Here is a 227,310-nt window from a genome sequence, read left to right on the forward strand (position 1 = left end):
GGCTGGCGGGCGCACTCGACCGGGCGTGCGATCCGGCGTGGGTGAAGGCGCTCGCGGCGAAGCTGCCCGGCGCGCATGTCGGCGGCTTTTTCGCGGACGGGCGCATGATCGACACGGTCGCCGAGAAGCTGGCGCTGGGCGAGCGGCATCGCGCGCTGGCGGTGGATATGGAGAGCCATGTCGCGGGGATGGTGGCGGCCGAGCGGGGACTGCCCTTCGCGATCGTGCGCTGCGTTTCGGATGGGGCGCGGCATCTGCTGCCGCATGCGATCACGGTGTCGATGCGGCCCGATGGCGGCGTCGACGGCAAGGCGATGATGCGCTCGCTGGCGGCGCGGCCCGCTCAGGTGGCGGATGTGGCGCGCACGGCGGCGGGCTTCGCCAAGGCGATGCGGGAGCTGAAGCGCGGCGCGATCCGGATCGGCCCGCGCATGGCCTTTGCGGGGTGAGTGGTTCCCGGCTTTTTCTCCGTTTGCACTGAGCTTGTCGAAGTGCCGTTCATCTTTCTGCGTTAAGAGAAGAAGGACGGTGCTTCGACAGGCTCAGCACGAACGGGTTTGATGGAAGCGGAGGAGGTCGGCCTCAGCCGACCGCCTGGACCTTCTTGCCCGCATTGGGCGACTCGGTCTTGATCTTGGCCAGCTCCTTGTCGAGCTGGCTCGCATAGACGTCCTCGGCCTTGCGGGCCTTGGTCATGTCCAGCTCCGGCGCCATCGGACCTTCGGTCTTCACGCCCTTGCGGCCGATCGCAAACATCTTGAGCGGATGGCGGATCGCGTCGGTGGCGGCGGTGCCCTCGAAGCCGCAATGCGTCATGCAGTTGGCGCACTTCTCATATTTGCCGACGCCATACTGATCCCAGTCGGTGCCCTCCATCAGCTCGGCGAAGGTCTGCACATAGCCCTCGCCTATCAGGTAGCAGGGCTTCTGCCAGCCGAAGACGGTGCGCAGCGGCATCGACCAGGGGGTGCACTGATAGGTCTGGTTGCCCGCGAGGAAATCCAGGAAGAGCGGCGAATTGGTGAAGGTCCACGCCTTGCCGCCATTGCCGCGCGCGAACACGTTGCGGAAGAAATTCTTGGTCCGCTCGCGCGTCAGGAAATTCTCCTGATCGGCGGCGCGCTCATAGGCATAACCGGGCGAAAGCGTGATCTCGACGCCCAGCTTCTCCATCTCGTCGAAGAAGGATGCGAGGCGGGCGGGATCGGCGCCGTCGAACACGGTGCAGTTCACCTGGACGCGGAAGCCCTTGGCCTTGGCCAGCTCGATCGCCTCGACCGCAACGTCATAGGTGCCCTTCTGGTCCACCGCATGATCGTGCATCTCCTTGTCGCCATCGAGATGGATCGACCAGGTGAAGAAGGGCGACGGCTTGTAATCGTCGATCTTCTTTTTCATCAGAAGCGCGTTGGTGCAGAGGATCACCATCTTCTTCCTGGCGATATAACCCTCGACGATGCGGGGCATGTCGCGATGAAGCAGAGGCTCGCCACCCGCGATCGAGACGGCGGGGGCGCCGCACTCGTCGATCGCCTCCATGCACTGCTCGAACGACAGGCGGCGGTTCAGGATCGCGTCCGGATAATCGATCTTGCCGCAGCCCGGACACGCCAGATTGCAGCGCAGCAGCGGCTCCAGCATGAGCACGAGCGGATATTTGCCGCCCTTGATGTGCTGACGGAGCGTGTAGGCGCCGATCCGCGCGATCTGGGAGAGAGGCAGGCTCATCGATACTTCCTTACTTCGCCATGCTCATCGCGGGGCGGCGCAGCTCGGCCGGGAGGCTGAAGCTGACATTTTCCACCACGCCATCCAGCTGGCTCACTTCGATCGTGCGGAGCTTGCCGAGCGCCGCGATCACATGATCGACCAGCTCGTCCGGTGCCGAAGCACCGGCCGTAAGCCCCACCGAGCCGACATGTTCGACCCACGCCGGATCGATATCGTCGCCGTCATCGACCAGATAGCTCGGTACGTCCAGTTCTTCCCCGATTTCGCGCAGGCGGCTGGAGTTCGAGCTGTTCTTCGCGCCGACGACGATCAGCACGTCGCAGAAGCGCGCCAGTTCGCGTACCGCCGTCTGGCGATTCTGCGTGGCATAGCAGATTTCGTTCACATCCGGCCCGACGAGATCGGTGAAACGCTCCTCGAGCGCGGCGATGACGACGCGGGTGTCGTCCACGCTGAGCGTGGTCTGCGTGATGTAGGCGATCGGCGTATCGACCGCGAGCGGCAGCTCAGCCACCTCGTCGGCATTCTGGACGAGATGGATGGGCGCATCCACCTGCCCCATCGTGCCTTCCACCTCGGCATGGCCGCGATGGCCGATCAGCACGAGCGTGCGCCCGGCCTGGGCATAGCGACGGCCCTGACGATGGACCTTGGTGACGAGCGGGCAGGTGGCATCCAGCACCGGCAGGCTGCGCTCGCGCGCCTGCGCCTCCACCGATTGCGCGACGCCATGCGCGCTGAAGACCGTGCGGGCGCCCTCGGGCACCTCGTCCAGTTCCTCGACGAAGACGGCACCCTTGCTGCGAAGCTTCTCCACCACATGCCGGTTATGCACGATCTCGTGCCGGACATAGATGGGCGCGCCGTAGCGTTCGAGCGCGCCTTCGACGATGTCGATCGCGCGGACGACACCCGCGCAGAAACCGCGGGGCGATGCCATGATGATACGGAGCGGGGCCTGATTGTGTGGTTCGGCCAATGAAAAGGTCCTTGGTTCACCGATCGGTCGCCGAAACGACCTCAGTCTCGCAGATAACAATGGGAAACAGTCGGGGAAAGTGTGATTTGGTGCATGACGGTTAGCTGAACGGCATACATCAGCATGATGGCTGGACGGCTTGCACCTTGATGGGTATTCGGCGGCCCGCCCTCAAGGAGCTATCGCAGACCCGTGCGAAACCCTGTTTCATGTGGCGTGATTGCCACGCTTTTCCTCGCTCCCGCGCCCATTTTCGCGCAGGTATCCGACCCGGCCCAGGCGACCATAGCGGCACTGGATGACGGTCTTCTCTCCATCATGAAGGCCGGGAAGGCGGCGGGTGCGGCCAGGCGCGGCGCGATGATCGGACCGGTGGTGGATCGCGCCTACGATCTGCCGCTGATGACCCGCCTGTCCGTCGGCCCCGCCTGGAACGGGATGGCGGCTGCGGACCAGACGGCCTTGGTCGCGGCGTTCCGCCGGCTGACCGTCGCGCAATATGCGGCCAATTTCGACGGCTTTTCGGGCGAGACTTTCACGATCGCGCCGAAGGTGGAGGAGCGCGCGGGCGACAAATTGGTCCGCACGACGCTGACGCCGAAGACGGGCGATCCGGTCGCGATCAGCTACCGGATGCGCCAGAGCGGCGGCCAGTGGAAGATCATCGACGTCTTCTACAAGAATTCGATCAGCCAGCTGGCGACTCGCCGATCCGATTTCGCCGCGGCGCTCGCCGCGGGCGGGGCCAAGGGGCTGATCGCGCATCTCGATCGCCTCGCCGCCAAGCCCGCCTCTTGATCGCGCTGCTGCTCGCGGCGGCGCAGGCGCCGGCCGCGCCCTCGATCGACGTGGTGGGCGCCCGCTCGCCCGCGCATGTCCGCCACGCGCCCGGCGATCCGCTGGAGGGCTTCAACCGGCGGATGTACAAGGTCTATGACGGGCTGGATCACGGTGTCGTCCGCCCGGCGGCGATGGGCTACAAGAAGATCGTCCCCCGCTTCCTGCGGACCGCGCTGCGCAACGTCTTCAGCAATCTGAACGAGCCCGTGGTGTTCGTGAACTACGTGCTGCAGCTGAAGATCGGCAAGGCGGCCGAGACGACGGCGCGCTTCGTGGTCAATTCCACGATCGGTCTGGCCGGCACGGTGGACGTGGCGCGCGACCGGAAGATCAACCTGCCACATCGGCCCAACGGCTTCGGCGACACGCTGGGCTTCTATGGCGTGAAGCCTGGACCCTATATTTTCCTGCCGATCCTGGGCCCCACCACGCTGCGCGATCTGCTGGGCGCGGGGGCCGACGGCCTTGTGCTGCCCACCGCCGTGGGGAAGCCGTTCAACCGGATCTATTACCAGATTCCGAGAGCGGTGATCGGCGGGCTCGACATGCGCGCCGAATATGATTCGGATCTGAAGGCGCTGCTGAACAGCGCGCTGGATCCCTATGCGACGATGCGCTCGGTCTATCTGCAGGACCGCGCGGGCGAGATTGCCGGGCTGAAGGGCAAGTCGATCGACGGGGACGGGATGGGCCTGGCCTCGGGCGGAGCGGGATCGGGCGATCCCCTCGCCGATCCGCTGGCGGACCCCATGGCCGATCCGGCCGCCGCGCCAGGGGCCACACCCGCGATGCCGGGCACCACGCCGATGCTGGAGGCGCCGATGCCGTTGCTGCCGGCGCCGCCCGCACCCAAGGCGGATTGACGTCGTTCTCCCGCTTATCCTGAGAGGCTGGCCGGAAAATCCGGTCGGTCTGTAAAATCCCCGTTCGTTCCGAGCGAAGTCGAAGAACGGGCTGCAGGCGCAGCGCCCGGAGCCCGTGCTTCGACAGGCTCAGCACGAACGGATCCGGGGTCGCCCGGCTGAGCGCCTGCTCGGGATGAGCGGGCGAGGGACGATGTTCCGCCGGTTGACCCGGTCCAGGACGGATCGACATTCGGATAGGTTGAAAGAACGAACCGGGCATCATTCCAGACTGTCATGCTGAACGTGTTTCAGCATCCATGCCCTGACGGGTCGGCCCGGCTCAACGGTCGGGTCATGGACCCTGAAACGAGTTCAGGGTGACGATCTCTCGAAGCCGCCGACATCCCGACCCTGATGGTCGATCGCCTAAGCCCGGCGTTGCCGGGGCGGACCCAGCAGCGCCGGTTCGAAGATCAGCGCGCAGATCAGGGTCCAGATCAGCGAGATCATCAGAATCTTGCCCATGCTCGCGGTGCCGGGATGGCGCGACAGCCACAGGCTGCCGAACGCGACGCCGGTGGTGAGCGCCGAGAAGAGGACCGCGCGGGCCAGGCTGGAGCCGAGCAGTCGCGTCTCGCCGCCGCGCCACGCCATCACGAAATAGATGTGGAAGGCGACGCCTACCCCGAACAGGAGAGGGAAGGCGATGATGTTGGCGAAGTTCACCGGCTGGCCGATCAGCACGCAGGTGCCGAGCGTGAGGAAGATCGAGAGGATTACCGGCGCGAGCGTGAACGCCACTTCGCGTACGTCGCGCAGCACCGCGAAGAGTAGCAGGCTGACGAGCAGGAAGGCGATCACGCCGGCCTGAACGAACGCGCCCGCGACGGTTTCGGCTGCCGCCTGCGTGGCGACCGGAAGCCCGGAGATGGCGGGCGTGACCGTCTCCACCGCATCGCGGAAGCGGTGGATCACGCGATTGTCCGAGGCATTGCCGGCGGGGAAGAGCTGGATCCGTTCGCGTCCGTCCGGGGCGATCCAGTCGCGCACCAGATCGGCGGGCAGGGTGGCGCGGGTGACGGCGTCGGGGTGGAGCGCCTGGCGGGTCTGCTCCAGCATGATGCCAAGCGGGCGGGTGATGACCGCCTGCAGGTCGGCGCGGGAGGCGGGGGTCGCTGCGGCGAGTCGATCGAAGGCATTGGCGAGGCGGACGGCGTCGGCCGGGCCGGAGCGGAGTTTGGCGGCGGCGTCACGCAGGGCGGTGACGATCTCGTCATCGCCGGGCGCCGGGGCGACCGAGAAGGGATCGAGCGAGAGATCGAGCAGCATCGCAGCGTCGTTGATCGTGGCGAGCTTGGCGGGCTGATCCTCGGGCACGAAGCTGTCGAGGGTGACGACCTGACGCACTTCGGGGAGGGCGTCGAGCTTTTTGGCGAGAGCCTGTGCGGTCTGGTGGTTCGGCGCCAGCGCGTCGATCACGTTGGGGGTGCGATCGGGATCGCGGGCGAGATCGGCCAGCGTCGCCATGGACGGCGCCTTGGGATCGCGCAGGTGGAGCGGGTTGAAATCGAAGCTCACCCAGCGGAGCAGGACGATGCTGAGCGCCAGCGAGACGCCGAAGGCGATCAGGATCGCGCGGCGGTGGCGGGCGAGCCAGTCGTCCGCGCCCTCCATCCGGTGGAGCGTCGTCGCGGCGCTGGGCGCGGGGCCGCCGAAGAGGAGGATCAGAGCGGGCAGCAGGGTGACGCTGAGCAGCAGCGCCACGATCATGCCGAGGCCGGCGATCACGCCCAGTTCGGCCACGCCGACATAAGCGGTGGGCAGGAAGGCGCCGAAGCCGAGGAAGGTGGCGGCGGCGGCCAGCGAGAGCGAGGGGCCGAGCGCCCTGGCGGCGGCGGCGATCGCGGCGGGGGCGTCGAGGCCGTCCGCCCGCTCGGCGCGGAAGCGAACGGAGAGCTGGATGCCGAAATCGACGCCAAGGCCCACGAAGAGCGGGATGAAGGCGATCGAGATCAGGTTGAAGCGGCCGACCGCGAGCAGGCCGATCGCGGCGGTGATCAGCAGGCCGAGCGTGGTGGTCAGCAGGATCGCGGCGACGAGACGGGGCGAGCGGGTCGCGGCCCAGAGCGCGGCGAGGGTCGCCAGCGCCATGACGAGGCCGACGAAGCCGATATTCTCCTGCAGCGTGGCGAATTCCTCGTCCGCCAGCGGGACTTCGCCCGTCAGGCGCAGCGTGACGCCGTGCGCGGGATCGAGACCGAGCGAACCGGCGGTGCTGCGGACGGCGTCGGCGGCAGCGGAGCCCGCTTCGAGATCGCCATGGTTGAGGACGGGCTGGAGCAGGAGCAGGCGGCGCGTGGGCGGACGGAGCGCATCGTTGCCGCCCGCGAACAGGGCCTGCCACGAGAAATAAGCGGGCTTGCCGGCGAGGCGCGCCTCGATCGTGTCGCTCAGCGAACGCAGCGCCGGGCCGGCCTGCGTGTAGGCGCGCGGATCGCGCGACGCGCCCTCCGCCACCGTGCCGATCGCACTCGCCACGCCGCGCAGCGACGGATCGGCAGCAAGGGGCCCGAGCAAGGGCTGGGCGTCGACGAGCGCGGCGGTGGTGCGGGACACGTCTTCCCGGCTGCCGAACAGCAGCCCTTCCTTCTGGAAGAAGGCGCCGCCGTCGGGCCGGGCGACGCGGCGGAAATGGGCGCGGTCGGCCGTGAGGCGATCGGCGAGGCGGGCGGCCGCCTCCTCGGCCAGTTCGGGCGTCTTGCCGTCGATCACGACCAGCATCGTATCGCTGAGCTGGGGGAAGGCGGCCTCGGTCGCGCGCTCCTGCTGGCGCCAGGCGACGGTGGGGGAGATCAGATCGGCCGTATCCGTGCTCATCGCGAAACGGGACAGGGCGACGGTCAGCGCCAGCGCGCTCAGCACGAGCGCGAGGATCAGGGTGCGCCACGGACGGGCGATGCTCCAGCCGACGATGCGGCTGACGAATGCGCCCATCATCGCGCGGGCGGGCCCTTGCGGCCGGTGAAGTAGCGCATCTTCAGCGCCGTCTGGGTGGCCTTGCCGTCGAAATCGAACACCGCATCATCCCATTTGGGCGGGCTCAGCACGATGCGCGCGTCACGCGAGAAGCCGACGCCCTCGGTGGGAATGCCGAACAGGCCGCGATCGACATGGCGATTGTCATTCTCGTCATGGAAGGCCTGGATCGCATAATGGCCCGGCGGAAGATTCTCGATGGTGAGCGTGACCTGGCCTTCATGCGCCGGGGTTTCGGTCGAATAGGGGCAGCCGTCCTTCAGGAACAGGCTTTGCGGGCAGACGTCGAGATGCACCTTGCCCTTGTTGCTGCGGACATTGCCGACATCGATGGTGAGCGTTCCCGTGCCCGCGGCGGCGGCGAGCATCAGCGCGACGGCGATCGCCATCAGGCGGCGCCATGCGTGAAATGCCGCGCGTGAGGCGTCGCGATCGGTTCGGGCGAAGGCATGAGGCGATTCAAGAGGCGTTCCGTTCGTGCGTTGCGGGCGGGATGAGCGCTAAACGAACGGCGATCAATCCGCTTTGATCCGGGGGCGGTGGCTGGCGTAAGGGAACCGCATGGCTGCCCCGGACGCGCCCCCACCCGCCCCCGCGCCAACGGACGATCCGCCGCGCAAGATCATCCATGTCGATATGGATGCTTTCTACGCCTCGGTCGAGCAGCGCGACAATCCGGAGCTGCGCGGCAAGCCTGTGGCGGTGGGCGGCATCCGCGAGCGCGGCGTGGTGGCGGCGGCCAGCTATGAGGCGCGCGTGTTCGGCGTGCGATCGGCGATGGCCTCCGCCACGGCGCGGCGGAAATGCCCGGAGCTGATCTTCGTGAAGCCGCGCTTCGAAGTGTATGGCGAGATATCGCGGCAGATCCGCGCGATCTTCGCGGAGTATACCGAGGCGATCGAGCCGCTCTCGCTGGACGAGGCCTATCTCGACGTGAGCGGGGTGGACTCGGCGCGCGACGTGGCGGAGGCGATCCGCCAGCGGATCAAGGCCGAGACGGGGCTGACCGCCTCGGCGGGGGTGTCGTACAACAAGTTCATCGCCAAGCTGGCGTCCGACCAGAACAAGCCGGACGGCATCTGCGTGATCCCGCCGCATCGGGGGGCGGCGTTCGTGCAGACCCTGCCGGTGAAGCGCTTCCACGGCGTGGGGCCGCGCACGGCCGAGAAGATGGCGCGGCTGGGGATCGAGACGGGCGCCGATCTCGCCGCGCAGAGCCTGCCCTTCATGGAGGCGCATTTCGGCAGCTTCGCCGCCTATCTCTACTGGGCGGCGCGGGGGCGGGACGACCGGCCGGTGCGCGCGAACCGGATCCGCAAGTCGATCGGGGCGGAGCGCACCTTCTTCGAGGACAAACATGGCGAGGCCGAGCTGATCGAGGCGCTGGAGACGGTGCTGGAGGCGCTGATGGAGCGGATCGACCGATCGGGTGCGGCGGGGCGCACGGTGACGCTGAAGGTGAAATTCGCCGACTTCCGCCAGATCACGCGGGCGAAGAGCTTCACGATGCCGGTGGCGGCGCGCGAGGCGATCGGCGAGGCGGGGCGCGGACTGTTGCGCGCGCTGCTGCCGATGCCGCTGGGCGTGCGGCTGCTGGGGCTGACCCTGTCCGCGCTGGAGGGGGACGAAGAGGCGGAGCAATTGGGGCTGGGGATTTAAGGCAATGCCCCGGTCACCTCATATCTCTCGTCATCCTGAACTTGTTTCAGGATCCATGGCGCGGGAGCTGTCCGTGAGCGATCGTCCAGCGGAGAGCGCAGGCGATGGATCCTGAAACAAGTTCAGGATGACGGCGGGAGTTGGGATCCCGGCCGGGAAGGATCAGAGGCGTCGCCCGAACGGCCAGTCCGTGACCTTGCCCGCATAGAGCGCCCACCAGATGATCAGCGGCTGCGCGAGCAGGCGGGGGGCGTGATACAAGAGGGGCAGGCCGGTGCCGGAGCCGAGATCGTTGATCGCGTGCTGCATGTTCGCGGGCCACACGCAGAGCGCGTAGAGCGCGAGCATCAGGCCGGCCCACCAGCGCGTGCGCGGGATGAGCAGGCCGATCGCGCCGAACAGCTCGCACAGGCCGGTCGCGATCACCGTTTCGCGCGGGAAGGGCACCCACGGCGGCATGATCCGCAGGAACGGCGCGGAATGCGCGATATGGAGATAGCCGGCCGCGAGATAGGCCGCCGCCAGCACCCAGCGGGCGACGATGCGCCCCCACCGCTCGCCGGGCTGGAAAGGCGGGGCCGGGGGGGAATGGCCCTCCGCCGCACCGGTCGCGTGCCGATCAGCACCCACCCTCAATCCTCTCCTTGCCAGGGAGGGGAGGCGATCAGCCGATCGGCGGCGGCGACGCCGGTTTCATAGGCGCCGTGGGCGGTAGTGAAATCCCTGGCCGAGCAGGCCTCGCCCGCGAGCAGGATGCGATCGTCGACCGGCGCGGCCAGCGCGGCGCGGGCATCGGCGAAGCCCGGCAGAGCGTGGCTGTACGAACCCCGGATCGACTCGCACTTGGCCCAGGCGGAACCCGCGACATAATCCAGCCGGCGCACGAAATCGGCGCCGAGCAGGCCGCTCAGCTCCTCGCGCACGAAGGCTTCGGCCGCGCCGTCGCCCTCGGTTTCCAGCGCGCGGGCGGCGGCGCCTCCGAGAAAGGCCTCGATCACGGGATAGCCGAATGGGCGGAGATAATAGCTGCCGGTGGCACCGCGCCGGGGCGATCCGATGAGATGGCCGTTTTCGGGCAGATCATGCGTTTCCGGCAGGCGGAAGAAGAGCTTGTCGGCCAGGCCGAGCGGCAGCTTGCTCGCCGCGTGGCAGGGCGTTTCGAACGCGGCGGGCAGGCCGATCGTGCCGGCGGCGAGCATCTCGGTGGAGACGGTGACGATCGCGGCGGCGGCGTCGATATCGCCCTTGTCGGTGGCGAGGCGGACGCCCCGATCGTGATGGGAGACGCTGGCGACCCTGGTGCCGAGCACACGCGGGACGCCGGCGGCCGCAATCTCGACCAGCGCGCCATAGCCGGCGGGAAGGCGCCAGTTCCGGTCGCTCGCGGCATCGTCATAGGCGAGATAGTCGGCGACCGAGAGTTCGGCCAGCTGCGCGCCGTTGATGTAGCTGGACAGCGCCTCGACATAGCCGATCCAGGGATTGGCCGGATCGATCGCGTCGCTGGCGCGGTCGCTCGGTACGCCCGCGCGGATCGCCTCGTTCCAGGCATCGAAGGCTTCCCAGGCCGCATGCTGATCGGCCGCGTCGAAACCGAGATTGCGCCATTGATCGCCCCAGGCCGACCGGGAGCGATCGATCGTGCGCCCCTCAACCTCGGCGATCGAGACCCACGGATTGCGCTCGGCCGAATGGAGCCAGCCGCAGCCCATATCCAGCGCCATGCTGCCGGCATGGATCGTATGCGCGCGGCCGCCGATGCGGGGGAGCGCATCGATCAGCAGCACGCTGCGGCCGTGGCTGGCGAGACGGCGCGCGGCGCCGACTCCGGCCGCCCCGGCTCCCACGATCGCGACATCGATCCCCCTCATCGCACCGACATGCACCAAAGATGCGTCGTGATCCATTCTGCAGATCGCGATCCATTCCGCAGATAGGGATTTCGCAATTCCGCAAATTCGCATTTGAATGCGGAGCCTACAGGGGACAAACCGCAGACAGAGCATTTCGAGAGGGTTGAGGATGCTGGCGACGTTACGGAAGCTGGAAGAGAAGCGCGCGCAGGCGGCGCTCGGCGGCGGACAGGCGCGGATCGACAGCCAGCACAGGAAAGGGCGGCTTTCCGCGCGGGAGCGGATCGCGGTGCTGCTGGATCCCGGCAGCTTCGAGGAGCTCGACATGTATGTCGAGCATAATTGCGTCGACTTCGGGATGCAGGATCAGGTGGTGCCGGGCGACGGCGTGGTCACCGGATCGGGCACGATCAACGGCCGGCTGGTGTTCGTGTTCAGCCAGGATTTCACCGTCTTCGGCGGATCTCTTTCGGAGCGGCACGCGCAGAAGATCTGCAAGATCATGGACATGGCGCTGAAGGTGGGCGCCCCCGTGATCGGCATGAACGATTCGGGCGGCGCGCGCATCCAGGAGGGCGTGGCGAGCCTCGGCGGCTATGCCGAGGTGTTTCAGCGCAACGTGCTGGCATCGGGCGTGGTGCCGCAGATCAGCCTGATCATGGGGCCATGCGCGGGCGGCGCGGTCTATTCGCCGGCGATGACCGACTTCATCTTCATGGTGAAGGATTCGAGCTTCATGTTCGTGACCGGGCCGGAGGTGGTGAAGACCGTCACCAACGAGGTGGTGACGCAGGAGGAACTGGGCGGCGCGATCACGCACGCGACCAAATCCTCGGTCGCGGACCTCGCCTTTGAAAATGACATCGAGGCGCTGCTGGCGACGCGCGACTTCGTGGATTTCCTGCCGCTCTCGAACCGGGAAACGGTGCCCGCGCGGCCCACGACGGATCCCGGCGACCGGATCGACATGAGCCTCGATACGCTGATCCCGGACAGCGCCAACAAGCCCTACGACATGAAGGAACTGATCCGGAAGATCGTGGACGAGGGCGATTTCTTCGAGGTGCAGCCAACCCACGCCGGCAATATCGTGATCGGGTTCGGCCGGATCGAGGGGCGCACGATCGGCATCGTCGCCAACCAGCCGATGGTGCTGGCGGGCGTGCTGGACATCAACAGCGCCAAGAAGGCGGCGCGCTTCGTGCGCTTCTGCGATGCGTTCGAGATCCCGATCGTCACCTTCGTCGACGTGCCGGGCTTCCTGCCGGGCGTGGCGCAGGAACATAACGGCATCATCAAGCATGGCGCCAAGCTGCTGTTCGCTTATGGCGAGGCGACCGTGCCCAAGATCACGGTGATCACGCGCAAGGCCTATGGCGGGGCCTATGACGTGATGGCCTCCAAGCATCTGCGCGGCGACCTGAATTATGCGTGGCCCACCGCCGAGATCGCGGTGATGGGCGCGAAGGGGGCCGTCGAGATCATCTTCCGCAAGGACGTGGGGGATCCCGAAAAGATCGCCGCGCGCACGCGGGAATATGAGGAGCGCTTCGCCAACCCCTTCGTGGCGGCGAGCAAGGGCTTCATCGACGAGGTGATCATGCCGCATTCGACCCGGCGACGGATCGCGCTGGGCCTCCGCAAGCTGCGGGGAAAACAGCTTGAGAACCCTTGGAAGAAGCATGACAATATTCCCCTCTAATCGGGGGAAGCGAGATGAGCAGATTGCATGGAGATGACGCAGAACTGACCGAACGCGACGCGGCACTTATAAAAGCAATGATCGACAGAGGCGATAAAAACGAGACGATCGCTGCGTATTTTGGGGTTAATCAACGCGCGATATCTCATGTGCGAACTGGGAAAAAATTTGAGGGTATCAATGCGGCGTCGATAGCGATCCTGCCTCCGCCGGGACCATATGGTGTCGATCCAATATATGTTCGGTTCTATCAAACCATGACGAAAGTTAATTCCCTTTGGGAGAAGCGGAAGCTGTCTGCCGCAAAGGAGTTGCTTGAACGAGCCTTGAAGAACCCGGTCTTCACAGAAGATATTTCAGAAATAGATACTGAATTTAGCGATATTTGCCGCGATGAGTACGGGATCAATGTTGCGATATGAAACTTGGCCGCTTGAACCATGTCGGTATCGCGACGCCCTCGATCGCGGCGAGCCTCGCTTATTATCGCGACGTGATGGGGGCGACTCTGGCGCATGCGCCGTTCGATCTGCCGGCGCAGGGCGTGACGGTGTGCTTCGTCGATACGCCGGGAGAAGAGGGCACGGCAGGGACGCAGATCGAGCTGATCGAGCCGCTGGGAGAGGCCAGCCCGATCCATGCGTTTCTGGCCAAGAACCCGGCCGGAGGGCAGCATCATATGTGTTACGAGGTGGCGGACATCCACGCGGCCAAGGCGTGGTTCGAGGGGCTGGGCAAGACGGTGCTCGGCGAGCCGCGCATCGGGGCGCACGGGACGCCGATCTTCTTCGTCCACCCGAAGGATATGAACGGGGTGCTGACCGAGATCATGGAGACGCCGAAGGACGGCGCGCACTGATGTCGGGCGTCTTCTTTCCTGCCGTTCGTGCTGAGCCTGTCGAAGCACGGGCTTCACATAGCGTCGCTTGCAGCCCGTCCTTCGACTTCGCTCAGGACGAACGGGGATGGGGCGTGTGTGATGAACGGAGTTCGGTGGCATGACCGACAAGCCCACTCTCGATCAATGGTCCGCCGCCGCCGCCAAGGAGGTGAAGGGCAAGGACCTGACGTGGCAGACGCCCGAGGGCATTGCCGTGAAGCCGCTCTACACCGAGGCGGACACGGAGGGCTGGGATCCGGGCCTGCCGGGGTTCGCGCCGTTCGCGCGCGGGGTGCGCGCGTCCATGTATGCGGGGCGGCCGTGGACGATCCGGCAATATGCGGGCTTTTCCACCGCCGAGGCCTCCAACGCTTTCTACCATCGCAACCTGAAGGCGGGGCAGAAGGGGCTATCGGTCGCGTTCGATCTGGCCACGCATCGCGGCTATGACAGCGATCACCCGCGCGTGACGGGCGATGTGGGCAAGGCGGGCGTCGCGATCGACACGATCGACGACATGAAGATCCTGTTCGACGGCATTCCGCTCGACAAGATGTCCGTCTCGATGACGATGAACGGGGCGGTGATCCCGATCCTGGCCTTCTTCATCGTCGCGGGCGAGGAGCAGGGCGTGCCGATGGCGCAGCTGGATGGGACCATCCAGAACGACATCCTCAAGGAGTTCATGGTCCGCAACACCTATATCTACCCGCCCGAGCCGAGCATGCGGATCATCTCGGACATCTTCGCCTTCACATCGGCCAACATGCCGAAATTCAACAGCATTTCGATCTCCGGCTATCATATGCAGGAGGCCGGAGCGACGCAGGTGCAGGAGCTGGCCTTCACGATCGCGGACGGCGCCGAATATGTGAAATACGGCGTGGCCTCGGGCCTCGACATCGACGCGTTCGCGGGGCGCCTGAGCTTCTTCTTCGCGATCGGCATGAACTTCTTCATGGAGATCGCCAAGCTGCGCGCGGCGCGCGTGCTGTGGCACCGGGTGATGACCAAGCTCGGCGCGCAGGACGAGCGATCGAAGATGCTGCGGACGCACTGCCAGACGAGCGGCGTGTCGCTGACCGAGCAGGATCCGTACAACAATGTGATGCGCACCACGATCGAGGCGATGGCCGCGATGCTGGGCGGCACGCAGTCGCTCCACACCAATGCGCTGGACGAGGCGATCGCGCTGCCGACCGATTTCTCCGCGCGCATCGCCCGCAACACGCAGCTCGTGATCCAGGAGGAGACGGGCATGTGCCATGTCGTCGATCCGCTGGGGGGCAGCTATTATATCGAGAGCCTGACGAAGGATCTGGTCGATCGCGCGTGGGAGATTATCGAGCGCGTGGAGGCGGACGGCGGGATGGCCAAGGCGGTCGCCGCAGGCTGGCCCAAGGCGATGATCGAGGAGGCCGCCGCCGCCACCGCCGCGCGGATCGACCGGGGCGAGCAGGTGATCGTCGGCGTCAACAAATATCGCAAGGATCAGGAGGATCCGATCGAGATCCTCGATGTCGACAATCATGCCGTGCGCGAGGCGCAGATCCGGCGGATCGAGACGGTGAAGGCCGGCCGCGACGAGGCGGCGTGCCGGGCGGCGCTGGATGCGCTGCGCGAGGGGGCGAAGGGCAAGGCGAACCTGTTGGGGCTCGCCGTGGAATGCGCGCGGGCCCGTGCGACACTGGGCGAGATCAGCCTGGCGATGGAGGATGTGTTCGGCCGCTACGGGACGACGCCGACGCCGGTGAAGGGCATTTACGGCGGCGCTTACGGCGAGGATGCGCGCTGGGCCGGCCTGAAGAACGGTGTCGTTTCGATCGGGCGCACCAAGGGCCGCGCGCCGAGGATGTTCGTCGCCAAGATGGGGCAGGACGGCCATGACCGGGGCGCGAACCTCGTCTCCTCCGCGTTCGGCGATCTGGGCTTCGACGTGCTGGCGGGGCCGCTGTTCCAGACACCGGCCGAGGCCGCGAAGATGGCGATCGCGGCGGACGTGGACGTGGTCGGCGCCTCCAGCCTCGCGGCGGGGCACAAGACGCTGATCCCCGAGCTGATCGGCCATCTGCGTGAGGCGGGCCGGGGCGATATCAGGGTGGTCGCAGGCGGCGTGATCCCCGCGCAGGACTATCAGGCGCTGCGGGATGCGGGCGTTCAGGCGATCTTCGGACCTGGCACCAATCTGGTGCTGGCGGCCGAAGAGGTGTTGAAGCTGCTCGGTCACAACATGCCGCCCGAGGGCATCAACGAGGCTGCCGAATGAATTCTCCCCTGTTTTTCCCCGCCAAGGTCACGCGCGACGCGATTGCGGCTCTGTTCGATCTTCCCTTCACCGAACTGCTGTTCCGCGCGGCGGAGGTGCACCGTGCGCATCATGATCCGGCGCGCGTGCAGCGCTCCACCCTGCTCTCGATCAAGACCGGCGGCTGCGCCGAGGATTGCGGCTATTGCAGCCAGTCGGTCGCGGCCGAATCCGGGCTGAAGGCGGGCAAGCTGATGGAGGTGGAGGCCGTGCTGGCCGCCGCCGCCGAGGCGAAGGCGGCGGGATCCGAGCGCTTCTGCATGGGGGCCGCCTGGCGCGAGCCCAAGGACCGCGACATGGACGCGATCGAGGCGATGATCGAAGGCGTGAGGGCGCTGGGCCTCGAAACCTGCATGACGCTGGGCATGCTGAGCGACGATCAGGCGGATCGGCTGGGGGCGGCGGGCCTCGATTATTACAACCACAATCTGGATACTTCGCCTGAATATTATGGCGAGGTGATCACCACCCGGACCTATCAGGACCGGCTGGACACGCTGGATCGCGTGCGGCGCGCGGGGATCAACACCTGCTGCGGCGGCATCGTCGGCATGGGCGAGACGCGCGCGGATCGCGTCGGCTTCCTCCATGCGCTGGCGACCTTGCCCGAGCATCCCGAGAGCGTGCCGATCAACGCGCTGGTGCCGGTGGCGGGCACGGTGCTGGGCGACATGCTGGCGGATACGCCGCTGGCGAAGATCGACGAGATCGAGTTCGTCCGCACGGTGGCGGTGGCGCGCATCCTGATGCCGAAGGCGGTCGTCCGGCTGTCGGCGGGGCGCGAGAGCATGTCGGATTCGACGCAGGCGCTGTGCTTCCTGGCGGGCGCCAATTCGATCTTCACGGGCGACCGCCTGCTGACGACGGGCAATGCCGGGAGCGACGCCGACGCGGCCTTGTTCGCGCGGCTGGGGCTTAACAGCGACGAGATGGCAACGGCCCTCGAGACGGCCGGATAAGGAGAGGCATGTTCAAGAAGATCCTGATCGCCAATCGCGGCGAGATTGCCTGCCGCGTCATCCGCACCGCCCAGCGGATGGGGATCGCGACGGTGGCGGTCTATTCGGATGCGGATGCGCGCGCGCCGCATGTGGAGATGGCGGACGAGGCGGTGCGGCTCGGCCCGCCGCCCGCCGCCGAAAGCTATCTGCTGGCGGACAGGATCATCGCGGCGTGCAAGGAAACCGGTGCGGAGGCGGTGCATCCGGGCTATGGCTTCCTTTCCGAGCGGGCGAGCTTCGTCGAGGCGCTGACAGCGGCGGGCATCGCCTTCATCGGCCCGCCGGCCAATGCCATCGCCGCGATGGGCGACAAGATCGAATCCAAGAAATTGGCGAAGGCGGCGGGCGTGAACGTCGTGCCCGGCTTCCTGGGCGAGATCGCGGATACCGACGAGGCCGTGCGGATCGCGTCCGACATCGGCTATCCCGTGATGATGAAGGCCTCGGCCGGCGGCGGCGGCAAGGGGATGCGGCTCGCCTGGTCCGAACAGGACGTGCGGGAAGGGTTCGAGGCGACCAAGCGCGAAGGGCTCGCCTCGTTCGGCGACGATCGCGTGTTCATCGAGAAGTTCATCGAGAGCCCGCGCCACATCGAGATCCAGCTGCTGGGCGACCGGCACGGCAATATCGTCTATCTGAACGAGCGTGAATGCTCGATCCAGCGGCGCCACCAGAAGGTGGTGGAGGAGGCGCCCTCGCCCTTCGTGAGCCCGGAGATGCGCAAGGCGATGGGCGAGCAGGCGGTCGCGCTGGCACGGGCCGTCGGGTATCATTCGGCGGGGACGGTGGAACTGATCGTGTCGGGCGCCGATACCACGGGGCAGGGCTTCTACTTCCTCGAGATGAACACCCGCCTGCAGGTGGAGCATCCCGTCACCGAATATATCACCGGGCTGGATCTGGTGGAGCAGATGATCCGCGTGGCGGCGGGCGAACCGCTGGGCTTCACGCAGGATCAGGTGCGGCTGGACGGCTGGGCGATCGAGAATCGCGTCTATGCCGAGGATCCCTATCGCGGCTTCCTGCCCTCGACCGGGCGGCTGGTGCGCTATCGGCCGCCGGCCGCCATGAAGGGCCCGCTTGTCCTGAGCGAAGTCGAAGGACGGGCTGCGGGCGATACGCTCTCAGCAGGTGCTTCGACTTCGCTCAGCACCAACGGATTGGGCAATGTTCGCGTCGACGACGGCGTGACCGAAGGCTCCGAAATCTCGATGTTCTACGATCCGATGATCGCCAAGCTGGTGACATGGGGCGCGACGCGCGAGAAGGCGATCGATGCGCAGATCGACGCGCTCGACCGGTTCGAGATCGAGGGGATCGGCCACAACGTGGATTTCCTCTCGGCGCTGATGCAGCATCCGCGCTTCCGATCGGGCGCGATCACGACGGGCTTCATCGCGGAGGAATATCCCGAAGGCTTCCAGGGCGCGCCGACGCCCGAGAAGCTGACCGAGCGGCTAGCGGCGATCGCGGCCATGGCGGGATCGGCCGAGGCCGCGCGCGCGGCCGAGATCGACCAGCGGCTGAACGGCCCGATCGTCCCCAACGGCGAATGGGTGGTGACGATGGACGGGGCCGAGCATCATGTGCTGATCGAGGGCGATACCGTGACCGTCGACGGGCATCCGATGACGATCGCGGCGCCCTATGTGCCCGGCCAGAAGCTGGTGGAGGCGCGGATCGGCGACGAGGCCCTGTCCGTGAAGATCGATCGGCTGCGCAGCGGCTTCGTCTTCACGACGCGGGGGCGGAGCCACAAGCTGCGCGTGCTGCCGCCGCATGTGGCGGAGTTGGCCCGGCACATGATCGAGAAGATTCCGCCGGACATGTCGCGCTTCCTGCTCTGCCCGATGCCGGGGCTCGTCACCCGGATCGACGTTCAGGCGGGCGACAAGGTGGAGGCGGGCCAGCCGCTCGCCGTCGTCGAGGCGATGAAGATGGAGAATATCCTGCGCGCCGAGAAAGCCGGAACGGTGAAGACGGTGGAGGCGAAGGCGGGCGAGAGCCTGGCGGTCGACGCGGTTATTCTCGAGTTCGAGTGAGGGGGCGAGGCTTGCTGCGCACCTGAGGCCCGATCGCCTTTGAAGGAAACGGCCTCTCACTTACTCACGATCGGGCAACGCTAAATCGCTAGGACGGATCGATTTCCTCGGCCATGCTTTGGTTCACCGAGGATGACAGAGGCGTGCCTGTGAAGTGGATGATGGCCGGTATGGCCGCGATCGTGGCGGCGGGACCGGCAATGGCGGCGACGCCGCGTGAATTGCTGGTGCAGTCCGCTTTCCAGACGACGGACAAGGATCAGGCGCTTGCTCTGGTGAACCAGGCGATCGGGCAGGCGGAGGCGATGCTCGCCACCAATCCGCGCGATCGGGAGGCTTTCCTGCAGCGCGCCATGGGCATCGGCTATCGCGCCAAGCTCACTCGCAAGCCGGGCGACGCCAAGACGTCGCGCCGGATGATGGAGCAGTTCGCGGCGCAATATCCGCGCGATCCGGAGGCGCAGCTGGCGCTCGGCGGCTGGCATCTGGACGCGATCGCGGATGGCTTCCTCGTGGCGACGGTGCTGGGTGCCAAGAAGGAAGTCGGGCTTTCCGGGATCGAGAAGGCCGCGCAGCTGGGCGGCGACCGCGCTTTCTTCAAGAGCTTCGCGGCGATGATGCTGATCCGGCAGGATGTGAAGGATGTGGCGGCCGCCCGCGCGCTGGCCGAGCAGGCGGCGCGGGGGGCGACCCCGACGGCATTGGATCGGATCGGCAAGCGCGATGCGGAGTCGATGCTGATCCCGCTGCGGGCGGGCGATGGCAAGGCGGCGGCGCAGCTCGCGCGGAAACTGCTGCCCTACGGCCGACTGGACGGGTGATCGGCCCATCCGGTCAGGACGGATCGATATTCGGATAGCTTGAAAGCACGAGCTGGGCATCATTCCAGACTGTCATGCTGAACTCGTTTCAGCATCCATGACCTGACGGGTCGGCCAGGCTCAACGGTCGGGTCATGGACCCTGAAACGAGTTCAGGGTGACGATCTCTCGAAGCTGCCGACATCCCGAGGCTGATCGTCGATCGGACCTAGCCCTTCTTCGGGGCGGGTGCCGCCGGCAGCGGGCGGCAGGCGGGCCACTTCACCTTCGTGATTTCCGCGCATTGGCCGGCCTGCACGGTGCCGTCCGGGCCGATGAAGATACCGTAGGTTTCGCTGCTCTTGGGCATCGTGCCGGCGAGAGTCTTCTGCGGCGGGGTGATCGCGCCGCAGCGGGCGACCCACATGGCGAGATTCTTGATCGGCTGCTGGAAGGCGGCGGCCGTGACGCGCGGGCACCACAGGCCGTTATCCTGAATCGCGCGGCGGATCGCGGCGAAGCGCTGGATCTCCGTGAGCGATGCCATCTGGCGGCTGTAGCCCATCGCGGCGTCGGGGGTCTGGGCGGCGAGCGGAGCCGAGACGAGGGCTGCGGCCAGGAGGGAAGTGGCAAGGCGCTTCATGGGGCGGTTCCTGTGGCGTCGCATCTCGGCTTCGCTCGATGCTGGGGAGTTCTCGACAAGCTCGAACCAAACGGATGGAGGGGCCAGATGATTGGAAGGGGAACTTCCAAACGAATGGGGTTGGGCGTTGGTTCAGCCGCGGCCGCGATAGGGGGGGACGCCCTGATCGGGCAGCCACAGGCCTTCGGGAACCGGGCCGGACTGCCAGAAGACATCGATCGGGATGCCGCCGCGTGGATACCAATAGCCGCCGATGCGCAGCCAGATCGGCGCCATCTCGGCGAACAGGCGCTCGCCGATGCCGACCGTGCAATCCTCGTGGAAGGCGGCGTGATTGCGGAAGGCGCCGAGGAACAGCTTCAGCGACTTCGATTCGACGATCGTGGCGGCGGGCGCATAGTCGATCACGAGATGCGCGAAATCGGGCTGGCCGGTGACCGGGCAGAGCGACGTGAATTCGGGCGCGGTGAAGCGGACCAGATAGGGCCGGCCGGTGCGCGGATTGGGAACATAATCGAGGACCGCCGCTTCGGGCGAGGAGGGCAGCGTGGAGGGCTGGCCGAGATGGGTGATGCTCATGGCGCCCATGTAGGCAATCCCGACGCGCGCGTCATCCGGTCGCAGGCGTTTGATCCCCTGACGGGGATGGCGGCACCGGCCCTCACCCCCACCCGGCCTCCCACAGAATATCCTGGATGGGAGGCCGGGTGGGGGAGCGGGCCGGTGCCGTTCCGGGTTCAGCTTTGCCGAACCATGCTCTAGCAGGGGCGCATGGAAATGCTCGTCACCCCCGCATGGCTGGCCGCGCAGAGCGAGGCCAAGATCGTCGACGCCACCTATTATGCGCTGGAGCCGGAGCGCGACGCGCGCGCCGATTTCGAGGCGGGGCATGTGCCGGGGGCGCTGTTCCTCGATCTGGAGCATCTGGCCGATGCGTCGAGCCCGTGGCCGAGCATGGCGCCACCGGCCGACCAGTTCGAGGAGCGGTTGCGCGCGCTGGGGATCGACGAGGGCGACGTCGTGATCCTCTACGATCAGGCGCCGCACAAGACGGCGGCGCGGGCGTGGTGGCTGTTCCGCCTGTTCGGCTTCGAGCGGGTGGCCTTGCTGGACGGTGGCTTCGCGCGGTGGAAGGCCGAGGGGCTGCCGGTCGAGGCGGGGGCTGTGGCGGAGCCGGGCGGCGGGACCGCGACGGTGACATTCCATCCCGAGCTGGCGCGCAACGTGGCGCAGGTGACGGCGATGCTGGATGCAGGCGCGGCGGGGCAGATCGTCGACGCGCGATCGGAATCGCGCTTCACCGGCGCCGAGAAGGATCCGCGCCCGGGCGTGGCATCGGGGCATATGCCGGGGGCTGCGAACCTGCGCTACGGCCGCCTGTTCGAGGCGGACGGGACATGGAAGTCGCCGGGGGCGATCGCGGAGGCGTTTCGTGCCGAGGGCGTGGATCTGGAGAAGCCGATCGTCACTACCTGCGGATCGGGCATCACTGCGTCCATCCTGCTGTTTGGACTGGCGCTGACCGGCAAGGCCGACTGGGCGCTGTATGACGGATCGTGGAGCGAATGGGGCGCGCTGCCCGAGACGCCTAAGGAGAGCGTCGCGTGAGCGGAGAAGGCGACCGGCCGGCGACGAAGCTGGCCAATGCCGGGCGGCGCAAGGAATGGACGCGGGGCATCGTCAATCCGCCGGTGTGGCGCGCCTCGACCATCCTGTTCGACGATGTCGCGCATCTGCGGGCGTCCGCGCGCAATCCCGATGCCGGGCTCTATTATGGGCGGCGGGGCACGCCGACCCAGTGGGCGCTGGCCGAGGCGCTGACCGAACTGGAGCCGGGGGCGGCGGGCACGGTGCTGCACTCGTCCGGCGCGCAGGCGGTGGCGACCTGCCTGCTGGCCTTGCTGGGGCCGGGCGACGACCTGCTGATGGTCGATTCGGCCTATGAGCCGACCCGCGCCGTCTGTGGCGGCATCCTGAAGAAGATCGGCGTGACGACGCGCTTCTACGATCCGCAACTGGGCGCGGACGAGGTGGCGGCCTTGTTCACCGACAGGACCAAGGCGGTGTTCCTCGAAAGCCCCGGCAGCCTGACCTTCGAGGTGCAGGACGTGCCCGGCATCGCGGCGAAGGCGCGGGAGGCGGGGATCGCCTCGCTGATCGACAATACCTGGGCGACCTCGCTCTTCCTGCCCGCGATCGCGCGCGGCGTGGATATCGCGATCACCGCCTGCACCAAATATGTCGGCGGCCATTCGGACCTGATGCTGGGCGCCACCACGGCGCGCGCGGGCTTTTTCGAGAAGATCCGCAAGATGAGCCAGAGCCTGGGCCAGATCGTGGGGCCGGACGACGCCTCGCTCGCGCTGCGCGGGCTGCGCACGATGGAGCTTCGCCTGCGGGCGCATGAGGCGGGCGCGCTGAAGGTGGCGCGCTGGCTGGAGGCGCAGCCGCAGGTGGGCGTCGTGCTGCACCCCGCGCTGGACTCCTGCCCCGGCCATGATCTGTGGCGGCGGGATTTTCTCGGCTCGTCCGGGCTGTTCAGCTTCTCGCTGCTGGATACGGACGAGACGGGACGGGCGCGCTTCATCGACGGGCTGCGCCACTTCGGCATCGGCTATTCGTGGGGCGGCTATGAGAGCCTCGCGCTCCCGATCGATCCCGCGCCGATCCGCACCGCCCGGCCCTGGGCGGGCAAAGGCGCGTTCGTGCGCCTGCACATCGGGCTCGAAGATGCGGACGACCTGATCGAGGATCTGGCGGCGGGGTTCGCGCGGCTGGAAAATTGACGGTTTCCGGCGCCGATCCCACATTTCCAGACTGTTGCTGAATCGCAACGGATTGCTAAACTAATGAGGCGCAGGATCCCTGCTCTTATTGTGCTTAGCAACATATTACGCCAAGCCTTTCCCCGCCGGACATAGGTCCCCCGCTCCTTCAGGGAGGCAGAGGCGAGAGCATGGCGGCGCGCAGCGGAACATCACGCTTTCAGCGAAGGGGATATCCATGCGCTCGATTCTCGTCGGTTCCACCATTTTGGCCGCTGCGCTCCTTGCTGCGCCGGTCCTTGCCCAAGACGCACCGGCCAGCGCTTTCACCGTGACTGGCGGCGCCACGCTGACCAGCGACTATCGCTTCCGTGGCCTTTCCCAGACCAACACGCATTTCGCGGTGCAGGGCACGATCGGCGTGAGCCACGAGAGCGGCTTCTATGTGGGCACCTGGGGCTCTTCGGTCGATGATTATGTCGCGGCTGGCAGCGACCAGGAAATCGACCTCTACGCCGGATACAAGAAGACGTTCGACGGGACGACCGTGGACGGCGGCCTGCTCTATTATTTCTATCCCGGCAACGCGAAGGGCACGAACACCGACTTCTTCGAGCCCTATCTGAACGTGTCGCACACGTTCGGCCCGATCAGCGCCAAGGCCGGCATGAATTACGCCTGGAAGCAGAAGGGCCTGTCCTATGGCCCGAACGCCAAGGAGGACAATCTCTACACCTATGGCGAGCTTTCGGGCGCGATCCCCGGCGTGCCGCTGACCTTCACCGGCCATCTGGGCGAGACGTGGGGCCGCAGCTACCTTTCGGGCGGCCTGAAGAATTACACCGACTGGAGCCTGACGGCGGCTTATGTGTGGAAGAACCTCACGCTGTCCGTCGCCTATGTCGATACGGACGTGAAGAAGGGCGAGATCACGTCGGGCTCGCCGGTGTTCCGCAATATCGGCCGGGCGGGCGTGGTCGGCGCGATCGGCATCGCTTTCTGATCCCGAGACAGGGTGCAGAGGTCCGTCCCGGGAAGGGGCGGGCCGAAGCGCTGATGAGAACAAAAAGAGGTTAAAAGACGAACAAATACTTGACAGCGCCCCGCTCTTTCGCTAGCAGGCAGGAACGCTGGAGAAATGCGCCGACGGCAGGGTCGGGTGCGGCGCTACTGGTGGGCGGATTGGCCTTCGGCGCATTCGATGGACGGTGCGGATCGTTGCTTCCGATATTCCTGCGGACGCGGGAATCCGGAGTTTCTAGCGCGGCGCTGATCGCCCTGGGCTTCGGCTTTCGCGGGGGCACGGACGGTGTACGCGACGGCGGACCGGTCGTGATCGGCGCCTCGGAGGCATCGCTTCGATTCAGGGCTCCGATTCAGGGCTCCGATTCTGGAGATCGTCATGGAAGATGGGAAGCGGAGCGCGACGGCGCGGCCGGTCGCCGCGGCGCGCATGGTGCGGGCGGGAAAAAGCGAGGCGGCGGGCGTGACCCCCAAGGGGCGGATCAGGGTGCTGGGGCCCGCTCTGCCGGTGCGCTGGACCGCCCGGCGCGAGGCGATCTTTCTGGAGACGCTGAGCGAGACGGTCAATGTGCGCGAGGCGGCGCGCGTTTCCGGCCTGTCTCCGGCCAATGTCTATAAGAGGCGGGCGGCCTCCGATGCGTTTCGCGCGGCGTGGGCGGCCGCCTTGCGCGAAGGCTATGTGCGGCTGGAGACGATGCTGCTGGAGCGCGCGCTGAACGGCGTGCGATCCGACGTGTGGCATGGCGGCAAATGCGTAGGCAGCCGCCACGAATTTTCGGATGCGCTGGCGCTGGCGTTGCTGCGGCAGCACCGGGCGGGCGTGATGGGGGCGGGCGCGACGGGCGTGCCGATCCTTCCGCCGACCGAAGCGGAGACGGGGGAGGCGCTGGCGGCGCGGCTGGCGGACATGAACCGACGGCTGGGCGGCGCCGGATGAGCGGGGGCGCCGGGGGCGCCTGGGCGGCGGCGCAGGCGCAGGTGGATCGTCTGGGCGGCGCGATCGATCCAGCGGTGACGCTGCCGGCGGGCGCTTCGGCGTTCGAGCGGATCGCGGCGATCGGCGCCGCGGATCGGGCAAGGCTGATCGGATCGCTGGGGCTCCGGATCGGGCGGTGGGACTATGTGGCGCGCGCCGCGCAATGGCCGCCCGAGGGCGACTGGCGGACGTGGCTGATCCTGGCCGGGCGCGGCTTCGGCAAGACGCGCGCGGGCGCCGAATGGGTGAAGATGCAGGCCGAGACGCATCCGGGCGCGCGCATCGCTCTGGTGGGGGCCTCGCTGCACGAGGCGCGCGCCGTGATGGTGGAGGGCGAGAGCGGGCTGATCGCGATCATGCGCGGCGCCGTGAAATATGAGGCGTCGCTGCGGCGGCTGAGCTGGGGCAACGGCACGCAGGCCTATCTCTATTCGGCGGGCGAGCCGGACAGTCTGCGCGGGCCGCAGCATCATTTCGCCTGGTGCGACGAGATCGGCAAATGGCCGCGCGGGGAGGAGGCGTGGGACACTCTGGCGATGGGGCTGCGGCTGGGCGGCGATCCGCGCACCGTGGTGACGACGACGCCGCGCGCCGTGCCTCTGGTGCGGAGGCTGGGCGGGCTGGCGGGCGTGACGATCACGCGCGGGCGCACGCGGGACAATCGCGCGCATCTGGCACCGTCCTTTCTGGAGATGATGAACGACCAGCATGGCGGCACGCGTTTCGGCCGGCAGGAGCTGGATGGCGAACTGATCGAGGAGATCGAGGGCGCGCTGTGGAGCCGGGCCGCGATCGACGCCTGCCGGGTGCGCGCGGCGCCCGATCTGGTCCGGATCGTGATCGGGGTGGATCCGCCGGCCGGGACGGGCGCGTCGAGCGATGCGTGCGGGATCGTGGTGGCGGGGCTGTGCGCGGAGGGGCGCGCTTATGTGCTGGCGGATGCGAGCGTGCAGGGCGCCTCGCCCGAAGGCTGGGCGGCGGCGGTGGCGCGCGCGGCCGAACAGTGGCGTGCGGATCGCGTGATCGCGGAGGCCAATAATGGCGGGGCGATGGTGGAAAGTGTGCTGCGCGCGGCGGACGAGACTTTGCCGGTGCTGCGCGTGCATGCCGCGCACGGCAAGGTGGCGCGGGCCGAGCCGGTGCAGGCTTTATACGCGCGGGGGCGGGTGTTTCACGCGGGCGCCTTCGCTGCGCTGGAGGATGAGATGTGCGGGCTGCTGCTGGGCGGCGGCTATGAGGGGCCGGGCCGCTCGCCGGACCGCGCGGATGCTCTGGTGTGGGCGATCACGGAGCTGATGCTGGGGAAGAAGGCGCGGCCGGGGGTGCGGGGGTTTTAGTGGGGGTGTGACGCCGAGCGAAACGGCTGCTTTCGTCGTTCAATGGACGACATCGGGCTCGGAGGGCGGCGGAGCTTTCTTCGTAATGGAGATAAACCGATCCACTATCACTTCGTGAGCGCTGTCATTGTCGCGACGATGATGGGTTTCTGCGGAAGCGTGAAATGGGGTCGCGCCATTTCTCATCTGGCGGGATGATCGCTTCACTCATGCCCATCCTGCCGGCGAACGCGAACGTCAGTTTTGATCACGCGGAGGCGCGGAGAGAAGGAAGGGCGCGGAAGAGCGCGGGTTCCTCGGGCCGCTCCAGCCCTTTTGTCGTAGGCCGTTCGACAGCTGACCATAGGTCGCGGTTGTCGGCCTCCCCTCCCTGGAAGGGAGGGGATTGAGGGGTGGGTGACTATCGGCGGATGACGTAGCCGCGAGCGGGGCGACCCACCCCCAGCCCCTCCCTTCCAGAGAGGGGAGCGACAGAGCCACATCCTCGCCCGAGATATGAATCAACCGCGCCCGGCGCGGAATCAGGAGATTATCATGCGACTTTTCGGGAAGCGCGCGGAGGCGTCCGCGCGGCCGGCTTTGGTGCGGGCGCCGCAGGGGATTTTGGGCGGGGGCCTCGTGGCGGGGGCCTGGCCGCGATCCTATGAGGCGCAGGTGGCCGAGGCCTATCTGGGCAATGCGATCGCGCAGCGCGCGGTGCGGATCGTGGCGGAGGGCGCGGCGGGCGTGCCGGTCTATGCCGCGACCGGCCCGGAGCGGGGCGCGGGATTGATCGCGCCCGTGCTGGTGGAGACGATCGCGGCGCAGTTGCTGTTGCACGGCGGCGGCTGATGCCGATCGACCTGCCGGGCGCGGCGCTCGGCGGTCCGATCGCGGTGAGCGCGCTGGGGCCGGGCGAGACGGCCTCGCCGGCCACGCGGGAGGGGATCGTGATCGGTCGCGGTCTGCGGCCGCCGGGCCCGGTGGCGCTCGATGCGCGCCGGATGGGGGACGGCACGATCCGGATCGGCTGGATCCGCCGCAGCCGGAGCGGGTGGGCCTGGCTTGATGGCGCGGAGGTCCCGCTGGACGAGGATCGGGAGTTTTATCGCCTGACGCTGGCGGTCGGCGAAACCGATTGGATCATCGAGCGGAGCGCGGCGGGCTTCGACTATCCGCCCGGCGAACAGCCGCCCGGCCTGCTGGCGGGCACGCAGCCCCTGACCGTCTCGGTCGTGCAACTCGGACGGTTCGGGGCTTCCCAGCCGACCAGCCAGACTTTTTCCCTGTGAGGACCGAAGCATGAGCGAGACCACGCCGCGCCTGTCCCTGCCACTGCTTCAGGCGGGACAGGCGCAGAAAGAAGCTCTCCACAACGAAGCGCTGATAGTGATCGACGGAATTCTTGCCGGAATGGTCGAATCCGTGGGCGAGGATCATCCGCCCGCGATGCCGGCGCCGGGGCAGGCCTGGATCGTGGGACCGGCGCCCACTGGCGACTGGGCCGGGCAGGCGGACGCCGTCGCGATCTGGACGGCCGGCGGCTGGCGGTTTGCACCCGCGAAGGAAGGCATGGCCTTCCGCCTCAAGGGCAGCGGGGTCCGGATCGAGCGCGGTTCCGCGATCTGGGGAGACGGTGCGGCCGTGGCCACCGTGCTGAAAATCGGCGGAGTGCAGGTGGTGGGGCCGCGGCTTTCCGGCATCAGTGCGCCGGCGGGCGGAAGCGTCGTTGATACCGAAGCGCGCGCGGCTTTGGGGGTGATCCTTGTTGCATTAAGGTCACACGGTCTGATCAGTTCCTAAAAAATCTGGCCAGTGATGAAACCGACTGTCATGATCCGGGTTTAGCCGCTTGTTCGCCTGTCAGAACGATTGTGCACGTGCGCAATGGGAGACATTTCGGCAACAGTCCACGTTCTTGCGCCTTGCGTGAAAACATGGTGATGAGTAGGAACCGCGATGCTCCCCACGAGCACCGTGCAGAAAAGGGGTTTGAGATGCGCAGAATTGCCATGATGGCTGTTTTGGCCTCTACGGCGCTCGCAGCGCCGGCGATGGCCAAAGACAAGGCGTGGTACGTTGGTATCGAAGCCGGCGGTATGATCGTCGAAGATACCAAGATCAACATTGGCGCGGTTGCGCCTGCGGCGACCGCCAATCACAAGACCGGTTTCGACGTCGATGGCGTCGTCGGCTATGATCTGGGCATGGTCCGCCTCGAAGGCGAAGTCGGCTACAAGCGTGCCGAGACCGCCGGTCATGACACGACGACCCGTATCGGCGGCCTGCCTGCCGGCCGCTATTTCGGCTATGCCAGCGGTTCGACGAATGTCCTGAGCTTCATGGGCAACGCCCTGCTGAACTTCGGCGACGACAATTCGGTCAACGGTTATGTCGGCGCCGGTGCCGGTATCGCCCGCGTGAAGTATGACTCGTATCGCCTGTACGGCGGCATCCCGTATGCCGACGGCAGCGACAGCCGCTTCGCGTGGCAGGTGCTGGCCGGCGTGCTGTATCCGATCACCGACAAGATCGACATCGGCGCCAAGTATCGCTTCTTCAACGTCTATGGCGTGAGCGTCGCGAGCAACACCTTCAATGCCCTCGCCGCTGGCGAGACGAAGGCAAAGTTCCGTTCGCACAGCCTGCTGGCGAGCCTGATCTACAACTTCGGCGAACCGGCTGCTCCGCCGCCGCCGCCGCCTCCCCCGCCGCCGCCGCCGCCTCCGCCGCCGCCGCCTCCCCCGCCGCCGCCTCCGCCGGCGACCCCGGGTCCGTTCATCGTGTTCTTCGACTGGGATAAGTCGGCGATCACGCCGGAGGCTTCGTCGATCCTCGACAACGCCGCTCAGGCTTATGCGACCACGGGCCAGGCTTCGGTCATGCTCGCCGGTCACACCGACAAGTCGGGTTCGGACAGCTACAACGTTGGCCTGTCGCAGCGTCGCGCTGACTCGGTGAAGGCTTACCTGACGTCGAAGGGCGTGCCGGAGACGGCGCTCTCGACCGAAGCGTTCGGTGAGAGCCGTCCGCTGGTCGACACGGCCGATGGTGTACGCGAGCCGCAGAACCGGCGCGTGGAGATCACCTTCGGTCCGGGTTCGGGAATGTAATTTCCCGATCCGCTGCCAAAGCGATCAAGGAAGAGGGGTCGGCGGAAACGCCGGCCCCTTTTTCTTTGCGTGTGTGCCGTCTGGTTCGTGCGCGGCGGCTGGTGGATATCCGGGTGCGTCCAGACGCGTGGATGGGAGCGTTCAAGCGAAGTGATCGCGGCCTGGCGGCGACTCTTCGGGGATAGCGGCTGTTCTGCTCGCAAGGACGAATCGGGCCGCGCGATCCGTGCTAAGCCAGCGGGTAGCGTTCGACGATCACGTAGGTTGAGCCCTCGCGGCCGAGAATGCTCTCGTAGAGATAGAGGTGCGTGAAGGGCGCGGGCTCGTGCGCGAGCCCGGCATGGACCGCGAGCCAGCCGTCCGGCGGCATCGCGTCGCGACCGAGGCGGGCCAGCGTGACGTGCGGGCGGAATGCGCGCGTTTCCGGCGCGAGGCCGACATCGACCATCGCCCGATCGACGGATTTCGCGATCCGGGTGAGATCGTTCGCCGCCGGGATCGCGGCCCAGAGGCTGTTGGGCCGGCCCTTGCTGTCGAACGCGCCGACCCCCTCGACCCCCAACATCAGGGCTGGTGCGTGGATCCGGCCGAGGGCGGCGGCGATGTCCGCCTGCCGGTGGCGATCCACGTCGCCAATGAATCGCACGGTGAGATGAAGTTGCTCGTCGCTTTGCCAGCGGGCGCCGGGCAGGCCGTGCATCGTCGCGCGCAGGCGCTCTCGCATCGCGGGTGGCGGCCGCAGCGCGGCGAACAGACGGGCCATCACGTGTTTCTCAAGTATTTCCCGTGACGGATCCTAGGCTTCGACTTCGTTCATCGCCACGCAATTCGGGCACGGCGCGCCTTCTGGTCGATCATGTTAACGCAATGCCTCTCTTGAATCACACGGCGTTCGGGCCGATATTCACGCATAGCGCGATGTGGCGCGAGAGGAGTTTCTTCGAGATGGCAAATCGGTCCGACCCCTGGGGCACGACCGCGCAGTCGACCAACGTCGGCATCGGCGCAGGCGCGCGCGACGCGGGTCTCAGGTCGTACATGCTTTCGGTCTACAATTACATGTCGTCGGCGGTGCTGCTGACCGGCATCGTCGCCCTGCTGTTCGCCTACAATACGGCTACCGACGGCGGCAATAACAGCTATGCCGCGCAGATGGTGATCAACGGCGGTCCGCTGAAGTGGGTCGTCATGCTCGCGCCGCTGGGCGTGGTGATGTGGCTGAGCTTCGGCATCAACCGGATCACGGAAGGCACCGCCAAGGCGCTCTTCTGGGGCTATGCGGTGCTGATGGGCCTCTCGCTCTCGACGATCCTGCTGGTCTATACCGGCACCTCGATCGCGCAGGCCTTCTTCGCGACCGCCGCCGCGTTCGCGGGCCTCAGCCTGTTCGGCTACACCACGAAGAAGGATCTGTCGGGCTTCGGCACGTTCCTGATCATGGGCGTGGTCGGCCTCGTCGTGGCGAGCCTGATCAACATGTTCCTGAAGTCGTCGGCGCTGGACCTGGTCGTCAGCTTCGTCGGCGTGCTGCTGTTCGCGGGCCTCACCGCCTATGACACGCAGCGCATCAAGAGCATGTACTTCCAGGTGCAGGGCTCGGCGATGATCGGCAAGTCGGTGATCATGGGCGCGCTGCAGCTCTATCTCGACTTCATCAACCTGTTCCTGTTCCTGCTCCGCTTCATGGGCGACCGCCGCTAAACGCGGGAGCGAACGGAACGAGAGAGGGCCCGCCGGAGCGATCCGGCGGGCCTTTTCGTTTGTGTGCCGGAGGGCGGACGCGGCAGGGGTTCCCGCCGCACGAGATTCCGGCCTTCGCTGGGATGACGGGTCAGTCGAACAGGCCGTCCTGTGCGGTCTTGGGTGCGGGCAGGCCCAAGTGGGTCCAGGCGCGGCCGGTGAGGCAGCGGCCGCGGGCGGTGCGGGCGACGAGGCCGAGCTGGATCAGATAGGGCTCGATCACTTCCTCGATCGTGTCGCGCGGTTCGCCGAGGCCGGCCGCGAGCGTTTCCACGCCGACCGGGCCGCCGCGATAGATGTCGGCGATCATCAGCAGATAGCGCCGGTCCATCGCGTCGAGGCCCAAGCCGTCCACCTCCATGCGCGTGAGGGCGGCGTCGGCCGCCGGCGCATCGACCGTCGCATTGCCGGCGGCGTGCGCGAAATCGCGGACGCGGCGCAGGAGACGCCCGGCGATGCGGGGCGTGCCCCGCGAGCGGCGGGCGACTTCGTGCGCGCCATCCGGCGTCAGGGGTAGGCCAAGCAGGCGCGCGGCGCGGGAGACGACCTGCTGCAATTCGTCCACGTCGTAGAATTGCAGGCGGACGGGGATGCCGAAGCGGTCGCGCAGCGGCGTGGTCAGCAGGCCCTGCCGGGTGGTGGCGCCGACGAGCGTGAAGCGCGGCAGATCGATGCGGACCGAGCGGGCGGAGGGCCCTTCGCCGATCATGATGTCCAGCGCGCGATCCTCCATCGCCGGATACAGCACTTCCTCGACGGCGGGGGCGAGGCGGTGGATCTCGTCGATGAAGAGGACGTCGCCTTCCTCCAGATTCGTGAGGAGGGCGGCAAGGTCACCCGACTTGACGATGACCGGGCCGGAGGTGGCACGGAAGCCGACACCCAACTCGCGCGCGATGATCTGGGCGAGCGTGGTCTTGCCGAGACCGGGCGGGCCGAAGAAGAGGACATGATCCAGTGCCTCGCCGCGCGCCTTGGCGGCATCGAGGAAGACGCGGAGATTGTCGCGCGCCCCTTTCTGCCCGACGAACTCGGCCAGCGTCTTGGGGCGCAGCGCGACATCGGCATCGTCGGCCAGGCGCGTGGGGGTGAGCAGGCGATCTTCGTCCGACATCCGGTGCATCTAGCCCGCGCCGCCGCCGCAACCCAGCCGCTTTTTTGAGCGCAAGGCGCGGGAGGCGCCATCGTTTCGCCACGCTAGGACGGTGGAGAGAGGCACGACGAAAAGAGGGCGCGATGAGCATCGAGGCAGGACTGGACGCGATGGGCCGGGCGGCGGAGGCGGCCATCGCCTATCGTCGCGCGATCGCCACGGCGGAAACGACGCCGACGGCGAGCTATGCCGAGATGCTGGCGGCGTTCGCGGCGCCGGTGCCGGAGCGGGGCGCCGAGCCTGCGGTGATCCTCGACGAACTGGTGACGAGGGCCACGCCCGGCATCCGGGCCTCCACCGCGCCGCGCTTCTACGGCTGGGTGATCGGCAATTCGCATCCGACCGGCGTGGCGGCGGACTGGCTGACCTCGGCGTGGGGGCAGAATGGCGGAAACATTCTCGCGGCCCCTGCGGCCTCCGCGATCGAGGCGGTGGCGGCGGGATGGTTGCTGGATCTGCTGGGGCTGCCGGCGGAGGCGTCGGTCGGTTTCGTCACGGGGGCGACGATCGCGAATTTCGTGTGCTTGGCCGCCGCGCGGAGCGAGATGCTGCGCCGCGTCGGTTGGGATGTGGAGGCGGACGGATTGTTCGGGGCGCCGCCGCTGCGCGTGTTGATCGGGGCCGATGCCCATGCGACCGTCTTTTCCGGACTGAAGTTTCTCGGGCTGGGTGCGCAGCGCGTGTCCACCATTGCGACCGACGAGGCGGGGCGCATGCTGCCCGCCGCGCTGGAGCAGGCGCTGGCGGAGGAAGGCGGCCCGGCGATCGTCATCGCCCAATCGGGGCAGATCAATACGGGCGCGAGCGATCCCTTTGCCGAGATCGTGCCGCTGTGTCGCGCGGCGGGCGCATGGCTGCATGTGGACGGCGCCTTCGGCCTGTGGGCGCATGCGAGCCCGGCGCTGCGCCCTCTGACGGCGGGCGTGGAGGGGGCGGATAGCTGGGCGACCGACGGCCATAAGTGGCTGCAGACGCCCTATGATTGCGGCTTCGCGATCGTGCGCGATCCCGTCGCGCATCAGCGGGCGATGGCCTTCTCCGCCAGCTATCTGCCACCTGCCGCCGACAGCGAGCGGGAGCCCTCCGCGTTCGTTCCCGAGCTTTCGCGGCGCGCGCGCGGCTTTTCCACCTGGGCGATGATCCGGCAGATGGGGCGCAGCGGCATTGCCGAGATGGTGGAGCGTTGCTGCGCGATCGCCGCGCGGATCGGGGAGCGGCTGGCGAGCGAGCCGGGCATAACAGTGGTGGTGCCGGTCGAGTTGAATCAGCTGATCCTGCGCTTTGGCGACGACGATGCCGCCACGCTCGCGACGATCGCGCAGGTTCAGAAGGATGCGGTGCTGTTCGCCGGCGCCTCCAGCTGGCGCGGGCAATGGGTGATGCGGATCTCGGTGAGTTCGGCCGCGACGACGCTGGAGGATGCCGAGATCACGGCGACGGCCATCGCCGCCGCGTGGCGCACGGTCAGCGCGACGCTTTCCTGAGCGCGAGGCGCACGAGCGCGTCGAGGCTGGCGCCGTCGCCCAGTTCCTCGACCGCGGCGGCTACGGCGCGGGACGCTTCGGCCGGGCGGAAGCCGAGATTGGACAGGGCGGAGACCGCGTCGGCCTCGGTGTTGCCGGCCGGCGTGGGCGCGGAAGACGTGGCCGAACCGAGGGGTATCGCCGCGCCCGCTTTGTCCTTCAGCTCCATCACGATCCGCTGGGCGAGTTTGGGGCCGACTCCGTTCGCGCGTGCGACCATCGCCTTGTCGCCGGCAGCGATCGCACGCGACAATTCGGCGGGATCGAGCACGGACAGGATGGCCAGCGCCACGCGGCCGCCCACGCCCTGCACCGAGGTCAGCAGGCGGAACCAGTCGCGCTCGCCGGCCGAACCGAAGCCGAACAGCGTGATCGCATCCTCGCGCACCTGCATTTCGGTGAAGAGGATCACGTGGCCGCCCGCCTCGGGCAGCGCGGACAATGTCCTGCTCGACGCCTGCACCAGATAGCCGACCCCGCCGACATCGATGACGGCGGCATCCGCGGTGGTTTCGGCGAGGGCTCCGGCGAGACGTGCGATCATCGGGCGAGCTTTAGAGTCTTTTTCGAAATGCGCGAGAGAGTGCGCTTTGGGCCGGTGCCGATGTGCGCACAGGCGCACTCCCGATCAAATCAGGAAAGCGGCGCGCGCGTGGGAATGAGGCGCCGCGCGGTGGCGACATGATGGGCGTGGGTGATGGCGACGGCGAGCGCGTCCGCCGCATCCGCGCCGGCGACCTTCGCGCCGGGCAGGAGGCGCGCGACCATCGCCTGCACCTGCTTCTTCTCCGCGCCGCCGGTGCCGACGACGGCCTTCTTCACCACGCTCGGATGATATTCGCCGATGACGAGATCGGCCTGCGCGGCGGCCAATAGCGCCATGCCGCGCGCCTGACCCAGCTTGAGCGTCGATTGCGCGTTGGAATTGCCGAGGACTTCCTCGACCGCGGCGCCATCGAGATCGTAGGATCGCACCACCTCGACGATCGCGCCGTGGAGCAACGCCAGCCGGCGCGGGAGCGCCATCGACGCATCCGTCCGGATCTGGCCGTTGGCGACGTGCGAAAGGCGGTTGCCATCCGCGCGGATCACGCCCCAGCCCGTCGTGCCGAGCCCCGGATCGAGGCCGAGGATCAGCATGAGCGGGCCGATGCGCCGGGGCGGATCAGCCCAGCTTCTCCATCACGTCGTCGGGCACGTCATAATTGCCCCACACGGTCTGGACGTCGTCATCGTCTTCCAGCGCGTCGATCAGCTTCAGCAGCGTGCCGGCATCGTCCTCGTTGACGGTCACCTGCGTCTGCGGGCGCCACGCGAGCTTGATACCCTCCGGTTCACCCAGCACGGGCTCCAGCGCCTTGGCGACTTCGTGGAGCGAATCCTGCGCGGTCCAGATCGAATGGCCGTCCTCGCCGCTCTCGACATCGTCGGCGCCGGCTTCCAGCGCGGCCTCGAACACCTTTTCGGCATCGCCGGCCTTGGGCGGATAGTTGATCAGGCCGAGCCGATCGAAGCCGTGGCTCACGGCATTCGGCGCACCCAGGTTGCCGCCATTCTTGGAGAATGCCAGGCGCACGTTGGTGGCGGTGCGGTTGCGATTGTCCGTCAGCGTCTCGACGATCAGCGCGACGCCGCCGGGGCCGAAGCCCTCGTAGCGGATCTCGTCATAATTGGCGCCTTCCGCACCCGCCGCCTTGTCGATCGACCGCTTGATATTGTCGTTCGGCATCGATTGCGCGCGCGCGGCGAGGATTGCCGAACGCAGGCGCGCATTCATCGCCGGATCGGGCAGGCCGCTCTTGGCGGCCACGGTGATCTCGCGGGCGAGCTTGGAGAACAGAACGGCGCGCTTTTTGTCCTGCGCGCCCTTGCGATGCATGATGTTCTTGAATTTGCTGTGGCCGGCCATGTCGGCGTCTTCTCATTCTTTCGGACTGAAGAGGAACGCGCCCTCTAGCGCGGTTCCGGCCGGCTCGCCAGCCGCAGAGCGACGGCGCCGATCGCGCAGGTGAGCGCGAGCTGGAGGGCGGAGAACAGGCCGTCCAGCACCGCGATCGTGACATGCGATTGCGGCGACATCGTCATGCGGACGGCGACGAGCGTGAGGGCGAGGTGAAAGGCGGCGGGCGGGAGCGCGAGCCCGATGAACGCACCGGCGATCGCGCCGTCATGGCCGCTCTGGCCACGCCAGATCGCGCCCAGCGCTCCGAACGGGGCATCGGCGGCGAGCCCGGCATTCCAGGCCAGCAGCCGGATCGACAGCAGGCCCCAGATCGCCAGACCGACCAGATTGCTGGTCCATTCGCCCACCAGAGTGGGCGCGGGCGGCGCGATCCGCAGGATGATCAGGCGCACCAGCATCATGCCGAGGAGGGCTGCGATCTGGAGCGCCGCGAAGCGCCAGAAAGCGGTGCCGATGAGGAAGGCGGCGCGCGATCCCACCAGCTTGGCCTGGACCACATAGCCGATCCAGATGACGCTGCCGATGCGGACGATGGCGGCCAGCGCGAAGGCTGCGTCCGGCGTGGCGCCGGGCGCGGGCGCCGTCAGGAAATCCAGCAGGTTCGTGCCGATCACGACCAGCAGCAGGGCCGCGAGTCCGTCGAAACCGATCCGGCCCAGAGACAGGACCGCCGCGCGCATGACGGCCGAGGCGGTCACCATGCGGCGCGGCTCCCGTTATCAGCCGAGGCCGAGGGCGGCCTTGTAGGTTTCCAGCAGGGCTTCGGCCTCGTCACGCGCATGCTTCTCCATCTTCCGGAGGCGCACGATGGCGCGCATCGTCTTGGCGTCATAGCCCGACGATTTCGCCTCGTTGTAAACGTCGCGAATATCGTCGGCCATGCCCTTCTTCTCTTCCTCAAGCCGCTCGATGCGCTCGATGAACAGGCGCAGCTGCTCGGCTGCGATAATGTCGGACATGGTTTTGCGAATCCCTTGGATCTGATGGGCGAGCGGCGCGGACTAAGCATCCCGGCCGCGCCTGTCCAGCACCGGCCGATCCCGCTGCTGTCGTGGCCATGGCAAGGCGGCGTGTTGGAAACCGCAACGATTGTTCGCTGCAATGCAAAAACCCGTCAATTTCGAACGGCTGCTTAGCGGTTTCGATATCTTCCGGTTGACGTAGGCGTGCCGCCGCGCTCTGGTGGGCCGATCGACGGCCTACGCCGTCCACGCCCCTTATATTCGGAAACTCTGCTCCAGTGCCCAGTGCCTCGCCCCTGCCCGAAGAGGATCGCGCGCCCCGCGTGATCGAAAGGATCGACGTGGGGCAGGCGATCAGCCTCACCGAGCTTTTCACGATCGGCATCGGGCCTTCCAGTTCGCACACGGTCGGCCCGATGCGCGCCGCGCGCGATTTCGCAGAGCGGGCGCTGGCGGGCGGCGAGGTGGAGCGCGTGCGCTGCGATCTCTACGGGTCGCTCGCGCTGACCGGCCATGGCCATGCGACCGATCTCGCCGTGCTGCTGGGGCTGGCGGGAGAGGCGCCGGAGACGGTGGATCCCGATGGCATATCGGATGCGATCGCGGCGATCCGCGCCGACAAAAGCCTCGCTTTCGGGGGGCGCCTCGCGATTCCCTTCGACGAAGCGACCGACCTGCTCTTCCACAAGGGTCGCTTCCTTGACGGCCATGCCAATGCGGTGCGCTTCACCGCGCGCTATGTCGACGGTCAGGAGACGGAGGCGGTCTATTTCTCGATCGGTGGCGGCGCGATCCTGCGCGAGGGCGAGCCGCCGCTGCGCGTGAATTTCACGCTCGCGCATCCGTTCAGCTCCGGCGAGGAATTGCTGCGGATCGGCGACAAGACCGGCCTCACCATCGGCCAGATCGTGGATGCGAACGAGCTGTCGTGGCGACCGGCGGCCGAAACGGACGCGTTCCTCGATGCGGTGCGCGGGGCGATGGTGGATTGCATTGATCGCGGGCTGCGCGGCGAGGGCATGCTGCCGGGTGGGCTCAACGTGCGCCGCCGCGCGCGCGATCTCCATGGTCGCCTGCTGGCGCGGGGCCCCCGCAGCGATCCCTCGGCGGTGTTCGAATGGGTCAGCCTGTGGGCGTTGGCCGTGAACGAGGAGAATGCGGCGGGCGGGCGCGTCGTCACCGCGCCCACCAACGGCGCGGCCGGGGTGCTGCCCGCCGTGCTGAAATATTATGAGGTGTTCACCGCCGCGCCGACGCGCGCGGGCAGCCGCCTGCTGCTGACGACGGCGGCGGCGATCGGCTTTCTCTACAAGAAGCGCGCGTCGATCTCGGCGGCGGAGATGGGCTGTCAGGGCGAGGTCGGCGTCGCCTGCTCGATGGCGGCGGCGGGGCTGGCGGCGGCGCTGGGCGCCACCAACGCGCAGATCGAGAATGCCGCCGAGATCGGCATGGAGCATAATTTGGGCCTCACCTGCGATCCGATTGGCGGGCTCGTCCAGATCCCCTGCATCGAGCGCAACACGATGGGCGCGATCAAGGCGATCAACGCGGCCTATCTGGCGCTGCATGGCGACGGGCGGCATATCGTGAGCCTCGACGCGGTGATCGAGACGATGCGCCAGACCGGCGAGGACATGCGCTCCCAATATAAGGAAACGAGCCTCGGCGGCCTGGCGGTGAACGTGGTGGAGTGCTGAAGTGAGCCTCCCCTCCCTGGCAGGGAGGGGAGAAGAAGCCTCAGTTCAGCGGCAGGTCCAGCGCCTCGGCCACGGCCGCGTGGCGGATCTTGCCGCCCGAGACGTTGAGGCCGTTGGCCAGATGCGGGTCGGCCGCCATCGCCGCATCCGCGCCGAGGTTCGCGAGCTTCAGCGCGAACGGCAGGGTCGCATTGTTGAGCGCGAAGGCCGAGGTGCGCGCGACCGCGCCCGGCATGTTCGCCACGCAATAATGGGTGATGCCGTCCACTTCGAACACGGGATCGTCATGCGTTGTGGCGTGGCTCGTCTCGAAGCAGCCGCCCTGATCGATCGCGATATCGACCAGCACGGAGCCGCGCTTCATCGTCTTCAGCATCTCGCGCGTGACGAGCTTGGGGGCGGCCGCGCCCGGAATCAGGACCGCGCCGATCACGAGATGCGCCTTGGCCACGGCCGAGGCGATCGCCGCCTTGGAGGCATAGGCCGTCTTGATCTGGCTGGAGAAGAACATGTCCAGTTCGGCCAGGCGATCATTGTTGATGTCGTAGATCGTTACGTCGGCGCGCATGCCGACCGCCATCTGCGCGGCATTCACGCCGGCGATGCCGCCGCCGAGGATCGCGACTCGCGCCGGGGCCACGCCGGGCACGCCGCCCAGCAGCACGCCGCGTCCGCCCTGCTCCTTCTCCAGATAATGCGCGCCGACCTGCACGGACATGCGCCCGGCCACTTCGGACATCGGCTTCAAGAGCGGCAGACCGCCGCGCGGGCTCGTCACCGTCTCATAGGCGATGCAGGTCGCACCCGACTTCATCAGGCCTTCGGCCTGCGGCTTGTCGGCGGCCAGATGGAGATAGGTGAAGAGCAGGTGGTGCGGGCGAAGGCGGGCGATCTCCACCGGCTGCGGCTCCTTCACCTTCACGATCATCTCGGCCTGCGCGAACACCTCGTCGGCGGTGGCCAGGATGCGCGCGCCGGCCTCGACATAGTCGCGATCCTCGAAATCGATGCCGGCGCCGGCATTCGTCTCGACCACCACCTCATGGCCCGCCGCGACCAGCTCCGCCACGGACGGCGGCGTCAGGCCGACGCGATATTCGTGATTCTTGATTTCCTTGGGTACGCCGATTCTCATGGCACTCTCCTATTCCCTGGAGGAACGCTTATCCGGCGGAAGCAGGCGCGATATTCGAAAGTTCGGCGGGGCGGCGCCATCCCGTGCAATCGGATTGCGTCATGCCCCCGCTTCGCGCAATCGCAGGCACATGGATGCGATCGATCAGAAGATATTGCGACAGCTCGCCAGCGATTCGACCCTCACCAATGATGCGCTGGGCAATCGTGTAGGCCTGTCCGCCTCCGCCGCCCACCGCCGGGTGAAGGCGCTGGAGCAGGCCGGCGCGATCATCGGCTACCGCGCGCGCCTGTCTCGCGCGGCGGAGGATCACCCCTCCACCGTGTTCGTGCAGGTGACGCTCACCGATCAGAAGCGCGCGACGATGGAGGCGTTCGAACAGGCGATCGAGCGCGCCGCCGTGATCCGCGAGGCGCATCTGATGAGCGGCGAATCGGATTATCTGCTGAAGGTGCTCGTGCCGCGCAGCGACAGTTACGAGCGGATCCACCGGCAGGTGCTGGCATCGCTGCCCGGCGTGCACCGACTCGTCACGCAATTCACCATCCGTTCAATTCAGACCGACGATTAGGGACACGTCAGGCTGGGGTGGTTGCGCCCCGGTGCTGTTGCGGCCGCTGTTTGCGCGTGATACCGCGCCGCGCGCTGCCGATGGGCCTTTTCCAGCCGGCGCCTGCGGATAGGCAGCGGCCAGTCAGGATCCCGTCCCGGATGTCCAGCGACATCACCATAGCAACCACTGCCGATCCTCTGGAGCCGACTCCCGGCGCGATCACGCATGGCCATCCGGAAGGAATGGCCCGGCTCGCGCTCGGCGCGGTGGGGATCGTGTTCGGCGATATCGGCACCAGCCCGCTTTACGCGTTCCGCGAGACGTTCGCCGGGCATCACACGCTGCCGCCCACGCCCGACAACATCCTTGGCGTCCTGAGCCTGATCTTCTGGTCGATGATGATCGTGGTGACGGTCAAATATGTGATCATCATCATGCGGGCGGATAACAAGGGCGAGGGCGGAAGCCTGGCCCTGCTCGCCCTGATCTCGCGATCGGGATCCACCAAGGCGCGCTGGACGCGCGGGCTGGTCCTGCTCGGCGTGTTCGCCACCGCGCTCTTCTACGGCGATTCGATGATCACGCCGGCCATGTCGGTGCTGACGGCGGTGGAAGGCCTCGCGGTCGTGAATCCGGGCTTCTCGCCCTTCATCCTGCCGATCGCTCTAACGATCCTCTTCGCGCTCTTCACGATCCAGTCGCGCGGGGTGGGCAAGGTCGGTTTGCTGTTCGGCCCCGTGATGGTGCTCTATTTCCTCGTGCTCGCGGTGCTGGGCATCGTGAACATCGTGGCAGAGCCGGGCGTGTTCTACGCACTCAACCCCTGGCACGCCGTCCGCTTCTTCCTCGACGACGGCATCCACGCCTTCCTCGCCATGGGCTCCGTCGTGCTGGCGGTGACGGGGGCGGAGGCGCTCTATGCCGACATGGGCCATTTCGGGCGCAAGCCGATCGGCCTGTCGTGGCTCGTCTTCGTGCTGCCCGCTCTGATGCTCAATTATCTGGGGCAGGGCGCGATGATCCTCGCGGCGACGCCCGATCAGGCGCTGCAGCTCGTCCACAATCCCTTCTTCCTGATGGCGTCGGAAGATGTGCGCTTCCCGCTCGTGATCCTCGCCACCGTCGCCACGATCATCGCCAGCCAGGCGGTGATTTCGGGCGCCTTCTCCGTCACGCAGCAGGCGATCCAGCTGGGCTTCATCCCGCGCCTGCGGATCATCCACACCAGCTCCAGCGCCGCCGGCCAGATCTACATCCCCAGCATCAACTGGGCGCTGATGGTGATGGTGATGGTGCTGGTGATGATGTTCCGCAGCTCGTCGAACCTCGCCGCCGCGTATGGCATCGCCGTTTCGGGCGCGATGATGATCGACAGCTGCCTGATCGGCGTCGTGCTGTTCAGCCTGTGGCGGTGGAAGCCGTGGTTCGGCGGCCCGTTGCTGGTGGCGCTGCTGCTCGTCGATTTCGCCTATCTCGCCGCCAATCTCACCAAGGTGCCCGATGGCGGCTGGTTTCCGCTGCTGATCGGCTTCGTGATCTTCACATTGCTCACCACCTGGGCGCGCGGCCGCGCGCTGATGATCGCGCGGATGCGCGAGGCGACGATGCCGGTCGACGTGTTCGTCCGGTCCGCCGCCGGCTCCGCCACGCGCGTCTCGGGCACGGCTGTGTTCATGACGTCCAGCGCGCACGGCGTGCCCCACGCGCTGCTGCACAACCTCAAGCACAACAAGGTGCTGCACGAGCGCGTGATCCTGCTGACCGTGAAGATCGAGGACGTGCCCTATCTCGATCAGTCCAAGCGCCTGTTCCTGGAGGATCTGGGGCAGGGTTTCTGGCGGCTCGTCGTCCGCTACGGCTTCATGGACGATCCCGACGTGCCGGCGGCGCTCGCCCGCACCACCGAATGCGGGCCGAGCTTCAAGATGATGGAGACCAGCTTCTTCCTCGCCCGGCAGACGCTGATCGCCTCGTCGCGGCCCGGAATGGCGCTGTGGCGCGAGAAACTGTTCGCCTGGATGCTGCGCAATGCGGAAAGCGCGATGGAGTTTTTCCGCCTGCCCACCAATCGCGTGGTGGAACTGGGCAGTCAGGTCGAGATCTGACCGGAGCGCCGCTGCCCGCACCGATCCCAGCACCGATCATCGTGGCGGCTCTGTTCGCGCCCGAAGACCAAAGCTGGTTGGATGGGCTGCGCCGGGCGCACTTCCCGCCCGAGCGGAACCAGCTTTCCGCGCACCTGACCCTGTTTCACCATCTGCCGCCGTCCTCGGCCAAGGAAGTGCGCCAGCGCCTGACGGAGGAGGCGCGGGATGCCCCGCCGCCCGCGCGGGCCACGGGGCTGATCTCGCTCGGTCGCGGCGTGGCGATCCGAATCGCGTCACCCGGACTCGAAGAGATACGCGCGGCGCTGGCCGATGCGTTTGCGGGGCTGCTGACGCCGCAGGATGCGGCCGGCTGGCGCCCGCACGTCACGATCCAGAACAAGGTGGCGCCGGAGGCCGCCCGCGCCCTGATGGCGGAACTGGGGCCGTCCTTCCGCGAACGGCCGGTGCGAATCGCCGGGATCGGCGCCTATTGGTATCGGGGCGGCCCGTGGGAGCCGCTCTCGCGCCACATGTTCCGGGGGCGCTAAGGCCTGCCGTCATTGCGACCCCGGCTCAAGGCCGGGGTCGCAATGACGAACGAAATCGGGCCTTCTATCCCGACCCGATCAGTCGATCTGGCCGATTCCCTCGCAGGTCATGTCGAAGGCGGCGAGCCCGGCATCCAGCAGGCCGGCGAGCATCGGCATGTCCAGCAATTGCTCGATAGAGCCTTCGCCGCCCGTATCGGCCGCCTCCTCCAGCGCCTCGCTCCATTCGCTGGCGTCATAGGTGCCGCGGCCGACCCAGGCGAGCGCGAGGATTTCCTGCACCTGATCCTCGCCCAGATCGTCGAGCAGGGCGCGAATCTCTTCCTCGACCGACTCGTTCGCGTCGTCGTCCATCACGGAGAATTCGTCGTCCGCGTCGAGGGGGTCTTCGTCGTCGTCCGCCTCGTTGGTCGTCACCTGCGCTTCCATCTCGCGGGCACGGATGATCAGGCGGCAGATCGTTTCCAGCGGCGTCACCAAATCCATCGCAGCGTCCTCTTGGCCAATGTTACCATCGTCGGCGCGAACGAGATGATGGTGCATCGGGTTCCTTATTGCATCGGATATGTTGACCGATGCGCGACCCCTTTCTATAGGCGCGCCTCCGTCGAGGATGTGGCGGGGTAGCTCAGCTGGTTAGAGCACGGGAATCATAATCCTGGGGTCGGGGGTTCAAGTCCCTCTCCCGCTACCATATCCTCCGGTTCTTCCGTTAGGCACGCTCCGATAGCGCGGTGCCGCGAGGCGACCTCCCGCCTTCCCATATTTCGTCCTTGCGACCCCGGCCTTGAGCCGGGGGAAGCAATCCAGCTCTCCCGTGCGGGACTGGATTGCTTCGCTGCGCTCGCAATGACGACTCGCGGCGATCGGCCGCCGTCGACCGTCAGGCGGCGACGGCCTCCAGTTCCTCGGTGAGCGCGAGCCAGCCAGCTTCGGCTTCCTCCAGCGCGGTGGCGACGTCCGCACGGCGCTTCATCAGCTCGCCCATCGAAAGCTTGGCATAAGCGGGTTCGGCCGTCTTCGGATCGAACATGGCGCGATCCAGCGCCGATTTCTCGGCCGTCAGCTTCGCCATCTTCGTTTCGGCCTCGGTCACGCGCTTTTTCAGCGCCTGCGCCTTCTCGCGCGCCTCGGCGGCGGCTTTCTTGTCCTTGGCCTTGCCGCCCTTGGCATTGCCCTTGCCGCTGCCCTCCTTGGTCAGGATGAAGGCGGTATAATCCTCCAGGCTGCCGTCGAACTCATCGGCGCGCCCGCTGTCGACCAGCACGAGGCGATCGGCCGTCATCTCCACCATGTGGCGATCGTGGCTGACGAGGATGACGGCGCCCTTATACCCGTTCAGCGCCTGCACCAGCGCCTCGCGCGCATCCACGTCGAGATGGTTGGTCGGTTCGTCGAGGATCAGCAGGTGCGGCGCGTCGCGCGTGATCAGCGCCAGCGCGAGTCGCGCCTTCTCGCCGCCGGACATCTTGCCGACGGCGCCCGTCGCGCGATCGCCCGAAAAGCCGAATCGGCCGAGCTGCGCGCGCACGGCGGCGGGCGTCTTGCCCTTCATCACGCGCGTCATGTGGGCGAGGGGCGTATCGTGGCTGTCCAGCTCCTCCACCTGATATTGGGTGAAATAACCGACCTTCATCTTGCCGGACGCATTCATCTGCCCGTCCATCGGCGCCAGCTGGGCGGCGAGCAGGCGGGCGAGCGTGGTCTTGCCGTTGCCGTTGCGGCCGAGCAGCGCGACGCGATCGTCCGGATCGATCCGCAGGTTCAGCCGCTCCAGGATCGGTGTGTCGCCATAGCCCACGCTGGCGAGATCCAGCGTGATGAGCGGCGGGCGCAGCTCCTCGGGGTCCGGGAAGTCGAAGCTGAGCGTGGGATCGTCCACCAGCTCGGCGATCGGCTGCATCTTGGCCAGCATCTTCTGGCGGGACTGGGCCTGCTTGGCGGTGGAGGCGCGGGCGGAGTTGCGGGCGATATAATCCTGCAGCTTGGCGCGCTGCGTCTCCTGATTGGCCTTGGCGGCGGCGGCCTGGGCGGCGCGCTCGGCCCGCTGGCGCTCGAACGCGTCATAGCCGCCCGCATAGAGCGTCACCTTGCCGCCCTGCAGATGAAGGATGTTGTCCACCACATTGTTGAGCAGATCGCGCTCGTGGCTGATGACCACCATCATCGCCGGATAGGATTTGAGGAAATTCTCCAGCCAGAGCGTGGCTTCGAGGTCGAGGTGGTTCGAAGGCTCGTCCAGCAGCAGCAGATCGGGGTTGGAGAAGAGCAACGCCGCCAGCGCTACGCGCATCTTCCAGCCGCCCGAATAGCTGTCGAGCGGGCGGTTCTGCATCTCCTCGTCGAAGCCGAGACCGACGAGGATCGTCGCGGCGCGCGCCTCCGCCGTATAGGCGTCGATCGCGATCAGCCGCTCATAGACGTCGCCCAGCCGGTCGGGATCCTCGCTGGTCTCGCTCTCCAGCAGCAGGGCCGCGCGCTCGGTGTCGGCGGCCAGCACCGTCTGGATCGGCGTGGAGGTGCCGTGGGGAGCCTCCTGCGCGATATAGCCGATGCGCGTGCCCTTGGGCATGTCGATCGATCCGTTGTCCGGATCGAGCATCCCCATCATCACCTTCATCAGGGTGGATTTGCCCGCGCCGTTGCGGCCGATCAGGCCCACGCGCGCTTTGGGGGGCAGCGCGGCGGAGGCGCTGTCGAGGATCGTGCGGCCGCCAAGGCGCACGGTGATGCCATTCAGGTTGAGCATGGCGCGCCGACTAGCATGCTGCGGCGCGGGAGGGGAGGGGCCTGAGAAAGGCGGGTGAGGCATCAATCCGACATATGCCGTTAAGCCGGATGGGTGCAGTGTGACACATTCAAGACATGCCGACGTGCGCGCACTCGCCCGGCCAAGGAAGAGCCCGCCGCACATGCCCCCCAGCGAAGCCGCCCTTTTTTCGGACCGACTCTCCTTTTACCCGGCCCCTGCCGACGCCAGGGAGCCTGTGGCGGCCTTGCCCGGCATCTGGCTGGCGGGCGCGCTGGGGGCGAGCCTCGTCGCGTTCGTGCTGCTGATGCTGTGGACACGGGAGACGATCAGCCTGTTCGCCGGCGGCACGTCCGCCATCTGCATCGCGGGCGGCGTGATCGTGGCGGTGCGGACGCTGTTGCGCGATGCCCAGGCGGGCTGGCAGCGCGTGGCGCGCGATTTCGCCGAATATGCGGGGCTGTTTTCCGCCGTCTGCCTGCTCGGCGCGATGGCGAGCTATCCGATCGCGACCGTCAATCACGGCTTCGCCGATGCGCGCCTGGCCGCGATCGATCAGGCGCTGCGCTTCAACTGGCTGGCCTGGTACGGGCTGGTGGCGGCGCACCCGACGCTGCAGATGCTGGGGCGCGGCGTCTATGACAGCATCTTCCTGACCCCGGCCATCCTGCTCGGATATTTCGCCATCACCGGCCGGCAGGCGGAGGCGCGGCGCTTCATCCTGTCCTTCTGGCTGGCGGCGGTGCTGACGCTCGCGCTGTTCAGCCTCATGCCCGCGCAGGGGCCGCTCGCCTTCCTGTGGCGCGGGCCCGTGCCCTATATGCCGATCAGCGCGCTCTATCAGGCGGAGCTGATCCCGGCGCTGCGGCTGCACGAACTGCACAGCATCGATCCCGGCCAGTTGCGCGGGCTGGTCTGCGCGCCGAGCTTCCATGCGGCGAGCGCGGCCTTGTACATCGCCGCCGCCTGGATCGCGCGGCCGCTGCGCTGGCCGCTGATCGCGCTCAACGGGGCGATGCTGCTCGCGACCCCGGTGGAGGGCACGCATTATCTCACCGATCTGATCGCGGGCGTGCTCGTCGCCATGGTCGCTCTGGCGGGGAGCGGCTGGCTGAGCGTGGTGGTGGCGCGGCGGACTGTGCCGGTGCCGCCCCTGGTTGAGGCGCACTGATCGCCAAGGCGTCATCATTTCCGGTCAGGGTCCGGCGCGGTCCCTCCTGAGCCGGAACCCGCATTTGATCGTCTATGTCCATGATCTGCGCTCCAGCGGCGTCGTCCGCAACGCGATCGATCATGCCGCCTTGTTCGCGCGCACCCGGCCGACGACGCTCGTGGTGGGCTATGATGTCGGCATGTTCCGCGAGGAGGCGAAGGCCCGGGGCTTCGCGCTGCATGTGCTGGGCGATCGCCCCGGCCGCTTCGCGCGGGCGACGGCGGCACGGCGCCTGCGCCGCTGGCTGCGCGACCGGCCGGCGGACATCCTCCTGTCCGAGGGCAATCTCGGCCATCCGAGCTGCTATTGGGCCACGCGCGGGCTGGGCCATATCGCGCGCGTCTATTGCATCAGCCAGGAGGTGAAGCGCGCCGACGGCTGGAAGAGCGCGCTGCGCCGCCGCTGGGTGACGATGCTGGCGCGCGATGCGGCGCGGCTGGTGCTGGTCGGCACCGCCAATCGCGGCGTGCCGATGCTCGATCGGATGCTGGCGAGCGGCCGCGCGGTGGAGGCGGTCAATGCCGTCGACGTGGATCATGCGCGCGCCATGGCCAGGGCGCCCGCGCCGCATCCGTGGCTCGGGGATCCCGACGTTCCCGTCATCGTCACGGTCGGTCGGCTGCGCCCGCAGAAGAATCACGATCTGCTGATCGCCGGCGTGGCGCAGGCGCGCGCGACGAAGCGGATGCGCCTCGTCATCATCGGCGGCGGCGCGGAGGCCGAGCGGGCACGGCTGACGGCGCTGGCCGAGGCCGCGGGGCTAAGCGAGGATTTCCTGCTGGCGGGCGAGACGACCAACGTGTTCGCCTGGCTGGCGCGTGCCCATGTGTTCGCGCTCACCTCGCGCTGGGAGGGATCCTCGATCACGTTGCTGGAGGCGCTGGCGGTGGGCGCGCCGCTGGTCGTCTCCGCGCGCGCGGGCGATGCGGTGCGCGTGCTGGAGGAGGGGCGCCACGGCCGCCTGTTCGACGGTTACGATCCGGCCGCGTTGGCGCAGGCCCTGCTGGATCAAGTGTCGCCCCGGCGCACCCTGCCGGATGCGTGGCGGCCCGATGCCGGCGACGCGGTGATCTACGAGCGGATCATCGACGATCTGGCGGCGGAACGCTCGGCCTGACCGAAGTCCGGGAAGCCCCTCCCGCTTGCGGGAGGGGAGAGCGGTGCCGCGAATGCGCAAACTCGCCGACTCGACACGTCTCGCTCCCCCCAAAGCCGGAGCCGGGCGGCGCATGACCATTCCGGCACCCCATCCCCGCGCGTCATCCGCGATCTGGCCTCCCGCCTTGTGTGCCCCTATCACCGGCCCTCGAAGCGGGCTTCTCCCGCCGTACAGGAGAGCCATGGTCGATCATCCCTCGCGCCGTCTGGTCCTTGCCGGTCTCGCTGCCACCGCCGCCGGGCCGGCCGTGGCGCGCCCGTCGTCCACGCGGGGCATCGTCAATCCGCTCGTGCGCAACCGCGCCGACGCGCAGGTCGCGCTGCAGGAAGATGGCTATTATACCCTGACGGGCTCGGTGCCCGAATATGACCGGCTGGTGCTGCGCCGCGCGCGCACCCTGGCGGGGCTCGCCGATGCGCCGGAGCGGGTGCTGTGGCGGCATGAGGCGAGCGGGCCGATGTCCGGCTATATCTGGGCGCCCGAAATTCACCGGATCGAAGGGCGCTGGCTCATGTACTTCGCGGCGGGGCCGAGCGGGGGCGGCGCCGACCCGTTCCGCATCCGCACCTTCGTGCTGGCCTGTGACGGGAATGATCCGATGACGGGCAATTGGAGCGTGCTGGGCCAGCTGCAGACCGCATGGGACAGCTTCACGCTCGATTCCACCAGCTTCGTCCATCGCGGCACGCGCTATCTGGCGTGGGCGCAGAAGGAGCCGGGCATCGCCACCAACTCCAATCTCTATCTCGCCCCGCTGGCCACGCCGCTGACGCTGGCGGCGAAGCCCGCGCGCCTCTCCGTGCCGACGCTGGACTGGGAGGTGCGCGGCTACAAGGTGAACGAGGCGCCGGCCTTGCTGGCGCGCAACGGCCGGCTGTTCCTCACCTATTCGGCGAGCGCCACCGATGCGCGCTATTGCATGGGCATGCTGACGGCGCGCGACGATGCGGACATCATGGATCCCGCCGTCTGGTCCAAGAGCCCGGTGCCGGTGATGACCACCTCGCCCGAGCACAGGATCTACGGGCCGGGGCACAACAGCTTCACCGTGGACGAGAAGAAGCGCGATATGCTGGTGTTCCACGCGCGCGATTATGAGACGATCAAGGGCGATCCTTTGCTCGATCCGAACCGGCACACGCGCGTGCAGCCGATCCGCTACGACAAGGAAGGCGTGCCGATCTTCAATCCGCCGGTGGCGAACGGGGCGCTGGCGTGAGGGACTGAGGAGGGAGGGGCCTGCCCCCTTGATGCGGGGCCCCTTTAACCCGTTCGTGCTGAGCGAAGTCGAAGCACGGGCTTCAAGTGACCCGCCCGGAGCCCGTCCTTCGACTTCGCTCAGGACGAACGGAGAGGGAAGGGTGGCTCAATTGCCCTTGTAACGCGCCCGGAACGCATTCGCCCAGTCGGTGAGCGTCCCGTCCGCGATCGCGCCGCGCAGCCCCGTCATCAATTGCTGGTAGAACCACAGATTATGCTCGGTCAGCAGCATCGCGCCGAGCATCTCGCCCGCCTTCACCAGATGGTGGAGATAGGCGCGGCTCCAGCCGGCGATGGGGCTGGCGGGATCGATCGGGGACAGGTCCTCGGCCCATTTGGCGTTGCGGATGTTGACCGGGCCGTCCCACGTGAAGGCCTGTCCGTTGCGGCCGCTGCGCGTGGGCAGCACGCAATCGAACATGTCGATGCCGCGCTCCACCGCACCGACGATATCGTCCGGCTTGCCCACGCCCATCAGGTAGCGCGGCTTCATCTCGTCCAGCGCGCCGGGGGCATGATCGAGGCAGGCGAACATCGCCTCCTGCCCTTCGCCCACGGCGAGGCCGCCGACCGCATAGCCATCGAATCCGATCGCCTTCAGCGCCGTACCGGAGGACGCGCGCAGCTCGGGATCGAGCGCGCCTTGCTGGATGCCGAAGATGGCGGCGCGCGCGGCATGCTCGGTGCCGCCGTCGAAGGCTTTGCGCGAACGCTCGGCCCAGCGCATCGATCGCGCCATCGCGGCCGCCTGCACCTCGCGCGTGGCGGTGGTGGGCACCAGTTCGTCGAACGCCATCACGATGTCCGATCCCAACAGGCGCTGGATCTCGATCGAGCGCTCGGGGCTCAGCATGTGGGCGGAGCCGTCAAGGTGGCTCTTGAAGGAAACCCCTTCCTCGTTGCGCTTGGTGAGCGCGGAGAGGCTCATCACCTGATAGCCGCCGCTGTCCGTGAGGATCGGCCGGTCCCAGCCGGACATCGCGTGCAGCCCGCCCAGCCGCGCGACGCGCTCGGCGCCGGGGCGGAGCATCAGATGATAGGTGTTGCCGAGGATGATGTCCGCGCCGGTCGCGCGCACGTCGGCGGGCTTCATCGCCTTGACGGTGCCGGCGGTGCCGACGGGCATGAAGGCGGGCGTGCGGATCGTGCCGCGCTGCATCGCGATCTCGCCGAGGCGGGCCTTGCCGTCGGTCTGGTGGATGGTGAAGGCGAAACGGGGACGGGCGTTCATCCCGGCCCTTTAGCGGGATGGGGACGGGGCGTCACGTATTCCCCCCTTCGTCATTCCCGCGACCCGTTTGCTTCGAGCGAAGATCGAGCTTGTCGAGATCGTCGTCGAGAAGAGTTCTCGACGGCCGCATCTCGGCAAGCTCGATGCTGCTCGAACCAAACGGCGGCCTAAAGCTCCAGCCGCCAATATTCGCCCTGTATGGGGTCGCCGAATTCCGCGTGCATTTCGGTCCGCATCAGGCGGAAGCCCTTGCCGGCATAGATGCGGCGCGCGCTGGTCAGGATGGTGTGGGTCCACAATTCGATCGCCTCGTAGCCCGCCTCGCGCGCGAAGGTGAGGCAGGCCTCCACCAGCGCCTCGCCCAGGCCCAGCCCGCGCGCGAACGGCTCGACATAGAGCAGGCGCAGTTTGGCGAGGCCGGGCTCGCCGCTGTCGGTGCAGAAGACGGAGCCGGCCATGCGGCCCGCCACCTCTCCCACCCAGCATTGTTCGCGGCCGGGCCGGAAATCGCGGAGGAAAGAGGTGGTCACTTCGCCCAGCAGCACTTCCATCGGCGGGCCCCAGTTCCAGCCCTCGGCGTAGAGGATCGCCTGACGCGAGGCGATCGCGCCCATGTCGCCGGGGCGGAAGGTGCGGAGCGTGAAGCCGGGCGCGCCGCCGCCGAGCAAAGCCTGCGCGTCCGCCAGTGCCTGCACCGCCAGAGTGCCGGCGGCGGGGGAGAGGCCGCCGATGATGTCGGTCACGGCATCGCGCTGGCGCCGGTCGAGATCGGCGAAGAGGGCGCCGCCCGCCTCCGTCAGCACGATCGGGCGGCGGCGGCTGTCCTCGGCCGAGCGTGTGCGCCGGATCCAGCCGCGCGCCTCGAATCGGGAGAGCGTGCGACTCAGATAGCCCGCATCCACACCGAGCGAGGCGCCCAGTTCAGCCGCCAGCGGCTCCTGCCCGCGCGCGATCTCGAACAGCAGGCGCGCCTCCGGCAGGCCCATCTCGCTGCCCAGGAAGCGGGGCGCCAGCGCGCCGATCAGCCGCGTGTGGAAGCGATTGAAGGCGCGAAACGTCTCGATCTGGTCCATCTGCACGGCATGTTGCCATTTGATTGACGGAGTCAACTAATTTGCGATTCGTCCGATCGGTCCGTCGGGGTCGTTCCGGATCGGCCGGATTTATTCCGGCGCGTCTTGCGAAGCGGTCGCACCTTGATTAACCAACAGGTTCCGGAGGCTGTGGTTCGTTTCAGGCGCATCCGGCACAAAGAGCATGCATATCCGGGGGGATGCATGATGGGGATGGGGCCGTCAGGTTCGTCGAAGCGAAGGGATGCGGCGTCGTCGCTGCAATCGCTGGATGGTGCGCGCCTCCATACGATCCGGGGCCTGGCGGTCGTGCTGGTCGTCCTTTTCCATGTGATCGGCCCCACGCCGGATCGGGGAATGCATCTTCCGGCCGGGTCGCCATTACACGATATGGGCACCAGCCTCGCTTTCCTGCGCCTGCCCGTGCTCGCGGTCGTCTCCGGATTTCTCTACGGGGGGCGCCGGGTCGCGCGGGGTGCGCTCGGCGCGTTCCTGCGGGGCAAAAGCGCGCGGCTGCTCGTCCCCTCGCTGTTCGCGCTCCTCGTCTTTTGGGGGATTCATCGCGCGCAGGGCGATCTGGTGCCGCTGCACCGGGCGCTGTTCTTCGCCTATGAGCATTTCTGGTATGTGCAGGCGATCCTGCTGATCTTCCTGGCGATCGGGCTGTGGGATGCGCTGCGTCGGCCGGGCTGGATCGAGTTGCTGATCGCGGCCTTCGCGCTCAACACTGCGGCCAATCTCGTGCCTTATCAGCCGTTCCTCAGCATCGGCGGTTTCCTGCAACTCGGCCCGCTGTTCCTGATCGGAATGGTGTTCCGCGATCGGATCGCACTGCTCGGCCATCCCGATGTCGATCGCCTCGGCGGCGGGCTCGTGCTCGTCTATCTGCTCGGATATCTCGCCAACCGGCTCTATTTCGACCAGCCATTCCCCAATACCGCCCTCAGCTATGTGATGGGCGGGGCGGCGACGTCGTTTCTGCTGTTCCGTTATGCCGTGCGCGTGCCGGGGATCGAGATGATCGGGCGGCGCAGCCTGAGCGTCTATCTCTGGCATCCGGCGGCGGCGGGCGCGGCGCGGGCCGTGATCCTGCATGTCGCGCCCGGGCACGGCCTCCTCCTGTTCGCGGGCATGATGGCGAGTGGGCTCGTGGTTCCGCTCCTTCTCTCGCTGCTGGCCACGAACATCCATATTCCCGGACGGCTGTCCTCCGGGCGCAGCTGGAATCCCGTGCGGGCCTGGCCGGGCCGCAAGATACCCGAGACGGGCATGGCGGACGGGCGGCCGGCGCCGCTCAAGATCGTGCCGCCTTCCTCCCTGGCGGCCTGATCCGCGCAGCCTCACGGCAGCAGCAGCGAGGAATCTCCGTAGGAATAGAAGCGATAGCCCTCGGCGATCGCATGGGCATAGGCCGCCTGCATCCGCTCCCGGCCCATCAGCGCGCTCACCAGCATGAAGAGCGTGGACTTGGGCAGATGGAAGTTCGTCATCAGCCCGTCGATGCCCCGGAAACGATAGCCGGGGGTGATGAAGATCGCGGTGTCGCCCTCGAAGGGCTGGATGCGGCCCTCGGCGTCGGTCGCGCTTTCGATCAGGCGCAGGCTGGTGGTCCCCACCGCGATCAGACGGCCGCCTTTGGCGCGCACGGCATTGAGCCGGTCGGCGGTGGCGGCATCGATGCGCCCCCATTCGGCGTGCATCGCATGATCGTCCGTATCGTCCGCCTTCACCGGCAGGAAGGTGCCCGCGCCGACATGGAGCGTCAGCGTGGCATGATCGATGCCGCGCTCGGCCAGCGCCGCCATCAGGCCGGGGGTGAAGTGGAGCGCGGCGGTGGGGGCCGCGACGGCGCCGGGCTCGGCAGCGAACATCGTCTGATAATCGTCCGCATCGCGCGCATCGGTCGGGCGCTTGGCGGCGATATAGGGCGGGAGCGGCATCTGCCCCGCGCGACCCAGCAGCAGCTCGACCGGCTCGTCCCCCTCGAACCGGAGCAGGATCGATCCGTCGGCGAAGCGATCGGCGGCGATGGCGGTGACGTCCCCCCCGAATTCGATCCGGTCGCCCACGCGCACGCGCTTCGCATTGCGGACGAAGGCGATCCACGCGCGCGGCCCCTCGCGCTTGTGCAAAGTGGCGCCGATCTTCGCCTCGCCCCTCCGGCCCTCCAGCTGGGCCGGGATCACGCGCGTGTCGTTGAAGATCAGGCAGTCGCCGGGGCGCAGCAGGTTCGGCAGATCGCGCACGATCGCGCCTGCGGTCGTGTCGCCCGCCAGCACGAGCATGCGCGCCGCGTCCCGCGGGGAGGCGGGGCGCAGCGCGATGCGATCGTTGGGCAGATCGAAATCGAAGAGGTCGACGCGCATCCCGCGCCCCGTCCGGTCCCTCGGGCCTTACTTCTTGCGCGCGGGCGCCTTGGCGGCGGGCGCGGGCGAAGCGGCGGGGGTGGTGGCGAGCGTGGCCGGCGCGCCGAGCTTGGCGGCGAGATCGGCCGCCGGCGCGGCGGTCTCGACCGGCGGCGTGGCCGGATCCGCGGGCGGCGCGCCGATCCAGACGCGGACCATCCTCGTGGGATTGGCCGGCGGCTCGCCCTTGGTGATGCCGTCGACATAGCTCATGCCCTGAAACACGCGGCCCACGATCGTATATTTCAGGTCGAGCGTCAGGTTCGGCGAGAGCATCAGATAGAATTGGCTGTTCGCGCTGTCCGGATTGGTGGCGCGCGCCATCGCCATCACGCCGCGCACATGCGGCAGATCGTTGAACTCGGCCTTCAGGTCGGGAAGGTCGGAGCCGCCTTCGCCGGTGCCCTTGGGATCGCCGCCCTGCGCCATGAAGCCTTCGATCACGCGGTGGAAGGTCAGGCCGTCATAGAAATGGCGCCCGGCCAGCACCTTCAGCCGCTCGGCCGCCAGAGGCGCCTTGTCGGGCCGCAGCAGGATCGAGACGACGCCGCCGGTGGAAAGCTGGATGTTCAGGATGTTGCTGGGATCCGCCGTCGGCGTGGCCGTGTTCACGGCGGCGACGGGCGGCGCCTTGGGCTCGGCGAGGCCGGAGGGCCCCGTCGCCTGCGCCAGCAGCGGCCCGGTGGCGAGCAGCGCCAGGATCCCGGCAGACCATTTCAGGAGGAAGCGCATTCCCGTAAACCTCTTCAAGAACCTCAGGCGCCCAGCCGAGACTGCAATTCGGCCGCGACAGCGGGCGTGACGAAGGCGGCGACGCTGCCCCCGCCGCGGGCGATATCTCTCACCAGGGTCGAGGAGATCGGCTGCAGCCGGGGCTCCGCCACCAGGAAGATCGTGTCGATGTCCGGCGCGAGCTGGCCGTTGATGCCGGCCATCTGCGCCTCATAGTCGAAATCGGAGGCGTTGCGCAGGCCGCGCACGATCGTCACTGCGCCCACCGAGGCCGCGAAATCCACCAGCAGCCCCTTGGCGGAGCGCACCTCGATCCGGCCGTTCAGCCCGCTCGTCTCGCGCTCCATGATCGCCAGACGCTCCTCGATCGAGAAGAGCGGGGACTTGGCGGAATTGGTGAACACGCCGACGACCAGCCGATCGAACATCGATGCCGCCCGCCCGATGATGTCCATATGGCCGAGCGTCGGCGGATCGAAGGTTCCGGGATAGACGGCCGTGCGGCTCACCGGTCGCGCTCGACGATGTAGCGTGCGATCTCGCGCAGCAGATCGGCGTCGGGGCCGAAGCTGGCGAGATGGCCGATCGCCTGATCGACGAGCATCTTGGCCTGCGCCTTGGCGCGTTCGACCCCGAGCAGCGACACGAAGGTCGCCTTGCCGGCGCCCGCATCCTTGCCCACGGCCTTGCCGGTCACTTCGGCTTCGCCCTCGACGTCCAGCAGATCGTCCGCGATCTGGAAGGCGAGGCCGATGTCGCGCGCATAATTGCGCAGCGCCTTGCGGCCCTCGGGCGGCACATGGCCCAGGATCGCGCCGGCCTCCAGGCTGAAGGCGATCAGCGCGCCGGTCTTCAACTGCTGGAGCTTGGTGACGGTCGGCAGATCGAACGTCTCGGTTTCGGCCACCAGATCCATCATCTGGCCGCCGGCCATGCCGGCCGGGCCACCGGCCTTGGCCAGTTCGCTCACCAGTTCGGAGCGGACGAAGGGATCGGGATGCGTCTCCGGATCGGCCAGCACCTCGAACGCCAGCGCATGGAGCGAATCGCCCGCCAGCACCGCTGTCGCCTCGTCATAGGCGCGATGGACGGTGGGGCGGCCGCGTCGCATGTCGTCATCGTCCATGCAGGGCATGTCGTCGTGGATCAGACTGTAGACGTGCATGCACTCGATCGCGAGGCCCACGCGCAGCGAGCAGGTGGCATCCACCTTGAACAGATCGGCCGACGCGCGGACGAGCAGCGGGCGCATCCGCTTGCCGCCGCCGATCGCGGCATGGCGCATCGCCTCATAGAGGCTGCGGCGGGGATCGTCGGGGATCGCCAGAACGCGATCGAAGGCGCGATCGATATCTTCGGCAATCGAGGCCATGGCCGCGTTCAGGTCAACAGGCATGTTCGCGCCCTCCGGATTCAAACAGTATCGAAGGGCGCGGTGCCGCGCGGCGCGCCGTCCGGATCGAGCGTGATCTTCTCGATCCGGGCCTGCGCGGACTGCAGCCGCTCCTCACACTTCGCGCGGAGCGAAGCGCCTTCGGTGTAAAGGGCGATCGATTCCTCGAGGCTGGCCTCCCCGCTCTCCAGGCGATGCACGATCGCCTCGAGGCGCTTCAGCGCATCCTCGAAGGAAAGGTCGGCGATGGCGGCTGTGTCGGTCATCGGGCGGGCCGGGTTTTGGCGAGAGGCCGCATGAGGGTCAAGCGATCCGGGCGACCGCTCAACTCCGCTTGCCGAAAAGCGCGTCCACCTCGGACATCACGCCACCGTCGCTGCTGGTGGAGCTGGTGCCCGTCTGGATATTGTCGCGCTGGTTGCGGAGCTGCTCGATCAGGGCTTCGCGATCGCCTTCCAGGCGCGTGTCGGTCGGCGCCTCAAGGCCGGCGGCCTTGGCGGCCTTGGCGACCACGGCGTCCAGCTCGCGCTGGCTGGTGAGGCCCAGCGTGACCGGGTCCTTCGGCGTGATGTTCGCGATGTTCCAGTGGCTGCGGTCGCGGATCGCGGCGATCGTGGTGCGGGTGGTGCCGATCAGCAGCGAGATCTGGCCGTCCGACACTTCCGGATGGTTGCGGATGATCCAGGCGATGCCGTCCGGCTTGTCCTGGCGCTTGGAAACCGGCGTGTAGCGCGGGCCCTTGGTGCGGCGCTGCTGTTCCGGGCCCTTCAGGATCTGAAGCTTGTAGTTCGGATCCTTCTGGCCCTTCTCGATCTCGTCCATCGTCAGCTCGTGCGCGCGCAGCGGATCGCGGCCCGTGAGCTTGGTGGCGGCCATGTCGTCGGCGATGGCCTGCACTTCCAGGATGTGGAGCCCGCAGAATTCGGCGATCTGCTGGAAGCTGAGCGAAGTATTGTCGACCAGCCACGAGGCGGTCGCATGGGGCATAAGCGGCTGAGCCACGAGCGGCGTCCTCCAGATAAAGAAAGGGCCGCCCCAACGGAGCGGCCTCGGCATGGCGTCAGGTTTAGATGGAGCGGGGCGTGCAGGCAAGTGTTCGAGGCGCAACCTGCTCGTACGCCGGCTATCTTCTCGGTTGCGGACGGGCCGCATAGCCCTCTCCCGCTTCCGCGGGAGAGGGCTAGAACGGATCGACATTCGCCGATTGGAAACGGCAGCTTTCGAGAGATCGTCACCCTGAACTCGTTTCAGGGTCCATGACCCGACCGTTGAACCAAGCCGACCCGTCAGGTCATGGATGCTGAAACGGGTTCAGCATGACAGTCTGGAATGAAGCTCGGCACATTCTTTCAAACCATCCGGATGTCGATCCGCCCTAAAGGCGCAGGGCCCGTTATTCTCCGATCCCGATATAGCCCGGCTGTTGCGTCACCCGCCCCAGCCATGCGCCGATGGCGGGATAAGCCGACAGATCGAACCGACCCTCCTCCGCCACATGCGTGTAGGCATAGAGGGCGATGTCCGCGAGCGTGAGCGCGTCGCCCACGAAATAGGGGCGATCGGCCAGATGTTCCTCCATCAAGGCGAGCGCGGCCTCGCCCGCCGCCCGCTTGGCGGGAAGCTGGGCGCGCTGGGCCTCGCTCAGCGCCGCCTCGCCGATCATCGAAAGCCAGAAGCGCACGGTCGCGACGTTCGGCTCGTGGTTATATTGCTCGAAGAACATCCAGCGGAACATGTCCGCATGATCGAAGCGGTCGGTGGGGATCAGGCGGCTGCCGCTCGCCAGCCACACGCAGGAGGCGTTGCTTTCGGGCAGGAAACGCTCTCCGATCTGGAGGACGGGAATGCGGCCGTTGGCGTTGACGCTGCCGAGGAAGGCGGGCGTCCGCGTCTCGCCCTTCAATATGTCATAGCCCCGGCGCTCCAGCGGTATGCCGAGCAGGGCCGCCGTCAGCCGGATCTTGTAGCAATTGCCCGACGGGCCATATTCGTGAAGCGTCAGCCGTTCCATCAGGCCACTCCGTCCGCTGTTGCCTCGGCCTGTACGGTGCGGGCGATCATCCCCTGTTTCCGCCAGTTTCCGAACCGGTAATAGAGCAGGGCGAGCGCCAGCGTCACGCACGAGCCGACCGGGAAGCTCCACCACAATATGTCCTGCCCATAATGCAGGAAGGTCCAGGCGAAGCTCAGCCGCGCGCCGAAGATGCCCAGCGTCAGGATCACCAGCGGCATCAGCACCGCGCCGTTCGCGCGCACCGTGGCGAACAAGACGAGCGTGATGCCGAACAGGATGAAGCTCCAGCTGGCGATGAACTGGATGTGCCGCGCGATCGGGATGGCGGGGCTGTCCGCGCCGAGGAACAGCGCCAGCGCGGGGCGATCGAACAGCAGCAGGAGGGCGACGATCCCGCCGGTCAGCAGCAGGTTCACGCCCACGCCCGATCGCGTGATCCGCTCCACCCGGTCCCACGCGCCCGCGCCGATATTCTGCGCGGCCATGGCGGAGACGGCGGCGCCGATCGCCATCGCCGGCATCTGCACATAGGTCCACAATGTCTGCGCCACGCCATAAGCGGCGGAGACGTCCACGCCCTCGCGATTGATCAGCCCGATCATGACGAGGCCGGATGTGGTCATCACCAGCATCTGGAAGCCCATCGGCACGCCCTTGACCACGATCACCTTCAAGAGCGCCGGATCGGGGATCAGGAAGCGCAGCTCCGGCCCCTTCAGCCGGATCGGGATATCCTTGGCGTAGATGTAGGCGATCAGCCCGAACAGGACGACATAATTGGCGATCAGCGTCGCGGTGGCGGCGCCCGCCACGCCCATGCGCGGGGCCGGGCCCAGGCCGAGGATCAGCACGGGATTGAGGCCCGCGTCGAGGATCACGTTCAGCAGCATGAAGCGCAGCGGCGTCATCGCGTCGCCGATGCCGCGCAGGCCCATCGACAGCAGCAGGCCGAGAAACATCGGCGGCAGGCCGAGGAAGATCACGCGCAAATAGATGAACGCCAGCTTCTCGGCGGCGGGCGGCGTCGCGAGCGCGTGGAGCAGGGCGCCCGCGCTGAACCAGCCGAGGATCGCGATCAGGATCGAGATGATCGCGAACAGGCCCAGCCCCGTGCCCAGCGCCCGGCGCGCGCCGACGATGTCGCGCGCGCCCATGCTCTGCCCGATCAGGATCGTGGCGGCCATGCCGAAGCCGAAGCCCAGCGAGAACATCAGGAACATGATGATGTTGGCGTTGGTGCTGGCGGCGATCGCCGCTTCGCCCAGAAAGCGTCCGATCCAGACCGTGTTGATCGATCCGTTCATCGACTGGAGGATGTTCGCGCCCAGCGTCGGCAGCGAGAACATCAGCAACGTGCGCGTGATCGGGCCCTGAGTCAGATCCCTGGGCGCCGCGGCCCCGCGCTTCGCTCCCGTCGGCTGCCCGGCGTCCTGATGGCCGGCGTCACGTTTCTCGGTCATGTCTGCCCCCTGCGGCAGGCGCATGGCGGATCGCGGGGCGAACGTCCACACAGCTTGCATGAAAGTGCGGCAGGATTAGCCTCATCCTCTCTGCGGGAGAAATGACGATGCGTGCCACCCTGATCGCCTGCCTTGGCCTCGCGCTGCCTGCCGCCGCTGCGGCGCAGGCGGCCGAAGATCCCCAGCCCCGCATCATCGTGTCCGGTGCGGGCACGGCCTCGACCGCGCCCGATCGGGTGGGGATCGGATACGGCGTGCATGGCGAGGGCGCGACGAGCGACGAGGCGGTCAGCGCGATGGTGGCGAAGCGCAAGGCGATCGACGGCGGCCTCGCGGGCTTCGCCGCCCGGCCGCAGGCGCGCGCCTCGCAGGTCACGATCGTCGAGGTGCGCGGGCGGGACTGCAATCGCAACACTTACAGCAATCCGCGCCTCTCCACGGGCGAATGCGCGATCATTGGCTATACGGCCGACCTGACGATGGACCTGCAGACCGATGCGGTGAAGGAGGCCGGCACGATCGTGGGCCTGATCGGTCGGCTGGGCGGCACCAATCCGCGCATCGAGCGCTTCTTCCTCGCCAGCGATGCCGACGCGCGCAAGCGGGCGACGGCCGAGGCACTGGCCGATGCGAAACGCCAGGCGGAGGCGATCGCGGCGGGCACGGATGTGCGGCTTGGAAGGCTGCTAAGTGCTTCGAATACGGGCTATAATGGGATGCCCGCCTATGACGAGATCAGATTAAGCGCACATGCCGTTTCGGCGCCACCTCCGCCACCCCCGCCTCCGCCCATCCCGGTCGATCTCACCCCGCGACCGATCGAGACGCAGGTGCGCGTGCAGGTCGTCTACGCGATCGCGCCGTAAGCTTTCGTGTTCGGGAGGATCAGTCCTCGTCCTCATCCTTGGCGGCGAGGTCCATGAAGTCGCGCGCGGCGTCGCGGTCGGCGGGGTCGGGGAAGGCCACGTCGAGATCGGGCGCGGCGCCGAGCAGGTAGAGCAGGGCCCACAAAGCGAAGCGGCGGCCCTTGTCCCGCTCCAGCCCGAGATCGACGCGCATCCGCTCGATCCCCTCGGTCAGCGCGCCGGCGGGGATGGCGGCGAGGTCGGCCGTGCCGAAATAGCGGAGAAGCTGGTCGTCGAGTTGCATGGCGGCAGCCCTATAGCGCGGGCGCGGATTTGTCGCGCGGCTGGACCTTACACGCCGTTAGCGGCATGTCGGGCGGATGAGTGCTGTTCAAAAGGTGCGCGCTGCCACCGCCGCCGATCACGATGCCGTCGATGCCGCGTTCGGGGAGGTCGATCTGGGCGATCGGGCTTCCTATGGGCGTTTCCTCACCGCGCATGCTCTGGCGCTGCCGGCGGTGGAGCAGGCGCTGGCGGGTGTTGCCGCGCTGCCCGCATTGCGGCCGCGCGCGCCGCTGATCGCCGGCGACCTGCGCGGGCTGGGGCTCGATGTCCCGTCGCCGCTGGCCTTCCCCGCGCCGGCAAGCGATGCCGCCGCGTTCGGGATGGCCTATGTGATCGAGGGATCGCGGCTTGGCGGCGGCATGCTCGCCAAAAGGGTGGGGCGCGATCTGCCCACCGCCTATCTCTCCGCGACGCATCTGGCGGGCGAGTGGCGCGGCTTTCTGTCGGCGCTGGATCAGGCGGCCGAGGGCGAAGACTGGATTGCGGGCATGATCGCGGCGGCGCGCGCCACGTTCGATCTTTACCGCCAGGCGGCCGTCATCGCCCTCTGACCCGGCCTATTCCTCGATCGGCGCGCTGACGATGACGCGCAGGCCCGGCATGTTGCCGGACTGCTCGATCGTGCCGCCGAGGCGAGCGACCATCGCGTTCATCATGCGCGTGCCGAAGCCCTGCCGGCCGCTGCCGCCGGACACGGCCTTGCCCTTGCCCTGATCGGCCACGATCAGGCGGAACATGTTGCGATACTGCTCCAGCGATACCGCGATGGGGCCGGGCTGGCCGCCATAGGCATATTTGTTCGCATTGATGACCAGCTCGGTCAGGATCAGGCCGACATGGATGGCGCGGTCCGCCGAGATCAGCATCGGCGACAGCGTCAGCGTGAGGCGGTCGCCCCACTCATCGCCCATGGCGTCGCTCATCTCGCCGATCAGCTCGTCCAGATAGCGGGAGAGATCGACCGATTCGAGCTGATCGGCCTGATAGAGCCGGCGATGGACGAGCGCGACGGCCGAGATGCGGCGCTGCGCCTCGTTCAGCGTCTCCTCGAGACTGGTCTCGATCCCGCCGCGCGCCTGCAAAGCGAGGAAGGACTGGACCAGCTGCAGGCTGTTCTGCACGCGATGATTCACCTCGCGCAGCAGATGATCCTTCTGCTGGATGAGCCCGTCCTTCTCGGCGACCGTCTGCGTCAGCTCGCGATTGAGTTCGCGCAGGCGGCGGGTCTGGCGCAGTTCGAGGAATTGCGTCCGCAGGCGGGAGGCGGCCTCGATCTCGCCACGCGTCCAGCGACGCGCGCAGCCGCGCACCTCTTCCGTCCACGCATCGAACGAGGTGCGCGGCGTCAGGATCGCATTCGGATCGCCGGCCGTGTCCTTGTGCGGATTGCCGGCCCATTCGACGATCGTGGGCTCCTCCGCGCGGATCCAGACGAGCAGCATCGGCGTCTCGCCCGACAGCGCGACCGCGAGGACGCCGCTGGCGACATCGCGATACAGCGCCGCGTGCGGGAATTGGCCGGACAGGCGCTGGGTGGCGAAGGGCTCCGCCACCGTGCGGGTCGAAAGCCAGTTGCCCAGCGTCAGCAGCTCTTCGTCCGCCGGGCAGGTGCCCGTGGTATAGAGGGTCCGGCCGTGGATCACCGCAAAGCCGTCCGCGCCCAGCAGTTCGCGCAGATCGTCGCCATATTCGGCGAAGAAGGCATCGATCGAGAGGTGCGGCTCGACACCCGAGTGGATCGCATCCTCACCGCTTCTCAGCCGGATGCGCTCGCGGAAAATCTCCGCTTCCTCCTTGGCCCGGATGAAGCGGGCCAGCTCGCTCGCCATCGTATGGCAGAGCGCGCGCGTCTCGTGGCTCAGGTTGCGCGGCGTGGCATGGTGGCAGGCGATCAGGCCCCACAACAGCCCGTCCTTCACGATCGAAATCGAGGCGGATGCGGCGACGCCCATGTTCCGCATATATTGCAGATGGATCGGGGAGACGCTGCGGAGATTGACGTCGCTGAGATCCAGGCCCGCAAATTGCGCCGGGCGGATCGGCGCCGGCGTGTAGGTGATATCCGGGATCACCCGCACCCGCGTCCGCACATAAAGGGCGCGTGCCTGCTTCGGAATGTCGGCGGCGGGGAAATGATGGTTGAGGAAGGAGCGGGTTTCCGGAGTCCGATCCTCGGCCAGGACCTTTCCGGCGCCGTCGTCGAGAAAGCGGTAGATCATCACATGATCGAAGCCGGTGATCTGGCGAAAGATCATGGCCGCACGCTCGGACAGCGACTGGAGATCGGGTGCCCGCTCGAACAACGCCCCGGTGCGATCGAGTTCGGCCAGGGCCGCTGCCGCCGAGCGGGGATCGGCGGGAGCGGGCTCCAGCTCGACCATGACGATGCCGCCGGCCGTGTGGAGCGAGACATCGAACGTCTCTGTGCGCCCGGGCACCACGGCGAGCGGCGTGGAGAAATCGTTCGCCTCGAGTGCGGCGAGATCGATCGGCTGAGCCAGCAGCGCCTCCACCGGACGATCCATCCAGACCGGGGTCAGCCGCCCTTCGATGTCGCCGGCACCACCGATCACGCGCAGCGTGACGCGATCCGCCAGCAGCAGCAGGCCATGCGGCTGGATCGCGCCGGGGATGTGGATGGCTTCGCGATCACATGCCGTCAGGTCGAGTTTGTCCGCTGCATCCGTGTTGGACGCGGGCGGATCGATGCTCGGCTTCGACGACAGTGTACTTCTCCCGACGATACGAACGCGTCACCAGCGTTTCGGTCGCCTGGGTGAGGCTAAGCAGGAAATCGCGTCCTGCGAAAGCTTTATCGGGCGCGTTGCGCGATCAGGTAAGCGCCGATCAGGCCGGATGGTTCCGTGCAGGCCGGCGCCAAAATGCGGCGATTCATCGCGTCGACATCGCTGTCGGCCAGATAGCCCGCGAGCAGCCGGGCCGTCCTCGCCCGGATGGCGGGAAGCAGGACGCCGCCCGTCATCACGCCGCCGCCAAGGACGATCCGCTTCGGCGCGACGGCCAGAAACAGGGTGTGGCAGAGCTGCGCGATATAATCGGCGATGGCGTCCCGGGCGGGATGGTCCGGGCCCAACTCGTCGAGCGATGCTCCCCACGCCGCCTTGATGGCCGGCCCGGAGGCCAGACCTTCCAGGCAGTCGCCATGGAACGGGCAGATGCCGTCGAACCCCTGCTGGGCCGGATGGCGACGGGGCAGGACATGCCCCATTTCGGGATGGCCCGCGCCGTGGACCGGGTGGCCGTTGACGACGAGGCCGATGCCCACGCCCGTGCCCACCGTGACATAAGCGAGATCCGAAAGCCCTCCGGCGGCGGCCGCCTCGGCCAGAGCGGCCGCGTTCACGTCGGTCTCGATGCCGACCGGAACGCCGGCGCCCTCCGCGATCCGCCCGCGCAGGTCGACATGCGGCCAGCCGGCCTTGGGCGTCGCGAGGATATGGCCGTAGCTGGGCGAAGCGGGATCCAGATCCAGCGGACCGAAGCCGGCGATGCCGATCGCGGAAACGGGCAGCGTCGCGGCATGCTGACGGAAGAAGGCCAGAGCGGCGGCGATCGTCTCGTCGGGGCTTGTGGTGGGGAATTTCGCGGTGACCCGCGAACCTTCCTCCGCCGTGCCGATGCCGACGACGAACTTGGTGCCGCCCGCCTCGATTCCTCCGACCAGCGTCATCGCGCGTCCCGTCCTTTCGCAACCGGCCCGAAAATGAAAAAGGCCGCCAGGTCTTCTGACCTGACGACCTTTAATCTGGTGGGCGTGGCAAGGATTGAACTTGCGACCCCTGCGATGTCAACACAGTGCTCTACCACTGAGCTACACGCCCGTTGCCGCAGCCCCTAGCGGAGCGTTTCCCGGTACGCAAGCCGAGCCGCGATGCAAATTCGTCACAAAGATAAAGATATCGAGATGGGCAGCCGGCCAGGGGCATGGGCCGATACTGCGACGCGCCGAACAGGCGTATCCTTGAATCGGATCAGATGTCCGCCGCGCTGCCGATCTCGAACATGCGGTCCACCTCGCCCACGAGGTCGCGCAGGTGGAACGGTTTGGACAGGACCTTGGCCTGCTCCAGCATCTGGCCGCCTTCCAGCGCCACCGCTGCAAAGCCGGTGATGAACATCACGCGCATCGCCGGATCGATCGTGGCCGCGCGCTGGGCCAGCTCGATCCCGTCGAGCTCGGGCATGACGATGTCGGTCAGCAGAAGATCGAAGCTTTCATGCTCGAGCACCTTCAACGCCGCCGTGCCGCGATCGACGGCCACGACGGAATAGCCGACGCGCTCCAGCGCGCGCGCCAGATAGACGCGCATCGAATCATCGTCCTCTGCGAGCAGAATTCGTATCATGATCGCTCTTTTCAGCTGTCGCTCGAACGCAGGCGAATATGCCCTGAATGGTTAAGAAATTCTAGACTTTGTGCCCGCGGGCGCACGAACCCTGCGAAAGGGCGAGGAGCAGTGCCGATCACGCGACAAATGCCGGTATCCCCACAAAAAATCGCGGGGGGTTCCTGAACCGGAACGAGGGGCATGTCCATCAGCGGTATCGCGGGGCGGCCGGAGGCTTTAACGTTTTCGAATCATGACGGCCACTTCGCATCCGGCGCCGCCGCCTTTCGTCCGCCTGGGGCCGCCCGTGCCGCAGACCCCGCTTGTGATCGCGGTGCCGCACGCCGGGCGCCATTATCCCGCGCAGATCGAGGCGGATCGGGCCGTGGCCCACCGGATCCTTGAGGATCTGGAGGATCGCTACGCGGATCGGCTGGTGATCCCGGCGGTGGAAGCGGGGGCGGTCGCGATCGTGGCGACGCATGCGCGCGGCTGGATCGATCTCAATCGCGGCGAGGAAGATGCCTATGGCCCGGATGCGGCCGCCGCCTCGCCCCGCGCACGGGCAGGGCTGGGGCTGGTGCCGAGCCGGATCGCGGGGCGACCCCTGTGGCGGCGCTTTCCCGACGAGGCGGAGATGCGCGCCCGGATCGAGGCGCTCCATACCGTCTATCACCAGGCCGTGGCCGAAGCGCTGGCGGCCGCCAAAGCGGAGCATGGCATGGCCCTGCTCGTCGATTGCCATTCGATGCCCCCGCTCGGGCGGCCGGGGCGGGCCGCGCCCCGTATCGTGATCGGGGATCGCCACGGCATCACAGCGGGAGCGGCGGTGGCGGAGGCTGCGGAGGCCGTCTGCCGTCGCCATGGCCTGCCGGTGGCGCGCAATGCGCCCTATGCCGGCGCCTTCACGATCCAGCATCATGGGCGCCCCGCCGAGGACATCCACGCCGTTCAGGTGGAAATGGATCGCACCCTGTATCTGCGGGATGGCCTGCGCGAACCGTCCGGGGCGATGGAGGGCATGGCCGCCTTTTTCGCGGAGCTGTGCTGGGAGGCGGTCGATTCGCTGGCCGGTCTGCCGCAAGCGAGGGCCGCTGAATAAAGAACCACCCCGTGCTTTCGCACAGGGTGGCCAAGGTTCAGGGAGGGGTGTGCCGAAGCACACCGATGCCCGGCCGTGAAAGGGGGAACACGGCGGGGCAAGGCTATAACTAAGGACCCCTTTGGAAAGTTTCAACCCTCCGGTCCATTTTCGTTGGGTTTTCGACCGTGTTTTTTGTGCATCGGATTCGCGGGGTCGGAAACGACACCGGCCCGCCCCTCCGCCCGGCCCGTCCGCAGGATGTGCGGGATAGGCGCCGGGCGGCGGAGCGGGCCGATATGGAGAGCGGGCTCGGCAGCGCCGCGCCCGTCTCGTCAGGTCGTGACGGCGGCCTTAGCCGTTCATCTGCACCTTGCCCGCCTCGAACTGGCGCTGGAACAGGGTCGGCATGTGCTGCAGCGAGAACAGATGCGCATGCACCAGCGGCAGCATGCCCGACTGCATCATCTTGCGCAGCTGATCGCCGCGCAGTTCGCGCAGCTTGGCCTCGTCGACCATCTTGAAGCCGCGATAGACGAAGGGCTGGCTGATGCCCTGCTGCTCGATCGTGATCTCGCCATCCATCAGCAGATCGAGGTCCTTGAGCTCGGTCATGAAGGAGATGGTCTTCTGGACGCCGATCTCGAACTGCTCGCAGAAAGCGAGGGTCGACTGCGTCTCCGGCGAGGGCTGGCCATCGACGAACAGCGACACGCCTTCCTCGAAATCGCCGATCAGGCCCGAGGTGGGATCGAAGCAGAGCGACAGCTCTTCCCGATCGGGCTGCAGGCGGATCAGCATGAACGGATAACGGCGCACATAGGCCGGCAGATAGGCATCCGGCTTCAGATTGTTATTCTCGTCCATCGACATGTTCACGCCCTCGTTCAGGCCGAACAGGGCGAGGGGCAGCGGCTCGTCGCTGGCGCTGAACACGATCGGCATCACGCGCTGCGCGACGATGAATTCGTCCACCGTGAGCGGCATGGCATGGGCATCCGCCATGACCGCGAGATTTTCCATCGCCCGGCCCTTCCAGGTGGCATGATCCATGCTCGAGAGCGGGATCAGGTCGTTGTAGAAGAGCGGCAGGTTCTGGGCTTGCGGCGCGCTCGCCATGATCGTGGAACTCCTGGACTTCGGCGGTGTTGTGGCGGTCGACCCGCCACGGGATGGTCGGGCGTCCTATTGATTGGCTCGAACACTGGCAAGCCGCAGCGGTGGCGTCAGGGCAGCAACTTCCCCGGATTCATGATGCCCGCCGGATCGAGCGCGGCCTTGATCGCCTTCAGCGCGCCGAGCCGGGCGGGGCTGGCGGTGCGGACGAATTCGGCGAGCTTGGTCTGGCCGATCCCATGCTCGGCGGAGAGCGATCCGCCCTCCGCGCCGACCAGATCGTGGACGAAAGCGCTGATCGCGCCGCCGTCCGATTCCAGCCAGGCGCGGTCGTTCGCACCGATCGGCGGGCGGACATTGAAATGGACATTGCCGTCACCGAGATGGCCGAAGGCCAGCACGCGGACGCCCGGAAAGCGGCGTTCCACCTCGGCCGCACCCTCGATCAGGAAGCGCGGCATGGCGGAGACGGGCAGCGCCACGTCATGCTTGGCGGCCATGCCGTCGGCCCGTTCGGCCTCGGAGATCGATTCGCGCAGCTTCCAGAGTGCCTCCGCCTGCGCCTCGCTGGCCGCGATCGTCGCATCCTGCGCCAATCCCGCTTCGATCGCATCGCCGAGGGCTGCGGTGAGCGCGTCCTGCGGATCGGGCGCTCCCTCGGGCGCGGTGACCTCGATCAGCAGGTTCCAGGCGTGGCGGGTCTCCAGCGGCGCGCGCGCGCCGGGAACGTGCGCCAGCACCAGCCGGAGGGCTTCGGCGGGCACGATCTCGAAGCTTTCGATCGTGTCGCCCAGCCGGGCTTCGAGCCGGCGCAACAAAGCGAGCGCGGCTTCGGTCTCCGCAAGGCCCACCCAGGCCACGGCGCGCGCGGCGGCGGCGGGCACGAGGCGCAGGCTGGCGGCGGTGATGATGCCCAGCGTTCCCTCCGCACCCGCCAGCAGCTGGCGCAGATCATAGCCGCGATTGTCCTTGCGGAGCGCGGTGAGCCCGTCGAACAGATCGCCCGAAGGCAGCACCGCCTCGATCCCCAGCACCAGGGCGCGCATCGTGCCGAAGCGCAGCACCTGCGTGCCGCCGGCATTGGTGGAGACGAGTCCGCCGATCGTGGCGGAGCCCTTGGCCGCGAGCGAGAGGGGGAAGCGCCGGCCCTGCGCTTCGGCGGCATCGTGGAGATCGGAGAGGATCACGCCGGCTTCGGCCACCGCCACATTATCGCCCGCCGAAAGCGAACGGATCGCGCGCATCCGCCGGGTAGAGAGGATCAGGGCTTGCCCGCTTTTGTCGGGCGTGGCGCCGGCGACCATCGATGTGTTGCCGCCCTGCGGCACGATCGGCACCCTGGCCTGACCCGCCAGCCGCACGATCGCCTGCACCTCGCCCGGATGGGCGGGCGAGAGCAACGCCGCTGCCGCGCCCGTGACTCGACCGCGCCAGTCCGTCAGCCACGGCGCCATGTCGGCGGGGTCCGTGGTGAAGCCGCGCGGGCCGAGCAGCGTGGCGAGGGTTTCGAGCAAAGAGGGGGCAAGCGTTGCGTTCATAACACAGCGCTTTACCCATCCTCGATGCGCCTGCGCCAGTTCATCCACGATTAAACAAGCGGAGGGGAACGCTCGGCCGCAGATGGGACAAAGCGAATCGTGACCGGGCTTTTGATGGCCGGGCTGCTGGCGGGGGCCGCGGCAGCGCAGGCCGATCATCTTTTGCTGGCGCAGCTCACGATCCGCCGACGGGTGGTCGTGCGGGTGCAGACCAATGCGCCGCCGCCGCCGCCTGAGGAACTGACCGAAAAGAAGGGGCCGGGCTGCCTGCCGATGGGCGACGTGCTGGGCGCCGCCGTGATCGCCAGCAACAGCGTGGATTTCATCCTGCGTGGAGGCAAGAGGATGCGCGCGCGCTTCTCCTCCAGCTGCCCCGCGCTCGATTATTATTCGGGCTTCTACATCGTCCCCACGACGGACGGGATGATCTGCGCGGACCGCGACGCCGTGCGCTCGCGGGCCGGCGGCGAATGTTCGATCGAGCGATTTCGGGCGCTCGTGCCGAAGAAGACACGCTAGGAACAGCGCCTTCTCCTTGACTTGTGGGTAACTTTCTGACCTAGCGCGCAGAACCCGTAGCCGCCTCACGACGAGGCTTCCCGGACCCTAGCCCAGAGCGCCCATGACCTTCGCCGATCTCGGCCTTTCTGACGAATTGCTCCGCGCGGTCGGTGAGGCCGGCTATAGTGAGCCCACGCCGATCCAGGCGGCGGCGATCCCACCCGTGCTGATGAATCGCGATCTGATCGGTATCGCCCAGACCGGCACCGGCAAGACGGCGAGCTTCGTGCTGCCGATGATCGACGTGCTGGCCCATGGCCGGGCCCGCGCCATGATGCCGCGCTCGCTGATCCTGGAGCCGACGCGCGAACTCGCCGCGCAGGTGGCGGAGAATTTCGAGAAATACGGCAAATATCACAAGCTTTCGATGGCGCTGCTGATCGGCGGCGTCTCGATGGGCGATCAGATGAAGGCGCTGGAAAAGGGCGTCGACGTCCTGATCGCCACGCCCGGCCGCCTGATGGACCTGTTCGGTCGCGGCAAGATCCTGCTCTCCGGCTGCTCGATCCTCGTGATCGACGAGGCGGACCGGATGCTCGACATGGGCTTCATCCCGGACATCGAGGAAATCTGCGCGAAGCTGCCGCCGACGCGGCAGACCCTGCTCTTCTCGGCGACGATGCCCGCGCCGATCAAGAAGCTGGCCGATCGCTTCCTTTCGAACCCCAAGCAGGTCGAGGTTTCGCGTCCGGCCTCGGCCAACACCTCGATCGAGCAGAAGCTGGTCGAAACGTCGTCGCGTGGAAAGCGTGAGGCGCTGCGCGGCCTGCTGAAGGCCGACGACATGAAGACGGCCATCGTCTTCTCCAACCGCAAGAGCACGGTGCGCGAGCTGACGGATTCGCTCCGCCGGCATGGCTTCGCGGCCGGGCAGATCCATGGCGACATGGAACAGTCCGAGCGGATCCGCGAGTTGGACCGCTTCAAGGCGGGCGACATCAACATCCTCGTCGCGTCCGACGTCGCGGCACGCGGCCTGGACGTGAAGGGCGTCTCCCACGTCTTCAATTATGACGTGCCGTGGCATCCGGACGATTACGTCCACCGCATCGGCCGCACCGGGCGCGGTGGCGCTACCGGCAAGGCGTTCACGCTGGTGACGCCCGAGGATGCCGAGGCGATCGAGAATATCGAGAAGCTGACCTCCACCAAGATCGAGCGGGTCGTGGGCGGCAAGAGCGCGGCACCGGCCGCGGCTTCGGCCCCCGCGGAGGACGAGAAGCCGCGCGGCGATCGCAAGCGGGGTGGCCGTGGCCGCCGCGAGCGCGAGGAAGCACCCCGCGAGGAGCGGGCCGACGCGCCCCGTCAGGAACGCACCGAGTCCCCCCGCGAGGCGAAGCCGGCCCGCGAGGCCAAGCCCGTCCGCGAGGAGCGCCGCCCCGAACGGGCCGAGCGCCATGATCGTCATCGCCACGACGAGCCCCGCCGCGACCATCGTCGCGATCGCCGGGGCGAGCGCGACGATGGTCCGGACGAGGGCTGGAACGGGCCGATCCCCTCCTTCCTGGAGGTCAGCTTCGGGCTCCCGCCCGAAGCGTGATTGGTCTGCTCCGGGCGGGCATCGCCGCCGCGCTCCTGATCCTGGCTTCCGCGCCCGCCGCCACGGCGGCGCCGAAGCGGGCGGGCGTCTATCCCGGCCTGCCCCGCGTGGAGATCAAGACCGAATTCGGCCCGATCGTGATCGCGCTGGAGACGAAGCGCGCGCCGATCACGGCCAATAATTTCCTGCGCTATGTCGACACACACAAGTTCGACGGGACCGTCTTCTACCGGGCGGCGCGGGGCAAGGCGCACCCCGACAAGGGCCTGATCCAGGGCGGGATCGATACCAACATCCGCAAGAGCTTCTTCCCGATCCAGCACGAGCCGACGACGGTGACCGGGATCAAGCATCTGGACGGCACGGTCTCGATGGCGCGCAACAAGCCCGGATCGGCGATGGGCGATTTCTTCATCACGCTCGGCCCCGCGCCGGGGCTGGATGCGGACGGTGATTATGCGGGCTATGCCGCGTTCGGCCATGTCGTGTCGGGCATGGATGTCGCCCGCCGCATCCTGGCGATGCCCACCTATCCCGGCGGCCTGAGCCTCGCAACGATGGGCCAGACGATCAAGCAGCCGGTGAAGATCGTCAGCGTGAAGCGCCTGCCCTGAGAGGCTGAAGGACGGCTGCGCGAAGTGGCCGGTTGCGTATCCGACCAAGTAAGCCGGGGCCGCTGGTGCGTGCCTCCCGGCCGTCATTCCCGCGAAGGCGGGAATCCATGGGTCCCCGCTTTCGCGAGGATGACGAGAAGGAGGGAGTGGTGACCTCTCCCAGCCCGTCATCCCGGTTTTCGCCGGAATGACGGGGGAATGGCGATCTCAGCTCAATGTGTGCGTCAGCGTGATTTCGGCGTTGAGCAGCTTGGAGATCGGGCAATTGGCTTTGGCGCCCGCGGCGATCTCGGCGAACTGATCGGCCGAGATTCCGGGGATGCTGGCCGTCAGCTCCAGATCGGAGCGGCTGACCTTGAAGCCGTCCCCATCCTTGTCGAGCTTCACCTTCGCGGTCGTTTCCAGCGTGCCTTCGGTAAAGCCCGCGCCCGCCAGCGCGAACGACAAGGCCATCGTGAAACAGGCCGAATGCGAGGCGGCGATCAGCTCTTCCGGATTCGTGCCCTTCTCGTCACCGAAGCGGGTGTTGAAGCCGTAGGGCGTATTCTCCAGAACGCCGGACTGGCTGCTGATATGGCCCTTGCCGTCCTTGCCGAGGCCTTCGTAGCGGGCGGTGGCGGTGCGCGTGATCATGAAGTCAGTCTCCCATCTTACTTGAGCTGGCCGCGCATCGATCCCTTGGGGAAGGCGGCGGTATGGACGTTCACATAATAATCGGCGGGCGTCGCGATGATCGCGGACAGCACATCGGCGGCGATCGGCGCGCAGCCCTTCGACATACCGTTGGCGGGTGCCGTCAGCGTCACGACCGGCGGCCCGGCGACGCCTGTCGCGCCCTTGTGGATATGGGCGGCGGTAGGCGTGTCGGTGCCGCTGCTGTGTAGCATGTAGCAGACCTCGTTCTTGGCCGGATCCAGCGTGAGCATCGCCTTGCCCATGCCCTTTTCCGCGCCGGGGCCCGGCACTTCGGCGGCACCCGTCATCGCCACCTCGATCTTCGTGGGCGCGGCGAGCGCCGGGGCGGCGACCGCACCGGCCGCAAGCAGGATCATCATCGTCTTCCGCATGGCATCTCTCCTCGGTTCAGCTTCGCGACGTGGACCCGCCCCGGAAACCGGCGCGGGGCAGGACAATGAGGAACGCAACGCTACAGCGATGGTATCGGGGGCATGACGGGTACCGGGATCGCGCAGGGTCTGCCGCACGACGATATCGCTCTTGAAGGTGCTGCGGCGCTTGGAGCGGAAGCGGCGAGCGAACCGGTGGCGGCGGGCGCACCGGCGAGCATGGGCAGCAGGTGGGCAAGCGATATCATGGGCACGCGAATCCGGGGGAAGGATATCCGGCCGCTGAACGCCTCATGGCGCCGCCCGATCCCTCCGCGAAACGATCTGCCCGAAAAGCGCGACAGATGTGCGAAAGGGGTATGGCTTGCGTGATAGGGTGCGGGCCCGCTTTCTCTTCCCTCTTCCGAACAGACATACTGCGGGAGTCGGGTAGAAGGAGGCGGGCCTGCGTCGTGATGCGCCCGGAGGCGCACCCTTCGATGATTATTCGGCGGCCTCGCGCGCGGCGGCGAGGGTGGCGCGCATCACGTCGGCGCGTTCGCCATGTTCGGCCATCGCGATCCACGCGGCCTCCGCGCGCAGGCAACGCTCACGGACATTGGCCAGCGTGGCCGCATCGGCCTCGGCGCGGGCCTGTGCCGCACGGGCGCGGCAGAGTTCACTTTCGGTGCTCATTCGAAACGGATCTCCGGGGAAGGAGGGCGCCCGGGGGAGGCGCGGAAGGGAGTCGCAAACCCCCTACGACGGACAGGCGATTTGTGGAAGCACGCGAAGGCTGTACCGGTGCCGATGACGTCAGCCCAGCCTCATTTCGCCGTGCGACGCTCTCCTGCGCGTCCTCGCAGATGCGCCGATCCATTCGGCAGCGGTCGGTGTCACGGATAAAGCTGTCGCGCGTGCAGAACGGCCAGAACCTCGATTGCCTCGGTCACGCGATAGACGAGGATGTAGTTGGGGTGGGCGATCGCCTCGCGTGTGCCGACGACGCGGCCAGACGGTGGAGGAAGGGATCAGCCGGCAGACGCTTTGCCATATGCTCGATCGCTGCGACCAGACGATCGGCAGCGGCCGGATTCCGATCCGCGATATAGGTGATGTTCGCGAGCAGATCGGCGCGGGCTTCAGCCCGCCAGACGAGCGGTAGCACCGCGTCGCACGTCTATCACTTTCTTCGCCTCGGCCATCACTTCGTGGTGCGCTTTCGATGGTGCGGTTGAGGCCAGCGCAGCCTCAACCTTGGCGCGAAACCAGCGGTCATGCGCTTCCGCATCTTCGCTGGTTGCGAATTCGGACTCGATCGGCGCGAGGCGCGTCATGAAGGCATATTAGCGGATTGCGGACCGGGCGTCATCCGCTGGACGCAACGAGCACATTGCTGACCTCCGCCCCGACCCTCTTATCGGCGAGGGCGATTCACTCCGCCGCGAGCGCTTTGCTTTTGCGGGTGGGCTTCGCCTTCGGCATCGGGGCGGCAGCGGCGGGCGCCGCCTTCCCCTCCAGCAACGGCGCCAGATACCGGCCCGTATAGCTGCGCGGTTCCTTCACCACATCCTCGGGCACGCCGGTCGCCACGATCTCGCCGCCCTTGTCGCCGCCTTCGGGGCCGAGATCGATGATCCAGTCGGCGGTCTTGATGACCTCGAGGTTATGCTCGATCACGACGACCGTATTGCCCTGCTCGACGAGCGCGTGGAGCACCTCCAGCAGCTTGCGGACGTCCTCGAAATGGAGGCCGGTGGTGGGTTCGTCGAGGATGTAGAGCGTGTTGCCGGTGGCGCGGCGCGACAGCTCCTTGGCGAGCTTCACGCGCTGGGCCTCGCCGCCCGAGAGCGTCGTCGCCTGCTGGCCGACCTTCACATAGCCGAGGCCCACTTCGGCGAGCATCGCCATCTTGTCGCGAATGCCGGGCACGGCCTTGAAGAATTCCACCGCATCCTCGACCGTCATGTCCAGCACGTCGGCGATGCTCTTGTCGCGGAACTTCACCTCCAGCGTCTCGCGATTGTAGCGCGCGCCGTGGCAGACGTCGCACGTCACATAGACGTCCGGCAGGAAGTGCATCTCGATCTTGAGGACGCCGTCACCCTGGCACGCCTCGCACCGCCCGCCCTTCACGTTGAACGAGAAGCGGCCGGGCTTGTAGCCGCGCGCCTGGCTTTCGGGGAGGCCCGCGAACCAGTCGCGGATCTGGGTGAAGGCGCCGGTATAGGTGGCCGGGTTCGAGCGCGGGGTGCGGCCGATCGGCGACTGATCGATGTCGATCACCTTGTCGAGATGCTGGAGTCCCTCGATCTTCTCGTGATGACCGGCGAGCATGCGCGCGCCGTTCAGCTGGCGCGCGGCCGAGGCATAGAGCGTGTCGAGCGTGAAGGTCGACTTGCCCGAGCCCGAGACGCCGGTGATGCAGGTGAAGGTGCCGAGCGGGATGCTGGCCGTCACGTCCTTCAGATTGTTGGCGCGCGCCCCCTTCACGGTGAGCTTCTTGCCGGAGCCCTTGCGGCGTTTCGCGGGCACATCGACCATGCGGCGGCCGGAGAGATATTGGCCAGTGAGGCTGTCCGGATGATCGAGGATATCCTGCAGCGTGCCCTCGGCGATGATCGTGCCGCCGTGGACGCCCGCGCCGGGGCCCATATCGATGACGTGGTCCGCCGTGCGGATCGCATCCTCGTCATGTTCGACGACGATCACGGTATTGCCGAGATCGCGCAGGCGCTTGAGCGTGACGATCAGGCGGTCGTTGTCGCGCTGGTGCAGGCCGATCGAAGGCTCGTCCAGCACATAGAGGACGCCGGACAGGCCCGAGCCGATCTGGCTGGCGAGGCGGATGCGCTGGCTCTCGCCGCCGGAGAGAGTGCCCGATGTGCGATCGAGATTCAGATAATCGAGGCCGACATTGTCGAGGAAGCCGAGGCGCTCGACGATCTCCTTCAGGATCGGCGTCGCGATCTGGGTCTGCTGCTCGTTCAGATGCTCGGGCATCGTGCGGAAGAAAGCCAGCGCGGGGCCGACGGCGCGGCGAGTGGACATCGAGATGTCCTCGCCCGCGATCTTCACCGCGCGCGCCTCGGGCTTGAGACGGGCGCCGTCGCACACCTCGCAGGGCTTGGACGACTGATATTTGGCCAGCTCCTCGCGCATCCACGCGCTCTCGGTGGCGGTCATGCGGCGCTCGAGATTGCCGATCACGCCCTCGAACGCCTTGTTGACGGTGTAGCTCTTGCGGCCGTCGACGAAGGTGAGCGGGATTGCCTTGCCCTTGGTGCCGTTCAGGATCGCCTCGCGGTCTTCCTCCGGCAGTTCGTTCCAGGGCGTCTCCAGCTTGAAACCGTAGGCCTTGGCGAGGCTGCCCAGCACCTGCATGTAATAGGGGCTGGGCGGGTTGGACTTGGCCCAGGGCACGACCGCGCCCTGCTTGATCGAGAGCGTCTCGTTGGGGACGACGAGTTGCGGATCGAAATAGAGCTTCTCGCCGAGGCCGTCGCAGGCCGGGCAGGCGCCCTGCGGCGCGTTGAACGAGAAGAGGCGAGGCTCGATCTCGGAAATGGTGAAGCCCGAGACAGGACAGGCGAACTTTTCGGAGAAGGTGATGCGTTCGGAGACACCCTGCGGCAGAGCGAGCGCCTTGATGCCCTTCTTGATGCCTTCGCTGGCGGCGGTGGCGTTGGCGTCCGTGTCGCCCACCAGATCGGCATAAGCGAGGCCCTCTGCCAGCTTCAGCGCGGTCTCGAAGCTCTGGGCGAGGCGCGTCTCGATGCCGGCGCGCACGACGAGGCGATCGACGATGATGTCGACATCATGCTTGTACTTCTTGTCGAGCGCGGGGGCTTCGTCGATCTCGCTCGTCTCGCCGTCGATGCGGACGCGGGTGAAACCCTCCTTCTGCCACTGGAGCAGTTCCTTCTTGAACTCGCCCTTGCGGCCGCGCACGACGGGAGCGACGAGCAGGAAGCGCGTGCCCTCGGGCAGCTGCATCACGCGATCGACCATCTGCGACACGGTCTGCGCGGAGATGGGCAGGCCGGTGACGGGCGAATAGGGGATGCCGACGCGCGCCCACAGCAGGCGCATATAATCGTAAATCTCGGTGACGGTGGCGACGGTCGAGCGCGGGTTGCGCGACGTCGTCTTCTGCTCGATCGAGATGGCGGGGCTGAGGCCCTCGATATGCTCGACATCGGGCTTCTGCATCAGCTCCAGAAACTGGCGCGCATAGGCCGAGAGCGACTCCACGTAGCGGCGCTGGCCCTCGGCATAGATGGTGTCGAAGGCGAGGCTGGATTTGCCCGAGCCGGACAGGCCGGTGATCACCGTCAGCGTCTCGCGCGGGATATCGACATCCACGCCCTTGAGATTGTGCTCGCGCGCGCCGCGCACCTTGATGTGGGTGAGACTCATAGCGAGTGTTCTATATCCGTTCCGGATGGGAGGCTAGATGGGATGTAGGAAGCGTGGCGGCGGACCGCCACCTCGCGCCTGCCGGGACATCCTGATCCGAAACGGGTAAGGTTCCCGGCGCGCGCCCGGAAACCGCCCCTAGGCTTGGCATCACCTTCGGGGGAGGGGTGATGTCGAAGCTGTTTTACGGGGACAATCTGGAGGTGCTGCGCGCGCATATCGCGGACGCCTCGGTCGATCTGGTCTATCTCGATCCGCCGTTCAACTCGAACGCGAGCTACAATATTCTGTTCAAGGCGCCGAACGGGGCGGGCGCGGATGCGAGCATCGAGGCGTTCGACGATACCTGGGCGTGGGGGCCGGCGGCGAGCGCGGCGCTGATGGACATCACCGAAAGCGGCAACCACCGCCTCCATGTGCTGATGCAGGCGATGCGGACGGCGATCGGCGAGAATGCGATGATGGCCTATCTGGCGATGATGGCGGTGCGTCTGGTGGAACTGCACCGCGTGCTGAAGCCGACGGGAAGCCTGTATCTCCACTGCGATCCCACCGCGAGCCATTATCTGAAGCTGGTGCTGGATGCGGTGTTCGGGGCGGAGAATTACCGGAACGAGATCACGTGGAAACGAACGACGACGCACAGCGACAGCAAGACCTGGAGCAAGGTCAGCGACGTCATCTTATTCTACACCAAGTCACGCCAATTCATCTGGAATACGCCGCGCGAGGCGCATGGAGACGACTATGTCTCCACCAAATACCGGCTGGACGACGAGGATGGCCGCGGTCGTTACCGGCTGGACAATATGACGAGTCCCAGTCCGCGGCCGAACATGATGTACGAATGGATCGGTTTTCCCTTTCCGCCGATGGGATGGCGCTACAAGCGCGAGACGATGCAGCGACTCCACGATGAAGGACGTATACGCTATCCTCTGAAATCGGACGGAACGCCGGACCTGTCGCGCCGTCCCCAACTGAAACGGTATCTGGAGGAAATGGAGGGCGGCGTCGTGGGCTCCGTATGGACCGACATCCCGCCGATCAATTCGCAGGCGCAGGAGCGCCTCGGCTATCCTACGCAGAAACCGATCGTGCTGCTCGAGCGCATCATCGCCGCCTCCTCCAATCCCGGCGATGTCGTGCTGGATCCTTTTTGCGGGTGCGGGACGGCGGTCGATGCGGCGCAGAAGCTTGGGCGGCGCTGGATCGGGATCGATGTCACGCATCTCGCGATCGGACTGATCGAGAAGCGCCTTCGTGCGGGCTATGGCGACCATCTCCGCTTCGAGACGATCGGCTCCCCGCGCGATCTCGCCTCGGCGCAGCGGCTGGCGGAGGATGACCCGCACCAGTTTCAGGCGTGGATCACGCTGCGGCTGGGCGGCTATCCGTGGATGGGCGGGCGCAAGGGCGGCGACAAGGGTGTCGATGGCTATTTCTATTATGTCGGCATGAACGGAGCGACCGAGACGGGCGTGATCTCGGTGAAGGCCGGTCACAACGTCAATCCGGCAATGGTGCGCGATCTGGGGCGCGTGATGCAGCGCGACGGCCACCGGCTCGGCCTGTTCGTCTGCGCGGCGCTGCCGACCAGGGGCATGATCGAGGAGGCCAACAGCCACGGCCTGATCGAGACCGAATTCGGCCGCTATCCCGCGCTGCAGATCTTCACGCTGGCCGAGCTGTTTCAGGACCGGCACCCACGCCTGCCGCCCCTCGTCAGCCCCCACCGCCGGGCGCCGCGCGTGGAGACGCGCGTCAGCCATCAGGCGGGCGCACAGGCAAGCCTGATCTGAGGTTTGCGGTTTAAACTGCCATCGGTGCGTTGACACGAATCAGCAGCCTGCCTATGTCGCCCGCCGCTGACACTGCCCTGTCGTCTAAAGGTAAGACCACGGACTCTGACTCCGTTAATTGAGGTTCGAATCCTCACGGGGCATCCAGCATTCTCCTCTGTTCATCGCCGGTGCCGCATGGTGCGAGGATTGCGCGGCGAGCCGAAGGGCGCGTGCCATCGGCGCGCCTAACGGATGGGATCAGCGCCGCGTCAACCGGTGAGCGATCCCGTCGGCCCGATCCTCTAATCTGCCGCCGTCCTTAGGCCTCCGCCCCCTCATCCGTTCGCGCGCGCCGCCTCATCCCGCCTTCGGCGCCGATCTCTTCGTCACGGCTTTGGCGAAGGTGATTTCGCCCGTCGCGGATACCGTGAAGCGATAGGCTTCGTTCATGAAGCGTTTGCCCGAGTGCGTGAAGGTCAGCACGCGTTCGCCATCGGTGCGGACGTGGGCGATGCCGAAATTGGTGCGCTCGAACGCGAAGATGCGGCGGGCCGGAGTCTTCGGATCCTGGACATAGCCCAGAGTCTTGAAGAAGGCGGCCAACTCCGTGCAGAAGATCACGGCGGGCGTGGTTCTCGCGGCCTTGCCAAGGGCTGCCATCAGCGTCGCGCGAGGGTGGATATATTCCTTGGCCTCGCTCTCGTCGCCCGACGAGATGAGCGAGACGACCGCGCCGATCTCCTTCAGGAATTCCATGTCGAAATCGGCCGAGCCATGGTGCGGCGCCTTCAGGATCTCCGAGCTCAGAGCGGCCGCCGGCATCGCCTCGCGCAGGCGCTGGCTCGCCTCCTGATTCATGTCGCCGGTGAAGAAGAAGCGAACATTGCCGTAGCGCAGCCGGAAATTGATCGAATGGCCGTTGATCGTGTGCGAGGCGGACAGCGAGCCGCGGCTGCCCGGCGCGATCGTGCCCAGCATCAGTTCGGCATCGTCGGGCGGGCTGCGCAGAAAGCGCAACGCGGGCCCGCCCGCCACGTCGTCCACGATCGGGCCGAGCAGTTCGACCGCGATATTCTCGTCCGCCAGAAAATCGAACGCGCCGGTCGAAAGATGATCGAGCCGGCGCCGTTCGATCGGCGCTCCCGTCGCGCGCTGCGTGCGCGGTTCCCAGGCGGCAAGCGTCTGAACCCATGTTTCGAACTTGCTGTTGCGCTCGGTGGCGGGAAGGCTGGCGGGATCGTCCACGAGCGCGGTGATGAAGGTTTCCGTGCCCACCTTGGTGGTGGCGCCGAACATGTCCTTGTCGGCGCGATCATGGCCGTCGGGCGCCTTGCCGGGGCGCTTCACGAGCCCGTTATGATAGACGCGGCGCGGCGCGACGAAGATGCGCTTGGCCGGCCGGCTGTCCGTTTCGGATTTGCGGAGTTCGGTCAGTCCCTCGAAATGATCCGCGTCGCCATGTGTGATCAGCATCAGATCCACGATCAGGGGGTCGGCATCGCTGGTGCCGGGAAAGCGGGCATTGGCGTGGCGCGCGAACAGCTGGTTGTCGCCGCCATCGATGAACATCACCTTCCCGTCCGGCGTCTCGAGGATCAGCCCGTCGCCCTGCTGGACATCGACCATCGAGAGGCGGAGCAGGCCGGTGTCGCGGAATTGGGTTTCCGCCTTCACCGTGCCGCGTGCGATCACACCGCGCGCGCCGTGGACGGCGATCTTCAATGTCGTGCCGCGATCCTCCAGGATCTCGACCTTGTCTCCCCAGTAGAATTGGTCCTCGCCGCCGTTCTCCAGCCGCATGTTGACGATGTCGTCGTCGATATATTTGAACATGACGCCCCCTCTCCCCCCTGAAAGATCGAATCACGTTCCACGAACGTTACATCCTGCCGTTCCATTATTGTGAAAAATGCGGCCGGACCTGTTCGGTCGTGACAAAACGGGCGGGGATGTCGATCCGCAGGCGCTCCGGACCGCGCCGATCGCGCCTCTTGTGCGATGCAGCGTGGGCCGTCATCGTGCGGACATGTCGAAACTCTCCGCTTTTGCCGCTGCCCTTCTTTCCGTCACGGCCGTGACGGCACTCGCGGCTACCCCGCCCACCGACCCGGCAATGGCGCGCGCGCTGAAGATCATGGCGACGACGCCGATGATCGACGGGCACAATGACTGGGCGGAGAGCCTGCGTGGGCGCGACGGCGAGAAGCGTTGGACGATGCCCCTCGACAGCCTGCCCGCCTACATGACGGACATCACGCGGCTGCGGCAGGGGCGCGTGGGCGGGCAATTCTGGTCGGTCTATGTGCCGGCCAATCTGCCCGAGCAGGAGCAGGTGATCGAGACGCTGGAGCAGATCGATCTCGTGCGCGATATCGTCGCGCGCTATCCGGGCACGTTCGAGCTGGCGACCACCGCCGCCGACGTGCGCCGCATCCACAAGGCCGGGCGGATCGCCTCGATGATGGGCGTGGAGGGCGGCGGCCAGATCGACCAGCGCTTCGCCGTGCTGCGCGCCTATCGGGCGCTGGGCGCGTCCTATCTGACGCTGACGCATGCGGTGACGATCGACTGGGCGGACAGCGCCACGGATGATCCCAAGCATGGCGGGCTCACCCCCTTCGGCAAGGCGGTGGTGCATGAGCTGAACCGGCTGGGCATGCTGGTGGACCTGAGCCATGTCGCCGAAAGCGTGATGAAGGATGCGCTGGCCGTCTCGAAGGCGCCGGTGATCTTCTCGCATTCGAGCGCGAAGGGCGTGGACGATCATCCGCGCGACGTGTCCGACGAGGTGCTGAAGCTGGTCGCGAAGAATGGGGGCGTCGTGATGGTGACGTTCGCGCCGGCTTATGTGTCGCACGATTATCGCGTGTGGGGATCGGAGCGCGCGGCCGAGAAGACGCGGCTCAACGCGCCGCCCTTCGGGGGCATGTTCATCGGCGAGCCGGACAAGGCGGCGGCGGCGCTGGCGGAATGGGACAAGGCGCATCCGCGACCGGAGGTGACGCTGGCGATGGTGGCCGATCATATCGATCATGTGGCGAAGGTGGCGGGGGTCGACCATGTCGGCGTGGGCTCCGACTTCGATGGCGTGAGCGATCTGCCGACGGGGCTGAAGGATGTCGCCGCCTATCCGGCGCTGCTGGCCGAACTGATCCGGCGCGGCTGGAGCGACGCCGATGTGGCGAAGGTGGCGGGTGGCAACGTGCTGCGCGTGATGGAAGGCGCCGAGAAGGTGGCGGCGGGGATGAAAAGCGAGCTGCCCGCGACGGGCACGCTGGCGGCGCTGGACGGTGCGAAGTAGACGGGCTCGCGTCGATCAGATGATCCCGGAACGGACGGCGATGACCGCCGCATGCACCTTGTTCTTCGCCTCCAGCTTGCGGACGGCATTGGACAGGTGAAATTCGACCGTGCGCTGGCTGATCGCCACGATTCTTGATGTTTCCCAGGCGGTCTTGCCGATACTGACCCACCGCAGGCACTCGATCTCACGCGTGCTGAGGTTGGGGTCGGCGTCGGGCGGAGCCTCCTGAAGCTCCGGAAGGTTCTCTTCTTCCGCCAGTGGCGTGGTGCCGAACTGGCGCAACTCGGTCGTATCCGTGACGCATCCCAGAGCGCGGCGATGCTGACGGGAGTCGATGATCAGCGAAGCGATCGAGCGCCACCAGCGCACCTGCCCGTCCGCCCGGACCACGCGGAAATCGATATGATATCGCTCGTCGGCCTCGACCATCGCGTTGATGCCGGCGAGATCCAGCGCGGTTGCCTGATGGCGATCGGCGGGGAGAACATAGACGCTGAACTCGGCGATCGATCGAATCGATCCGGGCGGAACCCCCAGCAAATGGCACCATGTGGCATCGCACTCCAGCACGTCCGCATCGATGTCATAATCCCACAACCCGATGCCAAGATCCTCGAAGTGGGACGTCAACCTCGCCAAATCGATGTCCATCGAATTCCTTTCCAATAGACGATAGTTATCATCCTAAATAATTTTTATTGTTTTCTATGTTGAATGATCAATGAATAAACTGAAAGACAAGATACGAAAATTGTTGCAATGCAGTAACGAAAAAAACGCGAACGAGCGCGAATTGGTTCCCTCGTAAATTTACGAGTTTAACAATGATTTGCAGTTGTCGCATAGGAGTGCGGTGTCGTTCACGCCATGTGAGAAGAATACATGATCTTCCGGCAAATGGGGCAGCTATAGTGACGTATCGGGACGTCCTTACGATGTCTGGGAGTGATCTGATCGCGCTTTACGGCGTAAAGGCCGAACAGATGATTATAGATCTTCTGATAATGGCACTCAAAAGCGGCGAGGATGAAGCGAACGGGATCGAGCAGAAGCTTCTGCAGGTCCAGCGTGAGGTGTGGAGAAGGGGCAGGAGGATGTCATGAGCAGACCTCTGGTTCGATCGGCGAAGCATTGCGAAGATATGCGCGACGATCCGGTCGCATTCCTCCTGTCGCGGCAGGCGCGGGGAGATGTGATCAACCAGAGGCTGCTCGCCGAACGCAGGGACGAGACGCTGGAGCGCGAGCTGACGGCGGTTTCAAACGCCGGGCGGATCGCGCATCTGGCGAAAGCCCTGCAATCGCGGTGGGATCCGGGCCGCGACGACGGTGGAGTCGATGCGATCACGCGACGGGAGGCCGGGGCCGCCGACCGGAAGGGGTGGCGGCCCGCGACCTCCGCCGGCGGGGTTGGATAAGGAAGACTGTCCTTATTCGCCCTTCCGAAACCGAAGGGGCGGGAAAGGGCCTATAATTTATACCCCACCTGCATCGTGAAGGTGCGCTGCGGGAAGGGGTGGAACAGGTAATATTTCTTGTTGTTGAGATTATCGACGCCGACGCTGAGCGACCATTTGGGTGTGACGTCGAGCAGTGCGCGCGCGTCCATCACGAAATAGCCTTCGAAGCCCATATAGGTGTGGCCGATCAGGTCGCTGTTATCGATCGTGCCCCACAGGCGGCTGGAATAGCGGCCCGCCAGCGTGAGCGAGACGGGCTGGACCGGATGCCAGGTGGCGGCGGCCGTGAGCTTCCATCTGGGCACCTGCGGCAGGCGCCTGCCGACCGAGGCGGGCAGGACGGCGTTGGCGACCGTCCTGGCATCCGTGTAAGTGACGCTGGCGAGCAGATCGAAGCCCTTCAGCACGTCGCGCCGATCGAACGAGGCCTCCACGCCGCGCGCGCGGGTGCGATCGATATTCTGGACGAAGGTGGCGTAGGTGGTGGTGCCGTTGAGCGGGCCCGTCTGCGAGACGAGCGCGTCCTTGATCACCTCGTTGAACACAGCGAGGCGGATCGTGCCGTGTTCGTCATGCTTTTCCAGCGCCAGTTCCTCGGAGCGGGCGCGTTCGGGCTTCAGGTTCGGATTGGGCGTGGCAGGCACGGGGGTCGTCACGATCTGGTAGAGTTCGCCGACGGTGGGGAAGCGTGAGGCCTGACCGAACGAGGCGCGCGCCGTCCAGCCGGGAATGGGCGTCCAGGCGAGCGTGGCCTTGGGCGAGAAACGCTGCGCACGGCGCTCGGGCTGGAGAGTGCTGATCGCGGGCGAGCGGGAATAGTTCACGCCGTCATAGGCCCGCCACCATTCGGTGCGGCCGCCGACCGTGAGTGTGAGGTTCGGGCGGATATCCCACGCATCCTGCAACCACAGGCCGACGGTGCGCGTCTTGCCGAGCGATTGCAGGTCGAGCGCGCCTTCGCTGCCGGTGCGCCAGTCATTGGTCAGATAACGGCTGCTCTTGATCTCGAAGCGATCATAATGGGCCCCGAAGCCGAGGCGGTGGCCACCGCCGAGGAAGACGCTGCCATTCGCATCCAGCGTCTGCCAGCCGGTGCCGTCGAGCCGCTGGATCGTGCCTGCGCCGCCCGCCTGCGCGCCGGGCGGCGCCGTGGTGGGGGAGCGCTGGACGTCCTTGTCGTAATCGAACAGCGTGCCGATCACCTGCCAGTCGAACGCGCCCTCCGATCCCGAGGCGGTGAGGCTGTGCGAGACATGGCGCTGCTCGCGCGTGTAGATGCCGCTGGTGAATGCGGTGGGCGCGATCGTGTAGGCGCGGCCATCGATATTGAAGCTGCCGGAATAAGCGGGCGCGCCGTTGGCGGTGAGATAGGTTTCGGCGGAGGAGGTCGTCTCGTCCAGCAGGAGGCCGCCGACATAGGTGAGGCGCAGGCCGGGCGCGACATCCAGCGCGGCCTTCAATTTGTAGCGATCCTGATGCTGGTTCTCGATGCCGCTCGCACCGAGGATGCGGACGGCGCCGCCCGTGCGGTTCACGTCCGCGAAGGATCCGGTCGCGGGCGTGCCGGTGGCGGAGGTGGCGGCGGGAACGGCGGCGGTGACGTAGAGCAGGGGCTGGCTGTCGCTCGACACATGATCGACGCTGGCGAAGAGGCTGAGCGGGCCGAAGCGATCGCCGATCGTGCCGCCGATCTGGCGCGCGGGTAGCGTATCGCGCGTGCCATATTGGTTATAATTCTGGATGCTCATGCCGGCGGTGACGGTGCCTTCCAGATGATCGGGCAGGCGCGTGGTGATGTTCACGACCGCGCCGATGCTGTTACCGGGATAAGCGGCGGAGAAGGGGCCGTAGATCACGTCGATCTTCGCGATCTCCTGTGGGGAGACAAGCGACCAGCGCGGCGAGGCATTGGTGTTGTTGTTGCCGATCAGCGCCGAGAGCAACGCCCCGTCCGCATAGACGAGGCTCCGCGCGCTGGAGCCGACGCCCGAGGTACGCGTGGCGAGCGGGGATTGGGTGTCGCCGATGTGGCGCTTCCGCACGAACAGGCTGGGCAGATATTTGAGCGTGTCCTCGACGTTCACCGCATTGACGGTGGTGCGGATCTGCGCGGCGTCGATCGAGACGGGTGCGGTGGGCGTATTCTGGATCGTGGCGGCCGTCTGCGCACCGACGACGAGGATATCCTGCGTGGGATCGCTGGCGGTGGCGTCGGCGGCGGTTTCGGCCGGAGTGGCGGCGAAAGCGGGTGCGGCAAGGCAGAGAGGGGCGACAGAGACGAGCAGAGCGGCGGCGCACAGACGCGTGCGGGCGCCCGGATGGGCGCTGGGGACAACAGACATGGATAACCTTCCGAATCGAAATGAGGCGGACGCAGGAGCGCCGCCGGACGAGTCGATCAGAAGGTGACGGGTGGTCCGCGCGACGGAGGCGGGGGTGCTGCGAGGCCACGGCCCGGCAGGAGCGTCTGTGCGGCCAGAACCGGCAGCGCGACGGTGAGGAGGGGCAGCGCGGCGGGGGCGACGAACGGATCGGCCAGATCGAGCGGGCCGCCGAGGCCGGCGAAGGCGCATTCGCGGCTATTATTGTCGCCGCTCTGATGATCGCGCTGGTGATGGTCGTTTCCGGCCATCGCCATGTGGTGCATCGACGAGGCGGCGTGCCCGGAGGGCGCCGCAGGCACCGGCGCCATGCCGGAGCAGGGGACCAGCTGGGGGGAGCCGTCGGCACCGGCATCCCACATGAAGCCGGTCGGCACGAGCAGGCGCATCGCGAGCGCCAGCAGCAGCGCTGCCAGACCCAGCCGCCAGGGCGCCGATCGTGTCACGAGGGACCGCATCGCGGCACTGTGTCGAATCCGGTGCCACGGGGCAATGAGGAATTGGGAAAGCGGCTCAAAAAGCAGAAAGGGCGGCGCCAAGTGAATGGTGTCGCCCTTTCTGTTGCGGAATCCGGTCTCGAAGCGGTTTGAATGCTTCGATTATGGAATGCCGCGACGTCAGACGTGACGGGCTGCGCCCGTCCCGCTGGCCGCCGCGGCGAGTCTCCGGATTGCCGAGGCAATCCGGAGACGCCCGAACCTTAGCGCTTCGAGAACTGGAAGCTGCGGCGGGCCTTGGCCTTGCCGTACTTCTTACGCTCGACCGCGCGGCTGTCGCGGGTGAGGAAGCCGGCGGCCTTGATCGGCGCGCGCAGGATCGGCTCGTAGCGGGTGATCGCCTGGCTGATGCCATGCTTCACGGCGCCGGCCTGGCCCGACAGACCGCCGCCCGTGACGGTGGCGATCACGTCATACTGGCCCTCGCGCTCGGAGATACCGAACGGCTGGTTGATGACGAGGCGCAGCGTGGGGCGCGCGAAATAGACTTCCTGATCGCGACCGTTGATCGTGATCTTGCCGGTGCCGGGCTTCAGCCAGACGCGGGCGACCGCATCCTTACGGCGACCGGTGGCGTAAGCGCGGCCCTGCTTGTCGATCTGCTGCAGGCGCAGCGGCATCGTCGGCGCGGCCGGCTCTGCGATCTGGCCGGACATGTACGCCTCGGCGTTCACGTCCGCATCGGCGGCAACCGGGGTCGAGACCTGGGCGGGAGCGGCAGCCGGAGCTTCCTGACCCGTCAGCGCCGCGAGATCGGCGAGGGACTGGCGATTATCGGACATTATGCGCCCACCTTGTTCTTGCGATTGAGGCTCGCGATGTCGAGCGTCTCGGGGTTCTGCGCGGTGTGATCATGCTCCGCGCCCTTGAAGACGCGCAGGTTGCGCATCTGCTGGCGGCCGAGCGGGCCGCGCGGGATCATGCGCTCGACGGCCTTTTCCAGCACGCGCTCCGGGAACTTGCTGTCCAGCACCTTGGCGGCAGTGATGCCCTTGATGCCGCCGGCATAACCGGTGTGCTTGTAATAGACCTTCTGGCCCAGCTTCTTGCCGGTGAAGCGCACCTTGTCCGCATTGATGACGATGACGTTGTCGCCGCAATCGATGAAGGGGGTGAAGCTCGGCTTGTGCTTGCCGCGCAGAATGTTCGCGATGATGGACGCGACGCGGCCGACGACCAGGCCGTCGGCATCGATCAGGTGCCATTTCTTTTCCACCGTGGCGGGCGTCGCCACCTTGGTGGTCTTGGTCAGAGCCTTCATGGGCCTCAAGTCCTCGATTTCCAGGGAAGGATCGCAGGATCAGGCCCGGCGCCCCTCAAAACAAGCAGGCGCCACCCCGCAAAGGGCAGCGCCAACGACGGGCCAAATGCTGGGAGGGGGGCAAAAAGTCAAGCGAAACAGGGGGATTGATGAGAGGTATTGGGATACCGTGGCGATTGGATGCGGTACTTTAATACCATGTGATACGCGAAGTGGCTGAATCGGGCCATTTATTGGGCGAGAATTGTCTCGCTGAATGCCTCCATGAGAGGGCGTGTGAGGGCTGTGCAACGGTCGCCTGGACGGATGGGTCCCGTCACCCTGCCGCAGATGCGAGTGTTTCGAATCGGGCGGTGGTGTGAAGGAGGGGGCTAAGCGCGGACTGAACGCCAGCTACCCCCATCCGTTCGTTCTGAGCCTGTCGAAGACCGTGCTGCGAGCGCAGCGCCTGGAGCCCGTGCTTCGACTTCGCTCAGCACGAACGGACGGAGGTTGGACGCGATTTTACGGGCTGCATCAGGCCGGGGATGTCATCGCCGCTGGGGATGTCCGAGCGCGTGGGCGGACCAGAGGAGCGTGCCGAGCAGCAGGGCGGCGCAGGCCTGGTGCGCGACGGCCAGCGTGATGTCGACGCCGCTCAGCAGCGTGGTGATCCCCAGCACGATCTGGAGCAGCAGGATCGCGGCAAGGGCGCGGGCGCGGGCGGGCAGACCGCGCGCGGAAACGGCGCGGGCGACGAGCAGGATCAGCGCCGCCGCCGCGAGCGCCCACCAGCGATGGACGAACTGCACGACGACGGGATTGGAGACGAGATTGGCGATCACGCTCATGCTCGCCTGCCAGCCGCCCTCCGGGAACAGGCTGTCGCCCATCAGCGGCCAGGAGGCGAAGGCGTAGCCGGCGCGCAGGCCGGCGGTGAAGGCGCCGAGCGCAAGCTGGAGGACGAGGGCGAGGATGGCGAAGGCGGGCAGCGCGCGCATCCGGGCGGGACGGGCCGAGCGGTTGCGCGCGAGCGCGAACAGATCGAGCGCCGTCCAGATCAGCACGCCGTAGATCAGCATCGCCGCGAGCAGATGGATGGCGAGGCGGATATGGCTGACTTCGGTGCGCTCGGTGAGGCCGCTGGCCACCATCCACCAGCCGATCGCGCCCTGCAGGCCGCCCAGCGCGAAGATCAGCACCGTGCGCCAGCCATAGCCGCGCGGGATCCAGCGCCGCCACCAGAAGACCAGCAGCACGAGGCCCAGCACCGTGCCGATCGTGCGCGCGAGCAGCCGATGGGCATATTCCCAGAAATAGATGTGCTTGAAGCCTTCCAGCGTCATGTGGCTGTTGAAGGTGCGATATTGGGGGATCGCCTTGTAGCCGTCGAACTCGGCCTGCCACTGCGCCTCGGTCAAAGGCGGGATGGTGCCGCGGATCGGCTTCCATTCGGTGATCGAAAGGCCGCTCTCGGTGAGCCGGGTGATGCCGCCGACCGCGACGATCGCGAACACGAGCGCGGCGATGACGAGCAGCCAATATGCCAGCGCACGCGGGCGGGGAGAGGCGACGGCGGGGCGCATGGACATGGTCGCGCGCTAGGAGCGTGGGACGGGGGCGTCAATTCGGTCGATTTGTCTCAGGGGGAGGGGTGTCCCCCTCTTTCCCTTTCCGTCATGCTGAACTCGTTCCAGCATCCATGATCTGCCGTATGTGCTTGATGCGGCGGTCGGGTCATGGACCCTGAAACGAGTTCAGGGTGACGGCTGGGGTTATGAGGCGGCGGCGCCCGATCTGCCTCGCTTGCAACGGCCATCGACGCCCACCGCGCTTGTGATGCGGCGTGTGGCGGCCTAATTAACCGTCATGGCCCATGTCCACACCGTCCATTCGGGCAGCGCGCTCGGTGAAGCGGCGCAGCGTGCGCTGGAGGCGTCCGGCGAGCAATGGACCGCGATGCGATCCGACGTGTACGAGGCGCTCGCCGGCTTCGAGAAACCCGCGTCCGCTTATGATATAGCCGAGGCGGTGAGCCGCGCGCAGGATCGCCGCGTCGCCGCCAACAGCGTCTATCGCATCCTCGATCTGTTCGTGGCGAAGAATCTCGCCCAGCGGATCGAGAGCGCCAACGCCTATGTCGTCAACGCGCATCCAGCGTGCCGCCATGATTGCATCTTCCTGATCTGCGATGGCTGCGGCCGTATCGCCCATGTCGACGATGATCGCCTTACCGATGGCGTGCGGGCGGCGGCGGTGCGTGCAGGTTTTGCACCTGCGCGTCCGGTGATCGAGGTGCATGGGCGTTGCGCAGAATGCACGGCCCGACCCTAAACGGTTGCCGGGGTAGCATTGCCGAATTGTGGCGCCTAAGCAGCCCTTAAGAAATTAGAGTCCTTAGCCCCATGACAGAACGCCCCACGACCCCCCTGCTGGACCAGATCGATACCCCCGTGGCGCTGCGCGCCCTGCCGCCCGAAAAGCTGGCGCAGGTGGCGGACGAGCTGCGCTCCGAAACGATTTCCGCCGTCTCGGTGACGGGCGGACATCTGGGGGCGGGACTGGGCGTGGTGGAGCTGACGGTGGCGCTCCATTATGTGTTCGACACGCCCGACGACCGGCTGATCTGGGACGTGGGCCACCAGGCCTATCCCCACAAAATCCTGACCGGGCGCCGCGACCGGATCCGCACGCTGCGCCAGGGCGGCGGCCTTTCGGGTTTCACGAAGCGCTCCGAGAGCGAATATGATCCGTTCGGGGCGGCGCACAGCTCCACCTCCATCTCGGCGGCGGTCGGCTTCGCCGTCGCCAACAAGATGATGGACAAGCCGGGCAAGGCGATCGCCGTGATCGGCGACGGCGCGATGTCCGCCGGCATGGCCTATGAGGCGATGAACAATGCCGGCGAGGCGGGCAACCGCCTGATCGTGATCCTGAACGACAACGACATGTCGATCGCGCCGCCGGTGGGCGGGCTTTCGGCGTCGCTGGCGCGGATCGTCTCCGGCCGCAGCTTCCTCACGCTGCGCGATCTGGCGAAGAAGGTGGCCAAGCGCCTGCCGCGCCCGCTCGCCGAGGGCCTGAAGAAGACCGACGAATTCGCCCGCGCGATCACGATGGGCGGCACGCTCTTCGAGGAACTGGGCTTCTATTATGTCGGCCCGGTCGACGGCCACAATCTGGATCACCTGATCCCGATTCTGGAGAATGTGCGCGATGCGGCCGAGGGGCCGTGCCTGATCCACGTCGTGACGCAGAAGGGCAAGGGCTATGCCCCCGCCGAGGCCGCGGCCGACAAATATCACGGCGTCCAGAAGTTCGACGTCGTCTCCGGCCAGCAGGTGAAGGCGCCGGCGGGGCCGCCTTCCTATCAGAATGTGTTCGGCGACGCGCTCGTCGAGGAAGCCAAGCGCGACAATACGATCTGCGCGATCACGGCCGCCATGCCCTCGGGCACGGGCGTGGACCGTTTCGCCAAGGCGTTTCCGGATCGCGCGTTCGACGTGGGCATCGCCGAGCAGCATGCGGTGACGTTCGCCGCCGGACTCGCCGCGCAGGGCATGCGGCCTTTCTGCGCGATCTATTCCACCTTCCTGCAGCGTGCCTACGATCAGGTGGTGCATGACGTGGCGATCCAGAATCTGCCGGTGCGCTTCGCGATCGATCGCGCGGGCCTGGTGGGTGCGGACGGCGCGACCCATGCGGGCAGCTTCGACGTCACCTATCTGGCGTCGCTTCCCAATTTCGTGGTGATGGCCCCCGCCGACGAGGCGGAACTGGTCCACATGACGCACACCGCCGCGCTGCACGACAGCGGCCCGATCGCCTTCCGCTATCCGCGCGGCAACGGCACGGGCGTGGATCTGCCGACCGTTCCGGAGCGGCTGGAGATCGGCAAGGGCCGGGTCGTGCGCGAGGGCAAGACCGTGGCGATCCTGTCGCTCGGCACGCGGCTGGGCGAGGCGATGGCCGCCGCCGAGAAGCTGGAGGCGCAGGGCCTTTCCACCACCGTGGCCGATCTGCGCTTCGCCAAGCCGCTGGATCAGGCCCTGATCCGCAAGCTGCTGGCGACGCACGAAGTGGCGGTCACGCTGGAAGAGAATGCGATCGGCGGGCTCGGCGCGCATGTGCTGACGCTGGCCTCCGACGAGGGGCTGATCGATGCGGGGCTGAAGCTCCGCACGCTGCGCCTGCCCGATACGTTCCAGGATCATGACAAGCCCGAACGGCAATATGCCGAGGCGCGGCTGGATGCGGACGCGATCGTGGAAACGGTGTTGACGGCGCTGCGCAGCAATTCGGCGACGGTGGCGCGGGGAGCGCGCGCCTGATGCGCCTTGGCCGGGGCGTGAAGGACGGTCTGATCCTGCTGTTCCTGTGGATCATGGCGATCCTGCTGATCGCGGCCGTGTTCGTGGCGACGTGGTTCTCGATCTACGTGCTGGCCGAACCGCTTTACTGGGCGCTCCAGAAACAGGTGAGCGCGGGCGCCTTCTATTTCCTCGGCCTGCTGATGATGGTGCTGTGGCCGCTCGCTTTGTTCGGGCTGGCCTTCCTGCTGCTGCGCTTCTTCGCCTTCATCGCGAAACGGGTCCGCCGCTCCTTCTGACGGGCGCCGGATCGATCGGCGCCGTTTCTCCGCGAGGTGGCCGGATCCGGCTTCGGGCGCAGCGGCCGGTCTGCGCCGTCTGCTCGGTGGCGAACCGGCAGTCGCTCAACCATTTCTCGCTATAGTCAAATGGGACTGCCTGGCCGTAATGCTATGTCGAGGCACGTTGGGTTTACAATATAGAAATAGAGTCCAGGAATCACCATTCACGATATTAACATGGTGTTATAAGGTTATTATGGCGAAATCCGCCAAATCCCGCCCCGGAAAGTCAAACGATTCCAGGATGGTTTGATTTTGTTCGCGCAAAATCCCTGAATACTGGACGAAAATCGGGAACAACCGTAAATAACAGCGCATTCTGCCGTGGAAATGGAACGGATGGACTCGGCGAAGTCTTCCGGAGGATATGGCATGGCTTTCTGTGTTCTGATGCGGGAAAATGCTGCGGAGGCCGCCCCGGCCCTCCGTCAGCAGCCCCGCGTCGGCGCGAGGGCGGGCCACCGCGAGGGCGTCGTGCATCAGGTGATGGTGCATGCTCTGTCTCCGGACGGCGTGATCGTCGAAGCGCGCGATTCGCTGCCCGAGGGCACGCGCGTGGTCTTCGAGATCGCCGAGATCGGGCATTGCCCGGCCACGATCCTGTGGCGTGACGGCAGCCTCTATGACTGCCAGTTCGATCGGCGGCTGGATCCGCTCAAGGTCCACCGCAAGCTGCTGCGCACGAAGGTGGTGTGGGGGCCGTTCGGCACCGGATCGGACGAACTCTGGTCGGGCGGGACCGCGCCCTGCGGCCTGATCGGCACCGACTTTCCCGAACCCGGAATCGATCCCTGGTCGGGCCGGATCCGGATGCTGCTCCTGATCGTGGGCGGCGTGCTGTGCTGGCTGCCGCCGATCGCGTTGCTGCTGGGATGGCGGCCGTGACGGGCCGGGGCCCATTGCGGCCCCGTGTGCGGGGAGGTGCGCCATGCCCGGACAGATAGGCCTGACCATGGTGGCGATGGGATCGCTGGTGACGGCGATGGTGCCCACTGCCTACACGATCGGCACGACGCACCATCCCGAGGCCCGCCGTACCGCGGCCCATGCCGCCCCGCATGCCGTGAACAGGCCCGATCTCGCCCCGTCGCTGCCCAAGGCGGGCGACGCGCGGTTGGCCCGCAGCGACGACGGTTTCTTCTATGCCGATGCGCGCATCAACGGCCATCCGGTGCGCCTGCTGGTGGATACCGGCGCGAGCGCGCTGATGCTGCCCGCGCAACAGGCGCGACGGCTGGGCGTGAACATGCACGCGCTGGCCTATGACGGGCATATCCGGACGAGCTCTGGGACGGCGCGGATCGCGCGCGTGACGATCGATCGCATGACGGTGGCGGGCCAAACGTTCGAGGATGTGCCGGCGATGATCCTGCCGCGCGGCGACAGCGTGGGCCTGATGGGGCAGGCGGTGCTGGCGCGGTTCCGTTCGGTTTCGATCGAGGGGGATATGCTGGCTTTGCGGTGAGGGCGGGGCGAAGACGGCTTATTCGGAGGTCCCGACCGAAAAACAGCACCGTCCCCGATCCGTTCGTGCCGAGCTTGTCGAAGCACGGGCTTCGCGCGGTGTCCCCTGAAGCACGTCCTTCGACTTCGCTCAGGACGAACGGAGGGTGGGGCTCAGGACGAACGGAAGGTGGGGGCTCAGGGCAAACGGAGGGTGGGGCTCAGGACAAACGGAGCATGGGGGAGTTCGAAGGTTTCAGGGCGAGTGGGACGGCTATCATCCCCGTCCGACGCCCGGCGATCAGTCCCGCTCGTCTTCAGGGCGCGCGACGGGGCCCTTGAAGCCCTGCGCGATCACATACCATTCGGACGAATCCTTGCGGCTGGCAGGCGGCTTGGCGTGCTTCACGGTGGTGAACATGCGCTTGAGCAGGGCGACGAGGCCGTGGTCGGCGCCGCCGGCCAGCACCTTGGCGACATAGGCGCCGCCGGGATTGAGGATCTCGCCGGCGAAATCGGCGCCCGCCTCGACCAGACCCATCGTGCGGAGATGATCGGTCTGCTGATGGCCGACCGTATTCGCGGCCATGTCCGACAGCACCAGATCGGCCTTGCCGCCGAGCGACTCGGTGAGGAGCGCGGGCGCGGCGTCGTCCATGAAATCCATCTGCAGGATCGTGACGCCGTCGATCGGATCGACCGGCAGAAGATCGATACCGACGATCGCGGCGCCCGGATTCTGGCGGCGCACGACCTGGCTCCAGCCACCGGGGGCGATGCCGAGATCGATCACGCGGCGCGTGCCCTTGATCAGGTTGAAGCGCTCGTCCAGCTCGATCAATTTGTAGGCGGCGCGGCTGCGATAGCCCTCGGCCTGCGCCTTCTTCACATACGGATCGTTCAGCTGACGCTCGAGCCAGCGCGTGGAGGACGCGGTGCGCCCCCGCGCGGTCTTCACCCTCTGCTTGCCGCCTGATCCGCCTCTGCTCATGCGGGCACGCCGGTATCGGCCGCCATCAGGCCGCGCAAGATGCCCTCGCGAATGCCGCGATCGGCGACGGACAGCCGCGTGGCGGGCCAGAGATCGAGGATCGAATCGAGGATCGCGCAGCCTGCCACCACCAGATCGGCGCGCTCGGTGCCGATGCAGCGCAGGGTGGCGCGTTCGGTGACGGACAGGCCGGACAGGCGCCGGCTGACGGCGCGGAGATCCTGGGCCGAGACGATCAGCCCGTCGATCTTCTTGCGATCATAGCTCGGCAGATCGAGGTGGATGCTGGCAAGCGTGGTGACCGTGCCCGACGTGCCGAGCAGGCGGACGGGGCCGTGGGCATGCTCCGCGATGCGCGCGGCGAAGGGCGCGAAGGCGTCGGTCGCGCGCTGCTTCATGCGCGCATAGGCGATGCGGAGTTCCTCCTCGTTCGCGCCGACATGCGGTTCGCTTTCGGAGAGGGAGACGACGCCCCAGGGCGCGCTGAACCAGTCGCGCACCTCCGGCACGGGCGCGTCGCCCTCGCCCAGCAGCACCAGTTCGGTCGAGCCGCCGCCGATATCGAAGACGAGCGCGGGGCCCTCCCCCGGCTCCAGCAAGGCGTGGCAGCCGATCACGGCGAGGCGCGCTTCCTGCTCGGCCGAGATGATCTCCAGCCTTATGCCGGTTTCCTTGGCGACACGGGCGATGAAATCGGTGCCGTTGGTGGCGCGCCGGCACGCCTCGGTCGCGACCGAGCGGACGAGCGTGACGTGGCGGCGCTTGAGCTTTTCCGCGCAGATGGAAAGGGCCGCGACCGCGCGGTCCATCGCGATATCGCTGAGCTTGCCGGTGGCGGCGAGCCCCTCGCCCAGCCGGACGATGCGTGAAAAGGCATCGACGACGACGAAGCCTTCGCCTTCGGGCCGCGCGATCAGCAGGCGGCAATTGTTGGTGCCGAGATCCAGCGCGGCATAGGTTTGGCGCGGGGCCCACGCCCGGTTCCGCCGGGACGGATTGCCGACGGCCCGGCCGCCGGCTGCGGGCCGAGGCGCCGCTTTCTGCGACCGCTCTGCCATCGACATGCTCTTCATATTCGCCAGTGGCCGAGGGGCCGCCGGTACTTGGGGACCAGCCTAGAGACGGGGGGCAGGCGCGGCAAGGGGCATGCCCGCGTGCCATTTTCGCATGTCTGCGGAAAGGCGGGCAAAAGAGGCAACGGCTGGGCGTGGGATTGCGTGCGGCGGCCAGTGTCTTATCTTGTCGACACACCTGAGGATCACGCGATGAGCGAGAAGAAAACGAAGAAGGCCGGCAAGCCCAAGGGCGAGAAGGCCAAGGGCGCCAACAAGGCGGGCGCGAAGGCCAAGGCGCATTCGCCCGAGGCGGCGATTGCCGGGATCGTCGAGGATCTGCGCGACGCCGGCGCGAAGCTGGCGGCGGCGGCGAACAGCCCGGCCGGGCGCGAAGTGATCGCGATGGGGCTCTCGATCGCGGCGACGGCGGCGCAGGCGGCGCTGGCCTCCAAGGGCAAGGCGAAGGGGGCCAAGCCGGCGGCGGCGAAGGCCGAGCCTGAGGCCGTGAAGGCGGGGCCGGCCAAGGGCTCGGTGGGCGAGGATGCGCTGGCGGCGGCCTTGGGCAGCGTGGCCGAGATGGCGCTGGCGCGGATCTTTCCGAAGAAGGGTTAGGCGGGGCGCATTCGCCTTGGGCGGATCAAGGAAGAAGATTCACGCGGAGGCGCGGAGGAGGAAAAGAGGAAGCCGCTTCGCGGGGGCATTGGGCGGCCGCCGATTCCTTATCCTCCCATCGCATATGGGGAGGTAGATCATCCGCAAGATGGTGCGGGCGGCTACCGTCTGCTTTCCTCCCTCCCGTCATTCCCGCGAAAGCGGGAATCCATGGAGACGGTAACCTCGGTAGTGCGCCCCTCACCTTCACCCTGTCCGTGGATTCCCGCTTTCGCGGGAATGACGGGGAAAGAGACTAGCCGCGGTGCCGGGTCAGATCGTGTCGCGGAGGTCGTGGCGCGGTTCGGGCTTGGGTGCGGCGGCGGGAGTCGGCTTCGCCGGGGCGGGTTTCGACGTCAGCGCCGTCGGCACCAGCGGGGCGACGTTGCGGCAGTCGCCTGACTGGCTGGTTTCCACCTTCGGCGCTTCGTTGGGCGCGAACGAGGTCATGCGATAGCTCTGCGTGCAGCCGCCGTTCGCGCTGGTCGAGGAGACGTAGGAATAGCTGACGCCGCCCTGGGGCGCGGCGACGGCATGCGTGTCCGCAGTGCGCGTGACGCCCGGTGCGGCGGCGGCCTGCGTGGCGGCCGCGGCGTGGGCCTGCGCGAACATCGCATCGGCCTGCGCGTCCATCATCGCCGAGATGCGGTCGAGCGCGAGGAAGGGATCGTCCTGTTCCTGCGCGATGAGGGCGACGGGCGCCGCGACCGGCTGCATCACGATCCGCGGCGCGACATCGCCCGCATAGTGGATCCGCGCGATGCTGCCATCGGGCATGGTGACGTTCATCGTGTGGAGCTTTTCGGCACCGGCGGCGAGGGCAGTGCCCGCGAGGGCGAGGGTGGCGATGCCGGCCAATGCCAGCTTGCGGGACGGACGCATGATTCCTCCGTGGTTGCGCAATGAGACGACGGAGAGACTGGCGGCGTGATCCTGAACCCCGGACTAACCGGGGGCGGGGATGCGATGGATGGGGAGGCATATCGTGCTCCGGCGAAAGCCGGAGCCCAGAGCTGCAAGCGTCGTGTCTGGAGCGCTGGGCTCCCGCGTTCGCGGGAGCACGGCTGGAGGTCAGCGCTGGTAGAGGGCCAGCGCGGTCTTGCGGAACGCGGCGCCGCTGTCCGCGCGGCTGTAGAACATGTGGCCGCCGGGATAGAGGGCGAGCTGGACGCGATCGGGGCGGCCGAAGCCGGGCATCTGATCGATCACGAGGCGGCTGACGAAATAGGGGCAGGACAGATCGTCCATGCCGTGCGCGATCAGCACCGCCATCTTCGGATCGACCGCGACCGCCTTGCGGAGATCGGTGATCGCCTCGTCCTGATTCTTGCGATCCCAGAGATTGCCGACCTCGTAGGACAGCAGATTGTAGCGGCCCTCGACCTTCCAGCCGGCGGTGCGCGTCATCAGATCGACCGCAGCCCCGGTGACGGGGGCCATGATCGCATCCAGCAGCGGATCGTTCGCCCTGTTGTCGGGGGATTCGGGGAAGGGATCGAAGGCGGTGACGTTCGAATCGTAGATCGAGCCGATCGAGGCGGTGTCGCGATGCGTCTCGCGCAGGAAGGTGCGGATATCGATCCGCCCTTCATATTGGCGGACCAGCTTGGGATCGAGGCCGGTGAAGGCGGAAACACGCGCCGTCATCCGCTCGATCGCCTGCGGATCGGAGCGGCCGCGCAGCAGATCGACCGCATATTCGCCGCGCGCATAGGCCTCGACCTCGGCCAGCGCGGCCGGGCTGGCCAGCTTGCCCTCGCGTTCCAGACGGCCCGCCGCCATCGAGGGCAGGCTGGTGATGTAGGTCATCGGCGAGAAGGTGGCGACGTCGCTTTCCAGCGTCGTCATGCTGAGCGCGGGCGAGACCATGACGATGCCGTTGAGGCCGACGCCGAGCCGGCTCTGCAGATAATAAGCGAGGCGCGGCACGCGATAGCCGCCGTAGCTTTCGCCGACGAGATATTTGGGACTCGTCATGCGACCATTCTTCGTCAGCCAGTCCGAGACGGTGCGCGAGAGATAGGCGATGTCGCTGTCGGGCGTGAAGAAGGCCTTCTTCGCCTCGGCCTCCTCGATCAGGCTGCGACTGTAGCCGGTGCCGATCGGATCGATGAACACCAGATCGGTGAAATCCAGCCAGCTGTTCGGATTGTCGCGTGCGACGGCGCTGTCCGACGGGGCGTCGCCCTGCGCGCCGAACTGGACGCGCTTGGGCCCGATCGCGCCATAGTTCAGGAAACCCGAGGCCGCGCCGGGACCGCCGTTGAAGGCGAAGGTGACGGGGCGGGCAGCGGCGCCACCCTTGGCCACATACGCGGTATAGACGACCTCGCCGGTCTTCTTGCCCTTGGCGTCGAACAGCGGGAGCGTGCCGACCGTCACGTCATAGGACAGGCTCTTTCCGGCGATGACGACGCTTTGCGCGACGGTGCGATCGGCAGGCAGCGGCGGCAGCGTGGTGTCGGTCTTGGCGGCGTCGCCCTTCGCGGATTCGGGTGGCTTGGAATCGGCCGCCATCGCCGGCGTGGCGAGGGCGAGAAGGCAGGCGAGGAATGTGAGGCGCATGACGGACCTTCGTGGGTGCGTGAATCACATGCTTCTGGGGCAGCGCCCGGCAGGCCGCAAGGCCGCCGCGCCCGGGGCCGGAACGGGGGCATCGGGCGGGCGTTGTGTCTGGTGGGTGACGGCTCTGTAAGGCGAGCCGACCGCCCGGGAGACTGATCATGAGCGAGACTGCCAACCAGACCCCGGATACGACCGAGATCCGGCCCGCCAAGGATGCGAGCGACGACAAGCGGCTGCAGCGCGATCCGTCCCACGCGGATGCCAAGCTGGATGTCGCGCTGGACGAGAGCTTCCCCACGTCCGACGCGCCGGCGAATACCAAGCCCGGCCAGAGCAGCGAGCCGGCCGTTTCCTCGGGCTATGACGAGGAAGAAGAGGAACGGATCGCCGCGGAGCGCGCCTGATCTCGCGGATGCGGGAATGGGCGGGTGCAGGAAAACGGCACGATAACCTCCTCCCGCATTCATAATGCGATCGCGCACTTATCCACAGATGCGCGATCGCAACACATTTGCCGACAAACGGTCATTTCCCTGACATCATGTTGCGTCGCAGCAGCGGATGTGATCCACTCTGTCTCAAGGATCCCGCGGTTAACGGCCCGGAAACCAAATCCGGTGCATGTTTGCTTCGCGGCAGTAGAGCGGAGGCAGGCGATGGCTCAGCAGATGAAACCGGCGGACGGCGCGATGGCGCTTGCCGAGATCAAGGAATTCGCGACGTTCCCGTCTTCCACGCAGCGCTACATCCGCCGGTCGCTGGATGTGGGCCTCGGCCGGAACGACGCGATGGGGCGCTGGTCCCGCGACGTCGTCGAATCCGCGAGCATCAAGGCGCAGGCGCGCATCTATTGCCGGCTGGATCATATCCGCCAGCATATTCCCGACGATAGCGGGCTGGAGCAGATGGAGGCGTTCTTCGCCCCGCTCGTGACCATCTCGGCCTTCGATCTGGGGCAGGGGCGGATCGGCAGCTTCGCGGCCTATCGCTTCCTGTACGAACGGCTGCTGGGCGGTGCGGTGCGGCCCTGGCTGCCGGGCGCCTTCTGCGCGGCGGCGGCGCTGCCGCATCTGCATCCCGAAAAGCGGCGCGCGCTGCTGCAATCGATCAGCGAGGCGGCGGCGACGGCGGCGGGCTGGTCCAGCCGGGCGCCGTGCTTCTATCCCGAGTGGGTCGACAAGATCGAGGTCGCGCTGCCCAATTGAGGGCGGCTCAGCCCTTGGGGCCCTGCGGATCGATATCGTCGTAGCCGATCCAGGCACGATAGACGGCCGACACGACGATCAAGGCCAGAACGGCCAGCAGCATCACGCCCCAAAGGCGAAGATCGAAGAAGATGGCCATCGCATTGGCTCCGATTGGGAGGGGCTTGGCTGGGGTGTCCCGTTCTAGGATCAACGCGTTGCGGCCGTGGCTGCTCCCCTCGCGCGACATTTTCCGCCCAAGGTGAAGAGGCGAAAGCTCCGTCTACGGTTCCGAAAAGGTTGCGACGAGCGACATCGCATTGCCGGAACGTCATCGCCTTGCGCGACGTTCGGCGGCATAGAGCGTTCTTGTCATTCCCGTTTCTGCCGTCGGAGTTCTCGATGCCCGCCACGAAGCTGACCACCAAGCGCGTCGAGAAACCCTGGGGGCGGCGCGACCTGTGGCCGGCATTCGACGGCGTGCCGGACGGAGGCAATCCGGTGGGCGAGATCTGGTTCGAAGTGCCGGGCGCACAGGACGGATCGGCGGCGGGGCCCGAACTGCTCATCAAATATCTGTTCACCAGCGATCGGCTCTCGATCCAGGTGCATCCGGACGACAAGGCGGCGCAGGCGCACGGCTATCCGCGCGGCAAGGACGAGGCGTGGGTGATCCTCGATGCGGAACCGCATGCCTCGATCGCGTTGGGCACGCTGGAGACGGAGAGCCGCGATGCGCTGCGTGCGGCCGCACTCGACGGATCGATCGTCGGCATGCTCGACTGGAAAGCGGTGAAGCGGGACGACAGCTATTATACGCCCGCCGGCACGATCCACGCGATCGGGCCGGGGCTGACCTTGGTGGAGGTGCAGCAGAATGTGGACCTCACCTATCGCCTCTACGATTATGGCAGCGATCGCGAACTGCATCTGAAGGACGGCATCGCGGTGAGCGATCCCGTACCTTACGTCGCCCCGTACAAGGCGCACGAGCTGAGCGCCGGGCGTACGATCCTGGCGGACGGGCCGGCCTTCGTGCTGGAGCGCTGGACGGGGCCGGTGGAAACCGGGCTGGAAGGCGACGGCCGTTCGCTGTGGCTGGTGCCGTTGGCTGGCGACGGCACGATCGACGGCGCGGATTTCCCGGCGGGATCGGCGTGGATGATCGAGGGCGGCGCGGCGCTCACGCTTCCCGAGGCGGCCGATCTGCTGGTGGCCTATCCCGGCGGCGGCGTGATCGCGTCGCTGCGCCCGGCCTGAGCTGTAACGTGATGCGAAATTGTTGCTCGCAGGTCACACAAGGCGCGTATCGCCCTAATTCCGCCCGAATGCGATCGTTATCGCGAGCGGGCATCGGGGGGTGCTTGTGCCGGGCGATGCGGCGGTGCAAGGAATAAAGGATGGTGGCCTTGGATCGTGTTTCCCGGCGGAGGGGACGCCGAGAATTTCTGTTTCTCCAGGGGCTTGCCGGTCCTTTCTTCGCGATGCTGGGCCAGCGGCTTGCCGATCATGGGCATGGCGTGCGCCGCATCAACTTCAACGGCGGCGACAAGCTTTACTGGAGCGCGCCGAACGCGACCGATTATCGTGGCACGCTCAAGCGCTGGCCGGCGTTTCTGGATGCCTATCTGGATCGGTCGCCCGCGACCGACCTCGTCCTGTTTGGCGATTGCCGCCCGCTGCATGCGGCCGCGATCAAGGTGGCGCGCGACCGGGGCATGCAGGTGCATGTGTTCGAGGAAGGCTATATCCGGCCCGATTACGTGACGGTGGAAGCCGAGGGCGTGAACGGCCATTCGACGCTGCCGCGCAATCCGGAGGAATATCTCCGCGCCGCGCGCTCGCTGCCGCCGCTGGAGGAGCATCCACCGATCGCGTCCTTCTTCAACCGGCGCGCGCGCGAGGATCTGACCTACAATCTTGGCAGCTTCCTGCTGACGCCGCTCTTCCCCGGCTATCGCACGCATCGGCCGTGGCACATCCTGGTCGAATATATGGGCTGGGCCGCGCGCCTGCTCCGCAAGCCGAGTGGCATGCGCCGTTCGAGCGCGACGATCGATCAGCTGAACGGTGACGGGCGTCCCTTCTTCGTCTTCCCGCTGCAGCTGGACTGCGATTACCAGATCCGCGTCCACTCCGGCTTCAAGCGCATCCAGCCCGCGATCGAGCATGTGCTGGCGTCGTTCGCGGCGCATGCTCCGGCCGATACCCTGCTGGTGGTGAAGGGCCATCCGCTGGATAACGGCCTGACCGATTGGGAGAAGAAGACCCGCGCCGTGGCCGAGAAATTGGGCATATCGGATCGCATGCTCTTCATCGCCTGGGCGGATATCGATCCGCTGGTGCGGGCCGCGCGCGGCGTGGTGACCGTGAACAGCACGACCGGCACGCTGGCGCTGCGCTACGGCGTGCCGACGATCGTGCTGGGCGATGCCGTCTACAACGTGCCGCGCATCACGCATCAGACGGGGCTCGGCGCCTTCTGGACCAAGCCGCAGGCGCCCGAGGCCGAGGTGTTCGACGCGTTCCGGCGGGTGCTGGTCGATCGCTGTCTCGTCCATGGCGGCTATTTCAGCGATGACGGGCTGGAGATGCTGATCGGAGGTGCGGCCGCCCGGATCGAGAATTCGGTGCCGGGGGCGCCCGCCGTGCGCGTGGCGGCGCCCGCCGCCTCGGCCGTGGACGGGTTCAGGGCCGCCTCGCTGCGCGGATGACCGCGCTTCGCAGCATTTTGATCACCGGAGCGTCGAGCGGGCTGGGCGCCGGTCTCGCGCGCCATCTCGCCGCGCCCGGCGTGCGGCTGGCGTTGACCGGGCGCGATGCGGCGCGACTGGAGGTGACCGCAGAGGCGTGTCGCGCGAAGAGCGCCGAGGTCGTGACCGGCCTGTTCGATGTGGCGGACGCCGAGCCGATCGCGGCGTGGATCCTGGCGCGGGATGCCGAGGCGCCGTTCGATCTGGCGATTTCGGCGGCCGGCGTCTCAGCGGGGACGAGCGAGGCGGGGGCTCCGGAGGGGCACAAGCTGGCGACCTTGCAGGTGCGGACCAATCTGCTCGGCACGATGAACGTGATCGAGCCGCTGATCGCGCCGATGATGGCGCGCAAGGCGGGGCAATTGGTGGTCGTCGCCTCGACGGCGGCGCTGCGCGGCCTGCCCTACAGCCCCGGCTACAGCGCCAGCAAGGCGGGCGTGCGGGCTTATGGCGAGGCGCTGCGCGCGCTGCTGGCGCCGGCGGGTGTCGCGGTGACGGTGGTTGTGCCGGGCTTCTTCGACACGCCGATGACGGATCGCTGGAAGGGGCCGACGCCGTTCATGGTGAGCCTGGACAAGATGGTCCGCGTGATCGCGAAGGGGATCGAGCGGCGCAGTTCGCGTGTCGTCTATCCCCGGCTTTTGGCGCTGGGGCAGGTGGCGGCAGACCTGATGCCGGCGATGTTCGGCGACCGTATCGTGCGCAATTTCCGCTTCCACATCGAACCCGGCTCCTGAGCGATCCCATGATGCTGCACTGTGCGATCGGGCTCGCGCTCGCGCTGGCGACATGGGTGGGGCTGCGCCTGATGGTCGGCGCCCGTTTCCTTGGCGCGCGGAGTGGGATGCTGGCACTGGATCTGGCGCCCCCCATCATCGGCTTCCTGCTGTTCACGCTGGCGACGGCCCGGCCGATCGTGGCGGGCATCGGCGTGGTCGCGCTCGGCATCGGGCTCGGCGTGGCGGACAAGGTGAAGCGCATCGTGCTGGACGAGCCGGTGATGTTCGCGGATCGCGCCGAACTGCTGGAGGTGGTGCGCCACCCGCGTTTCTACATCGCCTTTGTCGGTACGGCGCAAATGATCGCGGGGACGATCGCGATCGTGGCGGTGGTGGCGGGCCTGCTGTGGGCGGAGCCGCCGCTATGGCATGTGCCGCTGCTCGCCCAGATCGGGCTGGCGCTGGTCGCGATCGTGCTGGGGCGGCTTGCCTTCGTGGTGCCGGGAAGCGTGGCGCTGCGGCCGCGTCTGGCGCGCTGCTACCGCACCTATGCGCCGACCGGTGATCCCGACACGGACATGACGGCGTTCGGCCTGCTCGCTACCTGTATCGTCCATGCGACGCTGGCGAGCGACGGGCGCTCGGCGCGGCGGGAGGCGGTGCGCGCGCGCGGGCTTCCGGCCTGGCCGAAGAGTGTCGGGCCGGTCGTGCTGATCCAGGGCGAATCCTTTGCCGATGCGCGGCGGCTGCATCCGGGTCTCGCCCACCACATGCCCCATTTCGGCGCGTTGAGCGCGGCGGCGGCGCTGTCGGGGCGGCTGACCGTGCCGTGCTGGGGCGCGAACACGATCCGCAGCGAGCTGGCGGCGGTGGCGGGGATCGGGCCGGACGATCTGGGGCTCGATCGCTTCAATCCCTATGAGCATTTCGCGCAGTCGCCGCTGCCCTCGCTGGCGCATGCGGCGCGCGCGGCGGGGTGCAAAACGATCTGCGTGCATCCGTATTCGCGCACCTTCTATGCGCGCCACAAGGTGATGCCCTTCCTCGGCTTCGATCGCTTCATCGGCGAGGAGGCCTTTGCCGATGCCGCGCGCGACGGCGGCTATGTGACCGATGCGGCGCTCGCGCGCTTCGCCGCCGATCTGGTGGCCAGCGAAGGCCCGGACCTGTTCCTGTTCCTGATCACGATCGAGAATCATGGGCCGTGGGACGGATCGCACGACGATGTGCCGCCCGTGCCGCTGCCGCTGGACTGGCAGGTGCCCGATCGCGCTGCGGTCGGCCGCTGGCTGCGCCATGCCGATGCGACCGATGCGATGATCCCGGTGCTACGCGAGGCGATCGCGCGGCACGGCAGGGGCTGGCTGGGCTTTTACGGCGATCACCAGCCGAGCCTCGACGGCGTGTTCAAGGGGCCGGGCGCCGAGGACCGGCGGACCGATTATGCGCTGTGGCCGGTGGGCGGCGCGCCCGTGACCCGGCGCGAGGATTTGGCGGCGGAGGATATCGCCGCGCGCTGGCTGGGGCTGATGCGCGGCTGAGCGAGGCCGGAGCCCGCTCATAATAACGATCCTTCGTTGATGGTGATCGGGCGCTAGCCGCGAAAGAGGCCGGCCAGCGGCGAGCGGGTTTCAGGATAGCCATGGCCTGCGTCGATCTGGACGAAGCGTTCGCCGCCAATGTCCACCGAGCGGGTGACGATAGTGGCGGCCGGAAAGGCGGCGGCATCCGCTTCCGCCTCCGCGAAGCTGCGGTGGGGCAGGAGGCGGCGCAGGTTGCAGGCGGTGGGAAACATGATGCGCGCATCGGCGCGGTCGAGCATCGCCCGTGGTGTTGTCCAGAGCAGGGCCACCGTTTCGCGACCGTCGGGCTCGGCCTTCGCGTCGCCGTGAAGACGGGCGAGATAGAAGCGCGTGTCGAAGCGCCTGGAAATCTCCGCGGGCGGGCACCAGCGGCTGAAGTGCAGAAGCGCGTCCGGCACCAGCGAAAGGCCGAACCGATCGAGCAAGCCCGCGAATGGCTCCCCCGCATGAAGGCCGGCGCGCACGGCGGCCAGCGTCGCGGGATCGGGCGGCGGATCGAGGCCGAGGGCGAGGCCCACTTCCTCGATCGTCTCGCGGATCGCACAGATGCGGGCGGCATGGTCGTCGAGAGCGTCGTTCGCGGGGAGGAAGCGGGCGGCCAGCGTCACGTCGCCCGGATCGACGCGGCCGCCGGGGAAGACCCAGGCGCCCGCGCCGAAGCCCATCGTGGCGGCGCGCTGGATCATCAGCAGTTCCGGCGGGCCCTCGTTCGGCTCGCGCAGCAGGATCAGGGTCGCGGCCGGATGAGGCGGCGTCAGGCTCAATCCCCGGCGGCCTCATGCGCGGCGCGATCGGCGTCGGTCGGCTCGGTCTGGAGCAGCCAATGCCCGGTGCCCTCCAGGCCGAGCGCGGTCAGCACCCCGCTGTCATAGGCGCCCGTATCGATGCCCATGCGGTTGGGGCGCAGAGTCGGCTCCGTGGTGATGCTGTGGCCGTGGACGATCATCCTGCCGTGATAACCGGGGTGATCGAGGAAGCTGTCACGGATCCAGCGCATCTCGACCGGCGTCTGCTCGTCGATCGGCACGCCGGGACGGACGCCGGCATGGACGAACAGATAGTCGCCCAGCTCCACCTTGTCGGCCATCGCGGCGAGATAATCGGCATGTTCGCGCGGGATCGCCGCCTGCATGCGCGCGATCAACGTCTCGACCTCTTCGCCTGCGGGCAGATCGTCGAGGCCGACGCCGTAGCTTTCCAGCGTCTGGATGCCGCCGATGCGGAGGAACAGGCGCATCGCCGCCTCGTCACCCGCCAGCGCGCCGAGCATGACCTCCTCGTGATTGCCCTTGATCGCATGGAAACGATCGCCGGCCGCCTGCAGCCGGATCGCGCGCTCGACGACGCTGGCGGAGTGGGGGCCGCGATCGACGAGGTCGCCGAGCAGGATCAGGGTCGTGCGGCTGGATCCGCGCGCCTCATCGTCCCGATCGATCATCGTCAGCAGATCGTTCAGCAGATCGAGCCGGCCGTGAATGTCGCCGATCGCGTAGACGCGCTCGCCTTCCGGAATGGCGGGGGCGAAATCGGCCGGAACGGGCTCCGGCTCCTTCCGGCCGAAGCCGAACAGCTTCAGCGCCCCGAGCATGGGAACCTCCGGAAACGGAGCGGGGAACGGAGCGGGATCATGACGCTCATCTAGGAGTGGTTATGCCCCTGCAACAAGCCCTTCAGAGGCTGTTTGAGATGCGCCTGTCGGTGCATGCGGGTGCCGTCCCCGAAATACGCTCTTCCGCGCATTTCGCGAACACCTCTCAGCCGTGCAGCGCGGCAGGGCGCGTGGCGATGTCTCCATCGCCGTTCAGCATGAGGATATGCTGCGCGGCATCGCGGACCGCACCGTGGCCGCCCGCGCGGGGCGTAACGAGGTGCGCGGCGGCGATCAGCTCGGGCTCGGCATCGGCGGGCGCGATGCGGAGCGCGGCGCCGGCGAACAGCGCGAGATCGGGCAGATCGTCGCCCATCGCCGCGGTTTCGGCGGGCGCGATGCCGAGGCGGGACTGGAGCGAGGCCAGCACCGTCGCCTTGTCGCCGACGCCGCCGTGGAGTTCGGTAATGCCGAGCTCGGCGGCGCGCCGGGCGAGGGCGGGGGAAGCGCGGCCGCTGACTATCGCGACCGTCACCCCCGCCTGCTGCAGCAATTTGATGCCGAGCCCGTCGCGGACGTTGAAGCGCTTCAATTGCTCGCCCTCGGCGCCGTAGAACAGGCCGCCATCGGTGAGCACACCATCCACATCGAGCACGAGCAGGCGGATCATGGGACCTGCATAGTCGAAGCGGATGTTCGGGGCCAAGTGGCGCGACGTGGGATTAACACAGTGTCAATCGACCCCGTATTGATCGGTCGCCATCGATCGCACATCCAATTGAAAGACACTCGCAACACAGAAAAAGACGGTCTAAGGCACACGCACGATACGAAAAAGGAGGAGCGCTTGGTCGCTCAGGACAGCGCCACGCACCGTACGACGACGCCCCCGCCCGCCGATCTCGTCGCCTATGGCCGCCAGGTCATCGGCGCGGAGGCCAATGGTTTGCTCGCGCTCTCGGCCGCGCTGGACGACCAGTTCGCGGAAGCTGTGACGGCCCTGCTGACGCTGCGCGGTCGCGTGGTGACGACCGGCATGGGCAAATCGGGCTATGTCGCGCGCAAGGTGATGGCGACGCTTTCGTCCACCGGCCTGCCCTCCGTCTTCGTCCATCCGGGCGAGGCGGCGCATGGTGACCTGGGCATGCTGGCGCCGGGCGACGGGCTGATCGCCTTTTCCAATTCGGGCGAGACCGAGGAATTGCAGCCCGTGCTGATGCACGCGCGTAAGCTGGGCCTGCCGATCATCGCGGTGGCCGGTCGCGCCGAGTCCACGCTGATGCGCCAGGCCGATATTGGCCTGCTGCTGCCGTCGGTGGGCGAGGCCTGCCCCGCCAATCTGGCGCCGACCACCTCCACCGCGATGATGATGGCGCTGGGCGATGCGCTGGCGCTGGCGGCGATGCAGGTGCGCGGTATCTCCCGTGCGGGCTTCGAGGAGCTGCATCCGGGCGGCGCGATCGGCAAGCGGCTGATGCGCGTCGCCGCGATCATGCACCAGGGCGATGCGATGCCGATCGTGCCGCTCGATTGCCGGATGCGCGACGTGATCATGATGATGACCTCGCGCAGCTTCGGCATGACGGGCGTGGTGGACGAGACGGGCCGGCTTGTCGGCGTGATCACCGACGGCGATCTGCGGCGCCACTTCGACTCGCTGTCCGAAGGCACGGCGGCCGAGATGATGACGCCCGATCCGAAATGGGTGTCGCCCGGCTGCCTGATCGAGGACGCGCTGGCGCTGCTGAACAAGCACAAGATCACGGCGATGTTCGCGGTGCCCGAGGACGGCACGGACCGGCCGGTCGGCATCGTCCATGTCCATGATTTCCTGCGGCTGGGGCTCGCTTGACCGCCGCGATCGTCATTCCGGCCCGCTACGCCTCCAGTCGTTACCCCGGAAAACCGCTCGCCCCGCTGACGGGCGCCAAGGGCGAGGCCAAGCCGCTGATCAGGCGGACGTGGGAAGCGGGCCTGCAGGTGCGCGACGTGACGACCCTGCTGGTAGCGACCGACGATGCGCGGATCGCGGATGCGGCGCGCGGTTTCGGTGCGGCGGTGGCGATGACGCCCGAGGGCTGCGCGAACGGGACGGAGCGCTGCGCCGCGGCATTGCCGGGCCTGCCCGACGATATCGACATCATCGTCAATCTGCAGGGCGATGCGCCGCTGACCCCGCCGCATTTCCTCTCGGCCCTGCTGGAGGAGATGGCGGCGGATCCGACGATCCGCGTGGCGACGCCCGCGATCCGCGCGACGCCCGAGGTGCAGCGGCGGCTGTTCGCGGATCAGGCGGCCGGGCGTGTCGGCGGCACGACGCTGGCGACCGACGCGCGCGGCGATGCGCTGTATTTCTCCAAATCGGTGATCCCGCATATTCCGCCGTCGCGGATCGGCGATCCGACCCTGCCTTTGTTCCTACATGTGGGCGTCTATGCCTACCGGCGCGAGGCGCTGGAGGCCTATGCGGCGGCACCCGTCGCGCCGCTGGAAGTGCTGGAGGGGCTGGAGCAGATCCGCTTCCTCGACATGCGCGTGCCCGTGCGCGTGGTGGAGGTCGATCCGCAGGGCTGCGACATCTGGGAATTGAACAATCCCGAGGATGCGCCCGTGATCGAATCGGCGCTCGCCTGCCGGGGAATCGAGTGAGGTGGCACGCGCCTATCCCGGCGATGCGCCGGGCCTCCTCGACGAAGCCTGCGCGACGCTGCGCCGCACGCGCCGCCGCCTGCGCGAGAGGCGGTGCCGCGCGCTGAGCCGGGCCCGGCCGATCGACGCGGGGCGGACCCTCGTGACGATGCTGGAGACGCTGCCGATCCTGATCGATCCCGCCGATGCCGGGCTGTCGCGCACGCTGGCGGCGGACGGCTATTGGGAAATGTGGCTGACCGAGGCGCTGGAAAGCGTGCTGCGGCCGGGCATGACCGCGATCGATATCGGCGCCAATCTCGGCTATTTCTCGCTACTGATGGCGGATCGGGTGGGCCTCGCCGGCCATGTTCATGCATTCGAGCCGAACCCGGCGATGGCCGCCCTGATCGCGCAGAGCGCGGCGCGGGCGGGCATGGACAAGCGGATCACGCTCCATGGCGATCCCTTGTGGGACGTGGAAGGCGAGGCCTCGTTGCTCAAGGTGCCGGACGGCGAGCCCAAGAACGCGCATCTCGTCACGCATGTGGGCGACGATGTGCCGGGCGTGCGCCTGACGACGCGGCGGCTGGACGGCTATGCCGAGCTGCTCGACGCCGATGTGATCAAGATCGACGTGGAAGGCGCCGAGGAGAGGATCTGGCGCGGCATGGCGGGGCTGTTCGCGCGGAAGCGGGCGCTGACGGTCTTTCTCGAATTCTCGCCCGTCCGCTATGAAGCGCCGATGGCCTTTCTGGACGAGATCATGGCGCAGGGCTTCGCGCTGGGCGAACTGAGCGTGAGCCACGGCATTCGCCGCGTCACGCCCGAACAGATTTTGGCCGGCGCGCCCGACGAGGATCGGATGCTGGCGCTGACACGAGGATTGCAGGCATGAGCCAGACGACGTTGCTGGGGCGGCCGGTGGGCCTCGACCAGCCCTTGTTCCTGATAGCGGGGCCTTGTGCGATCGAGACGGAGGCGCTGGCGCTGTCCGTGGCCGAGACGCTGCGCGGGATCGCCGAGCGGCTGGGGATCTTCCTCATCTACAAATCCAGCTTCGACAAGGCGAACCGCTCGTCCGGTTCGTCCTTTCGCGGGGTGGGGATGGATGAGGGGCTGCGCATCCTGGAGAAGGTGCGCGCCGAGACGGGATTGCCCGTGCTGACCGACGTGCATGAAGCCGGGCAGGTGAAGCCCGTGGCCGAGGTGGTGGACGTGCTGCAGACGCCGGCTTTCCTGGCGCGCCAGACCGATTTGATCGAAGCGGTGGCGGCGAGCGGCAAGCCCGCCAACATCAAGAAGGCGCAGTTCATGGCGCCGGGCGACATGGTCAACGTGATCGACAAGGCGCGCGCAGCGGCAGCGGCGGCGGGCGTGGCGAATCCCGAACTGCTGGTGGCGGAGCGGGGTACGAGCTTCGGCTACGGCAATCTGGTGGTCGACATGCGCGGGCTGGTGATCATGCGCGATACCGGCTGCCCGGTGGTGTTCGACGCGACCCATTCGGTGCAGCTGCCAGGTTCCAAGGGCACCAGCTCGGGCGGCCAACGCGAATTCGTGCCGGTGCTGGCGCGGGCTGCGGTGGCGGTGGGCGTGTCGGGGCTGTTCATGGAGACGCATCCCGATCCGGAGAAGGCGCTGTCGGATGGGCCCAATGCGATGCCGCTGGGGGAGATTGAGGGGGTGTTGCGGCAACTAATCGCCATCCGTGACGCGAAGCGGGACTGAGCCGAGCCAATGAATCCCTTGCCGATTGTTATTGGAGACCAGAAGCAGCGCGGACCGGGAACAGGTGTCGCTGTATATTCGGCTGCTTTGACGGCGGCGCTGGATGATGCAGGCCGGCGCTGGATGGCTATCAATGCAGATGCTGTGCAGGTGTCCCGCTCACGACGCTGGCTGAGGGCTGCTCGGCCGGGCAGCCGAAAGGCTGATTGGGGAGATAACGCAATTGAGGTGCCAGATTTGTTCCGCGAGGCTCAGGTGCATTTCGACATGTGGCGACGGCCTCTGGAGATTGCTTTGTCCGGCCCGACAGGTATCGCTCATTGGACCTATCCGGTGCCGATTCGGATCGCGGGCTGGCGAAATGTATATACCATCCACGATACGATCCCATTGGATCATCCGAGTCTTTCACCAGTCGCGAGCCGGCGGGCTCGACGGCTGCTGGAAACGCTGATCTCAAGCGCGAGCCGGATCGTGACCGTGTCTCGCGCTTCGCAGGACGATATAGAACGGCTATTCGCACCGCCATCAGGTTTCGTCGTCAATCTTGGCGAGGCAGTGGATGTGTCGCATACACCCATGCCGCTCCCCGCCGGTCTGCTGCCTCGAGATTACTTGCTTTGTTGCGGTACCGTAGAGCCTCGCAAGAATATCTCCCGGCTGATCGAGGCGTGGCGATCAAGCGGCGCGGACCTTCCTCTGGTGCTGGCTGGGCCTGCCGGATGGCGGTCGGGGCCGATCCTGGCAGCGGCAAAAGGAGACGTAATTCACCTCGATTATTTGGCGCGCGAAACCCTTTTGTCGCTGGTAGCTTCGGCACGGGCGCTCGTCATGCCAAGCTTGACAGAGGGGTTCGGCTTGCCGGTGGCGGAGGCGATGATGCTGGGCACGCCGGTAGTAACCAGCGCGGAAGGAGCGCTCGCGGAGACCGCCGGGGGGGCTGCGCTTACGGTCAGCCCGCAGAATACCACCGCGCTTGCCGCCGCGCTCCGCAGGGTCGCGAAGGATGATCTTTTGTGTAAAAGGCTGGCGGCGGCTGGTGGTGTGCGTTCGACCGCCTTTTCCATTGGGGCATTCGGGCAGCGACTGGCCGCTTTCTATGACAACTTGACGATAGAGGGCTGACGTGACGCCGTTGCGCATCGGGATAGATGGATTCAACCTGGCCATGCCGCAGGGTACCGGCGTCGCCACTTATGGCCGCACCCTGGCAGAGGCGATTACGGGGCTCGGCCACAAGTTGGACCTTGTTTATGGCGTGCCAGTTGCACTCGACAGTCCGGAGGATATTCGAGAGACTTTGTTTTACGGTAGGCTGAGTGAAGAGCGCGGGTTGAACGACAAGCCGGTGTTAACGCTTAAGGCGAAGATCACGCGTGCGTTAATGACACCCGAAAAGCGGCAGCTGCTGCAGATACCGCATAGTGGCCGGGTGATTACTTCTGGTCTTGAGGGGCGTGTACCGCCGTTCGACAGGCTGTTCACACGTGGTAACGTGTTCGATGTCTCGGCGCGTTATTTTCGTCGTTTCAAGCGTTTCTTAACGCTGACCATGCCCGATCCGCCCGAAATCATGCACTGGACTTATCCATTGCCGATCCGGCTGGAGGGCGCCCGCAACATCTACACCTTCCATGATATCGTACCGCTGAAGCTTCCTCACACAAGCCTGGAGGACAAGCGTTATTACCATCGTTTACTAAAACACTGTGTTGATGCGGCTGACCATATTGTTACTGTCTCAGAGAGTTCTAAAAGTGACATATTGGAGTTTTTCCCCGCAGCGCAGGGTAAGATCACGAACACCTATCAGTCTTTCGAAAGCGTAGAGCCACCGTCTAACTACGAGCTTGCTCGTCGGCTCGACCGTCTCTTTGATCTTGAACGGGGCGGATACCTACTTTTTTTTGGTGCGATCGAGCCCAAGAAGAATCTCGGACGATTAATTGAGGCCTATCTCCGCTCGGAGATCACCACGCCGTTTATCATCGTCGGCTCGACTGGCTGGAAATCGGATCAGGAATTGCGACTACTGCATGGTGGCTCTGGAACGCGGCTAAAGGCCGCGAAGCAGATCCGACAGATTGACTATATGCCGCGTCGCCTCCTGTTGGATCTGGTTCAGGGAGCACGGGCCGTGCTTTTTCCGTCGCTTTACGAAGGCTTTGGGTTGCCGGCCCTCGAAGCGATCGCTTACGGTGTGCCGGTCATGGCCAGCGCTGCTAGTTCACTCCCGGAAGTGACCGGGGAAGCGGCATTGTACGTGGCTCCCTATGACATCGACGCTATGGTGGCCGCCCTTAAGAGGCTTGACGCCGACGCGGGCCTCAGAGACAGGCTGGCGGCCGAAGGGCCGCTCCAGGCGGCACGGTTTTCCCAGGGAGCCTATCGCTCACGTCTGCAGTCGCTGTATCAATCCGTCTTGGCAGCGTAACGTCGGCGATAAAGCGGAAAAGCGATGGCCCATCTCCTCATGAAGTTACGGAGCCCTAAATTGCAGAGTGAACGATGTGCCCGCGCGGGTAAGCTTGCGGTCCTGATCATGCCCGCGCTTCTCTCTGCCTGCTCCACGTTGCCGTCGAGCGGTCCTACTCGGGGCGAAGTGGTGCACGATCGTGAGGGCCAGAAGATTATGGGCTTTCAGATCGTAGAAATCAGCACGCCGGCGAGCGTCGCTGTTGCAGCGGCTGCCGCTGCCCCGCAAGGCGCGACGCTGCGCCAGCTTGCGGCCGAGGGCAATGTCGACTTGATCGGGCCAGGAGATATTCTTTCCGTCAACATCTTCGAGGTGGGCGCTGGCCTGTTTTCGGGCGGCGGTGCCACTTCGCTCGGCAACGACATGGGAACGGCGGAATCCGCAGGCGTGAACGGCGTGGTCGTGGATCGTGATGGCGCGATCACGCTACCTTACGTGGGCCGCCTGATCGTGGCCGGCCACACCGCCACCGAGGTGCAGGCAATGATTCAGCGGGCTATGCGAGGCATGTCGCAGAGCCCGCAGGCTCTGGTTGCGGTGCGCCAGAACGTCACGAACACCGTTCTGGTGCTAGGCGTGGTTTCCCGGCCTGGCAGACAGAGTCTGACACTCAATCGTAGCCGTTTGCTGGATGCTATCGCCGATGCCGGCGGTACGGGTTTGCAGCGGCAGGAGGACATGATCGTCCGCTTTACGCGTGGCGGGCGCAGTATTGAGCAACTCCTTTCTCTGATCAATACTGGCAGCCCGGACGATCTCGTTCTGTTGCCCGGCGACAGAATTCAAGTGATCCGTCGGCCGCAAACCTATACAGTATTTGGAGCGACAAAGGTTAGCCAGGTGAATTTCGACAATCCGGCGCTGACCCTGGCAGAAGCGATGGCGCGTGCCGGAGGGCCTGCAGATGATCGTGCGGATCCCTCGGCCGTTTTCGTGTTCCGGTATGCCCGGGCCGAGGACGGGACACCGGTTGTGCCGAAGCCGGGCGATGCCGGCACGCCGCCGACCATCTACCGCATCGATATGATGCGCCCTGCGAGCTACTTCTTGGCGCAAAACTTTATGATGCGCGACAAGGATGTGCTGTACATGGCCAACGCAGCGGCCAACCGGCCGAGCAAGCTCGTTAACATCGTCAATCAACTCTTCTCGCCGCTTGTTACAGCGAAAATCCTGCTGGATAACAACCCCTAGAGTGAGAGCGGAATTCTCTCTGGCGTCCGCGCATCCGCCATTGTCGTTTTGGTTTAGTTGTCGTTTGTTGGGTAATGAAGCCGATCGATGGCGGGGCCGGATTCGATAGTCTGTTTCAGTGGGCGTGGTCTGCGGCCCGCCTTGTTGTAGTAACTATCGCCGACACTACCGACCGACGGCTCGATCCGGGCTTCGGCGAGGCGCTCGGAGTACTTGATAGACACGTATTGCGATCCAAGGTCGCTATGATGGATAAGGCTGCCCCGATGGGCCGGCCGGCGATCGTGAAGCGTCTGTTCCAAAGCATCAAGGACGAAACTGGATGCGCCGTCCTGCTGGCTCGCCAGCCGACGATGCGCCTGGCTTAGGTATCGATGACGAAGGCAACGTAGACGAAGCCCGCGCAGGTCGCGACGTAGGTTAAGTCCGACACCACAGCATGTTCGGCGCTGGCGTGTAGAACCTGCGAATGATGTGATCGATCGGGCACGACGCCGCCTTGTAACTGACCGTCGTGCGAACCGGCTTGCTCTTGATCACTCCCGCCAGACCCATCTCGCGCATCGACCGCGCACCCTGCGGCGGGCAACGTACACGCCCTTCCGCATCATCTGTCGCCAGACCTTGCGTACGCCGTAGGCCACGAAGTTCTCGACGAACACGTGCATAACCTCGGGCGTGGGGGCTGCATCCTGTCGTGCCCGCGCCGACAGGCGTGTTTGATCCTGCGCTGTGCTACGCTCGCGGTGGGTGGATAGGGTGATCGGCAGAACGTGGCGGATCGGCTCGACCCCGTAGGTTTCGCGATGATCGTCGATGAAGGCGATCATCGCCGGAACGGGCGGTCGAACTCCGCCTGGGCAAAATACGCGGAAGCCTTGCGCGGGATTTCGTTGGCCTGCCGCATCTCGCGCCCTTCGCGCTCCAGCGCCTTCATCTTGTCAGCGACCTCGGTGGAACGCCAAAGCGCCTGCCGCTGTTCGCCTCGACCTCTCCATCCACTCATGCAGCGTCTGCGGAACGCAGCCGATCTTCTTCGCGATGGAAACCACCGCTGCCCATCGCTGCGGGGGATCGTGCTCGTGGTCCATCATCGTCCGTACCGCTCGCTCGCGGACCTCCGGCGCAAACTTGTCTTCGTCTTGCTTTTTCAGGGTCCACCTTCTCAGGAGTTGGAGCCTCCGACAAACCCGGCGCGGCTCACTTCCGTGGCTTACAAGATCTGGATCGGCTACGATGATAGGGAGCAGCCCTGAGAGGCGAAACGGACACCGGGGATACCGAATGCTGGCAAACATACGAGCGCACGTTGAGCGGAAAATCGCGGGTGCGACACTCGAAAGCTCTCCCTTCCCGCATCTGGTGATCAGCGATTTTTTTCCAGATGACGTGTATCAACGCATTATCCAATTCAATCCGTTCCAGCGGAACGTCGGGGTCCAGTGGTTGAGCCGTGAGTACTCGGCAGAGGTCAGTTCTGCCACGCCATATTATGCACGTAAGCAGATAAATTTTCATGCTGATCAAGAGTTTGATGCGCCTGAGGACCAGCGGGAATTTTGGTCCACGATTCGCAATATTTTCTTAGATGACGAGTGGTTTCCATATTTGATCATCAAAAAAACGCCGGATATATTTTCTCTGCGCTTCGGTGATTTGGTAAATGATCCGGATTTTGTTAGCTTGTTCAGGCGTGAGTTGTTCCTGCAACGTCATGAGCAGGGATATTACATCGGGCCGCACACCGACATTCCGACCCGTGTCTTCACCTGTATCTTCTCCTTCGCCAGCGAAGAAGGCTGGGACGAGTACGGCACGGAGCTTTTGGCTCCAAAAGACCGGTTGGTTCGCTGCTGGGGTAATGACCACTATGGTCCTGAAGGCTTCGAGGTTCGGAAAGTAGCCCCTTACCGGCCCAATAGCTTCTTGCTCTTTTTTAAGACGCGGCAATCGTTTCACTCGGTAAGAACGATCACGCCTGAGGTGCCGAACCAACGCTACGGAATGCAGTTTCAATTCTATGAGCCTTGGGGTGGCCTGTTCAAGGACCTGTCGAGCCCAGCGCTGATGGATGTGATCCGTCCGCCACGGCCTGTGATAGTGTGATCTGACCGACCTTGGCGACCCGCAGGCGAAGGACTCATCCCTTGAGCCCGGATTTGGGGTGTGGCAGTAGTCAGTGATGGATAGGCCGGTGATCAGTCTGGGGTCGTTTTGCATCGCTAAGACGATGATAGAGCGCGCTGGCTTCTCGCAACCCACCTACCCGTTCGACGATCTGTTCGCGTCGGTCGGTTGCGTCACTCACGCCATAGATGACGGCCTGAAAACCTTCCTCGACTATGACAATCTGCTGCCTGGTCCGAACGATCAGTCCTGGGTGCAGCGCCTTTATCGCCAGATGCTGGGCGAGCAGATGACGTTTGCGCACCATGACATGCGGCTTCCTCAGAATCGGGCGAAGTTCGAAAGGCGACGCGATCGGCTATTAGCACTGACAAAGGATAATAATCCGCTTTTCGTGCTCATTAGCTACGCCGATCGAATGGGCGGAGTTCGGCAGTTGGAACAGTTGCGCGACGCAATTAGCAGAAGATATGGAGCAAGCCACTTGCTTATCTGCACGTTCGGAAAATCAGGGGTCGATGATGTCATAGACTTCACCGCTCCCAACACGACCTTGCGTTGTTTAATAGATGACTGCCCCATAAGCGGCAAGGACTTCGTCCAGCATGAACATGCCGATTTTATGGTCGCGGCAATTCGCGATGCTTATGAGCGCAGTGGCGGCTTGCGAGATGGTCGGCTTTCGCCTGGCGCTGGCAAACGAGGCGTTTCCGTCAGTCGCTGGATCTTGGATAAATTCAAACGGACAGTAAGCGGCGAACTCAGATCAGAGACCAACAAGGGGGTGCGTCTCCTCTAAACACTGAGTGATGCCGAGATCGGCCAGTTGAAGCGCGACTTGGTCTGGGTGACAGAGGGGCGAGACATCTTAAAAAAGGCACCGCGTATTTCGCTTGAGATGCAAAGTAAGATACGCGTTCATTACCGAGCATTGCGATCGTTTCGGTATGCGGGCCATGTGCCGGTACCTGGCTGGGCAATCCAGTGGCTATATGCCCGGCAAAAGAGCCCAGTGAGCTGGCGAACTCAGGAAAATGCGAGGCAAACCGCGCTGATCCGGTAGGCCTAGAACGACAGCGGGAAGGCCTACGGTTACCGCAAGCTGCACGACGATCTGCTGTAACACGGTGAAACCTGCTGCCCCAACCGAGTTGCCTGGTTGATTAGGCTGGCGGGTATCAAGGCTCAGGTCGGCTGTAAGGCCGATCGGGGACCTATGGCGGCAAGCCGTCTCTGGTGATCGACAACACTCTGGATCGCCAGTTCGACGTGCCGTCGGGCGACCGTGCGTGTATGACTGAGATCAAGCGCGTCTTCCGGCTTTACCGGGAGGGTGGATTGAGCCTTCGGATCTGGCGTCCCTGCCGCAACGTCGGTGCTGCGAACCGCGAGCGCCAGCCGGCGGCGTCGGCGCCCAACGAGAGGTGGTCGACGGATTTCGTTATCAATCGGCGTCCAAAATGGACCCCTTTGTGGCGGTTGTCCCGGTAGTCCATAGGAAGAGCCCGCGGCCGGCGCTGCGCGCCGCCACGAGCGCAAGGGTGACGGCCGTAAGAGGTCCCTTTGGACCCACCGGGCCAACTCCCGGAAGGGGAGGTCCAGGGGAGGGTTTCAGCTCCGGTTTTTGACGCGCCAGCTGTCGTTGCCGGTTTCGACGATGTCGCAATGGTGGGTAATGCGGTCGAGTAGAGTAGTCGCCATCGGGGTCGCCGAAGACGGCTCTCATCCTCAAAGCGGTTCACCAGGTCGACAGTGTTGAAATAGCGGTCCCTGGCGCCGGCACGCACGACGTTGGTGGTGATAGCGATGGCGAGATGCGTCTTGCCCGTTCCGGTGCCGCCGACCAGCACGACGTTGCGCCGGCCGGAGAGGAACGACCCGCCATGCAGCGAGCGCACCACCCTTCGTTGATGGGCGTGCCATCGAAGACGAAGGCATCGAGTTCCTACACCGCTGGTGCTTTGCCGCCGTCATGCGGTAGCGGATGGACGCGGCATGCCGGTGGGGGCGCTCCGGCGCGCAGCAGGTCGGTCAGGATCTCCATGGTCGTGCGTTTGCGCTGCAGGCCCGTGGTGACGGCCTCGTCGAAGGCACTGGCCATGCCCTTGAGCCCGAGACCGCCCATCGCCTCCATTATCTCATGCCGCTGCATGGAGCCCCCCTGAGCTGGTCGTAGGGACCGCAGTCGGCGAGCGGCGGGTATTTCAATTCCAGATCCTCCGAAGTGACGATGGTTAGCGGTCGGGGCGGCTCGCGCCGGCGCGCCAGCATGTTGAGGGTGACGTCGCCGCTGACTGTGCCTGCAGCGAGCGCCTCGCGCACAGCGGCCTCGGCCCGTTGTCTGTACCTGGCCTGGTTTTCGACCTGATTCTTCTCCCAGCCTGCCGCCGGCGAGCAGGCGGTCGGCTCGACCATGTAGTGCGCCGTCATGACGAGGAAGCGGCGGTTGAAGACCCGCTCCTTGCCGGTGAACACCGTTGTCACCGCCGATTCATGTTGTCGTAGATGCCGCGTGTCGGCACGCCGCCGAAGAAAGCGAAGGCCCGCGCATGAGCGCCGAACACCCTCTCCTGCGTCTCGAGCGGATAGACCCGCACAATAGATGGCCCGCGACGCACAGAGTCGGACATGCGCCACCTTTCACCCGCATCGGCGAGCCGGCGATCTCAACGTCCTCGTGGCTCCAGTCGAACTGGTAGGCTTCGCCCGGACGGAACGTCAGCGGGATGAAGGCCGGCGCATCGACCGTATTCCGGCGACGCTCCTGCCGCCACCGCGCCGCATTGCGCCGGCCCGCGTCATATGCCCCCTCGTATCCCCTCGCGCAGCAGCAGGTCATGGATGCTGCTCATGCGCAGCTTTTCGCGCCGGGGTCGTGCCTCGTCTTCCTCCAGGAGCATGTCCAGTCGCTCCTGGAACGGCCCGATGCGCGGTAGCGGCTGCACGGTACGTCGATAGGAAAAGTCTGTCTCCGGTGCGCGGATCGCCTTGCGCACCACCTTGCGAGACAAAGTTCGGTCTCGCGCTATCTCAATGGCTTCCCCGGCCGCATGCTCGCGCCGGACCTTCATCGTCTCCAACACCAACATCCCGATCTCGCCGCCCGACTTCCGCCAAGCGCGCGTACCTAGGCCACCGGGATGACGGGTCCCTTTTCCACGCTGATCCACAGCATCCGCCGGGGGTAACCCCGGCGGATGCAAGCCGGAAGCTCGCATCACGTCCGAATGGAAAACCGGGGGAACGTCGTACATCCAAAGCCGCGGGCCGCCTCACACCGGCACGGGTTAGCGGACTTCACTCCGTCGGGACCACGGAATGCGTTCGGCCGGCAGTCACGGGGGGCGCCATTGGCTTACGGCGTGCGCTTGTGCGCTCAATAAACGCTATTCCGCAGTCGGCTGATCGTAATCCCGCTCAGACCATATCCAAGATTGCGGGAGTCGCGATCGCTGGCGCGACGTACTGGGCTGCGTAACTCGATCAGCATGTGACGAAAGAGTTCAGCTTCGAATTCAACGCAATGGTTCACGAGCCTAAAGCGCCTTGGGCGGCCGTTCACGAGCACTTCCGTGACACGGCATCGATCTTCGATGGCAAATGGAATCTCAAGCCGGACCGCATATCGTCCTGGAGCGGGCAAATCAGCGTAAACTGCAGCAGATGGTCCCAAGGACCATCGCCAGAGGTGTTTAGCCGACTCTTCGAGCCCGCCAATGGCGCGCAATCCTCGCAGGTCTTTAGCCGAGATCGTCCAAGATTCGGGCCAATCAGGAAGAGGTTCGTTGAACGGAGTGAACAGGTGTCCACAGACGGGCCGGAGATCGTCTGTGGAATATAGCGCCTGTGACGGTTTGATCTGTCGGGCGAGGCAGCCAATTTGATCGGGGTCCGGAACGGCGACCATCATTTCTTCGGTCCAACGTCCTGCATTGATCTTCAAGCCAAGATCCGTTGGTCTGAGAACATGATAAGTCAACGCCTCACGCAGGACTGTCAGGAGATCTCTCGCGGACGAGCTTCCCTCTGATAACCGGAATACAATAGCGGGACGTTGGCTCGCGATGGTTCTGAGCGAGGCTCGCACCACGCTTGCGCGTGCGCCGACGCCGCCGAAGATCATGATGCCAATCTTTCCCAGCGCTGGAGCCAAAGTGTCGAACTTGCGTCCGCGCAGGACCTGTTCGCCCGGTAGCGCGGCACGGGCAAGCGGATCGCGCTGTCGGACTTCATCAAAATCTTCCGCAGCAACGTAGCCAAGGTTGGCGATACCGTCTGTGCCGCGCTCGATCGAAAGATTCGCCAGTTCGAACTGGCGCGCATAAGCGAGTGGCGGCGCTGTGAGAATGCGCAAGTCACAGCCTGCCCAATCACGCGGTATGGCGCTCGCAAGTCGATCAATTTCAACGATCGCAGCGCCAGCTTTCAGGAAAAACGGAAGTTTTCCGAGGACCTCGTGCCAGTCTCCGCTGAAGAACAAGCTATTCATATCATTCGTTGATCCGTATGGCGGATCCATCCCACGTTACAAGGCTTCGCAGCGTAGCGACAAAGGCAAACTCCGTACCAGCATCGCTAATTGCTCCGTTGATTGAGATTTCTTGGAATGCACTAATTTGCCGCTGAATGATCAAGCCGACCTCCTCGCATAAAGTAGAAATGCGGCTTCGCTTCACGGCGAGATTCAGTGGTGGTGCCTCGTCATCGCCGTCAAATAATTCGGAAATGTGTGCGAAGTATTTTCCGTGTCTATCAATAATATTGAAAATAAGAATGCCGCCTAACTGCAAGCGTGAGACGGTGCGGTAGAGGAATTCCCCCGGCTGATCGACAAAGTCTTCCGCTTCGCAGGTCGCCAGGATCGTCCCGGCGGTGCGTCCAGCGCCCGAATCTGCGGCGCTGATCACATCGCTCCAGCCAAACGCATCCTTGGCCAGCTGCGCAGCGAAACCGTCCGAGGTCATCAAAACATCAGACTTTCTTCCAACCGGTAGCAGGAGTTCGCGCCACCACATGGAAGCAGGACGTAGCGGACATTGACGTGACAATGCTGTCGCCTTCGCCTCGACGTCCTTTCGCACGCTCGGCGCCAGAAATCTCCGTACTTGTCGATACGAGGGGACCTGCACCGTCACGATGTCGAAAAGGCAATCTTCAATCGCGTCGATATATCGAGTGACGAACTGCTCAGTCCGGAGATTGCTTTCGGCGTAATGACGCGCGTTGCTTTCCAAAGTTTCTCTGTAGCAATCGTTGCTTACGAGCGGCAGCAAGCGGTACGCCAGTCCATCTGGCGTCATTTCTTGTACGCCAACTTTAACCACGCACTCATCCGGCAGCTCCGAAAAGGTTCCGATATCCGTCACGACAGTGCAGCAACCCACCCCGAGCCCATTTGCGAGAGATCCGGAGGACTCGCCAAGCGTCGGGTAACGAAGATTGACGAGAATATCGCACGCGGCGAGATAGTCTATCATCTGTCCGTCTGGCACGTAGCCTTGGATCAGGACCCGGCCGTGGAGGCCCAGTCGCTGGATTTCTGCTGCCAGGTCGATTTCCTCGGCATTCTGCTCGCCCGCCACCACCAAAATAACAGGCTTCTCTCGCTCCGGAATGAGTTTGAGAGCCTTGAGCGTAAGGTCGACGCGTTTTGCCCGGGTGACGAACCCCAGCGAAAGAAGGATGATCGCATCCTGGCGTAACCCGAGCGAGTGCCTGGCCGCCCGCCTGCGATCTTGCCGGGACCCTCTGAGCGCATCTATGCGCTCCTGATAATGATGCGGGATGACGTGGATAGGGCGCTCGTAGCCTGCAGCCGTTGCGCGCAGGAAGCCAGTGAACGAGTGAGTCACTATGCCTTTGGCGCGCCGCACCAGAAGGGGGAGAAGCCCGAGCTCAGAATGAACGACGTGTGATTGTCGTTGCCAACGCGAGACATCTCGGGAAATCTCCAGGCCTTGCCGCCCGTAAGCCTCAAACATCAGTTCGGCATATGCCTCTCCGCCCGCCCCGCCCGGAAACGATGCGCCGACCATGTGCTGAATAGACAGGTCGTGAATAGTCACGAGGCCCGGTACGTTGCTGAGCGGCTTCAGGGCGTAGACGTGATCCAGATTGTTGCCGATCTGATAGGCGTGAGCGGCAGTTGCAAAGGATGATGTATGCTGATCGTATTCGAGTGCGGTGAGTGATGTGTAGCCGGGAGTGTGTAGTGGAGCCGTGTTCTCTGGCGTAACGACATAAAGATCATATTGGCAGGCCAGGCTATCGACGAAACTGGCTGTATAATCGGCAATGCCGTTCTTCAACGGAGGCATCGGCGAAAACATGACGAGCGGACGTTTGGTCATGCTGCCGTCTTCTCCCTAGTTTTATGCGATCTTGCCATTGAGAGAAGTCTATCGAATTCCGCTATCTGATTTGAAGTATAGGCGTCGAATATAACTGCTGATTCATGTCTCATTTTCGCGAGAGAATTAGGTTCATTGATATATCGGTCAAGGTAATCCACTAATGCATAAGCATCAGCAGTATCGTGGGCAGAAGATTCTGACGGAATGCCGCACATGCCTGCACGGGTGGTAACAAAGGGCATGCCATGCGACAGTGCCTCTACAGTCTTGATCTTCAGGCCTGTGCCACTGACATTCGGATTTATAAGAAGGTCGACTTGGCGGTAAAGGTTCTGCCTGCTGAGAACGAACCCGATGGCTGTAAATCCCGCCTTGCCGTGCGGGATCCGGTGAGCGATTCGTCCAGCGATCAGAAAGCGAAGCTTTTCTAGGATAGTAGGGCGAGCTTCCACCGCTTCAATGAGATTCTCTAGTGATCGGCGGTTGCTAGGATTGTCGCTGGCCATGTAGCCGGCGATGAACGGCGCGGCTGCACCATTGCGGGCCGGCAGGAAGTTTTGCGGCAGGATGTGTCCGATCGTTATAACAGGTCGGGCGGTTCGTTCTGCGAGAATTTTGGCCTCTTCATCCTGGATGGCGATCACGCAGTCGGCGCGGTCCAAGCCGCGACCTTCTTCTGCGGGAGAGCAATAGAACCAGGTCGGCGCTACGCCCTCGGCCTGCAAGACTTGATGGCGACCACCGAAAAGGTCGTGTGTGTCGATTGCGCAGAAGGTCTGCCGGCGTATCACCGTGGCGGCCAGCGACGCCCATATATAATTGACGATACAAATATCGAAGGTCCATAATTCCTGGAGATTTACAAGATAGGCCGCGAGCTCTTCCCCGCAGTAATCATCCAGGCCGAAACCATCTGCTCGCGTTTGTCGCTTGTCCGTGCGTGGTTGCACGTAATGAAAACTGTCCCAGCGACGCATCATTGCGGTTCGCTGATGCTCTGTGAGTCCTTCCATGCCGTAATAAACGAAATGTACTTGATAGCCTCGGTATTGAAGCATTTCACAAAAGCGGCCGATCCGGGCGGCATTGCCCTGATCGATCGGGTCAGACGGTATCGGCGATACAATCAGAGCGTGCATCATGCTGCTGTCCGAATTCCAGCGCTACTGGTTAACCGAGAACTTCGATATGGGAGACGGCAAGGCTGAGAAGCCGCGCGTCGCCATTTCGCGGATGATGCGCTTCTGTGGAAAAGGCCAGTACAGCAACGCCATCTCGCACGTTGCCAAGGCTAAGCTCCACGTGCCATCCGCTTTCATTGGCAATAACCGGGCCAGTCTGGGCGTCTGCACCGATTACCGTGATTTCCAGCAACTTTGCGGCACTGGGTTTCAGCATCATCGGGCCGCCGACGCGGATCCGAGCTCTCTGTCGGGTCCCGACGAACACCGATGCCAGTCCGAAGCCTGACATCCACCGGAAACGCTCGCCAGCTGCCGTTTCCTCCGGATCGTAAAAGCCCGAAAGGCACTGCGCATCGCTCAACGCCTCGTCCGCGTGTCGTAATGCTGCTGCGGAAATAATGTCGATACGGCTGATTGACAGCGATATGGCGTTTCGTCGCGCCGTTGTATCGACGTCAGTGGACTCTGAGCGGATCCTGAGGTCCAGCGCACCACCCGGCCGCATAGAAGCCCTGTTCACAGTGCCGATCAATTTCCAGGTGTCTGTCGAGGAGTCGTCAATTCGTGTGAGCGAAACAAGGTTCCCATTTACTTCGACTGAAGCCGACTCTAGTGCCTCTGGGGTGCTGCTTCCTGCGCCGTGTACAATCAGGACCGCATCATCTCTGTCCGAAAGTTGGAGCGCCAAATGGGCGCTTCGTCCCAGCCAGCGTCCACCGGTGGAGTTGGGGAAGTTATCGCTCCAGCCGAAGCCTATGAACGGTTCGCCGGGCAGAAACGTTGCGGTCAAAGGCAGCGGAGGGCCGATCCGCTCAAACCCGTTATCGGGAAGCATGCGCCACATCGCAGCGAGCTGTCTCTCTAGGCTGGCCCTTTGCAGTCCGACGATCGCGTCGATGCGGGGTATGATGACGCTCTGCAATTGATCGGCAAGCTGATCGACGATCTTTGTTTGCATCGTATCGACATCGTCAGTTAGCTTCGCCGCAAGGCGCTCAAGGCTGCCCAGCCTGTGTGCAAGATCATGGCCCGACAAAACGGAAATGACGAACGGGCTTCCCTCGAGATGGGGGCCATCCTCGACTCGAATTGAAATGGAGTGGGGCGTTCCGTCGAGAACGTCTGCAGGAATCTGTAGCTTTAGAGGGATGGATGTGATCAGACCGTCAGACTGCGGAATATCTTTGTGGAAAATCTGAGAACCGATGAGCCGATCACCACAATACGCGACGACTTTTAGGGGCAAAGCGTCGGGATTCACGTGGTTCAGCGTTCCGACTATTTCGCCAGCGCGCATAGCGACGGCTCCGTCGGCAAGAGTGAACGCGCGGACCACCTGCTCTTCCGTGGTATAAAGAAGCTCAGCTTCCGCTGGCTCAGAAATGCCCTTAACGCGGACACGTAGCGAGACTGGTGCCTCCAGCAATAGGGTTGCTGGAACCCGCATCGCAAAGTTAAGCCTATCAAGCTCCCGCGCCGGGGCTGGAGATGTGGATCCTAAGATCAGGCCATTGGCGGATACCTCGACGTCGAAGCCCGCCAGTTCGCTGCAAATACTTCCGTAAACGACGCCTCGCAAGGCGTGGTCTAGCGAAATTCTGCCCTGAGTTGGTCCACCCCCGGACTCCGTCAACCCAACCATCTTGTCCCCCAAATTTTTTCAGTTTTGCTGCAATCGCTTCAGCGCAACGCACGCCATGCCGCCATGCCAATGCTGCGAGCGATAGACCTTCATCGCATCGAAGCGATGTTCCTCGAAGAATGCCATGTTGAACCGATGAACGTGTCCTTCCGTCAGATCGACCTCGGCGAACGGGCATGCGATCACAACATAGCGGGTCGCTACAGTCTCGAGACTTGCCAAGAATGAGGACGGATCGTCGACATGCTCGATCGTGTGGCTGGAAAGGACGATGTCCCACGACCTGACATTGGCCAGGGCGTTGACGTCAACCGCAAGGCATTCGATGTCCTGATACTCATTCGAGGCTTGCGCGATCGCAGTCGCGTCCAAATCAAGTGCCGTCACTTGATGTAGTTTTAGGCGGGCGAATGAGCGAGGATGATGGATCGCGCGCAAGAGTGCGGTTCCTGCTGCCGTGCGCGCGCCAACATCCAGAAGGGAATGTGATAAATATCCCGGTATATTGTCACCCAGAAAGTTGCTGATGTCGCTGTAAAAAGATAGAGACTGGCTATCGCACTTGATTCTCATGTCCAGCTCTGGAGGAAGGTCGTCTTTGTGTTTTTGGAAGATATAAGTCATTGAATCTCTCTCAAGAGGGGAGTTGAACTATAGAAGTGGTAGAAAGACTCCACAACTTCTCGCAGTCCTTCAAAGACTTTTGTTGTAACTTGATTGAGGGGGGTTTGTAGGGATAATCTGCTCAAACCTACAAAGGAGCCTTCGGCAAGGCTTCCGAGCCCATAGCCCACCCTGACCGAGGTATAGATTGGTATGTTTACGCGCGACAGTGAGTAAGGGTGAAGGCTGCGCTGTTCCATTGCGCCGCCCATCGCTTCAGCCATCCGCTTGGCCATCTCGAACAGCAAATAGTTCGAAGGATGATTGACTGTGTAGAATAGCTTTCGCAGAGAGAGGTTGTTGTCAATAAAATCCGATATTTTTAGATCTGTGTCGCCTTCTCGCGCTCTTAGTTCTGCTAGGGATTGCTCGATCGGGTCAGGGTAGGCGTCCGAGAAATGCTCGAGAGAGTAGCGGGCGAGGCATTCTTCTACGCCCAGGCCTTGAATATAGGACCGATAAATCATCATCGGGTGATAATCGTCCAACGGCCCGACCAGCTTTCCGATGTCGTCAAGGTAGATATACTCTATGTCGGGAAAATATCCCGAAAAATATATATTTGGCCAAGATATAACGTTTGGAAACGCACTCTTCAGTTCACCGGTCCGCACGAATTCTAGGGGGTAGTCATCGCGAATCCGCTGGGCAAATATGACGTCGGATGATGAGCACGCGTCCATAATCGCGGCGCGATCGCCATCGGTCAGTTCGAAAACGGGCGGGAGCCGTCTTATTTCCCAATCACTGTGGATCGCGAAAATGGCTTCCAACGCCTGCGCCTGACAATTTCCGATGATCGACGCAACTGGCATGTCCTTAGGCCTGCTTTACCCCTATATCGCATCACGGCGTTGGACCAAGGCCGTCCTACGCTGCGTCGTCGCGTGGCAGATACGCGAGCGTTGTCGGTTGGGCAACCGGCGTCTCGACGGGGATGGGGTAGCTACGTCGGCGGCTTTGCGCGATATGTCACCGCATGAAAGATGAGCGCATAGCCTACTGGACAGAGGAATGGCCGAGCCGCAACTTCGGAGACTATATCAGCGAATATTTTCAGCGAACGATGTTCCTCGCGCCGCTGGTGCAGGCGGATCGCTATCGGCTGATCGGCAGCGTTATCGACGAACATGTGCTGCAAGGCGATTTGGATGCGTGCGATGCACCGGACGCGCGTATCGCGCTTTGGTGCTGTGGAAAGCGCGACGACCGTGCGCTTTCTTCTGGCGTGCGCGATCGGTGCATCTTTCTTGGCGCTCGTGGCCCGCTGACCGTCGCTGCTCTCGGGCTGTCGTCCGATACGCCGATCGGCGATCCGGCGCTGCTCTTACCGCTTCTCTATACGCCCAAGGGGGCTCAGGCCGGCGGGACGATCTGCGTCCCTCATTACCATGAGCCGCGGGGCGCGCAGGAATTGGCGGCGGAAAGTGGTGCGGATTTGCTGCTGTCGCCGGCTGTCGATTCGATCGAAGCGCTGGAGGCTTTGATAGAAAAGATTGCCACAGCTGATTTCGTTCTTGCGGGTGCGCTTCACGCCGCGATTGTCGCGGCGGCTTATGGGCGGCCTTTTGCTTATTGGAACACTGGTCATGTCGATGTGCCGATCAAGTGGGATGATTTTGCTTTGTCGTTGGGCATCGACATGCCGCGGGTGCAGACCGTGGAAGAAGGCAGGGAGGTCTACCGCATCCGGAGCGCGCGCATCAGGCTACCTTCCGCAAGCGGCATCCTCGGCTGCTGTCCGTTCGCTGTGCGGCCGCAGATCCTGATCCGTGCACTCGGTCAGGAGGCGGGCCTTCCGGCCTGCGATGTCGAGAAGCTTGCGGTCCTTGCTGAGAAAGGCCTGCTGCAGCAGGCTGGGGATGGGCTTTTCGATCGCCCTGCATCCGACCTCCGCAGGGCCGAAAAAGATGCGGCATGGCGATTGCAACGAATGGACTCCATCGTCGATGGCCTTGGCCATACCCTCGAATGGATCGCGTCAGAAGCGCATGCCGCTCGATTCCGCTTCGCTTCAGAGAGAGAGATGAAGATGAGTGCCGGCTCCGCGGGCGCCGCTTTTCTAGGGGATGGGTGGTCCAGCCCGAACGAGATCGGCCCATGGAGCGAGGGGGAGCACTCCATCGTTGAACTGCCTCCGACTACCGGATGGGCCGAGGCGGCCGTGCTGATGGCCACTGGTTACGTATTCGTTCCAGACACCGGTGATCGGGCTCCGCAGACGATCGCGGTGAGGTTGAACGACATTCCCGTGGCGATGGAAACGGTTGAGGTCGTTGAGGGGAGTCATACGCGGCCAATAAACTTCATGATCCCGGTGCCGACCAAGCTTCGCAAGCGAGGCGGGGTGTTGACCATGACATTTTCGTACGGAAGGCCGATTTCGCTGCGGGCGGCGGGGGTGGGTAGCGACGAGCGATTTATCGCCATGGCATTGGTTTCGTTGTCCCTCGCTGAGGGGAAAGAAGGCTGGACGCCGTAATGCTTACTCGCCATTAGGCAGTCCATGCCTCTGATGTTCAAGACGAAGAAATCTGCCGGCGTTTCGGTGACTCCGGCCGTTCACCGCCTCATCCAGCAAGCCAATGCCGCCCGTGCGTCGGGCGGCTGGAGCGTCGCTGCAGAGTATTTTGCAGCGGCTGTCGCGCGCGATCCCTCACTCTATCATGTTTGGATGCAGCTCGGACATGCGCACAAGGAAAGCAAATCCTATCAAAAGGCGGAACAGGCCTATCTGAAGGCCACAGAGCTGCGGCCCACCGCTGGTGAGCCTTACCTTCACCTGGGGCATCTTTACAAGGTGACAGGCGATTACGTTAAAGCCGGCCGGGCTTATATGCATGCAGTCAAAGTCGATCCCGCCAACGCCGACGCGGTAGCGGAGTTGCATCGCCAACTCGGGGCTTCGAGCGGTATGACGCGTGATCGCATGTTACAGTTTCTTGAACAGGAGTTTGGTGAGGACGTGGTCGACACCGACGAAGGTTTGGGCCGTTCCGTGAGGCAGGCCAAGGAATCTCTTTCCAAAATACTCGCGCATCTGCCTGGCAAGGCGGAGGAAGCGCGGCTGTTACGGTCTGCGTCCATGATGCTGGAAAACATTGATCGAATGGCGCCGGCCGATGAAAATGAGGGCGAAGTCGCGCTCATCTTCGATGCATCGGATCTGATTGGTTATTATAGCCATGCTCGCCTCCCCACGGGAATACAGCGCGTTCAGATCGAAGCGATTACCAATGCGTTGAATGCGCCCAATCGGCAAGTAAAGATTTGTTGCTTCATTGATGGTAGAGAAGATTGGCTGGAAGTTCCAATCTCCCAGTTCCGTGCTATTACCGAGTTGAGCGTGCGTAGTGGAGCCCGGGACGACCCCGAATGGGTATCAGCATTGAATCGCCTGCATCTCACGTTGGTGCTGGCTGATCCGCTTGAGTTCCCGGACGGCGCCTACTTGATTAATCTCGGGACTTCTTGGTGGTTGCACAATTATTTCCTTTTTGTGCGTGCTGCTCAAGAAAAACACCGAATCAAGTACATTCCCTTCATCCATGATTTCATTCCTATTGTGACGCCGCAGCATTGCGTGAAGGGACTTACGCAGGACTTCATTTCGTGGGCCATTGGTGTCTTTGAGCACGCCGCCTGCTACCTCGTCAATTCGCAGGCAACCAAACGTGACCTGCTGAAGGTCGCGGCAATTTTGGGCCATGACGTCGATCCGGACGATATTGCCGTGATCCGGCTGGACGCAGACTTCCGCAAGCCAGAAACGCGGCAGTTGGCCCGCGGCGAGCTTGCTAAATGGGGGCTCGACAACGAGCCTTACGTGCTTTTCGTATCCACGATCGAGTCTCGTAAGGGGCACGTCGTCGCCATGGATGCATGGCTGGAATTGATACAACGTCATGGTGGCCGAAAGACGCCGCGGTTGGTCTGCGTGGGTAAGAACGGCTGGCTAAACGACGCCGTGTTTCAACGACTTGAGCAGAGCGACGAGCTTGCCAGCCGCGTAACGATCCTCTCCTATTTGTCGGATGAAGAGCTGTCGTTGCTCTATCGTAATTGCCAGTTCACGATTTATCCCAGCCTGTACGAAGGTTGGGGGCTGCCGATCACAGAATCTCTTTGCTACGGAAAGCCGGTGATCGCTGCGCGAAGTTCATCTCTTCCCGAGGCGGGCGGCGAATTCGCAGTTTATGCGGAGGCGGGCTCGCCCGTGCAACTGGCCAATGCTGTAGAAAACATGGTTTTCGATCCGGTCTATCGCGCCGAGCGTCAGCTTAAGATCGCGACAGATTTCCAACCGCGTACCTGGTCGGATGTAGCTCAACAAATCGACGACGAGATCATGAGCTTGGTGCACAGTCGTCCGGCGCTAGCAGATCATGCAATTCCAAAAGCCAAGATTGGCGCGTATCATCCGGTTACCCGCAACGTTGCCACACGGATCTGGCCCGGCATTGGTTCGGGTGAAATTTTTCGCACGGGCCTGGGCTGGCTCTGGCCTGACACGTGGGGCTGTTGGACGCGGCCGGAGGGAGGCGAACTGACGATCGGCCTGCCAAGTGATAGAAAGCCACTGCGCGTATATCTGCTTTTGCAGAACTTCCCCAATCATACATGTCCGTGGCGGTTGCGGATCAAAGGACTTCCATCGATAGATGGAGAATTGCAGATGGGCGAACACCGGTGGGTTTCGTTCGATTATCCGGTTTTGGACGATGGCGGCACTCTAAGGATGAAGCTACGAGGGGGGTGGTCGGAAATTATCAAAATGAGCACCGGTGGCACCATAAAGGAATATTCTGCTTCGGTGGGCCTGAAGGGCTTTTTCCTCTGTGAAGCTGATGACCATGTCGCCCGGACAAAGTTTCTTGAGGCGGCATCGCTTGGAACGATTTCGGACCTCGATGCTTTCCGTGAGCATCTGGAGCCAACGCAGGACGAGGATGACTGGAATAATTGACTAGGCAGAAAAGATCGCTTCGATCGTTTCAATTCGGCACGAACAACGTTCTCCCGGCTGCGCTCAGTTCTCCAGCAAAGGTTGTTCTGAGCGCGAAGGCCCGGCCGGCTCCTGCAATATCTTCGGCCGCCTGTGGGTGCCGCGCGCACCAATCCATCTTTTCGATGAGGTCGGACATGTCGGAGCGTATTGGGACATAATGCTCCCACGCTGACAGGCGCGGCTCGAACCATTGATGCCACGCGCTTTCTACGCGCAGCATGCAGGCGCCAAGCCGCAGACGTTGAATGAAGTTCCAGCTATTGGAATTTCCATCAATGTCGATTGCGTATCGGGCTCGCTGCATATCGGGAGTAGGGATATAGTTACGTATTAGGTCTTCCTGGCGAAGTCTCGCGTCGACTGCTGCATCGTGCTCTGGCGTCAGACCTTGAACGACATTCGTGAATCCGCAATCTGCGCGCTTGCCGAGCGATGCGGCAATCCTGCAAAGCCTATAGCGTGGCAGGTCCTGCAATCGGTCAAGTGACAGGCCGAGGATGCCTGTAGTTGATCCGCGCCACAACAGTTGATCGTCCCGCTGTCTCCAAGGCACCGTCTCGACCAGAAAATCCTCGTAGCCACGAGCCTGATAGTAATAAATATCGGGGACGAGCGTTATACTTGCCCAATCTTTGCGAGCTTCCCAGGAAGCGCTGACTGCGTCGCCAGGATTGTCTTCCGCCTGAAAAAGAAAGGACGGCGCATCGAAAGCAGCCGAATGTTCCTCGGCTGCAGTGACGGCATGTAGGTGGCGCAGATAAGTGATCGTATCGGCTACGCGTGGATGCGGCAGTCCACCGCAGTCTGCTGCTTCAAAGCGTAGCAGTCCTCTCTCCCGATGCACGAGGAACGTCAGAACTGTGTTCAAGCCGGGGCATATCCGGTCTGCGATCACCTCTTGGGACAAAAGAGTAACATTCTCGTCGAGCACAAACATTGCTTCGCGGAGCCTTTCCCCAGTGCCTTCCGTCATCCTATCCTTGATCGTCTCATTTGGAAGTCAGCAACTCCCTGAAATACTCGATTGTCCGGGAAAGGCCCACCTCAAGGCGAACCTGCGGCTCCCAGCCCAGTTTAGACTTAGCGAAACTAATATCAGGGCAGCGCTGCAGGGGATCGTCTTGAGGAAGCGGGCGATAGACGATTTCCGAATTGGAGCCCGTGAGATCGATCACGCGCCTTGCAAGTTCGGCGACACTGATCTCGTGCGGATTCCCCAGATTCATTGGGCCGGTGCAGTCCTCGTCCGTCGCCATAAGCCGGACGAAACCTTCGACGAGATCGTCCACAAAGCAAAACGCACGGGTTTGGCTTCCGTCGCCATATAGGGTAATCGGCTGGCCACGGAGCGCCTGCACGATGAAGTTAGAGACGACGCGTCCGTCATTAGGGTGCATCCGCGGTCCATAGGTATTGAAGATCCGCGCGACCTTGATCCGAACGCCATGCTGGCGGTGATAATCGAAGAATAGCGTCTCAGCGGCGCGCTTCCCTTCATCGTAGCAGGCTCGCGGTCCCAGCGGATTAACGTTGCCGCGATAATCTTCGGCTTGTGGGCTGATCGTCGGATCACCGTAGACTTCGCTGGTCGAAGCCTGAAAGATTTTCGCCTTCACGCGCTTGGCGAGACCCAGCATGTTGATGGCGCCAACGACACTCGTCTTCGTCGTCTGCACGGGGTCGAACTGGTAATGGATCGGGGAGGCCGGGCAAGCCAGGTTGAAGATTTCGTCAACCTCGACATAGAGTGGAAACGTAACGTCGTGCCTCATTGCCTCAAAGTGCGGGCGCTTCAGCAAGGGCTCGATGTTGGCCTTGCTGCCGGTAAAATAATTATCGACGCAAAGGACGTCATGTCCTTCGTCAAGAAGGCGAGCGCAAAGATGAGATCCCAGAAAGCCGGCCCCGCCGGTTACCAGAACGCGCTTGATCGTGAGAGCCATGGGAGAACCTTGCAAATGCGATTAGGAAAATAATGAGCCACTGCCTTCTGCGCTCAATCGCTCAGTTGTGGGACTGGGGGGGGGCTTTTGCTCAGGCGGCTTGTAGCTGATTCTGATGATGCTGATCGATCGCCTCGTCGATCGTATCGAAGAACGTTAGTTCGCCGTTTCGTAACACAGCGCCCGTCGAGCAGTAGCTGCGCAGAGTGCCGGGATCGTGGCTGATCATGATCAACGTTCCGGTTTCAGCCCGATGGCGTAGTGCGGCTTCGCACTTCTGCCGGAAGCGGTCGTCGCCTGCGCCAGTCACCTCGTCGACGAGATAACAATCGAAGTCGATAGCAAGAGACACACCGAAAGAAAGACGGGCAGACATGCCCGCAGAGTAGGTAAATATGGGTTGGTTGAGATAGGGGCCCAGCTGTGCAAACTCCTCCACCCGCTCGAGCAATTCGCGCTCGTTCCGGCCGTATATCCGGGATATGAAGCGCGCATTATCTGCGCCGGTCAGCGTCGATTGAAAGCAACTGGTATAGCCGATGGGCCAAGAGCATGATCCCGAACGTTGAATGCGGCCGCTACTCGGCGCTTCCACCCCGGAAATAAGCCGCATCAGCGTGGATTTTCCTGCACCATTCGCGCCACAGATTCCGAGGCTCGCTCCATCCGGAATTTCGAAATTCAGGTCCTGATAGACCGTCTTGTGAAATTTCCCGACGTGGTAGATTTTCGAAACATTCTCAAACCGTATCATCAGATGGCTCCGTCGTCAGGCCGAATGTTCGCGAACGCCGGCTACGATTAGCCATCCCAAGGAATAGAGTAGCACCAACACCACGAACACTGTGAATACGATCTTTCCACTCTTGGGAAATAGAGCCCTCACGGGCATGTTCGGCTCTACGATCCGGACGACAAACAGTTGCTGCTTGCTCGCTTGCTCACTGGCTCTTTGCAGCGTCGCCGCAGCGTCGTCATAGCGCTTCGATGCGAATTGCTGTCGAAGCAGGAGGCCCTGATAGTCGCCGACATTTGCGGCGATGGCATTGGCGCCGCCCGATAGACGTGCGGACTCGGTAGCGACCTGGCCTTCGAGTGCCCGCACCCGCGATTCGACGGCGCGAAACTGCGGGCTTGAAGGCTGGACTGAACCCGTCATCGCTGAACGTGCTGCTCGCGCCTGGGCCAGGTTGCCCTGCAACTGCTTTACAAGCTCAATTTGCGCCTGCCCCGTTGCTATAGGATCGATACTGCGACGACGTTGGCGAAACGCAGTGGTAGCACTCTGCGTCTGCCGCACCATCTGCTCGGCCGAAGCGAGGTTCCGACGTGCAACCTGAACCGAACTTTCATAAGCTCGCCGGTTTAGAACGTTCACTCGCTGCTCGCCGAGCTCCAGAAGCGCGTTCACTAGGTCGTAGCTGTCCTGTGGGCGGAAGCCACGAACGCGGATGCTCGTTATTCCTGTTTCTGGATTTTGAAGAACATCGACTTGGCCGCGATAGAATTTTAGCAATCGCTCGGGCGATGGATTGGCCGGGTTCAACCGGCTCAACAAGTCCGCTTCCGGCCGCCGGAACTTCTCGATAAGTCCATAGCGCTGCTTGAGCGCCCCCACCGCGTCGTGTGAGGATAGATAGTCGCTCACGCTTGATGCGTCGCTGGAACCGATTGAGACGCCGGCGCCCAGCATACCGAGAGCGGCGCCGAGACCAGGCGACTGCTGCTGAGGGCTCGCGTTAGCTGTACGGACCAGAAAGTGCGCTTCCGACTCGTACTGGTTCGCTGCAATTAGGCTATAATACGCAGACACCATCAGCGTGGGTAACACCACGAAGACGATCCAGCGTCGTTTCGCCAAGAAGCTGAGCGCCTGCTGCAGGACGCCGCCATTCTGCCTGTCCGTCTCGAAAGTACCGTGCATCATAAAGTTTCTAACTGAGATGAACGTGCTTGCGCACCAGTTTGATGGAAAGAATGCCGATCAGTGTCAATTCAAGACAGGCAAGGGTGAGATAGGTGACGTCGACATACGTGTCATTCAAAGACTCGAATTGTCCATATCGACACATCTCGAAGATATGCGTTGTCGGCAGATAGCCCAACCAATCCCTATATGGCCGCGGAACCCACTTCATCATGTAGAATCCGCCAGCGATCGGCATGAACAGGTAGGTCATCGGATGCACCAGCCGGGCCACAAGCCGATTTTCGTGCGTCGCTGCGCAGCAGATCATCGACATCGCCCAAGAAAACCAGACCATGTAACCTGCGCCGGCGATCAGCCAAAGCGGACGTGCTGGGGGCAAAGAAAGATCAAACAGACAGGCCATCAAAAGCAGGAACGATACCGTGCCGCAGACGGCCGCGCTCTCCAGTAGGGCTCGCGCAGCCAGCATATCAAAAACCGTCACCATGCGGTGATAGAGTAGCGGGCGGTTCGTTTCGAGAGTGCCTTCTGCCCGTCCAAAAATGCCGCGGAAGATGATGAAAATACCATATCCGACCAGCGAGAATGGAACGGGCAGAATGTCCGTTCCGATATGGCCGGGGGCTACACCGTGAATGCCGGCGACGGCACCCGCAAGGAGCATCGGCTCCAAGAACATCCAGAGATAGCCGACATTTTCGCGGCCATAACGCGTATGCAATTCGCGCATAATCAAGGCGCCAATAACACGCCTCTGTACCTCGAAGGACTGAGCGAGCGACGTGCTGCAGTCAAAACCGCTAGTTTCTGCACGGGTGCTCATTGAGTGACCCTGTCTACCAAATCTATCACCGTGTCCATATGGCTTCCCCATTCGGGAAAGCACCAGTGCTTCAGGCGCGCGAGCTGCGCGGCACGCAGCGGACTATCGGATCGATGATAGTCCAGGATAATGTCGCGCCAACTTGATCCATCCAGGGGGTCGAGATAGTCCGGGACTTCGCCACCCGCTTCGCGCAGCGCGGCAAGGTCTGAACAGACGACGGGCACTCCTAGGGACAGCGCCTCCGTTACCGGCATTCCATATCCTTCGGCGAAGGAAGGAAGCAGCAGGGCTTTCGCACGTGCGAGCGTTTCCGTCACCTCGACGTCGCTCATATCGTTCCGTTCCACCACATAAGGTTTCAGCACGGCACACCGCTCAAGCATGTCCACCACTTGCTCGTTCTCCCAGCCGCGCCGCCCGATAATAATCAGACGCGGGACATCGCCGACAGCAAGCTGGGCGAAGTTTCGCCACAGGTTTAAAAGAAGCAAGTGGTTCTTCCGAGGCTCGATTGTTCCGATGCACACGAATTGGCTGCCAGCCACAGGATTGCCGGAGAGTTTACGCTTCGTGGTGCCGAGATGCGCGACCGCGATTTCGCGGGCCCGTGGTATGCGTTCTAGCCAAGTATGAAGTGAAGCCAGCGTTGCGCGTGAATTGCACAGTATGCCATCGGCGAGATTCGCGATCGTCCGGATGCGCGCCTCATGTTTGGCGACGCCATCCGGCCGGCCATATTCGGGAAACTCTATTGGGATTAGGTCGTGAACGAGGCAAACGAAGCGGGCACGCTCGTTAGCCAGGATTCGTTGCACTAGATTGGGCCGTGTAAGATTGTTAGGCGACGCTTGAAGATAGACGCGCGGGCGATCCTCCAGCGAGCCCGCGCTGAAGCGCGGCCTTAAAGCAGCCAGCGTGCTCGCCACGAAGCGCCGTTTGTCCCAGACAGATGTAAAGCCATGAGAGGACCACCGCTGCTCGGTAACGTCAAGAAAGCGAAGCACGGCCGAGCGATCCAATCGCCCATAAAAACCCATGGGATGCACGGCCGCGAAAGATAGCCGCTCGGGCACGCGCGCAAGAAGGCCGCGCGCATAAGCCATCTCACAACGGTCCACGCCTGTCGGCGTGGCGTGCGTGATGCGCGACAGCAACCGCGAGAGATCGAGCACAATCTCGGCCGGATTATCTACTGTGATGGACGCCGCCATGGAAAGGAGGGCGCTTGCCCAGCTCCTATCGCGCGGCGAGCCGGCTCGCCAGTTCGGCGAGGTCGACGGGCACGTCGCGCAGTTCGGTGATCACCTCGGCCACCTCGGCCGCCACGCGATCCAGTTGCTCTTCCTCATGCAGGCTCGAGATGAAGAATCGCAATCGCGCCCCTTGCTCCGGCACGGCGGGGTAGATGATAGGCTGCACGTTGATGCCGCGTGCGAACAGCGCGTCGGCGGCGCGCGCGGCGACGATCGAACTGCCGGTCATGATCGGAACGATCGCGGTGCCGATCGAGGGGCCGGTGTCGAGCCCGTGCGCCTGCGCGGCGGCGAGGAAGCGGGCGCCATTGGCCTGCAGTTTCGCCACGCGCTCCGGCTCGGCCGCCATCACCTCCAGGCTCGCGAGCGCGGCGGCGGCGACGGGCGGGGGCAGGCCGACCGAATAGACGAAGCCCGGCGCCGAATAGCGCAGATATTCGATCAGCTGGCGGCTGCCGCAGATATAGCCGCCGCAGCCCGACAGCGTCTTGGAGAGCGTGCCCATCCACACGTCGATCTCGCCCGGATCGATCCCGGCATGCTCGAAAATCCCGTGACCCTTGGCGCCAAGGACGCCGAGCGAATGGGCTTCGTCGACCATGATGTGCGCGCGGTGGCGGCGGGCGATCGCGATCAGGCGGGCCAGATCGGGGATGTCGCCATCCATGCTGTAATGGCCCTCGACCACGATCAGCGCGCGATCGGCGCCCGAGCGGGCCTGGCTGAGCAGGCGGTCCAACTCGTCCATGTCGTTGTGCGGGAAGGCGATGCGCTGCGCGCCGCTCATCAGCGCGCCCTGCACGATGCTGTTGTGCGAGAGGGAGTCGTGCAGGATCAGGTCGCCCCGGCCGACCAGATGGCCGATCACCGTGACGTTGGTGGCGTGGCCGCTGACGAGCGTGATCGCGTCTTCCGTGCCGTAGATGTCGGCCAGCGCCTGCTCCAGGTCCTGGTGCACGGGTCGCTCGCCCGAGACGATCCGGCTGGCGGAGACGGACGTGCCGTAGCGATCGATCGCGTCCTTCGCGGCGGTGGTGACGCGGCTGTCCCCGTTGAGGCCGAGATAATTGTACGAGACGAAATTGTCGTAGCTCTTCCCGTCGATGACGGAGGTGGCGCCGGCCACGCCCTCGTGCACGCGGAAATAGGGGTTGGAGATGCCGAGCGCGTCGCCCGCGCGCTGCACCATCGCGATGTCGCCGGCCACGTCGCTGCGGCCGAGCGGCGCGCGCGGTTCGGGGAGCGCCTCGACATGGGGGCCGGGTTGTCGTGCCGAGAGCCGCGCGAGGAGCTGTGCCTTGGCGGCGCCGGAAAGTCCGAAAGAATCAGTCATCTGGGTGATGGCTCGCATGGCCGTGCGGCCAGATCAAGGCGCTGTCGCGGCAGCCGCGGCCATGCCGGGCTCGACCGCTGGTATGGCTTCGGCCGCGGGAACGCCGTTCGGGCCGCCTTCATGGAGCGCGAGACGCTCCATCATCTTCGATGTCTCGTCGGCGGGAGCGGCATCGCCGTCGCCGCCGAGGCCACGGATGATCCGGGCCGCCATCGCGGCGAGCGTCGCGCCTTCGGAGAGGGCCAGCAGCGGAATCGACAGGCCGAAACGCTGCTCGACCGCAAGCCGCAGCTCGACAGCCATCAGGCTGTCCATGCCGAGTTCCGCCAGCGGACGCTGCGCCTCGACCCGCTCGGGCGCGAGCTTCATGATCCGGGCGACCTCCTCGATCAGCAGGCCGGTGACGCGCTCCTTGGCCTCTTCCGGGCTGAGATCGGCCAGCAATTCCGCCAGATCGACCTCGCCCGCCTCGTCGGCGGCGGATAGCGCCATGTCGGAGAAAAGCGGCGAGGCGATCAGCGGCAGGCGGCTCTTCATCGCGCCCCAGCGGACGGTGGCGACGCCGGCGACGGGCGTGCCCGAGGCGATCAGCGCGGGGATGCGGTCCAGTGCTTCCTGCGCGGAGAGATGTGCGCCGCCGAGCTGCTTGGTCAGCATCTCGCTCACGTGCGTCTCGCGCGCAAGATAGCCGGCATCGCCGATCGGGCCCCATTGCACGGCGAGGCCGGGCAGGCCCTCGGCCTGGCGGCGCTCGGCCAAAGCCTCGATCGCGGCATTGGCGGCGACATAATTGCCCTGGCCCGGATTGCCGAGCGGGGTCGTCACCGAGGAGAAGAGCAGGAACAGATCGACCGGATCCGCGCGCGTCAGCCGGTCGAGCGCGTCGGCGCCCTTGAGCTTGGGCGCGAGCGCACGGGCGAAGCGGTCGGCGTCGAGCGCGGTGAGCAGCGCGTCGTCCATCACCACGGCGGCATGGATCACGCCGGAGATGGGCGCGAGATCGGTGCGGATCGTGGCGAGCGTCTTGGCCAGCGCGGCTTCGTCGGAAATGTCGACGGCATAGGCCTTCGCCTCGACGCCGGCGTCCGCGAATTCGGCGATGAGCGCGTCGGCGCCTTCGACGGCGGGGCCACGGCGCGAGAGCAGGGCGAGCTTGCGCGCGCCGTTGCGGGCGAGCCAGCGCGCCGCCTCGCGACCGAAGCCGTCGAGGCCACCAGTGACGATGTACGTGCCGGGGCCGGCCGCGAAGCTGGCGGCCGAGGCGATGCGCTGCGGCGCCACGGGGCCCGGGGCGAGGATGATCTTGCCGATATGGCCCGCGCTCTGCATCAGGCGGAACGCGCCCTCGGCATCGGCATAATCGAAGGTGCGGTGCGGTAGCGGACGCAGCGCGCCCTCCGCGAACAGGTCGGCAATCTCGTCGAACAATTGCGCGGCGAGCTTGGGCTGCCTCAGCGGCAGCTGATCGGCGTCGATGCCGAAATAGCTGACATTGTGACGGAAGGGTCGCAGGCCGATGCTGCTATTCTCGTAAAAGTCGCGCTTGCCCAGTTCGAGGAAGCGGCCGAACGGCTTCACGAGGCCGAGGCTGCGGCGCATCGCCTCACCGCTCAGCGAATTGAGCACGGCATCCACGCCCTCGCCATGGGTGAGGCGCATCACATCGTCGGCGAAGCTGAGCGAGCGGCTGTCCAGCACCGCCTCGACCCCGAGATTTTCGAGCAAAGCGCGCTTGGCGGGGGAGCCGGCCGTCGCGAAGACGCGGGCGCCGCGGTGGAGCGCATATTGGATCGCGGCGAGGCCGACGCCGCCGGCGCCGCCATGGACCAGGATCGTCTCGCCGGCGGAGAGGCGGGCGAGATGGCCGACCGAATAAGCGACCGTGAGGAAAGCGACGGGAACGGTGGCGGCGGCGGCGAAATCGAGGCCGGCCGGCATCCGCATCACGGCATGGGCGGCGGTGACCGTGTGGGTGGAGAGCGAGGCGGGTGCGAAGGCCATCACGCGATCGCCGGGCGCGAAGGTCGTGACGCCTTCGCCGACGGCGGTGACGATGCCGGCGCATTCGAGGCCGAGCGTGGGGCCGGCGAAGCCGTCGAGCAGGGCTTCGTCGGGCAGCAGGCCCATCGACCACATCACATCGCGGAAGTTGAGGCCGGCGGCCTTCACCTCGATCGCGACCTCGTTGGCGGCGGGCGCGGGGACGGTGGCGTCGGCCCAGCCGAGCGAATCCAGCAGGCCGGGGCGCTGGATGGCGAGGCGGAGCGGGCCGCCGTCGGTGGCGGAGGTGACGGGCAAACCGGTGCGGACGCGCGAAACGCTGCGGCCTGCGGCCGTCCAGCCGACTTCGTCTTCGTTATCAGGGGCTTGCAGCTCGGCTGCGGCGTGGGTGACGGCGTCATCCACGGGCAGATCGAGGCGGATCAGGCGCAGGCGGACATGCGCGGCCTCGTTGGCGAGGACGCGGCGCGCGCCCATCAAAGCGGCGGCCTCCGGATCGCCCTCGGCGCGGCCGGGGACGATCAGGGTGATGTCGTGCTGAACGTCGAGCGGAAGCGAGGCCAGCGAGGCGATCAGGGCCAGACGATCGGGGAGCGACGGCGCTACGGTGCCGAGAACGATCGCGATCGGGCCGGAGGCGCCTGCGACGGCGTCGAGCGGCGCGCGGGTGACGGCGTCGCCCAGCGCGGCGGCGATGCCGTCGGCGAGGGCGTCACCTTCCATCGCGAGCAAAGTGAGGGCGCGGGCCGGGGCGGGAGCCGCCGCCTCGGCATCGGAGCGCTGGGCGGCGATCAGGTCGACCGGCCAGAGGCCGCCCGCGATCAGGCGCGTCTGCAGATCGGCGAAACCGGCGCGGGCGAGCAGGCCGGCCCAGCGGCTGGCGTCGCTCGGCGGGGCGAGGAAGGGGCGCAGCAACTGCCACACGCGGTTCACGCTCGGCTCGGCCAGCAGCAGCAGGCCACCGGCGGCGAGCGGGGCGAGCAGCGCGCCGGCATTGGCACCGCCATCGTCGCCGAGGGTGAGCGCATGGAGGCCGACGACCAGATCGAAGGCGTCGGCATCCAGCGGCTCGCCCGGCGCCCAGGCGATGGCGCCAGCGCGCGGCTCGCCCGCAAGCGCTTCGGCCAGAGCGGGCAGATCGTCCGGGCCGGTGGCGGCGACGAGGCGGATGTCCGCATCGGGCAGGCGGCGGAGCAGTTCGCGCGACAGGCGGCCCCGCCGCGCACCGATTTCGAGGATGCGGAACGGGCGGCCGTGCGTGCGCCCCGCCACCGCGCGGGCGACGGCGGCGGCGAGCGCCTCGATCGCGGCTTCGCCCGAGGGCGACTGGCCGAGGAACTGATCCCAGAGCGCGGCGGGCAAAGCGGGCGCGGCGCCCGGCCCCTCGCGCAGCAGCGCCGGGAGGGTGTCGCCCGCCAGCGCCAGCAGCGCGACATCGGCCACGGCGAGCGGGGCATCATAGAGCAGGGTGCGGAGGATCGCGTCGGACGGCGGCAGATCCTGCGTCGCGAAGCTCCACGATCCGTCCCCGGCCTGCTCGGCCACGCCATCGGTGGCGAGCCAGCGCAGCAGCTGATCGAATTGCGGGCGGCTCATCGGCGAGACATGGCCGGACCGGAACAAGGCTTGGGGCAGCAGACGGCTCTGGCCGGACGGGATCAGGCCGCGCAGCGTCTCGGCCGCGATGGCCGAGGCATAAGCGTCGGCCAGCAGGCGCGCTTCCTCGACGACGGGCTCGGTGACGGGCCCCGAGACGGTGGCGACGGAGAGGGCGTCGGTTGCGGCGGGGCCGCCGGGGAGGGCGCTCGCGACCAGAGCGGGGTGGAAATATTGCTCGTCGCCGCGCAGGCCACGGCCCATCGCGACGCGCACGAACCAGCAATCGGCCAGTTCGGCGATGACGGTGCCCGCAGCGTCGACCAAGGCGACATCGGCGCGGACCGAACGCGGGCCGACGCGGGTGACGGCCAGACGCGCCGCGACCGGCACGGCGCCCTGCGGCGCCAGCAGGCGCACGCGGCCGAAGCGCCACGGCAGCACGCCCATATCCTCACCCAGCCGATCGGCGGCGAGCGCGAGCAGGCCCTGCAGCGCGCCATCGAGCAGATTGGGGGCGAGCAGATAGCCCGCGCCGAGATCCGTAGCGCCCGGAGCGGTGGGGGCGAAGCGGACGATCGCGGCATCCTGACCGGCGATGTGGATGCCATCGACGACCTGGAAGGCGGGGCCGTAATCGAGGCCGAGGCGCGAGGCGAGCGCGTAGAGTGCGGCGCCGGGCATCGGCGCGGCGGTGCCGGCGTCGCCGATCGCGGCGGTGCCGGAGGCGGCGACGGAATCGCTCTCCACCATCCGACCGGACATGTGGATCGTCCACGGATCATCCGACAGGCGCGGGCGCGAGGCGAATTCGAACTCGCCGGTGGCGGCGCCGACGCGCAGGCGCATCTCGCGCATCACGTGCGGCTCCAGCACCAGAGCGCGACCGATCTCGACCTCCAGCAGCTCCAGCGCGACGGCGGCCGGCTTGCGGGCGCGCGCGGCGGCGAGCGCCAGATCGAGCATCGCGGCGGCGGGCATCACGGCTGCGCCGCCGACCGCATGATCGGCGAGCCACGGCATCTGTTCGAGCCCGAGGTGGCGCACCCATTCCAGCGGCTGCGGGCCCACGCGCTGGCCGAGCAGGGGATGATCGTAGGGGACGGTCGCCGGATCGGTCGATTCCGGCGTGCGTGGCACCCAGAAACGCTCGCGCTGCCACGGATAACGAGGCAGGCCGCGCAGCTTCGCCTCATCCGCGAAGGCGCCCGAGAAAATGGGCGCGCGGCGGATGTCGCCGCCGGCGGCGTGGACGCGCGCGGCGATCGCGGCGATCGGATCATGCTTGGACGGGCGGCGCGCGAGCGTGGTGACGACGCGGCCCTCCTTGTCGGCGGCGCGCAGCGCGTCGTTCAGATAGGCCTGCACCACCGGATGGGGGCCGACCTCGATGAACAGGCGATAGCCGTCCGCGACCATCGCCTTGGCCGCTTCCGAGAACAGGACCGGCGCGCGCACGTTGCGCCACCAGTAACCGGCATCGAGGCGGGTGCCGTCGATGGCGGCGCCTTCGACGGTGGAATAGAAGGGCAATTCCGAGGCGCCGGGGGCGAGCGCGCCCAGATCGGCGCGGATCGCACCCTCGATCGGGTCCATCGCCGCGCTGTGGAACGCATAGTCCAGATCGAGCCGCGTGAAGCGCCAGCCGCGCTCCTTGCTCTCCTCGGCCAGACGATCGATCGCCTCGACCGGGCCGGCGACGGTGACGGCGGTGCTGCTGTTGTGCGCGGCGACCTCGATATCGTGCAGGCCGGCTTCGGCCAGCGCCTTCGCCGCGCCTTCGGCATCGAAACCGAGCACGGCCATCGCGCCGACGCCGTGGCGGGCCTGCTGGGCGCGGCTGCGCGCGGCGATCACGCGAGCGGCTCCGTCCAGATCCAGCGCGCCGCTGGCCCAGGCGGCCGCGACTTCGCCGACGCTGTGGCCCATCGCGGCCTCGGCCTCGACGCCATAATCGCGCAGCGCGATCGTGAGCGCGACCTGCACGGCGAACAGCAAGGGCTGGGCGACGTCGGTGTTGCGGAGGCGATCGGCATCGCCTTCCACCAGCGTTTCGGTGACGGACCAACCGAGATGGGGGCGGAGGGCCGCGTCGACGGTTTCCAGCGCGGCGCGGAAGGCGGCGCTGCCGGCCATCGCGTCTGCGGCCATGCCTGCCCACTGGCTGCCATTGCCCGAGAAGATCAGGGCGACCTTGCCCGAGACGGCGCTGTTGGCGATCAGGCGGGTGTGGGCGCGGCCTTCCACCTGCGCGGAAAGCGCCGCGTCCAGTTCGGCGGCGTCGGTGCCGAGCGCGGCGAGGCGGCGGCCATGCTGGGTGCGGTGGAGCGCGGCGCCGCGGAGGAGGGCGCCGAGGGCGGCGCGATCCTCCCCGGTGGCGCGGACCTGCGCGCGCCAGTCGGCGGCGAGCGCGGTGAGGGCGGCGTCGGAGCGGGCCGAGAGAAGGAGGGGCGGGAGGTCTTCGGGCACATCGCCCGAAGCTGCGTCCGCTCCGCCGGCTTCGCCCATGCCGGGGAGGAACGACGCGGATTCGAGGATGGCATGGGCGTTGGTGCCGCCGAAGCCGAACGAATTGAGGCCGACCAGGCGCGGTGCGTCGGTCGGCAGTGCCTCCACCTCATGCGCGAGGCGCAGGTTGAGATCGTCGAAGGCGATGTTCGGATTGGGCGTGTCGCTGTGGAGCGAGCGCGGGATCGCGCCGCGCTCGGCCACCAGCATCGCCTTGAGCAGGCCGGCCATGCCGCTGCCTGCTTCCAGATGGCCGATATTGGTCTTGACCGAGCCGATCGGCAGCGGGCGGCTGCGGCGCTGGCCGAGGACGGTGCCGAGCGCGCCCGCCTCGATCGGATCGCCCGCGAGCGTGCCGGTGCCGTGCGCCTCGACGTAAGAGAGCTGCTCGGGATCCACGCCGAAGCGGCCATAGACCTGCTCCAGCAGGGCCGCCTGCGCATCGCGATTGGGCAGCGACAGGCCGGTGGTGCGGCCGTCCGAATTGACGCCGGTGCCGCGGATCACCGCGCGGATCGGATCGCCCGCCGCGATCGCGTCTTCCAGCGGCTTCAGGATGACGATGCCGCCGCCTTCCGAGCGGACATAGCCGTCCGCCTGCGCGCCGAACGCATGGCAGCGGCCCTTGGGCGACAGCATCGACGCCGCGCAGAAGCCGACGAAGCTCTGCGGGGCGAGCAGCAGGCTGACGCCGCCGACCATCGCCGCCTCGATCTGGCCCGCCCGAATCGCCTCGCACGCCTGATGCAGCGCGACGAGCGACGAGGAACAGGCTGTGTCGACCGTGAAGCTCGGCCCGTGCAGATCGAACACGTAGGAGATGCGGTTCGACAGGATCGAGAGCGTGACGCCGATCATCGAATAGGGATCGGTGGTCGATACGTCGGCGACGTTGAGGTTCAGATAATCCCACGACGAGCCGCCGACGAACACGCCGACATTGCGCCCGGCGAGCTGGCCCATATCGAGCCCGGCATCCTCGATCGCCTCATAGGTCAGCTCCAGCAGCAGGCGCTGCTGGGGATCCATCTGCGTCGCTTCGCGCGGGGAAATGCCGAAAAAGGCCGGATCGAAGCCGGAAACGTCGCCCAATGTGCCGGAAGCGAAGGTGTAGGCCTTGCCGCGATGGCCCTTTTCCGGGTGGAGCAGCTGCGCCTTGTTCCAGCGATCGTCGGGCACTTCGGTCACGGCGTCGCGGCCGTCGAGCAGCAATTGCCAGAAGGAGTCCAGATCGGGCGCGCCCGGCAGGCGGCAGGCGGCTCCGACGATCGCAATCGCATCGCTCCGGCTGGCATCCTCGCCCTGGGCCGGAACAGAGAAATCGTGACGCGATCTATTCAAAATCAAGGCTCCGTCGCGGCCTTGTGGGCCGGGCTCCGCTATTAGACGTATACGCTATAGCCGAGCCTTATAATGCGGCAAGACGCAGGAAAACCAATGCTGTTGCGATGCAACATGGGCACACTCAACTGGTCGCGCGCCCAAACAACTTGAAAATCCGGCCTTGCCACCGTCTGAACAGAACGACGGCGCTGGGGCGGGGTTTCCATCCGGCGGCGAAACGCGCCAGCAATACCTCCGGCGGGCAGGGCAGCCGCGTGACCGGATCGAGATAGCGCGGATAGAGGATGAGCGTGGCGGCGGCGAGTTCGCCCAGCGTGCGGCGGCGGGTGCGGCGGGGCAGCGGCGGCCCATGATCGCGGGTCAGGCCCCAGCCGGCATAGAAGGGGCTGCCGTGGACGTGGGTTTCCAGGCCCCGCAGCAGCGCCTCGAAGCCGACGAGCGAGGTGAGGACGTGGACGGCGTCGACCCGCGCGAGGAGGGACGGGGTCGCTTCGGCGCGGACGACCTCGTCGGCCAGGCCAAGCGCGTCCGCATCGGGGATCGCGCCGACGCGGTGGCCGGCATCGACATCGGGATGGGGCTTGAAGAGGAGATAGGCGTCGGGCTCGGCGGCGCGGGCGCGGCGGAGCAGGCCGAGATTGCCGGCGACGTCTCCGCCCGCTTTCTTCACCGACAGATCATCCTCGACCTGGCCGATCACCAGCACGGTGCGGCGGGTGCGCGGCGCGGGCGGCGGCGGCGGGGCGCTGCCATATTTGCTGATGCCGTGCTTCACGATCAGCGCGGCGAGAGCCCCGGCACGTTCGACCATTTCGGATGGGATTATTGCGGTCCGCAGCAGATGCTCCAGATCGCTCTCGAGGCCGGGATCATAATAGAGGCCGCCGCGATCGACGACGATCGAGAAAGGCGGCAGCAGATTCGCGCCGAGGCCGACCGAGCGGATGAAGCCATCCTCCACGCGGACGATGGGCACGCGCGCGGCCTCGGCTTCGGCGATCAGGTCCGGCGTGACGCGCGAGGGCCAGACGGCGAGCGCGTCGCGACCGGCGGCGGGGACGCCGCTTTCCCCGTCGCTCGCGAAGGCGAGCGGGCGGTCGCGACCCGTCCACAGGAATTCCGCGATCCGGGCCTTCTTCCACCAGGCCATGCCGGCGCAGGCGCCGATCGCGCGGTTCGCATCCAGATGCGCGCGCCAGTCGGCGAGCAGAGCGACGATTTCCTCGGCGCTGGCGGCCTGGCCGGTGAAGGGATCGCGATAGGCGACATGGCCGATCAGCGCGTCGGCCAAAGCGGCGGGGGTGGGGGTGTCGCCGATCAGGTCGGCACCCGCGATCCGACCGATCAGGCGCCATTCCTCGCTCACCACCGCGAGCCCGATGCCGGGCGCGAGCAGGCTCCACGGATCGATCGCATCGGGCAGGATGCGCGCGACGGGCAGGTCCCACGCCTTGGCGCCCGCCGGCGCGCAAAGGACGACGTGCGGGCCGCCGCCGGCTTCGGCGAGCAGGTGGCGGGCCTCCGCCTCGGTCGTCGCCTGCAGCACGAGCGTGCCGGGCGGGAGCGGATCGGCGGGAGGGCGCCAGAAGTCGCCGCCGACGCGGGCGGCGCGGACGGCCGCGATCAGCCGGTCCGCCCGCTCGGGATCGGGCGCGGCGGCGGACGGGGCGACGCGGCGGCTGACGGCCGCCACCTCCGACGTCACCCAGGGAAAAGGCGGGGAGCGCAGCAGCGGTGCGCGCGCGCCGCTCATTCGTCGGTCGGGCGTTTGCGGCCGACATCGGCCCAAGGCTGCGGGGTCCAGCGGGCGAGCAGGGTCATGGCGCGCCAGTAGAGCGGCACGCGCCGCTCGGCGATGCCGGGCAGGCTGAGCGGATCGAACCCCGTCCACGGCAGGAACGGGTTGCGCCGGCCATAAGCCCAGATCTCGACGCGCGTGGACGGGCGCACCGAGGGGCCGCGCGCGTGGAAGCCGTTGGTGTCGGCCACGACCAGGGTGTTGGCGGGCACCGCGAAGGCGCGGGGCGGGGGCAGGCCGAGGGCGGGCAGTTCGCTCGCCGCGATACGGAGCGAGCCGCGCGCGGAGAGATGATCGAGGTCGCCGGTGGAGGCGCGCACGCTGCGCTCCTGCTCCCAGGCGAGGCGTGCGGGCGTCGTGCGGTGCGAGCCGGGGACATAGGTGAAGGGGCCTTCGTCCTCGGCCACGTCGGTGAGGAAATACCAGGCCTTCACCGTCGCGTGGAAGGTGTCGGCGTGGAGCGCCTCCTGCGGATCGGGCGGCGCATCGTAACGGTGCGAGAGGATCGACTGGATATAGACGAGCGGCTCGCTGTTGAAGCTGCCGACATAGCGGATCAGCCCGCGCCAGCGTTTGTCCCTGAACAGCGCGGCGAGGGCGGGGATCGCGGCGAGCGCCTTGGGGCCGAGCGCGATGCGGCGCGTGATCGTATCGCCCTGAACGACCTCGCGCGCTGGCAACGAGGCGGCCATCGCCTGATCGCGGAGCGCGGCGAACTGCTCGGGCGGCAGGAAATCGGGGATCAGGACGAAGCCGTCGCGATCGAAGGCGGCGGCGAGATCGGCGGGAACCAGCCGGGCGAGCCTGCGCCGGCGCGCCGCTGCCAGCCATGCGGCGAGCCTGACGCGCGCGGCATGGAGGCCGCGCCGGTTGAGATCGGGCGAGCCGATCAGCGGATTGTCGCGAAAGGATTTGGCGTCGGTCGCCAGCTGCAGGGCCCACCATGGGAGAAGAAGGCGGCGGATCGCAGACATGGTCGGGGCTCTCGCCTGCGCTTCGCGCGGCGGGGGCGCGCGGTCAACCGTTTGTTACTTTGTTTGTCGTCTATGCGGCGCTAAGCGGTGATTCTGGCGGAAGGGGGCAAGATGCCGGTCAAGCTGATCAAGCCGAAGCGCTTCGGAGACGAGCGCGGATGGTTCGTCGAAACCTACAATGCCGCCCGCTACGCCGATCTCGGAATCGGCGCGACGTTCGTGCAGGACAATCATTCCATGTCGGCCGAGGTGGGCACGCTGCGCGGCCTTCATTTCCAGGCATCGCCGCATGGGCAGGACAAGCTGATCCGGTGCGTGCACGGGCGGATCTGGGACGTCGCCGTCGATATCCGCAAGGGATCACCGACGTGGGGCCGGTGGATCGGCACCGAACTGTCCGCCGAGAATGGCTGGCAGTTGTTCGTGCCGATCGGCTTCGCGCACGGCTTCGTCACGCTCGAGCCCGATACCGAAGTCGAATATAAATGCAGCAATCTCTACGCGCCCGGCGCCGAGGGCGGCGTGATCTGGAACGATCCGGCCATCGCCCTGCCCTGGCCGCTTGCGGGCGACCCGGTCCTGTCCGCCAAGGACAAGATCCTGCCGACCCTGGCCGATCTCGACAGCCCCTTCGATTATGATGGCGTACCTCTGGAGCCGATCGACGCATGACCGACGCCCCCACTTCGCTTCGCATCCTCGTGACCGGAGGCGCCGGCTTCATCGGCTCCGCGCTGGTGCGCCACCTCATCCGCGACACCGCGCATGAGGTGTTGAACGTCGACAAGCTTACCTATGCCGGCAATCTCGCCAGCCTGGAGCCGATCGCGAACAGCCCGCGCTACCGCTTCGTGCAGGGCGACATCTGCGATCAGGCGGCGATGGCGGCGGCGATCGCCGAATTCCGCCCGCAGGTGATCACGCATCTGGCGGCCGAAAGCCATGTGGACCGCTCGATCGACGGACCGGCCGAGTTCATCCAGACCAATATCGTCGGCACCTTCTCGATGCTGTCGGCCGCGCTGGATTATTGGAAGGGGCTGGACGAGGCGGAGAAGGCGGTGTTCCGCTTCCACCATATCTCGACCGACGAGGTGTTCGGCACGCTGGCCGACGACGGCTATTTCACCGAAGAGACGCCTTACGATCCGCACTCGCCTTATTCGGCGTCCAAGGCCTCGTCGGACCATCTCGTCCGCGCCTGGCACGACACGTACGGGCTGCCGGTGATCGTCACCAACTGCTCGAACAATTACGGGCCCTATCATTATCCCGAGAAGCTGATCCCGCTCGTCATTCTGAAGGCGCTCGCGGGCGAAACCCTGCCGGTTTACGGCAAGGGCCTGAACGTGCGCGACTGGCTGTTCGTCGAGGACCATGCCCGCGCGCTGACCACGGTGTTCGAAAAGGGCGTGATCGGCCAGAGCTACATCATCGGCGGCCGCGCGGAGAAGACGAACATCGATGTGGTGAAGCGCATCTGCGCCACGCTCGACGAGGTCCGCCCGCGCGCCGACGGCAAGAAATATGAGGAGCAGATCGGCTATGTCACCGATCGGCCGGGCCATGATCATCGCTATGCGATCGATCCTTCCAAGCTGGAGCGCGAGCTGGGCTGGAAGGCGCAGGAAAGCTTCGACAGCGGGATCGCGCGCACGGTGAACTGGTATCTCGACAACGAAGCCTGGTGGCGTCCGCTCGTCGAGAAGGATGCCTCGAAGCGCCTCGGTCTGAAGGGATGAGCCGCGCCGTCCTCGTCACGGGCGGATCGGGGCAGGTCGGTACGGCGCTGCGGCAGGTGGCGGGCGATCGGTTCGATCTGGTGATGCCGTCGCGGAGCGAACTGGACCTGTCCGATCCCGCCTCGATCGAGGCGATGCTGGCGAGCCGCGACTGGGCGGCCGTCGTCAGCAGCGGTGCCTATACGGCGGTGGACAAGGCCGAGAGCGACGTCGTCGCGGCGTGGCGCGCCAATGCGATCGGCCCGGCCGCGCTGGCGGCAGGCACGGCGGCGCGCGCCATTCCGATCGTCCATCTCTCGACAGATTATGTGTTCGATGGATCGCGGGACGGCTTCTACGCCGAGGGCGATCCGGTCGCGCCGATCGGCGTCTATGGCGCGTCGAAGGAGGGTGGCGAGCAGGCGATCCGCAGCGCCAATCCGGCCCATGTGATCCTGCGGACGGCGTGGGTGGTGAGCCCGTTCGGCGCCAATTTCATCAAGACGATGTTGCGCGTGGGCGCCGAGCGCCCGGAACTGCGCGTGGTGGCGGACCAGCATGGCTGCCCTACGTCGGCGCTGGATATTGCGGATGCCGTGGCGACGATCCTCGATCGCCTGCTGACGGACGATCGGGCGCCCACAGGCACCTATCATTTCGTCAATGCGGGCGAGGCGAGTTGGCATGGCCTGGCGGAGGCGGTGTTCGCGCGCGCCGCGACGCGGGGCGGCCCCAGCCCCCAAGTTTCGGCGATCACGACGGCGGACTATCCGACGCCGGCGCGGCGCCCGGCCAATTCGCGGCTGGCGACGGGCAAGATCACCCGGGATTACGGAATCGCACCCCGTCCGTGGCGCGAGGCGATCGACGAGATCGTGGACATATTGCTTGCAGAGAAGGTGACGGCATGAAGGGTATCATTTTGGCGGGCGGCAGCGGCACGCGCCTCCACCCGGCGACCCTGGCTGTGAACAAGCAGCTGCTGCCGATCTACGACAAGCCGATGATCTATTATCCGATGTCGGTGCTGATGCTGGCAGGCATGCGCGAGATCCTCATCATCTCGTCGCCCGAATATCTCGACAATTATCGCCGCCTGTTCGGCAGCGGCGAGCAATTCGGCCTCCGGATCGAATATGCGCTGCAGCCGAAGCCGGAAGGGCTGGCGCAGGCGTTCACGATCGGCGCGCCGTTCGTCGACGGGGGCAAGGCGGCGCTCGTACTGGGCGACAATATCTTCTTCGGCGCGGGGCTGGGCCAGCGCCTGCGGCGTGTCGCGTCGCGCGAGACGGGGGCCACTGTCTTCTCGTATCGCGTCGAGAATCCGAAGGCTTATGGCGTCGTCGAGCTGGATGCCGAGGGCCGGGCGCTGTCGATCGAGGAAAAGCCCGAAAAGCCGAAATCGCATCATGCGGTGACGGGTCTGTACTTCTATGACGAGCGCGTCTGCGATCTGGCCGCCACGATCAAGCCGAGCGCGCGTGGGGAACTGGAGATCACCGATCTCAACCGGCTCTACATGGAAATGGGCGACCTCTATGTGGAGCCGCTGACGCGCGGCGATGCGTGGCTGGATACCGGCACGCATGACAGCCTGCTGGAGGCGTCCGAGTTCGTCCGCACCGTCCAGCACCGGCAGGGGCTGCAGATCGCGTGTCTGGAGGAAATCGCGTTCGAGGCGGGCTTCATCGATGTCGCGCAGTTGCGCCGCCACGGCGAAACCTATGCGAAGACCGGCTATGGCCGCTATCTCCTCGCGCTGGCGGACGAGCGCTCCTAGGCTCCTGCCCGGTAATGCGCGTTCGCCGCGCATTGCCAAGTCGATCCGATCGCGCGGCGCCGGCTCGCCTTGCTCCGCCCGCCGCTGTGGGCGGAGCGTAACAACCCTTTACGATTGCCTTGTTGTGGATCGGGGGCGCACTCCGTATCGATGATCCCGTCATTCGGGAATTCGTCCATGTCCACGCAGTCTTTCTCCGGCGATATTCGTTTTCAGCCATTCTTTCTGAATTTCGCTGATCTGAATATGCCGGGTGATTCCGAGAAATGGCGGCGGACCGATCGTGTTATTTTCTGCACGGTCAGCGCCATTGCGTGCTGGATGATCTTTGCTCGTCTTGCCGGGCTGGTGATCGGCGGCTGATCAAAATGACGGATGTTCGCGGCTATTCGGGCCGCGAATGATTTCAACGCGTCCGCAGTGCGGGCGTGCGTGACGATGTGCGTGCGATGGGGGATCGAGTGGTGATTCAGGATCGAAACGAGGATGCGTTTGATGGCGCCTTTTCGCCTTCCGCCGCAGCCCTGCTTCGCGCCAGCGGATCGAGCGACGATTATGCGAACGAGCCGAGTTGGGCTAATGCCGACAAGGCGAAATCCCTGAGGAGGCTCACGGCCTATCCTATGCGTATCGGTGTGCTGGAAGATGATACCGCTCTGGCCGAGCATGTGCTGGCCACGCTGCAGACCGCGGGCCATGCCGTGCAATGTTTCGCCGACGGCAAGGCGATGCTCGCCCGCCTGAAGCGCGAGACGTTCGACATGCTGGTGCTCGACTGGAACGTGCCGGAGGTGGCCGGGATCGACGTGCTGCGCTGGGCGCGTGCGCATCTGGACGGCCCGATGCCGATCCTGTTCCTCACCAGCCGCGTCGACGAAGCCGATATCGTGCAGGCGCTGGATGCCGGTGCCGACGATTATGTCGCCAAGCCCGTGCGCGGTGGCGAGCTGATCGCGCGCGTCAATGCGCTGCTGCGCCGCTCCTATCCGGCGCCAGCCAAGGATATCGAGCGGTTCGACAATCATGTGTTCGATCATCGCCTGGGATCGGTTTCGATCGGGCCCGACCAGATCCCGCTGACGCCGAAGGAATTCGAACTCGGCCTGCTGCTGTTCCGCAATCTCGATCGCGCCATGTCCCGCTCCTACATGATGGATGCGGTGTGGGGGCACGATCCCGATCTGATGACGCGCACGCTGGACGTGCACGTGTCGCGGGTGCGCGAGAAACTGCGGCTGCGCCCGGCGCTCGGTTACAAGCTGGTGCCAGTCTACAGTTATGGCTATCGGCTCGAGAAGATCGATCCCACGGCCGGAGAAACTTGGTGAAATTGACGCCGGCGCTCGCACTGCTTCTCGCTGTTGCAACGCCGGCTTTCGCGCAGGCTCCTCAGCCTTACGAGGCTGGATCCGGCGCGCCCTTCGCCTATCGCACACGGCCCGGCGACACGCTGCCGAAGATCGCCGCCGTCTATCTCACCAGTCCCGACGCGGCGGCGCAGGTGCAGCGCGCCAACAATATCGCCAATCCGATGCGCCTTGCGCCGGGCACGACGCTGCAGATCCCGGCGGCCCTGCTGAAGACCGAGGTGCAGGGTGCCCGCATCATCGCCTTTCGCGGCAACGTGACGATCGGGCAGCAGGGCCCGGCGCGCCTCGGCATGCTGGTGGGCGAGGGGATCCGCATCGCGACCGGCGCGAACAGTTCGGTCGCCTTCCAGTTGAGCGACGGCACCGCCGTCACCCTGCCGTCGCTGAGCACGGTCCGGATCGTGCGCCTCCGCAAGGTGCTGATCTCCAATCGCGTGCAGCGCGTGCTGGCGCTGGAGGCGGGCCGCAGCGAGGCGCAGGTGACGCCCAGCAAGGACGGCAGCACCTCGTTCGAGATCCGCACGCCGGTTTCTGTGGCGGCGGTGCGCGGCACCGATTTCCGCGTATCCTATGCCGACGATCAGAAAGCCGGGACGGCCGAAGTGCTGAAGGGCGCGGTCGGCGTCGAGGGCAAGGATGGCGGGATCGGGCTGGATGCGGGCTATGGCGCGCGATCGGACGATCAATCGACCGGTAAGCCGATCGCCCTGCTGCCGCCGCCCGAAATCCTGAGCCCCGTGGGCCACCAGCGCGACGGCACGCTGATCTTCTCGTTCCAGCCGATGGACGCCGCGCTGGCCTATCGCCTCGTGGTGGCGGCCGATGCCGATTTCCGGGATCTCCGCAGCGAAGTCACCAGCAAGGCGCCGAAAGCGACCGTGTCGTCGCTGCCCAACGGCACTTATTATATCCGTGCCTCCGCGATCGACGTGAACGGGCTGGAAGGACTGCCGCAGGACATTCCCTACGATCACCACATCGCCATTCCGGGCGATCTGGGCAACGGCGCTCCCAAGACCGGCGCCAAGACCGGCGATTGATCGCGCCGCCTGTTTGCCTCTCCGAATCGGTACGATAGTATGACAGGGCACCCGGCCACGCCGGATCGTGAGGGAGCGCAGCGGAGCGGAGTGCGGAGCCGCCTTCTCCTCGAATGGCTTTTCGTCTCGATCCTTGCGATCGGAACGGTGATGATGGCGGGGGCCGTCGGCCTGATCGCGCGCGGCGACAATCTGCTCTACGACAGTCTGGTCCGCTTCAGCCCGGCCAAACCCGATCCGCACGTGGCGATCGTGGCGATCGACGAGCCGAGCCTCGGCGCGATCGGCGTGTGGCCGTGGCCGCGCTCGGTCCATGCCGGGCTGATCCGCACCCTCTCCGCCGCGCGGCCGGCGGCGATCGGCTATGACGTGCTGTTCGTGGAGCCGCATCCCGACGATGTCGATCTGGCGGCGGCGATGCGCGCCAGCGGCAAGGTGACGCTGCCCATCGCCTTCGCGATCCCCGGCGCGAACGGCGCGCCGTTCGATCCCGAGAAGCCGGTGCCGCCGGTGGCCGCCGCCGTCCACGGCACGGCGCAGGCGGTCGTCACGTTCGACGAGGACGGGATCGTGCGGCGCGCGGGTCTGGTCGCGGGCGGAGGCGGGCAGCGCTGGCCGCACCTCGCCGAGGCGCTCTATCAGACCGCATTCGGCCACCCCTCGCCGGCCTTCCGCCGGCATGGCGCGGAGGCGCTGCCGGCGGGCCGGTTCACCGTGGCGGCGCCCGCTCTGGTGCGCTTCGGTGCGCTCGGCGGGCGCTTCCCCACCGTCTCGTTCCATTCCGTGCTGAACGGCGAGGTGCCGCCCGAATTCTTCCACAACAAGATCGTGCTGATCGGCAATACGGCGGCGGGATCGGGCGACCAATATCCGGTACCGGAGAGCGGCGGCACCTCGGCGATGCCGGGGGTGGAGATCCTCGGCAATGTCGTCGAGGGATTGATCCACGACGATCTGATCCATCCGGCCGGCACGTTCGCGGTGGGCGCCTATACGCTGCTGCCGCTCACGATCCTGCTCGTCGCGCTGCTGCGCCTGCCGCCGCGCGTGAACCTGATCATCGGCGTGAGCCTGATGGCGGGGATGCTGACGGCGAGCGCGCTGCTGCTGCGCTTCGCCAATTTCTGGCTGCCGCCGACGGGGGGGCTCGCGGCGCTGGCGGTGGTCTATCCGCTCTGGGCGTGGCGACGGCTGGCGGCGACCAGCGCCTTCATGTCGGGCGAGCTGAAGGAACTGGGCGAGGAGCCGGACGTGCTGCCGGGCGCGCCCCGACCCGAGCGCGATCCCTTCATGTTCGGCGATCCCGTGGCCGAGCAGACCGAATTGCTGGAGCGCGCGATCGAGCGCGTGCGCGACCTTCGCCAGTTCTTCTCAGACAGCCTGCAGAGCCTGCCCGATCCCACCCTGGTGCTGGATCGCGAGGGCACGATGCTCGTCGCCAACCAGGCGGCGCACGACCTGTTCGGCGAGGCGCTGGCGGACGGCGGGACGGCACCGACGATCGACGGGCTGCTGGCCGATCTGTCGCGCACGCCGATCGCGGCGGTGCCGCTGGCGCAGGCGGGCGAGCGCGAACTGGTGGCGCGCGACGGCAGCATCTTCATCGTCACGGTCGCCCCGCTTGCGTCGGCGCAGAGCGAACGCGTGGGCTGGATCGCGCGGCTGACCGACATCAGCGCGATCCGCCTCGCCACCCGCCAGCGCGAGGAGGCGCTGCAACTGCTGACGCACGACATGCGATCGCCGCAGGCCTCGATCCTCGCTTTGCTGGATCAGGGATTGGACGATCGCGAGGTGCGCGCGCGGATCGCGGCCTATGCGCGGCGGACGCTGGGGCTGGCGGATGCCTATGTGCAGCTCGCCCGTGCCGAATCCGCCGCTTATGCGGACGATCTGCTGGATTTCTCGACCCTGCTGATCGAGGCGGCCGACGACCAGTGGGCGCTGGCCAGCAAGAACGGCATCGACATCACGACCGAATATGACGGCCTCGAGCATCTGGTGCGCGGCGATCATGCGCTGCTGACGCGCGCGCTCGTCAACCTGATCAACAATGCGGTGAAGCACAGCCCGCCTTATGGCCGCGTCTTCTGCACGATCGCGCTGCCGCGCGGCGAGGAAGGGCGGCCGATGCTCGTCTGCCGGATCGAGGACGAAGGCGCCGGGATCGCACCCGAACTGATCAACAGCGTGTTCGAGCGCTTCCGCACCGCAGAGGATCGGAGCCATCGCAATCAGGGCGGCGCGGGGCTGGGGCTGGCCTTCGTGCAGACCGTGATCGAGCGGCATGGCGGCACGGTGGGTTGCGAGAACCGGCACGAGGGCGGCGCCTGCTTCTGGCTGCGCCTGCCGCTGGCGCTGGATGAGGACGAAGGCGAGATCTGACGTCGGAGATGGGGGAGAAAGCGCTCCCACTCTCCGTTGGTGCTGAGCTTGTCGAAGCACCGTCTTTCTTTTCCGCGGTCTTGAGAAAGAAGGACGGCCCTTCGACAGGCTCAGGGCAAACGGGTTTTGTTTTTGCTCAGTGGGTGGTGAAGCCCGCTTCGCCGGGCTCGGTGCGGGTGCCGCCTTCGCTTTCGACGCCGGTGGACCAGCCCAGTTCGGGAATGCCGATCGAGCGGCGGCCGCGGAAATCGGTGCGCGTGGCGATCACGCCCTGCGCCTCCAGATAGCCGACCAGACGCCGCACGCGGCCGAGCGACTGCGTGCCGTAGACGCGCGCCATATCGTCGATCGTGGGGCAGGGGGCGGATTCGCGCGCGGCGCGGGCGATCATCAGGAACAGGCCGAGCAGATCCTCGGGCAGGCGATCGCCCAGTGCGATCGCCTCGGCCCAGTCCGTCTCGGCCTCTGCCGTCGAGATTCCGGCGCGGCCGAGGGCGAGCGCGCGCGAGAAGGCCGTCATCGCCAGCGGCGGGCGGGCGGCGCCGCGCATCCGGCAGCGCAGCGCATAATCCTGATAGAGGGCCGCGCCGCCGCGCAGCATCGCATCCTCGTCCATCACCATTTCGGCGATCACCTCGTCCGAGATGGCGGCGAGCGCCTCGTCGTCCGGGCCCGCCGGTTCGGTGGGCGCCATGGCGGCGATGGCCATGGGACGCGGGCGGAACAGCATTTCCATCGGCACGGCGGGCGAGGAGGGCGGCGGCGCCTTGGCGACGGGCTCTTCCTCCAGCATGTCGAACAGCAAAGACTGGCGCTCCTCGCCGGTGCGCTCGGGAAGAGGGGCGAGGCCGGGGCTGCCGCCGCGCGTGCCGGTCTGCACCGGGCCGATGCGCACGAGATAGGGGCGGCGCGCGAGGGCTGGCCCGAGCGCGAGGAACTGGCCGCGCTCCAGATCGCGAATCTGTTCGGCCTGGCGGCGCTCCATGCCGAGCAGGTCGGCCGCGCGCGCCATGTCGATATCGAGGAAGGTGCGCCCCATCAGGAAGTTCGAGGCTTCGGCCGCGACATTCTTGGCGAGCTTGGCGAGGCGCTGGGTGGCGATGATGCCGGCGAGGCCGCGCTTGCGGCCGCGGCACATCAGGTTCGTCATCGCGGCGAGCGAAACGCGGCGCGCTTCCTCGCCCACCTCGCCGGCGGCGGCGGGGGCGAAGAGCTGGGCTTCGTCCACGACGACGATGGCGGGGAACCACTGGTCGCGCGGGGCATCGAACAGGCGATTGAGGAAGGCGCCGGCGCAGCGGAGCTGGGCGTCCACCTCCAGCCCTTCGAGATTGAGGATCACCGACACGCGATGCTCGCGCACGCGCGCGGCGATGCCGGCGATCTCACCCTCGCTATACTCAGCCGCATCGACGGCGAGATGATCGAAGCGGTCCGCGAGCGAGACGAAATCGCCCTCGGGATCGATGATCACCTGCTGCACCCAGGGCGCGCTCTCTTCCAGCAGACGGCGCAGCAGATGCGACTTTCCCGAACCCGAATTGCCCTGGACGAGCAGACGGGTGGCGAGCAGCTCTTCCAGATCGATCGGAGCGGAGCTTCCGGCCGGATCGGTGCCGAGATCGATGCGGACGGACATGGCCGATACTCTCTGCGGATCGGAGAGGCGGGCGCAAGGGCGCGAGTCAGGATGGGCGCGAAACATCCACAGTTTTTTGTGAGGGGCGCTGGCTTTCACCCCCGCCGTTCGTGCTGAGCTTGTCGAAGCACCGTTCTTTCCTTCCTCGCGTTAGAAGGACGGCCCTTCGACAAGCTCAGGGCAAACGGTGAAGGAGTGGCACTCAGATAAACATCGCATGCTCCGCGCGGAGGGCTTTCGCCAGCGCGTCCATATCCTCGGTCGTGCTGTAGAAGCCGGGGGTCACGCGGATCACCGGGCCCTTGTCCACGCCCGCGCGCCAGATGGTCAGCACCCTGTGCTTCTCGAACAGGGCCTTCTGCACGGCCTGCGCCTTCGCGTCCGTATCCATACCCTTCAGGCGGAAGCCGGTGATCGTCGCGTAGCGGGCGGGATCGTCGGGCACCATGATCTCGACAGTCCGGAGATCGCGCACCTGGTTCACCCAGCGATCGCGCAGCGCGCGCATATGCTTTTCCTTGGCGGCCGCGCCGACCGCGAAGTGGAAATCGACGGCGGTGGGGATCGAGAGAATCGCGGCGAAATCGATCGTGCCGGCGGGGACGCGCGCATTGATGTTGGCCGGATCGATGTGCGTGTTGCCATAAGCGATGTCGATGTCCGCGATGCGGCTCTTGCGGATGTACATCGCGCCCGTGCCGAGCGGGGCCGAGGTCCATTTGTGGACCGACCAGCCGACGAAATCGGCGCCGAGATCGTCGAGCTGGAAATCGATCAGGGCGATGCCGTGGGCGGCGTCCACGATCGTATCGACGCCGCGCGCGCGGGCCATCGCCACGATCTCCTTCACGGGCGTGACGAGGCCGGTGCGGTTCGAGACCTGCGTGACGAGCAGCAGCCTGGCCCTGGGCGTGCGCTTCAGCACATCCTCATAGGCGGCGAGGATGTTCGCGGTGGTGGCGGGCTCCGGCATGGCGAAGCGGACGACCTCCGCCTGCTTGTGCGTGCCGAGCCAATCCATCGCGCAGATGGTAGAATCGTAATCCAGATCGCAATGGATCACGCCGTCGCCGGGCTTCAGGCCCTTATAGTTGACGATCAGCATCTGCAGCGCATCCGATCCGCTGCGCGTGATCGCGATCTCCTCGGGCGCGCAGCCGACCTGCCGGGCGATGGCGGCGGTGGCGGCGCGGCTGTCATGTGCGAGCGTGTCGCCTTCCGGCAGGACGTTGCGCGCATAGATGGAATTGGCGCGGTTCACATGCTGCGTATGGCGCACGAAGGCGTCGGCCACGACGCGCGGCATCATGCTCCAATAGCCGGCCTCCAGATTGTGATAGCCGGGCTCGATATCGAAATGGCCAGGCAGATCGGCGATGGCGATGGAGTTGGGGGCGAGCGTTGGCTGGGGTGCCGGGGCCGAACCGGGCGCGGCGAGAACCCCCGAGGAGGCGAGCAGCGCCGGAGCTCCGATCGCGGTCGTGATCAACTGGCGGCGGCTGGGCGCGAAGGTCATCGGCGGCGGGCTCCCGTGGGCAGAGTGCCGCGCAATTTGCGGAACTCCCATGTCAATTGATAGAGAGGCCGCCCGCCAAAAGCAGAAAGATGACGGCGATGAACGAGGATGATGATTTCCCGCAGGCCGGCCGCACGCGGATGATCGTGCCGGCCCCGGTCGGGCGGGTCGGGACGAGCGTGGCAGATCCCGAACCGGAGATGTTCGGGATGATGGACGCGGACCACGTGTTCATGATGGGCGACAATCCGGCGCTGCCGCGTATGCCCGAGCGGCCGAAGCTGGTGGACTTCCTGCGCTTCCGCATGTCGGACATCGTGATCCGTCACCTGACGGTGAGCGCCAAGCGCGCGCTGGATGACGGGCAGGACGAGAAGATCGTGCTGGCCTGCCTGCTGCACGACATCTCCAACGGCTGCCTCATCCGCACCGATCATGGCTATTGGGGCGCGCAGATGATCGCGCCCTATGTCGATCCCGAAATCGCGTGGGCGGTGCAATATCATCAGGCGCTGCGCTATTATGCGGACGAGGCGGCGGGCTATGCCTATCCCGAAAGCTATGATCGCTTCTTCGGCCCCGATTATGTGCCGCCGGACTATATCCGCCGCGATGCCGAGCATGCGCGCGGGCATCGCTGGTACATGTCGGCGCGGCTGGTGACGCTCTACGACACCTATTTCTTCGACGACACGCCGCCCTTCGATCCGGAGATCTTCACCGACATCATCGGCCGCCATTTCCGCGAGCCCGAGGAAGGGCTGGGCTTCGATGGATCGACGACCGCGCATATGTGGCGATCGGTGATCTGGCCGAACAACTTCATCTGAGGGGCGCCGCCGCTCCCAAAGCGTGATCCTCTTTCGTAGGATCGTCTTTGCGACCCCGGCTCAGGCCGGGGTCGCAAAGACGAATGTTGTGGTCGAGGACGATCGACCTCAGTTCGCGGCCACCATCGGATCACCGCCGCCCGAGAGATCGCCCTGGCCGGAGGAGCCGATCGGCGCGCGCGCGAGATCGGCATTCTGGTCGAGATAATCGTGCAGGACGCGGCCGTAGGGCAGGGTCATGTCCGTGACGAGGTGGAGCCCGCCTTTGTGTTCCAGCACGGGCAGGTCGGCCATCGGGCAGTTGACCGAGGGGATCAGCTCCAGCTGCGCGCGGCCGGTCCAGGCGCCCTTCACGACGATGTCGGCGAAGTTGATGCCGACCAGCTGGGCGATCGCCGCCGACCCATCGATGTCGGGGATCAGCTTCAGCGTCACCTGCGTGCGCTTCAGCAGAGCTTCCAGCTCGGTCTTATCGGCGACGGCGTTGTGCTTGTAGACCATCGTGCCGCTGGCCGCGCGCTGGCCGGAATAGGTGAGCGTTCCGGTGAGCGTGTCGCTGGCCGTTTCCAGCTTCGCGATACCATATTTCATCGGATAGCCCCAGATTTCGCGACCGCCCGCGAGCGGCGGGCAATTGTCGACGTACATCTGGGTGAGGAACGTGCATTTCTCGCCGTCGAACGTGCAGGGGATCGCCTGCAGCGCGGCGGAGTAAGCGCCGAAGCCCTCGCCGTCGGGTAGATCGAGCCACTGGACGGAGACGGTGTCGCCATCGGGCTCCAGCGGCTCGGGCAGCATCTTGCGGATCAGCGCCGGATCGGTGCGGTAATAGATGACCAGATACTGGCGCTCGAAGAATTTGTACGGGCCCTCCGGATAGGTCGGGCTCTGCAGCGGCATCGAGCTGAGCTTCAGCACATCCTGCTTGTTCATGGCCTTGCCCCCCTCAGCCCTGAGCGTCTTTGATATAGTCGAACAGCACCCGGCCGTGCGGCAGAGTGAGATCGCCCACATAATGCTTTCCGCCGACGATGCGCTTGATCGGCAGATCGGCGACCGGCGCGTTGACGTGCGGGATGAGTTCCAGCCGCGCGGGGCCGACCCAGCTGCCCTTCACGGTGATATTCTCGAGATTGTAGGCCACGAGCTGGCAGATCTTGGGGCTGCCATCGACATCGGGGATGATCTTCAGGTTGCACGACGTCTTCGTCATGCCCTTGGCCATCGCCTCGATCCCGCCGGGGCTTTCCTTCCACTTGTAGGTCATGGTGCCCATCGCGACGAGCTGACCCGCATAATAGAGCGTGCCGGTGAGCGTATCGCTGTTCACGGTGAGCTTGGGCAGCGCATATTTCTTGGGGAAGCCCCAGATTTCGCGGCCCGCGCTGATCGGCGGCTCATCATCCAGATACATCTGGGCGGTGTAGTTGATCGGCTCCCCGTTGAACGTGCAGGGGATGACGATGCCGCTTTCGGTATAATCGCCGAAGCCCGAACTGTCGGGCATCAGGATCCACTCGTAGAGAACCAGATTTTCCTCGTTCGGCACCAGCGGCTCCGGCACGGCGGCGCGCAGCGCGACCGGGTCCGTCTCGTAGGTGATGATCAGATATTCGCGGTTGATGAACCGGTACGGCCCGAGCGGGTAGCTGGGCGCCGCGGCCGGCATGGACGGCAGCTTGAGGATTTCTTCAGGCGTCATCGGTCGGCAACCCCCCTGGCGCGAACGGATATGGAAAACCTGTTACAGGAAAGAGGATTTGATATCCGTCGAGGAGCGGACGCCGACGTCGGCGAAATGCTCGTCCAGCCACTTGCTGGCGCAGGCACGGCCCACGTCGCGGAGCTTCTGAAGGAATTTCCAGTCCGGGTTGAGCTTGCTCGTCACGCCCAGGCTGGTCATGAACGCCTCGTCCTGGATCGAATGGATCAGCATCCGGCGATGCTTGTCGTCGTCCAGCTGGCCGTCGTCGATCAGATGGCTGACGAAGGCGATCGCGCGCATCTCGCGCATCAGGCTGGAATTGAAGCTGATCTCGTTCAGGCGATTGAGGATGTCCTTCGCCGTCTTCGGAATCTCGTCGCGGTTGAGCGGATTGATGTGGACGATCACGACATCGTTCGTCTCGCTGCCGTAGATCAGCGGGAAGATGGCCGGATTGCCCATATAGCCGCCGTCCCAATAGCCTTCGCCATCGATCTCCACGGTCTGGAACATGAAGGGCAGGCAGCCCGAGGCCAGCACCTGATCCGGCCCGATCTCGTGATTTTCGAACATGCGGACCTTGCCGGTGCGGACGTTCGTGGCCGAGAGGAACAGTTTGATCGGGCAGCCTTCGCGCAGCACGTTGAAATCGACCGAGTCCTCCAGCACCTTGCGGAGCGGATTCACGTTCATCGGATTGAGTTCGTACGGCGACATGACCCGCGACAGCAGATCCATCATCAGGAAGACCGGGCTGTAGTCCAGGCTGTCATTGCCCAGCATCTTGTCGATCAGGGACGGCTGCAGCGGGCCCTTGGCGCCTTCGTCGCTGATCTTCTTCCAGAATTTGTGCAGTTCCTCGCGCGCGCCGTCCGCGCCGCCGATCGTGAGGCCGTAGCCCAGCACGGTGGCGTTCATCGCGCCCGCGCTGGTCGCGCTCACGGCATCGAAAGTGACGCGCCCATCCTCCAGCAGCCGATCGAGCACGCCCCAGGCGAAGGCGCCGTGCGCACCGCCGCCCTGCAGCGCGAGGTTGACCTTCTTGCTGTTCAGCCCTGGCTTGTATGGCGTTGAATTTGGCTTGGACTCCGGCGTCGCCCCCGGCTTCGGCATGGTCTGCGTCGCCATAATGTCCCCCCAACCACTGCCAAGGTATCCCCGACTTTACAGTGGTAGCCTGACGTACCGCACGCTAGATGAGACGGCAAGGTCGATTCCCCGGACCTATTCTGGTTCGGCGAAGCGATCCGAGGACAATTCCAAGCGGGGAAACTTCAGATGCTTAAGGGACTTAGCGCCGTCGTCACCGGATCGACTAGCGGGATTGGGCTCGGAATCGCGCATGTTCTTGCTTCCAAAGGCGTAAATCTTGTCATCAACGGCTTCGGGGATGCCGCCGCGATCGAGGCGGAGCGGGTGAACCTGGAAACCAAGCACGGCATCAAGGCCGTCTATAGCGGCGCCGACATCTCCAAGCCCGACGAGGTGAAGGCCATGGTCGATCTGTGCGTGAGCAGCTTCGGCAAGATCGACATCCTCGTGAACAATGCCGGCATCCAGTACACGGCCAATCTGGAGGATTTCCCGGCCGAGAAGTGGAACGCGATCATCGCGATCAACCTTTCGGGCGTGTTCTGGGGCATGCATGCGGCGCTTCCCTACATGAAGGAGAAGGGCTTCGGCCGCATCATCAACATCGGTTCGGTCCACGGCCTGATCGGCAGCACGCACAAGGCCGCCTATGTCGCCGCCAAGCATGGCGTGGTCGGCATGAGCAAGGTGGTCGCGCTGGAGACGGCGGGCACGGGCGTCACCTGCAACACGATCTGCCCCGGCTGGGTCCACACCCCGCTCGTTCAGAAGCAGATCGAGGACAATGCCGCGCGCGACGGCATCAGCGTGGAGCAGGCGACCGAGAATCTGCTGAGCGAGAAGCAGCCCTCCAAGCAGTTCGCCACGCCCGAGCAGATGGGTGAGCTGGCGGCGTTCCTGTGCACCGATGCGGCCGCGCAGATGACCGGCATCGCCATCCCGGTCGATGGCGGCTGGACGGCGCAGTAAGGCAATCGGGGCCGCTGCCGGAGGCGGGGGATCAGCGGGACGCAGCAAGACGCTGTTCCGCATGATCCGTCGCCCGCCGCAGCCCGCCTGTATCGGCCCTCGCACCGGGGGCCGATGACCCCTATCCACGAACAGTCGGAAGTGGCGTTGTCTCGGCAACGGCGCAAGAGGAAGGTGCCTCGATGCAGTTTCTGCTCCCCTCTCATCCTGTCCTCGGATCTCCGGCATGAGCACCCAGCGCCGCCCCACGAAGGCGCCCGCCGCCAAGCCGTGCGTCACCGGAACACCGTTCGAAAGCGTGGCGCTGCTGCTGCAGGGCGGCGGCGCGCTCGGTGCCTATCAGGCGGGCGTCTATGAGGCGCTGGCCGAGGACGGGATCGAACCCAGCTGGATCGCGGGCATTTCCATCGGCGCGGTCAACAGCGCGATCATCGCCGGCAATCCGCCCGAGGAGCGCGTCGCCAAGCTGCGCGCCTTCTGGGAGCTGGTCAGCACCAGCACGATCTCGTGGAGCGATCTGCTGCCCGATTTCCTGCGCGACGGCCCGGCACGCGGCATCGTCAATCAGCTGGCGGCGGCGGGCGTGATGGCGAAGGGCGTGAATGGCTTCTTCACGCCGCGCATGCCCCCGCCCTTCGCGCGATCGGACGGCGCGGACGGCGCGACCAGCTGGTACGGCACATCGGACCTGAAGACGACGCTGGAGCGGCTCGTCGATTTCGATCGCATCAACCATCCCGGCACGATGCGGTTCAGTGTGGGCGCGGTTGACGTCGAGACCGCCAATTTCGCGTATTTCGACAACGCCACCGACACGATCATCCCCGAGCATATCATGGCGAGCGGCGCGTTGCCGCCCGCGTTCGGCCCGGTGGAGATCGAGGGCAAATATTACTGGGACGGCGGGCTCGTTTCCAACACGCCGCTCAGCTGGGTGCTGTCGGCGCAGTCCAAGCTCGATACGCTGATTTTCCAGGTCGATCTGTGGAGCGCGGCGGGCGCGCTGCCGATCGATCTCGCGGGCGTGGCGACGCGGATCAAGGAGGTGCAATATTCCAGCCGCACCCGCCTCGCCACGCAGGAGTTCGCGGCGAAGCAGAAATTGCGCGCGGCCTATCGCGAGCTGATGAAGGACATGCCGCCCGAACTGGCGGCGACCCCGGCGGCCAAGCTGCTGGCGGAGGCATCCGACCCGGCCGTCTATAATATCGTCCAGCTGATCTATAAGTCGCCGAGCTACGAGAAGCAGTCCAAGGACTATGAGTTCTCGCGCTGGACGATGGAGGATCACTGGCGGATCGGCTACGAAAATGCCCGCGAGACCCTGTCCCACCCCGAGGTGCTGACCCCGCCGCCCGAATTGCCGGGACTGGCGGTGTACGACTTCATCAGCAAGCCGAAGTAGGGCGGAGCTGGTTCTGTCATCCTCCCTCTGGCGGGGGAGGGGGGCGCCGAAGCGACGCAGGGGAGGTCCGCGATCGGCCTGCTTCCTCCCCCTCCGTCAGGCCGGCGCCTGACACCTCCCCCTGGCGGGGAGGATGGGGCAGGGAATTAGGCTGTCTCTTCGCCTGATCCGGCATGCCCGCTGATCTGCCGGCCCGCATCCCTGGCGAAGCGCAGATTCCAGATCGTGGCGGACAAGGAGATCGCGGTGACGATCCAGAAGGCGGCGGAGAAATCGGCGATGGCGGGGCTGCTGTGGCCGCGCGCGAGCATCATTCCGTGCAGCGCCAGCGCGCCGATGCAGATGCCGAGCGACAGCATGAGTTGCTGTAGCGTGGAATAGAAAGCGGTCGCGCTGCTCATGTCGCTCTTGTCGACGCCGTCATAGGCGATCGTGTTGTAGGCGGTGAACTGGAACGACATGAAGAAGCCGGCGGCGATGAGCACCGTGAAGATCGCCCAGAGCGGCCAGCTCGGGCTGAACAGGCCGCACAGCGCATAGCAGGCGGTGGCGATCACGCCGTTGGCGATCAGCGCGCGGCGGAAGCCCAGGCGGCGCAGGATGCGCGGCGCGAACGCCTTCATCGCGAGCGATCCGATCGCGGTGGCGACCGTGATCGATCCGCTGCGGGCGGCCGAGAAGCCGAAGCCGATCTGCATCATCAGCGGCAGCAGGAAGGGTTGTGCGCCCTGCGTGATGCGCGTGATCGATCCGGCGATCACGGAGAGGCGGAACGTGTCGTCGCGCAGCAAGGTGAGATCGAGGATCGCATGTGCCCGCCCGCGCGCGTGGCGCACGTAGAGCAGGCCCGTGACCGCGCCGATGGCGACCAGCGCGATCGCGATGCGGCCTTCGCCCGGGCGGCTCAGCATCTCGAAACCGAACAGCAGGCAGCCGAGCGACACGCCGCTCAGCACGAAGCCCCTGCCGTCGAAGCGGGGAGGATCGGCCTCGCGGAAATTGGCGATGAAGCGGCCGACCAGCCAGAAGCCGAGCAGGCCCACCGGCAGATTGATGTAGAAGATCCAGCGCCAGTCCAGATAGGTGACGATGAAGCCGCCGAGCGGCGGGCCGAGGATCGGGCCGATCAGCGCGGGCACCAGGAGCCACGACATCGCATCGACCAGATCCTTCTTGGCGACGGAGCGCAGCAGCACGAGCCGACCGACCGGGATCATCATCGCGCCGCCCATTCCCTGCACGAAGCGGGCGACGACGATCATCGACAAGGTGGGGGCCTGTCCGCAGGCGAGGCTGCCGACCATGAACAACAGGATCGCCGCGCGGAAGATCACGCGCGATCCGAAGCGATCGGCCAGCACGCCGGAAGCGGGGATGAAGATGGCGAGCGCCAGCAGATAGGAGGTGAGCGCCACGCTCATCGTGGGGGCCGGCACGCCGAAATCGCGCGCCATCGTCGGCAGCGCGGTGGCGAGGACGGTCGCGTCCACGAATTCCATGAACAGCGCGCTCGCGATGATGAGCGCCACGATCCGATAATTCTGGCTGGAGGCGGGCGGCCCGATGTCGCTGGTGCGCGCGAGCGCGTCCGCTGCGGGCACGATGCCGTCCCGGACCTCGGCATTGACCGAGGCGAGGCCGCGCCGCCGTGGCCTCACTGCTGGTCGCTCCGGAGAACTGGCAGGGGCGGGGCGAGGGGGAGGGAAGGTGGAAACGACACTACGGCGCCCGAATGGGCTCCTCCGCCACCGACATCAAGGGCTTACCGGGCTCCTCGCCCGATCCGCCCGAAAAACGGGACTCGGGGCGGTGCCGCACGGGGCCGGCTTCACCCGGCCGGCCCCGTGCGGACATGACCGTTACTGGGTCGGCTGCAGCTTCGTGTTCAGCACCCAGCCGACATTGTCATTCTCGTCGGCCACTTCCCACCACAGGCCGTTCTTGTTTCCGGTGGGATAGACGATCGCGCCGGGCGGCAGCGTCCGGATCGTCGCGGCCGAGGCGACGGCCGTCTTGCGCATGGCGACCGGGGCCATGGCCGTGAAGGTCTTGGTCGGCGTCGCTTCCGCGGTGCCGGTGGCGCCGGGCTGGACGAGATTCAGATCGGTCACCATCTTCGAATAGGCCTGGATGAAGGCCAAAGTGACGATCTTGCCGATGTCCGTATTGTCATAGCCGCCGCCGACCGCGCCGATGCCGCCGCCGAAGAAGCCGGCGCCGCCGCCCGCGCCGAAGCTCAGGCTGTTCTTGACGGCATAGCCCTCCTCGGTCTGGATCGTCTCGGTGGTGCGGACATTGGTGAGCGAGAGGACGGTGTTCGCCTCCATCTTGCGGCTGCCGATGCCGCCGGCCAGCGCGCCGAACCGGCCGCCGATCAGGCCACCGATGCCGGCGCCCACCGCGCTGCTCGATGCATTGCGATTGGCGGCCTGCACTTCCGCGACCAGCACATAATCCGCCGCCTTGATCTGGCCGATCCCGACGTTCGCGCCGCGCTGATGGCCGAGATCGCCGCCGATGTTCCGCTCGATCTCGGCCGCGCGCAGGCCGGTGCCGCGATCGACGAGATTGAAGCAGCCGGAGCGCTGGATCAGCACCTTGAGCAGCTTGGAGGGCGGGGCCAGGCTGAACTGGGTCCAGCCCGACGGATCATCGCCGTCCGCCACGGACACGGTGCCGAGCTTGCGCGCGCAATGCGGAACGTCGTTCGCGGCGGCTTCCTGTTGCTTCTGGGCGCCGGACGGCTGGGCGGCCGGAACCGACACGGCCGGAATGAGAAGCACCGCAACCGAAGTCGCTACGACAAGCTTACGCACCACGCGATTCCCCCTTCGAATCTATGAAGTCCCTTTCGGAATCGATCGTCCGAAAGCCGAAGGCGGATAACAAGAGGGGGGCACCGTGCCAATGCGATTCTCAGTGAATTCGGGTCTCTATTATTTCAACGGATATCCGAACTTCTATCGACTCGATTTTGACTCGGAGAAGTATAGGTCCGATGTGGTCTTAATGATCGACGTTTCATTCTGTATTTGCGGATCGGGCCAAGGCGCGCGAGGGCCTGAACGGGAGGCGCGGGTATTGGCGATTTCCGGCGATCCAGGCCGGGAATATCCGGCAGCGGTGCAACCGCGGGAGCTTATGAGCCAGGGGCGATCGGGCGGGATCGCATCGGCCGGCAGTATGGTGAGCGCGTCGAGATACGGCGCGCACGCTGAATACTATCTATATTTCAAGGAATTACCGCTGGTGGAGCTGAGGGGAATCGAACCCCTGACCTCTGCAGTGCGATTGCAGCGCTCTCCCATCTGAGCTACAGCCCCGTCACCAGCGGTGCGCTCCCTTAGCGAGGCTGACCGGGCGATGCAACGCCGCTTTTCCTGGTAGTCGCTGCCCTTCGATCAGTTGATCGTGTGGATTCGCCGACGGCGCAACGCGGTGCCCAGCGTGCCGAAACCGAGCAGCATCAGTGTCCAGTTCTCCGGTTCGGGTATGATCGACGCCTCGACGGGTTCAAGACGAAGCGCACTGTTGCAGAAAGGGAAGCAGGAGCCGGCATTGTAGGCGCGCGCATATCCCGGCGTGTCCTCCGTTCCGATCATATCGGCCCGTGCCCGCGCATTGACGATATAGTCCAGTTCGAAAGTGTCGCCAACGCCGATCAGGCCCAGATCCAGGACGCCGCTGACGCTTCCGCTGCAGAGGTTGTAGCTGTTGGCATAGGTGGCGCAGGCGAGGCTGGTGGTGGTGTTGGTCATCGCCGCGTTGAACGATTGCGAGAAGGAAAAGCCCGGCCCGGTGTCCGTCGCGTCCGCACGGAAGAGCAAGGCGTCGTCGTAGATGCTGGTCCCGTTCAGGCGCGCAAAACCGTAGGCGAACAGGGCGGCATAGGCGTCTCCGCCCGTCGATCCCTGGACGTTCTGCGTATCGAGCCGAAGCTGCGCCAGGTCGAGATCCAGATAAGCGTGGACTGCGCTGGTGCCCGCGTTCAGATAACTGAACGTCACCCCGCCGCCGCCATCGCCCTGGATCGTGCCGATGCTACCGCCCGGCCCCTGATAGTTCAGGATCGTGGAATAGGCATAAGCAGTGCCATCCGTATAGGCGGAGCCGGTGACCAGCGCGCCGAAAGGATCGCCTGCACCAGGGTTGATGTTGACGGTGGCGGACGTTCCGCTCGCCATGCTCGGCGCGTGATCCTCCTGGACCAGGATCCCGTTTCGGAACAGGAAAACATCGGAATTGGTGGTAACCGACTGAGCTCCTGCCAACGCAGGAAGCATGAGCCCGGTCGTCGAACAGACAATCGCAAGAATAGCGGATCTGAACATATGGCCCCCGACTTCCCCGAATCAGTGGTTAACCAGAGGTTAACACGAATCTGGGAGGGGCTCCATCCCCGGCCGCAAGAAATACGGCCGGGGACGATCTGTTACAGCGTGCGTGCGCGTTCCTCGACCTCGAACGTTTCGAGGAAGTCGCCCGCCTTGATGTCGGTCGAGCCCTCGAACGTGACGCCGCATTCCAGGCCGGCGCGAACCTCGGCCACGTCGTCTTTGAAGCGACGCAGCGAGGCGATCTTGCCGTTGTAGACGATGACGTCGTCGCGGGTGAGGCGCGCGCGCAGGTCCTTCTTGATGAAGCCCTCGGTGACGAGCAGGCCCGCCGCCTTGCCGTGCTTGCCGGCGGAGAAGACTTCGCGGACTTCGGCGCGGCCGACGACCGTTTCGAAATATTCCGGACCGAGCTGGCCGGCCATGGCGGCGCGGATATCGTCCAGAAGATCGTAGATCACGTCATAATATTTGAGCGCGACCCCATCCCGCGTGGCGTTGTCGCGCGCCTTGGAATTGGCGCGGACGTTGAAGCCGATGATCGGAGCCTTCGACGCCGCCGCGAGCGACACGTCGCTCTCGGTGATGCCGCCGACGCCCGAATTCAGGATGCGGACCTGGATGAGATCGGTCGAGATCTTGTTGAGCGAGCTCACGATCGCCTCGACCGAACCCTGCGCATCGGCCTTCACGACCAGCGGGAACTGCTGGGCCTGCTGCTGGCGCAGCGCCGAGAACATCGATTCCAGGCTGGCGGGCGCGCTCGTCGTGCGCTTCTGCTGGATGACGCCCGCGCGATAGGCCGCGACCTCGCGCGCGCGCGCCTCATTCTCGACCACCGACAGCGGATCGGCCGACAGCGGCACGCCCGACAGGCCGAGAATCTCGACCGGCACGGACGGGCCGGCCTTCTTCACCTGCTTGCCCTTGTCGTCGATCAGGGCGCGCACCTTGCCGCTTTCCGCGCCGACGACGAAGACGTCGCCGGTCTTGAGCGTGCCGCGACGGACGAGCACCGTCGCGACCGGGCCGCGACCCTTGTCCAGCGTCGCCTCGATCACCACGCCTTCGGCGTCGCGATCGGGGTTGGCGGTCAGTTCGAGCAGCTCGGCCTGCAGCTGGATCTTCTCGATCAGCTGATCGAGGCCGGTCTTGGCGAGCGCCGACACTTCGACGTCCTGGGTGTCGCCACCCATTTCCTCGACCTGCACGTCATATTGCAGCAGCGCCTCGCGGACGCGCTGGGCGTTGCTGCCCGGCTTGTCCATCTTGTTGATCGCGACGATCATCGGCTTGTTCGCCGCCTTGATGTGCGCGATCGACTCGATCGTCTGCGGGCGCAGGCCGTCGTCGCCGGCGACGACGAGCACGACGATGTCGGTCACGTCAGCGCCGCGCGCGCGCATTTCGCTGAAGGCTTCGTGGCCGGGCGTATCGAGGAAGGTGATCTTCGATCCGTCCTTCTGCGTCACCTGATAGGCGCCGATATGCTGCGTGATGCCGCCCGCTTCGCCGGCGGCGACATCGGTGCCGCGCAGCGCATCGAGCAGGCTGGTCTTGCCGTGATCGACATGGCCCATGATCGTGACGACCGGCGGACGCGGCTGCAGCGTATCCGGGCTATCGACATCGGTTTCCGCCTGAATGTCGACATCGCTATCCGAGACGCGGCGGATGTTGTGGCCGAATTCGGACACGAGCAGTTCGGCCGTATCCTGATCGATCACCTGATTGGAGGTGACCGGCGTGCCCATCTTGAACAGCGCCTTCACCAGATCGGCGGTCCGCTCGGCCATACGATTGGCCAGTTCGGCCACCGTGATCGCTTCCGGCACGACGACGTCGCGAACCTGCTTGGCCTGCGGGCCGCCTGCCTGATGGGCGCGCTTTTCCTTCTCGCGGGCGCGCTTCAGCGCGGCGAGGCTGCGGGCGCGGCCCGACGACGTATCATCGTCCAGCGCCTTGGTGACGGTGAGCTTGCCGGCCTGACGACGATCGTCGCCGGGGCGGCCGCGCGTGACGGGGCGCGCAGGCTCCGGACGCTTCGGCGCGATCACGGGCGTGAAGCGACGCGGCGGCGGCATGGTCGACGTGGACGTCGATGCCGGAGCGGTGGATGCGGGGGCGGCCGAAGCCGGTGCCGCTGCCTGTCCTTCCGGAGCCGCCGCGACGGGGGCTGCGCCCTCGGCAGGGGCTGCGGCGGCGGGCTGTGCCGGAGCTTCCGCGGCGGGTGCCACGGGGGCGGCCGGAGCGGCCTCCGCTGCGGCGGCCTGCTCCTCGGCGGCGCGCGCCTTTTCCTCGGCGCGGCGCTTCTCTTCCTCGCCGGCCTCGATGCGCTCACGCTCCTCGCGGCGACGGGCTTCCTCCAGCGCGTTCATGCGCGCCTCGTCGGCCTCGCGCAGCAGGCGCTCCTGCTGTTCGCGACGCTCCAGCGGCGTCATCGGACGGGCGGCCGGGATCGGCGCCTGCGGGCGGGGCGGGGGCGGCGGTGCGACGGGCGCAGCCACCGGCTGCGGCTGCGGCGCCTGCACGGCCACGGGCTCCGGCGCGACCTCGACGGCGGCCTGCACCTCGGGCTCGGCCACCGGAGCGGGATCGCCCGGTTTGCGGAAAGTCCGTGCCTTCTTGACCTCGACGACGACCGTGTTCGATCGGCCGTGGCTGAAGCTCTGCTTGACCTTGCCCGTCTCGACCGTGCGGCGCACGCCCAGTGGCGCGCGCATTCCGAGCTTTGGCTTGTCGTTATCGCTCATCTGGTAACCCGAACCCTTCAAAAACCTGTCATGCACCCATTGCTGCCCTGCGAAGGATCGCAGGGGTCAGGGGCCGTCATCTCGTCCAATAAAGCCGCGCCACCGGCCTAGCGCATGAGAGACGCGCGCAGCAGCGGCTGGCGCGATCAAGGCGAGATGTACCACATTTTCCCGCCCCAGCGCCATCGACAATATGGCGCGTGTGGCCGGGATTACGAGTCCCTGCTCGCCACTCCCCTCCACGCCGAGCCCGACGCGCAGCGCCTGATCCAGCCGACGCGTGCCGTCGGCTGCGGCATCGCGCGCGTGGAGCAGCAGATCGACCGAGCCCTTGCGCGCGGCATCGACGATCTTCTCGCTGCCCGTGAGCAATGCGCCCGCGCGCGCCTCCAGCCCGAGCCGGTCGAGCGCGGCGCGTTCCAGCGCCTTCTCGATCTGGTCGGCCAGATCGGCGGGGACGGTGACGGAGGCCTTGAACGCGCGCGCCAGCGCCTTGGTGAGGCGGCCCTTGGCGATCGCCTGCTCCAGCGTCGCGCGATCCACGCCGATCCACGCGCCCCGGCCGGGCGCTCGGGCGCGGATATCGGGCGCGACGCTGCCATCGGGCGCGAGCGCGAGCCGGATCAGGTCCTCGCGCGCGGCCTTGCGGCCGGAGAGGATGCAGGTCCGCTCCGGATCGGATTTGGTGTGTTCGGGGGCCTCGGGCAGGTCGTCATCGGCCCCCCCGCTTGCGGGAGTGGGCGATATGACCATGTCGGGTTTCTGGTGCTTTTCGTTGGAGGCAGGATGCCCACCCCCAACCCCTCCCGCAGGCGGGAGGGGAGAAGAGGCTGGCGCTACCGAGCGGTTCTCATCGTGAGCCATTCGCGGGTGCGACCTCCTGTGTCGGGGCCGCAGCCGCGCGATCGGCCAGCAGGATGCCGGCCGCGCCATAATTTTCGGTCGAATGCTCGGCGATCACGATCTGCACCGCGCCAGCCGGCTTGCCCAGCCGCTCGACGAGCGACTGGGTGACGTCGGCGACGAGCGCCGCCTTCTGCTCGCGCGTGGCGGAGCCGGCCAGTTCGATGCGGACGAAAGGCATCAGGCCTCGCTTGCCTCCTCGGTGCTGTCCTCGGCGACCTCCTCGTCGCCGAACCAGCCGGCGGCCTGGCGCGCGGCCATGATGATCTCCTGGCCCTGCTCGTTCGACAGGCCATAACCCGCCAGCACGCCGCCCTTGTCGGGCTTGGGTGCGGGCGCGCCTTCCTTGCGGCGGCGCGGCTCGGCGCGCGGCTTCTCGATCAGTTCGTCGGTGGAGAGATCGCCCACGTCGTCCAGCGTCTTGATGCCGGCCTTGCCGAGCGTGACCAGCATCGCCTCGGTGATGTAGGGGAGCTGGCCCACCGCATCCTCGACGCCCAGCGCCTGGCGCGCCTCGCGATGCGAAGCCTCCTGACGCTCGATCGCCTCGACCGCGCGATTCTGCAGCTCGCCGCCGATCTCCTCGTCCAGACCCTCGATCTGGGCGAGTTCCTCGACCTCGACGTACGCCACTTCCTCAAGGCTGGAGAAGCCTTCGGCCACCAGCAGCTGCGCCAGCGTCTCGTCCACGTCCAGCTCCTGCTGGAACAGTTCGGAGCGCTCGACGAACTCCTTCTGGCGCTTCTCGGACGCGTCGGCCTCGGTCAGGATGTCGATCGCCTTGCCGGTCAGCTGGCTGGCGAGGCGCACATTCTGGCCGCGGCGGCCGATCGCGAGCGACAGCTGATCGTCGGGCACGACGACCTCGATCCGCTCCTCTTCCTCGTCGATCATCACGCGCGCGACCTGGGCCGGCTGCAGCGCGTTGACGACGAAGGTGGCATTGTCGGGCGACCAGGGGATGATGTCGATCTTCTCGCCCTGCAGCTCCTGCACGACGGCCTGTACGCGGCTGCCCTTCATGCCGACGCAGGCGCCGACCGGATCGATGCTGGAATCGCGGCTGATCACGCCGATCTTGGCGCGCGAACCCGGATCGCGGGCGGCGGCCTTGATCTCGATGATGCCGTCGTAGATTTCGGGCACTTCCTGCGCGAACAGCTTCTTCATGAAATCGGGGTGCGCGCGGCTCAGGAAGATCTGGGGGCCGCGATTTTCGCGCACGACCTTCAGGATGACGGCGCGGACGCGATCGTCCTTGCGGAGCACTTCGCGCGGGATCTGCTGGTCGCGGCGGATCACGCCCTCGGCGCGGCCGAGATTGACGACGACATGGCCGAACTCGACCGACTTCACCGTGCCGACGATGATCTCGCCCGCGCGATCCTTGAACTCGTCATACTGGCGCTCGCGCTCGGCATCGCGGACCTTCTGGAAGATCACCTGCTTGGCGGCCTGCGCCGCGATGCGGCCGAATTCGATCGGGGGCAGCGGATCGACGATGAAGTCGCCGACGGCGGCGCCCTTCTGCAGCTTCTGCGCGTCGCCGACCGAGACCTGCTTGAAATAATCCTCGACCTGCTCGACCACCTCGACGACGCGCCACAGGCGCAGATCACCGACATTGGTGTCGATCTTGGCGCGAATGTCGTTTTCCGCGCCATAGCGCGACTTGGCGGCGCGCTGGATCGCGTCCTCCATCGCCTCGATCACGATCGCGCGATCGATCAGCTTCTCGCGCGCGACCGAGTCGGCGATGGCGAGCAGCTCAGCCTTGTTGGCGGAAACGGCTGAAGTGGCCATTTTGCTGTTACCCTTCCTGTGAGATCGTATCCGCGCCCTCGGTGGAGAGCGGCGCGGTGGCCTTGATGAGAGCGTCGGTCAGAAGCAGCTTGGCGCTGGCGATCTGCCCGAACGGGATGGAGACTTCGCCGACCCGCTCGGCATAGATGAGGACGGTGTCGCCCTCGATGCCGGAGAGGGTGGCGTCGAATTGCTTGCGGCCTTCCAGCGGCTCCGCCAGGCGGATGCGCGCCTCATAGCCCTGCCAGTCGGTATAGTCCTTCAGCCGCGTGAGCGGGCGATCGATCCCGGGGGAGGAGACTTCCAGCCGGTACGCCTCCTCGATCGGGTCCGCCTCGTCCAGCACCTCCGAGATGCGGCGCGAGAGGGCCTCGCAATCGGTCAGGTCCAGCTGGCGCGTGTCCGGTCGCTCGGCCATCACCTGCAGCGTCGGATCGGATTTGCCGCCGAACATCGCGACGCGCACGAGATCGAAGCCCAGGGCCTTGGCCTCCGGCTCGATCAGCTTGGCGATCACGCTAATATCGGTCATGTCTTCTCGTCGACGAATGGATGCACCGGCCCGTGCCGGAGCCCTGGGGGCACCGGCCTCGCCAGAGTTTCCAATGTCGAGGGGACATCCGCCATATAGACCTGCTAGGCTTTCCCGGCAAGCGGCTCCCAACCATGAGAAGGACGATCATGCGTTTTCACACTTCGGCCGGCCTGATTGCGCTCGCCATCGCGGCGCCCGCCTGCGCTCAGGTCAATTCCGGCGCCACCAAGCCGAGCGCGACCCCGCCTTTCGTCGTGACCGAGGTCACGAAGCTGCGCATGCCCTGGAAGATCGCCTTCCTGCCCGACGGCCGGATGCTGATCACCGAGAAGCCGGGCGGCCTGTGGATCGTCAAGCAGACCGGCGAAAAGACCGAAGTGACGGGCACGCCGCCCGTATTCTTCAAGGGGCAGGCGGGCATGCTCGGCGTGTTCGTCTCGCCGCATTATGCGCAGGATCACTTCATCTACCTGACCTATTCGGAGCCGGGTGACGGCGGCGCGAGCCTGGCGGTGGCGCGTGCCCATATCGCCGAGTCGGCCGGCACGGCGAAGATCGAAGGGCTGCAGGTGATCTGGCGCGAACTGCCCAAGGGCGACGGCGGCCAATATGGCGGCGTGATCGCCTTCGCGCCCGACGGGCGGAGCATGTTCCTGACGGTCGGCGAGCGGATGCGCTTCACGCCCGCGCAGGATCCGGACAGCCCGCTCGGCAAGATCCTCCACCTGACGCTCGACGGGAAGCCGGCCCCCGGCAATCCTGGCGAGGGCAAGACGGGTGCGGCCTCGGTCGCGTTCATGGCGCCCCCCGGCGATACCGAGGAGGCGAAGACCGCGCCGACCAAGATGGTGCCGGTGAAGGGCCCCAATCTGGCACCCGCCGAAATCTGGGCGAGCGGCATCCGTACGCCCTACGGCCTCGCCTTCGACAAGGCCGGCAAGCTCTGGGAAGTGGAGCATGGCCCGCGCGGCGGCGACGAGCTGAACCTGATCGAGAAGGGCAAGAATTACGGCTGGCCGCTCGTCTCCTACGGCATGAACTATAATGGCGTGCCGATCCCGAGTCCGGATACGCGCCCCGATCTGGCGAAGCCGGTCGTCTATTGGGTGCCCGTGATCGGGCCGGGTGGGCTGAGCTTCTATGACGGCAAGGCCTTCCCGGAATGGGCCGGCTCGGCGTTCATCGGCGGGATGCCCACCAAGTCGCTCGTCCGCGTCACCTTCGACGGACAAGGCGGCGCCAAGGAAGCCGAGCGCTGGGACATGGGCAAGCGCATCCGCGACGTGGCGGTGGCTCCGGACGGCGCCCTGTGGCTGCTGGAGGATGCCTATCCCGGCTCGGTCCTGAAGCTGACGCCGAAGAAGTAGGGTCGGCTTTAGCGAGCTATCTCGAACCGTTCGTGCTGAGCCTGTCGAAGCACCGTCCTTCTTCTCTCCCGGGTGGTGGAGAAGAAGAACGGCACTTCGGCAGGCTCAGTGTGAACGGAAGACGCGAATATCCTTGAACGCGAGAACGTAGCGGCCGTGCTCCTGCGAACGCAGGAGCCCAGAGTTACGAGGGGTGCGCGTGAAGCCCCGGGCTCCTGCGTCCGCAGGAGCACGATGAAAGAGGTAGCTGGAAAACCGCGTAACAGCGCGGGCAGCGTTCCTCAGTCCACATCCTCCACGTCCACCGTCTCGCCCGTCACGCGCTGCGACAAAGCTGCGGCCATGAACTTGTCGAGGTCGCCGTCCAGCACGTCGGAGGGGGCGGTGGAGGTGGCGCCGGTGCGGAGATCCTTCACCAGCTGATAGGGCTGCAGCACGTAGCTGCGGATCTGGTGGCCCCAGCCGATGTCGGTCTTGGTCGCGTTCTCGGCATTGGCCGCCTGCTCGCGGATCGCCAGCTCGCGCTCGTAGAGCCGCGCACGGAGCTGGTTATAGGCCTCGGCCTTGTTCTTGTGCTGCGAACGCTGGTTCTGACACTGCACGACGATGCCGGTCGGGATGTGCGTGATGCGGACGGCCGAATCGGTCGTGTTGATGTGCTGGCCGCCGGCGCCCGAGGCGCGATAGGTGTCGATGCGCAGGTCGCTCTCGTTGTAGCTGACCTCGATATTGTCGTCGATTTCGGGATAGACCCAGACGCTGGCGAAGCTGGTGTGGCGGCGCGCGGCGCTGTCATAGGGGCTGATGCGGACCAGGCGATGCACGCCGCTCTCGGTCTTCGCATAGCCATAGGCATTTTCGCCCTTCAGCAGCAAGGTGGCGGACTTGATGCCGGCCTGCTCGCCCGAATGATGGTCGATCAGCTCCACCTTCATGCCGCGCCGTTCGGCCCAGCGCGTGTACATGCGCTGGAGCATCCCGGCCCAATCCTGGCTTTCGGTGCCGCCCGCGCCCGCATTCACCTCGACATAGGTGTTGTTGGCGTCGGCCTCGCCGGCGAGGAGCGCCTTGATCTTGTCGGTTTCCGCGCGCTCGGCCAGCGCCGCGAGGCTGGCGACGCCTTCATCGACCAGCGACTCGTCGCCCTCGGCCTCCGCCATCTCCATCAGCTCGATCGTGTCATCCCGCTCGCGCCCGATCATGTTGACCGCGGTGATCGATTCGTCGAGGCGGCGGCGCTCCTGCATCACGGACTGCGCCTGCTTGGGATCGTCCCAGAGCTTGGGATCCTCGACGCGATTGTTCAGCTCGTCGAGCCGGCGCACGGCGCGGTCCCAGTCGAGGAAGCGGCGGACCAGCGCCATCGCGGCGTCGATCTGATCGATATGGGCTTGCGCTTCGGCGCGCATGATCTTCGGTCCTTACAAAATCTGCCCGCTCGCTTCGAGCGGAGGTTCGAGCTTGTCGAGAACCGAAGTCGAGAAGGCGCTGGTCGCCTCGCGAACGAAAGTTCTCGACGGGCGCATCTCGGCTTCGCTCGATGCTGCTCGAACCGAACGGGTGTGCATCTAGTAGATGCCCCCCTCCCTTGCCAAGAAGTCGCTATCGGAGCGGACCTTGTCGGGCTTGGCGATCACGGGCTCGGGCTTGCCGACCGCGCGGCGGGGCTCGCTCTCGGGCTTGAACGCTTCCCAGATGATCGCGGGCTTATATTCGCCCGGGTCCGGCCAGCCGCTGAACACCTTCTTGCCCGTCCGCCGATCGATGCGGACCATGCGGATGCCGGCGGGCGCCTTGAAGGGGACGACCGGCATGCCCTCCATCGCTGTTGCCGCGAACTGGCGGAAGATCGGCGCCGCGATCGTGCCGCCCTGCGCATAGCCGCCGAGCGGACGGGGCTTGTCGAAGCCCACGTAGAGCCCGCCGACGAGATCGGCCGAGCCGCCGACGAACCATACGCTGGTGGGGCCGCTGTTCGTGCCGGTCTTGCCGAACATCGGCCGGCCGAGATCGCGCAGCGCGGTGGCGGTGCCGCGCAGCACCACGCCCTCCATGATGTGGACCATCTGATAGGCGCTCATCGCATCCAGCACCTGGCCGCCGCGCGGGGCGGGGCGGGGCATGGCGCCGCCATTCCAGTCCTTGGCGTTGCAGCCCTCGCAGGGCCGCGTGTCGGCGCGCCAGATCACCTTGCCGTGGCGATCCTGCACATAATCGATCAGCGTCGGCTTCAGGCTGCGGCCCTGATTGGCGAGCATGGCGACGGCGTTGGTGAGGCGCAGCACCGTGGTTTCGCCCGCGCCCAGCGAATAAGCGATATAGGGCGGATAGGTGCCCACCCCCATCGCCTTGGCGAGGCTCACCACCTTGTCCATGCCGGTCTGGCTGGCGGCGCGCACCGTCATCAGGTTGCGCGACTGCTCGACGCCCCAGCGCATCGTCTGCGGGCCGGCATAGCCGCCGGAGAAGTTGCGGAAGCATTTGGTGCCGAGCGACGCTGTCTGGAACACGCAGAAGGGGGAATCGTCGATGATCGAGGCGGGGGTCATGCCGCTCTCGAGCGCGGCCGAATAGACGATCGGCTTGAAGGCCGAGCCCGGCTGGCGCAGCGCCTGCGTGGCGCGATTGAAAGGCTCGCGCGGATCGAAGCCGCCCTGCATCGCCAGCACCTGCCCCGTATGCGGATTTTCCGCGACGAAGCCGCCCGAGACGACCGGGATCGAGCGCAGCGCCCAGGCATCGCCCGAGCGCGCGACCAGCACGACATCGCCCGCCTTCAGGAAATCGAACGCGCGGCCGCCGACGCCGCGCTTGGGCTGGTTCGCGCCCCAGGTGGGGAGCTTGCCCTGGCTGCCGTCCATGAAGCCGATCGTGGCGGTGCCCGATGACTTTTCCAGCACGACCGCCGCGCGCCATTCGGGCAGGCCGGTCAGCGGATTGAGCTTGCGCAGCGCCGCCTGCCAGCCCGCGCCGGGATCGATCGCGCCGACGCGCCCGCGCCAGCCGCCGGCCGAATCGTAGCGCAGCAGGCCCTGCCGCAACGCCTGCTCGGCTGCTTTCTGCATCACCGGATTGAGCGAGGTGCGGACCCACAGGCCGCCCGTATAGACGCCGTGATTGCCCTTTTCGTCCGCCTCGCCATAGCGATCGATCAGTTCGCGGCGGACCTCCTCCATGAAGTGGCCTTCGAATTGGCGCTCGACATCGCGGCGCGCGTCGGAGCGGGGCACGGTGCCGAGCGGAGCGGCATCGGCGGCCGCCTGCTGATCGCCGGTGATATAGCCGTTGGCGTGCATCTCGCGCAGCACATAGGCGCGGCGCTCCTTGGCCCGATCCTCATGGCGATCGGGATCGTAATTGGACGGCGCCTTGGGCAGGATCGCCAGATAGGCGACCTCGGGCAGGGTCAGCTGATCCACGTCCTTGCCGAAATACGCGCGCGCGGCGGACTGCACGCCATACGCGTTCCGGCCGAGGAAGATCTGGTTGAGATAGAGTTCGAGGATCTGCTGCTTGGTCAGCACCTGTTCGATGCGGACGGCCAGCACGGCCTCACGGATCTTGCGCGAGGGCGAATATTCGTCGCCGATCAGCAGATTCTTCGCGAGCTGCTGGGTGATCGTCGAGCCGCCGTGCGCGCGCTCGCCCGATCCGTATTTCGTCACATATTCGTAGACGCCGTTCAGGAAGGTGAGCGGATTGACGCCGCTGTGGTGGAAGAAGGTCTTGTCCTCGGCCGAGATGAACGCCTCGATCAGCGGCTTGGGCAGTTCGTCGAAGCCCAGTTCCACCCGGCGCTCGCGCGCGAAGCTGTAAACGGGCGTGCCGTCGATCGAGCGGACGTTGGTGGGCAGAGGCGGCTCGTAGGCGAGCAAGGCATCCGTGGACGGAAGCCCGCGGATGAACAGGAACCAGAAAATGGCCCAGCCGATCGCGAGCAGGCCGAACAGAGCCAGCAGCCAGCGGACCCAGCGTTTGCCGAGCCACGGCGGCAAAGACGACGAACCGCCGCCGCGACGAAGTGCGATCCTCATGCCACACCTCGCCCGTCATCCCCGCGCAGGCGGGGATCCATTCGCGCGGCCTTCACGAGAAGAACGAACGCCGGGGCCATGGATTCCCGCCTGCGCGGGAATGACGGAGGGAGAGTCACGAAGCGTCGGCGTCCTTACTTGGGCTTCCGGAAGCGATAGACGAACTGATCGGTCTTGCCGCGCAGCGAGGGATCGAACACCTTCAGGTCATGCTTGTCGGCGGGGTTGGCGAGCACCTTGCTCTCGCCGTCGAACACGAAACCGGCGGCGACCACTTCGGCCTTCACCGCGGCGGGATCGATCCGGTGGAGATCGTTCGTGTTGGCGAGGCCCGAACCGGCCGCCGCCGCATGATCCAGCACGACATAGACGCCGCCCGGCTTCAGCATCTGCAGCACGAGGCGGTTGAAGGCGACCACGTCGACGCCCGCCATATTGTGGAGATCGTGATAATTTTGCGAGGTCCAGACGACATCGGCCACGCCCTGCGGCGGCGGCGCCATCAGCGGATCGTGCACCACCTCGACGTTGGAGCGGCCGGCGGCGGCGGCATTGGCGCGCTCCAGCGCGGTCTGGCTCTTCACCAGCATCTCATCGGGGATGTAGGCGATCACCTTGCCCTTGGGGCCGACCACATCGGAGAAGAGGCGCGTGAAGTAACCGGCGCCGGGCAGCGTATCCACCACCGTCATACCTGCCTTCACGCCGGCGAACTTCAGCATTTCGGCGGGCTTGCGATCGGCGTCGCGATCCTTGTCGGCCTGCGGGCGACCCTTGTCCGCCACGGCGGCGGAGATGGAAACCTGCGCGACGGCGGGCGCCAGCGCGACAGTGGAGAGGAGAAAAGCGGCTCCCAGGCGGTGCAACAACTTCATCACGGATCCTCCCTGTCTTCGGTGCGCTCGATGCGCTGCCGGGCGAAATGGGCCTCGACCGCGCGACGGATACCGGTTGCGATCTTCTCGCGATAGCTCTTCGAGGTGAGCAGCGCGAGATCGTCGTCGTTCGAGATGTAACCCGTCTCCAGCAGGACCGAGGGTACGTCCGGCGCTTTCAGCACCATCAGGCCGGCATATTTGTGGAAGTCGGGCTTCAGGCCGATCAGCGGCGACAGCTCGCGCTGGACGAGCGTGGCGAAGGCGGAGGAGACGTTCATCGTCTCGCGCTGGGCGAGATCGATCAGGATCGAGGAGACGTCGTTCGTCTCGCGGGAAAGATCGACGCCGTTGATCACGTCCGCCTTGTTTTCGCGCGCGGCCAAAGCGGAGGCGACACGGTCGGACGAGGTTTCGGAGAGCGTGTAGATGCTCGCCCCGCGCGCGGCGGCCGTGGGCGCGCTGTCGCAGTGGACCGAAATGAACAGGTCCGCGCGCAGCCGCCGCGCGATCTCGCGCCGCTCGGCCAGCACGAGGAAGCGGTCGTCGGACCGGGTGAGTGCCACCCGCACCTTGCCGGAGGCGACGAGGCTGTCGCGGATCGCCTTGGCGATCGTGAGCGCGACATCCTTCTCGTTCGTGTCGCCCTTGGCAGAGGAGGAGCCGGGATCGTGGCCGCCATGGCCGGCATCGATCACCACCAGTGGCAGGCTCGCCTTGGCCGGGCCCTCGACGGGGGGCAGCCGGAAGCGCGAAGGGCGTGGGGGGATGTCGGCCACGGCACGGTTGGGCGGCGACGCGGCGATCACGGGCGCTGCGACGAGGCAGGCGAGGCAGAGAAAAGCGCGCACGGCCGGGGCTCTAACGGAGGATCGTCTCAAAGGGAATCCGTCGGGCGGTGGAGCGTTCGCGCCTTTTCACGGGCCTCGTGCGTTTCCCCGCAATCCCACCAGAGGACGAAGGAGACGGAGATGCCCGACCACTCGCATGACGATTATGCCAAGGAACTGAGGTCGCTGCTCGATCGCATTCAGGCGCATCCGGAGCAGGACTGGACGCAGGAGCGTGCCCGGATCGTCGTTCTCAACGAACTGATCTCCGGCCGGAAGGCCGCGGCCGTCAACTGATCCGAATCCTCCCTGCGGGGAGGATTCATTTCTGTTTTCCTTGCGCGCGCGACGTTCCCGTCACCGCGATTGCGACGATCTCTCCATCATTTCATCCGATGTTCCGTCCTTGCCGATAGCCGGGGGCGATGCTAGCTATACGGCTCCGATTTGTGGCGAACCTCGCCTCGGATACGGATGTGCCGCCGCTGGGAAGCGTTGGCCGCAATCAGGTTGAAGCCGCATGAGCCATTTTTCCCTCCTGTCCGATGTCGCGATTGTCGACGCGGGCGAGGGCGTCGCCGGAGCGCATCGCGCTTCGGGTGGCCGTGCCGCAGAGGCATTGTTCACAACATACGACGGCATCGTCGCCCGCAGCGCCACTGGCGTTCCGGGAGCGAAGCCGTCGAATCGCGCCGCGCGCAATGATCGCAGCGGCGCCCGGAGATCTTTTAATGAGCATGCGTATGTTGATCGACGCGCGCCACCGGGAGGAAACCCGCGTGGCCGTCGTCAAGGGAAACCGCGTAGAAGAGTTTGATTTCGAGTCCGAAGAGCACAAGCAGCTCAAGGGCAATATCTATCTCGCCAAGGTAACGCGCGTGGAGCCGTCGCTGCAGGCGGCCTTCGTCGATTATGGCGGCGGCCGTCACGGCTTCCTGGCCTTCTCGGAAATCCACCCGGATTATTACCAGATCCCCAAGGAGGATCGCGAGGCGCTCCTGCGTGAGGAAGCCGAGCATGCCGCCGAGGAAGAGGCGCTGCGTGCCCGCGAGGCCGGCGACGACGAGGACGAGGACGATATCGAGGCGGTCGAACGGCTCGATGACGATGGCGGCCGCGAAACGCTGGATGCCGCCGAGGATTATGGCGCCGATGGCGAGGGCGAGGATGTGCCCCGGCCGACTTCGGCCGGCGCCGACGACAGCTCCGCCGTGGAGTCGCTCCGCCAGCGCCGCATGAACCTGCGCCGCCGCTACAAGATTCAGGACGTGATCCGCCGCCGCCAGGTGCTGCTGGTCCAGGTCGTGAAGGAAGAGCGCGGCAACAAGGGCGCGGCGCTGACCACCTATCTCAGCCTCGCCGGCCGTTATTGCGTGCTGATGCCCAACACGTCGCACGGCGGCGGCATCAGCCGGAAGATCTCCAATGCGGGCGATCGCAAGCGGCTGAAGTCGATCCTGTCCGAACTGAACCTGCCGAGCTCGATGGGCTGCATCGTCCGCACGGCCGGCCTCCAGCGCACCCGGCAGGAGATCAAGCGCGACTTCGATTATCTCGCCCGCCTGTGGGACGAGATTCGCGAGAAGACGCTGACGTCCGCCGCGCCCGCCGAAATCTATCGCGACAGCGATCTGATCAAGCGTGCGATCCGCGATATCTACAATAAGGATATCGACGAGGTGATCGTCGAGGGCGAGGACGGCTATCGCGCGGCGCGCAGCTTCATGAAGCTGCTGATGCCGACGCACGCCAAGAAGATCCTGCCCTATCAGGATGCGACGCCTCTGTTCCAGCGCTTCGGCGTCGAGGATCAGCTGGCGGCGATGTATCAGCCGGTCGTCCAGCTGAAGTCGGGCGGCTATCTGGTCATCAATCCGACCGAGGCGCTCGTCTCGATCGACATCAACTCGGGCCGTTCGACGCGCGAGCATAATATCGAGCAGACCGCGACCGCGACCAATCTGGAAGCCGCGCACGAAATCGCCCGCCAGCTGCGCCTGCGCGACATGGCCGGGCTGGTCGTGATCGACTTCATCGACATGGAATCGTCGAGCAACAACCGCAAGGTCGAACGCGCGATGAAGGAAGCGCTGAAGAGCGATCGCGCGCGCATTCAGGTGGGCCGCATCTCCGGCTTCGGCCTGTTCGAGATGAGCCGCCAGCGCCTGCGCACCGGCGTGCTCGAAGCCTCGACGCGCGTCTGCCACCATTGCGAGGGCACGGGCTTCATCCGCACCGCCAGCTCGTCCGGCCTGCAGGCGATGCGCCTGCTGGAAGAGGAGGCCGCGCGCGGCCGTGGCAGCCAGATCCGCCTGCGCGCCAGCCAGGAAGCGGCGCTCTATGTGCTGAACCGCAAGCGCCCCGAACTGGCCGATATCGAGGATCGCTACGGCGTGACGATCGAGATCGTCAGCGACGGCACGCCGGAAGGCGCGCGCATGACGGTGGAGGCCGGCGGCCCGCCGCCGAGCCATGCGCCGCGTCTGCCTGCGCCGGTCGAGATCGAGATCGACGATGACGATCTGATCGAGGAGATGGACGAGGCCGAGGAGTTTGAGGGCGACGCCGAGGAGGAGCGCGGCGAGCGTTCCGATCGCGAAGCCGGCGAGCGCGAGGGTGGCGATCGTGACGGCCGTCGTCGTCGTCGCCGCCGCCGCCGTCGTGGCGGTCGTCGCGAGGAAGGCGAAGGCGCCGAGGGCGCCGAGGGCGCCGAGGCCGCGTCCGACGAGGCGCAGGACGAAGGCGAGGCGGACGAGACCGTCGCAGCCGATGCCGATCAGGAGCCGGCTGAGACGGGCGAGACCGTCGCCGCGGAAGGCGAGGGCGAGCGCAGCTCGCGCCGTGGCCGTCGTGGCCGTCGGGGCGGTCGTCGCGGTGGATCGCGTGAAGCCGAAGCGCCCGTCGTCGAGGCGGATGCCGAGCCCGTCGTCGAGACGGTAACGGCGGAAGACGCCCCGGCCGAGCCCGTCGTCGAGGCTGCCGAGGAAACCCCCGCGCCGCGCCGTCGTCGTTCGCGTGCCAAGAAGGCCGATGTCGCTGCCGAGCCGGCGGTGGAAACGGCCGTGGTCGAGCCGGAACCGGTGGTCGAGGCGGCGCCCGAGCCCGTGGCCGAGGAAGCGGCGCCCGCGCCGCGTCGTCGTCGCACCCGCAAGGCTGCCGCCGCCGAGGCTGCGCCCGAGGCGGTTGAGGCTCCCGTGGCCGAGCCGGTCGTGGAGGAGGCGCCTGCGCCCAAGGCCCCGCGCCGTCGCAAGGCGCCTGCGAAGGCTGCGGCCGTCGTGGAAGAGGCTGTCGCCGCACCGGCTCCCGCAGCCGACGTGGACGCAGAGGCGCCCGCCGACGCTGCCGAGCAGCCGGAAGGCGATGCCGAGGCACCCCGTCGCGGCTGGTGGCAGCGGACGTTCGGCGCCTGAGCGCGCCCGTCTCCCGCTAGAGGGATCTTCAGTCGTGGTTCAGCGGCGCGGAGCGAAGGATCGGGCGATGGCTCGCCTGACCCGTTCGTTCCGCGCCGCGATCGCCGGGCTGGTCGGCCTCGTCCTGGCCGCCCAGCCCGTCGCCGCGCAATCGATCCTGCGCGATGCGGAGACCGAGCAGTTCATGCAGGAAATCTCGGCGGGCATGGCCAAGTCGGCCGGGCTCTCGCCGGGCGCGCTGAAGCTGGTGCTGGTCGGCGACAATTCGATCAACGCCTTCGTCGCCGGCGGCCAGATCATCTACATCAATTCCGGCACGATCGAGCAGTCGGACAATTATAACGAGCTGCAGGGCGTGATCGCGCACGAGCTGGGCCATATCGAGGGCGGCGATGCCGTCCGCACCGGCCTGGCCGCCAGTTCGGCGATGCGGGTGACATTGCTCTCGCTGCTGCTGGGCGCCGCCGCGATGGCGGCGGGTGCGCCCGAGGCGGGCATGGCCGCGATGATGGCGGGCCAGTCGGCGGCCGAAGGCAAGTTCATGGCCTATAGCCGCCAGCAGGAAGGCTCGGCCGACGCTTCGGCCGTGCGCCACCTGACCGACGCGCACCTCTCCGGCAAGGGCATGGTGACCTTCTTCGCCAAGCTGCGCCGCGAGGAATATCGCCTCACGCCCAGCTACACGAAGATCGACACCTATGACGTCGATCACCCGATGACCGACGATCGCGAACGGTTCCTGCGCGATACGCTGTCGGGCGAGCCTTACTGGAACCAGCCGCTGGATCCGGTGCTGCAGGCGCGCTTCCTGCGGATCAAGGGCAAGCTGGTCGGCTATATGGACGATCCCGATCTGGTCCTCCGCAAATATCCGGAGACGAACCAGAGCGCGGAGGCGATGTATGCGAGGGCCTATGCCTGGCATCGCGGCGCCTATCCCGAACGCGCGGTGCAGGAGATAGACCGGCTGGTGGCGACCGCGCCGCACGATCCCTATCTGCTGGAGCTGAAGGGGCAGATCCTGCTGGAGAGCGGCAAGCCGGTGCTGGCCATCCCGCCGCTGCGCGAGGCGACCGCGCGATCGGGCAGCAATCCGCTCATTTCCTCCACGCTGGGCCACGCCCTGGTCGCGAGCGACGATCCCGCCAATCTGGCCGAGGCATCGAAGGTGTTGAAGGTGGCGGTGCAGCGCGACAATGAGAATCCGTTCGCCTGGTACAATCTCGGCCTTGTCTACACCAAGCTGGGCGACGAGCCGCGCGCCTCGTTGGCGACGGCGGAAAAATTCAGCCTCGAAGGTAATCCGGGCATGGCGGCGCGCAGCGCGGACATGGCGATGCGCGGCATCCCGGTCGGCACGCCCGATTATATCCGCGCGCAGGACATCGCGCTGACCGCGCGCGACGAAGCACAGAACAAGAAGGGCAGACGTAGGTGACACGCAGGCAGGGTTGGTTGATGGCGGGCGTGGCAGCTTTGGTCGGCGTGGCGGGTGGTGCGATCGGCACGCGCGCCGTGGCGGAGCAGGCCGGCGCACCGGTGGCGGGCAAGGCCGCGATCGAGGCGATCGTCCACGATTATATCCTCGCCCATCCGGAGATCATTCCGGAGGCGATGCAGAAATTGCAGGCCCGCGAGAATGCGAAGGCGATCGATGCGGACCGGATGGCGCTGCAGAAACCGTTCGGCAGCGCCTGGGCGGGCAGCCAGTCTCCCAAAGTCACGCTCGTGATGTTCAGCGATTATAGCTGCGGTTACTGCCGGGCCAGCCTGCCGGACGTGGCGCGGCTGCTGGCCGAAAATCCGGACCTGAAAGTGGTGTGGCGCGAGATCCCGGTGCTGGGACCGGACAGCGTGGCGGCGGCGCGGGTGGCGCTGGCGGTGGCGAAGGACGGCGATCGCTATCTGCCGTTCCACAAGGGCCTGTTCCAGGCGGGCCGCCCGGACAAGGCGACGATCGCGAAGGTAGCCTCCGCGGTGGGGCTCGATGCGGGCAAGCTGGCCGGCGAGGGCAAAGGCGACGACATCAGCGCCGAGATCGCCTCGAACATGGCATTGGCCGGGCGGCTGGGCGTGAGCGGCACGCCCGCCTTCGTGGTGGGCGACGAATTCCTGAGCGGCGCGGTCGGCTATGATGCGCTGGCCAAGGCGGTGGCCGACGCGCGGAAATCGTAAGGTAACCAGCCTACAGCTTCCCGAGAGAAAACCCCGTTCGTCCTGAGCCCTTCGACTGCCTGCCAAGGCAGGCGCTCAGGGTAAACTACTTCGAAGGACGGGCTTCAGCTGTGTCGTGTGCAGCACGTGCTTGGACTTCGCTAAACACGAACGGGTTTAAACATGTCCGGAGGTCGTCCCCCCGGTCCGGAATTAGCCAACCCTCAATAGGCGTTGGGGTGGACGATCACGCGAAGCGTGCCGAACAGGATCGACATGTCGCGCCAGAGCGTCCAGCCGGCGAGATATTCCAGATCGGCGTTGAGGCGGTTGGCGAGATCCTCGCGATCGGGCGTGGCGCCACGGAAGCCGCGAATCTGGGCGAGGCCGGTGAGGCCCGGCTTCAGCGCGTGGCGATGCCAGTAACGCTCGTCCACTTCCCAGAAGAGCGCATTGCCGGCGAGGCTGCCCAAGGCATGGGGACGCGGGCCGACGAGGCTCATGTCCCCGCGCAGCACGTTGAAGAGCTGGGGCAGCTCATCGATGCTGGTCGAGCGGATCAGGCGACCGATCTTGGTGATGCGATCGTCATCGCGCGAGGCCGAGCGGGCGCCGGCGCGATCCGTGAGATCGTTCCGCATCGAGCGGAACTTGTACATCAGGAAGATGCGGTTGCCCCGGCCCACGCGCGGCTGGCGGAACAGGACCGGGCCGCTGCTGTCGAGCTTCACCGCCAGCGCGACCGCCAGCAGCAGAGGCGACAGGAAGATGAGCGCGGGGATCGTGATCACCAGATCCAGCACCCGCTTGGTGAAGCGGCGGCTGAGATCCAGCGGCGCGCAGGCCACCGCCAGCGTATAATGGCCGGAGAGGCTGCCGATCCCGATCGGGGAGATCGTGTCCAGATCGGTCGACAGGATATAGCCGTTGACGCTCGATCCCTTGAGCAGGAGCGACCAGATCAGGCGCCGTTCGGGCGGGCAGGCGATCACCACGCGATCGACGCCGCGCAGCTGCGCCGCCAGCCGATCCAGCATGTGCGGATCGTGGAGATCGGGATGCAGGTTGGTCGTGTCGGTATCGACGACGATCATGTTCGGCGGCGCGGCCAGTTCCACCCCGTCGCGGATCATCAGATCGTAGAAGAGGTGCATCCCCGTCTTGCGCTTGATGTAGGCGGAACAGGCGAGGCGGCCGCCGGCCAGCGCGATGAAGGTGGAGAGCAGCGCCACGCCGGACGCCATGCGTGACAGCTCGGTGGACGCCTTCATGTAGAAGGAGATGAACAGCACCGCGAGAATCGCGAACATATAGGCGAGCACGGCGCGCGACATGCCGCTGTTCACATCGGAGAGCGTATCCGATCCGAACGCATCGCTGTTGATCGCGATGCCGACATAAACGGGCAGCACGGCGGCGAAGAGATTGATGCCGGGATCGGCCCAGAGATCTCCGAAGCGGAGCAGATTCCCGACGAGGCAACCGGCGAGGATGGCCAGGCAATCGACGATGAGGACGAGCAGGCACAGTCGCAGCCGCAGGGATTGCAGCTCCGAAGGCGCGCTCCGTCCGGATCGCGCCTGCCTCGACATGGCGACTGGCGTATCGAGTTTCATCTCAGACACGCACTGGCTCGGCCCGGCATCGACAGGATACCGCGAGCGCCGTTTTGATCTTGCGCGTTTCCACCCCGCCCCTCACCTGAAACCGCCCTGCATCAAGACTGGATCGCACCGGTTCTGTCACCCCCCAGAACAAGCGGGACACAGCCATTCCTATTCGGATCATCTGTGCGAAAAGCCATTAAACAATTGTATCGCACCTTGCCATGGATAAGCGGACCTCTTCTGAACAACGCACTTCGGACCCGTCGGCGGACAGCCTGCTGGATCGGTTCAGCGCGGGCATGAGGCGCCCGGCCCCGGAATGGCTGGGCCCGCAGGGGCGCCTGACGGCGTGGCTGCTGCTGCTCGCGCTGGGGCTTGCGGCTGTGACGGTCGGGATCGGCGCGCTGTGGCAGACCGGGAGCGCACGGGAGCGGATACCCGCGCTGGCCGGCCAGGGCGAGGGCGTTGCGCGCGATCGGGAGCAGGCGGCCGAGACGGGCCGGGCGCTGGCGCGTCCGGCTCTCGATCCGACGCTGGGCCTGCTCCGCGCGCATCTGCCTCCCGATATCCGGCTGGTCGAGGCCGCGCGGGGCGAGGACGGCGCGCTGAGCCTGGCGATCGACACGCCCGATCCCGATGCGCTGCGCGCGGCGCTGGCCGCCGATTCCCGGCTGGCCCGCTTCCGCGAGCGCGGCCAGGAGGCGCGCGACGACGGCACGATCCGGGTGCGGCTGACGGGCGACATGCTTTGACCCGTCTCCTGTTCGGAACGATCGCCGTCGCGATGATGGTGGTGCTGGCGGGCTGGTCGCTCGCGGCGCGCGACGCTGCGCTTCGGGAGCATGCGCTGGCGGAGGCGGGTGCGCGACCGGCGGCGGTGCGGCTGAGTCGGGGCACGGCGCTGCCGGCGGGTTCAGGCGATGCGGCGGCGCTGCTGGCCGCTCTGGTCGCGGATCGCGGCTCGGCGGCGGGGATACGCCTTTCGGTACGCCCCCTGGCGGCGACCGTGGCTCCGGGCTTCGCGGCGGTGGACGTGGAGGCGCGCGGGCGCGAGACGGCGCTGCGCCAGCTCGCCCGAGCGATCGAGGGGGATCGGCCGGTCGTGCGCTTCGTCCGCTGGTCGATCAGGCCCGGCACGGATGGCTTGCTACGGCTGGAGGCGCGGGCCGTGGCGCCGATCGGGGACGGGCGATGACGCGCGCCTCTCACTGGCTGGTGCGGGGCACCGCGTTCGTCGCGGCGGCGGCGGCCGTGTTCGGCCTGCTCGGTCATCGGCCCCGCACTGTCGTGCCGCCCGCCCCGACGGTGACGCTCGGCGTCGCACAGGCGGGGCCTGTGTCCGAACATCCGTCGGAGCCATTGTTCGCCGAGCCTCCGATCGATGCACTGCCGGCCGCGACGCGCGGGCCGCCGGCCCTGCTCGGCATCGTCGGGCGCCTGTCCGATCCCTTGGTGATGGCGCGCGCGAAGGACGGTGCGGTCCGCACGATCGGACGCGGGCAGGCGATCGACGGCTGGACGCTGGAAAGCGTGGGCGCCGACCGCGCGACCTTCCGACGAGGCGCCGAGGCGCGCGTGGCGGTGCTGCCGCCACGGGATGAGGCGCCCTGAGCGATCGGAGGTGGGGCAGGCGCGCGGTGGGCGGTATGCTCGAAGCGGAACGTGCCTTCGCTCTCGACCCACCCCCAGCCGCTCCCTTTCAGGGGGTGTTGCGGAATTCCCGGCAAACCTATTCCGTTTGTGCTGAGCCTGTCGAAGCACCGTCCTTCTTCTTGAAAACACGAGAGAAAGAAGAACGGCACTTCGACAGGCTCAGTGCAAACGGAGAAAAAAACGCCTTACGCAACGATCCCTTTCAGGGAGGGGAGCTTTTTGCCTTCAATACACCCCTGACAGCTCCACGCTCAGCCTGGCCTTGGGGGGATCCAGCAGCAGGCTGGAGCGGTCGTCGAGCTGGGCTTCGGCGCTGCGGACGCGGGCATATTTGGCGGCGGACGCATTCGCCACCGCCGTCGCATCGCGCAGGATCGACGGGCGCAGGAACACGAACAGGGTCCGCCGCGTCTGCTGGAGCTGGCGGCTCTTGAAGGCGTTGCCGAGAATCGGGATATCGCCCAGCACTGGCACCTGGCTCTTGGTGTTGGTGCGATCGTCGGAAATGAGCCCGCCCAGCACGATCGTCTGGCCGTCGTCGGCCAGCACGGTCGTCTGGATCGCGCGACGATTGGTGATGAGATCGGCCGCGCCCGTGACCGCGCCGACCAGCGAGGAAACTTCCTGGCTCACGTCGAGGCGGACGACATCGCCTTCGTGCACGCGCGGGATGATGCGGAGCGTGAGGCCCACATCCTTGCGCTCGATCGTGGTGAAAGGCGCGATCGTGCCGCCGGTCTGCGACGTGTAGCTGCCGGTGCGGAAGGGCACGTTCTGGCCGACGACGATCTCGGCCGCCTGATTGTCCAGCGTCGTGACGCTCGGCGTGGAGAGCAGGTTCGCCTTGGTCGAGCTGCCCAGCGCCTGCACGAGCAGCTGGAACGTATCGCCGCTGGAGATGGCGCCCGAAAAGCCCGAGGCGCTGGCGAGCGTGCCGATCGGCGTGCCCAGCGTCGTCAGGATCGTGGTGAGCGGCGTGCCGATATTGGAGAAGGAGCTGACTGCGCCATCCACGCCGGGCAGGCCGTTGCCGAGGCCGAACTGGACGCCCAGCGCCTCGGCCGTGTCAGCGGTGACCTCCACGATCGCCGCCTCGATCATCACCTGCGGACGGCGCACGTCGAGCTGATCGATCAGGGGCTGGATCTGGGCGAGGGCGGCGGGCGTGCCGCGCACGACGATCGCGTTCAGCTCGGGCGCGGACTGGACGGCGAGATCGGGCGTGGAGAAGCCGGTCGACGTGGCCGACTGGCTACTGCCGAGGCTCTGCGCCATCGATCCGAGCGAGCCCGAAGAGGAAGAGCCCGATCCCGAGCCGGTCAGCGCGGCGGCGGCATTGGCGAGGGTGGAGCCGTTCGATCCGGTGGCGAGCGTATTGGTGGCGCCGGTGCCCGTGGCGCCCGCGCCGATGCTGCCCAGAGTGTTGATGCTGCTGCCGAAGCGGCTGCCGCCCGAAAGCGTCTGCGCGATCGGGTTGTTCGACTGGGTCTGGCCGCCGAGCAGGCCGGACAGGACCGCAGTGACCGATTCGGCATCCGCGTTGCGGAGGCGGAAGACGCGCGTGGTGGGCGTGGCGCCGCCGGGCAGGTCCATCCGGTCGGCCATGCGGCGCGCTTCGGCCACGGCACGCGCGTCCCCGCGCACGAGCAGGATGTTGCTGCGTTCGTCGATCGCGATGCGGGGCGCGGTATCGCCCTCGCCCCAGAGCGTCTTGAGCGCGGCGCCGACATCCTTGGCGCTGGCCAGCCGCAGCGAGATCGCCTCGAACGAGGGGCCGCGCCCGCCATCCAGCGCGGCGGCGAGTCGCTCGATCCGGGCGATATTGTCGGCATAATCGGTGACGACGATCGCGTTGGGGTTGGTCAGCGGCTCGATACTGCCGAACTGCGCGACGAGAGGACGGAAGACGCGCGCGGCCGTCTCCGGCGAGACGTTGCGGAGGCGGACGAGGCGGCTCGTCACCTGCTGGCCGGTGGAGGAGCCGGGCGCCTCGCGCACCGCCTCCGCCTGCGGCACGATGCGCCAGGCGCGGCCGGTGCGGACGGCGGCGAAGCCGTGGACGCGCAGCACCGACTGGAACAGCTCCCACACGCCGTCCGAACTGAGCGGGGTGGCGGAGGTGACGTTGACGGTGCCGCGCACCTGCGGATCGAGGATCAGGGTGCGCCCGGTGAGGCGTGAGATCTGCTCGGCGACGGCCGCGATCTCGATATCGTGCATGTTGACGACGATGTCGCCCGCGCGGGTGCCGGAGGTGGGGGCTGCCGGGGGCGCGAGGGCTGCGGGTGGAGCCGGGTTGATCTGCGCCGTGGCGGGGCCGGCGGCGGCGGCGATCAGCAGAAGGGGGGTGCGGAAGGTCAAGGTCTGGCCTTAGCGAAGGGGCAGGGAAAGGGTGAGTGTCTGGCCCGCGCGGACGAGATCCACGCGCGCCGTGCCGTTGGTGAAAGCGGTCTGCAGAGCCTGCGGATTGCTCATCGCCTCCGCCATCGCCATGCCGTTGACGCGCTGGATCACATCGCCGGGCTGGAGGCCGGCCTGCCGCATCTGCGGGCTGGGCGCGGTGACGTGGAAGCCGTCGGCGGCGGGAGTGGCGCCGAGGCCCGCGAGCAGGGCCTGCGGCGTGGGCGGCGGCGATGACGGGCCGGTGACGGGTGGCGGCGGCGCCATGGTCGGCGTGGGCGCGGTGACGGCGGGCGTCGCGGCGGCGGTGGCGGGCGCGGTGCCGCTGCGATCGGGGAAGGCGAGCAGGCGGCGCTCGGCCCCGACCGCGATCACGACATGGTCGCTCTCGATCGCATCGATCGTGCCGCCGGCGACGGCGCTGCCGATAGAGAAAGGCGTGGGCGTGGCACCGCCGACCGAGATGAGGGCCGAGGAGGCCGAGCGCGGCTCCGCCATCAGGATGCCGCGCAGCACCACATTGGTATCGGCGGTGCCGGTCGCGGTGGGCGCGGCGGTGCCGAAGGGCGAAAGGCTGACGAGCGTGGCGATGTCCGGCGGGGGCGCGGCGCGCGCGGCGACGGGGGTGGCGCCCATCCGCTCGCCCGGATCGCCCAGCAGCCGCCAGGTCGTGCCCGCCAGCGCGACTCCGACCGAGGCGATGACGGCGGCGGTGAAGAGATTCGCGCCGATGCGGGCCTGACGCGGGCTCATCTCGGCGCGCCCGAATCGACGAAGCCGCGCAGGCGGACGAGCGGCTGGCCGCCGGCGGGCGCGACCGCCACCTCGACGAGGCGCAGGTCCGGATCGGCGCTGGGACGCGCGGTTTCGGCGATCTGCCACTGCTGCCCCAGCATCTCGATCTGCCCCCCGCCTGAGGGTGGACCTTCACCCGCAAGCGCCAGTTCCGCAAGCCGATTCTCCGCGATCCACCGCGCGGTGGTGCGCCGCTCGATGCCGGAGACGGTGTCGATATGGCGTTCGGTGGCGCCGATCAGCCCGGCGGCGGCGATCGCGACGATGGCGAGCGCGACGAGGGCTTCGATCAGCGTGAAGCCCGTCTCGCCTGTCTTTCCCCGTTCGTGCTGAGCGAAGTCGAAGCACGTGCTCCAAGCGCCCCGCCCGCAGCACGTGCTTCGACTTCGCTCAGCACGAACGGTGTTTTTGTGGCGGCGGCGCCTCATGTCGCCGGGGCCGCTTCGGCGCTGGCGTTCACGCCGTCGAAGCGGATACGCCAGCTTTCTCCGCGCGCGGAGAGGCGGGCGTCGAGCGTGGTGCCGCCCTCGTTGCCGCCGATCAGCAGGGGGTGGGGGCCGGAGGCCTCCAGCGCGAGGCCGGCGGGCAGGCGGTGCGGCTCCAGCGCGGGCGTCCGGCTCTCCACCCATGTCTTGCCGTTCCAGCCGAGGAAACGATAGCCGCCCGCATCCCAATCGAGCGCGACGGGCGCGTCCGTCACCATCGTCTCGTCGGCGGCGAGGCGGAGGCGGGTGGCGAGCCTGCGCGCCTCGGCCTGCGCGCCGCCGCCGCCCGCCCGCCCCATCGCCAGCACCACCGCACCCGCCATCACGCCGATGATGGCGAGGACGATCAGCATCTCGACGAGGGTGAGGCCGGATTCCCGTCCGGCAACCGTGCTCCTGCGAACGCAGGAGCCCAGAGCTTCAGATGCGGCGCTCGCAGCCCTGGGCTCCTGCGTTCGCAGGAGCACGAAGGTGTTCTGTGTCGAGCGGTGCCCCCCCACGCGGCCCGCTCAGTTGCTGGAAAGCTTGATGTCGGCGTCCAGGCCCTCGCCGCCGGGCTTGCCGTCCTTGCCGTTGCTGGCGAGATCGAAGCCCCCGCCGGCGCTGCCGGGCGAGGCGTAGACATAGGGGTTGCCCCAGGGATCGACCGGCAATTTGTCGAGATAGGCACCGGCCGCATAATTGCGCGGCGCGGGCTCGCCCGAAGGCTTGGAGACGAGCGCGGCGAGGCCCTGCGACGTGGAGGGATAATCGCCATTGTCGAGCCGGTACATTTTCAAGGCGGCCGAGATAGACCTGAGATCGGTCTGCGCGACGGTGACGCGCGCCTGATCGGGGCGGCCGATGATGTTCGGTACGATCAGGGCCGCCACCAGCGCGATGATCGCCAGCACGACGATCATCTCGACGAGCGTGAGGCCCTGTTCGCGCTCCGGCACGCGATGCGACACTTCGGTTGCGTAGGCGCTTGGATTCATTCTCATCGGCTCTACTATAAACCCGTCTTATGCGAAGGCCATTGCCCCTGCCGACCTACTCCGCCGGCATGGCCCCGGACCAGCTCCCTATTGAGTCAGGGTCCGGCATCTGGACGATCGACGGCGACAGTCTCGTGAATCTGGAGCGGTTCGATCTCGGCCCGGCGATCGTGCTGGTGCCGAGCGAGGAGATATTGCTGCTCTCCGTCGACCTGCCGATCGCGAGCGCGCGGCGGCGTCTGGAGGCTTTGCCCTTCGCGATCGAGGAACGGATCGCGCAGCCGATCGCCGACATCCATGCGGCGCTGGGCGCGGAACTGGGCGCGCAACGCTATCTTGCGGGCGTGATGGCGCGGGAGCGGATGCAGCGGCTGACAGAGCTGCTGATCGCCAGCGGGCTGGGGCAGGCGACTGTGGTGCCGGACGTGCTGGGCCTGCCGTTGCCGCCGCCCGGCGCGTGGAGCCTGGATGTCGCCGGGGACCGCGCTCTGGTGCGCGCCGAGGATGGGACGGGCTTCGCGCTGCCGCGCGCGCATCTGGTGGCGGCGTGGGCGGCGTCGGCGCGGCCGCGCGTGATCCTGTATGGCGGGGCGGCGCCCGAGGAGATGGCGGCGGAGGCCGGGACCTATGAGGATGCGGGGCTGGCGGCGCGGCTGACGCAGCCCGCGCTCGATCTGCGGCAGGGGCGTTTCGCCGCACCGCGCCGGAGGATCGCGCCTTTGTGGCGGCGGGTCGCGATCGTCGCGGCGGCGGGTATCTGCGCGCATGCGGCGATCGCCGGCGTCGATACGATCGCGGTGCAGCGGATCGCCACGAACAGGGCGACGGAGATGCGCGCGCTGGTCCAGCAGGTCGCGCCCAGTGCCGTGATCGGTGACGACGTGGCGGCGAGCGCGGCCGAGATATTGCCCGCGAGCGGGGCGGGGCCTTCGGGCTTCCTGCCTCTGTTCGTGCGCGTGGGGGGAGCGTTGAAGCCGCTCGGCTCCGCGATCCACATGCACGCCATCTCTTATGACGCCTCGGCCGGCACGATGAGCATCGAGGTGGAGGCCGCGACGATGGAGGGGCTGCAGCAGGTGGGCTCGGCGCTCACGGCGGCGGGCCTTTCGGCGCAGGCGGGCGCGGCGAGCCAGAGCGACGGCAAGGCGGCGGGCGCGTTCCTGATCCGGGGCGCGGCATGAAGCTCGGCCGTCTGGAGCCCGTCCGGGATCGGGGCACGGCGTGGTGGGCCGACCGGAGCCAGCGCGAGCAACGCCTGCTCGCCGTGCTGGCGGTGATCGGGCTGGTCGCATTGGTGCTGGTGGCGGTGGTGCGGCCGCTGCAGACGGCGCGCGCGCGGGCGGTGGCGGACATCCGCACCTATGACATGCTGGCGATGCGGCTGCGCGCGGCAGGTCCGGGGCTTGGCGCACCGGCGCGGCGCGGGCCGCCCGCTTCCGTGGTGGCGGCGAGCGCGGGAGCGACGGGCGTGATCGTCCAGCGCGTGGAGCCGGAGGGCGGGCGGCTGACGGTGGTGCTGGCCGATGCGCCGTTCGATGCGGTGCTGCGCTTCGTGGCCGATCTGGAGCGAACGAGCGCGCTGCGCGTGAGCGAGGCGCGGATCGAGGCCAGCACGAGCGGGCCGGGGCTGGTGACGGCGCGGTTCGTGATGGCGGGCGGATGATGGCCGTTTCCGGTTCTTCCGTGCTCCTGCGAACGCAGGAGCCCAGAGCTACAAGCGACGTATTCGTAACCCTGGGCTCCTGCGTTCGCAGGAGCATGGTGGACTTTTTCTCCGCCGTTCGTGCTGAGCTTGTCGAAGCACTGTCCTTTTCTTCGTCGATCGGCGGAAGAAGCAGGACGGCACTTCGACAGGCTCAGTGCGAACGGAGGAAATGGAGAGGGGGCGCTGATGTCCACGCAATCTGACGACGTCATCCCCGAAGAACGCACCGCGCGCCTGCCTTATGGCTTTGCGCGCGCGCAGGGCGTGCTGGTGGTGGGCGAAGAGAGCGGACCGGTGTGCCTGCATCGGCCCGGCGCGGCCTTGCCCGCCTTGCTGGAGGTGCAGCGCCTGTTTGGCAGCGGCCTGCCGTGGCGCGGCGTGGCGGATGCCGAGTTCGAGCGGGCGCTGCAGGCGCATTATCGGGACACGGCGGGCGGCGCTGCCGATATCGCGACCGAGGCGGATACCGATCTGGCGGCGCTGGCGGACAGCGCCAGCGCGGTCGACGATCTGCTCGACATGAAGGATGACAGCCCGGTCGTCCGCCTGATCAACGCGCTGCTGCTGGAGGCGGTGAAGGAGCGTGCCTCGGACATCCATGTCGAGACGCAGGAGCGGCGGCTGATCGTGCGCTTCCGCGTGGATGGCGTGCTGCGCGACGTGGTGGAGCCCAATCGCGCGCTGGCGCCTTTGCTGGTGAGCCGCATCAAGGTGATGGCGCGGCTGGATATCGCCGAGAAGCGGATTCCGCAGGACGGGCGCGTCACGGTGCGCGTGGGCGGGCATGAGATCGACGTACGCGTCTCGACCATTCCCACCCAGCATGGCGAGCGCGTGGTGATGCGTCTGCTGGATCGCGGATCGGTGCAGCTGGATCTGGCGACCTTGGGCCTGCACGGGCGCGATCTGGCGCTGTTCGAGCGGCTGCTGCAGCGGCCGCACGGGATGCTGCTCGTTACCGGGCCGACGGGCTCCGGCAAGACGACGACGCTCTATGCGGCGCTGGCCAAGCTCAACGATCGCAAGCGCAATATCCTGACGGTCGAGGATCCGATCGAATATGAGCTGGCGGGCATCGGCCAGACGCAGGTGAACGCCCGCACCGACATGAGCTTCGCGCGGGGCCTGCGCGCGATCCTGCGGCAGGATCCGGACGTGATCATGGTCGGCGAGATCCGCGATCAGGAGACGGCCGAGGTGGCGGTGCGCGCGGCGATGACGGGGCATTTCATGCTCTCCACGCTCCACACCAATTCGGCGGTGGGCGCCGTCACGCGGCTCGTCGACATGGGGGTGGAGCGTTACCTGCTCGCGCCGATGCTGGTGGGGCTGGTGGCGCAAAGACTGGTGCGGCGGCTGTGCGCGGTCTGCCGGCGCGAGGAGCCGGCGGATGCGCGCGACGTGGCGCTTCTGGACGGGGCGATCGCGGAGGGCGAGCCGGTGTGGCGCAGCGTCGGCTGTCCGTCGTGCCGGGGCGAGGGCTTCCGGGGGCGGCAGGGGCTGTACGAGATCGTGGCGGTCGATCCGGCGATGGCGGCGTTGATCCACGACGGCGCGCCCGAGGCGGCGCTGGTGGCGCATGCGCGGCAGCATGGGCCGGGGCTGCTCGATGAAGGGCTGGCGGCGATCCGCGCGGGCGAGACGACGGTGGAGGAAGTGGCGCGGGTGACGCGGGACGACGTTGGATGATGTATTCCCTCGTCATTCCCGCGAACGCGGGAACCCAGACTGCAACCGTGGGACTGGGTTCCCGCGTTCGCGGGAATGACGGATTGGTGTGCGTGCGGTCATGTTCGGATGGGAGCTGCTGATGGCGGCTTTCACCTACAAGGCGGTGGATGCGGCGGGGCGCCAGCAGAAGGGCGTGATCGAGGCGGCGAGCGTGGCGGGGGCGCGGGCGGCCCTGCGCGAGCGCAAGCTGCTGCCCATGTCGGTGGAGGCGAGCAGCGCGAAGGCGGGCGTGACGGCCTCGGCACCGGCGGGGCTGCGCTGGTTCCGGCCGCGCGTGTCGGCACGGCAGCTTTCGACCGCGACGCGCCAGCTGGCCACGCTCATCGGCAGCGACATCGCCGTGGAGGAGGCGCTGGGTCTCGTCGCCGGGCAGGCCGAGACGAACCGGATGCGCTCCCTGCTGCTGGAGATGCGCGGGAGCATCCTCGACGGGCGGAGTCTGTCGGCGGCGATGGCCGATCAGCCGCAGGCCTTCCCCGATTATTATCGCGCCTCGATCGCGGCGGGCGAGCAGAGCGGCAAATTGGGCGAGGTGCTGGGGCATCTGGCCGATTTCGTGGAGAGCCGGCACCGCGCGCAATCGAAGGTGCAGATGGCCCTGCTGTATCCGGCTTTGCTCGCTACCGTCAGCCTCGCCATGATGGTGCTGCTGATGGTGTATGTGGTGCCGGATATCGTCCGCGTGTTCGAATCGCGCGGGGCCGATCTGCCCTTGCTGACGCGCGCGCTGATCGGGCTCAGCCATTTCGTGCGGAGCTTCGGCTGGATCGTGGCGCTGTTGATCGTCGGCGGGCTGATCGGCGGGCAGAGGTGGCTGGCGGTGCCGGCCAACCGGCTGACGTTCGACCGGATGCTGGCGACGAAGCGGCCGACGGCGCGGCTGGTGCGCCAGTTCGCGGCGGCGCGCTTCGCGGCCACGCTGGGCCAGCTCGTGCAGAGCGCGGTGCCGTTGGTGGAGGCGCTGGGCGCGGCGGCGGCGACCACCTCCAACCGCTATGTGCGCGAACAGGCTTTGTCCGTGGCGGCGAAGGTGCGCGAGGGCGGGAGCCTCTCTCAGGCGATGCGGCAGGCGGATGTGTTTCCGGCGATGCTGATCGCGATCGTGGCGAGCGGCGAGGCGAGCGGGCGGCTGGGCCCGGCTCTGTCGCGCGCGGCGGGCGAGCTGGATCGCGAGCTGGATGCGCTGATCACGGTGGTGGTGGGGCTGGTGGAGCCGGCCGTGCTGCTGCTGATGGGCGGCGTGGTGCTGATGATGGTGCTGGCGATCCTGTTGCCGATCGTGAACCTCAACAATCTGGCGGGGGCGTGAGGCGGAACGGCCGTGCTCCTGCGAACGCAGGAGCCCAGAGCTTCAGGCGGTGCGTGCGTGGCCCTGGGCTCCTGCGTTCGCAGGAGCACGGTGGCTACATGGCCTCGTCGATCACCAGCCCCTGCGCGAACGGGAGCGCCGCGGCTCCGGCGGGCGTGAGGGCGAGATGCAGGCGGCCGGCGGCGATGCGGCCCTCGAAGAAACGGACGCGCGAGCCTTTGGCGGGGGTGGTCTCGATCCGGGTGGTGCCGTCGGGCAGAGGCAGCAGGCGCGTGATGAGCGCGGGAACGGGATTGGGCTGGCCGCCGCCGATGGCCGTGCAGCTGCCGGCGTCGCTGGCGATCTCGCCGGTCGCCTCCGAGCGGGTGCCCGCGATGCGAAGCTGGCGCAGGGTGATCGTGAGCGCGGCATCGCAGGCGAAGGGCAGGCGTGGGCCGAAGGCGGAGAGCAATCCGCCGCCGCCGCTGCCGGCGAACCCTTCCAGCAGGGTGCCGCCGGGCGACACGGTGGCGGCGCCGGCGAGATCGGTGCCCGCGCCCGTCATCCGCACGTCGGCGGCGAAGGCGAGGCTGGCGAGCGAGCGCCACGGTGCCCAATGCCATTCGAGGCGATATGCGCCGTCGACCACGGCCTCGCCATTCCATAGGGTGCCCGCGACCGCCCAGCGCGGATCGCCAGACAGAATGAAACGGGCGGGGACAGTGACGATGAGCGCGACCAGATATGCGGCGAGGCCGATCGCGAGCCAGGGCCAGGCGCGGCGGATCGCCCCCGCCACGGGCGCGCGCTGAGATGCGGCCGGATCGCCGCCGGCTGTTGCTGTCTCTGCCGCCAGCCCTTGCCGCATCGTGCCTGCCCTCTTTCCTTGCGCCCGCGCGGGCGGCGAAGACGTTGCCGCCGGCCGCCTTGCTCGTGCCGCTCACCGGCGCGAACGCCGCGCTCGGGCGCAGCATGGCGCGGGCCGGGGGGCTGGCGCAAGGCAAGGATGGCAAGGGCCTGATCGTCGCCGATACGGGCGGCACGCCGGAGGGCGCGGCGGCGGCGGCGCGGGATGCGATCAAGAAGGGCGCGGGGCTGATCCTCGGGCCGCTGGCGGCGGCGGAAGTGGCGCCGGTCGTGGCGGTCGCGGGAAGCGTGCCGGTGCTGGCGTTCAGCAACGATCTGGCGCTGCGCGAGAGCGGCGCCTTCCTGCTGGGGGTGACGGCGGATCAGGCCGTATTGCCCCTGCTCAATTATGCCCGCTCGCGCGGGGTGCGGCGGGTGGCGGTGCTGGCGGGCACGGACGCCTGGGGGCTGCAGGTGGCGGCGGCGGCGAAACTGGCGGCGGTGCGCGGCGGGCTGGATCTGGTGACGGCGCCGGCGGGATCGGCGCTCGATGCATTCCTGCGCGGGCCGGGGGCGCCCGACGCGCTGCTGGCGAGCGGCGATCTGGTGGCGCCGGCGCGCGCGATCGGCGATTCGGGCGTGCAGTTGCTGGGCGCCTTCACCGGGCTGGACGCGGCCCCCGCAACGCTGACGCAGATCGAGGGGGCGTGGCTCTCCGCACCCGATCCGGCCGGCTTCCGCACCTTCGCCGATGCATTCGAGCAGGCCAATGGCGTGGCACCGGGCGTGATTGCGGGCCTCGCTTTCGACGCGGCCACTATCGCGCAGACGCTGCGGAAGGCGGGCTCGATGGATCGATCGGCCCTGCTTTCGGGGCGGAGCTTCGACGGCGTGTGCGGCGCGGTGCGCTTCCGCGCGGACGGGAGCGCCGCGCGCGCGATGGCGATCCTGGCGGTGACCAAGGGCAATTATCTGCTCGCCCAGCCTGCGGCGGCATGATCTCGCATGACCCCCGTTTGCCCTGAGCGTGTCGAAGGGCCGTCCCTTTCTTCCCCCTTCGGGGCAGAAGAAGGACGGTGCTTCGACACGCTCAGCACGAACGGAGAGGGGAGCGTCGAGGGAGAGGCTGGCTTCACCCTGATCGAGATGATCGTGGCGCTGGCTTTGTTCGCGCTGATCAGCCTGGCCGCCTTCGCCCTGGTGGAGACGGTGCTGTCCGTGCAGCGGCGGACCGACAGGCGGCTCGACCGGATCGCGGAGCTGGATCGCGCGCTGTATCTCGTCGGCTCCGATTTCGGGGCGCTGAGCGACGGGCCCTTCCTGATGAACGGGGCGGTGGGGATGCGCCGCAACGCGGCCGGCGGGCAGGTGCTGGTGGGCTATGCCCTCGTCGGCAATGTGCTGATGCGATCGCGGGGGATGGAGCCGCGTGCGCTCGTTTCGGGGGTGGAGGCGGCGGCATGGCGCTTTCACCGCCCGGACGGGTGGCAGGAGGTGCCGACCCGCTTGCGTGAGCAGGGGCGGCCGGATGCGGTGGAGATGACGTTGCGGCTGGCGGCGCAGGATGGGGCGCCGGGGGGCACGCTGCGGCGTGTGATCCTGCTGCCGGCCGCACCGTGAGGCTTTCCCCGTCCGTCATCCTGAACGTGTTTCAGGATCCATCGCCCTCCGCTCGCACCGGGCGCGCGGGTGGAGAAGGCGGGTCATCGATCCTGAAACACGTTCAGGATGACGTTGGGAAGGACGGGGAGGAAGGGGGAAGCGGGCCTCCGTCGCGCGAGCAGGGCATGGTACTGGTCAACGTGCTATTGCTCGTCGGGCTGGCGGCTGCGGTGCTGGCGATCATGGTGGCGGGGGACGATGCGGGGCTGCAGCGCGCCACGCGCATGGCCGAGGCCGCGCAGGCCGCGCAGATCGCGCGCGGGGGCGAGCTTTCGGCGGTGGCGGCGCTGCGGCGCGACATGGTGCAGGCGCCCGATCAGGACGATGCGACCGAACCCTGGGCCAATATCGACGAGAAGGGTGCCGCGATCGAGGGTGGGCGCTTCGCGATGACGGTGGCGGACGCGACCGGCAAGCTCGACCTCAATGCGCTGACCCGCGACGATCCCGTCGCCAAGGGGCGGCTGGCGACGATGGCGGGCGCGCTGGGGCTGACGCCGGGCACGGCCGAGCGGATCGCGGGATATCTGCTGATCGCGGGACCCGTCGCCGATCTGGCGGAACTGGGCGCGGCGGGGCTGACCCCCGGCGAGATCGCGAAGCTGGCACCCTTCGCCACCGCTTTGCCGCTCAGGACGAGCATCAACCTGAATGCCGTGCCGGAGCCCTTGCTCGCCCTGCTGCTCGACAATCCGGCGGCGGCGCGCGGGCTGGTCGCGCGGCGCACGCGCAACGGGCGGCTGACGCGCGACGATTTCTCGCTGGAGCAGGCGGCGATCCCGCCCGGCTGCGGCTTCGCCTCCAGCTTCTTCTGGTCGGTGGCGGAAGCGCGGATCGGCGGGACGAGCCAGCGGCTCACCAGCCTGATCGAGCGCCGCAAGACCGAGGACGGCAAAGCCCTTGTCCAGGTCGTGGCGCGATGGCGGGGCCGCGCACCGCTGCAGGCGCCGCTCATCCCCTCCAGGCCATGAAGACGTTACGGAGTACGAACGAAGAAAATCGTTACAATACGGGTGTGTAACGGTTCGCTTAACGCTTATTTCACCACCTTCCTTTATCTTCGGGGTCGTTGAAGGATCTCTCGTTTGTCGAGGGATCACTCGCATTGAGCGATCATGCATTTGGCGGCCCTTGGCGTTGAGCCGGGCAGGCGGGGTGAAATAGTGAGAGTGATGCTGAACCGCGCTGGCCTGGCCGGCGCCATGATGCTCGCGTGCGGGCTTCTGACTTCCTGTGGCGGCGGCGGGGGTGGCGGTAGCAGCGGCACCGCGAGCCCCGCGGCCGTGGACAACAGCGCCGCGCAGGCTGCTGCTGCGGCGGCGGCTGCGGCCGAAAAGGTCGCCAAGGAAGCGGATGCGGACCGGCTCGCCCGGCAGGCCACCTTCGGCCCGACGACGGCCGTGGTCGACCGGATCGTCTCGATCGGCGCCTCGGCCTGGATCGACGAACAGCTGGCGGCCAATGACAGCACCTATGCCGATGTGGCGGGCTGGGTGTCGCTCGACACCTGCGCCAGCGCGGACAATGTCTGCAACCGCCGCTATTTCAGCCGCGAACTGGTGGCGATGCGCTTCTACCAGAATGCGCTTTCCAAGCCCGATCAGCTGCGCCAGCGCGTGGCCTTCGCGCTCTCCCAGCTGCTCGTCACCTCCACGCTGGATACCAGCAATGCCTCGGGCATGGCGGGCTATCAGCAGGTGCTGCTGAGCAACGCGCTGGGCAATTATCGCGACCTGCTGATGGCGGTGACGCTGAACAGCTACATGGGCGCCTATCTGGACGTGGCGGACAGCAACAAGGCCGCGCCCTCCGAAAATTATGCGCGCGAGATGCTCCAGCTGTTCACGATGGGGCCGGACCAGCTCAACATGGACGGCACGCCGGTCAAGGATGCGACGGGTGCTACCATCGCCAATTATTCGGCCGACGACATCAAGGGCATTGCCCGCGCGCTGACCGGCTGGACCTATGCCCATGCCAATGGCGGCGGGATCAACGATTACAATTCGCGCGATTATGCGCAGCCGATGATCGTGGTGCCGGGGCGCTACGACACCGCCGCGAAGAGCTTTCTTGGCGTGACGGTGCCGGCGGGCGCCTCGCAGGCGGACAGCGTGGCGGCGGCGGTGAATGCGGCGTTCAACAACGCCTCGACCGCGCCCCACATCGCGCATTTCCTGATCCAGCATCTCGTCACGTCCAACCCGACGCAGGCCTATGTGGCGCGTGTCGCCGCCGTGTTTGCCAACAATGGCAGCAACGTGCGCGGCGACATGAAGGCGGTGGTGCGCGCGATCCTGACCGATGCGGAGGCGCGCGGCGCCAACAAGACGGGCGACAATGCCGGCAAGGTGAAGGAGCCGGTGCTGCTGATGACCGGCATCGGCCGCGCGATCGGGATGACGACCGACGGCTACGCCTTCACGGCGCGCGACGGCAGCCTCGGCCAACAGGTGTTCCAGGCGCCCTCCGTCTTCAATTTCTATCCGCCCGATTTCCCGCTGCCGGGCAGCACGACGCTCGTCAGCCCGGCCTCCAAGCTGCTGACGACGGGCTTTTCGGTGCTCCGCAGCAACCTGGCCTATGACTGGACGGTGGGGGCCGCCACCACGCGCGGCGAGTTCGCGGTGAACAGCGCGATCTACGGCTCCACCGGCAGCTCGATCGACTGGTCGGCATGGGAAGCGTTCGGCACGGATATCGACGGGATGATCGATCGCATCGATTATCTGCTGATGAACCGGCAGATGAGCGCGGCGCAGAAGGCTGCGCTGAAATCCGCGGCGACCCCGATCACCGACGCCACCCCCTCGCTCCAGGCCCGCAAGCGCGCACAGGCGATGCTCTACGCGGTGCTTTCCAGCCCCTTCTTTCAGGTGGACCGCTAATGGCCATGGATTTTTCCCGCCGCGATTTCGCGAAGCTGCTGGCCGGCGCCGGCGTGAGCGCCGCTTTCTGCCAGCTCGGCCGGTCGGCCGCGATCGCCGCCCCGGTTTCGGGCTACAAGGCGATGGTCGGCATCTTCCTGTTCGGCGGCAATGACGGCTGGAACATGGTCGTGCCGACCGACTCCACCCGCTACGCCGCTTATGCCGCCACGCGCGTGGCCAATATCGTGCTGCCGCAGGCCAATCTCACGCCGCTGGCGGGCAGCACTTACGGTCTCCACCCCTCGCTCGCGCCGCTGAAATCGGTGTGGGACGAGGGCGGGCTGAACGTGGTGCTGAATGCGGGCACCCTGTTCCAGCCGCTGACCAAGGCGCAGTATAACGCCAGCCCGAACCTGCGCCCGGTCAACCTGATGAGCCATGCCGACGAGCAGGCGCACTGGCAGGGGCTGCGCGCGCGCGACATCAATGTCGACGGCTTCATGGGGCGCCTGAGCGATCGGGCGGCGCAGGCCTCGATCCCGTCGCTGATCTCGTTCGGCGGCAGCCAGCTGGCGATGCTCGGCAAATCGACCTCGCCGCTGGTGCTTCCGTCATCGGGCCTCGTCTCCCAATATGGCACGGCGGGCAATTCGGCCGACCCGGTCGTCTTCGCGCGCGCCAATGCCGTCTCCGCCTTCGCCGATGGCGCGGGGCAGGGCGCGGTGACGCAGACGACCGCGACCGGGCTCAGCTCGGCTTACGCCCAGGCGGTGCAGGCGAACACGATCCTGTCCGCCACCAGCACGGTGGACCAATATTTCACCAACCCGACGACGGGCGCGGCGCTCACCAGCGATGTCGCCCGCCAGCTGATGCGCGTGGCGCGGATGATCGAGGCGCGCAGCACATTGGGCCAGAGCCGCCAGACCTTCTTCGTCACGCATGGCGGCTACGACACGCATGCCAACCAGATTTCGGTGCAGGGCGCGCTCTTCACCGATCTGGCCAATGCGATGCTGGGCTTCAACAAGGCGATGAAGGCGCTGGGCCTGAACGAGAACGTCACCTGCTTCACGATGAGCGATTTCGGCCGCGTCTATAAGGGCAATGCGCAGGGCGGCAGCGATCATGCGTGGGGCAACAACCATCTGGTGATGGGCGGCGCTCTGAAGCCCAAGCAGGTGATCGGCACCTATCCCTCGCAGGTGATGGGCGGGGTGGACGACGTCTCCAATGACGGGCGCTTCATCCCGACGATCAGCCAGGAGGAATATATCGGGGCGATCGCACGCTGGCATGGCGTGGCGGACGCGGACCTGCCCTACGTGTTCCCGAACTGGGCGACGTTCAATGGCGGCGGGCGCGGGCCTTTGGGGCTGTTTCAGGGGTAGCCCTCCGACGAAAATCACCATCGTCATTCCCGCGAACGCGGGAACCCAGCAGCAACCGTTGAGCTGGGTTCCCGCGTTCGCGGGAATGACGATGGGAGTGGAGTGAGCGAGGCCAACGCCCCTCGCCATACCGCCGCCCCCGCGTTAGGAGCGGGGGCGATGACCACGCTCGACATCCTCGTCCTCCTGCTGCTCGGCGGCGGCGCGATTCTGGGGGGATTGCGCGGATTCGTGAGCGAGGTGCTGTCGCTGTTCGCGTGGGGCTTCGCGATCTTCGCGCTGAAGATGCTCCATACGCCCGCCACGAAATTCCTGGCCCCGCTCATCGGATCGGGCGGCGGTGCCGCCGTCGTCGCCTTCGTCTTCATCTTCGGCCTCGTCTTCTTCGGCGGGCGGATCGTGGCGGACATGGTCGGCAGGCGGACGCGCAGCTCGGTGCTGGGGCCGATCGACCGGCTGCTGGGCTTCGGCTTCGGCGCCCTCAAAGGCCTGCTGATCGCCACCGTCGCCTATCTGGGCATCAACCTCGTCTACGACGTGTGGGCGGGCAAGGACGCCCAGCGGCCCGAATGGCTGCGCACCTCGCGCACCTATCCGCTGCTGAGCGCGAGCGGGCGGGCGATCATCGAATTCGTGCATGTGCGCCGCGGCGATACGACCAAGCAGGATTATCGGCTGGACAATGCCCAGTCGAACGGCGCGGTCTGATGGCGGCGGCGACCCTCTATAACGCGACGATCCTGCGGCTGGCGGCGAGCATCCCGCATCACGAGAGGCTGGCCGAACCCCAGGGCACGAGCGAGCGGCGCTCGCCCGTCTGCGGCAGCCGCGTGACGGTGGACGTGGCGCTGGACGGCGAGGGGCGGATCGCGGAGATCGGCCTGCTGGTGCGCGCCTGCGCGCTGGGGCAGGCCTCGGCCTCGCTGATGAGCGCCCACGCAATCGGCCGCAACGAGCCGGAGCTGGCGGAGGCGCGCGACGCGCTGACCGCCTATCTCGCGGTCGAGCGGGACGATCCCGGCGCGTGGCCCGGCCTGGAGATTTTCGAACCGGCGCGCGCGCACAGCGCCCGCCACGCCTCGATCCGCCTCGCCTTCGAGGCGGTGGCCGAGGCGGTGGCGCAGGCGCGTCGGGCGGACGCGGCATGACGGAGGAAAGCATTCGCGACGGCATCGTGATGCTCGGCGCGGCGCTGGCGCTGGTGCTGCTGTTCCGCCGGCTGGGGCTGGGCGCCACGCTGGGCTATCTCATCGCGGGCGCGATCATCGGCCCGCATGGTCTGCATCTGGTGGGCGATGCCGAAGGCAAGATCGGCGTCGCGGAACTGGGCATCACCTTGCTGCTGTTCGTGGTGGGGCTGGAACTCAATCTGACCCGACTGTGGCGGCTGCGGCGCGACATCTTCGGCTTCGGGGCGGTGCAGGTGGTGGCGTGCGGCGTCGCGCTCTCCGCGATCGTCTTCTATTTCACCGGCTTCTCGATGGCGGCCGCGATCGCGCTGGGCCTGCCTCTGGCGCTGTCCTCCACCGCGCAGGTGCTGCCGATGCTGCAGTCGGCCGGGCGCCTGAACACGCCGTTCGGCGAGCGGGCCTTCTCGATCCTGCTGTTCCAGGACCTCTCGATCGTGCCGCTGATCACGATCATCGCGGCGCTGAGCCGGGCGCCGGCCGATCCGTCCGCGCCGCCGGGCTGGCTGCTCGCCGTCTATACGGTGGTGGCGGTGGTCGGGCTGATCGCGGTCGGCCGCTATGCGCTCAATCCCCTGTTCCGGCTGATCGGGCGGCTGGGCGAGCGCGAACTGTTCGTGGCGGCGGGGCTCTTCACCGTGCTCGCGGCGGCGGGGGTGATGGACTATTTCCACCTCTCGACGGCGCTCGGCGCGTTCGTCGCGGGCGTGATGCTGGCCGACAGCCCCTATCGGCACGAGCTGGAGGCGGATGTCGATCCGTTCCGCACGATCCTGCTCGGCCTGTTCTTCGTCGCGATCGGCATGATGCTGGATCTGCACGCGATCGCCGAGCGGCCCCTGTTCGTGATCGGGCTGGCGATCGCGGTGGTCGTCATGAAATCGACGATCATCTACGGGATCGGGCGCCTGTTCCGCCTGCCGCATCGCCAGTCGGTCGCGCTCGGTTTGCTGCTGAGCCAGGGCGGCGAATTCGGCTTCGTGCTGTTCGGGCAGGCGCAGGCGGCGATGCTGGTCGCGCCCGAGGCGGCGAGCCTGCTGGGCGCGGTGGTGACGCTCTCGATGGCGACCACGCCGTTCCTGATAATGATCGCGCGCCGCTTCTACGAGGCGCGGGTCGATGCCGGTTCGCACGCCGAGCTGGAGGGGCTGGACGGCGGCGCCAAGCCGAGCGCGATCATCGTCGGCTACGGGCGCTTCGGCCAGACCGTGGCGCAGATGCTGATGGCGGCGGATTTCGAGACGACGATCATCGATTCGGATGCGGAGATGATCGATGTCGCCGCCCGCTTCGGCCTGAAGGTCTATTATGGCGACGGCACGCGGCTGGACCTGCTGAAGCAGGCCAATGCCAAGGATGCGCGCGCGATCGTGTTCGCGATGGACAAGGATCAGCTGAGCCGGGAGGAATTGCAGCTGGCGCTGAAGACGTTCCGCCAGGCCTCGATCTTCGTGCGCGCTTATGATCGGCGGGCGCTGATCGAATATAAGGATCTGGATACGGCGGACGTGATCCGCGAGGTGTTCGAATCCGCGGTGGTGATGGGCCGCCGCGCGCTTTCTTCGCTGGGCGTGGACGATCAGAAGGTGGCCGAGATCGAGGCGGCGTATCGCACCAAGGACAAGGCGCGTCTGCGGATCCAGCTGGAAAAGGGCCTGTTCGCGGAAGAGGCCCGGTCGATCGCATTCTCATCCTCCCCTCCGCCCGGCGAGCAGCGCGCGCCATGAGCCTGCCCCTGATCGGTCGGCTGGCGGCGCTCTCCGGTGCGGTGGCGGTGGCGGCCGGCGCCTATGGCGCGCACGGAGCGACGGGCGTGGCGGCCGAATGGCTGAAGACGGGTGCCGTCTATGAGATGGTGCATGCCGTCGCCGTGCTGGCGCTCGCGCTGGCGGGCATGGCCGGGATCGGCGCGTGGGCGATGCTGGGCGGCAGCGCGATCTTCGCGGGCACGCTCTATGCGATGGCGCTGGGCGCGCCGCACATCTTGGGCGCCGTCACCCCGCTGGGTGGCCTGGGCATTATCGCGGGCTGGCTGTTCGTCGCCTTGCGACGCTGATGGGCTTGCGTCTGTATCAGCGGCTGGTGGAGCCGGTGCTGGCGCTCGCGCTCCGCAGGAAGCGGCTGGCGGCGCTCGGCTTCGACGGGGCCGTGCCCGAAATCGCGATCGACTGGCGGCGGCCCGCCGACTGCCGCGAGCCCTGCCCGCTGGTGAAGGATCCGACGCCGCGCCTGATCGAGCGTTACGTCTCGCCGCGTGCCGGCGCGAACGAGCGCACGCGGCTGATGCCGATGGTGATCGATCTGGCGGATTATCCCGACGCGAAGGCGTTCGACGCGACGCTCAAGGCGCGCTCCTCGCGCACGTTGCCCAAGATCCGCAAGGCGGAGCGGGCGGGCTATGCGGCGCGGCCCTTCCTCATCCAGAACCACGTGCATGACGTGCACGCGATCCGCACCTCGATGCGAATGCGGTCGGCGGGGCCGGTGCTGGATTACTGGTTTCTGAAACCCGAGCATATCGCCACCCCCGCGACCGAGCTTTACCAGTTCGGCTGGCCGACCTGCCCGATGCACTGGATCATCTGGTGGGGCGTGTTCCTGCCCGAGCCCGGCCACAAACAAGGCGAGGTGGAGGTGGGCGAGCGGCTGGTGGCGTTCGTGAAGATGTGGCGGATGGGCGATATCGGCCATTACACCGAGATCATGGGCCACAAGGACCATCTGGATCAGGGCGTGATGCAACTGCTCCACCGCGCGATCACGCAGGCGGCGATCGCGGGCGAGGCCGAGGCGATGCGGGGCATGCGCGTGCTGCTCTACGGCGCGTTGGAGCATGGCCGGCCGGGCCTGCTGACGTGGAAGAAGCGCGGGGGGTTCAGGCCGGCGCGATTGGTGGGAGCGGACTGATTTCGAGGCGTCTGGCCCCGGCGTGAGTCCGTCGTCCGTCAAGCCTGTGCCATGCTGCCGATCGCGGGTTGCCTGCTGCCCGGCGGGTGGCCCCACCGGGCAGTAAAGACGTCAACCCTTGGCGAAGCGGACCGTGGTTCGCCGGCGCATCGCGGCGCCGAGCAGGCCGAAGCCCGCCACCATCATCGCCCAGCTGGCCGGCTCGGGGACTGCGGACGGCGCCGCCTGGCCGATATGCAGCGAGATCGAATCGGCCGCCGACGTGTAGGTGTAATTGCCGACGATCAGTTCCATGCTGGCGATCGTGAGGAACGTGTAGGTGGCGGCCGAATTGACCGCACCGCCGCTCACGAAACCGAGCGGCAGGAAGATCTGCATCGGGGTGAAGCCGGTGTTGAAACCGAACGCCGTGCCCGTGCCACCTGACGTGGACGTGTTGAGCTGGCTGCCGAATATGCTCGGCCCGGTAAAGCCGGTGTAGCCCTCAATGGTCTGCCCGGCCTGCCCCACGAACAGGAAGGCATTATCCCGCCCGCGCACCGTATTGCCGCTCGTCCGCTGTACGCCGGTAGAAACAAGGCCCGTCAGGTCGAGCGTGCCGATCACCTGCATGAGTACGCCGCCACTCGTCTGGCTGACATAGATATCGACGGCAGCATCGGCGGCCGTGCTGGTGAGCGCCAGCGCGGTGGCAGCAGCGAGAATAGCAATTTTCACGTATGTTCTCCCCCCTTGAATCGGCCGCATTCGATGGTCGATCCCCAGCAGGGCTAACAGATAGTTAGCAAAAATAAAGCGCAACTATTGAGCGCGGTTAAAATCCGAATAGCGGCACTGTACTTGAACAGGATTTATACTGCCGAATCGGCCTTATCATTCTCATCTAAACAGGCGGGCCGATTTCCTTTTCGCGAGGGCGTGGCGCGTTCCGGCCCGTGCTTGCGACGACGGATACCGATTTAGCGTTCCCCATCCAGAAAACGCGCCACCTCGGCCAGATCGACATCCTTGGCGAGGAAGGTCTGGCCGATGCCGCGCGCGAGCAGGAAGGGGAGCTTGCCGCCTTCCATCTTCTTGTCGTGCGCCATGTGGGCGACGAGCGTCGCGCCGTCCGTATCGACATGCGCCTCCGACAGCGTGGAGGGCAGGCCGGAGCGGGCGAGATGGAAGCCGACGCGGGCGGCATCCTCCTCGCTGCACAGCCCTTGCGCGGCCGAGAAGCGAAAGGCGAGCGCCGTGCCGCAGGCGACCGCCTCACCGTGCAGCAGCACGTCCGAGAAACCCGTCTCGGCCTCGAGCGCGTGGCCGAACGTATGGCCGAGATTGAGGAGGGCGCGGCGGCCGCTCGTCTCGCGCTCGTCCTCGGCGACGATGCGCGCCTTGGAGGCGACCGAATAAGCGATCGCCTCGGTCAGCGCGGCGGGGTCGCCCGCCAGCACGTCGTCGCCGTGCGTCTCGCACCAGTCGAAGAAGGCGGCATCGTCGATCAGGCCGTATTTGACGACCTCGGCATAGCCGGCGCGCAGCTCGCGCGGGGGGAGGGTGGCGAGGACGGCGGGATCGATCAGCACCATGTCCGGCTGGTGGAAGGCCCCGACCAGATTCTTGCCGGCCGCGCTGTTGATCGCGGTCTTGCCGCCGACCGAGCTGTCCACCTGCGCGAGCAGGCTGGTGGGGATCTGCACGAAGCCGCAGCCGCGCTTCAGGATGCTGGCCGCGAAGCCGACGAGATCGCCGATCACGCCGCCGCCGAAGGCGACGATCCGGTCGCTGCGCTCCACGCCCAGATCGATCAGCCGATCGGTGAGCCGCTCCAGCATCGCCCAGCTCTTGGTGCCTTCACCGGCCGGCAGGATGATCGTCTCGAGCGCGATGCCATCCAGCCCGGCGGCGAGCGCGGGCAATTGGGCGGCGGCGACAGTCTCGTCCGCGACGATGACGAGGCGCCCGCCGCGCGCAAAGCGGCCGATATGGGTGGAGGCCTGAGCCAGCAGGCCCGATTCGATGAGGATCGGATAGCTGCGGTCGCCCAGTCCGACCGTGATTTCCTTCATGCGACCCATGCCCTCACATCAATGCTTTCACGCCAATGCTTTTACGATCGCCTCGACCGCCGCCGAATGGGGCAGGGGCTGGCTTTTGATATGGATGTGCGCCTGCGCGTAGATCGGATTGCGGATCGCGGCGAGATCGGCCAGCGCCTCGCGCGGATCGCGGCCGTTGAGCAGGGGGCGGGAGCCGGGACGGCGGCGGACGCGATCGGCCAGCACATCGATATCGGCATCCAGCCACACGGCGGTGGCGCGATCCAGGATCAGCCCGCGCGTGACCTCGTTCATGAACGCGCCGCCGCCCGTGGCGATCACCTTGGGCCGCCCCTCGATCAGGCGCGCGATCACGCGCCGCTCGCCCGCGCGGAACTCGGCTTCGCCATAGCGCGCGAAAATCTCGCTGATCGACAGGCCGGCGGCGCTTTCGATCTCGTGATCGGAATCGACGAAGGGCAGGCCGAGCCGGCCGCTCAGCCTCTTGCCGATCGTGGATTTGCCGACGCCCATCAATCCGACGAGGACGACCGAACGGTCTGCCGCATGGCGGCGGGCTGCAGGGACTGCGGACATGGCGGGGGCTATACACAGCCGCCCCGCCTCGGGCAAAAGCCCCCTGCGTGGCGCCCGGAGGCGCCGTCGAACTGGTAAAGTGCGCCGCGATGCGATCCATCAGGATCGGCATCCGGCGATGGGAGATATGATGCCGCGTCCGCTTTTGATCCTGATCGTGCTGATCGTTATCCTCGCAGGGGGGCTGTTCGCGCTCGCCTCGCTCGATCGCGAAGTGCCGCAGGTGCGGGTCGAACGGCCGCTCAGCAATGAAGCGGCCAAGTAAGGCGCACATCGCGCTCGTCGCCGCGCTTCTGGCCGGCGGCGCGCTGATCGCGCCCGCGATCGGGCAGCAATCGCCCGAATCGCTGCTGCCGCCGGGCTTCAACAGCCCACCGCCACCGGCCCCGGCCGCACCATCCGCTCCCGCCGCGCCCGCGTCGAGAGGAAGCGCGCCTGCGGCCGCGTCGCCCGCGCCGTTGCTGCCGGATGCCCCCGCCGCGCCGCCGACGGAGCTGCCGCTGGACGGCATGGCCAATGCGTCCGATGCCGCGCCGCCGCCCCCGCCCGAGGAATTGCCCCCGGCCGCGCGCCGCCCGCTCGACCGGATCGGGATCGACGCCGGCTATGGCGCGCAGGCGTTCGGCGAAGTGGACGGGCGCTACCTCACCACGCTGATGCGGCTGGTGCAGACGCCGATCGCGTCGCGCTGGGCGGAGATCATGCTGCGGCGGATGCTGCTCGCGCCGACGCCGGCCCCCGCGGGCGAGGGCGATGCGGACTGGGTGGCGGATCGCGCCGCGCTTCTGCTGCGGATGGGCGAGGCGGATGCCGCGCGCGTGCTGGTCCAGGGCGTCGACGTCGAGAATTTCAGCCCGCGCCTGCGCCGCGTGGCGATGCAGACGGCGCTCGCCACGAGCGATCCGGCGGGGCTTTGCCCGCTGCCGAACGGGGCGGAGACGATCGGCAGCCAGCCGATCTGGCCGATGGTGCGCGCGATGTGCGCGGCGATGTCGGGCGATCTCGCCACCGCCAACGCCACGATCGGCCGTGCGCCGCCCGGCGATCCGATCGATCATGCGCTGGCCGAGCGGATCGTGGGGGCGGGCGGCGGCGGCCGGCGCGCGGTGACGATCGACTGGACGGCGGTGGATACGCTGACCGACTGGCGGTTCGGCCTGGCGACCGCGCTGAACCTGATCATCCCGCAGGCTCTGCTGGATGCGGCACCGGCCTGGTTTCAGGGCTGGCTGGCGCGTGCGCCGATGCTGGCGGCGGCCGACCGGGTCGCGCCCGCGCGCGCGGCGGCGGTGCTGGGCACGGTCTCGTCGAGCGAACTGGTCGATCTCTATGGCCGGGTGATGGACGAGGCGGGTGATGTCGATACGCAGAGCCCGTCCGGCCGCCTGCGCGCCGCCTATCGCGGCGACGACGATGCCGCGCGTCTGACGGCGATGCATGCCTTGTGGGACAAGGGCGTGGGCGATGCCGAGCCGACCGAGCGCGATCGTTATGCTTCGCTGATCACGACGGCGCGGGCGGCGGGGCGGATCACGCCTTCCTCCGATCGTGAGGATGATCTGGCGAACCTGCTGGGATCGATGTTTTCGGCCGGGCTCGACACGCAGGCCAATCGCTGGGCCGGGGTGATCGGGCAGGCGAGCGGCGACGAGGCGGATCGCGCCTGGGCGATGATCGCGGTGGGCGCGCCGCGCCCAGGCGTGGCGATCGATGCCAAGCGCGTGCGCGCGATCGCCAAGGCGGCGGGCGACGACGGCAAGCACCGGGTGGCGATGCTGGTGGCGGCGCTGGCGGCGGAAGGGCGTCTGTCGTCGGCCGATGCCGCGCAGATCGCGCAGGATCTGGAGCTGCCGCTGTCGGCGCGCACCGCCTATGGCCGCGCGCTGGATCGGGCGGTGACGGACAATCAGCCGGGCACGGTGGCGATGCTGGTGGCGACCGGCATGCAGACGCCCGCGTGGAGCGGCGTGGCGCCGGCGGATTTCTATCGGATGATCGGGGCGCTGCGGGCGGTCGGGCTGGATGGCGAAGCGCGGATGATCGCCGCCGAGGCCATGACGCGGTTATGACCGAGGCTGCTGACAGGCAGCTGATCGATCGCTTTCTGGAGATGCTCGCGGCCGAGGCTGGGGCCGCGCGCAATACGCTGATGGCCTATCGTACCGATCTGGAGGGGGCTTCGGCGCATCTGGAAGGGCGATTGGGCAGCGCCGATGCCGCGGCTCTGCAGGGGCTGGCGGAGGAGTGGATGCCGCTGGCCCGCTCGACCGTGGCGCGGAAGTCCTCGGCCCTGCGGCGCTTCTTCGGCTTTCTGGCGGAAGAAGGCCTGCGGGCGGACGATCCCTCGGAGGCTCTGCCCCGGCCGGGTGCGGCGCGGTCCCTGCCCAAGGTGCTGGGGCATGAGGATGTCGATCGGCTGTTCGCGGCGATCGACGCGCGGCTGGCGGCGATGCCGACGCCCAATGCGCTGCGTCTCTCCGCTTTGTTCGAGCTGCTTTATGGGTCCGGGCTGCGCGCGACCGAACTGGTGTCGCTGCCGCGCAACGTGATGCGGGGGGACCAGCCCTTCCTGATCCTGAAGGGCAAGGGCGGGCGTGAGCGGCTGGTGCCGCTCTCCGATCGTGCGCGCGCGGCGGTAGCGGCTTACGTGGCGACGCTGCCGCCGGGCGGGCTGTGGCTGTTCCCCTCGGGCAAGACCCATCTCAGCCGGGTGCGGCTGTATCAGCTGGTGCGCGAGCTGGCGGGCGAGGCGGGGATAGCGCCCGACCGGATCAGCCCGCACGTGCTGCGCCACGCCTTCGCGACGCATTTGCTGGAGGGGGGCGCGGATCTGCGCGCGCTGCAGACGATGCTGGGCCATGCCGATATCGCGACCACGCAGATCTATACGCATGTGGATAGCCGGCGACTGGTGGAGCTGGTCAATGCGCGCCATCCGCTGGCGGATCGGGGGCGGGTGGATTCCTAGCGCCTCTCCACCTCCGTTCATGCTGAGCCTGTCGAAGCACTGTCCTTGCTTCTCCGCTGCCTTGGAAAAGAGAAGGACGGCCCCTTCGACAGGCTCAGGGCGAACGGAGCGGGTGGGGCCTTGGAAGGCCGCGAACATTGACGGGCGCGCCGGCTGTCCCTAACCGCCCGGCCTTATGGTCGCCTTCCTCGATTTCGAGAAACCGGTCGCCGAGCTGCGCGCACGTATCGACGAGCTGCGCGAGACGGCGGACGCCAACTCCACCCTGAAGATCGACGCCGAAGTCGCGAAACTGCAGCAGCAGTCCGACAAGGCGCTGCGCGATCTCTATGCCAAGCTCACGCCCTGGCAGAAGACGCAGGTGGCCCGCCATCAGGAGCGGCCCCACTTCAAGGATTATGTCGCCGGAATCGCGAGCGATTTCATGGTGCTGGCGGGCGACCGCGCTTTCTCCGACGATCAGGCGATCATCGGCGGGCTCGCGCGCATCGGCGGGCGCCGGGTGATGCTGATCGGCCATGAGAAGGGCGATGATACGGCCAGCCGCATCCGCCACAATTTCGGCATGGCCAAGCCCGAAGGCTATCGCAAGGCGATCCGCCTGATGCAGCTGGCCGAGCGATTCGGCCTGCCGGTGGTGACGCTCGTGGATACGGCGGGCGCCTTCCCCGGCGTGCAGGCGGAGGAGCGCGGCCAGGCCGAGGCGATCGCGCGCTCGACCGAAATGTGCCTGGAACTGAAGGTGCCGATCGTCGCGGTGATCGTGGGCGAGGGCGGCTCGGGCGGTGCCGTGGCGCTGGCGGGCGCGAATCGCGTGCTGATGTTCGAGCATGCCATCTATTCGGTGATCTCGCCCGAGGGCGCGTCCTCGATCCTGTGGCGCACCGCCGATCGCGCGGCGGACGCGGCCGAGGCGATGAAGATCACCGCGCAGGATCTGGAGAAGCTGGGCGTGGTCGACCGGATCGTGCCCGAGCCCGTGGGCGGCGCGCATCGCGACCGGCCCGCCGCCATCGCCGCGCTGGGCGCCGCGATCGGCGAGGAACTCGCGACGCTGGAGGCGATGTCCCCGGCCGAGCTGCTGCGCGCGCGGCGGGACAAGTTCCTGGCGATAGGCTGAAGACAGGCCAAGGTTTTACGGATGCTCGCCGCACTCCTGCGTTCGCAGGAATGCGGTGGAGGGTGCGCCCGCCGTTTCGACGTGGCAAAAAGAAAGGGCCGACGCGGTTTCCCGCGCCGGCCCTCTTTCCGTTCAGAAGATCAGAGGATCTTACTGAGCGTTCATGTTGTTCGAGACGTTGCTGAAGGTGTTCTTCAGCTTCGTGCCGAGCGTGGACATCGCGCCGATGGCGGCGACGGCGATCAGGGCCGCGATCAGGCCGTATTCAATGGCGGTCGCGCCCTTGCTGTTCTTCAGGAAGTTACGGATCTTCATCATATCATTGCTCCTCGCAAGCCCATGTACCGAATCGATGTCTGCCTTGACCCGCCAGCCCCCGGCTCATCGTGACAGCGATGACCCCTATAGGGAGGCAGGGGTTTCCGAACATTTAATGCTAAGAAAGTTTGCGGCTGCCGCCCGGTGTCAGGAATTGGGCGTGACGGCGGCGACCTTGTTGGACATGTTGCCCCACAGATTTCCGGTCGCCCCGCCCACGCTGGAGATGCCGGCCACGATCGCGATCACGATCAGCGAGACGATCAATCCATATTCGATCGCGGTCGCCCCGCGCGCATCGCGCCACAGCTTCCGTCCCAGCCTGACCATGCCTATGCCCGTATTCCGTTCATGCAGGGCGCTTCGTAATGATCCCGAGTAAAGAAAGCTTTTCGGCCGATCGGCTGCTGGTGGTGGCCGCCGCGATGGTGGATGCGGACGGCCGCGTGCTGGTGCAGCGTCGGCCCGAGGGCAAGCCGATGGCGGGCCTGTGGGAATTTCCCGGCGGCAAGGTGGAGCCGGGCGAGACGCCCGAATCGGCTTTGGTGCGCGAACTGGCCGAGGAACTGGGAATCGAGACGTGGGACAGCTGCCTCGCGCCCGCCGCCTTCGCCAGCGAGCCGCTGGGCGGCCGCCACCTGATCCTGCTGCTCTACGTGTGTCGCAAATGGCGCGGCATCCCGCAGCCGCTCCACTGCCCGGAACTGCGCTGGGTGCGGCCGATCGACCTGCACGGGCTGGAGATGCCACCGGCGGATCGGCCGCTGATCGGGCTGCTGGAAGCGCTTTTGTGAGAATGCGCCTGTCGGCGCAGGGCGGCACCGGCCCGCTCCCCCACCCGACCTCCCAATCAGCTTACTCTGTGGGAGGTCGGGTGGGGGAGCGGGCCGGTGCCGCCCCGGTTCAGCAAAGCTGAACCGGCACTAGGACGTGGCCTTGAGCGCAGCGGCGAGGCTGGCTGTGGCCGATCCGCGCCTGGCGGGCTGCGGCTGATTGGGGCCGGGAGCCCAGCCGGTGAGGAACATCAGCGTGAAGCGCTCGCGCGTGCGGCCGTCGGGATCGGCGCGTTCGGCGAACAGGCGGGCGATCTCGGCCAGGCGCGCGCGGCCGAGCGCGGGCGGATGCTGGCCCGACAGCTGGTTGCCCGCTGCCATGCCGCGCAGATCGGCCATCAGGCGCAAAGGCGAGCCGTAGCGTACGTCCATCGCCTCGCTGTCCGCCACGGGCAACACGAAGCCCGCGCGCATCAGCAGGTCTCCGGCGGCGGGCACGTCGATCTGGGGATGGAAGCGCTGGGGCATCGCGCCGTCCGCCGCGGCATCGGCGGCGCGCACGACATCGCGCAGGGTGGACAGGCTGCCGGCGCCGAGGAAGGCGGCGAGCAGCAGCCCGTCGGGCTTCAGCACATGGCGGCACTGGATGAGCGCGCCGGGCAGATCGTTGACCGTGTCCAGCACGCCCGCCGAAATGACGAGATCGAAGCTGGCGGGGGCGAAGGGCAGGCGATCCTCGTCGCATTGCACGCCGCCCGCCGCCGAGGCGAAGCGCGCGCCCGCATCGGCGGGGGTCACTTCGATGCCGCGCGCGCGCAGTTCGCGGGTGAGCGTGCCGTCCGCGCAGCCGAGATCCAGCGCAGTCCTGATCGGACGGGTGACGAAATCGAGCCGATCGAGCAGGCCCTCGATCATCGCCTCGCGCAGGAAGGCGTGGTCGGCGAAGTTCGGGGCGGCACGATCGCGGCGGAGGGCGCGCAGATGGCGGTCGAAAATGTCGGGAGGGTAGGTCACGCGCGCGCTTGTGCGCCCGGCCGGGGGCGCGGCACAAGAGCGGGATGGGGATTCGGGGCTTTTCCGAAAGCGGTTCGTGCTGAGCGTGTCGGGCGACTGTTTTTCTTCTCCCGCAGGGTGGGAAAGGTGAGAACGGCACCCTTCGACTGCCTGCTAAGGCAGGCGCTCAGGACAGGCTTCGACAGGCTCAGTGCGAACGGGGTTGGGGATGTCGGTTCAGCTTCAACACGTGTCCCGTGCCCTGCTCCGCCGCGTGGTGGACTACGCCCTCCCGCCGCGCTGTCCCGGCTGCGGGGTGATCGTGGCGGACGATCATGCTTTCTGCCTCCCCTGCTGGCAGGCGCTGGATTTCCTCGGTGGGCCGGCCTGCGCGGTCTGCGCCGAGCCGCTGGAGCTGGCGTTGCATGCCGATTCGCGCTGCGGGGCGTGCCTCGCCGATCCGCCGCCGTTCGATCGGCTGCGCGCGGGCGTCGCCTATGGGCCGATCGCGCGCGCCCTGGCGCTGAAGCTCAAGCATGGCGGCCGGGCGGGAATCGCGCGGACGATGGCGCGGCTGATGGCGCGCGCGGTGGGACCGCAGGAGGCGGGCGTGCTGATCGTGCCGGTGCCGCTCCACCGGCGGCGGCTGTGGTGGCGGGGCTATAACCAGTCGGCGCTGATCGCCCGCGCTCTGGCCATGCAGGTGGGCGGCACGGTCGCGATCGATGCGCTGCGGAGGACGAAGCGCACGCCCCTGCTGCGCGGGCTGGGGCCGGTGGCGCGCAGGCGGGCCGTGTCGGGTGCGTTCGCGGTGGATCCCTCGGCCAAGGCGCGCGTGAAGGGCGCGCGCATCCTGCTGGTGGACGATGTCTATACGACCGGGGCGACCGTCGTGGGGTGCGCGAAGGCGCTGAAGCGCGCGGGAGCGGCGGAGGTCTCGATCGCCTGCTGGGCGCGGGTGGTGAAGGGCCGGGATGAGACGGAAGCGTGACGATCCGTTGACAATCGGGCCTGCGCTCATAGGTCGTGGGGCCATCAGGAGCGTGCGCATGGCCAAGGTCGAAATCTACACGAAAATGTTCTGCGGCTATTGTTCGCGGGCCAAGCAGTTGCTGACGGCCAAGGGCGTCGACTTCGAGGAATATGACATCACGATGGGCGGCCCCAAGCGCGGCGAGATGCTGGATCGCGCACCGGGCAGCACCACCGTGCCGCAGATCTTCATCGACGACGCGCATGTCGGCGGATCGGACGATCTCGCCGCGCTGGAGCGGGCGGGCAAGCTCGATCCCCTGCTCGGGCTCTGATGCGCGCGGCGATCTTCCAGACGACGACCGGCATCGATCCGGCGCGGAATGCGGCCGCCCTGGTGGCGGCCGTGGCCGAGGCGAAGGCCGGCGGCGCGGACATGCTGTTCACGCCCGAGATGAGCGGGCTGATCGATCGCGACCGCGCGCGGGGCGCCGCCTCGATCCGCGACGAAGCGGACGATCCCGCGCTGGCGGCGGTGCGCGAGGCGGCGGCCGAGGCCGGGATCTGGGTGCATCTGGGATCGCTGGCGCTGGCGGGCGGCGAGGGCGGCCGCTTCGTCAATCGCGGCTTCGTGATCGACGATACGGGCGCGATCCGCGCGCGCTACGACAAGATCCATCTGTTCGACGTCGATCTGCCGACCGGCGAGAGCTGGCGCGAATCGGCGGCCTATGCGCCGGGCACGCGCGCGGTGGCGGTCGATACGCCGTGGGGGCGGTTGGGCCTTTCGATCTGCTATGACATGCGCTTCCCCGATCTCTATCGCGCGCTGAGCGATGCGGGCGCGACGATCCTCGCGGTGCCCGCCGCCTTCACCGTGCCGACGGGCAAGGCGCACTGGCATGTGCTGCTGCGCGCGCGCGCGATCGAGGCGGGCGCGTTCGTGGTCGCCGCCGCGCAGACCGGGCGGCACGAGGACGGGCGCGAGACCTATGGCCATTCGCTCGCGATCGATCCGTGGGGCGAGGTGGCGCTCGACATGGGCGAGCCGGCGGCATTGGGCTTCGTCGATCTGGATCTGGGCCGCGTGGCCGATGTGCGCGGCCGCGTGCCCGCGCTCGCGCATCGGCGGGCGATCGGGCCGGTCGAGGTGGCGGCATGATCGTGTTCGATCTGCGCTGCGACGGCGGCCATGTGTTCGAGGCGTGGTTCGGCTCGACCGGCGATTATGAGGGGCAGCGGGATCGCGGCCTCGTCTCCTGCCCGATGTGCGGATCGGGCGAGGTGGACAAGGCGGTGATGGCGCCCAACGTGGGGCCGAAGGGCAATCAGCTGCCGGCGCCCGTGCGCGCGCCGGCCGCGCCCGTGTCGGTGCAGGGTGGCGGCCCGGCCCCGGCCGAGATCAAGGCGATGCTCACCGCGCTGGCGGAGGCCCAGGCCAAGGCGCTGGAAGGCAGCGAGCATGTCGGCAAGAGCTTCGCCAGGGAAGCGCGCGCGATCCACGAGGGCGACGCGCCCGAGCGCATCATCCACGGCGAAGCCACGCCGGATGAGGCGAGGGCGCTGGTGGAGGATGGCGTGCCGGTGGCGCCTCTGCCGTTCCCGGTCGTGCCGCCGGGGCGGCTGCAATAGGACATAAGGCTACCTTAAATCCGTTCGTGCTGAGCGAAGTCGAAGCACGTGCTGCACACGACATCGCTTGAAGCCCGTCCTTCGACTTCGCTCAGGACGAACGGATTTCTTTGAGGGATCGCAGGATCTAACCTGACGGCAAGGCTTCCAACCTAGACATCCGCAAAGCGCTTCCACGCCGCGCGATCCCGCAGTAAAGCAACCGCGCGTGGTTCCGTAGCTCAGCCGGATAGAGCGCCACTTTCCTAAAGTGGGCGTCGGGGGTTCGAGTCCCTCCGGGACCACCAATTTCCTCTCTTGCCGATCGGGCTGCCGCGGTGCGGACTATGCCGCGATCCTGCGCAACATCCATTTGCGATGCGAATTGACAACGTTTACCGTCGTTTCATGGCCCTCGCGCCCACATCGATCGAATGCCCTCTTGACACCAGCGGTCAAGGCTAAGCATGGTAGCGCTATCAAGATCAAAATTAGGCGAGGATATGCAGGAATTGGTGTTCTCGACAGGCGAGATGCCGGCAGGCGATTGGCGCCGGGGTCTCTATCTGGGGCGGATCGAGACGGCGGCGGGGCCCAGCCCCGTGCTGGTGCGCGACGGCATCCTTCATGACATGTCCCGCGTCGCGCCGACGACGGCGGACCTGATCCGCATTCGGGGCTGGGAACAGCAGGGCGGACAGGCCCTCGGACCTCTTGAGGACGTGGTGACGGGGGCCGCCGGTGCGCCGACCCTGCTCAGTCCCGTGGACCTGCAATGCGTGAAGGCGGCGGGCGTGACCTTCGCCGTCTCCGCGATCGAGCGCGTGATCGAGGAGCGCGCGCGCGGCGACTACAATGCCGCCGCCGCGCTGCGGGGACGGCTGGAGGCGCGTATCGGTGGTTCGATCCGCTCGGTCGTGCCGGGATCGGACGAGGCGGCCGCGCTGAAGGCGACCCTGATCGAAGAGGGCATGTGGTCGCAATATCTGGAGGTCGCGATCGGTCCGGATGCGGAGGTGTTCACCAAGGCGCCGATCCTCTCGACGATGGGCTGGGGTGCCGAGATCGGCATCCGCTCCGATTCCTCCTGGAACAATCCCGAGCCCGAGATCGTGATCATCGCCGATCGCGATGGGGTGCCGGTGGGTGCGACCCTCGGCAACGACGTCAATCTGCGCGATTTCGAGGGGCGATCCGCGCTGCTGCTGGGCAAGGCGAAGGACAATAACGCCTCCTGCTCGCTCGGGCCGTTCATCCGCCTGTTCGACGATGGCTTCACGATGGACGATGTGCGCGCGGCGCAGGTGGATCTCGTGATCGAGGGCACGGACGGCTATCGCCTGACCGGCGCCAGCAGCATGGCCGAGATCAGCCGCGATCCCGAAATCCTCGTCGCCCAGACGATGAGCGAGCATCACTATCCGGACGGCTTCGCTCTGTTCCTCGGGACCCTGTTCGCGCCGATCGAGGATCGCGACGAGCCGGGGCGCGGCTTCACCCACAAGATGGGCGATGTGGTGAGCATCGCGACGCCCTCGCTCGGCCGGCTCGTCAACCGTGTGACCAGTTCCAAGGCGGCGCCGCCGTGGAGCTTCGGCGTGGGGGATCTGATGCAGAATCTGGCCGGGCGGCAGCTTCTGGCGCCGGGGGACGCGGCATGAGCGGCGCGATCTATCCCAGCCTGCGCGACAAGCGCGTGCTGGTCACCGGCGGCGGCAGCGGCATCGGCGCCGGGCTGGTCGAGGCGTTCGTGCGGCAGGGCGCGCGCGTGGCCTTCTACGATCGGGTGGACGAGCCCTCGGAAGCTTTGGTCGAGGCGCTCGCGCCCGATGCGGCGCACCCGGTGCTGTACGAGCATTGCGACCTGACCGATCTCGACGCGCTGGCCGCCGCAATTGGCCGGACGGAGGCGGCGCTGGGCGGGATCGACATCCTGATCAACAACGCCGGTAACGACGATCGCCACACGATCGAGCAGGTGACGCCCGCTTACTGGGACGAGCGGATGGCGGTGAACCTGCGCCACATGTTCTTCGCGGCCCAGGCGGTGATCCCGGCGATGAAGCGCGCGGGCGGCGGCGTGATCCTGAACTTCGGATCGATCAGCTGGCACCTCGCGCTGAACGAACTGATCCTCTACCAGACCGCCAAGGCCGCGATCGAAGGGCTCACGCGCAGCCTCGCGCGCGACCTTGGCCGCGACAATATCCGCGTCAACACGATCGTGCCGGGCAACGTCCAGACGCCGCGACAGGAAAAATGGTACACGCCCGAGGGTGAGGCCGAGATCGTGAAGGCGCAATGTCTGAACGGGCGGATCCAGCCGGCGGACGTGGCGGCGCTCGTGCTGTTCCTCTCCTCGGACGATGCGCGCATGTGTACCTCCCACGAACATTTCGTGGATGCGGGCTGGCGCTGATGGCCGCCGATGCGCCTCGCAGCCTCTGCTCGGTCGGGGCGACGCTCGGCGAGGGGCCGGTGTGGGTGGCGCGCGATGCGGCGCTGTGGTTCGTCGACATCAAGGAAAGCCGGCTCCACCGATTTCATCCCGAAACGGAGGTGCTGACGAGCTGGACGGCGCCCGCCGCGCCGGGCTGGGTGCTGCCC

209 protein-coding genes, 5 tRNA genes, 7 pseudogenes and 1 other annotated feature (2 of these 222 cut by a window edge) are annotated in these 227,310 nt (G+C 66.6%); of the genes and pseudogenes, 114 read left to right on the forward strand and 107 right to left on the reverse strand.

The features are described from left to right. Positions 1-449, forward strand: partial view of a hopanoid-associated phosphorylase gene (locus tag HL653_RS06655; protein ID WP_171743826.1) — the 3' portion only. Its footprint begins 229 nt before the window's first position; only the last 449 of its 678 coding nucleotides appear in the window; its start codon lies off the left edge, out of view; the stop codon is at positions 447-449. A gap of 133 nt (positions 450-582) precedes the next feature. On the opposite strand, the gene hpnH is transcribed toward HL653_RS06655, so the two are convergent. Beyond that, entirely contained in the window at positions 583-1,728 is a 1,146-nt protein-coding gene (hpnH, locus tag HL653_RS06660; protein WP_171743827.1) for an adenosyl-hopene transferase HpnH, read from the reverse strand. Positions 1,729-1,738: 10 nt separating this feature from the next. After that, entirely contained in the window at positions 1,739-2,671 is a 933-nt protein-coding gene (ispH, locus tag HL653_RS06665; RefSeq protein WP_171746820.1) for a 4-hydroxy-3-methylbut-2-enyl diphosphate reductase, read from the reverse strand. 255 nt (positions 2,672-2,926) lie between these two features. On the opposite strand from ispH, the gene HL653_RS06670 reads away from it, so the two are divergent. Both HL653_RS06670 and HL653_RS06675 read left to right on the forward strand, forming a co-directional pair. After that, positions 2,927-3,508, forward strand: coding sequence for an ABC transporter substrate-binding protein (locus tag HL653_RS06670; protein ID WP_253717654.1), 582 nt, complete (start codon positions 2,927-2,929; stop codon positions 3,506-3,508). After that, on the forward strand, positions 3,505-4,413 hold the full coding sequence (locus tag HL653_RS06675; protein ID WP_171743829.1) for a VacJ family lipoprotein: 909 nt from the start codon (positions 3,505-3,507) through the stop codon (positions 4,411-4,413). The genes HL653_RS06670 and HL653_RS06675 overlap by 4 nt, the downstream gene beginning before the upstream one ends. Before the next feature lie 408 nt (positions 4,414-4,821). Here the strand turns inward: HL653_RS06675 and HL653_RS06680 are convergent, their stop codons facing one another. Together HL653_RS06680 and HL653_RS06685 are read right to left on the reverse strand one after the other, a co-directional pair. Beyond that, positions 4,822-7,392: an MMPL family transporter gene (locus HL653_RS06680; RefSeq protein ID WP_171743830.1), complete on the reverse strand. Its 2,571-nt coding sequence runs from the start codon at positions 7,390-7,392 to the stop codon at positions 4,822-4,824. Beyond that, positions 7,389-7,820 (reverse strand): DUF2141 domain-containing protein, encoded by a 432-nt coding sequence (locus tag HL653_RS06685; RefSeq protein WP_171743831.1) that lies wholly within the window; start codon positions 7,818-7,820, stop codon positions 7,389-7,391. Before HL653_RS06685 ends, HL653_RS06680 begins: the two co-directional genes overlap by 4 nt. A 172-nt stretch (positions 7,821-7,992) precedes the next feature. On the opposite strand from HL653_RS06685, the gene dinB reads away from it, so the two are divergent. Further along, the gene (gene dinB / locus HL653_RS06690; protein WP_171743832.1) at positions 7,993-9,090 is read left to right on the forward strand and encodes a DNA polymerase IV; all 1,098 of its coding nucleotides are present in this window, start codon (positions 7,993-7,995) and stop codon (positions 9,088-9,090) included. Positions 9,091-9,252: 162 nt separating this feature from the next. On the opposite strand, the gene HL653_RS06695 is transcribed toward dinB, so the two are convergent. Both HL653_RS06695 and HL653_RS06700 read right to left on the reverse strand, forming a co-directional pair. Then, positions 9,253-9,633 carry a DoxX family protein gene (locus tag HL653_RS06695; RefSeq protein ID WP_216600004.1) on the reverse strand — a complete coding sequence of 127 codons (381 nt, stop codon included), beginning with the start codon at positions 9,631-9,633 and terminating at the stop codon, positions 9,253-9,255. Between the two features lie 89 nt (positions 9,634-9,722). Then, positions 9,723-10,997 (reverse strand): FAD-dependent oxidoreductase, encoded by a 1,275-nt coding sequence (locus HL653_RS06700; protein WP_253717656.1) that lies wholly within the window; start codon positions 10,995-10,997, stop codon positions 9,723-9,725. 115 nt (positions 10,998-11,112) lie between these two features. Here HL653_RS06700 and HL653_RS06705 point away from each other — a divergent pair, with 115 nt between their 5' ends. The 7 genes from HL653_RS06705 (at position 11,113) to HL653_RS06735 (ending at position 19,694) form a co-directional block, all read left to right on the forward strand. Further along, positions 11,113-12,645, forward strand: coding sequence for an acyl-CoA carboxylase subunit beta (locus HL653_RS06705; RefSeq protein WP_171743834.1), 1,533 nt, complete (start codon positions 11,113-11,115; stop codon positions 12,643-12,645). 14 nt (positions 12,646-12,659) lie between these two features. Further along, positions 12,660-13,067, forward strand: coding sequence for a hypothetical protein (locus tag HL653_RS06710; protein ID WP_171742659.1), 408 nt, complete (start codon positions 12,660-12,662; stop codon positions 13,065-13,067). Continuing rightward, positions 13,064-13,504, forward strand: a complete 441-nt coding sequence (mce, locus tag HL653_RS06715; RefSeq protein WP_171743835.1) for a methylmalonyl-CoA epimerase — start codon at positions 13,064-13,066, stop codon at positions 13,502-13,504. The genes HL653_RS06710 and mce overlap by 4 nt, the downstream gene beginning before the upstream one ends. Before the next feature lie 139 nt (positions 13,505-13,643). Further along, positions 13,644-15,791: a methylmalonyl-CoA mutase gene (gene scpA, locus HL653_RS06720; protein WP_171743836.1), complete on the forward strand. Its 2,148-nt coding sequence runs from the start codon at positions 13,644-13,646 to the stop codon at positions 15,789-15,791. Further along, positions 15,788-16,789 carry a biotin synthase BioB gene (gene bioB / locus HL653_RS06725; RefSeq protein WP_171743837.1) on the forward strand — a complete coding sequence of 334 codons (1,002 nt, stop codon included), beginning with the start codon at positions 15,788-15,790 and terminating at the stop codon, positions 16,787-16,789. Before scpA ends, bioB begins: the two co-directional genes overlap by 4 nt. 8 nt (positions 16,790-16,797) lie before the next feature. Next, positions 16,798-18,873: an acetyl/propionyl/methylcrotonyl-CoA carboxylase subunit alpha gene (locus tag HL653_RS06730; protein ID WP_171743838.1), complete on the forward strand. Its 2,076-nt coding sequence runs from the start codon at positions 16,798-16,800 to the stop codon at positions 18,871-18,873. Positions 18,874-19,016: 143 nt separating this feature from the next. Next, positions 19,017-19,694, forward strand: a complete 678-nt coding sequence (locus HL653_RS06735) for a hypothetical protein (protein ID WP_253717659.1) — start codon at positions 19,017-19,019, stop codon at positions 19,692-19,694. Between the two features lie 208 nt (positions 19,695-19,902). Here HL653_RS06735 and HL653_RS06740 read toward each other — a convergent pair whose 3' ends face one another. Together HL653_RS06740 and queF are read right to left on the reverse strand one after the other, a co-directional pair. Further along, positions 19,903-20,316: a hypothetical protein gene (locus HL653_RS06740; protein WP_171743839.1), complete on the reverse strand. Its 414-nt coding sequence runs from the start codon at positions 20,314-20,316 to the stop codon at positions 19,903-19,905. Between the two features lie 132 nt (positions 20,317-20,448). Then, a complete protein-coding gene (gene queF / locus HL653_RS06745; protein ID WP_171746823.1) occupies positions 20,449-20,895 on the reverse strand; it encodes a preQ(1) synthase in 447 nt (148 codons plus the stop codon). 192 nt (positions 20,896-21,087) lie between these two features. Between queF and HL653_RS06750 the strand changes: the two genes are divergently transcribed. The 9 genes from HL653_RS06750 (at position 21,088) to HL653_RS06790 (ending at position 29,509) form a co-directional block, all read left to right on the forward strand. Then, positions 21,088-21,924: a sulfurtransferase gene (locus tag HL653_RS06750; protein ID WP_171743840.1), complete on the forward strand. Its 837-nt coding sequence runs from the start codon at positions 21,088-21,090 to the stop codon at positions 21,922-21,924. Next, positions 21,921-23,102 (forward strand): cystathionine beta-lyase, encoded by a 1,182-nt coding sequence (metC, locus tag HL653_RS06755; protein WP_171743841.1) that lies wholly within the window; start codon positions 21,921-21,923, stop codon positions 23,100-23,102. Before HL653_RS06750 ends, metC begins: the two co-directional genes overlap by 4 nt. Before the next feature lie 217 nt (positions 23,103-23,319). Further along, positions 23,320-24,084 (forward strand): TorF family putative porin, encoded by a 765-nt coding sequence (locus HL653_RS06760; RefSeq protein ID WP_171743842.1) that lies wholly within the window; start codon positions 23,320-23,322, stop codon positions 24,082-24,084. A 399-nt stretch (positions 24,085-24,483) separates the two neighbouring features. Further along, a complete protein-coding gene (locus HL653_RS06765) occupies positions 24,484-25,041 on the forward strand; it encodes a hypothetical protein (RefSeq protein ID WP_171743843.1) in 558 nt (185 codons plus the stop codon). Next, complete coding sequence (locus HL653_RS06770) at positions 25,038-26,417, forward strand: DNA-packaging protein (RefSeq protein ID WP_171743844.1); 1,380 nt, start codon at positions 25,038-25,040, stop codon at positions 26,415-26,417. Before HL653_RS06765 ends, HL653_RS06770 begins: the two co-directional genes overlap by 4 nt. A 534-nt stretch (positions 26,418-26,951) precedes the next feature. Further along, complete coding sequence (locus tag HL653_RS06775) at positions 26,952-27,248, forward strand: hypothetical protein (protein WP_171743845.1); 297 nt, start codon at positions 26,952-26,954, stop codon at positions 27,246-27,248. Beyond that, positions 27,248-27,688: a hypothetical protein gene (locus tag HL653_RS06780; protein WP_171743846.1), complete on the forward strand. Its 441-nt coding sequence runs from the start codon at positions 27,248-27,250 to the stop codon at positions 27,686-27,688. The genes HL653_RS06775 and HL653_RS06780 overlap by 1 nt, the downstream gene beginning before the upstream one ends. 10 nt (positions 27,689-27,698) lie before the next feature. Beyond that, complete coding sequence (locus HL653_RS06785; protein ID WP_171743847.1) at positions 27,699-28,199, forward strand: DUF2793 domain-containing protein; 501 nt, start codon at positions 27,699-27,701, stop codon at positions 28,197-28,199. 194 nt (positions 28,200-28,393) lie between these two features. Beyond that, a complete protein-coding gene (locus HL653_RS06790; protein WP_171743848.1) occupies positions 28,394-29,509 on the forward strand; it encodes an OmpA family protein in 1,116 nt (371 codons plus the stop codon). A 229-nt stretch (positions 29,510-29,738) separates the two neighbouring features. Here the strand turns inward: HL653_RS06790 and thpR are convergent, their stop codons facing one another. Beyond that, complete coding sequence (gene thpR / locus HL653_RS06795) at positions 29,739-30,272, reverse strand: RNA 2',3'-cyclic phosphodiesterase (protein WP_171743849.1); 534 nt, start codon at positions 30,270-30,272, stop codon at positions 29,739-29,741. A 182-nt stretch (positions 30,273-30,454) separates the two neighbouring features. On the opposite strand from thpR, the gene HL653_RS06800 reads away from it, so the two are divergent. Next, positions 30,455-31,210 carry a Bax inhibitor-1/YccA family protein gene (locus tag HL653_RS06800; protein ID WP_171743850.1) on the forward strand — a complete coding sequence of 252 codons (756 nt, stop codon included), beginning with the start codon at positions 30,455-30,457 and terminating at the stop codon, positions 31,208-31,210. A gap of 130 nt (positions 31,211-31,340) precedes the next feature. Here the strand turns inward: HL653_RS06800 and ruvB are convergent, their stop codons facing one another. After that, the gene (gene ruvB, locus HL653_RS06805; RefSeq protein ID WP_171743851.1) at positions 31,341-32,363 is read right to left on the reverse strand and encodes a Holliday junction branch migration DNA helicase RuvB; all 1,023 of its coding nucleotides are present in this window, start codon (positions 32,361-32,363) and stop codon (positions 31,341-31,343) included. 122 nt (positions 32,364-32,485) lie between these two features. On the opposite strand from ruvB, the gene HL653_RS06810 reads away from it, so the two are divergent. Then, on the forward strand, positions 32,486-33,886 hold the full coding sequence (locus HL653_RS06810) for a pyridoxal-dependent decarboxylase (protein ID WP_171743852.1): 1,401 nt from the start codon (positions 32,486-32,488) through the stop codon (positions 33,884-33,886). Here HL653_RS06810 and ruvA read toward each other — a convergent pair. The 5 genes from ruvA to HL653_RS06835 form a co-directional block, all read right to left on the reverse strand. Further along, complete coding sequence (gene ruvA / locus HL653_RS06815; protein ID WP_171743853.1) at positions 33,867-34,469, reverse strand: Holliday junction branch migration protein RuvA; 603 nt, start codon at positions 34,467-34,469, stop codon at positions 33,867-33,869. The genes HL653_RS06810 and ruvA overlap by 20 nt on opposite strands. Before the next feature lie 89 nt (positions 34,470-34,558). Next, entirely contained in the window at positions 34,559-35,065 is a 507-nt protein-coding gene (ruvC, locus tag HL653_RS06820) for a crossover junction endodeoxyribonuclease RuvC (protein ID WP_171743854.1), read from the reverse strand. 25 nt (positions 35,066-35,090) lie between these two features. Further along, positions 35,091-35,834: a YebC/PmpR family DNA-binding transcriptional regulator gene (locus tag HL653_RS06825; RefSeq protein WP_171743855.1), complete on the reverse strand. Its 744-nt coding sequence runs from the start codon at positions 35,832-35,834 to the stop codon at positions 35,091-35,093. Between the two features lie 44 nt (positions 35,835-35,878). Next, complete coding sequence (locus HL653_RS06830) at positions 35,879-36,589, reverse strand: hypothetical protein (protein WP_171743856.1); 711 nt, start codon at positions 36,587-36,589, stop codon at positions 35,879-35,881. 18 nt (positions 36,590-36,607) lie between these two features. After that, the gene (locus tag HL653_RS06835; RefSeq protein WP_171743857.1) at positions 36,608-36,847 is read right to left on the reverse strand and encodes a DUF2312 domain-containing protein; all 240 of its coding nucleotides are present in this window, start codon (positions 36,845-36,847) and stop codon (positions 36,608-36,610) included. Between the two features lie 326 nt (positions 36,848-37,173). On the opposite strand from HL653_RS06835, the gene HL653_RS06840 reads away from it, so the two are divergent. After that, positions 37,174-38,547, forward strand: coding sequence for an L-serine ammonia-lyase (locus HL653_RS06840; protein WP_253717665.1), 1,374 nt, complete (start codon positions 37,174-37,176; stop codon positions 38,545-38,547). A 40-nt stretch (positions 38,548-38,587) separates the two neighbouring features. Here the strand turns inward: HL653_RS06840 and ald are convergent, their stop codons facing one another. After that, entirely contained in the window at positions 38,588-39,682 is a 1,095-nt protein-coding gene (gene ald / locus HL653_RS06845; protein WP_171743858.1) for an alanine dehydrogenase, read from the reverse strand. 130 nt (positions 39,683-39,812) lie between these two features. Here ald and HL653_RS06850 point away from each other — a divergent pair, with 130 nt between their 5' ends. The 3 genes from HL653_RS06850 (at position 39,813) to HL653_RS06860 (ending at position 42,870) form a co-directional block, all read left to right on the forward strand. After that, entirely contained in the window at positions 39,813-40,253 is a 441-nt protein-coding gene (locus HL653_RS06850; protein ID WP_171743859.1) for an Lrp/AsnC family transcriptional regulator, read from the forward strand. Positions 40,254-40,477: 224 nt separating this feature from the next. Further along, positions 40,478-42,340, forward strand: a complete 1,863-nt coding sequence (locus HL653_RS06855; protein WP_253718004.1) for a potassium transporter Kup — start codon at positions 40,478-40,480, stop codon at positions 42,338-42,340. A gap of 41 nt (positions 42,341-42,381) precedes the next feature. Beyond that, on the forward strand, positions 42,382-42,870 hold the full coding sequence (locus HL653_RS06860) for a 2'-5' RNA ligase family protein (protein WP_253717668.1): 489 nt from the start codon (positions 42,382-42,384) through the stop codon (positions 42,868-42,870). Between the two features lie 78 nt (positions 42,871-42,948). Here the strand turns inward: HL653_RS06860 and HL653_RS06865 are convergent, their stop codons facing one another. Continuing rightward, the gene (locus HL653_RS06865; RefSeq protein ID WP_171743861.1) at positions 42,949-43,356 is read right to left on the reverse strand and encodes a DUF3775 domain-containing protein; all 408 of its coding nucleotides are present in this window, start codon (positions 43,354-43,356) and stop codon (positions 42,949-42,951) included. 131 nt (positions 43,357-43,487) lie between these two features. Between HL653_RS06865 and HL653_RS06870 the strand changes: the two genes are divergently transcribed. After that, positions 43,488-43,564 (forward strand) — tRNA-Met (locus HL653_RS06870). A gap of 189 nt (positions 43,565-43,753) precedes the next feature. Here the strand turns inward: HL653_RS06870 and HL653_RS06875 are convergent. Next, positions 43,754-45,619 carry an ABC-F family ATP-binding cassette domain-containing protein gene (locus HL653_RS06875; RefSeq protein ID WP_171743862.1) on the reverse strand — a complete coding sequence of 622 codons (1,866 nt, stop codon included), beginning with the start codon at positions 45,617-45,619 and terminating at the stop codon, positions 43,754-43,756. Positions 45,620-45,857: 238 nt separating this feature from the next. Between HL653_RS06875 and HL653_RS06880 the strand changes: the two genes are divergently transcribed. From HL653_RS06880 to HL653_RS06890, 3 genes and pseudogenes are all read left to right on the forward strand, one after another. Beyond that, positions 45,858-46,790 carry a phosphatase PAP2 family protein gene (locus HL653_RS06880; RefSeq protein WP_253717669.1) on the forward strand — a complete coding sequence of 311 codons (933 nt, stop codon included), beginning with the start codon at positions 45,858-45,860 and terminating at the stop codon, positions 46,788-46,790. 64 nt (positions 46,791-46,854) lie between these two features. Further along, positions 46,855-47,949 carry a glycosyltransferase gene (locus tag HL653_RS06885; protein ID WP_171743864.1) on the forward strand — a complete coding sequence of 365 codons (1,095 nt, stop codon included), beginning with the start codon at positions 46,855-46,857 and terminating at the stop codon, positions 47,947-47,949. A gap of 223 nt (positions 47,950-48,172) precedes the next feature. Next, positions 48,173-49,204 (forward strand): annotated as a pseudogene (locus HL653_RS06890) (family 43 glycosylhydrolase); the annotation flags it as partial. 153 nt (positions 49,205-49,357) lie between these two features. Here the strand turns inward: HL653_RS06890 and tgt are convergent. Both tgt and HL653_RS06900 read right to left on the reverse strand, forming a co-directional pair. Then, entirely contained in the window at positions 49,358-50,482 is a 1,125-nt protein-coding gene (tgt, locus tag HL653_RS06895; protein ID WP_171743866.1) for a tRNA guanosine(34) transglycosylase Tgt, read from the reverse strand. A gap of 167 nt (positions 50,483-50,649) precedes the next feature. Then, positions 50,650-51,555, reverse strand: coding sequence for a helix-turn-helix domain-containing GNAT family N-acetyltransferase (locus HL653_RS06900; protein ID WP_171746826.1), 906 nt, complete (start codon positions 51,553-51,555; stop codon positions 50,650-50,652). Positions 51,556-51,759: 204 nt separating this feature from the next. Here HL653_RS06900 and HL653_RS06905 point away from each other — a divergent pair, with 204 nt between their 5' ends. Beyond that, positions 51,760-52,884: an acyltransferase gene (locus HL653_RS06905; protein WP_171743867.1), complete on the forward strand. Its 1,125-nt coding sequence runs from the start codon at positions 51,760-51,762 to the stop codon at positions 52,882-52,884. 11 nt (positions 52,885-52,895) lie between these two features. On the opposite strand, the gene queA is transcribed toward HL653_RS06905, so the two are convergent. From queA to HL653_RS06945, 8 genes are all read right to left on the reverse strand, one after another. Next, on the reverse strand, positions 52,896-53,921 hold the full coding sequence (gene queA / locus HL653_RS06910; RefSeq protein ID WP_171743868.1) for a tRNA preQ1(34) S-adenosylmethionine ribosyltransferase-isomerase QueA: 1,026 nt from the start codon (positions 53,919-53,921) through the stop codon (positions 52,896-52,898). A gap of 27 nt (positions 53,922-53,948) precedes the next feature. Next, positions 53,949-54,692: a peptidylprolyl isomerase gene (locus HL653_RS06915; protein WP_171743869.1), complete on the reverse strand. Its 744-nt coding sequence runs from the start codon at positions 54,690-54,692 to the stop codon at positions 53,949-53,951. 23 nt (positions 54,693-54,715) lie between these two features. Further along, positions 54,716-55,201, reverse strand: a complete 486-nt coding sequence (coaD, locus tag HL653_RS06920) for a pantetheine-phosphate adenylyltransferase (protein ID WP_171743870.1) — start codon at positions 55,199-55,201, stop codon at positions 54,716-54,718. After that, positions 55,198-56,088, reverse strand: a complete 891-nt coding sequence (locus HL653_RS06925) for a polyprenyl synthetase family protein (RefSeq protein ID WP_171743871.1) — start codon at positions 56,086-56,088, stop codon at positions 55,198-55,200. The genes coaD and HL653_RS06925 overlap by 4 nt, the downstream gene beginning before the upstream one ends. A 17-nt stretch (positions 56,089-56,105) precedes the next feature. Continuing rightward, on the reverse strand, positions 56,106-56,351 hold the full coding sequence (locus HL653_RS06930) for an exodeoxyribonuclease VII small subunit (RefSeq protein WP_171743872.1): 246 nt from the start codon (positions 56,349-56,351) through the stop codon (positions 56,106-56,108). A gap of 58 nt (positions 56,352-56,409) precedes the next feature. Continuing rightward, positions 56,410-57,072 carry a DUF1013 domain-containing protein gene (locus HL653_RS06935; RefSeq protein ID WP_253718005.1) on the reverse strand — a complete coding sequence of 221 codons (663 nt, stop codon included), beginning with the start codon at positions 57,070-57,072 and terminating at the stop codon, positions 56,410-56,412. Positions 57,073-57,478: 406 nt separating this feature from the next. Beyond that, positions 57,479-58,096 carry a glutathione S-transferase family protein gene (locus HL653_RS06940; RefSeq protein ID WP_171743874.1) on the reverse strand — a complete coding sequence of 206 codons (618 nt, stop codon included), beginning with the start codon at positions 58,094-58,096 and terminating at the stop codon, positions 57,479-57,481. Beyond that, on the reverse strand, positions 58,096-59,559 hold the full coding sequence (locus HL653_RS06945) for an MATE family efflux transporter (RefSeq protein ID WP_171743875.1): 1,464 nt from the start codon (positions 59,557-59,559) through the stop codon (positions 58,096-58,098). Before HL653_RS06945 ends, HL653_RS06940 begins: the two co-directional genes overlap by 1 nt. Positions 59,560-59,666: 107 nt before the next feature. Between HL653_RS06945 and HL653_RS06950 the strand changes: the two genes are divergently transcribed. Then, positions 59,667-60,425, forward strand: coding sequence for an SIMPL domain-containing protein (locus HL653_RS06950; protein ID WP_171743876.1), 759 nt, complete (start codon positions 59,667-59,669; stop codon positions 60,423-60,425). Positions 60,426-60,444: 19 nt separating this feature from the next. On the opposite strand, the gene HL653_RS06955 is transcribed toward HL653_RS06950, so the two are convergent. After that, positions 60,445-60,708, reverse strand: coding sequence for a hypothetical protein (locus tag HL653_RS06955; RefSeq protein WP_171743877.1), 264 nt, complete (start codon positions 60,706-60,708; stop codon positions 60,445-60,447). Positions 60,709-60,784: 76 nt separating this feature from the next. Between HL653_RS06955 and HL653_RS06960 the strand changes: the two genes are divergently transcribed. Beyond that, positions 60,785-61,300 carry a biliverdin-producing heme oxygenase gene (locus HL653_RS06960; protein ID WP_171743878.1) on the forward strand — a complete coding sequence of 172 codons (516 nt, stop codon included), beginning with the start codon at positions 60,785-60,787 and terminating at the stop codon, positions 61,298-61,300. Positions 61,301-61,306: 6 nt separating this feature from the next. Here the strand turns inward: HL653_RS06960 and HL653_RS06965 are convergent, their stop codons facing one another. From HL653_RS06965 to cpdR, 4 genes are all read right to left on the reverse strand, one after another. Continuing rightward, positions 61,307-63,493 (reverse strand): histidine kinase dimerization/phosphoacceptor domain -containing protein, encoded by a 2,187-nt coding sequence (locus HL653_RS06965; RefSeq protein WP_367613605.1) that lies wholly within the window; start codon positions 63,491-63,493, stop codon positions 61,307-61,309. 68 nt (positions 63,494-63,561) lie between these two features. Beyond that, entirely contained in the window at positions 63,562-64,440 is an 879-nt protein-coding gene (locus tag HL653_RS06970) for an ROK family protein (RefSeq protein ID WP_171743879.1), read from the reverse strand. Positions 64,441-64,516: 76 nt separating this feature from the next. Then, positions 64,517-64,591: transfer RNA gene (locus HL653_RS06975), tRNA-Val, on the reverse strand. Between the two features lie 150 nt (positions 64,592-64,741). Beyond that, positions 64,742-65,116, reverse strand: a complete 375-nt coding sequence (cpdR, locus tag HL653_RS06980; protein ID WP_171743880.1) for a cell cycle two-component system response regulator CpdR — start codon at positions 65,114-65,116, stop codon at positions 64,742-64,744. 235 nt (positions 65,117-65,351) lie between these two features. On the opposite strand from cpdR, the gene HL653_RS06985 reads away from it, so the two are divergent. Then, a complete protein-coding gene (locus tag HL653_RS06985) occupies positions 65,352-66,200 on the forward strand; it encodes an N-formylglutamate amidohydrolase (RefSeq protein WP_171743881.1) in 849 nt (282 codons plus the stop codon). A 333-nt stretch (positions 66,201-66,533) separates the two neighbouring features. Here the strand turns inward: HL653_RS06985 and HL653_RS06990 are convergent, their stop codons facing one another. Together HL653_RS06990 and HL653_RS06995 are read right to left on the reverse strand one after the other, a co-directional pair. Next, positions 66,534-67,298 carry a SapC family protein gene (locus tag HL653_RS06990; protein ID WP_171743882.1) on the reverse strand — a complete coding sequence of 255 codons (765 nt, stop codon included), beginning with the start codon at positions 67,296-67,298 and terminating at the stop codon, positions 66,534-66,536. A gap of 107 nt (positions 67,299-67,405) precedes the next feature. Next, entirely contained in the window at positions 67,406-68,833 is a 1,428-nt protein-coding gene (locus HL653_RS06995; protein ID WP_171743883.1) for an FAD-binding oxidoreductase, read from the reverse strand. A gap of 99 nt (positions 68,834-68,932) precedes the next feature. On the opposite strand from HL653_RS06995, the gene HL653_RS07000 reads away from it, so the two are divergent. From HL653_RS07000 to HL653_RS07010, 3 genes are all read left to right on the forward strand, one after another. Continuing rightward, on the forward strand, positions 68,933-69,352 hold the full coding sequence (locus HL653_RS07000; protein WP_253717671.1) for a hypothetical protein: 420 nt from the start codon (positions 68,933-68,935) through the stop codon (positions 69,350-69,352). Positions 69,353-69,455: 103 nt separating this feature from the next. After that, entirely contained in the window at positions 69,456-70,934 is a 1,479-nt protein-coding gene (locus HL653_RS07005) for a DEAD/DEAH box helicase (RefSeq protein ID WP_171743884.1), read from the forward strand. Further along, on the forward strand, positions 70,931-71,548 hold the full coding sequence (locus HL653_RS07010; RefSeq protein ID WP_253717674.1) for a peptidylprolyl isomerase: 618 nt from the start codon (positions 70,931-70,933) through the stop codon (positions 71,546-71,548). Before HL653_RS07005 ends, HL653_RS07010 begins: the two co-directional genes overlap by 4 nt. A gap of 207 nt (positions 71,549-71,755) precedes the next feature. Here HL653_RS07010 and HL653_RS07015 read toward each other — a convergent pair whose 3' ends face one another. Both HL653_RS07015 and HL653_RS07020 read right to left on the reverse strand, forming a co-directional pair. Next, positions 71,756-72,181, reverse strand: coding sequence for an OsmC family protein (locus HL653_RS07015; RefSeq protein ID WP_171743885.1), 426 nt, complete (start codon positions 72,179-72,181; stop codon positions 71,756-71,758). A gap of 17 nt (positions 72,182-72,198) precedes the next feature. Further along, positions 72,199-72,615 (reverse strand): CHRD domain-containing protein, encoded by a 417-nt coding sequence (locus HL653_RS07020; protein WP_171743886.1) that lies wholly within the window; start codon positions 72,613-72,615, stop codon positions 72,199-72,201. 102 nt (positions 72,616-72,717) lie between these two features. On the opposite strand from HL653_RS07020, the gene HL653_RS07025 reads away from it, so the two are divergent. Then, complete coding sequence (locus tag HL653_RS07025; protein ID WP_171743887.1) at positions 72,718-72,987, forward strand: hypothetical protein; 270 nt, start codon at positions 72,718-72,720, stop codon at positions 72,985-72,987. A 111-nt stretch (positions 72,988-73,098) separates the two neighbouring features. Here HL653_RS07025 and HL653_RS07030 read toward each other — a convergent pair whose 3' ends face one another. From HL653_RS07030 to uvrA, 4 genes are all read right to left on the reverse strand, one after another. Continuing rightward, a complete protein-coding gene (locus HL653_RS07030) occupies positions 73,099-73,290 on the reverse strand; it encodes a hypothetical protein (RefSeq protein WP_171742660.1) in 192 nt (63 codons plus the stop codon). A 200-nt stretch (positions 73,291-73,490) separates the two neighbouring features. After that, complete coding sequence (locus HL653_RS24575) at positions 73,491-73,580, reverse strand: type II toxin-antitoxin system RelE/ParE family toxin (protein WP_367613606.1); 90 nt, start codon at positions 73,578-73,580, stop codon at positions 73,491-73,493. 156 nt (positions 73,581-73,736) lie between these two features. Then, positions 73,737-73,931, reverse strand: coding sequence for a stability determinant (locus HL653_RS07040; protein WP_171743888.1), 195 nt, complete (start codon positions 73,929-73,931; stop codon positions 73,737-73,739). Positions 73,932-74,028: 97 nt separating this feature from the next. Next, positions 74,029-77,013, reverse strand: a complete 2,985-nt coding sequence (gene uvrA, locus HL653_RS07045) for an excinuclease ABC subunit UvrA (RefSeq protein WP_171743889.1) — start codon at positions 77,011-77,013, stop codon at positions 74,029-74,031. A gap of 170 nt (positions 77,014-77,183) precedes the next feature. Here uvrA and HL653_RS07050 point away from each other — a divergent pair, with 170 nt between their 5' ends. Beyond that, entirely contained in the window at positions 77,184-78,815 is a 1,632-nt protein-coding gene (locus HL653_RS07050; protein ID WP_171743890.1) for a DNA methyltransferase, read from the forward strand. 73 nt (positions 78,816-78,888) lie between these two features. Continuing rightward, positions 78,889-78,962 (forward strand) — tRNA-Gln (locus HL653_RS07055). 192 nt (positions 78,963-79,154) lie between these two features. Here HL653_RS07055 and HL653_RS07060 read toward each other — a convergent pair. Then, positions 79,155-80,630, reverse strand: coding sequence for a ComEC/Rec2 family competence protein (locus HL653_RS07060; protein WP_171743891.1), 1,476 nt, complete (start codon positions 80,628-80,630; stop codon positions 79,155-79,157). A 193-nt stretch (positions 80,631-80,823) separates the two neighbouring features. Here HL653_RS07060 and HL653_RS07065 point away from each other — a divergent pair, with 193 nt between their 5' ends. Beyond that, complete coding sequence (locus HL653_RS07065; RefSeq protein ID WP_171743892.1) at positions 80,824-82,098, forward strand: dipeptidase; 1,275 nt, start codon at positions 80,824-80,826, stop codon at positions 82,096-82,098. A 15-nt stretch (positions 82,099-82,113) separates the two neighbouring features. On the opposite strand, the gene HL653_RS07070 is transcribed toward HL653_RS07065, so the two are convergent. Further along, positions 82,114-82,752 carry a helix-turn-helix transcriptional regulator gene (locus tag HL653_RS07070; protein ID WP_216599959.1) on the reverse strand — a complete coding sequence of 213 codons (639 nt, stop codon included), beginning with the start codon at positions 82,750-82,752 and terminating at the stop codon, positions 82,114-82,116. Between the two features lie 260 nt (positions 82,753-83,012). Here HL653_RS07070 and HL653_RS07075 point away from each other — a divergent pair, with 260 nt between their 5' ends. Then, the gene (locus HL653_RS07075) at positions 83,013-83,204 is read left to right on the forward strand and encodes a hypothetical protein (RefSeq protein WP_171743893.1); all 192 of its coding nucleotides are present in this window, start codon (positions 83,013-83,015) and stop codon (positions 83,202-83,204) included. Beyond that, positions 83,201-83,518 (forward strand): hypothetical protein, encoded by a 318-nt coding sequence (locus HL653_RS07080; RefSeq protein WP_171743894.1) that lies wholly within the window; start codon positions 83,201-83,203, stop codon positions 83,516-83,518. Before HL653_RS07075 ends, HL653_RS07080 begins: the two co-directional genes overlap by 4 nt. Before the next feature lie 50 nt (positions 83,519-83,568). Here HL653_RS07080 and HL653_RS07085 read toward each other — a convergent pair whose 3' ends face one another. The 5 genes from HL653_RS07085 to HL653_RS07105 all read right to left on the reverse strand — a co-directional run bounded on the left by HL653_RS07085 (position 83,569) and on the right by HL653_RS07105 (position 89,270). Further along, positions 83,569-85,902 (reverse strand): TonB-dependent receptor, encoded by a 2,334-nt coding sequence (locus HL653_RS07085; protein ID WP_171743895.1) that lies wholly within the window; start codon positions 85,900-85,902, stop codon positions 83,569-83,571. A 56-nt stretch (positions 85,903-85,958) separates the two neighbouring features. Beyond that, the gene (locus HL653_RS07090; RefSeq protein WP_171743896.1) at positions 85,959-86,399 is read right to left on the reverse strand and encodes a hypothetical protein; all 441 of its coding nucleotides are present in this window, start codon (positions 86,397-86,399) and stop codon (positions 85,959-85,961) included. A gap of 242 nt (positions 86,400-86,641) precedes the next feature. After that, positions 86,642-87,220, reverse strand: coding sequence for a 30S ribosomal protein S9 (gene rpsI / locus HL653_RS07095; RefSeq protein ID WP_171743897.1), 579 nt, complete (start codon positions 87,218-87,220; stop codon positions 86,642-86,644). Continuing rightward, complete coding sequence (rplM, locus tag HL653_RS07100) at positions 87,220-87,699, reverse strand: 50S ribosomal protein L13 (protein ID WP_171743898.1); 480 nt, start codon at positions 87,697-87,699, stop codon at positions 87,220-87,222. The genes rpsI and rplM overlap by 1 nt, the downstream gene beginning before the upstream one ends. A 530-nt stretch (positions 87,700-88,229) precedes the next feature. Continuing rightward, a complete protein-coding gene (locus HL653_RS07105; protein ID WP_171743899.1) occupies positions 88,230-89,270 on the reverse strand; it encodes a COX15/CtaA family protein in 1,041 nt (346 codons plus the stop codon). Between the two features lie 277 nt (positions 89,271-89,547). Between HL653_RS07105 and HL653_RS07110 the strand changes: the two genes are divergently transcribed. The 5 genes from HL653_RS07110 to HL653_RS07130 all read left to right on the forward strand — a co-directional run bounded on the left by HL653_RS07110 (position 89,548) and on the right by HL653_RS07130 (position 93,794). After that, positions 89,548-90,012 (forward strand): Fur family transcriptional regulator, encoded by a 465-nt coding sequence (locus tag HL653_RS07110; protein WP_171743900.1) that lies wholly within the window; start codon positions 89,548-89,550, stop codon positions 90,010-90,012. 71 nt (positions 90,013-90,083) lie between these two features. Beyond that, on the forward strand, positions 90,084-92,009 hold the full coding sequence (gene dxs, locus HL653_RS07115; protein ID WP_171743901.1) for a 1-deoxy-D-xylulose-5-phosphate synthase: 1,926 nt from the start codon (positions 90,084-90,086) through the stop codon (positions 92,007-92,009). Next, positions 92,009-92,287, forward strand: a complete 279-nt coding sequence (locus HL653_RS07120) for a hypothetical protein (RefSeq protein WP_171743902.1) — start codon at positions 92,009-92,011, stop codon at positions 92,285-92,287. The genes dxs and HL653_RS07120 overlap by 1 nt, the downstream gene beginning before the upstream one ends. A gap of 414 nt (positions 92,288-92,701) precedes the next feature. After that, positions 92,702-93,214, forward strand: coding sequence for a hypothetical protein (locus HL653_RS07125; protein WP_171743903.1), 513 nt, complete (start codon positions 92,702-92,704; stop codon positions 93,212-93,214). Positions 93,215-93,257: 43 nt separating this feature from the next. Further along, positions 93,258-93,794, forward strand: a complete 537-nt coding sequence (locus HL653_RS07130) for a TIGR02281 family clan AA aspartic protease (protein ID WP_171743904.1) — start codon at positions 93,258-93,260, stop codon at positions 93,792-93,794. 279 nt (positions 93,795-94,073) lie between these two features. Here HL653_RS07130 and HL653_RS07135 read toward each other — a convergent pair whose 3' ends face one another. Then, positions 94,074-94,763 (reverse strand): RlmE family RNA methyltransferase, encoded by a 690-nt coding sequence (locus HL653_RS07135; protein ID WP_171743905.1) that lies wholly within the window; start codon positions 94,761-94,763, stop codon positions 94,074-94,076. Next, positions 94,760-95,821, reverse strand: a complete 1,062-nt coding sequence (locus HL653_RS07140) for a Ppx/GppA phosphatase family protein (RefSeq protein ID WP_171743906.1) — start codon at positions 95,819-95,821, stop codon at positions 94,760-94,762. Before HL653_RS07140 ends, HL653_RS07135 begins: the two co-directional genes overlap by 4 nt. Positions 95,822-96,028: 207 nt before the next feature. Between HL653_RS07140 and HL653_RS07145 the strand changes: the two genes are divergently transcribed. After that, positions 96,029-96,430: a hypothetical protein gene (locus HL653_RS07145; protein WP_171743907.1), complete on the forward strand. Its 402-nt coding sequence runs from the start codon at positions 96,029-96,031 to the stop codon at positions 96,428-96,430. A gap of 312 nt (positions 96,431-96,742) precedes the next feature. Here HL653_RS07145 and HL653_RS07150 read toward each other — a convergent pair whose 3' ends face one another. Together HL653_RS07150 and HL653_RS07155 are read right to left on the reverse strand one after the other, a co-directional pair. Then, positions 96,743-97,351 carry a hypothetical protein gene (locus tag HL653_RS07150; protein ID WP_171743908.1) on the reverse strand — a complete coding sequence of 203 codons (609 nt, stop codon included), beginning with the start codon at positions 97,349-97,351 and terminating at the stop codon, positions 96,743-96,745. 189 nt (positions 97,352-97,540) lie between these two features. Then, positions 97,541-99,034 carry a S10 family peptidase gene (locus HL653_RS07155; RefSeq protein WP_171743909.1) on the reverse strand — a complete coding sequence of 498 codons (1,494 nt, stop codon included), beginning with the start codon at positions 99,032-99,034 and terminating at the stop codon, positions 97,541-97,543. A gap of 158 nt (positions 99,035-99,192) precedes the next feature. Between HL653_RS07155 and HL653_RS07160 the strand changes: the two genes are divergently transcribed. Together HL653_RS07160 and HL653_RS07165 are read left to right on the forward strand one after the other, a co-directional pair. Continuing rightward, entirely contained in the window at positions 99,193-99,438 is a 246-nt protein-coding gene (locus HL653_RS07160) for a hypothetical protein (RefSeq protein WP_171743910.1), read from the forward strand. Between the two features lie 252 nt (positions 99,439-99,690). Beyond that, complete coding sequence (locus tag HL653_RS07165) at positions 99,691-100,239, forward strand: hypothetical protein (RefSeq protein WP_171743911.1); 549 nt, start codon at positions 99,691-99,693, stop codon at positions 100,237-100,239. Positions 100,240-100,246: 7 nt separating this feature from the next. On the opposite strand, the gene HL653_RS24455 is transcribed toward HL653_RS07165, so the two are convergent. Next, positions 100,247-100,378 carry a hypothetical protein gene (locus HL653_RS24455; RefSeq protein ID WP_301337961.1) on the reverse strand — a complete coding sequence of 44 codons (132 nt, stop codon included), beginning with the start codon at positions 100,376-100,378 and terminating at the stop codon, positions 100,247-100,249. A gap of 242 nt (positions 100,379-100,620) precedes the next feature. Between HL653_RS24455 and HL653_RS07170 the strand changes: the two genes are divergently transcribed. The 4 genes from HL653_RS07170 (at position 100,621) to HL653_RS07185 (ending at position 105,231) form a co-directional block, all read left to right on the forward strand. After that, on the forward strand, positions 100,621-101,478 hold the full coding sequence (locus HL653_RS07170) for a class I mannose-6-phosphate isomerase (protein WP_171743912.1): 858 nt from the start codon (positions 100,621-100,623) through the stop codon (positions 101,476-101,478). Positions 101,479-101,618: 140 nt separating this feature from the next. Then, on the forward strand, positions 101,619-102,932 hold the full coding sequence (locus HL653_RS07175) for a capsule biosynthesis protein (protein WP_171743913.1): 1,314 nt from the start codon (positions 101,619-101,621) through the stop codon (positions 102,930-102,932). Next, positions 102,929-103,708: an SDR family oxidoreductase gene (locus tag HL653_RS07180; protein WP_171743914.1), complete on the forward strand. Its 780-nt coding sequence runs from the start codon at positions 102,929-102,931 to the stop codon at positions 103,706-103,708. Before HL653_RS07175 ends, HL653_RS07180 begins: the two co-directional genes overlap by 4 nt. An 8-nt stretch (positions 103,709-103,716) precedes the next feature. Further along, complete coding sequence (locus HL653_RS07185; protein WP_171743915.1) at positions 103,717-105,231, forward strand: LTA synthase family protein; 1,515 nt, start codon at positions 103,717-103,719, stop codon at positions 105,229-105,231. Positions 105,232-105,284: 53 nt separating this feature from the next. Here HL653_RS07185 and HL653_RS07190 read toward each other — a convergent pair whose 3' ends face one another. The 3 genes from HL653_RS07190 to HL653_RS07200 all read right to left on the reverse strand — a co-directional run bounded on the left by HL653_RS07190 (position 105,285) and on the right by HL653_RS07200 (position 107,531). Further along, positions 105,285-106,037, reverse strand: a complete 753-nt coding sequence (locus HL653_RS07190) for an NUDIX domain-containing protein (RefSeq protein ID WP_253717676.1) — start codon at positions 106,035-106,037, stop codon at positions 105,285-105,287. After that, complete coding sequence (locus tag HL653_RS07195; protein ID WP_171743916.1) at positions 106,034-106,861, reverse strand: metallophosphoesterase family protein; 828 nt, start codon at positions 106,859-106,861, stop codon at positions 106,034-106,036. The genes HL653_RS07190 and HL653_RS07195 overlap by 4 nt, the downstream gene beginning before the upstream one ends. A gap of 166 nt (positions 106,862-107,027) precedes the next feature. Then, positions 107,028-107,531: an HAD family hydrolase gene (locus HL653_RS07200; protein ID WP_171743917.1), complete on the reverse strand. Its 504-nt coding sequence runs from the start codon at positions 107,529-107,531 to the stop codon at positions 107,028-107,030. Between the two features lie 177 nt (positions 107,532-107,708). On the opposite strand from HL653_RS07200, the gene HL653_RS07205 reads away from it, so the two are divergent. The 7 genes from HL653_RS07205 to HL653_RS07235 all read left to right on the forward strand — a co-directional run bounded on the left by HL653_RS07205 (position 107,709) and on the right by HL653_RS07235 (position 114,890). Beyond that, positions 107,709-108,713: an SIS domain-containing protein gene (locus HL653_RS07205; RefSeq protein ID WP_171743918.1), complete on the forward strand. Its 1,005-nt coding sequence runs from the start codon at positions 107,709-107,711 to the stop codon at positions 108,711-108,713. Continuing rightward, positions 108,710-109,510 carry a 3-deoxy-manno-octulosonate cytidylyltransferase gene (locus tag HL653_RS07210; protein WP_171743919.1) on the forward strand — a complete coding sequence of 267 codons (801 nt, stop codon included), beginning with the start codon at positions 108,710-108,712 and terminating at the stop codon, positions 109,508-109,510. The genes HL653_RS07205 and HL653_RS07210 overlap by 4 nt, the downstream gene beginning before the upstream one ends. Position 109,511: 1 nt before the next feature. Next, positions 109,512-110,387, forward strand: a complete 876-nt coding sequence (locus tag HL653_RS07215; protein WP_171743920.1) for an FkbM family methyltransferase — start codon at positions 109,512-109,514, stop codon at positions 110,385-110,387. Further along, complete coding sequence (gene kdsA, locus HL653_RS07220) at positions 110,384-111,220, forward strand: 3-deoxy-8-phosphooctulonate synthase (protein WP_171743921.1); 837 nt, start codon at positions 110,384-110,386, stop codon at positions 111,218-111,220. Before HL653_RS07215 ends, kdsA begins: the two co-directional genes overlap by 4 nt. A 9-nt stretch (positions 111,221-111,229) precedes the next feature. Next, positions 111,230-112,345: a glycosyltransferase family 1 protein gene (locus HL653_RS07225; protein ID WP_171743922.1), complete on the forward strand. Its 1,116-nt coding sequence runs from the start codon at positions 111,230-111,232 to the stop codon at positions 112,343-112,345. Position 112,346: 1 nt separating this feature from the next. Then, positions 112,347-113,654, forward strand: a complete 1,308-nt coding sequence (locus tag HL653_RS07230; protein ID WP_171743923.1) for a glycosyltransferase family 1 protein — start codon at positions 112,347-112,349, stop codon at positions 113,652-113,654. A 171-nt stretch (positions 113,655-113,825) separates the two neighbouring features. Beyond that, a complete protein-coding gene (locus HL653_RS07235) occupies positions 113,826-114,890 on the forward strand; it encodes a polysaccharide biosynthesis/export family protein (RefSeq protein WP_253717678.1) in 1,065 nt (354 codons plus the stop codon). 143 nt (positions 114,891-115,033) lie between these two features. Here HL653_RS07235 and HL653_RS24120 read toward each other — a convergent pair. After that, positions 115,034-115,984, reverse strand: a pseudogene (locus HL653_RS24120) (IS3 family transposase); the annotation flags it as partial. Beyond that, positions 115,646-115,762 (reverse strand) — a sequence feature (AL1L pseudoknot). It overlaps the preceding pseudogene by 117 nt. A 190-nt stretch (positions 115,985-116,174) precedes the next feature. Here HL653_RS24120 and HL653_RS07250 point away from each other — a divergent pair. The 4 genes and pseudogenes from HL653_RS07250 to HL653_RS07260 form a co-directional block, all read left to right on the forward strand. Then, a complete protein-coding gene (locus tag HL653_RS07250; protein ID WP_171743927.1) occupies positions 116,175-116,996 on the forward strand; it encodes a 2OG-Fe(II) oxygenase in 822 nt (273 codons plus the stop codon). A gap of 88 nt (positions 116,997-117,084) precedes the next feature. Continuing rightward, on the forward strand, positions 117,085-117,816 hold the full coding sequence (locus HL653_RS07255; RefSeq protein WP_171743928.1) for a DUF1796 family putative cysteine peptidase: 732 nt from the start codon (positions 117,085-117,087) through the stop codon (positions 117,814-117,816). 15 nt (positions 117,817-117,831) lie between these two features. Then, a pseudogene (locus HL653_RS24125) lies at positions 117,832-118,322 on the forward strand (IS3 family transposase); the annotation flags it as partial. Next, positions 118,323-118,460, forward strand: a pseudogene (locus tag HL653_RS07260) (IS3 family transposase); the annotation flags it as partial. A 168-nt stretch (positions 118,461-118,628) separates the two neighbouring features. Here the strand turns inward: HL653_RS07260 and HL653_RS24460 are convergent. The 9 genes and pseudogenes from HL653_RS24460 to HL653_RS07300 all read right to left on the reverse strand — a co-directional run. Continuing rightward, positions 118,629-118,876, reverse strand: a pseudogene (locus HL653_RS24460) (ATP-binding protein); the annotation flags it as partial. An 86-nt stretch (positions 118,877-118,962) separates the two neighbouring features. Next, on the reverse strand, positions 118,963-119,169 hold the full coding sequence (locus tag HL653_RS24465; protein ID WP_301337962.1) for a hypothetical protein: 207 nt from the start codon (positions 119,167-119,169) through the stop codon (positions 118,963-118,965). A 200-nt stretch (positions 119,170-119,369) separates the two neighbouring features. Beyond that, positions 119,370-120,106 (reverse strand): annotated as a pseudogene (gene istA / locus HL653_RS07270) (IS21 family transposase); the annotation flags it as partial. 287 nt (positions 120,107-120,393) lie between these two features. Next, positions 120,394-121,506 (reverse strand): hypothetical protein, encoded by a 1,113-nt coding sequence (locus HL653_RS07275; protein WP_171743929.1) that lies wholly within the window; start codon positions 121,504-121,506, stop codon positions 120,394-120,396. A 1-nt stretch (position 121,507) separates the two neighbouring features. Continuing rightward, the gene (locus tag HL653_RS07280; protein ID WP_171743930.1) at positions 121,508-123,367 is read right to left on the reverse strand and encodes a glycosyltransferase family 4 protein; all 1,860 of its coding nucleotides are present in this window, start codon (positions 123,365-123,367) and stop codon (positions 121,508-121,510) included. Beyond that, entirely contained in the window at positions 123,364-124,512 is a 1,149-nt protein-coding gene (locus HL653_RS07285; RefSeq protein WP_171743931.1) for a glycosyltransferase, read from the reverse strand. Before HL653_RS07285 ends, HL653_RS07280 begins: the two co-directional genes overlap by 4 nt. 28 nt (positions 124,513-124,540) lie before the next feature. Further along, positions 124,541-126,133 (reverse strand): hypothetical protein, encoded by a 1,593-nt coding sequence (locus tag HL653_RS07290; RefSeq protein ID WP_171743932.1) that lies wholly within the window; start codon positions 126,131-126,133, stop codon positions 124,541-124,543. Positions 126,134-126,214: 81 nt separating this feature from the next. Then, the gene (locus HL653_RS07295) at positions 126,215-126,820 is read right to left on the reverse strand and encodes a bifunctional 2-polyprenyl-6-hydroxyphenol methylase/3-demethylubiquinol 3-O-methyltransferase UbiG (RefSeq protein ID WP_171743933.1); all 606 of its coding nucleotides are present in this window, start codon (positions 126,818-126,820) and stop codon (positions 126,215-126,217) included. Then, positions 126,817-127,674 (reverse strand): WcbI family polysaccharide biosynthesis putative acetyltransferase, encoded by an 858-nt coding sequence (locus HL653_RS07300; protein WP_171743934.1) that lies wholly within the window; start codon positions 127,672-127,674, stop codon positions 126,817-126,819. The genes HL653_RS07295 and HL653_RS07300 overlap by 4 nt, the downstream gene beginning before the upstream one ends. A 164-nt stretch (positions 127,675-127,838) precedes the next feature. On the opposite strand from HL653_RS07300, the gene HL653_RS07305 reads away from it, so the two are divergent. Beyond that, complete coding sequence (locus HL653_RS07305) at positions 127,839-129,341, forward strand: hypothetical protein (RefSeq protein ID WP_171743935.1); 1,503 nt, start codon at positions 127,839-127,841, stop codon at positions 129,339-129,341. A 33-nt stretch (positions 129,342-129,374) separates the two neighbouring features. Further along, positions 129,375-131,825, forward strand: coding sequence for a glycosyltransferase (locus HL653_RS07310; RefSeq protein ID WP_171743936.1), 2,451 nt, complete (start codon positions 129,375-129,377; stop codon positions 131,823-131,825). Between the two features lie 28 nt (positions 131,826-131,853). On the opposite strand, the gene HL653_RS07315 is transcribed toward HL653_RS07310, so the two are convergent. The 10 genes from HL653_RS07315 to HL653_RS07360 all read right to left on the reverse strand — a co-directional run bounded on the left by HL653_RS07315 (position 131,854) and on the right by HL653_RS07360 (position 149,373). Beyond that, positions 131,854-132,840, reverse strand: coding sequence for a glycosyl transferase family 90 (locus tag HL653_RS07315; RefSeq protein ID WP_171743937.1), 987 nt, complete (start codon positions 132,838-132,840; stop codon positions 131,854-131,856). 16 nt (positions 132,841-132,856) lie between these two features. Beyond that, entirely contained in the window at positions 132,857-133,810 is a 954-nt protein-coding gene (locus HL653_RS07320; RefSeq protein WP_171743938.1) for a UDP-glucuronic acid decarboxylase family protein, read from the reverse strand. Positions 133,811-133,901: 91 nt separating this feature from the next. After that, positions 133,902-134,564 carry an ABC transporter ATP-binding protein gene (locus tag HL653_RS07325; RefSeq protein ID WP_171743939.1) on the reverse strand — a complete coding sequence of 221 codons (663 nt, stop codon included), beginning with the start codon at positions 134,562-134,564 and terminating at the stop codon, positions 133,902-133,904. A gap of 15 nt (positions 134,565-134,579) precedes the next feature. Continuing rightward, a complete protein-coding gene (locus HL653_RS07330) occupies positions 134,580-135,737 on the reverse strand; it encodes a lipopolysaccharide biosynthesis protein (RefSeq protein ID WP_171743940.1) in 1,158 nt (385 codons plus the stop codon). A gap of 7 nt (positions 135,738-135,744) precedes the next feature. Beyond that, positions 135,745-136,563: an ABC transporter permease gene (locus HL653_RS07335; RefSeq protein ID WP_171743941.1), complete on the reverse strand. Its 819-nt coding sequence runs from the start codon at positions 136,561-136,563 to the stop codon at positions 135,745-135,747. Next, positions 136,560-137,777, reverse strand: a complete 1,218-nt coding sequence (locus HL653_RS07340; protein ID WP_171743942.1) for a glycosyltransferase family 1 protein — start codon at positions 137,775-137,777, stop codon at positions 136,560-136,562. Before HL653_RS07340 ends, HL653_RS07335 begins: the two co-directional genes overlap by 4 nt. Positions 137,778-137,802: 25 nt before the next feature. Further along, a complete protein-coding gene (locus HL653_RS07345; RefSeq protein ID WP_171743943.1) occupies positions 137,803-139,152 on the reverse strand; it encodes an aminotransferase class I/II-fold pyridoxal phosphate-dependent enzyme in 1,350 nt (449 codons plus the stop codon). 33 nt (positions 139,153-139,185) lie between these two features. Further along, entirely contained in the window at positions 139,186-146,598 is a 7,413-nt protein-coding gene (locus HL653_RS07350) for a type I polyketide synthase (protein WP_171743944.1), read from the reverse strand. Between the two features lie 124 nt (positions 146,599-146,722). Next, a complete protein-coding gene (locus tag HL653_RS07355) occupies positions 146,723-148,354 on the reverse strand; it encodes a beta-3-deoxy-D-manno-oct-2-ulosonic acid transferase (RefSeq protein WP_171743945.1) in 1,632 nt (543 codons plus the stop codon). After that, positions 148,351-149,373, reverse strand: a complete 1,023-nt coding sequence (locus HL653_RS07360) for a phytanoyl-CoA dioxygenase family protein (RefSeq protein ID WP_171743946.1) — start codon at positions 149,371-149,373, stop codon at positions 148,351-148,353. The genes HL653_RS07355 and HL653_RS07360 overlap by 4 nt, the downstream gene beginning before the upstream one ends. 111 nt (positions 149,374-149,484) lie before the next feature. Between HL653_RS07360 and rfbC the strand changes: the two genes are divergently transcribed. The 8 genes from rfbC to HL653_RS07400 all read left to right on the forward strand — a co-directional run bounded on the left by rfbC (position 149,485) and on the right by HL653_RS07400 (position 157,669). After that, a complete protein-coding gene (gene rfbC / locus HL653_RS07365) occupies positions 149,485-150,045 on the forward strand; it encodes a dTDP-4-dehydrorhamnose 3,5-epimerase (protein ID WP_171743947.1) in 561 nt (186 codons plus the stop codon). Next, complete coding sequence (gene rfbB, locus HL653_RS07370; protein ID WP_171743948.1) at positions 150,042-151,115, forward strand: dTDP-glucose 4,6-dehydratase; 1,074 nt, start codon at positions 150,042-150,044, stop codon at positions 151,113-151,115. Before rfbC ends, rfbB begins: the two co-directional genes overlap by 4 nt. Then, complete coding sequence (gene rfbD, locus HL653_RS07375; protein ID WP_171743949.1) at positions 151,112-152,005, forward strand: dTDP-4-dehydrorhamnose reductase; 894 nt, start codon at positions 151,112-151,114, stop codon at positions 152,003-152,005. The genes rfbB and rfbD overlap by 4 nt, the downstream gene beginning before the upstream one ends. Next, positions 152,002-152,874, forward strand: a complete 873-nt coding sequence (gene rfbA, locus HL653_RS07380) for a glucose-1-phosphate thymidylyltransferase RfbA (RefSeq protein WP_171743950.1) — start codon at positions 152,002-152,004, stop codon at positions 152,872-152,874. The genes rfbD and rfbA overlap by 4 nt, the downstream gene beginning before the upstream one ends. Positions 152,875-153,051: 177 nt before the next feature. Further along, positions 153,052-153,237, forward strand: coding sequence for a hypothetical protein (locus HL653_RS07385; RefSeq protein ID WP_171743951.1), 186 nt, complete (start codon positions 153,052-153,054; stop codon positions 153,235-153,237). A 101-nt stretch (positions 153,238-153,338) separates the two neighbouring features. Continuing rightward, the gene (locus tag HL653_RS07390; protein WP_253717680.1) at positions 153,339-154,202 is read left to right on the forward strand and encodes a response regulator transcription factor; all 864 of its coding nucleotides are present in this window, start codon (positions 153,339-153,341) and stop codon (positions 154,200-154,202) included. Then, positions 154,199-155,284, forward strand: a complete 1,086-nt coding sequence (locus tag HL653_RS07395; protein WP_171743952.1) for a FecR domain-containing protein — start codon at positions 154,199-154,201, stop codon at positions 155,282-155,284. The genes HL653_RS07390 and HL653_RS07395 overlap by 4 nt, the downstream gene beginning before the upstream one ends. Before the next feature lie 90 nt (positions 155,285-155,374). After that, the gene (locus HL653_RS07400; protein ID WP_171743953.1) at positions 155,375-157,669 is read left to right on the forward strand and encodes a CHASE2 domain-containing protein; all 2,295 of its coding nucleotides are present in this window, start codon (positions 155,375-155,377) and stop codon (positions 157,667-157,669) included. Positions 157,670-157,805: 136 nt separating this feature from the next. Here the strand turns inward: HL653_RS07400 and HL653_RS07405 are convergent, their stop codons facing one another. Together HL653_RS07405 and HL653_RS07410 are read right to left on the reverse strand one after the other, a co-directional pair. Further along, entirely contained in the window at positions 157,806-159,308 is a 1,503-nt protein-coding gene (locus tag HL653_RS07405; protein WP_171743954.1) for an ATP-binding protein, read from the reverse strand. Positions 159,309-159,510: 202 nt separating this feature from the next. Continuing rightward, positions 159,511-160,824: an aminotransferase class V-fold PLP-dependent enzyme gene (locus HL653_RS07410; RefSeq protein ID WP_171743955.1), complete on the reverse strand. Its 1,314-nt coding sequence runs from the start codon at positions 160,822-160,824 to the stop codon at positions 159,511-159,513. A 98-nt stretch (positions 160,825-160,922) separates the two neighbouring features. Here HL653_RS07410 and HL653_RS07415 point away from each other — a divergent pair, with 98 nt between their 5' ends. Further along, the gene (locus HL653_RS07415; protein ID WP_171743956.1) at positions 160,923-161,654 is read left to right on the forward strand and encodes a hypothetical protein; all 732 of its coding nucleotides are present in this window, start codon (positions 160,923-160,925) and stop codon (positions 161,652-161,654) included. Between the two features lie 108 nt (positions 161,655-161,762). On the opposite strand, the gene HL653_RS07420 is transcribed toward HL653_RS07415, so the two are convergent. The 3 genes from HL653_RS07420 to HL653_RS07430 are packed head-to-tail and all read right to left on the reverse strand — an operon-like array spanning position 161,763 to position 164,487. Beyond that, on the reverse strand, positions 161,763-162,587 hold the full coding sequence (locus tag HL653_RS07420) for an acetoacetate decarboxylase (RefSeq protein ID WP_171743957.1): 825 nt from the start codon (positions 162,585-162,587) through the stop codon (positions 161,763-161,765). Positions 162,588-162,600: 13 nt separating this feature from the next. Next, positions 162,601-163,356, reverse strand: a complete 756-nt coding sequence (locus HL653_RS07425) for an acetoacetate decarboxylase (protein WP_171743958.1) — start codon at positions 163,354-163,356, stop codon at positions 162,601-162,603. Positions 163,357-163,398: 42 nt separating this feature from the next. Next, positions 163,399-164,487: a patatin-like phospholipase family protein gene (locus HL653_RS07430; protein WP_253717682.1), complete on the reverse strand. Its 1,089-nt coding sequence runs from the start codon at positions 164,485-164,487 to the stop codon at positions 163,399-163,401. 150 nt (positions 164,488-164,637) lie between these two features. On the opposite strand from HL653_RS07430, the gene HL653_RS07435 reads away from it, so the two are divergent. Together HL653_RS07435 and HL653_RS07440 are read left to right on the forward strand one after the other, a co-directional pair. After that, positions 164,638-165,420 (forward strand): 3-hydroxybutyrate dehydrogenase, encoded by a 783-nt coding sequence (locus tag HL653_RS07435; protein ID WP_171743959.1) that lies wholly within the window; start codon positions 164,638-164,640, stop codon positions 165,418-165,420. Between the two features lie 226 nt (positions 165,421-165,646). Next, entirely contained in the window at positions 165,647-166,825 is a 1,179-nt protein-coding gene (locus tag HL653_RS07440) for a patatin-like phospholipase family protein (protein ID WP_171743960.1), read from the forward strand. A gap of 146 nt (positions 166,826-166,971) precedes the next feature. Here the strand turns inward: HL653_RS07440 and HL653_RS07445 are convergent, their stop codons facing one another. The 9 genes from HL653_RS07445 to rimP form a co-directional block, all read right to left on the reverse strand. Further along, a complete protein-coding gene (locus tag HL653_RS07445) occupies positions 166,972-168,483 on the reverse strand; it encodes an MDR family MFS transporter (protein WP_171743961.1) in 1,512 nt (503 codons plus the stop codon). A gap of 201 nt (positions 168,484-168,684) precedes the next feature. After that, a complete protein-coding gene (locus HL653_RS07450; protein ID WP_171743962.1) occupies positions 168,685-169,644 on the reverse strand; it encodes a CsgG/HfaB family protein in 960 nt (319 codons plus the stop codon). 428 nt (positions 169,645-170,072) lie between these two features. Continuing rightward, positions 170,073-170,148, reverse strand: a tRNA-Ala gene (locus tag HL653_RS07455). Positions 170,149-170,226: 78 nt separating this feature from the next. Continuing rightward, the gene (locus tag HL653_RS24130) at positions 170,227-171,009 is read right to left on the reverse strand and encodes a PEPxxWA-CTERM sorting domain-containing protein (protein ID WP_253717685.1); all 783 of its coding nucleotides are present in this window, start codon (positions 171,007-171,009) and stop codon (positions 170,227-170,229) included. Positions 171,010-171,257: 248 nt separating this feature from the next. Next, entirely contained in the window at positions 171,258-173,912 is a 2,655-nt protein-coding gene (gene infB, locus HL653_RS07465; protein WP_171743963.1) for a translation initiation factor IF-2, read from the reverse strand. Between the two features lie 66 nt (positions 173,913-173,978). Beyond that, on the reverse strand, positions 173,979-174,665 hold the full coding sequence (locus HL653_RS07470) for an RNA-binding protein (protein WP_171743964.1): 687 nt from the start codon (positions 174,663-174,665) through the stop codon (positions 173,979-173,981). A 97-nt stretch (positions 174,666-174,762) separates the two neighbouring features. Next, the gene (locus HL653_RS07475) at positions 174,763-174,996 is read right to left on the reverse strand and encodes a 4-oxalocrotonate tautomerase family protein (protein WP_171743965.1); all 234 of its coding nucleotides are present in this window, start codon (positions 174,994-174,996) and stop codon (positions 174,763-174,765) included. Continuing rightward, entirely contained in the window at positions 174,996-176,618 is a 1,623-nt protein-coding gene (nusA, locus tag HL653_RS07480) for a transcription termination factor NusA (RefSeq protein WP_171743966.1), read from the reverse strand. The genes HL653_RS07475 and nusA overlap by 1 nt, the downstream gene beginning before the upstream one ends. A 7-nt stretch (positions 176,619-176,625) precedes the next feature. Beyond that, a complete protein-coding gene (gene rimP / locus HL653_RS07485; protein WP_171743967.1) occupies positions 176,626-177,150 on the reverse strand; it encodes a ribosome maturation protein RimP in 525 nt (174 codons plus the stop codon). A gap of 149 nt (positions 177,151-177,299) precedes the next feature. Here rimP and HL653_RS07490 point away from each other — a divergent pair, with 149 nt between their 5' ends. Continuing rightward, the gene (locus tag HL653_RS07490; protein ID WP_171743968.1) at positions 177,300-178,520 is read left to right on the forward strand and encodes a PQQ-dependent sugar dehydrogenase; all 1,221 of its coding nucleotides are present in this window, start codon (positions 177,300-177,302) and stop codon (positions 178,518-178,520) included. 281 nt (positions 178,521-178,801) lie between these two features. Here the strand turns inward: HL653_RS07490 and prfB are convergent, their stop codons facing one another. The 4 genes and pseudogenes from prfB to HL653_RS07510 form a co-directional block, all read right to left on the reverse strand. Continuing rightward, complete coding sequence (prfB, locus tag HL653_RS07495; protein ID WP_171743969.1) at positions 178,802-179,929, reverse strand: peptide chain release factor 2; 1,128 nt, start codon at positions 179,927-179,929, stop codon at positions 178,802-178,804. 159 nt (positions 179,930-180,088) lie between these two features. Then, the gene (locus HL653_RS07500; protein WP_171743970.1) at positions 180,089-182,554 is read right to left on the reverse strand and encodes a penicillin-binding protein 1A; all 2,466 of its coding nucleotides are present in this window, start codon (positions 182,552-182,554) and stop codon (positions 180,089-180,091) included. Between the two features lie 134 nt (positions 182,555-182,688). Next, on the reverse strand, positions 182,689-183,429 hold the full coding sequence (locus tag HL653_RS07505) for a class I SAM-dependent methyltransferase (protein WP_171746835.1): 741 nt from the start codon (positions 183,427-183,429) through the stop codon (positions 182,689-182,691). Beyond that, positions 183,429-184,172 (reverse strand): annotated as a pseudogene (locus tag HL653_RS07510) (N-acetylmuramoyl-L-alanine amidase); the annotation flags it as partial. The pseudogene HL653_RS07510 and the gene HL653_RS07505, both read right to left, overlap by 1 nt. Positions 184,173-184,400: 228 nt before the next feature. Between HL653_RS07510 and HL653_RS07515 the strand changes: the two are divergent. From HL653_RS07515 to HL653_RS07530, 4 genes are all read left to right on the forward strand, one after another. Further along, positions 184,401-184,556 carry a hypothetical protein gene (locus HL653_RS07515; protein WP_171743972.1) on the forward strand — a complete coding sequence of 52 codons (156 nt, stop codon included), beginning with the start codon at positions 184,401-184,403 and terminating at the stop codon, positions 184,554-184,556. Positions 184,557-184,990: 434 nt separating this feature from the next. After that, complete coding sequence (locus HL653_RS07520; protein ID WP_171743973.1) at positions 184,991-187,669, forward strand: ribonuclease E/G; 2,679 nt, start codon at positions 184,991-184,993, stop codon at positions 187,667-187,669. A gap of 67 nt (positions 187,670-187,736) precedes the next feature. Further along, positions 187,737-189,107, forward strand: coding sequence for a M48 family metalloprotease (locus HL653_RS07525; protein WP_171743974.1), 1,371 nt, complete (start codon positions 187,737-187,739; stop codon positions 189,105-189,107). Between the two features lie 20 nt (positions 189,108-189,127). After that, positions 189,128-189,844, forward strand: coding sequence for a DsbA family protein (locus tag HL653_RS07530; protein WP_171743975.1), 717 nt, complete (start codon positions 189,128-189,130; stop codon positions 189,842-189,844). 203 nt (positions 189,845-190,047) lie between these two features. On the opposite strand, the gene HL653_RS24135 is transcribed toward HL653_RS07530, so the two are convergent. Continuing rightward, the gene (locus tag HL653_RS24135) at positions 190,048-191,439 is read right to left on the reverse strand and encodes a sugar transferase (RefSeq protein ID WP_253718007.1); all 1,392 of its coding nucleotides are present in this window, start codon (positions 191,437-191,439) and stop codon (positions 190,048-190,050) included. 290 nt (positions 191,440-191,729) lie between these two features. On the opposite strand from HL653_RS24135, the gene HL653_RS07540 reads away from it, so the two are divergent. From HL653_RS07540 to HL653_RS07550, 3 genes are read left to right on the forward strand one after another with little or no spacing between them, the layout of a single operon-like run. Continuing rightward, positions 191,730-192,182 (forward strand): hypothetical protein, encoded by a 453-nt coding sequence (locus HL653_RS07540; protein WP_171743976.1) that lies wholly within the window; start codon positions 191,730-191,732, stop codon positions 192,180-192,182. After that, on the forward strand, positions 192,179-192,625 hold the full coding sequence (locus tag HL653_RS07545; RefSeq protein WP_171743977.1) for a hypothetical protein: 447 nt from the start codon (positions 192,179-192,181) through the stop codon (positions 192,623-192,625). The genes HL653_RS07540 and HL653_RS07545 overlap by 4 nt, the downstream gene beginning before the upstream one ends. Next, positions 192,622-193,041 (forward strand): hypothetical protein, encoded by a 420-nt coding sequence (locus HL653_RS07550; protein ID WP_171743978.1) that lies wholly within the window; start codon positions 192,622-192,624, stop codon positions 193,039-193,041. The genes HL653_RS07545 and HL653_RS07550 overlap by 4 nt, the downstream gene beginning before the upstream one ends. Positions 193,042-193,308: 267 nt before the next feature. On the opposite strand, the gene gspD is transcribed toward HL653_RS07550, so the two are convergent. The 5 genes from gspD to gspG are packed head-to-tail and all read right to left on the reverse strand — an operon-like array spanning position 193,309 to position 197,740. Continuing rightward, positions 193,309-195,444: a type II secretion system secretin GspD gene (gene gspD / locus HL653_RS07555; protein ID WP_171743979.1), complete on the reverse strand. Its 2,136-nt coding sequence runs from the start codon at positions 195,442-195,444 to the stop codon at positions 193,309-193,311. 9 nt (positions 195,445-195,453) lie between these two features. Then, positions 195,454-196,236, reverse strand: a complete 783-nt coding sequence (locus HL653_RS07560) for a type II secretion system protein N (RefSeq protein WP_171743980.1) — start codon at positions 196,234-196,236, stop codon at positions 195,454-195,456. Beyond that, the gene (gene gspI, locus HL653_RS07565; RefSeq protein WP_171743981.1) at positions 196,233-196,706 is read right to left on the reverse strand and encodes a type II secretion system minor pseudopilin GspI; all 474 of its coding nucleotides are present in this window, start codon (positions 196,704-196,706) and stop codon (positions 196,233-196,235) included. Before gspI ends, HL653_RS07560 begins: the two co-directional genes overlap by 4 nt. Next, positions 196,703-197,230 carry a GspH/FimT family pseudopilin gene (locus tag HL653_RS07570; RefSeq protein ID WP_253717688.1) on the reverse strand — a complete coding sequence of 176 codons (528 nt, stop codon included), beginning with the start codon at positions 197,228-197,230 and terminating at the stop codon, positions 196,703-196,705. Before HL653_RS07570 ends, gspI begins: the two co-directional genes overlap by 4 nt. 42 nt (positions 197,231-197,272) lie before the next feature. Continuing rightward, the gene (gene gspG / locus HL653_RS07575) at positions 197,273-197,740 is read right to left on the reverse strand and encodes a type II secretion system major pseudopilin GspG (RefSeq protein WP_171743982.1); all 468 of its coding nucleotides are present in this window, start codon (positions 197,738-197,740) and stop codon (positions 197,273-197,275) included. 41 nt (positions 197,741-197,781) lie between these two features. On the opposite strand from gspG, the gene gspL reads away from it, so the two are divergent. From gspL to HL653_RS07595, 4 genes are all read left to right on the forward strand, one after another. Further along, positions 197,782-198,921, forward strand: a complete 1,140-nt coding sequence (gene gspL, locus HL653_RS07580) for a type II secretion system protein GspL (protein WP_171743983.1) — start codon at positions 197,782-197,784, stop codon at positions 198,919-198,921. Continuing rightward, positions 198,918-199,403: a type II secretion system protein GspM gene (gene gspM / locus HL653_RS07585; RefSeq protein ID WP_171743984.1), complete on the forward strand. Its 486-nt coding sequence runs from the start codon at positions 198,918-198,920 to the stop codon at positions 199,401-199,403. Before gspL ends, gspM begins: the two co-directional genes overlap by 4 nt. A 228-nt stretch (positions 199,404-199,631) precedes the next feature. Then, positions 199,632-201,134: a type II secretion system ATPase GspE gene (gene gspE, locus HL653_RS07590; RefSeq protein WP_171743985.1), complete on the forward strand. Its 1,503-nt coding sequence runs from the start codon at positions 199,632-199,634 to the stop codon at positions 201,132-201,134. A 121-nt stretch (positions 201,135-201,255) separates the two neighbouring features. Then, positions 201,256-202,485 (forward strand): type II secretion system F family protein, encoded by a 1,230-nt coding sequence (locus tag HL653_RS07595; protein ID WP_171743986.1) that lies wholly within the window; start codon positions 201,256-201,258, stop codon positions 202,483-202,485. A 94-nt stretch (positions 202,486-202,579) separates the two neighbouring features. Here HL653_RS07595 and HL653_RS07600 read toward each other — a convergent pair whose 3' ends face one another. Further along, complete coding sequence (locus HL653_RS07600) at positions 202,580-203,332, reverse strand: hypothetical protein (protein ID WP_171742661.1); 753 nt, start codon at positions 203,330-203,332, stop codon at positions 202,580-202,582. 44 nt (positions 203,333-203,376) lie between these two features. Here HL653_RS07600 and HL653_RS07605 point away from each other — a divergent pair, with 44 nt between their 5' ends. The 10 genes from HL653_RS07605 (at position 203,377) to HL653_RS07650 (ending at position 213,327) form a co-directional block, all read left to right on the forward strand. Then, positions 203,377-204,309: an ABC transporter substrate-binding protein gene (locus tag HL653_RS07605; protein WP_367613596.1), complete on the forward strand. Its 933-nt coding sequence runs from the start codon at positions 203,377-203,379 to the stop codon at positions 204,307-204,309. Between the two features lie 6 nt (positions 204,310-204,315). Further along, positions 204,316-204,930: a prepilin-type N-terminal cleavage/methylation domain-containing protein gene (locus tag HL653_RS07610; protein ID WP_171743988.1), complete on the forward strand. Its 615-nt coding sequence runs from the start codon at positions 204,316-204,318 to the stop codon at positions 204,928-204,930. A gap of 167 nt (positions 204,931-205,097) precedes the next feature. Continuing rightward, positions 205,098-205,943, forward strand: a complete 846-nt coding sequence (locus HL653_RS07615) for a type II secretion system protein GspK (RefSeq protein WP_171743989.1) — start codon at positions 205,098-205,100, stop codon at positions 205,941-205,943. A 201-nt stretch (positions 205,944-206,144) separates the two neighbouring features. Further along, on the forward strand, positions 206,145-207,860 hold the full coding sequence (locus tag HL653_RS07620; protein WP_171743990.1) for a DUF1800 family protein: 1,716 nt from the start codon (positions 206,145-206,147) through the stop codon (positions 207,858-207,860). Between the two features lie 5 nt (positions 207,861-207,865). Continuing rightward, positions 207,866-209,233 (forward strand): DUF1501 domain-containing protein, encoded by a 1,368-nt coding sequence (locus HL653_RS07625; RefSeq protein WP_171743991.1) that lies wholly within the window; start codon positions 207,866-207,868, stop codon positions 209,231-209,233. Positions 209,234-209,392: 159 nt separating this feature from the next. Further along, positions 209,393-209,941, forward strand: a complete 549-nt coding sequence (locus HL653_RS07630) for a CvpA family protein (protein WP_171743992.1) — start codon at positions 209,393-209,395, stop codon at positions 209,939-209,941. Beyond that, entirely contained in the window at positions 209,941-210,381 is a 441-nt protein-coding gene (locus HL653_RS07635) for an iron-sulfur cluster assembly scaffold protein (protein ID WP_171743993.1), read from the forward strand. The genes HL653_RS07630 and HL653_RS07635 overlap by 1 nt, the downstream gene beginning before the upstream one ends. After that, entirely contained in the window at positions 210,378-212,147 is a 1,770-nt protein-coding gene (locus HL653_RS07640; RefSeq protein WP_171743994.1) for a cation:proton antiporter, read from the forward strand. The genes HL653_RS07635 and HL653_RS07640 overlap by 4 nt, the downstream gene beginning before the upstream one ends. Continuing rightward, on the forward strand, positions 212,144-212,476 hold the full coding sequence (locus tag HL653_RS07645) for a DUF423 domain-containing protein (RefSeq protein ID WP_171743995.1): 333 nt from the start codon (positions 212,144-212,146) through the stop codon (positions 212,474-212,476). Before HL653_RS07640 ends, HL653_RS07645 begins: the two co-directional genes overlap by 4 nt. Then, positions 212,476-213,327 (forward strand): hypothetical protein, encoded by an 852-nt coding sequence (locus HL653_RS07650; protein WP_171743996.1) that lies wholly within the window; start codon positions 212,476-212,478, stop codon positions 213,325-213,327. The genes HL653_RS07645 and HL653_RS07650 overlap by 1 nt, the downstream gene beginning before the upstream one ends. A gap of 111 nt (positions 213,328-213,438) precedes the next feature. Here the strand turns inward: HL653_RS07650 and HL653_RS07655 are convergent, their stop codons facing one another. The 3 genes from HL653_RS07655 to HL653_RS07665 all read right to left on the reverse strand — a co-directional run bounded on the left by HL653_RS07655 (position 213,439) and on the right by HL653_RS07665 (position 215,948). After that, the gene (locus tag HL653_RS07655; protein WP_171743997.1) at positions 213,439-214,044 is read right to left on the reverse strand and encodes a PEPxxWA-CTERM sorting domain-containing protein; all 606 of its coding nucleotides are present in this window, start codon (positions 214,042-214,044) and stop codon (positions 213,439-213,441) included. A 242-nt stretch (positions 214,045-214,286) separates the two neighbouring features. After that, positions 214,287-215,381 (reverse strand): 3-dehydroquinate synthase, encoded by a 1,095-nt coding sequence (gene aroB / locus HL653_RS07660; protein ID WP_171743998.1) that lies wholly within the window; start codon positions 215,379-215,381, stop codon positions 214,287-214,289. A gap of 27 nt (positions 215,382-215,408) precedes the next feature. Then, positions 215,409-215,948 (reverse strand): shikimate kinase, encoded by a 540-nt coding sequence (locus HL653_RS07665; protein ID WP_171743999.1) that lies wholly within the window; start codon positions 215,946-215,948, stop codon positions 215,409-215,411. 127 nt (positions 215,949-216,075) lie between these two features. Here HL653_RS07665 and HL653_RS07670 point away from each other — a divergent pair, with 127 nt between their 5' ends. The 4 genes from HL653_RS07670 to HL653_RS07685 all read left to right on the forward strand — a co-directional run bounded on the left by HL653_RS07670 (position 216,076) and on the right by HL653_RS07685 (position 220,036). After that, entirely contained in the window at positions 216,076-216,213 is a 138-nt protein-coding gene (locus HL653_RS07670; protein ID WP_171742662.1) for a hypothetical protein, read from the forward strand. After that, positions 216,197-218,017, forward strand: a complete 1,821-nt coding sequence (locus HL653_RS07675) for a hypothetical protein (protein WP_171744000.1) — start codon at positions 216,197-216,199, stop codon at positions 218,015-218,017. The genes HL653_RS07670 and HL653_RS07675 overlap by 17 nt, the downstream gene beginning before the upstream one ends. Continuing rightward, positions 218,014-218,916: a tyrosine recombinase gene (locus HL653_RS07680; protein WP_171744001.1), complete on the forward strand. Its 903-nt coding sequence runs from the start codon at positions 218,014-218,016 to the stop codon at positions 218,914-218,916. Before HL653_RS07675 ends, HL653_RS07680 begins: the two co-directional genes overlap by 4 nt. Positions 218,917-219,091: 175 nt before the next feature. Then, a complete protein-coding gene (locus HL653_RS07685) occupies positions 219,092-220,036 on the forward strand; it encodes an acetyl-CoA carboxylase carboxyltransferase subunit alpha (RefSeq protein WP_171744002.1) in 945 nt (314 codons plus the stop codon). Between the two features lie 150 nt (positions 220,037-220,186). Here HL653_RS07685 and HL653_RS07690 read toward each other — a convergent pair whose 3' ends face one another. Together HL653_RS07690 and HL653_RS07695 are read right to left on the reverse strand one after the other, a co-directional pair. Next, the gene (locus tag HL653_RS07690; RefSeq protein ID WP_171744003.1) at positions 220,187-220,354 is read right to left on the reverse strand and encodes a Flp family type IVb pilin; all 168 of its coding nucleotides are present in this window, start codon (positions 220,352-220,354) and stop codon (positions 220,187-220,189) included. A gap of 147 nt (positions 220,355-220,501) precedes the next feature. Beyond that, on the reverse strand, positions 220,502-220,684 hold the full coding sequence (locus tag HL653_RS07695) for a Flp family type IVb pilin (protein WP_171744004.1): 183 nt from the start codon (positions 220,682-220,684) through the stop codon (positions 220,502-220,504). 38 nt (positions 220,685-220,722) lie between these two features. Between HL653_RS07695 and HL653_RS07700 the strand changes: the two genes are divergently transcribed. Continuing rightward, positions 220,723-221,148, forward strand: coding sequence for a (deoxy)nucleoside triphosphate pyrophosphohydrolase (locus HL653_RS07700; protein WP_171744005.1), 426 nt, complete (start codon positions 220,723-220,725; stop codon positions 221,146-221,148). 129 nt (positions 221,149-221,277) lie between these two features. On the opposite strand, the gene HL653_RS07705 is transcribed toward HL653_RS07700, so the two are convergent. After that, a complete protein-coding gene (locus tag HL653_RS07705) occupies positions 221,278-222,141 on the reverse strand; it encodes a methyltransferase domain-containing protein (protein WP_253717690.1) in 864 nt (287 codons plus the stop codon). 208 nt (positions 222,142-222,349) lie between these two features. Between HL653_RS07705 and HL653_RS07710 the strand changes: the two genes are divergently transcribed. From HL653_RS07710 to HL653_RS07745, 8 genes are all read left to right on the forward strand, one after another. Continuing rightward, positions 222,350-223,111 carry a ComF family protein gene (locus tag HL653_RS07710; protein WP_171744006.1) on the forward strand — a complete coding sequence of 254 codons (762 nt, stop codon included), beginning with the start codon at positions 222,350-222,352 and terminating at the stop codon, positions 223,109-223,111. Positions 223,112-223,169: 58 nt separating this feature from the next. Continuing rightward, on the forward strand, positions 223,170-223,427 hold the full coding sequence (gene grxC, locus HL653_RS07715) for a glutaredoxin 3 (protein WP_171744007.1): 258 nt from the start codon (positions 223,170-223,172) through the stop codon (positions 223,425-223,427). Continuing rightward, entirely contained in the window at positions 223,427-224,254 is an 828-nt protein-coding gene (locus tag HL653_RS07720; RefSeq protein WP_171744008.1) for a carbon-nitrogen hydrolase family protein, read from the forward strand. Before grxC ends, HL653_RS07720 begins: the two co-directional genes overlap by 1 nt. Continuing rightward, positions 224,251-224,724, forward strand: coding sequence for a DUF1178 family protein (locus tag HL653_RS07725; protein ID WP_171744009.1), 474 nt, complete (start codon positions 224,251-224,253; stop codon positions 224,722-224,724). The genes HL653_RS07720 and HL653_RS07725 overlap by 4 nt, the downstream gene beginning before the upstream one ends. Before the next feature lie 210 nt (positions 224,725-224,934). Then, positions 224,935-225,011, forward strand: a tRNA-Arg gene (locus HL653_RS07730). Between the two features lie 195 nt (positions 225,012-225,206). Then, positions 225,207-226,364 carry a fumarylacetoacetate hydrolase family protein gene (locus HL653_RS07735; protein ID WP_171744010.1) on the forward strand — a complete coding sequence of 386 codons (1,158 nt, stop codon included), beginning with the start codon at positions 225,207-225,209 and terminating at the stop codon, positions 226,362-226,364. Beyond that, a complete protein-coding gene (locus tag HL653_RS07740; RefSeq protein WP_171744011.1) occupies positions 226,361-227,122 on the forward strand; it encodes an SDR family NAD(P)-dependent oxidoreductase in 762 nt (253 codons plus the stop codon). Before HL653_RS07735 ends, HL653_RS07740 begins: the two co-directional genes overlap by 4 nt. Next, positions 227,122-227,310, forward strand: the start of a protein-coding gene (locus tag HL653_RS07745; protein WP_171744012.1) for an SMP-30/gluconolactonase/LRE family protein. The gene runs 699 nt beyond the window's last position; the window shows 189 of its 888 coding nt (coding positions 1-189); it begins with the start codon at positions 227,122-227,124; the stop codon falls past the right edge of the window. The genes HL653_RS07740 and HL653_RS07745 overlap by 1 nt, the downstream gene beginning before the upstream one ends.

Origin of the sequence: Sphingomonas sp. AP4-R1 (assembly GCF_013113735.1) — a bacterium.
Taxonomy (GTDB): Bacteria; Pseudomonadota; Alphaproteobacteria; order Sphingomonadales; family Sphingomonadaceae; genus Sphingomonas_I.

Excerpts from the sequence above, each read along its gene's own strand:
- hpnH (WP_171743827.1), bottom strand. The coding sequence starts at position 1,728 with ATGAGCCTGCCTCTCTCCCAGATCGCGCGGATCGGCGCCTACACGCTC.
- ispH (WP_171746820.1), bottom strand. The coding sequence starts at position 2,671 with ATGGCATCGCCCCGCGGTTTCTGCGCGGGTGTCGTCCGCGCGATCGAC.
- HL653_RS06680 (WP_171743830.1), bottom strand. The coding sequence starts at position 7,392 with ATGATGGGCGCATTCGTCAGCCGCATCGTCGGCTGGAGCATCGCCCGT.
- HL653_RS06685 (WP_171743831.1), bottom strand. The coding sequence starts at position 7,820 with ATGGCGATCGCCGTCGCGCTGATGCTCGCCGCCGCCGCGGGCACGGGA.
- dinB (WP_171743832.1), top strand. The coding sequence starts at position 7,993 with ATGGCTGCCCCGGACGCGCCCCCACCCGCCCCCGCGCCAACGGACGAT.
- HL653_RS06700 (WP_253717656.1), bottom strand. The coding sequence starts at position 10,997 with ATGGATCACGACGCATCTTTGGTGCATGTCGGTGCGATGAGGGGGATC.
- HL653_RS06705 (WP_171743834.1), top strand. The coding sequence starts at position 11,113 with ATGCTGGCGACGTTACGGAAGCTGGAAGAGAAGCGCGCGCAGGCGGCG.
- HL653_RS06710 (WP_171742659.1), top strand. The coding sequence starts at position 12,660 with ATGAGCAGATTGCATGGAGATGACGCAGAACTGACCGAACGCGACGCG.
- mce (WP_171743835.1), top strand. The coding sequence starts at position 13,064 with ATGAAACTTGGCCGCTTGAACCATGTCGGTATCGCGACGCCCTCGATC.
- scpA (WP_171743836.1), top strand. The coding sequence starts at position 13,644 with ATGACCGACAAGCCCACTCTCGATCAATGGTCCGCCGCCGCCGCCAAG.
- bioB (WP_171743837.1), top strand. The coding sequence starts at position 15,788 with ATGAATTCTCCCCTGTTTTTCCCCGCCAAGGTCACGCGCGACGCGATT.
- HL653_RS06730 (WP_171743838.1), top strand. The coding sequence starts at position 16,798 with ATGTTCAAGAAGATCCTGATCGCCAATCGCGGCGAGATTGCCTGCCGC.
- HL653_RS06740 (WP_171743839.1), bottom strand. The coding sequence starts at position 20,316 with ATGAAGCGCCTTGCCACTTCCCTCCTGGCCGCAGCCCTCGTCTCGGCT.
- queF (WP_171746823.1), bottom strand. The coding sequence starts at position 20,895 with ATGAGCATCACCCATCTCGGCCAGCCCTCCACGCTGCCCTCCTCGCCC.
- HL653_RS06750 (WP_171743840.1), top strand. The coding sequence starts at position 21,088 with ATGGAAATGCTCGTCACCCCCGCATGGCTGGCCGCGCAGAGCGAGGCC.
- HL653_RS06760 (WP_171743842.1), top strand. The coding sequence starts at position 23,320 with ATGCGCTCGATTCTCGTCGGTTCCACCATTTTGGCCGCTGCGCTCCTT.
- HL653_RS06765 (WP_171743843.1), top strand. The coding sequence starts at position 24,484 with ATGGAAGATGGGAAGCGGAGCGCGACGGCGCGGCCGGTCGCCGCGGCG.
- HL653_RS06770 (WP_171743844.1), top strand. The coding sequence starts at position 25,038 with ATGAGCGGGGGCGCCGGGGGCGCCTGGGCGGCGGCGCAGGCGCAGGTG.
- HL653_RS06775 (WP_171743845.1), top strand. The coding sequence starts at position 26,952 with ATGCGACTTTTCGGGAAGCGCGCGGAGGCGTCCGCGCGGCCGGCTTTG.
- HL653_RS06780 (WP_171743846.1), top strand. The coding sequence starts at position 27,248 with ATGCCGATCGACCTGCCGGGCGCGGCGCTCGGCGGTCCGATCGCGGTG.
- HL653_RS06785 (WP_171743847.1), top strand. The coding sequence starts at position 27,699 with ATGAGCGAGACCACGCCGCGCCTGTCCCTGCCACTGCTTCAGGCGGGA.
- HL653_RS06790 (WP_171743848.1), top strand. The coding sequence starts at position 28,394 with ATGCGCAGAATTGCCATGATGGCTGTTTTGGCCTCTACGGCGCTCGCA.
- thpR (WP_171743849.1), bottom strand. The coding sequence starts at position 30,272 with ATGGCCCGTCTGTTCGCCGCGCTGCGGCCGCCACCCGCGATGCGAGAG.
- HL653_RS06800 (WP_171743850.1), top strand. The coding sequence starts at position 30,455 with ATGGCAAATCGGTCCGACCCCTGGGGCACGACCGCGCAGTCGACCAAC.
- ruvB (WP_171743851.1), bottom strand. The coding sequence starts at position 32,363 with ATGTCGGACGAAGATCGCCTGCTCACCCCCACGCGCCTGGCCGACGAT.
- HL653_RS06810 (WP_171743852.1), top strand. The coding sequence starts at position 32,486 with ATGAGCATCGAGGCAGGACTGGACGCGATGGGCCGGGCGGCGGAGGCG.
- ruvA (WP_171743853.1), bottom strand. The coding sequence starts at position 34,469 with ATGATCGCACGTCTCGCCGGAGCCCTCGCCGAAACCACCGCGGATGCC.
- ruvC (WP_171743854.1), bottom strand. The coding sequence starts at position 35,065 with ATGCTGATCCTCGGCCTCGATCCGGGGCTCGGCACGACGGGCTGGGGC.
- HL653_RS06825 (WP_171743855.1), bottom strand. The coding sequence starts at position 35,834 with ATGGCCGGCCACAGCAAATTCAAGAACATCATGCATCGCAAGGGCGCG.
- HL653_RS06830 (WP_171743856.1), bottom strand. The coding sequence starts at position 36,589 with ATGGTGACCGCCTCGGCCGTCATGCGCGCGGCGGTCCTGTCTCTGGGC.
- HL653_RS06835 (WP_171743857.1), bottom strand. The coding sequence starts at position 36,847 with ATGTCCGACATTATCGCAGCCGAGCAGCTGCGCCTGTTCATCGAGCGC.
- ald (WP_171743858.1), bottom strand. The coding sequence starts at position 39,682 with ATGAGAATCGGCGTACCCAAGGAAATCAAGAATCACGAATATCGCGTC.
- HL653_RS06850 (WP_171743859.1), top strand. The coding sequence starts at position 39,813 with ATGGATGCGATCGATCAGAAGATATTGCGACAGCTCGCCAGCGATTCG.
- HL653_RS06855 (WP_253718004.1), top strand. The coding sequence starts at position 40,478 with ATGGCCCGGCTCGCGCTCGGCGCGGTGGGGATCGTGTTCGGCGATATC.
- HL653_RS06865 (WP_171743861.1), bottom strand. The coding sequence starts at position 43,356 with ATGGATTTGGTGACGCCGCTGGAAACGATCTGCCGCCTGATCATCCGT.
- HL653_RS06875 (WP_171743862.1), bottom strand. The coding sequence starts at position 45,619 with ATGCTCAACCTGAATGGCATCACCGTGCGCCTTGGCGGCCGCACGATC.
- tgt (WP_171743866.1), bottom strand. The coding sequence starts at position 50,482 with ATGAACGCCCGTCCCCGTTTCGCCTTCACCATCCACCAGACCGACGGC.
- HL653_RS06900 (WP_171746826.1), bottom strand. The coding sequence starts at position 51,555 with ATGGACCAGATCGAGACGTTTCGCGCCTTCAATCGCTTCCACACGCGG.
- HL653_RS06905 (WP_171743867.1), top strand. The coding sequence starts at position 51,760 with ATGATGGGGATGGGGCCGTCAGGTTCGTCGAAGCGAAGGGATGCGGCG.
- queA (WP_171743868.1), bottom strand. The coding sequence starts at position 53,921 with ATGCGCGTCGACCTCTTCGATTTCGATCTGCCCAACGATCGCATCGCG.
- HL653_RS06915 (WP_171743869.1), bottom strand. The coding sequence starts at position 54,692 with ATGCGCTTCCTCCTGAAATGGTCTGCCGGGATCCTGGCGCTGCTCGCC.
- HL653_RS06925 (WP_171743871.1), bottom strand. The coding sequence starts at position 56,088 with ATGCCTGTTGACCTGAACGCGGCCATGGCCTCGATTGCCGAAGATATC.
- HL653_RS06930 (WP_171743872.1), bottom strand. The coding sequence starts at position 56,351 with ATGACCGACACAGCCGCCATCGCCGACCTTTCCTTCGAGGATGCGCTG.
- HL653_RS06935 (WP_253718005.1), bottom strand. The coding sequence starts at position 57,072 with ATGCCCCATGCGACCGCCTCGTGGCTGGTCGACAATACTTCGCTCAGC.
- HL653_RS06940 (WP_171743874.1), bottom strand. The coding sequence starts at position 58,096 with ATGGAACGGCTGACGCTTCACGAATATGGCCCGTCGGGCAATTGCTAC.
- HL653_RS06945 (WP_171743875.1), bottom strand. The coding sequence starts at position 59,559 with ATGACCGAGAAACGTGACGCCGGCCATCAGGACGCCGGGCAGCCGACG.
- HL653_RS06950 (WP_171743876.1), top strand. The coding sequence starts at position 59,667 with ATGCGTGCCACCCTGATCGCCTGCCTTGGCCTCGCGCTGCCTGCCGCC.
- HL653_RS06955 (WP_171743877.1), bottom strand. The coding sequence starts at position 60,708 with ATGCAACTCGACGACCAGCTTCTCCGCTATTTCGGCACGGCCGACCTC.
- HL653_RS06960 (WP_171743878.1), top strand. The coding sequence starts at position 60,785 with ATGAGTGCTGTTCAAAAGGTGCGCGCTGCCACCGCCGCCGATCACGAT.
- HL653_RS06970 (WP_171743879.1), bottom strand. The coding sequence starts at position 64,440 with ATGACGCTGGTCGGAGGAATCGAGGCGGGCGGCACCAAGTTCGTCGTC.
- cpdR (WP_171743880.1), bottom strand. The coding sequence starts at position 65,116 with ATGATACGAATTCTGCTCGCAGAGGACGATGATTCGATGCGCGTCTAT.
- HL653_RS06985 (WP_171743881.1), top strand. The coding sequence starts at position 65,352 with ATGACGGCCACTTCGCATCCGGCGCCGCCGCCTTTCGTCCGCCTGGGG.
- HL653_RS06990 (WP_171743882.1), bottom strand. The coding sequence starts at position 67,298 with ATGGCGAGCGCGCCGCAAGCCCAGAACCTGCCGCTCTTCTACAACGAC.
- HL653_RS06995 (WP_171743883.1), bottom strand. The coding sequence starts at position 68,833 with ATGAACGCAACGCTTGCCCCCTCTTTGCTCGAAACCCTCGCCACGCTG.
- HL653_RS07005 (WP_171743884.1), top strand. The coding sequence starts at position 69,456 with ATGACCTTCGCCGATCTCGGCCTTTCTGACGAATTGCTCCGCGCGGTC.
- HL653_RS07015 (WP_171743885.1), bottom strand. The coding sequence starts at position 72,181 with ATGATCACGCGCACCGCCACCGCCCGCTACGAAGGCCTCGGCAAGGAC.
- HL653_RS07020 (WP_171743886.1), bottom strand. The coding sequence starts at position 72,615 with ATGCGGAAGACGATGATGATCCTGCTTGCGGCCGGTGCGGTCGCCGCC.
- HL653_RS07025 (WP_171743887.1), top strand. The coding sequence starts at position 72,718 with ATGACGGGTACCGGGATCGCGCAGGGTCTGCCGCACGACGATATCGCT.
- HL653_RS07030 (WP_171742660.1), bottom strand. The coding sequence starts at position 73,290 with ATGAGCACCGAAAGTGAACTCTGCCGCGCCCGTGCGGCACAGGCCCGC.
- HL653_RS07040 (WP_171743888.1), bottom strand. The coding sequence starts at position 73,931 with ATGACGCGCCTCGCGCCGATCGAGTCCGAATTCGCAACCAGCGAAGAT.
- uvrA (WP_171743889.1), bottom strand. The coding sequence starts at position 77,013 with ATGAGTCTCACCCACATCAAGGTGCGCGGCGCGCGCGAGCACAATCTC.
- HL653_RS07050 (WP_171743890.1), top strand. The coding sequence starts at position 77,184 with ATGTCGAAGCTGTTTTACGGGGACAATCTGGAGGTGCTGCGCGCGCAT.
- HL653_RS07060 (WP_171743891.1), bottom strand. The coding sequence starts at position 80,630 with ATGTTCAAATATATCGACGACGACATCGTCAACATGCGGCTGGAGAAC.
- HL653_RS07065 (WP_171743892.1), top strand. The coding sequence starts at position 80,824 with ATGTCGAAACTCTCCGCTTTTGCCGCTGCCCTTCTTTCCGTCACGGCC.
- HL653_RS07070 (WP_216599959.1), bottom strand. The coding sequence starts at position 82,752 with ATGGACATCGATTTGGCGAGGTTGACGTCCCACTTCGAGGATCTTGGC.
- HL653_RS07080 (WP_171743894.1), top strand. The coding sequence starts at position 83,201 with ATGAGCAGACCTCTGGTTCGATCGGCGAAGCATTGCGAAGATATGCGC.
- HL653_RS07085 (WP_171743895.1), bottom strand. The coding sequence starts at position 85,902 with ATGTCTGTTGTCCCCAGCGCCCATCCGGGCGCCCGCACGCGTCTGTGC.
- HL653_RS07090 (WP_171743896.1), bottom strand. The coding sequence starts at position 86,399 with ATGCGGTCCCTCGTGACACGATCGGCGCCCTGGCGGCTGGGTCTGGCA.
- rpsI (WP_171743897.1), bottom strand. The coding sequence starts at position 87,220 with ATGTCCGATAATCGCCAGTCCCTCGCCGATCTCGCGGCGCTGACGGGT.
- rplM (WP_171743898.1), bottom strand. The coding sequence starts at position 87,699 with ATGAAGGCTCTGACCAAGACCACCAAGGTGGCGACGCCCGCCACGGTG.
- HL653_RS07105 (WP_171743899.1), bottom strand. The coding sequence starts at position 89,270 with ATGTCCATGCGCCCCGCCGTCGCCTCTCCCCGCCCGCGTGCGCTGGCA.
- HL653_RS07110 (WP_171743900.1), top strand. The coding sequence starts at position 89,548 with ATGGCCCATGTCCACACCGTCCATTCGGGCAGCGCGCTCGGTGAAGCG.
- dxs (WP_171743901.1), top strand. The coding sequence starts at position 90,084 with ATGACAGAACGCCCCACGACCCCCCTGCTGGACCAGATCGATACCCCC.
- HL653_RS07120 (WP_171743902.1), top strand. The coding sequence starts at position 92,009 with ATGCGCCTTGGCCGGGGCGTGAAGGACGGTCTGATCCTGCTGTTCCTG.
- HL653_RS07125 (WP_171743903.1), top strand. The coding sequence starts at position 92,702 with ATGGCTTTCTGTGTTCTGATGCGGGAAAATGCTGCGGAGGCCGCCCCG.
- HL653_RS07130 (WP_171743904.1), top strand. The coding sequence starts at position 93,258 with ATGCCCGGACAGATAGGCCTGACCATGGTGGCGATGGGATCGCTGGTG.
- HL653_RS07135 (WP_171743905.1), bottom strand. The coding sequence starts at position 94,763 with ATGAGCAGAGGCGGATCAGGCGGCAAGCAGAGGGTGAAGACCGCGCGG.
- HL653_RS07140 (WP_171743906.1), bottom strand. The coding sequence starts at position 95,821 with ATGGCAGAGCGGTCGCAGAAAGCGGCGCCTCGGCCCGCAGCCGGCGGC.
- HL653_RS07145 (WP_171743907.1), top strand. The coding sequence starts at position 96,029 with ATGAGCGAGAAGAAAACGAAGAAGGCCGGCAAGCCCAAGGGCGAGAAG.
- HL653_RS07150 (WP_171743908.1), bottom strand. The coding sequence starts at position 97,351 with ATGCGTCCGTCCCGCAAGCTGGCATTGGCCGGCATCGCCACCCTCGCC.
- HL653_RS07155 (WP_171743909.1), bottom strand. The coding sequence starts at position 99,034 with ATGCGCCTCACATTCCTCGCCTGCCTTCTCGCCCTCGCCACGCCGGCG.
- HL653_RS07160 (WP_171743910.1), top strand. The coding sequence starts at position 99,193 with ATGAGCGAGACTGCCAACCAGACCCCGGATACGACCGAGATCCGGCCC.
- HL653_RS07165 (WP_171743911.1), top strand. The coding sequence starts at position 99,691 with ATGGCTCAGCAGATGAAACCGGCGGACGGCGCGATGGCGCTTGCCGAG.
- HL653_RS24455 (WP_301337961.1), bottom strand. The coding sequence starts at position 100,378 with ATGGCCATCTTCTTCGATCTTCGCCTTTGGGGCGTGATGCTGCTGGCC.
- HL653_RS07170 (WP_171743912.1), top strand. The coding sequence starts at position 100,621 with ATGCCCGCCACGAAGCTGACCACCAAGCGCGTCGAGAAACCCTGGGGG.
- HL653_RS07175 (WP_171743913.1), top strand. The coding sequence starts at position 101,619 with ATGGTGGCCTTGGATCGTGTTTCCCGGCGGAGGGGACGCCGAGAATTT.
- HL653_RS07180 (WP_171743914.1), top strand. The coding sequence starts at position 102,929 with ATGACCGCGCTTCGCAGCATTTTGATCACCGGAGCGTCGAGCGGGCTG.
- HL653_RS07185 (WP_171743915.1), top strand. The coding sequence starts at position 103,717 with ATGATGCTGCACTGTGCGATCGGGCTCGCGCTCGCGCTGGCGACATGG.
- HL653_RS07195 (WP_171743916.1), bottom strand. The coding sequence starts at position 106,861 with ATGCTCGGGGCGCTGAAGCTGTTCGGCTTCGGCCGGAAGGAGCCGGAG.
- HL653_RS07200 (WP_171743917.1), bottom strand. The coding sequence starts at position 107,531 with ATGATCCGCCTGCTCGTGCTCGATGTGGATGGTGTGCTCACCGATGGC.
- kdsA (WP_171743921.1), top strand. The coding sequence starts at position 110,384 with ATGAGCCAGACGACGTTGCTGGGGCGGCCGGTGGGCCTCGACCAGCCC.
- HL653_RS07225 (WP_171743922.1), top strand. The coding sequence starts at position 111,230 with ATGAATCCCTTGCCGATTGTTATTGGAGACCAGAAGCAGCGCGGACCG.
- HL653_RS07250 (WP_171743927.1), top strand. The coding sequence starts at position 116,175 with ATGCTGGCAAACATACGAGCGCACGTTGAGCGGAAAATCGCGGGTGCG.
- HL653_RS24465 (WP_301337962.1), bottom strand. The coding sequence starts at position 119,169 with ATGCAGCGGCATGAGATAATGGAGGCGATGGGCGGTCTCGGGCTCAAG.
- HL653_RS07275 (WP_171743929.1), bottom strand. The coding sequence starts at position 121,506 with ATGAATAGCTTGTTCTTCAGCGGAGACTGGCACGAGGTCCTCGGAAAA.
- HL653_RS07280 (WP_171743930.1), bottom strand. The coding sequence starts at position 123,367 with ATGACCAAACGTCCGCTCGTCATGTTTTCGCCGATGCCTCCGTTGAAG.
- HL653_RS07285 (WP_171743931.1), bottom strand. The coding sequence starts at position 124,512 with ATGATGCACGCTCTGATTGTATCGCCGATACCGTCTGACCCGATCGAT.
- HL653_RS07295 (WP_171743933.1), bottom strand. The coding sequence starts at position 126,820 with ATGACTTATATCTTCCAAAAACACAAAGACGACCTTCCTCCAGAGCTG.
- HL653_RS07300 (WP_171743934.1), bottom strand. The coding sequence starts at position 127,674 with ATGCCAGTTGCGTCGATCATCGGAAATTGTCAGGCGCAGGCGTTGGAA.
- HL653_RS07305 (WP_171743935.1), top strand. The coding sequence starts at position 127,839 with ATGAAAGATGAGCGCATAGCCTACTGGACAGAGGAATGGCCGAGCCGC.
- HL653_RS07310 (WP_171743936.1), top strand. The coding sequence starts at position 129,375 with ATGTTCAAGACGAAGAAATCTGCCGGCGTTTCGGTGACTCCGGCCGTT.
- HL653_RS07315 (WP_171743937.1), bottom strand. The coding sequence starts at position 132,840 with ATGACGGAAGGCACTGGGGAAAGGCTCCGCGAAGCAATGTTTGTGCTC.
- HL653_RS07320 (WP_171743938.1), bottom strand. The coding sequence starts at position 133,810 with ATGGCTCTCACGATCAAGCGCGTTCTGGTAACCGGCGGGGCCGGCTTT.
- HL653_RS07325 (WP_171743939.1), bottom strand. The coding sequence starts at position 134,564 with ATGATACGGTTTGAGAATGTTTCGAAAATCTACCACGTCGGGAAATTT.
- HL653_RS07330 (WP_171743940.1), bottom strand. The coding sequence starts at position 135,737 with ATGATGCACGGTACTTTCGAGACGGACAGGCAGAATGGCGGCGTCCTG.
- HL653_RS07335 (WP_171743941.1), bottom strand. The coding sequence starts at position 136,563 with ATGAGCACCCGTGCAGAAACTAGCGGTTTTGACTGCAGCACGTCGCTC.
- HL653_RS07340 (WP_171743942.1), bottom strand. The coding sequence starts at position 137,777 with ATGGCGGCGTCCATCACAGTAGATAATCCGGCCGAGATTGTGCTCGAT.
- HL653_RS07345 (WP_171743943.1), bottom strand. The coding sequence starts at position 139,152 with ATGACTGATTCTTTCGGACTTTCCGGCGCCGCCAAGGCACAGCTCCTC.
- HL653_RS07355 (WP_171743945.1), bottom strand. The coding sequence starts at position 148,354 with ATGAGCGGCGCGCGCGCACCGCTGCTGCGCTCCCCGCCTTTTCCCTGG.
- HL653_RS07360 (WP_171743946.1), bottom strand. The coding sequence starts at position 149,373 with ATGTCTGCGATCCGCCGCCTTCTTCTCCCATGGTGGGCCCTGCAGCTG.
- rfbC (WP_171743947.1), top strand. The coding sequence starts at position 149,485 with ATGCCGGTCAAGCTGATCAAGCCGAAGCGCTTCGGAGACGAGCGCGGA.
- rfbB (WP_171743948.1), top strand. The coding sequence starts at position 150,042 with ATGACCGACGCCCCCACTTCGCTTCGCATCCTCGTGACCGGAGGCGCC.
- rfbD (WP_171743949.1), top strand. The coding sequence starts at position 151,112 with ATGAGCCGCGCCGTCCTCGTCACGGGCGGATCGGGGCAGGTCGGTACG.
- rfbA (WP_171743950.1), top strand. The coding sequence starts at position 152,002 with ATGAAGGGTATCATTTTGGCGGGCGGCAGCGGCACGCGCCTCCACCCG.
- HL653_RS07385 (WP_171743951.1), top strand. The coding sequence starts at position 153,052 with ATGTCCACGCAGTCTTTCTCCGGCGATATTCGTTTTCAGCCATTCTTT.
- HL653_RS07405 (WP_171743954.1), bottom strand. The coding sequence starts at position 159,308 with ATGTCCGTCCGCATCGATCTCGGCACCGATCCGGCCGGAAGCTCCGCT.
- HL653_RS07410 (WP_171743955.1), bottom strand. The coding sequence starts at position 160,824 with ATGACCTTCGCGCCCAGCCGCCGCCAGTTGATCACGACCGCGATCGGA.
- HL653_RS07415 (WP_171743956.1), top strand. The coding sequence starts at position 160,923 with ATGAACGAGGATGATGATTTCCCGCAGGCCGGCCGCACGCGGATGATC.
- HL653_RS07420 (WP_171743957.1), bottom strand. The coding sequence starts at position 162,587 with ATGAACAAGCAGGATGTGCTGAAGCTCAGCTCGATGCCGCTGCAGAGC.
- HL653_RS07425 (WP_171743958.1), bottom strand. The coding sequence starts at position 163,356 with ATGACGCCTGAAGAAATCCTCAAGCTGCCGTCCATGCCGGCCGCGGCG.
- HL653_RS07430 (WP_253717682.1), bottom strand. The coding sequence starts at position 164,487 with ATGGCGACGCAGACCATGCCGAAGCCGGGGGCGACGCCGGAGTCCAAG.
- HL653_RS07435 (WP_171743959.1), top strand. The coding sequence starts at position 164,638 with ATGCTTAAGGGACTTAGCGCCGTCGTCACCGGATCGACTAGCGGGATT.
- HL653_RS07440 (WP_171743960.1), top strand. The coding sequence starts at position 165,647 with ATGAGCACCCAGCGCCGCCCCACGAAGGCGCCCGCCGCCAAGCCGTGC.
- HL653_RS24130 (WP_253717685.1), bottom strand. The coding sequence starts at position 171,009 with ATGGCGAGCGGAACGTCCGCCACCGTCAACATCAACCCTGGTGCAGGC.
- infB (WP_171743963.1), bottom strand. The coding sequence starts at position 173,912 with ATGAGCGATAACGACAAGCCAAAGCTCGGAATGCGCGCGCCACTGGGC.
- HL653_RS07470 (WP_171743964.1), bottom strand. The coding sequence starts at position 174,665 with ATGGTCATATCGCCCACTCCCGCAAGCGGGGGGGCCGATGACGACCTG.
- HL653_RS07475 (WP_171743965.1), bottom strand. The coding sequence starts at position 174,996 with ATGCCTTTCGTCCGCATCGAACTGGCCGGCTCCGCCACGCGCGAGCAG.
- nusA (WP_171743966.1), bottom strand. The coding sequence starts at position 176,618 with ATGGCCACTTCAGCCGTTTCCGCCAACAAGGCTGAGCTGCTCGCCATC.
- rimP (WP_171743967.1), bottom strand. The coding sequence starts at position 177,150 with ATGACCGATATTAGCGTGATCGCCAAGCTGATCGAGCCGGAGGCCAAG.
- HL653_RS07490 (WP_171743968.1), top strand. The coding sequence starts at position 177,300 with ATGCGTTTTCACACTTCGGCCGGCCTGATTGCGCTCGCCATCGCGGCG.
- prfB (WP_171743969.1), bottom strand. The coding sequence starts at position 179,929 with ATGCGCGCCGAAGCGCAAGCCCATATCGATCAGATCGACGCCGCGATG.
- HL653_RS07500 (WP_171743970.1), bottom strand. The coding sequence starts at position 182,554 with ATGAGGATCGCACTTCGTCGCGGCGGCGGTTCGTCGTCTTTGCCGCCG.
- HL653_RS07505 (WP_171746835.1), bottom strand. The coding sequence starts at position 183,429 with ATGAAGTTGTTGCACCGCCTGGGAGCCGCTTTTCTCCTCTCCACTGTC.
- HL653_RS07515 (WP_171743972.1), top strand. The coding sequence starts at position 184,401 with ATGCCCGACCACTCGCATGACGATTATGCCAAGGAACTGAGGTCGCTG.
- HL653_RS07520 (WP_171743973.1), top strand. The coding sequence starts at position 184,991 with ATGAGCATGCGTATGTTGATCGACGCGCGCCACCGGGAGGAAACCCGC.
- HL653_RS07525 (WP_171743974.1), top strand. The coding sequence starts at position 187,737 with ATGGCTCGCCTGACCCGTTCGTTCCGCGCCGCGATCGCCGGGCTGGTC.
- HL653_RS07530 (WP_171743975.1), top strand. The coding sequence starts at position 189,128 with ATGGCGGGCGTGGCAGCTTTGGTCGGCGTGGCGGGTGGTGCGATCGGC.
- HL653_RS24135 (WP_253718007.1), bottom strand. The coding sequence starts at position 191,439 with ATGAAACTCGATACGCCAGTCGCCATGTCGAGGCAGGCGCGATCCGGA.
- HL653_RS07540 (WP_171743976.1), top strand. The coding sequence starts at position 191,730 with ATGAGGCGCCCGGCCCCGGAATGGCTGGGCCCGCAGGGGCGCCTGACG.
- HL653_RS07550 (WP_171743978.1), top strand. The coding sequence starts at position 192,622 with ATGACGCGCGCCTCTCACTGGCTGGTGCGGGGCACCGCGTTCGTCGCG.
- HL653_RS07560 (WP_171743980.1), bottom strand. The coding sequence starts at position 196,236 with ATGAGCCCGCGTCAGGCCCGCATCGGCGCGAATCTCTTCACCGCCGCC.
- gspI (WP_171743981.1), bottom strand. The coding sequence starts at position 196,706 with ATGAGGCGCCGCCGCCACAAAAACACCGTTCGTGCTGAGCGAAGTCGA.
- gspG (WP_171743982.1), bottom strand. The coding sequence starts at position 197,740 with ATGAATCCAAGCGCCTACGCAACCGAAGTGTCGCATCGCGTGCCGGAG.
- gspM (WP_171743984.1), top strand. The coding sequence starts at position 198,918 with ATGAAGCTCGGCCGTCTGGAGCCCGTCCGGGATCGGGGCACGGCGTGG.
- gspE (WP_171743985.1), top strand. The coding sequence starts at position 199,632 with ATGTCCACGCAATCTGACGACGTCATCCCCGAAGAACGCACCGCGCGC.
- HL653_RS07595 (WP_171743986.1), top strand. The coding sequence starts at position 201,256 with ATGGCGGCTTTCACCTACAAGGCGGTGGATGCGGCGGGGCGCCAGCAG.
- HL653_RS07600 (WP_171742661.1), bottom strand. The coding sequence starts at position 203,332 with ATGCGGCAAGGGCTGGCGGCAGAGACAGCAACAGCCGGCGGCGATCCG.
- HL653_RS07610 (WP_171743988.1), top strand. The coding sequence starts at position 204,316 with ATGACCCCCGTTTGCCCTGAGCGTGTCGAAGGGCCGTCCCTTTCTTCC.
- HL653_RS07615 (WP_171743989.1), top strand. The coding sequence starts at position 205,098 with ATGGTACTGGTCAACGTGCTATTGCTCGTCGGGCTGGCGGCTGCGGTG.
- HL653_RS07620 (WP_171743990.1), top strand. The coding sequence starts at position 206,145 with ATGCTGAACCGCGCTGGCCTGGCCGGCGCCATGATGCTCGCGTGCGGG.
- HL653_RS07625 (WP_171743991.1), top strand. The coding sequence starts at position 207,866 with ATGGATTTTTCCCGCCGCGATTTCGCGAAGCTGCTGGCCGGCGCCGGC.
- HL653_RS07630 (WP_171743992.1), top strand. The coding sequence starts at position 209,393 with ATGACCACGCTCGACATCCTCGTCCTCCTGCTGCTCGGCGGCGGCGCG.
- HL653_RS07635 (WP_171743993.1), top strand. The coding sequence starts at position 209,941 with ATGGCGGCGGCGACCCTCTATAACGCGACGATCCTGCGGCTGGCGGCG.
- HL653_RS07640 (WP_171743994.1), top strand. The coding sequence starts at position 210,378 with ATGACGGAGGAAAGCATTCGCGACGGCATCGTGATGCTCGGCGCGGCG.
- HL653_RS07645 (WP_171743995.1), top strand. The coding sequence starts at position 212,144 with ATGAGCCTGCCCCTGATCGGTCGGCTGGCGGCGCTCTCCGGTGCGGTG.
- HL653_RS07650 (WP_171743996.1), top strand. The coding sequence starts at position 212,476 with ATGGGCTTGCGTCTGTATCAGCGGCTGGTGGAGCCGGTGCTGGCGCTC.
- aroB (WP_171743998.1), bottom strand. The coding sequence starts at position 215,381 with ATGAAGGAAATCACGGTCGGACTGGGCGACCGCAGCTATCCGATCCTC.
- HL653_RS07665 (WP_171743999.1), bottom strand. The coding sequence starts at position 215,948 with ATGTCCGCAGTCCCTGCAGCCCGCCGCCATGCGGCAGACCGTTCGGTC.
- HL653_RS07670 (WP_171742662.1), top strand. The coding sequence starts at position 216,076 with ATGATGCCGCGTCCGCTTTTGATCCTGATCGTGCTGATCGTTATCCTC.
- HL653_RS07675 (WP_171744000.1), top strand. The coding sequence starts at position 216,197 with ATGAAGCGGCCAAGTAAGGCGCACATCGCGCTCGTCGCCGCGCTTCTG.
- HL653_RS07680 (WP_171744001.1), top strand. The coding sequence starts at position 218,014 with ATGACCGAGGCTGCTGACAGGCAGCTGATCGATCGCTTTCTGGAGATG.
- HL653_RS07685 (WP_171744002.1), top strand. The coding sequence starts at position 219,092 with ATGGTCGCCTTCCTCGATTTCGAGAAACCGGTCGCCGAGCTGCGCGCA.
- HL653_RS07690 (WP_171744003.1), bottom strand. The coding sequence starts at position 220,354 with ATGATGAAGATCCGTAACTTCCTGAAGAACAGCAAGGGCGCGACCGCC.
- HL653_RS07695 (WP_171744004.1), bottom strand. The coding sequence starts at position 220,684 with ATGGTCAGGCTGGGACGGAAGCTGTGGCGCGATGCGCGCGGGGCGACC.
- HL653_RS07700 (WP_171744005.1), top strand. The coding sequence starts at position 220,723 with ATGATCCCGAGTAAAGAAAGCTTTTCGGCCGATCGGCTGCTGGTGGTG.
- HL653_RS07710 (WP_171744006.1), top strand. The coding sequence starts at position 222,350 with ATGTCGGTTCAGCTTCAACACGTGTCCCGTGCCCTGCTCCGCCGCGTG.
- grxC (WP_171744007.1), top strand. The coding sequence starts at position 223,170 with ATGGCCAAGGTCGAAATCTACACGAAAATGTTCTGCGGCTATTGTTCG.
- HL653_RS07720 (WP_171744008.1), top strand. The coding sequence starts at position 223,427 with ATGCGCGCGGCGATCTTCCAGACGACGACCGGCATCGATCCGGCGCGG.
- HL653_RS07725 (WP_171744009.1), top strand. The coding sequence starts at position 224,251 with ATGATCGTGTTCGATCTGCGCTGCGACGGCGGCCATGTGTTCGAGGCG.
- HL653_RS07735 (WP_171744010.1), top strand. The coding sequence starts at position 225,207 with ATGCAGGAATTGGTGTTCTCGACAGGCGAGATGCCGGCAGGCGATTGG.
- HL653_RS07740 (WP_171744011.1), top strand. The coding sequence starts at position 226,361 with ATGAGCGGCGCGATCTATCCCAGCCTGCGCGACAAGCGCGTGCTGGTC.